Raw genomic sequence first — 222495 nt, 5'->3', positions numbered from 1 at the left:
TGCGCGGCTGGACGGGGTAGGTCTCCAGCAGTGTGTTCAGAATCTCCACCGCCGCCTCGTCCTGGCCCGTCGAGCCGTGCTCGAACACCTCTCGCAATTTCTTGCGGGCGCGTTTGAAGGCGGTCAGGTCTCGTTCGGTCGCGCGGTCGCGCCAGTATTCGCGAGACAGCATGTCCCGCAGCGCTTCCAGATCGGCCAGGTCGGTGTTGACCAGATCCGCGGCGGTCTGCGCGTAAGCGTCGAAGTCCACCTCACCACGGTAGGGCAAAGATGGCTGAGTAACCAGTACAACACCACAGGGCCCCTTACTGGTATGCCGACCTCGCGGATTCTCCCCCTAGCAGTTACTCTCGGCCTCATGCTGCGTTCGGTAATCCTCGCCGCCTCCCGGAACAAATGGGTCGAGCGGCGTGTCGAGACAACCCCCATCAGCCGCGGGCTCGTGAAGCGGTTCGTGGCCGGCACCACGACCGCCGACGCCGTGGCCGCCACGCGTGCCCTGGTCGACGACGGGCTGCTCGTCACGCTCGACTACCTGGGCGAGGACACCTTCAACACGGCGCAGGCCGAGCACACGCGCGACGAGTACTTCAAGCTGCTCACCGCGCTGAACGCCGACGGCCTGACGCACGCCGCCGAGGTCAGCGTGAAGCTCACCGCCCTCGGCCTCCTCTTCGACCCCGAGGGCGCCTACCTGAACGCCAAGGCGATCTGCGACGCCGCGGCCGAGGTCGGCACCACCGTCACCGTGGACATGGAGGACCACACGGTGACCGACGCCACCCTCGACATCGTCAACCGCCTCCGCGAGGACCACCCGTGGGCCGGTGCCGTCCTCCAGGCCTACCTGCGCCGCACCGAGGGCGACTGCAAGGAGTTCGCGGGGCCGGGCTCGCGCGTCCGCCTCTGCAAGGGCGCCTACAAGGAGCCGGAGTCGGTGGCCTACCAGGCGCGCCTGGACGTCGACCGCTCCTACGTGCGCTGCATCAACGCGCTCATGAACGGGCAGGGCACGCCGATGCTGGCGACCCACGACCCGCGCCTGATCGAGATCGCCAAGGACCGCGCGAAGTGGTTCGACCGCGACAAGGACTCCTTCGAGTTCCAGATGCTCTACGGCATCCGCCCGGCCGAGCAGAAGAAGCTGGCCGCCGAGGGCCACAAGGTCCGCGTGTACATCCCCTACGGCGACGAGTGGTACGGGTACCTCATGCGCCGCCTGGCCGAGCGCCCGGCGAACATGGCGTTCTTCCTGCGCGGCGTGGCCAGCAAGAAGTAGTCGTGAGGGCGGCACCGTTTCCGGTGCCGCCCTTCTTTCACAGCGCGCCGACCCAGTCGGCGTAGCCGCGCGGCGCGCGTCCCAGCAGCTCGCGGACGGTGGGCGTGACCACGCCCGTCCGGCCCGCGCGCGTGGCCTCGTGCAGGTCGCGGATGGCCGCCGCCAGCTTCGGCGGCATGCCCGAGGCGAGCATCCCCCGCTCCGCCTGCTCGGGCGCGACGCCGGTGACGCGCGCCTCCACCCCCAGCCGCGCCGCCAGGACCGCCGCCTGCTCGGCCACCGAGAGCGGCTCCTCGCCGGTCAGGACGTACGCGCGTCCCTCATGGCCGCCGCCCAGGACCAGCGCCGCCACCTCGCCGATGTCGGCGGGGTCGATCGTGGGGTAGCGGGCGTCACCGTCGGCGTGGACGACCGGGCGTCCCGCTTCGAGCTCGCCGATCCAGCGGGCGGTGTTGGTGGCGAAGTGCGAGGGGCGCAGCAACGTCCACGCGATGCCCGAGTCGCGCACGATCGCCTCGCGCTCGGCGTGCTCGGCGCCCAGCAGCGGCAGCGGATCGAGCGTCACGCCGATGCTGGACAGCAGCACGATGTGCTTCACGCCCGCCTCCTTCGCGGCGTGCACCGCGTTGCGGGTGCCGTCGGGGGAGAAGACCGGGTCCATCAGGAAGAGCTTCTCGACGCCGGCGAAGGCGGGCGCGAGGCTCGCCGGGTCGGCCAGATCGCCGACGGCGACCTCGACGCCGGGCAGCGCCCGGGCGGCGTCGCGGGTGAGCATGCGGGCCGGGACGCTCAGGTGCCGCAGCAGCGCGCCGCCGACGTGGCCGGTGGCTCCGGTGACCAGGATCATGGGGGTGGTTCCTTTCGTTAGCCGTGCAACGAAAAGAACGTTAGCCGGGCAATGATTAGCCGTCAAGTAGTCTGTCGCCATGACCCTGCCCAGCGGCTTCATGGACGAGTTCACCCGCGCGACCAAGCTCGTCCGCGCCCTCGCCGACGCCGGACTGCGCAAGCACGGGCTGCACCTCGGGCAGAACCTCGTCCTGGCCGCCCTCGCCCGCGAAGACGGCCGCACCCCCGGCGAACTCGCCGCCACCCTGAACGTCACCACCCCCACCATCACCAAGATGGCCACCCGCATGGCCGCCGCCGGGCTCCTCACCCGCCGCCGCGACGACCGCGACAACCGCCTCGTCCGCCTGTGGCTCACCGACGCCGCCCGCGAGCTGTGCCAACCGGTGGAGGAGCAGCGCCGCGCCCTCTCGGAGAGCCTGCTGGCCGGACTCGACGACGAGGACCGCGCGCGGCTGATCGACTTGCTGCGGCGGGTATCGGAGAACGCGGGCAGGCTGCACGACGGGCCGGTGGACCACGAGTGAGGCGGGTGTAGGTTCGGCGTGCCCGCGCCGTGCCCGGAGGTGAACCGTGCCCGACCTCGCGATCGACTGGAGTCCCGGCGGAGCCCGCCACCGGCGGCTGGCCGAGCGGGCCGCGATCTGCGCGTGCTGCTCGCTCGCCCCCGGCCTGCTCATGATCGCGCTCGGGCTCCTCGCCTCGTCCTGGTTCAAGGCGGTGTTCCTGGGCGGAGCGCTCGTCGTGCTCGCCGCCGCGATCCTGCTCCTCATCGCCGAGTGGACCAGGCTGCCCGCCCGGGCGATCGTGGCGGTGACGTGGGCCGCGATCGCCGCACTCGCCGTGACCGGGGCGCCGATGCTGCTCGCCAGATTCCTCGCCTGCGCGGCGATCTTCCACGTCCTCGCCCTGGTCATGGCCGTACGCGTGCTGACCGAACACCGTTCTTTCTGGTGACCCGCAGGAGCCCCCGATGATCACCCTCACCGTCCGCCCCCTCGAACGCGCCGACCTCGTCCCCACCCTCGCCTGGTCGGGCGGGCCCGGCTACCTCGGTGAGCTCGCCTCGCGCCTCGACGACGTCGAGCGCGGCGAGATGGCCTACCTCGCCGTCGTCGCGACCCTGCCCGTCGGGCTCGGCGGCGTCGTCTTCGGCGGGGACGCCGGGTGCATCATGCAGCTGGCGGTACTGCCCGCGCTCCAGTCGCAGGGCGTGGGGACGATGCTGATCGCCGCGCTGGAAGCCGAGATCGCCGCGCGGGGGCTGGCGCGGGCGGAGCTGGACGTGGAGATCGTCAACCCGCGCGCCCGGGCGCTCTACGAGCGGCTGGGTTACACGGTGATCGGGGAGGCTGCGGCGAGCTGGCCGCAGCGGCGTCCGGACGGCACCGAGTACCTGTACGAGACGACGGTGCTGCGGATGGCGCGGGCGCTGGAGTGACGCGCGCGCATGAAAAGAGCGGAGGCCCGCACCCACCCCGGCACGGACCACCGCCCCTATAACTTACCGCGTCCGGCCTCTGACTAGCCGTCGAATCGCCCGGACTTGATCTCCGCCACGAAACCGGCCCACGCGGCGGTCTCGAAGGGCACGATCGCGCCGACCGCGGGGTCGACCTTCGAGTCGCGCACGCCGACGGCGTGGCCGAGGACGGCCACTTCAACGCAGGCGTTGTTGGCGTAGCTGCGCTTGCTCTTACGCCAAATGGGCGTGGTGATGGGCGTGCTGAAGATGCGCTTCATCGTTTTCCTGTCGTGTTTCATCTCATGCCGCCGCCTCCGCGATCAGCTTCCACGACAGTTGGGGACTCAGCGCGGCAGCGGACAGGCGGTCGAAGATCTGGCTGCACCGCTCCACGTCGACTGGATCGTCCATGACGTAGTGACCGGCGAAACCTTCACAGTTCACAACCGCCGGATCGGGCTTTTGGTGATGCATTATCTGAAACGATCCCGCCATCGCCTCGTGCGCGCCATGGTCGAAGGACAGGATCTGGAGCCGGATATTGGGCAGATCGGCCAGTTCCAGGAGGTGCCGCAGCTGCCGCCGCCACACCTCGTCCCCGCCGATCTTGTAGCGAATCGCCGCCTCACCCAGCACGAACGCGCAGTCGGGTCCGCCGGCGCCGGTGAGCAGCTTCTGCCGGACCTGCCGGACCTCGACCTGCCGGAGGCGCTCGTCGCCGCCGAAGGAGGGCTCACTGCCGCGTATCAGCGAATCGGTGAACTCGGGTATCTGCAGGACGCCGGGCACGGTCGACATCTCGAACCAGCGGATGGAGCGGGCCACCGACTCGAACTCGATGTAGCGGAGGTAGGTGCGCGGCAGGTCGGTGTACTTGGTCCACCAGCCGCTGCGGTCGCGGGTCTCGCGCGCGAGGTCCACGAGGCGTTCGCGCTCGGCGTGATCGCCGAGGCCGTAGAGGTCCATGAGCTCTTCGAGGTCACGGCGGCGGACGCCGACGTCGCCGTTCTCGATGCGGCTGATCTTGGACGGCGAGCAGTCGAGCCGCTCGCCGGCGGCCTCGCGGCTGACGCCGGAGGTCTCGCGCAATCTGCGCAGGGCGATGCCCAGTCGTCGTCGGCGCAGGCTCGGCGAGGTGCGGACCTCGGTGCCGTTGGCGGTGCGTCCGGTCATGGCGAGCGCCTCCCTCGTCGCCCCTTCCCCGGGTGTTCGCGCTGGTACCACACCTCGGGGCCGGGTAAACGGATATCCCATCGATATGCTTGCGCCGGCAGTCTTCGCATGCAACCCTCCTGCTAGGACAACGACACAGGTCGGTACAGGAAACGCGTGAGAGGACCCGCGATGGGCGCAGACGACGCCGACCCCCTCGAAGACCGGGACGGCGCGGTCGGCGTCACCCCGGTCGAGCTTCTCTCATACGCCTCCGATCAGCCCAGGCGCTTCTTTCTGCACCGCTGGGCCGACGCGTCCGGGGTCTCCGGGACGGGACGCGTCGCATACGGCGTGGCCTGGCCGGACGGTCGCGCGATCACCCGCTGGATCGGGTCCGGGACGGGTGTCTCGCAGATCTGCGTGTGGGACTCCATCGACGAGATCCTGCGCATACACGGCCACGGCGGGGCCACCGAGCTCCACTGGCTGGACGCCGAGCCCGCCGGGGACATCGTGACCCAATCGTGACCTTGTCCATTGGTCGGCGTAACGGTCGGAACATACGTTCAATCTGGTGAACTCCGACCCGCAGCAGCCGTCTTGGCAGTCGCACCCTCACGGCGTGCCGCCGTCGGGTGGCCCGGCGCAGCCCACGCCGACGCCCCCGCACGCGCCTCAGCCGTGGGGTGGTTCGGCGCAGGTGCCCGATCCGTCCGCCCGGCCCCCGGCGGACCCCCGACCCCCGACGGACGCTCCACCGCCCGTGGAGAACCGGTCGCCGTGGGCGACACCCTCGCCGGCCGCCTCGCCGCCGCCCCCATCTCCCTACGCCCGGCCCGAGCCGGGGCCGTACGCCCGGCCGGGCGCGCAGCCGTGGGCCTTCGGCCCGGCCGCGCCCGACCCGATGGCGGCGGCCCCCCAGCCTCCGCCGGTGATGACCCTCTCGTACCCGCCGTACCCGGGCGCGCCCGCGGCGGGCATGAGCGCGACCGGGCTGCCGTACTGGCTGCCGGGCGTCCCCCCGAAGCGCAGCAAGTGGGGACGCCGTGTCGGGCTGATGCTGATGGTGGTCGTCCTGGCGGCGGGTTCGCTGCTGGTCGGCGCCATCATCGGCCGGACGCCCGTCCAGCTCAATGAGGCCCTCGACCCGGTGCCGCCGCGTCCCTCCGACAGCGCCTCCGACCGCGAGTGGGAGAACTACGTCGGTCCCGCCGCCCTGGCGCTGCTCAAGCGGCAGAGCGAGGCGCTGCTCAAGGGTGACGAGAAGGGCTGGCTGGCGCCCTACGACGCCGACGACAAGGACCTGATCAAGGAGCAGCGCGACCGGTACGCCTCGCTGCGCAACCTCCAGGTCACCAACTGGCAGTACCGCATCGACGGGACGCCCGACGCGCGCTCGAAGACCGGCGGCGTCCACAAGTTCGACATCGACCTGGTGGTCGGCTACTGCTTCGGCGCCAGTGACCCCAAGGCGTGCCTCCCGACCGACGTGTACCTGCCGACCAAGTGGGAGGTGGGCGCCGACGGCCCGCACATCACCGGTGTCGACGAGTCGCCGGCCAACCAGGCCGGCCCGCGTCCCTTCGAGGTCAGCGACTTGGTGGCCGAGTCCGGCGACCGCGTCATCGTCGCCGCGCCGCCGCAGTACAAGAACCGGCTGAGCCAGGCCGTCGACGTGGCCGAGAAGGCCGCCGAGAACGCCGACAAGTACGCCCGCTGGCAGAAGGTCGACCGCTACGTGGTCTTCCTGGCCGGCGAGAAGGAGTTCTCGCAGTGGTACGGCACCGGTGACATCGGCCAGAACGTGGTCGGCTTCGCGCTGCCCCTGGGGTCCATGAGCGAGAAGGGCGTCTGGCAGCAGACCGGCATCGAGGTCGTCATGCACGTCGAGCGCCTGGGCAACCGCGAGGAGTTCACCTCGACCATGCGCCACGAGTTCGGGCACGTGGTGACGCTGCTCGGCAGCGCCGACGTCCAGCCGCAGCCGGAGGACTTCTTCCTGAACGAGGGCATCGCCGAGTACATCGACTACGGCGACGGCCCCGTGAGCCGCTACCCGCGTCTGTCGAACGTGACCGACTACCTGTCCCGCTCCAGCTGGAACGGCTCCCTGGAGGGCGTCAAGAAGACCGACGACGGGCTGACCGGCTCCGCCAAGTACGGGATCGCGTTCATGGCCGTGAAGTACCTGATCGACACCTACGGGCAGGACAAGTTCTTCGAGTTCTACCAGAAGGTCGGACGCGAGGGCGAGGCCGCCGACGGGGTCTCCTCGGCGACGTTCGGCGAGAGCTGGACGAACGTGCAGAAGAAGATCGAGGACTACGTGCGGTCCTCGGCCTAGCCGCCGTTTCACGAGACGCCCGTCCGGGATTCCGGGCGGGCGTCTTTTCGTGGGGCGGATGGCGGGGCGGGGTTACGGGTATCCAACGGCCGGCCACCGGTTCCCGCGTCCGGGACCCCGGGCCGCGGGAGCCGTCGCGGCTCCCATCCAGCGCGCCGGGAGGCGCGGAGAGCAGGCGAAGGATGGTCGATTCGGCCCACAGGGAGTTCGTCCGCGCACACATTCTCGGGGAGACCGACCGCGCCGAGGCGATCCTCGCGCGGATCCCCGCCGAGCAGGAGAAGGACTACCACCTGTTCCTGTCGGCGCTGGTCAAGCTGCTGCTGGACCTGCGGTTCGGCGAAGGGGACATGACCTACCGGGACATCACCGGGCTGGTGGCCGAGCTGGAGGACGACCACCGCAACGACACCCACCCCGTCGAGCCGTTCGCCGTCGAGGGGTACCTGCGCGCGCTCAACGGCGAGGAGCGCTTCTTCACCGAGATCCCGCTGGGCGAGCAGGTCCGCGCGCAGTTCCTGATCATGTCGAAGATCGCCACGCAGGCGCCGGACGTCATCCCGAACGTCGACGAGTACCTGACCAGGGCGGAGGCGGAGTACCTGCGCATGGTGAAGGACGCCGAGGGCTAGCCGCGACCGGCCGTCCGCGGTGGGGACGGCAGTACACGCGGGGACCGGACCGGTCCCGGCGCGTGGAAGGCCGCCCTCGATCACCCGTCGTCCACAGGCCGTTGGGGAGTTATCCACAGTGAACGCCACCCACATTTGACAGCCGCGCGTGACCGTCTACTAAGCTCATTTCAGACATCTCGCACGACCGAGTCACCCGGATGCGCCACCGGTCCCGAACCCGTCCGCGCGTGTGGCGGAGCCTCGCCGCGGAGCGCGTCCGGCCGTCCTTGCCATAACGACGACTTTCGATTTCCCGATTCGCCCGTACCGCGTCACGCCGTTCAGTGGCGACGGTCATCCGGTCGCTCACCGAATGGCCCGCCGAATCGTTCTGTGAACCGCTCACCGAAGCGCGGTTCATCGATCATTGCCGATCCCTTTCGCACTTTCCGATGTCGCGCACGGCCCCGCTTCGCGAAGCCCGGTGATCAGCCTCCCGTCAGGTCCCTCACCAGGCGTTCCTCCTCGACCTCCCAGTACCCGTGCTCGCGTCCGTCCAAAATCACCACCGGCAGCCTGTCGCCGTAGTCCCGCCACAAGTCCATCCGGTCCGCAAGGGACACTTCCGCCCAGTCCGCGCCGGTTCGCCGCGCCACTCGCGCCATCGCCGCGCGTGCCTCTTCGCAGAGGTGACATCCGGGCGAGGTGAGCAGTACGACACGCGCGGGCCAATCGTCACTCATCGGAGGTGTTTCCCTTCACTCGCAAGGCTTTCCCATCGCAGGTCGGACGGTATACCTTCACCTGATCGGGTGAGCGCACGAACGTGAATCGCACACCTTGTCCGTTCCGATCATGGACGGACAGAGGACACAATCTCTGCGTTGTGTAGTCAAGTCCACACAGTTCGGTGGGTCAGGCCCTATCATGATCCGGGTCGGCGCCCCCGTGACCTTGGGTTCCGACAAACCCCTCACCCGAGGAGGCAGGTTAAGTGCCCGGTTCCGCGCACGTAGTCACCGATGAGCTGCACATGGCCCGGCTCGCCCTTACTCAGGGGCTGACCGCCATGCGGCAGATGCTCGCGGCGACCATCCACGCCGAGGTGGCGACCGCGAGCGGCCCGGACGCGGCCGACGACACCGTGGTCGCGCGCCCCGTGCGGGCGCGGACGCCGGAGGTCGGAACCAGTGGTGGTGGTGACGACGAACAACCCAGAGATGAGATCTGGGATCTGGTGCGCCGCGCCCAAGGTGGGGACGCGCAGGCGTTCGGCAAGATCTACGACAAGTACTTCGACATCGTCTTCCGCTACATCTACTTCCGGGTCTCGAACAAGAACCTGGCGGAGGACCTGACCAGCGACACCTTTCTGCGCGCGCTCAAGCGCATCGGGTCGTTCACCTGGCAGGGGCGCGATTTCGGCGCCTGGCTGGTGACCATCGCCCGGAACCTGATGGCCGACCACTTCAAGTCCGGCCGCAACCGCCTCGAAGTCACCACCGCCGACGTGCTGGACGCCGACAAGGCCGACTCCACGCCCGAAGGCGATCCCGAGGCCGCCGTGGTCGACAAGCTCACCAACGCGACCCTCTTGGCCGCCGTGAAGGAACTCAACGAGGACCAGCAGGAGTGCATCGTCCTCCGCTTCCTCCACGGCTTCTCCGTCGCCGAGACGGCCCGCGCGATGGGCAAGAACGAAGGCGCCATCAAGGCTCTGCAGTATCGTGCGGTGCGCACACTCGGCAGGCTGCTGCCGGAGGGATTCGGCCGATGAGCCGATCCGCGACGAACCGCGCGGGTGATCGTGAGAATACGTCAGATGTCCGACACTTCAGGCTCGGCGCGTGCGTGAGTGAGCACACCCTCCACGCGTTGGCCGTAACCGGAACCGCCCTGTCCGCGTTGAATCGGATACAAGCGGCGAGAGGGGGTGTGCAATGACGCCAGGACCGTTTGGACGAGCCCGCGCCGAACGATTCGCGCAGCTCCTGGATGAGGCGCAAGGCGGCCCTCACAAGCACATCAAGACGACCCATGACGAAGACCTCGCACCACTGGTCGAGGTAGGCGGACGACTGCAGACCGAGATGGCCGAGCTCTCCGAGCTCATGGCGCCCCGCGCGGAGTTCAAAGCCGCGCTGCGTCAGCGGCTGCTCGCGGTCGCGGCCGTCCAGGGCATCGGCGACACCGCCGAGACCACCACCGAGAAGACCGAACGGCCAACCCGCCCACCATGGCGCGGACGCCGGCTGATCGTCGCGCTCGGCATCGTCGTCGGCATCCTCACGCTGTCCGGCGTCTCCGCCGCCAGCGGCGAGGCGATGCCCGGCGACCCGCTGTACGACGTGAAGCGCAGCACCGAGGCCGCGCAACTGGCCCTCGCCGGATCCGACGTGAACCGCGGTCAGCTCCTCCTGGAGTTCGCCCGCAACCGGCTCACCGAGGCATCCGCCGTCGCCAGCGACCCGGCCGCCGTCGATTCCACGCTCGACGACATGGACGAAGAGACCACGCAGGGCGTGGCCCTGCTCACCGGCGCGGCCGTGGACCGCACCGACGACGGCGTCCTCGACGCGGTCGACTCCTTCGTCACCACGCAACGGGCCGACCTGGTCGACTTCGTCGCCTCCACCGCCGCCGACTCGCGGGTTCGCGGCCTGGAGTCCCTGAAGCTCCTCGACCAGGTGCAGGAACGCTCCGAGAAGCTCCGCTTCTCGCTCCTGTGCACGGCCTCCGGGGACGCCCGCATGGACCTCCTCGGCCCCATCCCCCTGCCATGTTCGGCCGCGCCCGACCCGGGCGCGCACGAACCCGACCCCGTGGCCACCGACCCGCAGGCGAGCCGCGACTCCCGGCCCGGCACCGATCCCGAGTCCTCCCCGAGCAGCACGCCTCCCGGCGGCAAGGACGACACCGGCCACGGCCCCAAGGGCCCGCTGGTGTCGCCGAGCCTCACCCCGTCCCAGACGCCTTCCGAGACGTCCGGTAACAACGGGGGCCTCCTGGGCACGCTCGGCGGCATCCTCTCGGGTCTGCTGGGTGGTTGACCACAGTTTTTCGGGGTGTCACCGTCAGGCACTACGCTCGTATGGTGACACCCCGGCCCAGATGGTGAGTGAGCTGTGAGCGACCTGGACGTCCGTCCGCCTGTCACCGACCTCTCGTCGGCGGCCTTCTTCGACGTGGACAACACGCTCATGCAGGGCGCGTCCATCTACTGGTTCGCCCGCGGACTCGCCGCCCGCCGCTTCTTCACCGGCCGCGACCTCCTCAAGTTCGCCTGGCAGCAGGCCCACTTCCGGCTGCACGGCAAGGAGAACCACGACCACATCGCCGACATCAAGCAGTCGGCCCTGGCCTTCGTCGCCGGACGGCGCGTGGACGAGGTCGTCGGCATGTGCGAGGAGATCTTCGACGAGCTCATCGCCCGCCGCATCTGGTCCGGCGCCCGCGATCTCGCCGAACGCCACCTCGACCGCGGTGAACGCGTGTGGCTGGTCACCGCCACACCCGTCGAACTCGCCGAGATCATCGCCCGCCGTCTCGGCCTCACCGGCGCCCTCGGCACCGTCGCCGAGATCCAGGGCGGCCGCTACACCGGCCGCCTCATCGGCGACATCATGCACGGCGCGGCCAAGGCCGACGCCGTCCGCGCGCTGGCCGCGTCCGAGGGCCTCGACCTGTCCACCTGCACCGCCTACAGCGACTCGTCGAACGACCTCCCGATGCTCTCCGCCGTCGGCCACGCCGTCGCGGTGAACCCCGACACCGACCTGCGCCGCCACGCCCGCGCCAACGGCTGGCAGATCCGCGACTTCCGCAGCGGCCGCAAAGCCGCCATGCTCGCCCTCCCCACCGCGATCGCGGCCGGAGCGGTCGCCGGCGCCGTCGCGGGCGGCTTCGCCCTGCGCCGCCGCAGCCAGAGCCGCCGGGTAGCCTCTCGCGAATGACACGCCACCTCGTCTGGGACTGGAACGGGACCCTCTTCGACGACCTCGCCGCCGTCGTCGCCGCCACCAATGACGCCCTCGTGCACGCCGGTGGCAACCCGGTGACCGCCGACGAGCACCGCGAGCGCTTCCGCCGTCCCATCGCCGACTACTACGGCGACGAGCTAGGCCGTCCCGTCCTCCCCGAGGAGTTCGCGCTCCTCGACCGTGTCTTCCACGACTCCTACGAGACCCACCGGCTGGCCTGCAAGCCCGCCGTGGACGCCTTCGACGCGATCGCCGCCTGGCGCGGCTCCCAGTCGCTGCTGTCGATGTGGCACCACACCAACCTCGTCCCCCTCGTGGAGGCCTTCGGCCTCACCCCCCTCCTGGCCCGCGTCGACGGCCTCCGCGGCGCCGGTGGCGGCCCGAAGCTGCCCCACCTCGTCGCCCACCTCGAAGCCCAGGGCATCGACGCGGCCGACGTGGTCCTGATCGGCGACTCCGTGGACGACGCCGACGCCGCCCTCTCGGTGGGCGCGAAGGCGATCCTCTACACCGGCGGCTTCACCGCCGAGCGCAAACTCCGCGCGGTGGGCGTGCCGGTCGCGGCGAGTCTGCTGGAAGCGGTGGACCTGGCGGGCCGGGGCTAGTACCCGGCCGGGGCCGCGCACGGCGGACCCGCACCGATCCCGGGCCGGGCCGCCGGGCTCCGGGGGCTGGCGACCCGCGCACCCGTGGCCCAGGCGCCGAGCGCGCATCGGGGCGGGTGACGAAGACAGGGTGAAGGCCGTGTGCGTTGCCCGACCAGCGGCTGGACGGGGTGGCCGCGCCGACGGATGGTGGCGCCAACGGACGCGGGGTCGCCCCGGGGACGCCGACACGGCCTAGAGGCCGGTGGGGGCATGCCGCGGTGGTCGGCGCGAGGGCACCTCGGGGGATGCCGACACCCGGGCCGCCGCCCATCGGCCGCCACCTGCGTACCACCGTCGAGGTGGGCGGCGCGCTGACGAACCCGCAGGGGCGAGGGCCTCGGGCCGCAGGGGATGACGAGCCGTGGACCACCTGCGGTGAGCGGCGAGAGCGGATGACCGCACGGCGGTTCCACGGGGACGCCGCGGCGCGCCGGGAAGGCCGCCGCTCGCCGGAGTGGCACGGCGGCACGGGTTCTGCCGACCCGGAACGGGTGTCAGCGCGTGGTGAGGGGCCACACGGGTTCAGGTGTGTGAGCGCGTTCGGGCATGGTGCCCCGCTACCCGGCAGCGGACTCGACCTCCGGCAAGGCGGCCTGTCGGGACAGGTGCGCGCGGGGCGTGCCGTGACGGAGCATCCCGTGAGCCGTGAGCCGTGAGCCGTGAGTTGTGGCCGGTCGGCCGTCGGCCGCGGGCGCGCCCATGCGTGGCCGCGCGTACGACGTCGCGGCGTGGGGCCGGGCCGCGTCTCTTGCCCGTCGGCACGCCTGGGGCTCCGGAGCGGTGAACCGGAGGCGCGGCGCGCGGCCTTCTCCCCCGGGCGGGCGGCGGGTCGTCGGCTTCACACGCGTGTGACGAACCACGGGTGGCGGGGGCGGACTACGGGCGGCGGGCGGCGGCCCGTGCGGCAGGCGGTGAGCGCCCGTGCGGCGCATTAGAACCCCCGACCTACCCTGGCCATGTGCCCTCACAGCCAGGCCGCCCCGATCACCCCGATCACTCCGACCTCCCCGGCCGTCCCGATCAGCCCGGTCATCCCACCGGGCTCGGGCGGCTGCGGGTCGAGCGGTTGCTCGGCACCGGGTCCTTCGCCACGGTCTGGCTGGCGCGGGATCCGGATCTCGACGCGTTCGTCGCGGTGAAGGTCCTCGCCGAGAACTGGGCGCACGATCCGGGGGTGCGGGAGCGGTTCATCACCGAGGCGCGGCTGCTGCGGCGCCTCGATGACGAGCGGGTGCTGCGGGTCCACGGGGTGGGGGAGACGGAGGGCCGGCCGTACGCGATCCTCGCCTACGCCGATCGGGGCAGCCTGAAGGACCGCCTGAGGCAGGGTCCGCTCGCCCTCGCCGAGGCCCTCGGGCTGCTGCGGGAGATCGCGGCGGGGGTCGCGGTTCTGCACCGGGCGGGGGTCGTGCACCGGGACCTGACGCCGGGCAACGTGCTCTTCCAGTCGCGGCCGGACGGGTCCACGCGGGTGCTGGTCGCCGACCTGGGCCTGGCCAAGGACCTCGCGGTCGCCTCCGGGTTCACCGCCGCGGCGGGCACACCGGGGTACATGGCGCCCGAGCAGGCCGATCCGCTGGCGATCGTCGACGCGCGCGCGGACGTGTACGCGCTCGGCAAGCTGGCCGCCGAGCTCGGGGTCACCGTCGAGGGCGCCACCGCCCACGACCCCGGCGACCGACCGGCGGACGCCGCCGCGTTCGCCGCGGCGCTGGAGCCGCTCGCCCAGCGGACGGCGGTGCCGCGGCAACCGGCTCCGCAGCACATGGGTTCGCAGCCCATGTCTCCGCGACCCGTGACTCAGCAGCCCATGACCCAGCAACCCGTGACTCAGCAACCCATGAGCCCACAGCACATGGGTTCGCCGCCCGGGGTGCCGCAGGCCGGGGCGCCGCGACCCGCGGGTCCACATCAGACGGTTCCACCGGCCGGGGCGAGGCAGGGCATCGTCCCGCAACCCGTGGCGCCGCAACACATGGGTCCGCCGCACATGGGGCCGCAGTCCGTCGTCCCGCAGGCCGCGATTCCACAACCCGTGGCACCGCAACACGCGGGTCCGCCGCACATGGGTGCACAGCCCGTCGTCCCACAGGCCGCGATTCCACAACTCGTGGCGCCACAGCCCGCGCGGCGAACCTCCGCCGGGCGGTCCCTCGTCCGCCGCCGCGGCCTGCTCATCGCGGGCGCGGGCGCGGCCGCGCTGCTCGCCGCTGCGGGTGGCGGCACGGCATGGCTGCTCACGCGGGGCGGGACGGCCAGTGCCGGGCCGCTGAGCGTCGTCGTCCCCGAGGGCTGGGAGGCCGTCACGTCCACCTGGGCCGGGCATGGGGACGCGCCGGGCATTCTGCTGTCGCCCGCGCCGGACCGGTGGGGCGAGGTGGGAGTACCCGGGGCCTTCGTCGGGTTCGACACCGGGCTGGCGGCCACCGTCCCACGCGATCACGTCGCCGCCATCGGGCATAACGAGTGCGGGACCCCGACGACACGGGTGCTCGGGGGGTGGGCGCTCGCCGAGTACGCCACCTGCGCGAAGGGCCCGGCGCCGCTCGTCGAAGCGGCGGCACCGGGCCTGATCTACGCGCAGGTGGCTCCCCCCACCGTGGGCTTCACCGACGCGTTCCTGCAGGGGATCACGATCACCTAGGGAACGGGGATCGTCAGCCGCTGAGGCGCGGAGCCCTGCCGTCCCCACTCCACGGCCACCTGGCCGGAGGCGGGCACGTCGAAGACGACGTAGTCGTGCGAGGACGCACCCGCGTCCACCTTGTTCGCGCTGGACAACTCCGGCAGGCCGCTCTGCAGCTTGCCGTCGACCACGAGCCGGACGTCCTGGTCGTAGACGAAGCAGCCGTTCGAGGACGCCGCCGCGGTCAGCGTCACCCCCAGGTACAGCTTCAGCCGGTCCTTCGCGGCCTGCTCGGTGTGCTCCGAGATCCCCTCGTGCTCGAAGCCCACCCAGTGCGCCAGGTACGCCTTCTCCGGCTTCACGGTGAGGACGCAGTCGTCATAGCGCACGGTCAGCGTGCTCGTCAGGTTCAGGGTCTTGGGGTACTCCGGCGCCGGTACGTTCCCGGTGAGCGGCAGGCGTTCCCGCCGCGCGTCGGGCTTCCCCAGTACCAGCGCCGGAGCGGTCATCGTCCCCGGCAGCTCGAAGGCGTACCAGCCCTCCGCGCCCGCCCCCGGGTCGAAGGCGCCGGTGATGTCGTCATCGGAGTCGCCGAGCGGGATCTCCTTGCCGTCACCGGGATCCAGGTAGATCCCGTCGTCCAGCAGCAGCATCGCGTGCTGGAGCCGGTTGGTGACCTTGACCCGCAGGTAGACGGCCTTCTTGGTGAGCGTCGAGTCGGCGCCCCAGCCCGCCGGGACCCGCGTCCCCACGGACATGCCGGTCACGTCGATGTCGGCGTTCATGTACGCGACCGAGCGCGCGCTGAAGCCGTCCGGGGCACCGGCGGCACCCGCGTCGGCGTCGCCGCTCTCCCCCGAGAGCGGGCCGACCGGGTCGATCTTGCAGCCGGCCAGCAGCGCCAGGCACAGACCGGCGACGGCGAGGCGTTTGGTCACAGTGGAAGCGGGCATGGTGGGCGTTCCCCTCGTTGTTGGTTCGTCACAAGGTTCGTCTCCGGCCCCACGCGATTCGTTCGGTGAGAGTGACCGGCATCACGCGAGGGCTTCGCGCAGGCGGCGTCGCCCCTCATGCGCACGGGTGCGCGCGGTGACCTCCGGCAGGCCCAGGAGCTCGCCGATCTCCCGGTACGGCAGGCCCAGGACGTCGCGCAGCGCGATCACCTCCGCGTACATCGGGCCCACCCGGTCCAGGCCCTCCAGGAGCGCGATCCGGTGCCCCGCCAGGACGCTCGTGCGGCGGGAGTCGACCAGCTCGGGCGGCAGCGCCGACTCCATGTGCCGCCGCCGCAACGCGCGATAGGTGGAGCGGGAACGGTTCGCCGCGACCCGGTGCAGCCACGTGGTGAAGGCCGCGTCGCCCTTGAACTCGCTGATGCCGTGGGCGACCGCCAGCAGCGTGTCCTGGCAGGCCTCCTCGGCGTCCCGCGGATCGGGCAGGAACCGCGCGCACAACCGCAGCACACGTGGACGGACGGCGGCCAGCAGCCGCGCGAGGGCGGCCGGGTCGGACGGGGCCGCGCGGGCGAGGGCGTCGAGATCGCCGGGGTCGTCAGGGGTGCCAGGGGCGTCGGGGGTCACGACTCAGTCTAGGGAGGGGACACCAGCGTTGCGGCTGATGCGCCACTCCTCGGCCTCGGCCTCCTCGTGGTACTCCAGCTGGTGCGTGCGGTCCACCCGCTGGAGGATCTCGCGGACCTCGGCGGGCGTGGCGTGGAAGAACTCCCGCCGCAGGTTCACGCGGTTGACCCGCCTGTCGGCGAGCTCCTGGTGCAGCCGTGTCTCCAGGCCGACGGCGTCGTCGCTGAAGATCAGCGCGTGGACGTCGAAGCGGAACGGTACGGACGCGTCTCCCAGCTCGCGGACGCGGTCGAGCGGGTCGAGGCGGCGGGTGAGGCCGACCTTGACCATGGACTCCCCGAAGGCGCCGAGGTTGGAGATGACGTAGACGTAACCGGCGCGGATGTTGGCCTCGCGCGACTCGACGGAGACGAGTTCGGCGTCCAGCTCGGCGAGCTTGGCGTGGATCTCGCGGGCGGCCTCGTCGCCCTCGTCGTAGCGGGCGAGGACACGGGCGTAGTGGGCGTGCTCCTTGCGCAGGCGCTCCTTCTCGCGCTCGAACTCGCGGGCGGCCTTCTCCTCCTCGCGCTGACGGGCGCGTTCCTCGGCCCGGCGCTCCTTCTCCTCGGCGAGCTTGGCGAGGTGATCGGACGTCAGGGACAGCTCGCGCTGCCGGAGGCGGTGGTATTCGGGGGTGATGTGGATGTTCATCGTCTTGCCGAGCTTGGCGATGGTCTCCACGGTCTTGTGCAGGCGATCGAGCGCCGACTGGAGTTTGTACGGCCTCATGCCGCGCACGAGGGTGTCGGCCTCGGCGTTGTACGCGCGCAGCATGAGTTTGGAGAAGTCGCGGACCATGCGCCTGCCCTCGGCGGCGGAGTTGTTCACCGTCCAGCTCGTGGTGGCCGCCACCGCGCCGCCGTTGCGCGCGAGGGTCTTGTAGGCGTCGCGGAGGGTGTCCAGCTCGGCCTTGTAGGCGACGGCGTCCTCCAGTGGGTGGGAGTACTCGTAGATCCCGGCCTCCTGCAGGACGGCGATGTCCTCGGTGGCCACGACCTGCCGTTTGAGCGCGGCGAGGGCCGCGCGGCGCTCGCGGATCTGCTCCCCGAGCGAGGCCACCTCGCCGGACAGCACGCCCGCCTGGGTGGCCAGCGACTCCGCGTCGACGCCGGTGGCGGCGCGGGCCCACGTCCACAGCGCCCGGTTCTCCGCCTCGACGGCGTCGAGGCGGCGGCCCTTGCCGAACACACCGCCCTGGTGCGCGACGGGAACGGGCAGGGGCGGGAGTCCGGTGGGGGAAGCGGACTCCGTTTCCGTCACGGGTGGTGCCGGAGGGGCGGTCGGTGCGGATGTGGCGGAGGCCGGCGCCGGTACCCACCACTGCCAGCCCTGCGGTGCCGGGGGAAGCCCGGGCGCGGGCTGCCACCCGGGTGGTGGCCGCCAGCCGGCCGGAGGCGTTGGCCAGCCGGGCGGCGGGTTGAAGGCCCAGTCATCGTGTCCAGCCGCCATCGGTGCCTCCCACCTCGCGTTTCTCTCGTACGACCCTCAAGCCGTACCGTGTCGCCACTGTCGGTGACCAGTCGCGTACGCGTGTGATGTGGGGCAGATCCCGCCTCCCGTTCGGGCAGGCCGGGTGAGCGGCGTCTCCGCTACCCCCTCCCCGTCGGCGGCTTCCGCGCCCCCGCCGCGAACTGCGGCGGCCACGGCATCGGGTGGCCCTGGTCCACCGCCGCGTGCAGGGTCCACTGTGGATCCCAGAGGTGCGTCCGGCCGAGGGCGCACAGGTCGGCCCGGCCGGCCATCAGGATGGAGTTCACGTCGTCGTAGGACGAGATGGCGCCGACGGCGATGACGCGCAGGTCCGGGAAGTCGCGGCGGAGTGAGTGGCGGATGCGGTCGGCGTAGGGGGTCTGGTAGCTGCGGCCGTAGGCGGGGCGTTCCTCGCTGACGACCTGGCCGGTGGAGACGTCGATGGCGTCGGCTCCGGCGGTGGCGAAGGCGCGGGCGACGGCGATCGACTCCTCGGGGGTGAGGCCGTCGGGGTGCCAGTCGGTCGCGGAGAGGCGGACGGACATGGGGCCGGGCCATTCCTCGCGGACGGCCGCGAAGACCTCCAGGGGGAAGCGGAGGCGCGCTTCGAGGGAGCCTCCATAGTGGTCGGTCCGGTGGTTGGTGAGGGGGGAGATGAAGCTCGACAGCAGGTAGCCGTGGGCGCAGTGGAGTTCGAGGAGGTCGAAACCGGCCTCGCGGGCGCGGCGGGCCGAGGCGCCGAACTCCTCGCGGATGGCCTGAAGCTCCTCGACGGTGGCTTCGCGGGGGGGCTGGCTGGCGGCCTTGTAGGGCAGGGGCGAGGGGGCGAGGAGGTCCCAGTTGCCCTCGGGCAGGGGGTCGTCGATGCCCTCCCACATCAGCTTCGTGGAGCCCTTGCGGCCGGAGTGTCCCAACTGGACGCCGATGCGGGCGTCGGTGTGGGCGTGGACGAAGTCGGCCACGCGCTTCCAGGAGTCGCGCTGGGCGTCGGTGTAGAGGCCGGTGCAGCCGGGGGTGATGCGGCCGCTCTCGGAGACGCAGACCATCTCGGTCATCACCAGCCCGGCGCCGCCGAGGGCCTTGGAGCCCAGGTGGACCAGGTGGAAGTCGCCGGGGAGGCCGTCGGTGGCCGAGTACATGTCCATCGCCGAGACCACGACGCGGTTGCGCAGGGCCAGGCCGCCCACGGTGACCGGCTGGAACATGGGCGGGCGGACCTCGGCCGCGCCGACGTGCCGGGCGAACCAGTCGTCCACATGGGACACGTACCCGGCGTCGCGCAGGCGCAGGTTGTCGTAGGTGATGCGGCGGGAGCGGGTGAGCAGGTTGAAGGCGAACTGCTCCGGCTCCTGGCCGAGGTAGGAGTCGAGGTCCTCGAACCACTCCAGGCTCGCCTGGGCGGCGCGCTGGGTGGACAGGACCACCGGGCGGCGCTCGGCCTCGAAGGCGGCCAGGGCGGTGGGCACGTCGGACGACAGGTGCGCGGCGAGGGAGGCCGCGTCCTGCATCGCCAGCTTGGTGCCGGAGCCGATGGAGAAGTGCGCGGTGTGGGCGGCGTCGCCGAGCAGGACGAGGTTGCCGCGGGACCAGCGGCCACATCGGACGGTGGTGAAGTTGATCCACTTGGAGCCGTTGCCGTGCAGGGTGTGCCCGTGCAGGCGGTCGGCGAACAGTTCGCCGCAGCGCTCGATGGCGTTGCCGTCGGTGAGCCCGGCCGCCGCCCACACGTCCGAGCGCATCTCGAAGATGACCGTGGAGCCGCCGGAGTCGTAGGGGTAGGCGTGCATCTGCATGACGCCGTGGGGTGTGCGGCGGACGTCGAAGGTGAAGCTCTCGAAGGGCTTGTCGCTGCCCAGCCAGATGTAGCGGCAGTCGCGGGTGTCCAGGTCGGGCTCGAAGTGGGCGGCGAAGTCGGTCCTGGTGGCGGAGTGGACGCCGTCGGCGGCGACCACCAGGTCGTGGGAGGCCATGAGCTCGGCCGCCGGTGGCGCCTCGGTCTGGAATCGCAGGTCCACGCCGAGGTCGGCGCATCGCTTGTGCAGCAGGGACAGCAGGGCCACCCGGGAGACCGCGGCGAAGCGGTGGCCGCCGGAGGTGACCGGCGACGACGGGCCGTCCACGGTGGGCCGGTAGTGGACGTCGATGTCGTCCCAGCGCACGAAGCGGCGGGCCAGCTCGGCGAAGATCTCGGCGTCGCCGACCTCGATGGCCTCCAGGGTCTCGTCGGAGAAGACCACGCCGAAGCCGAAGGTGTCGTCGGGCGCGTTGCGTTCGTAGACGGTGACGTGACGGGACGGATCGGCGCGCGCGGCCAGGGCCGCGAAGTACAGGCCGCCGGGGCCGCCGCCGATCACCGCGATGCGCATGGCGCTTTTGCCGGACTCCACGGGTTCAGTATCGTGCAAAGATGACGGTCGTCAAGAGGAAGCGCTTCGCCGGTATGTCCGTGTTGATCACCGGCGGCGCGGGAGGCATCGGGCGGGCGGTCCGCGACGGCTTCGCCGGCGAGGGCGCCACGGTCTCCACAGTGGACCCCGTGGGCGGTGACTTCACCGTCTCGGTGACCGACCGGGCCGCGCTGGACGAGGTGTGCGCGCGGGTGGCCGCCGAGCGCGGCGGCATCGACGTCCTGGTGTGCCTGGCCGGTGGCTCGCTGGGCACCTCGCGCGAGCCGGACGCCCCGGAGGCCGACGTCGATCTGGTTCTCGACGTCAACGTGAAGGGCACCATCTTCGCCTGCCAGGCCGCGCTGCCGCACCTGCGGGCGGTCCGGGGCAGCGTCGTGGCCTGCGGCTCCATCGGCGGGCGGCAGCCCTCGCCGGTCACCGGGATCGCCTACGCCGCCGCGAAGGCCGCCGTCGGCGGGCTGGTCCGCAAGCTCGCGCGGGAACTGGGCGGCGACGGCGTGCGCGTCAACGCGGTGGCGCCGGGGCTGTTCCTCACCGAGCGGGTGCGCGGCATGTTCGACGGACTGTCCGAAGAGGACCGCGACGGCGTGCTGGACGCCATCGCGCTGCGCCGGATGCCGGAGCTGCGGGAGCTGGTGGATCCGGTGCTGTTCCTGGCCTCTGAGGAGGCCTCCTACATCACCGGAGTGACCCTCGACGTCAACGGCGGCCGGTACATGCCGCTGTGACGGCGGGCCCGCGACGCGCTGACCTGGGCCACCACCCGCGCGGTAGCGGGTGGCCCCGGCGCGGTGATACTCCGGTAGGGGGTCAAGTCCACTCCGCGGTGTGAGGGCGGCACCCAGGCCGTCCCGCGATCGTCTGGGACATGACCCGCTGGTTCGCCCGCATCGCCCTCGCCGCCGTCCTCGCCCTCCTGTGGCCCGCCTCGCCCGCCGCCGCTTACGAGCCGCCGGGCGCCGACGCGTGGCGCACGGCCGTTCCCGCGCTCGACCCGGCGACGGCGAGCCCGGACGAGGTCGCCGCGTACTTCGCGTCCCTCAGCCCCGAGGACGCCGGGCGGCTGGCCGCGGAGTTCCCCGGCGTGGTCGGCAACCTCGACGGCGCGCCGATCGCGCTGCGCTACCGCGCCAACGGCGGCGAGGGCCTGCTGGCCCTCGACGAGCGGCAGGACGGCCGGATCGTGCGCGTGGTGGGCGATCTGGCCACCGCCGAGCGGATCGCGGTGATCGTCCCGGGCATGAGCAACACCCTTGCCAACTTCTACGACGGCCAGGGCGGCGTGCTGCGGCGATCGCCGCTGTGGCAGGCCGAGCAGCTCAAGGCGGCGGCGAACGACCCGGGCCTGGCGGTGGTGGCGTGGCTGGGCTACGACTCCCCGGAGAACGGGCTGGGCATCATGTCCACGGTCCGCTCCGGCCGCGCCGAGACCGGCGGGGAGGCCCTGGCGCGGTTCACGAAGGGCCTGCACGCGGTCCGCCCGGAGGCCACCATCAGCGTCCTCGGGCACTCCTACGGCACCATCGTGATCGCCTACGCGGCACCGGACTTCGGGCCCGAGGTGACCGACCTGATCGTGGTGGGCAGCCCCGGCATGGACGTCGGGAGCGCCGCCGAGCTGGACACCACCGCGCGGCTATGGGCCGGGCGGGCCGGGGACGACCCGATCGCCAACATCCCCGACGTGCGGATCCTCGGCTTCGGCCACGGAGTCGACCCGACCGATGCCGGCTTCGGCGCGCTTCCCCTGGACACCAGCGGAATCCACGGCCACGACCACTACTTCGAGGGTGCGAGCCTGCGGGGCATGGCCGCGATCGCCGCCGGGCACGGGAGCGCGGCGTGAAGGGGCGCGACGGATACCTCGACCTGCTGCGCGGCTTCTCGCTGGCCATCGTCGTCGCCAGCCACCTGGCCTTCACGGTCCTGAAGTGGCACGAGGACGGACCGCACACCTCCAGCCCGATGGAGTTCGTGCCGGGCCTGTGGATCATCACCTGGGTCCTGCAGGTCATGCCGCTGTTCTTCTACATCGGCGGCTACGGGCACGCCCGCTCGCTGGAGCGGGGCGGCCACCCGGTGACGTGGGTCCTCAAGCGGCTGGCGGGACTGCTCGTCCCGGCGCTGGCCCTGGTGGCGGTGTGGGTCGTGGCCGGATGCCTGCTGGCCTCGGGCAACGACGGCGAGACCGTCTACCGCGTGGTGAAACTGGTGCTGAGTCCACTGTGGTTCCTGGGCATCTACGCCGGGCTGATCGTGGCCGCGCCGCTGGCCCGCCGGCTGCACCGCCGGTTCGGGCTGTGGGCGCCGGGCGCGTTCATCCTGGGCGCGGTGATCGCCGACGTGATCCGCTTCCGCTTCGACCTGGAGAACGCCGGGTACGCCAACTACGCCTTCGTTTGGCTGGCCGCGCACCAGGCCGGGTTCTCCCACGAGCGGCTGCGCGAGCTGGGACGCGGTGCCGCGCTGGCCGTCGCGGGCGGCGGGCTGGGGACGCTCGCCCTGCTGGTCGGGGTCCTGGGCTACCCCGGCGCGATGGTCGGCGTGCCCGGCATGAAGTACTCGAACATGAACCCGCCCACGGTGGCGATCCTGGGGCTGCTGACCGTCCAGATCGGACTGATGGCGCTGCTGCGCCCGGCCGCCGAGCGCTGGCTGGCCAAGCCCGGACCGGCGCGGATGCTGGGTGTGGCCAACAAGTACGGGCTGCCGGTCTTCCTGCTGCACACCACCGGCGCGGCCGTCTTCAGCTACGCCGCCTACCGGGTCCTGGGCACCGCGTTCACCGCCGAGACCTCCGACGCGTCGTGGTGGGCGACGCGGCCGGTGGTGCTGGTGGGTTCGCTGGCCTGCACGGTCCTGCTGATCGCCGCGCTCAGCCGCGCGCGAGGCCGGGGGCGAGGGCGAGGGCGGTCATCGATCCGATCGAGCTGATCAGGCGCAGTTCGCCGGTGCCGAGGCTCCAGGCCAGGACGAGGGTGCTGGCGGTGGCGGCGTCCATGCTGGACAGCAGCAGGACGTCGTCGTCGAGCCAGCCGAGGAAGCCGCTGCGGACGCCGACGGCGTGGCTGCTGTCGCGGACGAGGGCGCGGGTCATGGCGCCGGTGGTGACGTCGGCGATGAGCAGGCAGTCCTGGGCGGCGCCGTAGCCCTCGGGCATGTCGAGCCCGCCGTCGCGGACCTCGCATTCCTTGGCCACCAGGTTGCGGCGCATCTCGCCGAAGGTGCCGAAGGAGGAGATCCAGGTGGCCTCGGTGGCCAGGTGCTTCTCGGATTTCCAGGCGGCGGTGGCGGTGGCGGTGGGCAGGTCCCAGGCGACGGCGTCGAGGTAGGCGCCGTACTGGTTGAGCGGGCCGGGGGTGAGGGTGTAGAGCTGGGGGCCGATGGCGGTCGGCGGGACGGCGTCGGTGCCCTGGAAGGGTTGCGTCGTCCAGGTTCCGGTGGTGACGTCGAGGAGGGCGGTGCCGCCGCGCTGGGTGAGCAGGACGGCGGTGTCGCCGTACCAGGACGCGTCGGCGACCTCGGCGCCGGCGCCTTCCTTGAGCGGGACGGGGTAGGACCGGTGGGTGCCGTCGCGTTCGACGACGACCACGGCGTCGTCCTGGGCGAGGAGGATCCGTTTGCCGCCGGGGGCCACGGCGTGTTTGGTGAGGGCGCTCTTGAGGCTCTGGGAGGCGACCAGGTTCGGCTGGTAGCCGTCGAGCAGGTAGGTGAACCCCTTGGAGTCGATGAGGTAGACCGGGCCGCCGTTCACGGATTGGGCGGCGGCGGTGATGACGTCGATGGTGCCGCCGGAGACCGGTGGCGCGTTGGGTTCGAGCGTGATGGACGCGGGCAGTGAGGGGATGGCCGGGTTGGCGTCGGTCCATTTGGGCGCGCGGGCCAGGGCGGGCGCGCTGGGCAGCAGGTCCACCTCGTGCATGAGGTAGGCGGTGCGGGTGGGGTCGTCGGCGTGCGGGTCGGGCTCGGGAGGCGTCTCGACGCCGGAGGCGAGCTGGTAGAAGGTCAGCAGCAGGGCCACGATGACCAGGGTGATGACGATGCGGCGCCAGCGGCGGCGGCGCAACCGGCGTCCGCGGGCCCAGGCGGCGTCGGCGAGTTCGAGGGGCGTGGCGGCGCGGTGGACGCTCTCCTCGTATTCGGACTGGCCGGTGTCGACCGGCTCGTCCCCGCCGCGCAGGAGGGGGCCCGTTTCGGCGGCGAGGGCGTCGTAGGCGGCCTGCTCGGCCTCGGCCGGGTCGAGGTCCCTTGTGGACTGGTAGCGGGCGGCCAGCCGGGCCAGGGCCAGGACGACGAGCTGGTCGGTGAGGCCGTCGTCGCCGGTGACCTGGTGCGCCTCGCGGCGCAGGTCGTGGATCTTGCCGTGCACGAAGGCGACGAAGTCGTCGTAGGCGCTCATCGGATCCTCCATGACCGGGCGTGGTGGCGTCATCGTCGCGCGCACGGTGCGTGGAGGCAATAAGACGAAGTGGTGGTGGAGGGTTGCAGTCGGATAACGGGGGCGGAGACGAAGGCGGGCGGGCACCCCGGCACGGTGCCCGCCCGTAAGGAGCCACTAGTGGTGGCTCGGGCGATCGGTCCCGATCCCCCCGGGACCGATCACGTCTCGTAGTAAAGGACGCTCGGCGCGCCGATTCGGTTGCACGTGAATTTCGCACAGGCCGGTTTCCCGATGATCGAGCGCGCGTACCGTGGAGGCGTGGAACGACTTGTGACCCTCCAGGGCGCCGACCTCTCGGACGCCGACGTCGCCGAGGTGGCCGCGCTGGTCGCCGACTGCGCCACCGCCGACGGCACCGCGCCGGTGTCCGAGCACGTCCTGCTGGCCCTGCGGCACAAGACGAACGGACTGACGCACCTGCTCCTCCGCGACGACGAACGGCTGCTCGGCTACGCGTTCGTCGAGCGCGGTGACCACGATACGTCAGCTTCGAGTGAGCTCTGCGTCCACCCCGCTCACCGTGGGCGAGGATTCGGTGGCCGTCTGGTGTCGGAAGTGGTTGCCGCGACTCCGATCCGGATCTGGGCGCACGGCGATCACCCGTCGGCCGGCGCGCTCGCGCAGCACTATGGACTGTCGGCGGTGCGGAACCTGTTCCGGCTGCGCAAGCGGCTGTCCACTGTGGCCGCCCCGAAGGTGCCGGAGGGGGTGACGATCCGGACGTTCATGGAGGGCGACGAGGACAAGTGGCTGGCGGTGAACGCGCGGGCCTTCTCCTGGCACCCCGAGCAGGGCCGGATGACCCGCAAGGACCTCGACGAGCGCCTCGCCGAGCCGTGGTTCGACGCCGAGGGGCTGTTCCTGGCCGAACGCGACGGCGAGGTCATCGGCTTCCACTGGACGAAGGTCCATGAGGGCGCCTCGCCGATCGGCGAGGTCTACGTGCTGGCGGTGGACCCCGACGCGCAGGGCATCGGCCTGGGCCGGGTCCTCACCGACGTGGGCCTGCGGCATCTGGCGCGGCTGGGCCTGGCGAACGTGATGCTGTACGTGGACGGCGAGAACACCGCCGCGCTGCGGCTGTACGAGCGCAGCGGGTTCACCCGCTGGTCGACCGACGTCCAATACGAAAGGGCCTAGACCGGCACGCGGTCGGGCAGCTGGCGCGGCGGCGGGGCGACGAACTTGTAGCCGACCTGGCGGACGGTGCCGATCAGCGACTCGTACTCGCTGCCGAGCTTGGCCCGCAGCCGCCGCACGTGCACGTCGACGGTGCGGGTGCCGCCGAAGTAGTCGTAGCCCCAGACCTCGCGCAGGAGCTGGTCGCGGGTGAAGACGCGCCCGGGGTGCTGGGCGAGGAAGCGCAGGAGCTCGAACTCCTTGTAGGTGAGGTCGAGCGGGCGGCCCTTGAGGCGGGCGGCGTAGGTGTCGGGGTCGATGGTGAGGTCCCCGGCGCGCACGAGGTTCCCCTCGGGTTCGGCCTCGGCCATCTTCCCGGCCAGCCGCAGCCGGGCCTCCACCTCGGCGGGCCCGGCGGTGCACAGGAGGAAGTCGTCGAAGCCCCAGTCGGGGTTGACCGCGATGAGCCCGGACTCGGCGAGGACCACCAGCAGCGGCACGTTCAGGCCGGTGGTGCGCAGGAGGCGGCAGGTGGCGCGGGCGTCGGCGAGGTCGCGGCGGCCGTCCACGACGACGATGTCGGGGCTGGGGCCCGACAGCAGGGACCGCACGTCGCGGTCGGCGGTTCGCAGCCGGTGCGGGAGGAGATCGAGGGCGGGCAGCACCGCCGTGCCGTCCGCGTCTGCCGTGAGGATCAACAGGTCCATGGGCGTCCTCCTCCGCGTGCGTTCACCGCTTCGTCGACCCGGCGTCGGCGGCGGGCGGGGGGCGTTCACCAGATGATAACCACGCCGCGACGGGTTCGGTAGGTGCGGAGATGACGTCCGGTGACTGTTTTGTGTCAAGTGTGTTACGTGGGGTCCATGGGGTGGGACGCGGGGCCCCGCGGAGGGCGTGACAGCGGCCACGGGCTTCACGTGGCACCATCACGAGGTGTCGAACCCTGCCGAGCCGATGACGGACGCCGAGGCCCCCCGCGTGCCCATCGCTCCTCCCGTGCGCCGTCTGGTCTGCGTGGCGGTCGCCGCCTGGGCGGGGCTGCTGACCGCGTCCCTGCTGGTCGGCTCGCAGCTCAAGCACCCCGTCTTCGCCGCGATCACCTTCGCCGTGCAGGCCGCGTTCGTGGTGTGCGTGGTGTGGCAGGCGCGCCCGGCCGCGCCGTGGATCTCGGTGGTGGCGGGCGTGGCGAGCGCCGGCGCGGCCGACTGGTTCGCGGTGTACCGGCATCCGCTGACGCTGGCGCCGCTGGCCTACGTCGTGGCGGGCGCGTTCGGTTTCGTGCTGGTGGCGCAGCTGTTCGGGCGCAAGGGCGGTCGGGAGTGGCTCACCGAGTCCTTCGCCACGGCGATGGCGTGCGTGGTCGGTGTGGTCGCGCTGGCGATGCCGGTGGCCATGGCGCGGCATCCCGGGGGCGGTAAGACGATCCTGGCGGGGGCGCTGCTGGCGGCCGGTACGGCCGTGATCGTGGCGCGCATGTCGGACGCGACGCTGCCCCTGCCGCGCATCGCCCCGCACGTCGCGCGCGGCGCGTTCGGGATCGTCCTGGGCAGCATGGTCGGGACCGCGGTCAGCGCGTACTCCGGCGTCCTGTTGCAGGGCCCGTCCCCGGCGCGGGCCGCGGTGGCGGGACTGGTGGTGTCGGTGACGGCCGTCCTGGCCGACCTGGGCGCCACCTACATCAACGTCGGACGGCGGCTGGCTGGCGAGAACGTGGCACCATGGCCGGTGCGCCACGCGCTCGGCCCGCTCCTCGCGTTCGCGTTCGCGGCGCCGATGGCGTACCTGATCGGGGTGCTGTACCTGGCCCGCGGTCTGTGACACCCCTCGAACACCCCTTGGGAGAGACGTGCCGAAACCGTGGTGGAAGAAGAAGGCGTTCCGGGTCACCGTCATCATCGTGGTGATCCTCGCGGGACTCGTCGTCCTCACCGACCGGATCGCCGCCTCGATCGCCGAGAACAAGGTCGCCACCCTCATCGCCAAAGAGGCCGGTAACCAGAAGATCGAGCTGAAGTCCGAGCCGGACGTGGACGTGACCGGCTTCCCGTTCCTGACGCAGGTCCTGGGCGGCAACTACGACCGCATCGACATCGGCTTCAAGGACCTCACCGCCAGCGGCGTGACGCTGCCCCGGCTGGACGTGCACGCGTCCAATGTGGACGCCCCGCTGTCGCAGGTGCTCAAGGGGCAGGGCCCCATCACCGCCGGATCGATGACGGCCGAGGCGAAGCTGGACTACAAGACCGTCACCGAGCTGATGGGCGAGACCACCTCCAACCTGCGCATCGAGGGTGTGGGCGGCAAGCTGAAGATCACCGCGACCCTGGAGGCGGCCGGTGTCTCGGTGTCGCTGGAGGGCACCGGGACGGTGCAGGTGTCGAAGGACGCGGTGTCGGTGACGGTGGACCAGCTGCGTCCCGTCGGCGGCTCGCCCATCCCCGGCGCGGACGGGATGATCAACGCCTTCGCGCAGAAGCTGAACAAGGAGATCCCGCTGCCCCCGCTGCCCTACGACCTCGCGCTGAACGACGTGAAGGTCGAGACCGACGCGATCGTGGTGTCGGCGACGGCCAGCGGCGTGCAGCTGGTCTGAGACAACGCGAAGGCCCGGTTCCGGGGACGGAACCGGGCCTTCGGCGTTCCCTACTCCACCGTGAAGTCCGGCAGCGCCTCCTCGATCGCCAGCATCTGAGCGACCGTCGGGCTGTCCAGCTCCTGCGAGTCGAGGACCAGCGCGGTCCCGTCCCCGCGGTACACCACGACCTCCCTCAGTTCTTCGAGCCCGCCGGAGACCGCGTGGACCTCGGCGGTCCGGACCAGGACGCGCTCGCCGTCGGCGGTGCTCTTCTCATCGCAGCTGACCGTCAGCGTGACCTCGCGCTCTCCGACCATGCCCACCGGCCGTGCCATTCCGGTGTAGTCCTCGCATCCGGCGATCAGGTGGTCGTGGCTCGGCACGAGCGGGTTGTACGCCGCCGCCCCGGCGCCCTCGGTGAACGTCCCCTTCTGGTAGAGCCGAAAGCCGACCCAGCCGCCCCGGAACGGAGCGTTGATCACGTAGGAGACCCGTTCCGGCCCGGTCGGGACGGCGGTGTCGGGATCGGTGCCGGTCACCGAGACCAGCTGTTCTTCGGAGCGCACGACGGGATTGGCCATCTCCATGTGGACCGACTGAAGGCCCGAGGCGTCGATGGCGGCGAAGATCGCGGCCGTCATGCGGCGGGTCTCGTCGTTCTCACCCTCGTCATGGTCGCCGTTGCCGCGCCACATCAGGTACTGCGGCTCCGGCGGCGGCGCCGAGGAGGACGCGCTCGCCCCCGGCAGCGCGACGTTGTCCGGCGCGCCGCCCTCGCCCGGCAGGTTCCCGATCGCCACGGCGGCGGCGAGCAGGACGGCCAGGCCGCCCGTCGCGCCCCACAGGCGCCGGTTGCGGCGGTCCCGGTGGCCCCTGGCCAGCAGGGACTCGGCGGTGATGCTCATCGGTGGCGAGCCGTCGTACAGCTCGCGGTCTATGGTTTCCCTCAGGTCCTCGGACATGGTCATCCCTCGATCGATTCCAGGACCGGGTCCGTCACCAGGCCGCGCAGGGTGGTCAGACCCCGCATGGTCAGGTTCTTGACGGCGCCGGTCGAGCAGCCGAGCACCCGCGCGGTCTGCTCGACCGGCAGGTCCTCCCAGTAACGCAGGACGATCGCCGCGCGCTGCCGCTTCGGCAGCCGCAGCAGCGCGCGGGTGAGGGTGAGGCGCTGGTCGGCGCGCTCGTCGACGGCCACCTCCTCGGGGAGCGAGTGGTCGGCGGTCACCTTCACCCGGCGGAACCAGGCGAGCCGGTGCTGGTCGACCAGGACCGTGGCGATGATCCGCCGCACGTAGGCGTCCGGCGCGCCGGTGCGTACCCGGCCCCAGGCCCGGTACAGCTTCAGCAGCGCCGTCTGCACCACGTCCTCGGCGCGATGCCAGTCGCCGCAGAGCAGGTAGGCGAACCCCCGCAGCCTCGCCGCCCGTTCGGTGACGAACTGGGCGAACTCGGTGTCCTTGTCGGTCATCACGCTCCTTCCATCCGCGATCGTCGCGGGTGTAACGGGCGTGGAGGGACATGGGGTCACGCGAAGGCGGCCCCCGCTTTTCGCGGGGGCCGCCTCGGGTGGGGGTGGGCTACTGGAGGATGACGGCGGGCAGCGCCAGGGCCAGCTCGGTGAGCCGCTCCAGCGACAGGCCCGGCCGGGGGTCGGCGATGTCCGGGGTGTCCGAGCCGTAGACGGTCGGCGTGGGCCCGAAGTCCTGGACCAACCGGAGGTTCCCGTCGGGGGTCTGGATCATCACCGAGCGCGAATAGGACGTGATCCCTCCCGGAGCGACCGTGGTCTGGCCCATGGTCATGATCCGCTCGCCGCCGGGCCCGGTGAGCTCGGCGCACGTGGTGTCGGAGACCCAGCCGGGCTCGCCGCGGAACGCGTACTCCATGTGCCCGCAGCTCTCGGCGACGTGCCGCCAGTCGGGCATGGTCGGGTTGTCCGGGTCGCTCGCCCCGCCGAACTCGTAGGAGCCCTTCGGGCGGTAGCTCACGGAGAAGACGTCGGGGCGGATCATCCCGTCGAATTTCAGCCAGTGGAACTGGGTGTACACCGGGCGCTCGTAGCCGGTGGGCACGCCGTCGGCGTCGATCCGGTCGGTGCGGCGGGTGAAGCTCGGGAACGTCGACGCGGTGAGCGGGGCCCCCACGACCTGCCCGTTGGAGTCGTAGGCGACCGGCGTGGCGTTCGGGACGGCGTCGATCAGCGGCCACAGCGCGGCCGACAGCTCGCGGGTGGCCTGGTTCTCGGTGATGTCGCTGTTGCCCGGCTGCCACCTGTACTCCACGCCCGGCTGGGGGACGGGCAACGGGTAATCCGCCTGCGTCGTCGTGGCCGCGTGGACGCCCGGGTCGGGCGTCCCCGGGGCGAGCGCCAGCCCGCCGGTGACGGCCGCCGCGAGCAGGACGGCGGTGACGCCGGTCAGGCCGAGGCGCTTGCGCAGGACGCGGCGGCGTCCCAGGTGGGTCAGGCCGCCCGACGTCAGACCGCTCGGGGGAGCGGCGGCGTCGAGCTGGCGGTCGAGTGCGTCTCTGATGAAATCGGTCATGATGTAGCTCCCTGGTCAGTCAGGGGGACCTCGTCGGTGAGGAGGCCGCGCAGGGTGTCCAGACCCCGCGTGGTGAGACCCTTCACCGCGCCGGTCGAGCAGTTCAGGATTCGTGCCGTCTGCTCGATCGGCAGGTCTTCCCAATAGCGGAGGACGACGGCCGCGCGCTGCTTCGGCGTCAGCCGGAACACCGCGTCGAGCAGGGTGAGCCGCTCGGCGCGACCGTCGTCGTGATGGGCGGTGACCGCGTCCGGCAGGGTCTCGGCGACGCGTTCGCGCCGGAACCAGCCTCTGCGGCGCTCGTCGATGAGCGCGTTGGTGATGATCCGGCGCGCGTAGGCGTCCACGGACTCCTTGCGCGCCCGGCCCCACGCGGCGTACAGGCGGACCAGTGCGTTCTGCGTCACGTCCTCGGCCAGATGCCAGTCGCCGCAGCACAGATACGCGTACCGGCGCAGCCGCTCGCCGCGGGTTGTGACGAAGTCGCGGTATTCGGCTTCCCTGTCCGCTCTCATGCGGTGCTCCTCCCGTCCGTCGATGCTTTCTACGGAACCGGGCCGGATGGAAGTCACGGCCGCCGTGGATTATTTCGCGGTCACCGAATTGTGAAGCCGTGTGACCAGCGCCGCGAGCGGTCGCCGGGGGTGGCCCGAACGGTCGGATCCGCGACCGACGCTGGTCCATCCCAGCTCAGCGTGCTAACGTCGCGGCCATGCGTACGCCTTCGCCCTTGCTGACGAAGCGGCGTGCGATCGATTACTGCAAGATCGCCGCCTGCCTGTGTCGTGCCGGTCGCTGACCGGCCGATAGCTGCTGCGTGCGCTCATCCCGCGGTCCACTGACACTCCCATCGTGGACCGACCCCCTGTACTGACTTCCGTTCCCGGATCCCTTCTCCCGGGTATGAAGCCGTACCCCGCAGCCTCCGCCGGTTGATCACCGATCAGTCCACATCTGACACATCAACCGAAGGAAAGACATGAGCCGCGAGAACGTGCTCGTTTCCGCCCAGTGGGCCCAGGAGAACCTGGAGACGCCGGGCATCGTGTTCGTCGAGGTCGACGAGGACACCGCCGCCTACGACCGCAACCACATCCCCGGGGCCGTCAAGCTCGACTGGAAGACCGACCTCCAGGACCCCGTCCGCCGCGACTTCGTCAACCGCGACCAGTTCTCGGCCCTGCTCTCCGAGCGCGGGATCGGCAACAACGACATCGTGATCCTCTACGGCGGCAACAACAACTGGTTCGCGGCCTACGCGTACTGGTACTTCAAGCTCTACGGGCACCTCGACGTGCGCCTGCTCGACGGCGGCCGCAAGAAGTGGGAGCTCGACGACCGTCCACTGTCGACCGACGCGGTCACCCGCAACGCCACCAACTACGAGGCCAAGTCCCCCGACAACTCGATTCGCGCCTTCCGCGATGACGTGGTGTCGGCCATCGGCGCGCAGAACCTGGTGGACGTCCGCAGCCCCGACGAGTACACCGGCCGCCTGCTCGCCCCGGCGCACCTGCCGCAGGAGCAGTCGCAGCGCGCGGGCCACATCCCCACGGCCCTGAGCGTCCCGTGGTCCAAGGCCGCCAACGCCGACGGCACCTTCAAGTCCGACGACGAACTGCGCGACCTCTACGCCGAGGCCGGGCTCGACGGGCAGAAGTCGACCATCGCCTACTGCCGCATCGGCGAGCGCAGCTCGCACACCTGGTTCGTGCTGCGCGAACTCCTCGGCCACGCCGAGGTGCGCAACTACGACGGTTCGTGGACGGAGTACGGCTCGCTGGTGGGCGTGCCGATCGCGCTGGGCGAAGAGCCCGGGAAGGTCGAGGTCTGACGATGAGCGCTCTCACCCAGCAGTCCGCACAGAACATCGCCGGTTGCGCCGCACCGGACCAGTCCGCGCCGCTGCCGGCGTCGGTCGACCTGAACAAGGAGACGGTGATCTCCGGTGTGGTCGATGTGGACGGTCAGCCGGTCTCCGGCGCCTACGTCCGTCTCCTGGACGCCTCCGGCGAGTTCACCGCCGAGGTCGTGACCTCCCCCGAGGGCGTCTTCCGCTTCTTCGCCGCGCCCGGGACGTGGACGCTCCGCGCCCTCGCCCGCGCCGGTGAGGGTTCGACGGAGGTGACCGCGGCCGTCGGCCAGAACACGGTCTCCGTCACACTGTCGGACTAGACCCTCCTCCCTGGGTCTGTCTCCGCGCCCCCGGTTCGGTCGTGAGGTTCCGAATCGGGGGCGCGGTCTATTTCTCGTCGTCCGTGCGGTACTTCGCGAGCATGTCCTCCAGCTCGTCGGCGTCGGCCGGGCGCGCGGACTTCACCGCGTCCTTGGCGACGGCCGCGTTGGCCTCGTCCACCGTCACCCGCACCAGCACACCGTCGCGCTCCTCGGCGAACTCCGTCGACAGGCCCGTCGTGCGCAGCCACCCGCCGTCCTCGGCGACACATTGGACACTGCTGCTGACGCCCGCGATCGGGATCCCCGGGCAGGACGCGTCGTCCATGACCGTGGAGTCGACCGTCAGCCGCACCGGCGAACCGTCCGGTGTGGAGTAGTGGTCCTCGAAAGAGGACTCGCCGAAGACGCCCGGATCACCCGTCTTCCCGTGCGAGAGGCTCCTGAGGTCGAGGACCCAGATGTAGTCGAGCGGGACGCCCATGCGCGCGGCGAGTCTCGTGTACTCCTCGCGCTCACCGTCACTGAGGCCGCTGCACGCGCTGAGGAGGAGGGTGGCCGCGGCCAGGGAGGTGACGGCGGCGGCGAGCCGGGGGAGGCGGAGCATGGGGGGATTATCCCGGCGGGGAGGGGGGTGGGGGAGAGGCGGAAGGGCAGACCTTCGTGCCCCGGAACCGATCATCCACCGCCGCGCAATGGCTCTGACCAGCCCGATCGGCACGTCGATATTGTACGGACAATAGCTTTGGTACGGCCCATTCATCGCCGGTCACCGCGTCATTCGCTAATGACACTCGCGCGGCCATTGGGTGACGCTGCAACGCGCAGAGGCAATTTCCGGTGTGTTCGCACGTGCACGCCGTTGGTCCGTCAATACACCCTCTGAGGTGTGCCATCGCCGTGACCTGGGCCACAGTGGACGGACAGTCGCGCACCCGACAGAACCGGTTCGGCGCGACCACGCCACTCTCCGGCCCATTGTTCGGAATCCGGCCACGCGTCCGCTTTCGGCTTCCAGAAACACCTTTCCCATGTCACCCTTGGCTCTTCGGGGGCCGGTGGTCCGACTTATTGAGGACACCACCACTTCCCCTCTCCATCCCCTCTTCACCCGAGAAGGAGCGCGATTCCCATGTATTCCACGTCGTGGCTCATGCCGCGGTGGACCCCGACGGTCTGCCTCCAGGACCTGCTGTTCCCGGTGGTCCGCACGCTGCTCGCCGCGGCCCTCGCCCACTTCGCCCACCTCGCCCACCTCACCCTCCGGTGACGCGATGCCGCGCCCGGAGAAACCCATCCAGCCCGGCGGGCCCGTCGCCGACTTCGCGCTCGCGTTGCGCGCCCTGCGCGACGCCGCCGGGCGCCCGTCCTACGCCGTGATGGCGCGGCTGGCCTACTCCTCGCAGGCCGTGCTGAGCGAGGCCGCGGCGGGACGTTCGCTGCCCACGTGGGAGGCGACCCGCGCCTACGTCCGCGCGTGCGGAGGCGACGAGAGCGACTGGCGCGCGCGATGGGAGGCCGCACGGTGTCCCGAGACCGAGAGGAACCCCTCATGACCCACTCCTTCCCCACCGTCCCCCCGCCGTTCCCGGGACCGGCGAGGCGACGGCCGACGCACCTCCCGCTCACCGCCCTCACCGGGGTGGCCCTCCTCGCCGGTGGGCTGGTCGCCGCCGCCGCGTTCTGGTGGCCGCCGCTCGGGTCGGCCGCCGGGGTCGTGGCCGCGGTCTTCTTCGGCCTCTCCGCCGCGCGCAAGTAGCCTTCGGCCGGGGGCGTGGGGGCCCCGGCCGACTCAGCGCCGACCTTGTGCCGACCCAGCGTCGACCCGGCACGGCGCCACCGGCGTCCCAGCACGCGAGACACCGGGTATTCACCGAATCGGCTCCCGGTAACCGCCCGCGATCATCACCGACCCGGTTGCTATGGTCACGACGGGCCGCGACTGGCGTGCTGGGATGGGCTCAACCATCGGGGAGCGGCCGCCGCTCCACCGCCGTGCGCCTGGGCCTTTCGTTTACCGCTTCCGAAACACCGGAGGGTCCACGTGTCGTCCATCTCGACCGAGTCCACCGCCTTCCGCGCGGCCCTGGACGTCGTGCGCGCCGTCGAGCCGCGCGTCGCCGACGCCATCAAGCAGGAGCTCGCCGACCAGCGCGACTCGCTGAAGCTGATCGCCTCGGAGAACTACGCGTCCCCGGCGACGCTGCTGGCCATGGGCAACTGGTTCAGCGACAAGTACGCCGAGGGCACCATCGGGCGCCGCTTCTACGCCGGATGCCAGAACGTGGACACCGTCGAGGCCGTCGCCGCCGAGCACGCGCGCGAGCTGTTCGGCGCGTCCCACGCCTACGTGCAGCCGCACTCCGGCATCGACGCCAACCTCGTGGCGTTCTGGGCGGTCCTCGCCGCGCGCGTCGAGGCGCCCGCGCTGGAGAAGGCCCAGGTCCGCCACGTCAACGACCTCACCGACGCCGACTGGGCGACGCTGCGCCGCGCCCTGGGCGACCAGCGCATGCTCGGCATGTCCCTCGACGCCGGCGGCCACCTCACCCACGGGTTCCGCCCCAACATCTCCGGCAAGATGTTCGAGCAGCGCTCCTACGGGACCGACCCGGCCTCGGGTCTCCTCGACTACGACGCGCTCCGCGCCGCCGCGCACGAGTTCCGGCCGCTCATCATCGTCGCCGGCTACTCCGCCTACCCGCGCCTGGTGAACTTCGCCAAGGTCCGCGAGATCGCCGAAGAGGTCGGCGCGACCCTCATGGTCGACATGGCCCACTTCGCCGGGCTCGTCGCCGGAAAGGTCCTCACCGGCGACTTCGACCCGATCCCGCACGCGCACATCGTCACCACCACCACGCACAAGTCCCTCCGCGGACCGCGCGGCGGCATGGTCCTGTGCCAGCCGGAGCTCGCCGAGCAGGTCGACCGGGGCTGCCCGATGGTCCTGGGCGGACCGCTCCCGCACGTGATGGCCGCCAAGGCCGTCGCCCTCGCCGAGGCCCGCACGCCCGAGTTCCGCGACTACGCGCAGCGCATCGTGGACAACTCCCGCGCGCTCGCCGAGGGCCTCCTGTCGCGTGGGGCGAAGCTCGTCACCGGCGGCACCGACAACCACCTCGTCCTCATCGACGTGTCCTCCTACGGCCTCACCGGCCGTCAGGCCGAGGCCGCGCTGCTGGATTCGGGCGTGGTCACCAACCGCAACTCGGTCCCGCAGGACCCGAACGGCGCCTGGTACACCTCCGGCGTCCGCATCGGCACCCCCGCGCTGACCTCGCGCGGGCTCGGCACCACCGAGATGGACACCGTGGCCGACCTGATCCACACCGTCCTCGAAAACACCGCCCCCGGCACCACGAAGGCGGGCACGCCCTCCAAGGCCACGCACGTGCTGGACGAGAAGGTCGCCGCCCGCGTCGCGGGCGCGGCCACCGAGCTGCTGAGCGGATTCCCGCTCTACCCGAACGTCGACCTGGGCTGATCAGCCCGGCGGGCACGGCCACCGACCTCCGGGACGGTGGCCGTGCTCATATCGGGCAACCGAACACCGCCGCGAGACGGTCTAACCGGACGTCCGGATCCAGCTCATCCCACCCGCGCGTGTCCCCCGGGGCGGTCAAGCCGATCACCCACCCCTCCGGGCATCACACGCCTGCCCGAAGGGGCCATACTCTTCACCATGCAACGCCGAGGGCCACATAGGACCACCTGGGTCCTCATCGTGGTCGCCGCCGTCATCGTGCTGTCCGCGGCGGCGGCCATCTGGATCACCACGCTCTCGGCGACCGCCGCCGAGCCCAAGATCGACTGGCGGGTGCCGCTCGCCGAGCAGCAGACCCCGCCGGACGCCGCCGCCGCCGGCGACGCGGTGGTCATGCTCGCCGACGGCGACCTCACCGTCCTGGACGCCGGGTCCGGCGCCGTGCGCTGGACCGTGCCGGACGTCGAGGGCCCCGTGCGGGTCGCGGCCGACTCGGTGGTCTACGCCTCCGGCGCGCTCATCAAGGTCCACGATCTGGCCGGCGGGCAGGAGCGCTTCAGCTACCGCGCCGAGCTCGGGCACAACCCGCCGTTCTGGACGGCGACGCCCACCACCCTCGTCACCGTCGAGCGCGACGGCAAGTACCGCGAGGCCGTGGCCACGTCCCTGACCACCGGCAAGCAGCTGTGGCACAAGCGCTACGACAAGGAACTGGCCGTCGCCGCGCCCGTCCTCCCCGACCCGGTGCACACCGCGATGGACGCCTCTCCCGGCGTGCAGGTCGCGGCCGCGACGTCCGCCGTCTACCTCAACACCGGGCTCCGCGAGGCCGGGGACGAGAAGTCCCTCACCCTCGACATCGCCACCGGCACCGAACTCGACTCCCCCGGCACCGTCTTCGACCTGGACACCTACTCGCTGATCACCGTCGGCGACCGCGTGGTGAGCGTGTCGGAGCGCTCCGGCTGCGAGACGAAGGTCGTCCTCTACGACCCGCTCGCCAAGTCGGCCAAGACCGCCGGTTTCGGCGCCGACTGCAACGCGAGCGCCACGACGGTCCGCGTGGACGGCGGCGCCCTCATCGGCCAGAACCTCGACGGCCGCCCCGAGGTCGTCGACGTGGTCACCGGCGAGCCCCGCTGGACGGCCGACGCGCGCGGCGTCGCGCAGGCCTTCCGCGAGCCCGTGCTGGCCTACTCACCCGACGGTGACGACCAGCCCCTCAAGATCGTCGACGTCTCCGGCGGCCCCGAACCCTGGCAGGCCCGCGACACGACCCCCGCGGCGGGCCCGGCGACCCTGGCGGGGAAGTACCTGCTGACGTCGAGCGGGTCGTTTCCCACGGCGGAGCGGCCGGATGATGCTTACGCGACGACGGGGTACAACATCGACATCGACAAGCTGATGTGGCATCAGCCGGGGGCGCGGTTGATCGCGGTGACGGAGAAGTACTTCGTGCTGGCGGTTTGCGGGACGGATTACAAGGAGATGAAGCCGGCGGTTGTGGTGGCGGTTCCTTATACGTAGGGCGAGAACACGGCCGACGGGAAGGGCCGTAGGGGCGGGCTGAGCGGAGGCGCGGCAGGCCGGAGGCCTTGCTGCGCGGCAGGCCGCAGGCCAAGGCGCGAGGGTGACCCGCCACGTGGGAGAAGTGTCTTGATCGTGTGTCTGTGAGGGACGCGCGCGTGCGGCGGCGCAACCAACCCGGTTGGCCACGAAGCAGCGGGTGCCGAGGAACAGAGCCCTCCTCCGGCTCGGGGGAAGTGTTTTGAGTTCCCGGGGTCCAGGGGACGGAGTTCCCTGGTGGGGGTCCAGGGGGCAAAGCCCCTTGGGCACCACGCGGAGAAGACGACAGGCCACGGCCGCAAGCCCCACGCACCCGAGAAGAGAAGCCGGGGCGGGGCGAGGCCGGGGCGGGGCCCCGGCTCTCCCTTTTCAAGCGAGTGACACCTGCGGTGTCTGCTCGCTTCACGGCCGTTCGGGTCGGGGTAGCAGGCGCTTCGCCCTGCACCAGACCAGGGCTTTGCCCTGGACCCACCAGGGAACTCCGTCCCCTGGACCCCGGAATCCCACAACATTTCTCCCGAGCCGGAGGCGGCCTTAGCTTTTGGCACCCGGTGGTGTCGTGGCCGACCGGGTTGGTTGCGCCGCTGCACGCGCGCGCCCAGCTTCACCACCCGATCAAAACACTTCCCCCCGCGTGGGTGGTCACCCTCGCGCGTCTGCTTACGCCTCAGCCTGCGCTTCGGCGTGCACCTCGGCCTGCGGCCTCATCACGCCCGCCGCCGAATGCGCCGCTCCGCGCGCCTCCGCCCTCGCCTCCGGCTCACGCTTCGCGCCCACCCGGTCCCTCCCACCCCCGCCTCCGGCCCCCTCACCCCCTAGGTGCCGCACGTCACACACCCCTCCCTCAACCCCCTTGACATCACGATGCACCCTCCCCACGTGCGTTCTGAACTAAATTCGGCTACCTCCTCCCTCCCCCGTGGTGAAGACTCTCACCGGGAGGTACAACCTTGACCACCGCGACCATCGCGCAGCAGAGTGCGCGGCGGGCCGCCGACGGGCGTTCCCTGCCGCGCCTGCTGCGCGCTCATCTCGCCCCTTACAAGGGGCCCATCACGGCGATCATCGGCTTTCAGCTGGTGTCGACGATCGCCATGCTCTATCTACCCACCCTGAACGCCGACATCATCGACAACGGTGTGGTCAAAGGCGACACCGGGCACATTTTGCGGCTCGGTGGCATCATGCTGGCGGTGACGCTGGCGCAGATCGCGGCGTCGATCATCGCCGTGTACTTCGCGGCGAAGACGGCCATGGGACTCGGCCGGGACGTGCGGGCGGCGATCTTCGGGCGGGTGCAGGAGTTCTCCGTCCGCGAGGTCGGGCAGTTCGGCGCGCCTTCGCTGATCACGCGTACGACCAATGACGTCCAGCAGGTGCAGATGCTGGTCTTCCTGGCGTTCATCCTGCTGGTCTCCGCCCCGGTCATGGCCTTCGGGGGCGTGATCATGGCGGTCAGCGAGGACGCGACTCTCTCCACGCTGCTGCTCGTGGCGGTGCCGGTGCTGATCATCGCCGTGGTGATCATCGTGCGGGCGATGGGGCCGCTGTTCCGCAAGATGCAGGTGCGCATCGACGAGGTCAACCGGGTGATGCGCGAGCAGATCACCGGTATCCGCGTCATCCGCGCGTTCGTGCGCGACACCCACGAGCAGCAGAGGTTCGCCTCGGCCAACGGTGAGCTGATGGGCGTGTCCCTCGGTGTCGGCCGGCTCATGGCGTGGATGTTCCCGACGGTGATGCTGGTGATGAACGTGTCCAGCGTCGCCGTCATGTGGTTCGGCGGGCACCGGATCGGCTCGCACGACATGCAGATCGGTTCGCTCACGGCGTTCCTGTCGTACCTGATGCAGATCCTGATGTCGGTGATGATGGCGACGTTCGTGCTGATCTCGCTGCCGCGCGCGCAGGTGTCGGCCGGGCGCATCCAGGAGGTCCTGGAGACCGAGTCGAGCCTGAGCCTGCCGAAGCGGCCGGTGACGACGGTGGACGTGCGGGGCGAGCTGTCGCTGAAGGGCGTCACGTTCCGCTATCCGGGCGCCGAGGAGGCCGTCCTGCACGATGTGTCGATAGAGGCGCATCCGGGGCAGACGACGGCGATCATCGGGTCCACCGGCAGTGGCAAGACGACGTTGCTGAACCTGATCCCGCGGCTGTTCGACGCCACCGGCGGGCAGGTGCTCGTGGACGGCGTCGACGTCCGCACCATGGACCCGGCGCTGCTGTCGCGCCTGGTGGGCCTGGTCCCGCAGAAGCCGTACCTGTTCTCCGGGACGATCGCCTCCAACCTGCGCTACGGCAAGCCCGACGCGACCGAGGACGAGCTGTGGCGCGCCCTCGAAGTCGCCCAGGCCGCCGAGTTCGTGCGCGACAAGCCCGAGCGGCTCGACGCGCCGATCGGGCAGGGCGGCACGAACGTGTCCGGCGGTCAGCGGCAGCGGCTGGCGATCGCGCGGATGCTGGTCGCCGAACCCGAGATCTACCTGTTCGACGACTCGTTCTCGGCCCTCGACTACGCCACGGACGCCGCCCTGCGCGCGGCCCTGGCGCGCGAGACCGGGGATGCGACGGTCGTGATCGTGGCGCAGCGGGTGTCCACGATCCGGCACGCCGACCGGATCGTGGTCCTCGACGAGGGACGCGTGGTCGGCACCGGGACGCACGCCGAGCTGATGGCGTCCAACGAGACCTACCGGGAGATCGTCTTCTCGCAGCTGAGTGAAGAGGAGGCTGCCTGATGACGTCCCCCGAACAGAATGGCAAGAAGGCCGAGGCCACCCCCGCCCGCATCGCCAACGCCCCCAGGCAGGGCCCCGGGCCGGGCGGTCCCTTCCGCGGTGCGATGCCGACCGAGAAGGCGATGAACTTCAAGGCGTCGAGCCTGCGCCTGGTGCGGATGATGCGCCCGGAGCGCACGCTGGCGATCGGGACGCTGCTGCTGGGCGCCCTGTCGGTGGCGATGTCGGTGGTCGGCCCGAAGATCCTCGGGCACGCCACCAACCTCATCTTCGGCGGCGTCATCGGCGAGATGACCGATGGTTTCGAGTCGAAGGACGAGGCGGTGCGCGCCGCCCGGGCCGCCGGGCAGGGCAGTTTCGCCGACATGATGGCCGCCATGGACTTCACGCCCGGCGTGGGCATCGACTTCACCGAGGTCGGGCGCGTCCTGATGCTGGCGCTGGCGCTGTTCGTGCTGGCCTCGGCGTGCATGCTGTGGCAGGGCCGCATGACGACGGTCATCGTCCAGCGGGCCGCCTACCGGCTGCGCGAGGAGGCCGAGACCAAGCTGTCCCGGCTGCCGCTGTCCTATTTCGACAAGCAGTCGCGCGGTGAGATCCTGTCGCGCACCACCAACGACATCGACAACATCGCGCAGACCCTCCAGCAGGCGATGTCGCAGCTGGTGATCTCGCTGCTGACCATCGTCGGCGTGCTGGGCATGATGATCTGGATCTCGCCGCTGCTGGCGCTGATCGCGATCGTCACCGTCCCGGTCTCGCTGTGGGTGACCGTCCGCATCGGTAAGCGCGCCCAGCCGCAGTTCCTGAAGCAGTGGGCGTCCACCGGGAAACTGAACGGGCACATCGAGGAGATGTTCACCGGGCACTCCCTGGTGAAGGTCTTCGGGCGGCAGAAGGAGGCCGCGGCGACCTTCGCCGAGCACAATGACGCCCTCTACCAGGCGGCGTTCAAGGCCCAGTTCATCTCCGGCGCGATCCAGCCCGCGATGATGTTCATCGGCAACCTGAACTACGTCCTGGTGGCCGTCATCGGCGGCCTGAAGGTCGCCTCGGGGACCATGTCCCTGGGTGACGTGCAGGCCTTCATCCAGTACTCGCGGCAGTTCTCGCAGCCGATCACGCAGGTGGCCTCGATGGCCAACCTGCTCCAGTCGGGCGTGGCCTCCGCCGAGCGCGTCTTCGACCTCCTGGACGCCGAGGAGCAGTCGCCGGAACCCGCCGCGCCGCTGGTCCCCGCCTCCAACGAGGGCCGGGTCACCTTCGAGCACGTGGCCTTCCGCTACGACGACGACAAGCCCCTCATCGAGGACCTGTCGCTGTCGGTGGAACCCGGCCACACCGTTGCCATCGTCGGCCCCACCGGCGCCGGCAAGACGACCCTGGTGAACCTGCTGATGCGCTTCTACGAGGTCCGCGGCGGCCGGATCACCCTGGACGGCGTCGACATCGCGTCGATGACCCGCGAGGACCTGCGCTCGCGCACCGGCATGGTCCTCCAGGACACCTGGCTCTTCGGCGGCACCATCGCCGAGAACATCGCCTACGGCGCCGGTGACGTCACCGAAGAGCAGATCCACCGGGCGGCCAAGGCCACCCACGTCGACCACTTCGTGCGCGTCCTCCCCGACGGCTACGACACCGTGATCGACGAGGAGGGCTCGAACCTCTCGGCGGGCGAGAAGCAGCTGGTCACCATCGCCCGCGCGTTCCTGGCCGAACCCTCGATCCTGATCCTGGACGAGGCGACGTCCTCTGTGGACACGCGCACCGAACTGCTGATCCAGCGCGCGATGACGTCCCTCCGCAGTGGACGGACGAGCTTCGTGATCGCGCACCGGCTGTCCACGATCAGGGACGCCGACCTCATCCTGGTGATGGAGAACGGCGAGATCGTGGAACAGGGCGACCACACCGAACTGCTGGAGAAGGGCGGCGCCTACGCGCGCCTGTACGCGGCCCAGTTCGCCGAGGCGGTCGTCGCCGAGGACTGAGCGGACACCCGGGAGGCGGCGGCCGAGGCCGCCGCCTTTCGCGTGCGTGGGTGCGGGTGCGGACAAGCCGCAAGTCGCAGTGAACAGGGCCGGGCGGGATGCATGGCCAAGCGCGAAGGATCTAAGCCGGGCAAGGTGACTGGCTCGCTACGGGGTCAAAACCCGGGCAAGAGACAAGCTCGTTGTTTTAGAGCCGGGCCGAGACGGCCCGCAGCCCGCAGAACAGACGGCAAGCCAAGACAAGCCCGTGCGAAAACAGCGACCCGGGATAGGAGAGGTGGATCCTCCGTCGGTCGGCCGGGATGGGCCTTGGAACGAGGGTTCTGGGGGTGTCAAGACACGCCCTTCCGTCTTGACACCCCCAGGTTCCTCGTTCACCGTCACGACAGCCGACCAGAGGAGGAGACGCCTCCCGAGAGAGGCCCAGGTCCAGGACAGCGTCCTGGTCGGGGACGAGGGCTGAAAGCCCAGGCCAGAGGGTGACCGTGTCATAGCCGCAACGCCGTGGATACATCGAACACGAACGATCCGCGGGGCGCCAAACAAGAAGCACGACGAGCTACAACAGGCGTCGGAAACAAACAACCCCCCGGGCCAGGGATGCCCGCTGAGCCTGAGCGAAACGGCCCCGGACGAGCAATGCCGCCAGCCCATGTGACCCACCCCATCTACCTGGTCTCCCGCTCGATCACCCAGGGCCGCCGCGCCGCCCTGGTCTCCCTCACCGGCGTCGGGACGGCCCTGGTCGTCTACGTGATCGCCACCGCCGCCGGCCTGACCACCGTCTTCGCCCTGGTCTCGGCATGATCCAGGTGGTCATCGCCGTCACCTTCAACGGCCTGATCGCGATGGGCGCCGGCACGATCGCCGTCTTCCTGGGCAGGAAGCCGCTGTGGCTGAAGGTCCAGCGCTACCTGATGGGCACGGTCCTGGCGGGGCTGGCGCTGAAGCTGGCGGTGGAGCGGGCCAGGCCCGCCTAGTCGAACATCGTCTCGGTGAGCGCCAGGTGCGGCGCGGCCTCGGCGGCGCGTCCCTGCCGCTGGTAGGTGCGGCCCAGCAGGTAGCGGGCGTAGAAGTCGCCGGGGTCGCGTTCCACGAGCGCGGTCAGCAGCTCCTCGGCCCGCCGCAGCTGCGCCGAGGCGAAGTAGGCGCGCGCGGCCAGCATCCGGACGTTCGGGTCGCCCCCGAACTCCTCCAGCAGCGGCTTGAGGATCACCAGGGCGCCCAGGGGGTCCTTGCGGCCCAGGAGGGCCTCGGCCAGGCGCAGGCGGCGGACCTCGTCGGGCAGCGCGGGGTCGTCGGCGCTGTCGCGCAGGAACTCCACGATCTGCTCGGGTGTGGGGTCGCCGGTCAAGACGCGCTCCCCGACACTGAGTGCCGGGGAGCCGGTGACGCCGATGGCCTTGCCGCGGAGCATCTCCTCGCGGAAGGCCACCCGATCGGCGGCGGCCAGGTCGGGTTCCCAGCCGGTCTCGCGGGCCAGCGCGGAGAGGACCTCGGGGTCGGTGATGTCGGCGCCCTCCAGGGAGTGCGCCCGCCACAGCAGGTCGGCCACGGCCGCCTGGCGTTCGGTTCCGCCGGTCTCGTAGGCGTGCCAGAGCAGCAGGAGCGGCTCGACGGAGCCGCGCGGGTCGGCCAGCGCGGGACGCCACACGACCTCGACGGGGTCGCCGTCCCAGAGTTCGAGCGCGGCGTCGACGCGGTTCTTCGCCACGAAGGTCCAGCCGCCCGTCGGGTCGAGCCACAGCTCAATGCGCATGGCCCCATCCTAGGCTCGCCTCCGGCGGTGAACAGGACGAAGGCGGCCACATCGGGCCGCCCGCGTCCTTTCCCCTACTTCGGCAACGGGATCAATGCTTTTCGTCCCCCGAGCCGGTGAAGCCCTTCACGCGGTCCTTCACGTCCTCGACCTTCTCGCCGAGGGTGTTCTTGGCGTGTTCGACCTTCGATTCGGCCTGATCGCGCTGACCCTCCCCGACGAGCTCCTCGTTGCCGGTGAGCTTGCCGATGCCCTCCTTGGCCTTGCCCTTGAGGTCCTCGGCCGTTTCCTTGATCTTGTCGCTCAGATCGCTCATCGCACCTCCCATGGTCAGGACACGGGATTACCCGCGGCCGCCATGATCGAAACACGGCGGCCCGACCAGAATGCCGCGAATGCCGCGATTCCGGCGGCGGCCCCGCACAGGGGCCACAGCAGGCCACTCCCGTACACAAGGGCCCCGACGGGCGCGGCGAACACCACACCGGAGGTCGCCAGCCCGGAGTAGAGGCCCTGGTAGCGGGCCACGAGCCCGGGCGGGGCGAGGTCGGCGAGGTGCGCGCTGGCGGTGGTCTTGTAGAGGATCTCGCCCGCGGTCAGCACCAGCATCGCCACGACCATCAGGACGGCGTGGGTGCCGAGCCCGAACATCGCGAACCCGACGGCGACCAGCGCGTAGCCGGAGCCGATGATCGCGGTCGCGGGCAGCCGCTTGAGCCACAGCGCGACCGGGATCTCCAGGACCAGGATCATTCCCGAGCCGACCGCGATGAGCGCGGCGTACAGGCCCACGCCGTGCCCGCTGTCGCCCAGGTAGACCGGCAGGGTCGAGTAGAGCTGCCGGTAGACCAGGTCGACCACCAGGATCGCCGGGAGCAGGGTCAGCAGGCCCTTGTCGGCGCGCAGGGCGGGCCACAGCCGGATCTTCTCGCGCGGGCCGGCCGGGGGTGCCTCGCGCGGCAGCATCCGGGCCACGATCTGGCGCACGAGCAGCACGGTGACGCCCTCGATGACGAACATCGCGTCGTAGGACCATGCCGACAGGGCCGCGCCGATCAGCGGCCCGAGCACGAAACCGGCGTTGGAGGCCGCGCGGCTGACCGCGATGGCGGTCCGGCGGTCGCCGCTGCCCCCGGCCACGGCCACCAGTGCCGACTGCGCCACCCCGCCGACCGATCCGGCGTAGGCGGTCAGCGGCAGGACGCAGGCGAGCACCGGGATCGGCAGCCACGGCACGAGCAGGACGCCGAGTCCGCCGAAGAGCCCGGCGGTGAGCATGACGCGGCGGTGCCCGAAGCGGTCGGAGAACCAGCCGCCGGTGAAGCTCCCGGTGATGGACCCGGCGCCGATGACGCCGGTGATGACGCCCGCGGCGGTCAGGGACAGCCCGCGCGGCCCGGTCAGGTAGAGGAACAGGAACAGCATCATGAAGCCCGCGCAGGCCGAGACGAAGCGGTTGGCGGCGAGGATCCAGATGACGGGCGAGAGGCGGCGCACTGCGATCTCCAGGGGGTGCCGGTGACTCCGAGGTGTCAGTCTCTTTTGGGAACTGACTATAGACTGGGCTCATGGCCCGCCGCACCAGCCTTTCCGGCAGCGACAGCTCTTCCCTGAGGGACTGCGCGATAGCCCAGACCCTCGACCTCGTCGGCGACTGGTGGACGCTGCTGATCGTGCGCGACGCCGCGCGCGGCCTGCACCGCTTCGAGGAGCTGCGGGCGTCCCTGGGCGTCTCCCGCAAGGTCCTCACCGAGCGGCTGGGCATGCTCGTCGAGCACGGCGTCCTGGTCAGGCGCCCCTACAGCGAGCACCCGCCGCGCTCCGAGTACGTCCTGACGCCGCTGGGCCGCGCGCTGCTGCCGGTGCTGGTGGCGCTCCAGGACTTCGGCGACCGGCACCTGCTCGGCGACGGGACGCTCACCGCCACCGCCGAACCCGGCTCGGCCGAGGCCCGGCGCGTCCACGACCTGGTCGGCACCGCGATCCCCGAACTGTCCACGATGGACCCGATCGCGGCCTCGCCGCTGACCGTCCTCTACTGCTATCCGGGGACGGGAGTGCGCGGCGCCGACGGGGTTCCCGGCGCGACCGGCTGCACCCTGGAGGCCTGTACCTTCCGCGACCGGCTGGAGGACTTCACCCGGCTCGGCGCGAGCGTGCGCGGGGTGTCCACACAGGACACCACCGAGCAGGAGGCCTTCGCGCGCGACAACCGCATCCGCTTCCCGCTCGTCTCCGACGCCGCCCTGGAACTGGCCGGGACCCTGCGGCTGCCGACCTTCCGCGCCGCCGGGGCGGCCCGCCTCAAGCGGCTCACCCTCATCGTCGGGCGCGACCGGGTCGTGCGCGAGGCGATCTTCCCGATCCACGACGTGACCGGCGGCGTCGACGAGGCCCTCGCCGCCGTCGCCCGGCACGCGGGCTAGAACGCCACGGCGACCTTCCCGCGCAGCCCGCCGCGCGCGAAGCGCTCGTGGGCCGCGCGCACGTCCCCCAGCGCGAACACCGAGTCCACCCGGGGCCGCAGCAGGCCGCGATCGGCCAGCGCGGCCAGCTCCCGCAGGCCCGCGCCGTCCTCGCGGACCTGGCCGACCGCGGTCCGCACACCCCGCGCGGACAGGTCCGGCACCGGCCCGGCCTGCGTGGCCACCGAGACGTACCGCCCGCCGTCGGCCACCGCGCCGGTCGCGAAGGCGCCGAAGGTGTCGAAGACGGCGTGGTAGCCGCGCTCGGGCAGCGCGGCCGGGTCGGTGGTGGCGAAGGCGGCGCCGTGCTCGCGGGCGAAGGCCAGCTGCGCGTCGCGGGAGACCAGGGCGTCCACCGCGATCCCCCTCGCGCGGGCGATCTGGAGGGCCAGGCCGCCGACGGCCCCGGCCGCCCCGGCGATCAGCAGCCGCTCGCCCGGGGCGAGCGCGAGCCGGTCGAGGGACTGGAGCGCGGTGAGCCCGGGCAGCGGCAGGGTCGCCGCGCCGGTCGGGTCGAGATCGCGCGGGGCGAGCGCGACGGCCTCTGCGGCCAGGACGACGAGGTCGGCCCAGGTCCCGCGGCCGGTGGCGAGCTGGTGGGACATGGCGATCACCCGGTCCCCGGCGCGCAGGCCGCTGCTCCCGGCGTCCACGACGATTCCGGCGAGGTCCCAGCCGAGGGTCATCGGCGGCAGCGGCATGTCCGCGCCGATCGCGCCCGCCCGGGTCTTGTCGTCGACGGGGTTGATCGCGCTCGCCTCGGCCCGGATGAGGACCTCCCCGGGACCCGGCTCGGGTTCGCCGACCTCGGCCACGTCGAGCACCCCGGGTCCGCCGAACCGTTCGATCCGCACCGCGCGCACGCCGGATTCCCTTCCCGCGACGGACTTTCGGCCACATACGGCAACACGGTGGCCGATCTTGCGATTCCCGCCACGCGCGTCACTTTCTAAGGCCGGACACAGCTTCGCGCGGCTAGCCTCGATCCTCTGCCCCGGAGGAGGAGCCCGTGACCGAACTCGCCGCCGCGCCCACCGCGCCCGTGCGCCGCACCGCGCTCGCGGGGCTGCTGGCGTCCCTGGCCGCGATCGTGATGATCGGCGCGATGGACGTGTGGACCCTCGGCGCCGATCCCGCGCCCTGGAACCGCACCATCAGCCAGTACGCGCTGTGGCCGAAGATGCAGGTGGTGTTCCTGTTCGGGGTGGCACTGCTGGCCGCCGGCTCGCTGGCGGTGGCGCGCGCGGTCGTCCACCGTGGACTCGCGCGCTGGCGCTCGGCGCCGGTGATCGCGCTGATCCTGTGGAGCGCCGGCCTGTTCATGGTCGTGGTCTTCGAGAAGCACGACTGGGCGGTCGGCCCCAGCTGGCACGGCTACCTGCACAACCTGGGCAGCCTGATGGCCTTCATCGCCCTCCCCATCGCCGCGATCCGGCTGGGCCGCGCCTGGCGCGGCGACGCCGAATGGGGCGCCTGGGCGTCCCGGACGCGCGCGGTCGGCTGGCTGTCCTACGCGCTGTTCGCGCTGGTGCCGGTGGCCATCGGCATCGCCGCCGCCACCGGCGCCAACTGGTGGGAGGTCCTCCCGCTGGGACTGGTGGAGCGGCTGTTCACCCTCGCCGAGGTCGTCGCGGTGGTGATGATCGGGCTGTGGGCTAGCTCCAGTCGGTCCCGACCAGCACCGGTTCGGGCCTGAGCCGCACGCCGAAGGACTTCTCCACACCGTCGCGGATCTCGGCGGCCAGCCCCAGCAGCGCCTTCGCCGTCCCGCCGCCCCGGTTGGTCAGCGCGAGAGTGTGCTTGGTGGAGATGGACACCCCGTCGCGGCCGTAGCCGCGCTCGAAACCGGCGCGCTGGATCAGCCACGCCGCCGAGACCTTCACGCGCTCGCCCTCGGGCCAGTGCGGGGCGTCCTCGGGCAGCCCGGCGAACTCCTCGGCCGAGATCACCGGGTTGACGAAGAACGAGCCCACGCTGCGGCTGTCGGCGTCACCGGCGTCCAGGACCATGCCCTTGCCCCTCCGCAGCCCCAGTACCGTCTCGCGGGCCACCGCGAGGGGCACGCGCTCGCCGACCTCGACGCCGAGGGCGCGCGCGGTCTCGGCGTAACGGATCGGGCCGGACAGCGGGCTCCTGCGCAGGGCGAAGGTGACGTCGAGGACGACGTGGCGGTCGCGGTGCTTGAAGACGCTGCCCCGGTAGGTGAAGGCGCATTCGGCCGGGGTGAACTTCTCGATCCGGTCGCGCTCGCGGTCGTAGACGGTGACCCCGGCGATGGTCTCGGAGACCTCCTGGCCGTAGGCGCCCACGTTCTGGATGGGCGTGGCCCCGGCCGAGCCCGGCACGCCCGACAGGCACTCGACGCCCGACCAGCCCTCGGCGACGGCCTGCGCGACGAAGGCGTCCCAGTCGTGCCCGGCGGCCACGGTCACCCGCACCTCATCGCCCGACCCGGTCACCTCCAGTCCCTCGGAGCGCACCAGCACCGCCGTCCCGGCGAAACCGGCGTCGCCGATGACCACGTTGCTGCCCCCGGCCAGCACCAGCACGGGCCCGGTGGCGTCCCGCACGGCCGACACCAGGTCGGCGGCGGTTCCGGCCTCGATCAGGCGCTCGGCGGGCCCGCCCAGGCCCAGGGTCGTGTGGGGGGCCAGGAGGGGTGGGGTTACATCTCGCACGCCCACCACCATAGGCTTGAGCCGAACCCCCATTCGAGAGGGCGTGGCTTCTCATGAGCACCTGGGACCTGGACCGTTACCTCTCCGCGCTGGACCGCGAGGCAGCCGCCCTCCGCGCGTCCTTCACCCTGGAGGGCGTCGATCCCTCCGGGCCGGTGCCGCCGTGCCCGGGCTGGACGATCGGCGACCTGGTCGGGCACATGGGCGCGGTCTTCCGGCGCATCGAGGGCGTCCTGCGAAGGCGGTCGCTGGAACCGGCCCCGGCCTTCACCAACGAGTTCCCCGAGGACGTCCTGGCGTTCTACGACAGCGGCTACACCGCCCTCGTCGACGCCCTGCGCGTCACCCCGCCGGACACCCCGGTGTGGAACTGGGCCCCGGCGGCCAAGCTCGCCTCGTTCTGGCCGCGCCGGGCCGCCACCGAAACCGCCGTGCACCGCTGGGACCTTCAGGTCAGCATCAACCAGCCCGAGCCGATCGAGCAGGAGCTGGCCGAGCAGGGCGTCCACGAGATCTTCGACGCGTGGCTGCCCGCCGGGCGCCGCAAGGGACCACTGGACCGCCAGGGGCTCGTGCAGCTGGTGGACACCGAGGGCAACGAGTGGTTCGTGCGCGTGCGCGGCGAGGGACTGGCGCTGCTGGACACCGCGACGCTGGTGCCCGACGAGCACCGGCCGCAGGTCATCGCCTCCGGCCCCGCCAGCGACATCATGCTGTCGCTGATGGGCCGCGTGCCCTTCGACGTCCTGACCATCGAAGGGGACGCCGGACTTCTGTCCGCCTTGCGCACGGGCTGAGTGCTTGTCACAGCCCTCGTCTAGCCTGGGCGGCATGACCGATTTCACCCTTGGCGGGCTCGATGAGCTGATGGCGGAGTCCAGCTGGGCCACCGGCTCACTGGTCGGCTTCGACCTGGAGACGACCGGCACCGACCCGTTCGAAGACCGGATCGTCACCGCCGCCCTGGTGGGCTCCGTCTCGCGCACCTGGCTCGTCGACCCCGGCGTGGAGATCCCCGAAGGCGCCGCCGCCGTCCACGGCGTCACCACCGAACGCGCACGCGCCGAGGGCGCCCCGGCCGCCGAGGCCCTCGCCGAGATCGCCGCCGAGCTGTCGGCGGCCGTCGCGGCGGGCACGCCCGTCGTCGTCTACCGCGCCGGTTTCGACCTGACCATGCTCGCCTGCGAGCTGCGCCGGCACGGACTGGCCGAACCCGACTGGGACGCCATGGTCGTGCTCGACCCCTACGTCCTGGACAAGGAGACCGACCGTTACCGCAAGGGCAAGCGCACCCTGACCGACGTGACGGCCGTGTACGACATCCCCCTCCAGCGCGCGCACTCCGCCGACGGGGACGCGGGCGCGGCCGTCGAACTGTGCCGCGCCATCGGCCGCCGCCACCCCCGCGTGGGCGGCATGGAGGCCACCGCGCTGCACGCCGCCCAGGTCCGCTGGCACGCGGCGGACGCGGAGGGGCTGGAGCGGTTCTTCCGCAGCAAGGGGCGCGAGGAGAGCGTGGACCGGAGGTGGCCGCTGCGGCTGGGGGATTAGGGCGAGGGGTGGGGCGACGGGGGCCCGCTGGGGTCGTCGTGCCCGCCGGGTACACGTGCCGGGCGGAACGGGACATCGGGCGCTGCCCGGGGGCGTCGGGCTCACCCGGCTTACGCGCCGGGGCCGTAGGGCCCTGGTGGCCTGGCCTGGCTTGCCGTGCTCGCCTGCGCTTGAGTCTCGGCTCGCCGAGCCACTGGGCTTACGCTCCCCGGGCCGTCGGGCCTGTGCGCCCGGTTCCGCTCGGCTCTGCTTTGGCTCGCCGAGCCCACCCGGCCTACGCCCGCCCTCCGTCCTCGCCGGGCCATCGAGCCTCGGCGACCAGCCCGCCCGACTCGGCCCTCGCGCGAAGTGCCGGTCCCGGCGGCGGTAGTCGCCGGTGGCCTGGTCCCGGTGGTCGTCACGGCACAGTCCCGGCCCGCCCCGGGTCGACCCCTGGTCGGGGCACGTCACTACAGGATTCCCTGAATCCAGGAAATCCTGTACTGTCGCCCTGTGCCGACCCTCGCCACCGACGTCGACGCCCTCGCCCGCTTCGGGCGCGCGCTCGCCGATCCCATCCGCGCCCGCGTCCTGCTCGCCCTGCGCGAGGCGCCCGGCTACCCGGCCGAGCTGGCCGAGGCCATCGGCGTCTCGCGGACGCGCCTGTCCAACCACCTCGCCTGCCTGCGCGACTGCGGCCTGGTCGCCGCCGTCCCCGAGGGCCGCCGCACCCGCTATGAGCTCACCGACGCGCGCCTGGGGCACGCGATCGGCGATGTGCTGTCGGCCGTCATCGCCGTGCGGCACGACGTGACCTGCGCCGACGCCGCCGCCGGAGCGGACTGCTGCTGATGGGGACGCCGATCTCGCTCACCGGCCCCACTCCCGCGCGCCGGGCGCGGCTCACGCGCGTCGTCCGCGTCCTCGTCGCCACGACCATCGCCTACAACCTCGTCGAGGCCGTCATCGCGCTCACCGCCGGGACGATCGCCTCGTCGACCGCGCTCGTCGGTTTCGGGCTCGACTCGGTCATCGAGGTCTCCTCCGCGGCGGCCGTCGCCTGGCAGTTCTCCGCGCGCTCGCACGCCAAGCGGGAGGCGCGGGAGAAGACGACCCTGCGGATCATCGCGGTGTCCTTCTTCGCGCTGGCCGCCTACGTGACCGTCGAATCGGCCCGGGCCCTCATCGGCGGCGACCGCGCCGAGCACTCCACCGTCGGCATCGTGCTGGCGGCGGTGTCGCTGGCGGTGATGCCCGGACTGTCCTACGCCCAGCGCCGCGCCGGGCGCGAGCTCGGGTCCGCCAGCGCCGTCGCCGACTCCAAGCAGACGCTCCTGTGCACGTACCTGTCGGCGGTCCTGCTGGTGGGACTCGCGGTGAACGCGCTGCTCGGCTGGTGGTGGGCCGACCCGGTGGCCGCGCTGGTCATCGCGGCGGTGGCGGTGAAGGAGGGACGGGAGGCCTGGCGCGGCGAGGGATGCTGCGCGCCGGGCCCGCGCCTCGCGACGGAGCCAGACGCGTGTGGGTGCGCGGCGGGGTGTGACTGCTGCTGAGGTGGGCGGGGTCCGTGAGCCCCGACCCGCCCCGGCGGCCCTAAGGCCCGCGTTCCGCGTTGAGGCGGGACCCGGTTGAAGCCGGACGCGCGTCGAGGCGACACCCGGTCGAGCCCGGACCGGGCTGAGGGAGGACCCGGGTTGAGGCGGCACTGAGTTCGAGACCGCACTGCTTGGGGTGGTAGCAGCCCCATGAGCCACCGGCTTGAGACCGCACCTCTTCGGCGGGGCCCGAAGCCCGCCCCCTCGGGGCGAACGCAACTCGGCCCACGCGCGGGGTGTCAAACGGCTGATGTCCACAACCTGTGGATAACGGGCTCAATGTGGATGACTTTGCGCGAGCCCCACCCACCCACCGAAAAGGCGGGCCCATCGGGCCCGCCCTTCGTGCTTCTCGCGTGTCCCGCCCGGCCGGTTACTCGCCGTCGGTCTTCTTCGCGCGCGGGGCGCGCTTGCGCGGGGTGGTCTTCGGCTCCTCGGCGACCTTCGCCTCGGGAGTCTCGGCGGCCGAGGGGGCCTCGGCGCCCTCCGGCTTGGCGATGGTCGCGCGGACCTTGATCGGGCTGCGCTCACCGGCCGCCACGCGCTCGCCGCGCTCGATCAGGTCGGCGTAGGTCTCGCGGGCCTTCACCTGGGCCTTGGCGGCGGTGGCGGCGGCGACGCCGACGGCGGTCATCGCGGCTTCGCGGAGGCCGTCCTTGTCGAGGCCGCGGACCTTGCCGCCGACGTCGCGGAGGTTCTCGCGGGCCTTGCCCAGGCGCTCCTCAAGGCGGGCGTTCTCACGCAGCTCGCCGAGGCGGCCGGGGAGCTTGCGGAGCTGCTCAAGGGCGAGCTCGCCGGCACCGGCGGCGGCGTAAACGGGCTTGGGGAGCTTCTTGGCTTCCGACATGGTTCTAGTCCTCCTCGGACGGCTGTGAATCTGATGTCTGGGTGCGGCGGCGGTTGCGGTCGCGGGCTTTGGGCGCGACGTCGGTCTCCGCGAGGTCGTCGTCGGTGGCGGCCTCGGCGACGTCGGCGTCGGTCACCACGACGGGTTCGCCCACGTCGGCGAGGTCCTCGCCCTTCGCGCGGGCGTTCTCGCGGCGGAACGCCTCGTAGATCTCGGTCAGGGTCTGCTTCTGGCGGGTCGTGAGATCGGGATCGCCGGCGATGGCGGCGAGCGTCCCCGGCCCGTCCTTGTCGTTGAGAAGCCCGGCCCGCAGGTACATCAACGGCGTCGAGACCTTCAGCGCGTTGGCGATCTGCTGGAGCACTTCGGCACTTGGTTTGCGCAAGCCACGCTCAATCTGACTGAGGTACGGGTTACTCACTCCGGCCTGCTCGGCGAGCTGTCGCAACGACACTTTGGCGTTGTTCCGCATCTCGCGGATGAACTCTCCGATATCGCGTGCGGCCATGACCCAAGCGTAGGCCGGAGTGCTAGCAGCTGCAAGCGAAACGCTAGCTATAGGTGAAGATCCGGGGCGGCCCCTAGGGGGACCTGGGCGTTTACGACCGGTTCGTGGGGGACGTCACGGCGTCCGCCGTTCACCCGGCGCCCCGGTGGCCTTCTGCGGCTACCGTCGAAGGATGAGAGTCGACAAGTACGACTTCCGGGACCTGGCCAACCGTTTCGAAGACGAGTACGAGAAGGCGCTCTCCTCGCTCGGCACGTTCAACGTCGCCGTCTTCGGCGACACCGGCGCGGGCAAGAGCACCCTCATCAACGCCGTCTTCGGCAAGCAGCTCGCGGCGACCGACATCGGCGACTCCATCACCCGCCACATCACCTACCACGGCGGACCGCCCGAGCCCCTGGGCATCTACGACAACCGCGGCTTCGGCCTGGACGACTCCAGCGACGTCGACTCCATCGTCGGCGAGCTGCGCCGGATCGTGGCCGACAACCGGTCCAAGCCGCTGTCGGAGCGCATCCACGTGGTCTGGTTCGTGAGCAACTTCTACAGCCGCCGCTTCCTCGACGGGCACGCCCGCTTCGTCCGCGCGCTGGCCGACCTGCAGCTGCCGGTGATGATGGTGCTGACGCAGGTCCCGCTGACCCGGGAGGGCAAGTACCACAAGGACGCCCTGGCGCTGGCCGAGTACATCCGCGGCCTGGAGCTGCCCACCACTCCGCGCGGGAAGGTGTTCATGGTCAATTCGATCGGTGACGCGGACCTCGGGCAGCCGGCGCACGGCCTCAAGCAGCTCCTGGAGGCCACCTTTCCGATCGTTCCGGCCGCCGTCCACGAAGCGCTCATCGCCTCGCAGCGCGTCGACGTCGACCTGAAGCGCAAGAAGGCCCGCCAGATCGTCATCGCCTCCGCGGCCGCCGCCGGTGGCACCGGCGCCGTTCCCGTCCCGCTGGTGTCGGACGCCGGGGTCCTCGCGGTGATCATGACGATGATCGCCCGCGTGAGCGCCGCCTACGGCGTCAACCTCGGCAAGCGCCGCACCATGCGCGTGGCGGCGGTGGCCTTCTCCGGCGGCGCGACCATCGCCTCCGGCCGCATCGTGGCCAAGCTCGTGGGCGAACTCGTCGCCAAGACCGCCGGCAAGTCCGTGCCGGGCGTGAACATCGCCGTGGCCGCGATCAGCGGGGGCACGGCGGCGATCCTGACGACCGCCTCGGGGTTGGCGTGGATGAAGGTGTGCGAGCGCCTGCTGGCCGATCCCGCGCTGAAGGAGGAGGACGCCTCGCGGATCTTCGTCGAGGAGTTCCGGACGCGGGCGAAGGAGGCGACGGCTTAGGGCCGCCGGGGCGGGTACACGTCCGAGGACTGCGGCCCCTGCTGCACGCTCGGGTATCCGCCCGAGCCCGCGGGCGGCGGGTAGGTCCCGGGCTGCGGGACCGGCGGGTACATCCCGGGCCGCCCCTGCGAGACCTGCGGGTGCGGGTACCCCTGCGGGTATCCCGTCACCGGCATCGCCCCGCGGGGCAGCGCCACCGACGGCTCACCGAACAGCTCCCGCGCCAGCAGCGTCCCGCCCGCGACGGCGGCGGGGGTCGCCAGGATCGCGCCGCCCGGGACGAAGAAGAGCAGCACGAAGCCGGTGCCGAAGCCCACCGACAGCGCGCGGTTCTTCGCCAGCAGCTTGCGGCGCTCGGGGTAGTCGACGCCGCGGCGGGTGAAGGCGACGGCGACGATGCCGACGGTGAAGAACCAGCCGGTGACCAGGACGCCGATCACGGGCACCACGAACTGCCCGACGATGGGGATGAAGCCGAGGACGAAGAGGAGCAGGCCGACGATGGCGGTGCGCATCAGCAGGCGGACGGCCTCGACGACGGCCTTGCCGAGCCCGCGCCAGAAGCCGACCTCGACCTCGCCGCGGACGCCGCCGCACATCTTCTCGACCTCGCCGGAGATCGCCTCGTAGAAGGGGTCGCCGACGATCATCGTGATCGAGGTGTAGAGCAGGACGGTGAGCAGCCCGGACAGCCCGACCGCGGCGACGCCGGCCAGGACGCGGACGGTGGTGCGCCAGCCGGTGGCCCAGTCGTCGGCGAACCAGGTGACCCAGGCCGACAGGTCGTCGATGTTCATCAGCAGCGCCACGAACCCGGCGCCGAAGAGCAGCAGGGTGATCAGCGCGGGGATGGCGCCGAGGAGCATCAGCTTGGGACGGCGGACCCACATCCCGAAGCCGCGTCCGGCCAGCCGGAATCCGTGGAAGAACTGGGCGAGGACACCGCGCCTGGGCTGCGCGGGCTGAGGGGGCTGCATGGAATAACGGTACGTGGTCGGCTCAAGCGTTCAGAAACTCGCTCACACGCGCGCGCAGGTCGCTTCGGTAGCGCCACATGATCCCCGGCTCGGGGTACACGTGCGCCGAGGCCGCGGGCATCAGCGCGGCCGCGCGGCGGGCGATGGACGCGGGGTGGCGCGGGTCCCCCTCGCAGCCGATGACCAGCACCGGGACCGTCACCTTCGCCAGGACGGACGCGTCGGCCAGCGGGCTGCGCCCGGCCAGCTCCATCAGCAGCCGCCGGCCGCGCCGGTTGGTGAAGGCGGCGGCCTGCTCGCGGACGAACTCGCGCGCGGGGGCGGACTCGCGCAGCTCGGCGGGGATCTCCTCGGCGAGCAGCTCCGAGGGGTCCTCGGCCGACCAGACGCGCTCCCAGTAGTCGAGGGTCTCCGGCGCGCGCCCGCCGTCGAGGACGGCGGGCAGGACCAGCACGACCCGCTCGAAGCGGCCGGGGGTGTCGGCGAGGAGGCGGGTCAGCGCGCCCGCGCCCATGCTGACGCCGAGGGCGCGGGTGGCGTCGTGGGCGTCGGCGATCTCCCGGAGGTCCTCGGCGAGGCCCTCGTAGGCCATCGGCCCGCGTGAGGACGCGCCGTGGCCGCGGGCGTGGGGGAAGACCTTGGTGCCGCGCACGCCGGAGGCGAAGGGGCGGGTGGTGGCGATGGAGCCGCCGAGGCCGTGGGCGAAGACGGTGGTGGGCTCGCCGGTGCCGGTGACGAGCAGTTCGAGGCGTTCCCCGGCGGAGGTCCGGAAGGTCACCAAGAGGTGGAGCCGATGTCGCGGATGGAGGGCCTGATGTCCACCAGGTAGACCGTCGGCGCGACCACCGCGAGCAGCCCCAGCCAGGGCACGTACCAGAAGAACAGGGCGGTGAACAGGAGTGTCCCGAACAGCACCGCCAGCCAGGTGCCCTTCGACATCGCCCCGATCGCCGGGAAGGCGTCGGGCCGCTGGAGGGCGCAGTGGATGATGGCGATCGATTCGGTGAGCATGACCCCGGCGAGCAGCACCAGGTTGACCCACGCCACGACGGTGTCCGCGAACATGGCTCAAAGGGTACGGGCCGCGGCGGGGTGGCGGCGAGGACGCCGGGAAACGGGCGCGCCCCGTCGCCAAATCCACGAAACCCGCTCATGATCGGGCGTATCGCCATAGGTTCGGACTCATGGACATCCTCATCGTCGGGGCCGGGAGCATGGCCCGCGGGATCGGCACACGCCTGCTGGCCGGCGGGCATCCGGTGCACATCGCCGACCGCGACCCGCAGAAGGCCAAGGGCCTGGCCGCCGAGCTGGACGGCGACGCCACCGGCCACGACATCGCCGAGGGCCCGGAGGACTCCGACGTCGTCGTGCTCGCGGTGCCCTACCCGGCCAACGTCGAGATCGCGCGGAACTGGGCGGCGCAGCTGGCCGGGAAGCTGGTGGTGGACATCTCCAACCCGGTGGACTTCGCGACCTTCGACGACCTGACCACGCCGGAGGGCACCTCGGCCGCCGAGCAGGTCGCCCAGGCCGCGCCCGGCGCGAAGGTGGTCAAGGCGTTCAACACGACCTTCGCGGGGAACCTGGTCAACGGCACGCCGATGGACGTCCTCATCGCCGGGGACGACGACCTGTCGCGCGAGGCGGTGGCGAAGCTGGCCGTGGACGGCGGGCTGCGCCCGGTCTCGGTGGGCGGCCTCAAGCACGCGCGGCAACTGGAGGGCTTCCAGCTGCTGCACATGAAGGTCCAGGACCAGATCGGCGGCGGCTGGGCCAGCACCGTGGGCTTCGGCGGCTGACTAGTCTCAGGGCCATGTCTGTCGAGGAGATGTGGCGCGACCTGGCGCCCGTGGGCCGTTTCGAGGCCACCGGCGGTTACCGCCGCTACAGCTACGGCGCCGCCGAGCTGGAGTGCCGGGCCTGGTTCGCCGAGGCCGCCGCCGCCCGTGGCCTGAGCCTGGACGCCGACGCCAACGGCAACCTGTGGGCCTGGTGGGGCGATCCGGCCGCCGGGGACGCCGTGGTCACCGGCAGCCACCTCGACTCGGTGCCCGACGGGGGCGCCTTCGACGGCCCGCTCGGGGTCGTGTCGGCCTTCGCGGCGGTGGACCTGCTGCGTGCCAGGGGCTTCAAGCCCGCCAAGCCGATCGGGGTGGCGGCGTTCGTGGAGGAGGAGGGCGCCCGCTTCGGGCTGGCCTGCCTCGGGTCCCGGCTGCTGACCGGCGCGATCGACCCCGCCAAGGCCCGCGCGCTGTCCGATGGGGACGGTGTCACCGTCGCCGAGGCGATGGCCTCCGCCGGGCTCGATCCGGCCCTCATCGGCCGCGACCAGTCCCGCCTGGACCGCATCGGTGTGTACGTCGAGCTGCACATCGAGCAGGGCCGCGCGCAGGTCGACATGGACGCGCCCGTCGCGGTCGGCTCGGCGATCTGGCCGCACGGCCGCTGGCGCTTCGACTTCGACGGCGAGGCCAACCACGCCGGGACGACCCGCATCGAGGACCGCGTGGACCCGATGCTCACCTACGCCAACACCGTGCTGGCCGCGCGCAAGAAGGCGAAACTGGCCGGCGCGCTGGCCACCGTCGGCAAGGTCATCTGCGAACCCAACGGCACCAACGCGATCCCGTCGCGCGTGCGCGCCTGGATCGACGCCCGCGCCGCGGCCGAGGACACCCTCGCCTCGGTGCTGGCCGGGCTGGAGCAGGCCACCCACGAGCGGGCCTCCCGCGACGGCACCACCGTCACCGTGACCCGCGAGTCCTACACCGGCGAGGTCGCCTTCGACCTGGCCATGCGCGGCCGCCTGGCGGGCGCCCTCAAGGAGCGCGGCTTCGGCGAGGTGCCGGTGCTGGCCACCGGCGCCGGGCACGACGCGGGCGTGCTGGCCTCCAGCGTGCCGACCGCGATGCTGTTCGTGCGCAACCCGACCGGCGTCTCGCACGCCCCGGGCGAGTTCGCCGAGATGGCCGACTGCCTGCGCGGCGCCGAGGCCCTCGCGGGCGTGCTGGAGGACCTGGCCCGATGACGCGCTGGTTCGCCCCGGCCGCCTGGCTGGGCGCCGACGCCGGTGTGGCGTCCAATGTGGCCGTCACCGTCTCCGGCGACCGGATCGCCTCGGTGGAGACCGACGCCGAACCCGGGGACGCCTACCGGCTGCCGGGGATCGTGATCCCGGGCCTGGTCAACGCCCACTCGCACGCCTTCCACCGGGCCCTGCGCGGCAACACCGACGCCGGGCGCGGCGACTTCTGGACCTGGCGCGAGCAGATGTACGCGGTGGCCGCCAACCTCACCCCCGACTCCTACTTCGCGCTGGCCCGCGCGACCTACGCCGAGATGGCCACCGCCGGGATCACCACCGTCGCCGAGTTCCACTACCTGCACCACGACACCGGCGGGAAGCGCTACGCCGACCCCAACGCGATGGGGCACGCCCTCACCGCCGCGGCGGCCGAGGCCGGGATCCGCCTGGTGCTGCTGGACACCTGCTACCTCCAGTCCACCGTGGACGGCGAGCCGCTCGAAGGCCCGCAGCTGCGCTTCGGGGACGGCGACGCCGAGTCCTGGGCCGCGCGGGCGTCCCAAGTGGACACCCCGCACGCGGGAGCCGCGATCCACTCGGTGCGCGGATGCCCGCCCGCCGCGATGGAGACCGTGGCCGCCTACGCCCGCGAGCGCGGCGAACCACTGCACATCCACCTCTCCGAGCAGCCCAAGGAGAACGCGGCCAGCCTCGCCGTGCACGGCCGCACGCCCGCCGGGCTGTGCGCCGACACCGGCGTCCTGGGGCCCGGCACGACCGCCGTGCACGCCACCCATCTCACCGGCGACGACATCGCGCTGCTCGGCGGATCCGGTACCGGGGCGTGCTTCTGCCCCACCACCGAACGCAACCTCGCCGACGGCATCGGACCGGCCGCCGCACTGATCGCCGCCGGTTCCCCGCTGTCGCTGGGCAGCGACTCGCACGCCGTCATCGACCTCCTGGAGGAGGCGCGGGCGGTGGAACTGAACGCGCGCCTGGGCACCGGCGAGCGCGGTGTCCACACCGCCGCCGAGCTGCTGGCGGCGGCCACCGAGGGCGGCGCGTGGAGCGCCGGGCTCGGTGCCTACGGCCTGAAGCCCGGTGCCTACGCCGATTTCGCCGCCGTGCGGCTGGACACCGTGCGCACCGCCGGGTCCGGGCTCGCCGATCCCGTCGCGGCGGTGGTGTTCGCCGCGTCCGGGGCCGACGTGTCCCATGTGGTGAGTGGCGGGCGGCTCGTGGTGGCCGACGGAGTGCACCAGAGGCTGGACGTGGCCGCCGAACTGGCCGCCGCGATCAGCGCGGCCCGGGGCTGAGCAGCGCCTCCAGCCGGTCGAGGGATCCCCGCGCGGCCCGGCGCACGCCGAAGGGCACCAGCGCCGCCCGCCCGGGGATCCGGATCCCGCCGGTGAGCGCCACCCGCGTCCCCTCGCCCTCGGGGTGGGCGGCGACGCCGATCAGCAGGAAGCGGCTCTGCGCCCAGAACCAGCCGGGCCGGTGGACGCCCGACAGCCGCGCGCGCATCCCGAAGCGGCTGCGGGCCAGCAGCTCCACCCGCTCACCGTCCACTTTCGAAACTGTCACGTCGCGCATGTCGGGCTCGAAGCGCCCGAAGCCGTCCTCGAAGTCGGCGACCAGCGCCCACACCTCTTCGAAGGGCGCGGCCACGACCCGCTCGGTGACCGCCGCGCCCGGCACGCCCGCCGCCAGGATCCGCAGACGGCGCACGGGGTCCAGATCAATCTCGGTCATGACGACCACGCCTTCCTGAAACTCTCCCGCGCCCGATGCAGCCGCGACTTCACCGTCCCCTTGGGCACCGCCAGCAGCGCCGCCGCCGACTCCTCGTCCAGCCCCTCCACGTCCCGCAGTACCAGGATCGCCCGGTGCTCCGGCGACAGCCGCCGCAGCACGTCCCGGATGTCGCTGCCCAGCAGGGGATCGCCGCGCGAGGGCAGTTCGGTCAGATCCGCCGGGGCGGCCCGTGCGTCCCTTGTGGCCACCCGGACGGCCTCGCGCACCGCGATGGCCCGCGCCCACCCGTACAGCGCGGCAGGCTCCCGCAGCCGCCGCAGGTTCCGGAACACCTGGATCAGCGCCTCCTGGGCGGCGTCGGGCCCGGCCGACAGCGCGATCGGCCCGCAGATCCGCGTGACGTAGGGCGTCAGCGCGTCGAGCAGCGCGCCCATGGCGAGGGTGTCCCCGCCCTGGGCGCGCCGCACCAGCGACTCGTCGGCGTCCGTCATGCCAGGAAGGCTGCCATGGCCGCGTTCGTCTCGGCCGGGCAGTCCAGGGTGATCGCGTGCCCGCAGCCGGGGACGACGGTGACGGTGGCCGACGGGAGCAGCTCGCCGAAGCGCGCGGCCTGCGCCACCGGCAGGACGGTGTCCTCGCCGCCCCACAGCACCAGCACCGGCGTGTTCGTGGCGGGCATGGCCTCCTGGGTGAGCCGCCAGTCCAGATTGCGCTCCAGCAGCCAGATCGAGCGGCGGTTCTCCGGCAGCCGCAGCGGATCCCACCAGGCGGCGGCGATCTGCGGGCCCGGCTCGGTGCGGGCGAACATCGCCGCGACGGCATCGCCCATGGCGTCCTCGGTGTAGGCGAACTTGACGATGAGCTCGCCGAGCACCGGCTTCTTCAGGATCTCCCAGCTGAAGGAGTCGGGCTCGTCGAGGCCGGAGGGCGCCAGCAGGACCAGCCGCCCGACGCGTTCGGGGTGGCGCTGGGCGAAGTAGAGGCTCCAGCCGCCGCTCCAGGAGTGGCCGCCGAGGTCCACGCGCGACAGGCCCAGCGCGTCCAGGAAGGCCGAGAGGGCGGCGTCCATGGCCGGGAGGTCGTAGGCGAAACCGGGGTCGCGCAGCTCGGTGTAGCCCTGGCCGGGCAGGTCCACCACGTAGACCGTGCGGGTCGCCGACAGGGCCGCGGCCTGCGGGGACCAGGAGAACGTGCTCGACATGCCCGCCGAGACCAGCACCAGCGCCGGTCCGCTCCCGGCGCGGGTGTAGTGGAAGCGCGCGACCGATGTGTCCACATAGGAGTCGCGGGCCTCGGCGGAGGCGGCGGCCATCGGCGTGTACGCCAGCAGCGCCAGGACGCTCGAGAGCGCGGCCACCGCGGCCACCGCCGCCCGGCCCGGCCACTTCGGCCGCGCCACGATCAGCGCGCACACCGCCAGGACCGCGCACAGCGGCAGGTACAGCGCGATGTTCAAGGTACGGAACAGGCCGGTGCCGCTGAAGGCCCAGCCGATCCGCACCGGGACCTGCGCGGCCAGGCCGAGGGCGACGACGAGGGCGCCCAGCCGGTAGACCGTCCGCGGGCTGCGCGCGGCCTTCCACGCCACGAACGCCGCGCCGGAGAGCATGAGCGCCAAGGGGATCAGCACCGGCGGCGTGAACGGCGCGACGAACCCGAGGACGGCGGTGGACAGCGTCCGGTCGTCACCGGCCGGCCAGGTCGCCCCGGTGGTCCAGTAGAGGTGCAGGGCCGCGTCGGCGGCCAGGACGGCGGCGACCGGCAGCGAGGCGGCGCGGCCGGAGTCCTTGAGAGATGACATGTGGCCCCTTCCCGAAGAGGTGTCGACGGGAAGAGGCCACGGGGAGGACGAAGGTTCCGCGGGTGACGCGGGCCACTAATGGACGAGTTCGTCGAAGAGCGCGTGGCAGCGCTGGACGGCCTGCCGCAGCTCCTCGGTATCGGCCTCGCCGAGCTCGCCCAGCTCGCGGCGGCGGGCCGCCAGGCGCGAGGTGAGGGCGCGGACGGCGTCGTCCACGATGGACAGGGCCTGGTCGACGGCGCTCTTGGGATCGTCCACGAAGCTGAGGTGGACGTCCTGCCAGCGCTTGGTCAGCGCGTCCTGGAGCCCGGCGGGCCACAGTCCCTCGCCGTTGGAGGTGGCCAGAGACTCGCCGTGGGCGACGCCGGAGCGGTACACGCCCGGCTCGTCGTCGGGGTGATCGTCGGCGTCCGGGTGATCGTCCTCGATGCGCGACTCGCGCTCGGCGACGGCCTCGTCGGTGAACTCGTTGTGGAAGGCGTGGTCGTCGTCCGGGCCGTGGTCGAAGTCGGCGGGCGCGGGCGGACGTTCCGGCTCATTGGTGGGCTTGACCTCGGCGGTCGCGGCCACTTCGTCGTCGTTGACGCGGTTGTGGGCCTTCTCGGCCTCCATGATCCGCTGTTCGGCGGCGATGCGCTCGGGCTCAGGCATGGGTCCTCCCGGCTTCGGCCTTGCTGTCGAGCAGTTCGGCGACCAGGGCGCGCTGCTGCACCAGGGCCTGGCGCAGTTCCTCGGTCGAGGCCATGCCGTGCCGGCCCGGGCGGGTCAGCGCGCGGGCGTCGCGGAAGCCGCTGAGGGTGCGCGGGTGGTCCACCGACAGCTGGGCGAGCGTCTCGTCCTCGTCGTTCATCGGGTATCCGATCTCGGCGATGACCCGGTTGATGATCTCCTCGCCCTTGCGGACGGCTGCCTCGGGCGCGTCCACGAAGGACGTCTCGACCTGCCGCCACCGGTTGATGTAGTCGGTCCTGCGGTCCTCGGGGACCTCACGCAGGTCCAGCTCGGCGTGACGGCGCTCGCGATCGCGCAGCTCGCGGTCGGCGGCCTTGCGGCCGAACCCGGCGACCAGGCGCTCGTACTCGGGGCCGTAGCGGCGCTTCATGTTGTTCTGGCGGGCCAGGTACCAGACGACCAGCCCGATCGCGGCGACCGCGACCAGAACCAGTACCAGGATGAGCGTGGGTGACATGGGGTACTCCTTCCCACGGGTTGATTCCCCGAAGCCGCGCACGCGAAACGCCGCCGGTTCCATGTGCGGAACCGGCGGCGTTGATCCCGCCCCCCTATCTGCGGGATGGCGGAATGAGGTGACGGGCCTGACGGGGCGGCTCGCCGTCGCCTCGATCCGCTATCCCGAAGGTAGGCGCGGCGGGCGGGACGGCGATAGGTCAATCGCGTTGACTCGGCCGAAGGTGCCGTTAGGCCCCCATCACCGCCGACAGCTTGTGGACCAGCAGCCGGATCTCGGCCAGCAGCTCCTCGTCGATGACCGGCCCGGCCGCGGGCAGCCCCTCGACGCGGGCGGTGGTGGTCTTGATGGCCCGCCGCAGCTTCTCGCGCTGCTGCTGGGCGTGCACGGCCGGTTCGGCCTCGATGGTCTCGGTGAGCAGGCCGCGCACGGTCTTGAAGGCGGCGTTGACCATCTCGGGGGTGGCGTCGGGCGCCTCGGCGATGGCGAGCTGCTGGGCGGCGACGGCGCGGACGTCGTCGGGCAGCGGCACCTCCTGCGTCTTGCTCACCCGGTAGGTCTGGCTGTCGGCGATCGTCTGGAGGAACTCCACGCGGCTGCTGCGGGCCTTCTCGGCGATGACGGCGTCGCGCAGCTCGGGCGTGGCGGCGACCTCGCGGGCCAGGTCGGCGCGCAGCTCGGGGTCGTGCACCACCCGGTCCAGGACGAGCTGGCGCGGCACCTCGACGGGGGCGGGCGCCTCGTCGGCCACCGGCTCCGGCTCGATCACCGGCTCGGGCTCGGCCACCGCGACGGGCGCGGCCTCGGGTTCGGGGGCCTCCACGGCCAGCCGGAAGAACCCGGCCCACCACTCGGCCGGCGGGAACTCGATCTCCCGCTCGCGGCTCAGCTCCTCCGCGGCCGGGACGACGCCCGCCTCGGCGGCCTCCTGCCAGGCCAGGTAGTGGCGCACCACGCGGTCGGCGCCGATGCCGGCGAGCTCGGCGAACTCCTCGGCGCTCACCCGGTCGGTGGGCCCGTCCGGGAGCTCTTCGAGGAAGACGCTCCTGGCCACGAGCAGCGCGAGTCCCCACCCGCCCGCCCGGTCGAGGGCGCCGAAGCGGCGCGCGTCCTCCGGGGCGCTGCCCGGTTCGAGTGTTGAGGCTTCGATCGCGGCGGTGATGGTGTTCTCCCGGTGGTCGATGGGACGGCTCATCCTAAACCGGGGCGGGTCGCGGGGGACAAAACCGGCGCGCGCGTGGGACGGTCACCACCCTCGCTCGGCCCACAGCCGCCGCAGCTCGTCGCGGCCGGACACGCCGAGTTTCACGTAGGCGCGGGCGAGGTTGTTATGCACGGTGTTCACGCTCAGGCCCAGTTCGGCGGCGATCTCCTTGCTGCGCAGCTTCACCGCCAGCAGCGCGATCTCGCGTTCCCGGCGGGACAGGACGGCGGCGTCCTCGGCCAGCAGGGGCGTGCGGACGTCCCCGCACTCCGCGCGCAGGGCGGCGGCCCGTTCGGACGCCAGCGCGGCCGCGGCCCGCCGTCCGCCGCCGCGCAGGCGCCGGGCGGCGGTGGCGTGCAGCTCGGCGGCGTGCAGGGGCATCCCGAGCCGCGCGAATCCGTCGGCGGCCCCGGTGAGGGCGGCCGGGTCGTCCCCGGCCAGGGCCTCGCGGGCGGCGGCGAGCACCGGCGGCAGCGGCGCGTCCCCGGCGTCCGGCAGCTCGCGGACCGTCCCGCCCAGCCGGACGGTGGCGTAGGCGGCCTGCGCCTCGACCGTCGGCAGGCCCAGCTCGCGGGCCAGGGCCAGCGCGGACGCCGCGTGCGGCAGCGGGTTCTCGCCGTGCGCGTGCGCCAGCCACGCCCGCGACAGCAGCCGCCAGGGCTCCAGGAGCCGGTTCCAGCCGCCGGGCATCGCCGCCGCCCGCGCCGCCCACTCGTCGGCGGTGCCGGGACGCCCGGTGACGGCGGCCGATTCGGCCAGCGCGGTCAGGCAGCCGCGCACGAAGCGGAAGGTGTCGTTGTCCTCAAGGATCGCCACCGCCTCGCGCAGGGTCGCGTCGGAGCGCCCGTACACGCCCCGGGCGTTCTCGATGAGGCCCCGGAAGGCCGCGAAGCCGCCCGCCATCAGGGGCGTGCGGTCGGCCACGGCCCGGCGGTGACCGGCCTCGGCGACCGCCCATCCCTCGGCGAGGTCGCCACCGGCGAGGGCGGCGAAGCAGGCCCCGAAACCCATCTGCACCACGCCCCAGGGCAGCTGGGCGTGGAGCGCTTCGGCCAGGGCGGTGCCGCGCTCGCGCATCGCGCGGGACGCGGCGTGCTCGCCGGTGAAGGCCAGCGCGCTGGATCCGCAGGCGGCGGCCCAGATCGCGGCCTGCGGGTGGACGTCCGGCCGCGCCAGGACGCGCCGGGCCAGCGCGGCGGCCTCGGCGCAGCGCCCGTCGAACAGCAGGATCCACACCCGGGTCGATTCGGCGAGGTCGTCGCCACCGGCGAGGTCGAGCGCGGCGTGGGTGTCGGCGACGCGCCCGGCGCCCCAGTACAAAGTGGACGCCCGCGCCACCGCCCACGGCCCGCGCTCCTCGTCCGGCGGCTCCTCCGGCAGCAGCGTCCCGGCCTCGGCGCCCCGGTACTCCAGGATCTCGCCGAGGACCCGGTCGGACTCCGGACCCGGCGCCGCCCGCCGCGCCGCCCTGGCCAGCCGCTCGGCGAGCACCAGGTCGGAGCGCCCGACCGCCTGCTGCGCGCCGCGCAGCACGATGTCGGGCCGCAGGATCAGCCCACCGTCCACTTGCCACAGTGCCGCGCGCAGCGTGTCGTCGTGGCGGCGCAGCGGCGCGTCCAGGGCCGCCGAGGCCAGCGACCGCCAGATCGCCGCGGCCCGCAGCGGCGGCAGGACGGCCCGCACCAGCTCGCCGTACAGCGGGTGCGCGATGCGGACCGAGTGCCGCGATCCCCTGCGCTCCACGGTGATCAGCCCGCGCTCGACGGCCTCGTCCACCGCGTCGGGCTCGGCCAGCGCGGTCAGCGTCGCCGCCGGCAACGGCTCACCGCAGGCCACCAGCTCCACCGCCGCGCGGACGCCCTCGCTCAGCTCGCGCAGGTTGGCCGCGATGAGCTCGGCGACCTCGGCGGGCGCCCGCAGCGGCCCCGTCCACCGCCACACCCCGAACCGGCGGGTGAGCACACCGGTGGAGCGGCCCGCCGACAGCAGTTCCCGCAGCGCCAGCGGATTGCCGTCGGCGGCGCGGTGGGCGAACTCCCGCGCGGCGGCCTCCAGGGTGACCTCGCCGTCCAGCTCCAGCTCCGCGCGCAGGAGACCGTCGATGTCCTCTTCGGACAGTCGCGTCAGGTCGAGCCGCTCGCAGAGACCGTCCTTCCACAGGCCGGTCACCGCGTCCGAGCGGGCCTCGCCGGTGCGGACGGTGAGGACCACGAACACCAGCCCGGTGGTCACCAGGTGCGCGACGACCGCCGCCGAACCCTCGTCGAGCAGATGCGCGTCGTCCACGCCGAGCACCGGCCGCTCCCGCGCGGCGGCCCACTCGGCCGCGGCGCGCACCAGGTCCAGCGGACGCGTCCCGGGCGCGGCTAAGTGCGCGACCGCGCCGAACGGAATCGACGCCGCCGCGCGCGTGGCGCGCACCCACGTCACGTTCCCCAGCCGCCGCGCCGCCTCCCTCGCCAGCCGCGTCTTGCCCAGTCCCGCCGCGCCCGCCACTACCACGCCCGCGCAGCCGGGCCGGGCCCGTGCCGCCAGGATCGCGGTGATGTCGGCGTCCCGCCCGGTCAGTGGCCAGTCCCGCATCGGGCACCTCCCCGTCCCCGACATCGTAGGCAAATCCGGACCCGATAGACGAATGTCACCGCACGTTCATCCGCCCGCCGCCCGGCCAGCGCCTTGATGTGGGTGTATTTCCCGGTGAATCGACTGCTGCGCGCCCTCGCCGGACTCGCGCTCGCCTGGATCGTGCCCGTCCTGGCCCACCTGGTCCACGCCGACGTGATCGTGCTCGTCCTGCTGTGGCTGGGGACGGCGTCGCTGCTGCGGATCGGCGGGACGCTCGTCGACCGGCTGGTGCCCGCGCTGGCGGTGCTCGCCGCGGGGGTGATGGTCTTCGGGCTGGTCACGACGGTGTGGCCGTGGGGGCTGGCGGCGATTCCGGTCGGCGGGACCACTTTGAGCGTCCTGGTGCTGGTCGCGGCGGTCACCGGCCGGACGCCCCGGCTGCCGCGCCGCGTCCTGGGCTCCGATCTCGCGCTGCTCGGCGGCGGCCTGTTCGCCGCCGCGGTGATGGCGCTGCCCGCCATGCGCGCCAAGGGATTCGGCGACCTCGCCTACGTCCTGGCCGGTGGCGACCGGATCCGGCACGCCAACCTCTTCGACGCGATCGTGCGGCTGGGCGGCTACCCGTCGATGCTGCCCGCCGACGGCTCGGTGGAACCGGCGATGCTGCGGCAGTACCCCGCCGGCGTCCACTACTTCTACGCGTTCATCGACTCCATCGTCACCGGCGGGCGGCACGGCTCGATCTTCGCCGAACTCGACCGGTACTGGATCTACGCCGTCTTCGGCTACACGATGTTCACCGTGGCGGTGGCCTGGGCGGCCCGATACGTGGCCGGACCGCAGATCGCCGGGCCGCGCCGGGCGTTCCTGGTGGTGGCGGTGACGGCGTTCCTGTCCACCGGCTACTACACGGTGATGATCTGGTCGGGTTACGACGCGCAGATCTTCTCCTTCGTGATCCTGGCGGTCCTGGTGGCGGTCCTGGCCCGCGCGCCGCGCTCGGCCACCGAATGGTTCGTGGCCATCGGGCTCCTCTCGGTCGGGATCACCTTCACCTACACGCTTTTCGTGCCGCTGGCCGCCGTCGGCGTCCTGGCCGCCCTGGTCACCGGCTGGGGACGCGTGAAGCGCCACTGGAAGGCGGCGGTGGCCTGCGCGGTGGTCTTCGGCGGGATCGCGCTGGTGCAGCCGGTGGTGTGGCTGGTGAAGGACTTCAAGACCGACACCCAGCTCCAGGCCACCGGGTTCATCCAGCCGGTGCCGACCCTGCTCCTCTTCGGACTGTCCGCTGTGGCCGGTGTGGGCATGTGGGGCGTCCTGCGCCGCAGCCCGCGGCTGAAGGTGCTGCTGGCGATGTGCGCGGCCGGATGGGCGATGACGGCGGTGATGTACCTGTACACCACGGCCACGATGGGCTCGCCGACGTACTACTACCACAAGATGCCGCAAATGCTGCTGGTGCTGCTGGTCATCGCCGCCGCGCCCGCGCTGGCCAAGATCCGGTTCCGGTGGCGGCGTCCCCGGGTCGCGGCGGTGGCGCTGGCGGTGGCCGCGGTCCTGCTGGTGGGGGCCGTCCCGATCGCCAAGACCCGCTACAACGCCGCCAAGCACCTGCTCGGCTCGGACACCAGCTGGGGGCAGGTGTGGGCGAGCGGGCGCATCCACTCCGGGATGGCCGCGGCCTTCGCGTACCTGGACGGGCGCGGGCTGCTGACCGACGGCGTCCCCTCGGTGCTGCTGTACACCGACTCCGGCGTGCAGAACAAGCAGGCGAGCCTGGTCATGTCGATGCTGAACCGGAACATGGGCCTGGTCGCCGACAACGCCTACGGCGTCAAGGGCGACGACATCGTCGGCACGCACGCGCCGCTGACCGAGGACTCGGCGACGGTGAAATACTTCACGCAGGTCACGCTGCGTCAGGCCAAGGCGCCACTGCGGGTCATCACCAACGACGCCGATGTGGCCCGGTATGTCGGAGATTTCGCGGCGGCCAATTCCTCGCTGGGAATCACCGTCCTGCTCCTGCCGGACCTGCCCGTCTCGGGCAAACCCGCTAAGGACTGGTGACCGGCCGCGACGATGGGCTACCGTCGGCCGCGATGACGATCATTCATGATGTGGCAGGTGACGGCCCCGCCGTCACCCTCCTCCACTCCGGGGTCTGCGACCGCCGGATGTGGCAGGCCCAATGGCAGCCCCTCGTCGACGCCGGTTTCAAGGCGATCCGCGTCGACTTCCGCGGTTACGGCGACACCCCGTACCCCACGGAACCCTGGAACAACGCCGACGACGTCCGCGACCTGCTGGACGAGCTCGGTATCGAGAAGACCGCCGTGGTCGGCTCCTCCTGGGGCGGCCGCATCGCGCAGGAGTTCGCCGCCCGTTACCCCGAGCGCGTCTCCCGCCTGGTGCTGCTGTGCGCGGCCGGCGACCTCGCCGAGCCGACCCCCGACGTGATCGCCTTCGACGACCGCGAGGAGGCCCTCATCGAGGCCGGTGACCTCGACGGCGCCGTCGCGCTGAACGTGGCGACCTGGGTCGGCCCGCTGGCCTCCGCGGAGACCCGCGAGCTGGTCACGGCCATGCAGCGCCGGGCCTTCGACGTCCAGGTCGGCGGCGCGGACGTGGCGCCGATCAGGCACGAGTACAGCCCCGCCGACATCGCCGCGCCGACCCTGGTGGTCAAGGGCGCGCACGACCTGGAGCTGTTCCAAAACCTCGCCGACGCGTTCGTGGCGGTCCTGCCCGACGCGCGCCTGCTGGACCTGGACTGGGCCGGTCACCTGCCGACGCTCGAAGCGCCGGAGCGGGTCGAGGGCGAGCTGATCGGGTTCCTGCGCGGGTAGCGACGCGGGGATGACGTGAGCGCGGCGGCCGGTGTGGGCCGTCGCGCTTCCCTATGTCCTCGGGCTGACGCCTTCTGCGCGTCCTAGGGCTGGAAAGCCCCGCCCCGCTTCTCCAGCAGCTCGTGGATCATCCCCTGGATGGTCTCCTTCACCTGGTCGGCCAGGTTGAAGATCTCCATCGGGTCGTCGGCGTGCTCGGCGTATTCCTTGGTGTCGATGGGCTCGCCGAAGCGGATGTGCCACTTCGACGGCAGCGGCACCGCCCCGAAGGGCCCGAGCCACGGGAACGTCGGCGTCACCGGGAAGTACGGGAGCCCGAGCAGCCGGGCGAGGGGCTTGATGTCGCCGATGATCGGGTAGATCTCCTCGGCGCCCACGATCGACACGGGGATGATCGGCGCGCCGGTCTTGAGGGCGGCCTGGACGAATCCGCCGCGCCCGAAGCGCTGGAGCCGGTAGCGCTCCCACACGGGCTTGCCGACGCCTTTGAAGCCCTCGGGGAACACGCCGACGAGGTGCCCGGATGACAGGAGCCGCTCGGCGTCGGGGGTGCACGCCAGGGTCGCGCCGGTCTTGCGGGCGTACTCGCCCAGCAGCGGCGTCTTGAAGACGAAGTCGGCGCCGAGCAGGCGCAGGTGCCGGCGGGCGGGGTGGTCGTCGAGGAGCCCGAGCTGGAGCATCGCGGCGTCCATGGCGATGGCGCCGGAGTGGTTGCCGACGATGAGCGCCGACCCGGTGTCGGGGACGTTCTCCAGCCCGTGCATCTCCACCCGGAACCACTTGCGGTACAGGGGGCGCAGGACGGGGGCGACCACGTCCTCGGTCAGTTCCTTGTCGAAGCCGAACTCGTCGACCTCGTAGTCGCCGGCCAGCCGGCGCTCGACGATGCCGATCACCTTGCCGAGGGCGTCTTCCAGGCTCATCAGGGGTCCTTCCGCCCGCCGAACACCGCGTCGAAGGCTTCGGAGGTCGGCAGGGGTGTGATTCCGTACGCGTCGGACAGCCGCCGGACGTCCATGACGCGGCCGTAACGCAGGAAGTCGAGCTGGTCGCGGGAGAAGTCCACGCTCCCGAGGGTCACCAGCGCGCGCAGGGCGGGCTCGGGCACCGGCAGTGCGGTGCGCCCGGCCCGGCGGATCGCCATGGACAGCGGCAGCGCGCCGGGTCCGGCGACGTTCAGGACGTCGGGGCCGTGGCGGTGGCCGGTCGTGGCGTGCTCGCGCACGGTGGCGTGGTGCAGCACGTCGACGGCGTCGTCGATGTGCAGGAACTGGACGCGCGGGTCGAAACCCAGCACCGTGGGGGCCACGGGCAGCGCGAAGTAGCGGCTCATCGCGGTGTCGGCCTTCGGGCCGATCAGCGGCGCGAGCCGCAGGGTGGTGACCTCGACGTCGGGGCGGCGGCGCGCGAATCCGCGCACGTAGCCCTCGGCGTCCAGGACGTCCTTGGTGTAGTCGCCTCGCGGCACCGCGCGCAGCTCGGTGTCCTCGGTGAAGATCGCGGGGTCGCGAATCGACGCCCCGTACGCGGCCGCGGCGGATTTCACCACGACACGGCGGACGTGCGGCGAGCGCTGACACTCGGCGAGCAGGCGCATCGTCCCGATGACATTGCGCTCTTTGAGCTCGGCCCGTGAACCCGTGCGGGACGCCGAAGCGCCGATGGCCAGGTGTACGACTGTGCACACCTGGTCATCGGCCAACATCTCGGCGATCTTCGACCGGCCGTCTCCGGCGGGCCGCAGCAGATCATCGGTGGCAGCCGTCACCACCCGCGCGACGCGGGCATCCGCGGTCAGCCTTGCTGCGAGGCGACCGCCCAGATACCGGTCCGCGCCGGTGACGAGGACGGCCGGTCCGGTCACTTGCCCTGGCGACGGCGCTGCACGCGGGTCTTGCGCAGCAGCTTGCGGTGCTTCTTCTTCGCCATCCGCTTGCGACGCTTCTTGATGACCGAACCCATTAGACGTTCCCCTAGTAACTGAGGTGGTGTGTAACCGCTCCACCATACCCACTGCCAGCCGTTACGCCACGTCGGGGAACCCGGTCGGCGTCCCGCCGCGCAGATACTCCTGAACGGCCTGCTCCGGAACTCGGAACGACCGGCCGACGCGCACCGCCCCCAGCTGGCCCGAGTGCACCAGCCGGTAGACGGTCATCTTCGATACCCGCATCAGTTCGGCGACCTCCGCGACGGTGAGAAAGCGGACCTCGCTGAGCAGGCTGTGCGCGGTTGTGTCCATGGCCGACCATCCCTCCCCGTGTACCCGCGCGTGGCGAAACCATGCGCCGGGTACGTGTAGATGCTTCAGGTATCCACCGTAATGGGGGATGGTTCGGGAGGGGGATGGTTCGGACGGGCCGGGGCGGTGAACTGCGCGACAGATGGGGCGGATGATGCGGTAGAGGTCACAATCGGGCGAGGACGCCCTCGGCCTCGGCGACGCCCCGGCGCTGGCCCTCGTCGGCGAGGGCGAGGGCGTGCGCGGCGTGCTCGCGCGCCGAGGCGTCCCCGCAGGCGTGGAGGACGGCCGAGGCGCGCCCGTGGACGAGGGCGGCGAGCGATTTCTGGCCGTAGTCGCGCGTGACGGCCCGTTCGGCGAGGGCCAGCGCCCGCGCGCGTTCGCCGCGCGCGGCGTGGACGGCCGCGAGCCCGAGGAGGGCCTCGGCGTGGAGCTGGTCGACGCCGACCTCGTGCTCGGCCCAGGCGATGACGGCGGTGAAGTGCCCGGCGGCCTCGTCGTGCTCGCCGAGGGCGTGCAGGACGTGCCCGAGGGTGGCGCGGGCCTCGTTCTCCAGGGTCGGGTCGGCGGCCTCGCGGGCGCGGGCGACCGCCGCGCGGGCCTTGAGCAGGGCGGTCGCGGCGTCCCCGGCGTCCAGCAGGTGCAGCGCCCAGGTGCTCAGGGCCGCGGCGAGGTAGACGTCGCCGGTGGCGGCGAACAGCGCGGCGGCCTCCTCGGCCTCGGCGAGCCCGGGGGAGGTCTCGCCGGTCCACCACCGGACGGCGGCGAGCCCGTGGAGCGCGCGGGCCTGGCCGAGCTGGTGGCCCAGTTCGCGGAAGTCGGCCAGGGCCCGGCCGAGTCCTTCGACGGCGGTGTGGAAGCTGCCGCCCCGGTCGGCGCCGGCGAGGTTGGCGTGGGCGTTGGCGCGCACGAGGCTGGCGCCGTCGTGTTCGAGGACGGCGATGGACTCGCGGTAGTGGGCGATGGCCTCCCGGTCGCGTCCCATCGCGACGTGGACGACGCCCAGGTTGGTCAGGATCGCGCCGTGCAGCCGGGCGGCCCCCGCGCCTTCGGCGAGCGCGGCGGCGCGGCGGTTGGCGGCGATCGCGCCGTCGAAGTCGCGGGCGTGCATGGCCAGGTGCGCCAGGCCCATGGACATGTGGGCGGCGGCGACGTCCTCACCGGCGGCCTCGGCGGCGGCCAGGCCGAGTCCGGCGCTGCGGCGGCCCTCGGGGATGAGCCGGTTGCGGCGGTGGTGGCCGCGCAGGGCGTCGGCGAGGAGCCAGGCGAACTCCGGGCGGGGCGCGGCCTCGATGGCGGCGAGCAGGCAGGCGTGCTCGGCGTCCAGCCAGGCGAGGGCCTCCTCGGCGTCGGCGAAGCGGGGTTCGGCGGGCAGCGGGGCGAGGCGCAGCCCGGTGGGGTCGAGGTGCGCGACGGCGGAGTCGGCGCCGTGCAGGTACCACTCGAACAGCGCGTCGCGGCGGGCGCCGTCGCCGGGTTCGGCGCGGCCGGACAGGTACAGGCGCGTCAGGTCGTGCATCCCGTGGCGGCCGCGCGTGGTGGGTTCGACCAGGTGCGCGGCGGCGAGGCGGTCGAGCAGCAGCTCGGCGCGGCCCTCGCTGGTCGCGGCGAGCACGGCGGCACCCTCGGCGGCGATGTCGGGCCCCGGGACGCCGGCCAGCAGCCGCAGCAGCCCGGCGGCCTCGGCGGGCAGCGCGGCGATGGAGCGCTCGATGACCGCGCGGACCGAGGCCTCCCCGTCGAGGTCGAGCGCGGCGAGCCGTCCCGGCCCGCGCAGTTCGGCGAGGTGCCCGGCGAGCGGGCGGGCGTCGTCGGCGATGAGCGCGGCGGCGATGCGCAGCGCGAGCGGCAGGCGTCCACAGAGGACGGCGAGCTCGGCCAGGTCGGCGGGGTCGGCGGGACCGATGAGGCCGCGCAGCAGGGCGACGGCCTCGTCCTCGTCGAGCGGGGCGAGGGTGAGGCGGCGCGCGCCGTCGAGGGCGACGAGCCCGGCCATCCGGTCGCGGCTGGTGACCAGCGCCAGGCCCCCGCGCCCGGGGACGAGCGGGCGCACCTGCGCGGTGTCGCGCGCGTCGTCCAGCAGCACCAGCAGCCGCCGCCCGGCGGTCTTGTCGCGGTAGAGCGCGGTGGCGCCGTCCAGGTCCGCGGGGACCTCGCGCGCCGGGACGCCCAGGTCGCGCAGGAAGCGGGCCAGCACCGGGAGCGGGTCGGTGTCGCCGAGGTGGGCGTAGAGGCGCCCATCGGGGAACCGTGCGGCGACCCGGTGCGCCCAGTGCAGCGCCAGCGCGCTCTTGCCGACACCGCCCGCCCCGGCCGTCACCACGATCGCCGGTCCGGCGTCGGCGAGCGCGCCGTCGAGGAGGTCCAGCTCGGCGGCCCGCCCGGTGAAGGCGGTGGGCGGCGCCGGTAGCTGCGCCGGGCCGTCCCTTGTGGACGCCCGCTCGGCGGTGTGGTCGAGCCCGGGGTCGGCGCGCAGGATCCGCCGCTCCAGCAGCGCGGTCTCGGCGCCCGGGTCGAGCCCGTGGTCCTCGGCGAGCGCTTTGCGCAGCCGCCGCAGCGTTTCGAGGGCCTCCGGCTGGCGTCCCAGGCGGTAGAGGGCCAGCGCGAGCCTGCTCGCCAGGCCCTCCCGCGCGGGATGATCGGTGGCGGCGGGCGTCAGGGCGTCCACGGCCTCGCCGGGACGGCCCGCGGCCAGCGCGGCCTCGGCGGCCCGCTCGATCGCGGTGAGGCGGCGCGCCTCCAGGCGCGTGCGCGCGGCCGGGACGTAAGCGGCGTCCACATCGGACAGCGCCGGGCCGCGCCATGCGCCCGGCGCGTCGGCGTGCGCGAGATCGGTGTCGCGCGGGGAGAGCAGATAACCCGCCGGACGCGTTTCGAGCGGGACGCCCGGCGCGGCCTTGCGGATCGCCGAGACCGCCGACTGGATCTGCACCCGCGCGGTCGCCGGGGCGTCCTCACCCCAGATCGCGCCGATGAGCCGGTCGGTGGAGATCACCGTCCCCGCGTGGAGGACCAGGTAGGCGAGCACCGCCCGCTGCCGCGGCGACAGCGCCACGGGGCCGTCGGCCGTCCGCAGTTCGACCGGGCCCAGCACTCCGAACCACATCGGCGCTCCTCTTCTCTCCCTGGGACTTCTTCTCCCTGGACGCCGCGAGCTTATGCGGCGGTCACGCGGGCCGCTTAGCGGATTCTTAGCGGCCGGTTAGCGGACGGCGGGATGGTCCTTTCAGGCGGCCGGACCCACCCCGACCCCCCCTTTGCGGAGGAAGATCATGACAATCTCGGGCACGACCCGGCCGCCCCACCGGATCCTTTCAGCGTTCGCCGGGCTCGCCCTGGCCGCCGGTGTGGTGTGCGCCATGGCCGCGCCGGCCGCCGCGATCCCCACGCCCCCGGACCCCAGCGGCGTCACCGCCAGCGGCATCGGAATCGCCCGCGACGGCTCCCGCCAGACCCTGCGCGTGAACGGCGGCCGCATCGAGCACCGCCTCGACAGCCGCGACGACGTCGACGGGACCTGGCGGACCCTCTACGGCGCCACCGACGCCACGAAGGTCGACGCGACCTACGACCCGAACCTCGGTCTACAGGTCGTGGCGGTCATCGGCGGGCAGATCTACCACAATGCCCGGTTCCCGAATGGTTCCTGGAGCGGCTTCGCGCCGATCTACGGGGCCTCGGACGCCGGTGATGTGAGCATCGCCGTCCAGACCAACGGCGACGCCCATGTCGCGGCGGTCATCAACGGCCGAATCTGGCACCGGGTCAGGTACTGGTCGGGTGAGTGGAGCCCCTGGGGCCTGTTCTACACCGGATCCGACGCGACGTCGGTGGACGTGGCCGTCGACGGGAACAACGAGCTCCAGCTCGCGGGCGTGGTCGGCGCGCAGATCCGCCACACCATCCGGCACCCCGGAAACGGTGCCTGGGACGCCTTCCAGCCCGTCTACGACGGCCGCGCCGGTGCCCCCACCGACGTGTCGATCGGCAGCGACCCCTGGGCACCCGGCAACGGAGCCGCCGTCGTCGCCGCCGTCATCCGCCAGCACCCCTGGAGGATCGACCGATACGCGAGCCGCAATTGGAGTGGGTGGCAGGAGAACGCCGGGCTGTACGTCCGCTCGATCGACGGAGCGGTTTTCGAAGGGGTGTTCATCGCGTACGCCGCTTGACCTGACCTGACTTGACCTGATCTGACCGAGCGGCTGAATCGTGCGTCGATTCGTAACGGGGGTCGGCGCCGTCCCATCACACAAGGGAACGCACCAACACAAGTGAATGCACGAAGAGACGCCCGCCCGGATCCGCACCCGGGCGGGCGTTTCGGTGTGGGGAGGGGGGCGTGGGGAGCACTCGTTGCCCGGTACCGGAAGTGAAGCGAAGGACGGTTCACCCCCACAGCCGTGGGGAGCACTGGGATGGCGGATCGACGCCGTGCAACTGCGCCGGTTCACCCCCACACCCGTGGGGAGCACCCTTCGCGACCTGCGCGGCAACCCGCGAATTACGCGTTTCGTGCGCTGCGGCAACAGTACGGCGGACAAGGCCGCCGCGATGAGAGCCCCACTCGGGCGAGAGAACGCGCGGCGACACGAGGAGGGTGACCTCCGGGGATCCGCTCAGTCCGACCACCGCACCTTTCGCCGGCCTCTCGCCTTCGCCCCGCCGCCCAGGCCGCCGTCACCGCGAGAGGCCATCAGCTCGCACCGCTACGCCTCGCCACCCCGGCGTGCGGCCATCGTGGCCGCCTCCACCGGCGCAGGCCAGCGGCCCCCCATGATCACGTTCACACCGGCCCCGGCCACCACAGTCGCCGCGGCCACCTTGACGGTCGCCATGTCCACGCAAGCCGCGTCCTCCGCCGACCACAGCGGAGTCATGACCGCCGTCGGGCCCGAACCACGCACCCACGACGCACGCGTGGTCGGTCCGCTCGCCGCGTCCGCCGAGCCGATCATCGTGCCGCCCGCCCGCCCGCCCGCCCGCCCGCCCGCCCGTCCGCCGCCCCGCGCTCCGTACGTTCGTCCCCGTCCCCGTCCCCGTCCCCGTCGCGGTCGGCCGTCGGGCCGGTGGGTTGTCCGTGCTGCCAGCCGCCCGCGCTCTCCTCGCCCGGCCCCGGCCCTGACCCCGACCTCGACCCCGCCCCTGGCCCCGACCCCGACCCCGGCTTCGTCGCGGTCGGCCATCGGGCAGCCGGTGGCGGCCCACCCTGTCCGGGTGGGCCGCCGTGCCTCGGGCCGTTTCTCGGCCCGCCCGTCGGCCGTCAGGCTCGTGGTGTGGCTACCCCGTCCGAGTGACCGCCGTGCCTCGGGCTGCTTCTCGGCCCGCCGGTCTGCCCGGCCGTAGGCCCGTCGGCCCGGCCGTCGGTCGCCCGCTACCCGTTGCCCGCTGTTCGTTTCTCACCCGCCGGGCCGATCGTCACCCTCGGCCTCGTCGGCCTCGTCGGCCTCGTCGGTCTCGCCGGTCTCGCCGGTCTCGTCTTTCGTCGTCACAGGCGCGGGTCCACGCCCTCCGACTCCAGCGCGAGGATCCCGAACACGGCCTCGTGGACCCGCCAGCCGGGCTCGCCCGCCGCGAGGCGGTCGAGGGCCTCCAGACCCAGGGCGTACTCGCGCATCGCGAGGCCGCGTTTGCGGCCCAGGCGGCGATCGCGCAGCTCGTCGAGGTGGCGGGTGTAGTCGGGGCCGTAGATGATCCGGAGGTACTCCCGTCCCCGGCATTTGATGCCGGGCTGGGCCATGCGGCGGCCGTTTCGCACGAGGCCGGCGTAGGGCTTGACGACCATGCCCTCGCCCTTGCCGTCACCCATTCCTTCGCCGCCGGTCTCGGTGAGGGCGAGCCACCAGTCGGTCGCGCGGGCCACGTCGGCGGGTGAGGCGGGGTCGACGACGATGCGCCTGGTGGGGGTGAACAGGCTCGGGTCGGATGCGACCAGGTCGTCGGCTTTCTGCATGTGCCAGCCGTGGTCGCGGCCGTGGTGGGCGGCGCCTTCGGAGGCGAGGACCATGAAGGGCGCGTAGGTCACTTTCCCGCCGACGTAGGCGCGGTAGGCGTCGCGGTAGGCGAGGGCGTTCGCGTGGCGCTCGCGGAGTCCGGTCAGCAGGTCGGTTCCGGCTCCGGTGCGGGCGACCGCGTCGGACACGGCGGACACTGCGGCGGGCAGGACGCCGAGGGCGGCGGCTCCGACGGCGGCGTACTGCTCCTTGACCAGGCCGAGGGCCTTGGCGGTCCAGGGCAGGAGCTCGCCGTCGAGCAGCAGCCAGTCGGAGGCGAGCTCGTCGAAGAGCCCGGTGGCGGCCGTGGCGATGCGCCCGAGGAGGGCCGAGGTCTCCTCGGGACCGAAGAAGGACCGTCCGGTGCGCGTGTACAGGGAGCCGCTGCCGTCCCGGTGGACGTAGGCGACCGCGCGGGAGCCCATGTGCTTCTCCTGGCACATGACCATGCCCGCCTGGTCGGCGAGGGCGTCGGCCAGGGCTTCGGCGGGGTGCTCCAGGTAGCCGTCGACGGACGATGTCGAGCACGGCGCCATCGTCGGCGGCAGCCACGGGACGAGTGAGGGGTCGAGCGCGAAACGGCTCCACACCTCCAGGGCCGCCGCGTTCTGCTCGGCGGGGATCGTGACGCGCCCGTAGGACGTGTCCACGGTCCGGCGGCCGGTCACCTCGGCCACCGAGAGCAGCTCGCGTGCCTCCACGACGGGCGTGAGGGGACGCACGGGCTCGTAGTGGACGCGGGTGGCGGGTACCGACACCAGCTCCTTCGACGGGTACCGCAGCGCGGTGAGGCGGCCGCCGAAGACGACGCCGGTGTCGAGGCAGATGGTGTTGTTGATCCACTCGGGCTCGGGCGTGGGAGTGTGGCCGTACACCACCATCGCGCGTCCCCGGTACTCGCGAGCCCAAGGGTGCCGCACGGGGAGGCCGTACTCGTCGGTCTCGCCCGTCGTCTCCCCGTACAGGCAGAACGCGCGGACGCGTGCCGACGCACGACCCTGGAGCCGCTCCTTGAGACCGGCGTGGGACACGACGAGGTTCCCGCCGTCCAGGCAGAGGTGGCTGACGAGCCCGTCGATGAAGCGCAGGACGCGCGCGCGGAACTCCGCGCTCTCGCCCGAGAGCTGCTCCAGCGTCTCCGCCAGGCCGTGCGCGACCTTCACGTCGCGGCCGCGGAGCTTGCGCGCCAGCTTGTCCTCGTGGTTGCCGGGAACGCACAGGGCGTCCCCCGACTCGACCATGCCCATGACCAGGCGCAGGACGCCGGGAGAGTCCGGGCCCCGGTCCACCAGGTCGCCCACGAACACGGCGGTGCGCCCCTCGGGGTGGTGCGCGCCGACGACGCGGCCGTCCTCGTGCGTGAGGACATAGCCGAGCTCACCGAGCAGCGTGACCAGCTCATCGAAGCAGCCGTGCACGTCGCCGATGATGTCGAAGGGGCCGGTGAGGTCGGTCTTGTCGGTCCACAAGGGCTCAAGGGTGACCGTGGCGGCGTCGATCTCCTCGGGTGAGGAGAGGACGAACACGCGCCGGAAGCCCTCCTTGGCCAGGGTGCGGATGGCGCGCCTGAGGTCGCGTCTCTGCCGTTTGAGCACCGGGCGCCCGAAAGAGCGGTCGGGTCGGGCCTGGGTGCGCTCCCAGCAGATGTCCTCGTCCACGTCGAGGACGATCGCCACCGGCAGCGCGTGCTGCTTCTTCGCGGCCGTGAGGACGGCGGTACGGGCGTGCTGCTGGACATTGGTCGCGTCGATGACGGTCATGCGCCGAGCTGCCAGCCGTTTGTCCGCTACGTGGTACAACGAGTCGAAGGCGTCCGAGGATGCGGTCTGGTCGTTCTCGTCGCCCGCCACCAGATACCGGAAGTGGTCGGCGGACAGCACCGAACCCGCGAAGTGCCGCTCCGCGAAGGTGGACTTGCCGGAGCCGGAGATCCCGACCAGGGCCACCAGGGCGAACTCGGGGATGGAGATCATCGGTCCGCCTCCTTCGTGAAGACCGCCATCTGAGTCGGGGCGCCCACCTCGGCATCGGCCTCGCCGACGGCGCGCAGCTCGACGCGGTAGCCGTGGCGTCCGGCCTGCTCGGCGCACCACGCGGCGAAACGCGCGCGGTCCCATTCGAAGCGGTGGTCGTGGTGGCGCATGCCGGTGAGTCCTTCGTAGCGCGGGTTGTATTCGGCGTTCGGGGTGGTCACGATGACCGTCCGCGGCGCGGCGTGGCCGAGGACGGCGTACGCCAGCGCGGGCAGCCGCGGCTCGTCGAGGTGCTCGATGACCTCCATGAGGACGGCGGCGTCGAAGCCCTTGAGGCGGTCGTCGGTGTAGGTGAGGGCCGTCTGGATGAGTGAGATGCGCGCGAGTTCGAGGTCGCCGCGCCGGTCGAGCCACAGCCGCCGCTCGGCGATTTCGAGCGCGCGGGAGGAGACGTCGGCGCCGAGGACCCGGGTGAAGGAGTGATCGGCGAAGAGCTCGGCCAGCAGCGCGCCACCACCGCAGCCCAGGTCGGCGACCGTGCGCGCGCCGGATGCCTTGAGCGCGGCGAGGACGGCGCGATGGCGGTGCTGGACGAGGGTGAGGGGGCGCGGGGTGGGCTGAGTGGCCTGAGCGGCGGTGTCGGTGTCGGTGTCGGCACGAGTGCCGGTCTCGGCGCCGGAGTCGGCACTGGCACCGGAGCTGGCACTGGAACCAGCAGCACGAGCACCGGAACCGGCATCGGCATTGGCATCCGCCGTGGCTGTGGCCGCGTCGCCGTCGGGCTCGGGGATGGTGATGGGCGTGACGGAGGTGGGCTCGGAGGTCTTAGTGCTGGTGCTGGTGCTGGTCGCGGGCTCGGCTTTCGCCATGGCCGCGTCGCCGTCGGGCTCGGGGATGGAGTCGAGGGTGACGGAGGCGGGTCCGGGGGCGCTGGCCGCGGGCAGCGGGTCTCGCCGCGCCTGCCCGGTGGCGGGCGCGGTGGACTCCGGGGCGGCGGGGTCGGGTGCCGCCGCGTCGGTTGTGGCCGAAGTAGGACCCGAGGCCGCTGCGGCGCCGGGATCGGCGATGGCCGCGCCGGAGCCGGGAGTGGTCGTACCGGGGTCGGGGACGGCCGCGGACTCGGTCGGCGTGTGCGTGGAGACGGAGGCCGCGTCGTGGGCCCGGGAGTGGGCGGCATTCTCGGCGGCGTCATTGCGGTCGGTGGCGGTGTCGGTGCCGTTGGGGCCGTCGGGGCTGTCGGTGGGGTCGACGAGGTCGGCGATCTCCTCCGAGAGCAGGGCCGCGCGGGCGGCGCGGACGAGGTCGCCCTTTCGCTTCAGGTAGCGGCGGGTGATCAGGTCGCGGGCGGGGTGGGTGGCGAGCCAGCCGGCTCCGGCGCGCAGGAGCTTCTCGACCTCGTCGGTGGTGACCCAGTAGTGCTTGGCGTCGTCCAGGACGGGCAGGAGCACGTACAGGTGCCCCAGCGCGGCGGCGACCGTGTGGACGCCGGTCAGGCGCAGGTGGACGTACGGCGCGTCTCCCCACTCGGGACGGTCGGGATCCAGGGAGAGGGCGTCGGCGGTCACGGTCCAGCCGAGGGGCGCGAAGAGGCGCTCGCACAGCTCGGCGGTGCCGCGCAGGACGGGGACGTCGAGGTCCAGCGGGATGGGGGTCGCGGCGAGGTCGGGGCGGGTCTTGGAGCGTCCGGAAAGTGCCGTTCCGAATACTTTACCCAGTGCCACCGACAACAGCGAGGACGCCGCGTAGGGGCGGTCGTTCACGTAGCGGCCGAGGGTGAAGTCGCGACCGTCCCGGCGGCGGGCGAGCGCCACCGGGTCGACGTCCAGGACGAGCGCGGCGGTGCAGCGCTCGTCGTCCGCCTGTGGGTAGCAGACGTAGGCGGGACCGGCCGATGTGTCGAAGGACTGCACCTTGTCGGGGTGCTTCATCAGCAGGTGGCCGAGGTCGGTGGCCGGGCGGTGGGTGGTCGAGATCGTCAGTAGCACGGGATGATTGTGGCTGTTCGTAGGTGGAACCTCACGCGGTTATCGCGCCGGCGACGGTGTCGAGGACGGCGGCGTTGACCGCGTCGGGGGCTTCGAGGGGGACGCCGTGGCCGGCTCCGGGGACGACCACCACGCGGGCGTGCGGGACGAGCCGGGCGAGGCGGGCGGTGGCGCGTCCGACGTCGAAGAGGCTGGTGCGCGCGCCCATGACGACGGTGAGGGGGACGGTGATGGCGGCGAGCTCTGCGTCGCGCCCGTGAGGACAGGGTGGAGGACGCGCCAGTCGCCCATGAGGGCCGCGTTGGCGGTGAGGCGCGCGAGGCGACCCGAGCCCAGGCCAGGCCAGGCCAGCTCACGCTAGGCCAGGTGAGGCGGCTCAGCTCGGGTCGCGCCAGGTGAGGTCATGCCAAACCGGCCCAGGCCAGCCCACGCGACGCAGCCCAGGCTGCGCGGCGCCACGCCAGCCCCAGGCCGTGCCATGCCAGGCCGGCTCAGGCCAGGCCGTGTCTCGCGGCCAGGCCATGCCGAGCCGTGCTTCGTCAGGCCGGGTGGCCCGAGGGCCGAGCCCGGGGCCTTGCCGGGCGGGTGGGTTCCGGACTCGGCCGCGTCGGGTGGCCGTGAGCCGGAGCGGGTTGGGTGTGAGGGCCGGGCCGGGCTGGGCCGGGTGGCCGTGAGCCGGACCGGGGGTGTCGGGTGACCGTGTGGCTAGACGGCTAGACGGCTAGACGGCTGGGCGCGTGCTGCCCCAGGTGGTTGCGGGCGGAGAGCAGGGCGGGGTTGGGGCGTGCTGTACCTGATCGCCGGGGCCGGACCGGGCTGTTCTGAGCCGTGCTGAGTCGCGCTGTGCCGCCCTGAGTCGTCCTAGTCGTCCTGGGCTGTTCCGGGCCGTGGTGGGCTCACCGGCGGGCGGGCGGGCAGGCTGGTCGGCCGGGTGGTGGTGTGGGGTGGCGTGGAGGTGGATGCGACCCCGGGCCGGGGTGGCTGTGGTGGTGGCTGACCCCCACGCTCCACAATCACCCCATGCCCAAGTTCGCCGACCACGATCAGCGTCGTTCGCACATCGCCTCAGCGCTCATGCGCATTGTCGCCGCTCAAGGGTTGCATGCGGTGACGATGCGGGCGGTGGCGCTGGAGGCGGGGGTTTCGGTGCGCTTGGTCCAGTACTACTTCGGGACCAAGGAGCGGCTGATGTTCCATGCGGTCGAGGTGGTATCCGCAAGGATCAACGAGCGGCTGATCCTGAGGTTGCGCGGGATGGGAGAGGTGAGCGCACGTGTGTTCATCGAGGCGGTGCTGGATGAGCTGCTGCCCACCGATGACGACGGGCGGGTCCTGCAGCTGGTGTTCGCCTCGTATTCGGCGATGGCGATGACCGATCCGGAGCTGATCGGGGAGTTGCGGCGCGGGCCGGTGGCGCTTGAGGGGGTCGTGATCGAGCGGTTCGAGGCCGCGGGGGTGGCCGGGGAGTTGCGGGAGGGACGGGATCCGCGGATGGAGGCGATCGCGCTGCTGGCGATGCACGCCACGCTCGGGACGTCGATCGTGCTCGGGCACCGGAGTGTGGACGAGGCGCGGCGGGTGATCGGGTACCAGCTGGATCGGGCGTTCGTTTGAGCGACGGGCGGCTTTGAGGGGACGGCGCGGACACCGTTCGGCGTATCGGTGGGGTGGCCGCCAAAAAACTTTCCCTCCCGTCCCAACCCTCACCCCCCTTCCCCCGTCTATCCATACGTGAACCGGTACGAAGGCTTCGAGGAGTTCGTCCGCGCCCGTGGCGCGGCGCTCTCGCGTACCGCCTATCTCCTGTGCGGCGATCATTCGGCCGCCGAGGAGCTGGTTCAGGACTCCCTCGCGCGGGCCGCCGGGCATTGGCGGCGGATCGTGAACACGAACCCGGAGGGGTACGTCCGCAAGATCATGGTCAATCAGCACACTTCGTGGTGGCGGCGGGTGGGACGGCGGGAGCGGCCTTACGCGGACCTGACCGCCGTCATGGAGGGTGGCCGGGACGACGCGCAGGTGACGACGGAGCGGCTGGCGCTGGTGACGGCGCTGGCGGCGTTGGCGCCGAAGCAGCGTGCGGTGATCGTGATGCGTTACTACGAGGACATGTCCCAGGCCGAGATCGCCGAGGTCCTCGGGGTGACGACGGGGACCGTTAAGCGCAATACCTACGACGCCTTGCGGAAGCTGCGCGCTCTACTGCCGACTCTTGATCTGGAACCGGAGGCCGGCCGATGACCGGGGTGCGCGATGAGCTCGCGAGGCTGGCGGGTGAGGCGCTCGATTACGCCGACGCGGAAGTGGCGATCCGGCGGGCGCACCGGCGGCGGGTACGGAACACGGTGGCCTCGGTGGCGACGGCGGTGCTGGTGGCGATCGGGACGGCGGTGCCGGTGCTGTGGCTGCGGGACGCGGGGGAGGCGGCTCCGACGTCGGAGGTGAGCCCGAGCCCGGACTCGAAGGCGACGGACGGCGTGCAGCTGTACCGGCCCAATCAGACGATCGACGGGGTCGCGCTGCCGCCGGGAGCGCAGGACAAGACCGGTGAGATCGGGCGCGTGTGGCGGACGGCGCACGGGGTCGTGCTGATGGGGACGAAGGGCACCTATTTCGCGTACAACAATGATCCGATCATGGTGCTGCTGGCGCCGGCGGGGACGCCGGCGACGGTGAGCGCGGACGGGCGGTTCGCCGCGTGGGTCGGGGATGACGGGGCGGCCTGGGTGGCGGACCTGTCGCAGGAGCTGGTGACGGGAGCGCCGGTGATGGCGCTGCCGCAGGGCGTGCGGGTGCAGCAGTGGGCGGGTGACCGGCTGGTGCTGACGAACGCGGCCAGGGCGCGCTGGATGCTGTGGCGGCCGGGGGACGCGATCGGCGCGATGTGGCAGGACGGCGAGTTCCGCACCTCCGATGGGGCCGGGACGATGGCGCTGGTCATCGACGGGACGGGGTGTCTCGTGCGGGTGAACCTGTCCACTTTGGGGGAGGAGGAGAAGGCCTGCGATGGATCCTTCACGGTGGTGGAGGCCTCGCCGGATCTGAAGTGGCTGTGGCTGGAGCGCAATGGGCAGCACCTGCTCGCCGATGGTGAGCGGTTCTTCCAGGACCCGGTGGGCGTGCGCCCGATCGGGGCCATGCCCGGTCAGGTGGTGTGGAGCGGCCGGAGGTGGGTGATGGTGTCCGCCGACGGGACGCTGCTGCGAGTGCTTTCCACGAGCGGTTCGGTTTTCGACGAGATGGATGTCGAGAAGGGGACCGTACTGGTGGAGATGCCGTCCGGCTAGGAGAGGAGCCCGGGCGGCGGGCCGGAGGCGTGTCCTAAAACGGGGGGACACGCCTCCGGCCCTCTCGTTTTCGCGGGTGCGCGAGAGGGGCCGGAGAGGGCGCAGAGAGGGTGCAGAGAGGGCCGGAGTTTCAGGAGGCAGAGCCTCGGGGCTTGGGCTTGGGCTTGAGCTGGGCAGGGCTTCAGGGGCAGGGCTTCGGGGGCAGGGCTTCGGGGACGGCGTTCCGCGGGCGGAGCCGTGCTCGGGTCGGTGAGTCCGGTCAGGTGAGTTGGGTCAGGTCGAGGACGTGCCAGCGCAGGGTCTCCTTGTCGCCGGTGGACCACCAGAGCATCGCGTCGTGGGCCTGGACGATGCGGGCGTCGCGGGCGATGAGGGTGGTACGGCCGGTCTTCGCGTCGAACAGCAGCAGCGGTTGACCCTGTGGGCTGGCGGCGGAGGTGTCGATGAGCGGTTCGAAGCGGTCGAGGAGGAACGGGTCGGGGACGGCCGCCGAATAGCGCTGGCCCGCGATCGTGGTCCGGGGACCGCCGCCCGTCGGGAGGGCGTCGGTGTTGCCGGAGGTCATGCCGAGGACACGGCACCACACGGGTGAGCAGGTGGCCATCTCGTCGGCGCCCACGGTGATGGTCTGGGTGGTCTGGGACGCCAGGTCGAGCAGTGCGACGGACTTGCCCGGCGTGCCGACGACATACGGCCAACTGGACAACGAGTAATCCCCGCTGAGGGTGACGATCTGGACGTTTCCGCCGGTCAGGGGGATGGAGCGGATCTCGGTGGTGGGCGTGGCGCGGCGGGTGGCGGCGGCCCAGTGGACGACGCCGTCGGAGCTCACCTGGAGGTCGTGGGCGGAGCCGGAGAAGAGGGCGTCTCCGGTGTCCGTGGTGACGGTTTTCGAGGGCACACCCGGGGATCCCCCCGTAGCCGGTCCATCGGTCTCCTGTGGAGCGTTTCCGCTGGTAGAAGTGCCGGGGTGGACAATGTCGGAGGTGACCTTTATGGTGGTTTTCGGAGTTCCGCGAGAGTCTGGGACTGTTTCGGTCCATATGACGCGTCCATCCGGGGTGACGGCCACGGATGTGAAGCCGGGAGCGTCTTCCAGCGGAAGCTCGGCGAGGATGACCGGTTCCTCGCCGGGGGTGTACACGAGCAGCTGCAGTGCCGTGGCGGACTCCGAGGTCGCGACCGTCGTCAATGAATCCAGGTAAAGGAGGGGTGTGTATGGCGTGCGGTTTAGGAAGGTGCCGAGCATCGTGGTCGGGGTGATGCCGGGCCACGTGGTTTCCAGGGTTGGGACGCCCGGGGTCCCGCCCTGGGGGCCCGTGGGGGCGGCGCGCTCCGGGATCGGGAAGGAGAGGAGGGCGATCGCGGCGGCCACGGCCGCAGCGAGTGGAAGGGTTCTCACAATGCGCCCGGGACGGGCAGAGCCCCGACGGGGTTCGCCGGGGCTCTGGGGCGGGCCGTATGGCCCGTGTGGCTCGTATGACTCGGGCGACCCGTGGGGGTCATGGGAGTCGTGTGGGTGGGTTGATGTCATGGGGTCGCGTGGGGTCACGCGTCGAACGCGCCGGACTTCACGCCGGCGAGGAAGGAGGTCCACTCCGGACGGTGGGTGGAGAGGATGGGGCCCGTGCGGTCCTTGGTGTCGCGGATGGCGATGCCGTGGCACGAGCAGGTGCCGACCTCGACGCAGTTGTTGCCGCTGCCTCCGCTGCCGGTGCGGGTGCTTTTACGCCAAGCCCCGACCTCGATGCAGTTCTGTCCGCTGCCGCTACTGCTGCGGGTGCTCTTGCGCCACGTCCCGACCTCGAACTGGGTGGTCACAGGTTGTCCCTCTCGGCAATGATCAATGCCTTGGATGCCACATGCGGTAGGCATGCATCCAAGAGGCGATCATACGTGTGGTGCAGTCTGACGACCGGATCCTCTTCGAGGCAGATCTCGCCCGCGGGTGTCGTGACATAGGCGATCTCGGGATAGGGTTCCGCGAGCTCGAACACCTCGAATGGGCCCTCCACGCCCGTGCAAACGCGCTCGGGCAGCACATGAAGTTCGACATTCGGGCGGTCGGCCATGTCGGCCAGGTGGCTCAGTTGGAGCCGCATGGTCTCACGGTCGATGTCCATGGTGAGCAAGTGCTGCGTGATGATCACGGAAAAGGCGACGGGCCGGTGCCTGGTGAGCACGTACTGGCGCGCCATGCGCATGTCGACCCAGCGCTCGATTTCCGCGTCGCTCGTTTCCGGGCTGCGTGCGCGCATTAGTGTCTCGGCGTACTCCGGTGTTTGGAGTAGGCCGGGCAGGCATGCGGGTTCGAAGGCGCGGATGGAGACGGCCTTCGATTCCATCCACGCGCGATCCATGAGGGTGGCCGCCACGTCTCCCTTGTAGCCATCCCACCAGCCCTTCTGGGCCACGTCTTTGCGGATGGTCATGAGCTCGGCGCGCTTGTGCGGGTCGGTGACGCCGCACATCTCCATGAACGCCTCCAGCATGGGCTCGCTGACCGGCACGTCGCCGTTCTCCATGCGGATGACGGTGGAGCCGTCTTTGCCGAGGTACGCGCCTGCGTCTTTCGAGTTGAGCCCGGCGAGGTCGCGGATCTCGCGCAGGGCTTGGCCGAGCCACACGGCGCGGAGCTTCGACTTCTTCTGGCCGACCACGGGAACCTCCCGGCGAAAAATCAGAAAAGTCGCCCATGCAGTACTGCAGAGCAGACCTCACTATGATACAAACGGAGTGTGAGGCCGCTTACACAGGTGGGGTAGGTGGGGCGGTCTTGCAGCAGAAATAGCCAGCGCCGGTCTCTGAGACCGGTCGCTGGCTCATACCGACCGGGGCGGGTCCACGACGCCAATCACGATCCCGCCCCGGTCCCTACAACCGGAGGTTCGCCATGGCGAAACCCGATCAAACTCCTGTCTATCACGACCGGGCGACGGCCCTTGCCTATGAGCCGGTCCGCGCTGCCCGTCGGCGGCTGCTGGAGCGTGAGCTGACCGCCATGTTCCGGCGGCACGCCGCCTCTTGCCCGAAGTGTGGGTCGCCCTCATGACGGTCATGCCCGTGTCGATCCTGCGGCACCAGATCATGCGGCACCGGCCCACTCGCAGGCGCCTACGCTTCGTCTTCTTGGCGGGGTTTCCGGTGGTGGCGCTGGTGGCACGTTGTACGTGCTGTGACCGGGTGTGGCCGTGCCGGGACCTGCTCTACCTGCTCCGCCACAACTTCGGGTGGACGCACCGCCTCGACAGCATCATCGCCCGGTTGCGCAGGCGGGACGGGTGGTTCTTATGCTCCGCCGCCTGAAGAAGCCTGGCGTCGACTACGGCCCGCACGGTCCCGACGGGAACACCGGTGAGTTCTGCGCCCACTGCACGCGCAAGAACTCCACCAACCGCTCCAACAACACCGTCCTGTGGCCGTGCCGCCCCGCCATCGAAGCAGAAGCACGGCAGACCCCTCATGACGCGTTATTCAGGGCTCTCACGTTCTTCGCGTATGAGGAACGCCTGCCGTAGACCCGTCACGTTCAGCAACCGCGACAAAAAATCTCCGAGGTTCATCAGGATCAGGTTCGTCCTGGCCCGGGTGGCCGCCCGATTCAAAACAACCAGCGTGCCCAAGCCCTGCGAATCGCAGAAGGTCACCTTGGCCATATCGAGCACCAACCTGTCGGGTGCCTCGGCCAGGGCCGCCTCCACGGCATCCGTCAACCGCGAAACCGTCCCGATGTCGATCTCTCCGCGCAGCGCCACCACAGTCTCACCAGAAGCGTCCTGGCGCACGGCGATGTCCAATTCGGGGCGTACCACGTCCACAAACCTACCGGACGGTCGGCGATCTTGCCCTACTCTCCGATCCGGCCGAGCAGCTCCGAAGTCTTCTCCACATCCCCGTCGCGCAGGGCGCGCCGGGCCTCGGCCACCACGTCGCGCAGCCGCGCGTTCTCGGTCTCGACCGACCGCACTATCGCGGACTGGGCGGCGATCTGCTCCTTACGCTCCCACAACTCCACGAAGACCGAGACCTTCGCGCGCAGCACCCAGGGATCGAAGGGCTTCGTGATGTAGTCCACGGCTCCGGCCGCGTAACCCTGGAAGGCGAGGTGGGCGTCCCTGTCCACCGCGGTCAGGAAGATGATCGGGACGTGCTTCGTGCGCTCGCGCTGCTTGATGTGCGAGGCCGTCTCGAATCCGTCCATCCCGGGCATCTGCGCGTCCAGCAGGATCACCGCGAAATCAATGGTGAGCAGCTTTTTCAAAGCCTCCTCACCGGACGTGACCGCCACCGCCTCGACCGGCAGGCCCTGGAGTATCGCCTCCAGGGCCACCAGGTTCTCCACCCGGTCGTCGACGAGCAGGATCTTCGCCCTACGGGGACCGCTCACCCGGTCTCCTCCCCAGTGCCGGTGATGACTTCACCCTCGATGACCCGCCGACCCACCTGCGTGGCCTGCTGGCCGTTCACACCATTCTGACCGGCCGGTCCGAGCGCGTTGTCCCCACCCTCAACCCAATAGGCCATCAGATCCAGCAGCTCGTCCAGATCCACCGGCTTGGTGATGTAGGCCGAGGCGCCGGCCTTGAGGGACCCGTCCCTATCCCCGGGGGTGGCCTTGGCGGTCAGGAACACCACCGGCAGATCGGCGAACTCGGGGATCTTGCGAATCGCCCTCGTGGTCTCGTTGCCGTCCATGTTGGGCATCATCGAGTCCATCAGGACGATGTCGATGTCGCCGTTCTCCTTCAAGATCTCGATGCCGTCGTGGCCGTTGTCGGCATAGAGCACGGTCATGCCGTGCAGCTCCAGCGCACTGGTCAGCGCGAAGACGTTTCGCACGTCATCATCGACGATCAGGACACGCGCACCCTCCAGCACCTGCGCGGACTGGTTCGCCCGGCGCTCGTGCTTGGCGCCGGCCTGCCGCAGGATCGGCCGGTTCCGGTTGGGCGCGACGTGCACCTCCTGGATCGTGCCGAGATCATCAGTGAGGGTGATCTTGTCGGCGGTGAGCACATCCGGGACGTAGAGGGTGAACGTGCTGCCCTCGCTCGCGCGGCTCTCCACGGTGATCACACCGCCCAGGAGCCTGGCCAGCGACTTCGAGATGGACAGCCCGAGGCCCGTCCCTCCATACTTCCGGCTCGTGGTGCCGTCGGCCTGCTGGAAGGCCTCAAAGATCAAGGCGAGCTTCTCGTCCGGCACGCCGATACCCGTATCGGTGACCCTGAAGCCGTAGACGTTCTCGGCCGTATCGAGTGACGGCACGCCCCAGATCATCCCGCGCGGGGCGGGGCTGATGGTGAGCGAGACCGAGCCGGAGTCGGTGAACTTCACCGCGTTGGACAGCAAATTCCGCAGAATCTGCTGGAGCCGCTGCGCGTCCGACACGATGGTGTCGGGCACCTCGGGACTCTTCTCGACGGTGTACTCCAGGCCCTTCTCCTCGGCCTGCGGCCGGAAGGCCTGCTCCACGTACCCGGCGATCTCGTCCACCGCGAGGGGCCTGGGGTCCACGGCCATGCGGCCGGCCTCGATCTTCGACAGGTCCAAAATATCGTCGATGAGGACCAGCAGGTCCGAACCGGCATTGTGGATGGTGCGGGCGAACTCGATCTGCTTGGCGGTCAGGTTGCGCTCGGCGTTCTCGGCCAGCAGGCGCGCGAGCAAGAGCAGCGAGTTGAGCGGCGTCCGCAACTCGTGACTGATGTTGGCCAGGAACTCGCTCTTGTACTGGGACGCCTGGGTGAGCTGGCGGGCCTTGTCCTCCAGGCCCAGGCGGGCCATGTCGATCTCGCGGTTCTTCAGCTCGATGTTCTGGTTCTGCTCGGTCAGCAGGGCCGTCTTCTCCTGCAGCTCCTCGTTGGTGCGCTGGAGTTTCTCGGACTGGTCGCGGTAGTCCTGCGCGAGCTTTTGGGAGGCGGTGAGCAGCTCCTCCGTCCGGCGGTTGGCCAGGATGGTGTTGAGCGCGATACCGATGGTGTTGACCAGCCGGTCGAGGAAGTTCAGGTGCAGCGCCGAGAAGGCGTTCAGGGACCCGAACTCGATGACGCCGAGGGGCTCGCCCTCGAACAGCACCGGCAGCACCACCACGTCGGCGGGGCGGGCGCGCCCGAGTCCACTGCGGACGACCAGGTAGTCCGCCGGGGCGTCCTTCAGCCGGATCGCGCGCCGGGACGTGGCCGCCTGCCCGACCAGGGACTCGCCCGGCGCGAACACCAGATCGGTGTCCGGCCCGACGTAACCGTAGGACGAGGTGAGCGTCAGCCGCTTGGGCTGCGACTTCGCCGAGGACATCAGGAAGAACGCGCCGACCTGGGCGTCCACAAGGGGCGTCACCTCGGTCATGATCATGCGGCAGACCTCGCCGATGTCGCGCTGCCCCTGCAGGAGCTCCGAGACGCGCGCCAGGTTCGAGTTCATCCAGTCGGTCTCGGCGTTCTTGACCGTGGTGTCGAGCAGCGTCTCGATCATCTGGTTGATGTTCCCGGTCAGGACGCCGACCTCGCCGCGCGCCTCGACCATGATCCGCTGCGTCATGTCCCCGCGCGTCACGGCGGTCGACACCTCGGCGATCGCGCGCAGCTGGTTGGTCAGCGTCGTCGCGAGCTGGTTCACGTTGTCGGTGAGGTCCAGCCAGATGCCCGAGACGCCCTCGACCTGCGCCTGGCCTCCGAGCTTGCCCTCTACACCCACCTCGCGCGCGACTCGCGTCACCTCGTCACCGAAGGACCGCAGCTGCGAGACCATCCGGTTGACGGTGTTCTTGAGCTGGGCGATCTCGCCCTGCGCGCCGACGGTGATCTGCTGGGTCAGGTCGCCCTCGGCGACGGCCGTGGTGACCAGGGCGATGGCGCGCACCTGGTCGGTCAGGTTCGAACCCATCGAGTTCACGTTGTCGGTGAGGTCCTTCCACGTGCCCGACACGCCGTGCACGTGGGCCTGGCCGCCGAGCTTGCCCTCGGTGCCCACCTCGCGGGCCACGCGGGTGACCTCGTCGGCGAAGCTGGACAGCTGGTCGACCATCCGGTTCACCGTCGACTTCAGCTCCAGGATCTCGCCCTGGGCGTCGACGGTGATCTTCTGCGTCAGGTCGCCCTTGGCCACGGCCGTGGCCACGTCGGCGATGTTGCGGACCTGGTTGGTCAGGTTGGACGCCATCAGGTTCACGTTGTCGGTGAGGTCGCGCCAGGTACCGGCCGCGCGCCTCAGCTGCGCCTGCCCGCCCAGCTTTCCCTCCGTACCGACCTCGCGGGCGACTCGGGTGACCTCGGCGGCGAAGGCCGACAGCTGGTCCACCATCTTGTTCACGGTGTTCTTCAGCTGCGCGATCTCGCCCTGCGCGTTCACCGTGATCTGCTGCGTCAGGTCGCCCTTGGCCACCGCCGTGGCGACCTGGGCGATGTTGCGGACCTGGGCCGTCAGGTTCGAGGCCATCAGGTTCACGTTGTCGGTGAGGTCCTTCCAGATGCCGAAGACACCCCGGACGTGCGCCTGGCCGCCCAGCTTGCCCTCGGTACCCACCTCACGCGCGACTCGCGTCACCTCGTCGGCGAAGCTGGACAGCTGGTCCACCATGCGGTTGACCGTGTTCTTCAGCTCGGCGATCTCGCCCTGCGCGTCGACGGTGATCTTCTGGGACAGGTCGCCCTTGGCGACCGCGGTGGTGACCTGCGCGATGTTGCGCACCTGGTCGGTCAGGTTGGACGCGAGCTGGTTCACGTTCTCCGTCAGGTCGCGCCAGGTGCCCGAGACACCCGTCACCTTCGCCTGACCGCCCAGCTTGCCTTCCGTGCCCACCTCGCGGGCGACGCGCGTCACCTCGTCGGCGAAGGCGGACAGCTGGTCCACCATGGTGTTCACCGTCGTCTTGAGCTCCAGGATCTCGCCCTGGGCCACCGCGGTGATCTTCTGCGTCAGGTCGCCGCCAGCCACCGCCGTGGCGACCTGCGCGATGTTCCGAACCTGATCGGTCAGGTTCGAGGCCATGGAGTTCACCGAGACGGTGAGGTCCTTCCAGGTGCCCGCCACGCCCGGAACGTGCGCCTGGCCACCCAGCTTGCCCTCGGTACCGACCTCCTGCGCGACACGCGTCACCTCGTTGGCGAACACGCGCAGCGTGTCGGTGAGCGAGTTGATCGTCCCGGCCAGCTCCGCGATCTCGCCCTGCGCGACGACGGTGATCTTCTGCGACAGGTCGCCCCGCGCCACCGCCGTGGTCACCTGGGCGATATTGCGCACCTGGTCGGTGAGGTTGCTGGCCATCTGGTTCACGCTGACCGTCAGGTCGTTCCACGTGCCCGACACGCCCGGGACGGCCGCCTGGCCACCGAGCTTGCCCTCCGTGCCCACCTCGCGCGCGACGCGCGTCACCTCACCGGCGAAACCCGACAGCAGCTCCACCATCTTGTTCACCGTGCGCGCCAGTTCGAGGAACTCGCCCTTGAGGGTGCGTCCCTCGTCGATCTGGAGCGTCACACGCTGCGAGAGGTCACCCTCGGCGACGGCGGCGATGACCCGCGAGATCTCCGCGGTGGGGCGCACGATGTCGTCGATGAGGGAGTTCACCGCCGTGGCGGCCTGCCGGAACCCGCCATCGAGGTGCTCCTCGGCGAAACGCTCGGTCATCTTGCCCTCGCGGCCCACCACCCGGGCCATGCGGGACAACTCGCGCACCTGCGTGTCCTGTTTCGCCACGACCGCGTTGAACCGGTCGATGACCTCGCCGCCCAAACCGTGCGTCCTGGGCAGCCGGACGGAGAAATCCCCGCGCTCGACCCTGGCCAGAGCCGCGGCCAGCGCCGACAGGACCTCCTCGTTCTCATCGCGTTTGATAGGGGGCGCTTTGACAGTTGTCATCGATCGCCTCTTTTAGCGTTTGAACCACGGTGGGGTGTTTCTATCTTCGATTGCCGATGGGGGACACTGCAAGCTGTGTCCGTCAAAGCCCGGCGACGTCTCCGCCTACCGGCCGACCATCAGTCGCCGGCGGCGGCGCGTGCGCTCGTCCGAGAGGTCCTCGTCGCGGCCGGCTTCACCGACCTGCTCGACGAGGCGATGCTCCTCACCACCGAGCTGTCCACCAACGGCGTCGTACACGCCGGCACCGACCTCGATGTCGAGGTGGTCGCCGATGACGACGGCGTAACCGTAACCGTAACCGATTTCCGCGGCGGGACGCTCGAAGCGCCCTCGTCCGAACCCCCCGACGAGATGGCCGAACACGGCCGTGGCCTGCTACTCGTCGACCGATTCGCCTCGGCGTGGGGCACCACACACGACGCCACCGGCAAGGGCGTCTGGTTCCGCCTGGAGCGACGCGGGCACGTCCCGCCACCGCTCCCCGAGGCCACCGCGCTCGTCCCCGACACCTCCGTCGACCCCGACCTCGCCGTCGCCGCCGCCGAACGCGTGGCGTGGCTGGTCAGCGTCCCCGACGAACTGCGGACCCGGCTCACCCTGCCGCAGCTCATCGCCGAACTCCTCCAGCGCCTCTGCGAGATCGTCGGCGCCACCGGCGGCGCCGTCTGGCTCGACGAGGGCGACGGAGCCGGCGAGTCCCGGCTGGCCTCGTGCGGGCGCGTACCGCTCGTCCGCGACGACGCGATGGTGGTGCCGCTGCACCTCGCGCGGCCCCTGTCCGGGCGCCTGGAGCTCTACCCGGCCGGAGCCTCGGCCCTGCGCACCCTCGCCGTGCTGTCCGCCGACCGGATGGCGCTCACCATCGAGGCCGACCGGCTGCGCGCGGCCGACGTCCGCCGCCGCTCCTGGCTGACGTTCCTCGCCGAGGCCTCCGAACTGCTCGCGCAGTCCTTGAACGTCGACCTCACCCTCGCCCTGGTGCCGCAGCTCATGGTGCCGCGCCTGGGCGACTGGTGCGCCGTCTACGTCCTCGACGAATGGGGCAAACTCGGGCTCGCCGCCGGAACCCACCGCGACGAATCGCAGTGGCCGGTCATGAAGCGCCTGCTGTCCGGGCCCGACGCCGAACTCGCCGAACGCCTCAAGGAGACCGCCGAACTCGGCCTGACCGTCGCCCTGTCGCGCCCGGTCGAGGGCATCGCGGTGCCACTGGCGGCGCGCGGGAAGATCCTCGGCGTCCTCACCCTCGGCCGCCCCGCCGACCGCCTCCACGCCCCCGACGACGTCACCGTCGTCGAGGACATCGCCCGGCGGGCCGCACTGGCCCTGGACAACGCGCGCATCCACGCCGAACGGCAGCGCGTCGCCCAGGCCTTCCAGCAGGCCCTCCTGCCCGCCGCCCTGCCGCAGGCGCCCGGGATCGAGTTCGCCGCCGAGTACGTCCCCGCGTCCACCGGCACGGACGTGGGCGGCGACTTCTACGACGTCCTCGAAGTCGAACCCGGCCGCTACCTCGTCTCCGCCGGGGACGTGTGCGGCAAGGGCGCCCAAGCCGCCGCCGTGACCGGCGTCGTCCGCGACGTCCTGCGCGCGCTGGCCCGCGACGGGCTGCCGCTGCCCCGCATCATCGAACTGCTGAACCGGACACTTCTGGAACAGCCCGACGAAGGCCGGTACGCCACCCTCATCACCGCCATGGTGTGGCGCGAAGGGCCCGACCTGTGCGTCGAGATGTGCCTGTCCGGGCACGAGCGCGCACTGCACCTGCCCCGCGTCGGCGAATGCGAATTCGTCGGCGTGGAGGGCACGGCGGTCGGGTTGCTGGAGCAGGTCAAGGTGACCGTGACCTCGCTGCGGCTCGCGCCCGGGGACTCCCTGCTGTTCTACACCGACGGTGTGACAGAACGCCGCAACGGCGACGTGATGTTCGGGCTCCGGGGCGTCTGCCGCGCGGTGACACCCCTCGCCGGACACCCCGCGTCGGTGGTGGCGGCGCGGCTGCGCACCACCGTCCTCAACTTCTCCGACGAGCAGCCCAAGGACGACATCGCCATCCTCGGCATGCACAACTCGATCGAGGACTAGGGACAGCGGCGGAAGGCACTTTCGGGTTAGCGTCGGGCATGGTCCGACGCTTACTCGTGGTGCTGGCCGCGTGCGCGGCCGCGCTGATCCCCTCGGCGGCGTGGGCCGACGCGAACCTCGTGGTGGGGCGGCCCGGCGACCTCACCGTCGAGAACGGCTCGACCATCACCGCGCCCGTGGTCGTCGGCAACGACGGCGACGCCACGGCGAACGGCGTCATGTTCTACCTGAGAGCCAGCTCCGGACTGCGATCCGACGCGAGGTACGCCAACTGCCAGTACCTCGTGGACGACCGCCGGACCGCCATGTTCTGCCGCTTCGAGCAACCGGTGGAGAGCGGGCGGTTCTACACGCTCTCTCCGCCGATCGAACTCGACGTGGCCGCCGAGCACGAGCTCGGCGAGCTCTACACCTACACCTGGTGCACGGCCGAGACGGCGTTCAACTGCGAGTTCACCGGAACCCCGGGCGAGGGGCCGATTCTGACGCTGGTGCCGGTGGAGCGACCGGCCGCGACGGCGCTGATAGCCACGGACAACGTGTTCGTGACCGTCACCGACGATCAGGAGCGCACGCCGATGGGGTACCTGGCGTGGCCGGCGGGGGCGTTGGTGCTCGGTGGGATGGCGACCTGGCTGGGGTGGCGGCTGTTCCGCAGAATCAAGGGCGACGGCCATCCACAGAGGACCACCGAAGGCCGGTGACGGCCGGGAGGCGCCCATGACCGGCTACGAGATCACCCGCTCGCCGGAGACGATCGAGTCGTACTTCGGGATCTCCGCGGAGGCACGGCGATCCGAGGGCGAGGAGCCCGGGCGCCGGACCGTGTCGACGCCCGTCGGGACCGTCGGGAACGCGCGCATGATCGGCATGCCCGCCGACCCGGACGAGGGCCCGGACTGGCTCGAAGCCCTCGGTACCCCGCCCCAGGACGCCCCGCCCCCGGACGCCCCGGCTCTCGAACCCGACCGTCGTGCCGCCCTCGACCGCGCCATCAATCGCGCCCTCGACCGGTCCCGCGCCATCGCCGACGAACACCGGCGGCAAGACCCGCAGAGCAAGGCCTACATCGCCGCCGTGAACGCCTTCTGCTTCCACGCCATGGCGGCCGGCGAGTACGCCGAGGCCGAGGACACCCTCGTCGAGGCGTGGAAGATCGACCGCAGGCGCATCACCCCGTCCGACATCGCCGCGATCATCTACAACCTCGGCCGCATCCAGGTCCGGCGCGGAAACGGTGTGGCCATCATCTTCCTGCGCGACGCCGTGGCCATCTACCGGAAGTTCGGCGGACGCCACCGGCCGCACCTCGCCGAGGCCCTCGCCGCGCTCGCCGTGCCCCAGCAGATGCACAGGTGGACCGACAAGGTGATGGCCGGGATCGACGAGGCCGTGGCGATCTACCGCGACCTGGCCGCCGCCGACGCGTCCCACGAACCGGGCCTGGCGGGCGTCCTGGTCAACCGGGGCGTGCTGATGCGCCGCCTGACGGAGTGGGACCGGGCGGTGGAGTCCACGCGCGAGGGCGCGGCGATCTTCGCGCGGCTCGCCGAAGGCGATCCCGACGCGTTCGCCCCGTTCCACGGGCTCGCGCTGCACGATCTCGCCCTCATGCTCACCGAGACCGGCGAGCACGCCGAAGCCCTGGCCGCGGGCCGGGCGGCGGCCGAACTTCGCGGCGACGACCTGGCCGCGCACCTGGCGACCCTGGACAACCTGCTGTCCGCGCACGCCGCCTGGGGCCCCGGTGCCGACGCGCCCGAGATCGCGGTGAAGGCGATCAAGGCCGCCACCGACCTCGACGGCGGCACGCCCGGCGAGCGCACCCGGCGGCTCGCGGCGAACCTGCACGCCGTGGCCTCCGCGCTGGACGAGCGTGGGCACCATGAGGCGGCGGCCGACGTCCTGCGGGTCCTGAGGGTACTGCCGGAGCAGACCGGCTAACCCGGCATCTCCCCCGCCTCCGCCCGCCGCAGCGCCTCCTCGGCCTGCGCGATGCGCCTGGCGTGCAGCCCGGTGCGCCGCGCGAGGCCGATCGCCTCGCCCAGTAGCCGCACGGCCTCGTCGCGGTCTCCGGCGACCGACTCGGCCTGCCCGAGCGCGATGAGCCCGCCGACGGTCCAGCGCGGGTCGCCGTGGAGTTCGCGTAGGCGCAGGGAGGTGCGCAGGTGCGGGACGCCGAGGTCGGGCCGGCGTTCGCTGATCATGTAGTAGAAGCCGATGTGGCGGTGCACCTCCGACCTGGTGATCAGGTCGGCGTGCTCCTCCGCCAGGGCCAGGGACTGGCGGAAGTACGTGATCGCGGTGTCCCAATCACGCCGTAGTACCTGGTGAACGAGCCCGAGACCGAAAAGTGACGCGGCGATGCCGCCCCGGTCGCCGATGTCGCGCCGGATGTCCAGGGCCTGCTGGAACAGGGCCTCCTCGGCGTCGGCGTCGGCCTGCTCGGGACCGGCGTCGAGGGCCCGGAAGTGCGTCAGCCAGCCGAGGCGGTCGATGGCGGCGGCCTCGACCGCGCGGTCGTCGGCGGTGTCGCGGGCCGCCTGGAGCAGCGCGAGCGCCTGCGTGTAGTCGCCGGTGCGGAAGGCGGCCTCGGTCATGGCCTCGTCGCCGGCCGCCAGCAGGTCCTTCGGCGAATCCCCGTGAATCATGCGTGGAGACTATGCCCGGCGCGCCGGATCCGTTGTCCCGGTGGACAAAGCGCGGGCGGCCCGCCGGGGGTCCGGCGGGCCGCGGTCGCGGTGCGTCATCTCGGTTCACTCGGATCCGCGTCAGGCGCCCAGGGCCTCGTGGATCTTGGCGGCCATCGCCTCCAGGGTCGGCGTCACGCCCTTCTTGGAGCCCTGCGCGGCGGCCTCGACGGCCACCACGACGGTCTCGCGGAAGTTCGCCAGCTCCGCCGGATCGTTCGCCAGCAGCGCGACGGACGCGGTGATCGCGGGCAGGACGTGGTCGGCCAGGGCCGCGCTCGACTTGTGGCCCAGCTTCAGGTCGTTCTTCTTCTCGGCCAGCACGTACCCGACGGGGCCGGTGGCGGCGTAGAGGGCGAAGGAGCCGTTGGTCGCCACGCGGTGCGGCGAGGAGGTCCCGGCGGCCCATGCCATGAGGGCCACGGAGCCGTGGGCGGCGGTGCGGAGGGTGGTCTTGTCCTGGGCGGTGAAGGTGCTCGACATGTCGGTTTCTCCAGTTCGGTGCCGGTCGTTCTCGCTGATGAGAGAACTATCGACGACCGCCCGGACACCGGCCTGTCCTCGCGCTGACACGGCCGCTGACACCGCGGACATGGAAAAGGGGCCGGTGTGACCCGGCCCCTTGAGGCGCTATTCGGCCTGCGCGAGCAGGGGTTCCAGCATGATGCCGGGGTAGTCGGTCTTCACCGTCTGCATCCGCCACTTGTTCAGGAACGCCGCCAGGACGACGCCGTCGCGCGCCCGCACGAAGGTCTCGGCGCCCGGCGCGCGCTTCATCTTCTCGGCGCTCTCGGCGTCGGTGCGGCGGGCCAGCTCATAGGGCAGGTGGTCGAGGGTGGTGGGTACGCCGAACTCCTCCGACAGGCGGTGCGTGGCGACCTCGAACTGCATGGTGCCGACCGCGGCCAGCACCGGCGAGGCGTCACCGCGGCGCTCGGAGTAGAGGACCTGCACCACGCCCTCGGCGTCCAGCTGCTGGATGCCGCGGCGGAAGCGCTTGGCCTTCGAGGTGTCGTCGGTGCGGATCGTGGCGAAGTGCTCCGGCGCGAACGACGGCAGCGGCGGGTAGGTGACCTTCTTGTCCACGTACAGGGTGTCGCCGATGCCGAGGGCGGTGGCGTTGACCAGGCCGATCACGTCACCGGGGAAGGCCTCGTCGAGGGTGTCGCGGGACGCGCCGAACATCGACTGGGCGTACTTGGTGGCGAACGGGCGGCCCGACTCGGCGTGCGTGACGACCATGCCGCGCTCGAAGCGTCCCGAGCAGACCCGGACGAAGGCGACCTGGTCGCGGTGGGCCTTGTTCATGTTCGCCTGGATCTTGAACACGAAACCGGAGAAGGGCGCGTCGACCTCGCGGGGGGTGCCGTCGATGTCGGCGCGGTCCGTGGCGGCCGGGGCGTGCTTGATGAGCACGTCCAGCAGCTGACGGACGCCGAAGTTGGCCACCGCCGCGCCGAACAGCACCGGCGTGGTGACGGCCTCCTCGAAGAGCTTCTGGTCGTGGGTGGCGCCGATCTCGCGGAGGAGCTCGACCTCCTCCACCGCGCGCTCGTAGTCCTCACCGAAGCGCTCGCGGGCCTGGGACGCGTCCAGGCGCGTCTCGATGGCCTCGCGGGTGCCGCCGGGGGTGCGCTCGAAGTGCGCCATCGCGTTCTGGGTGCCGTCCTCGTCGCCACGGCGGTCGATGACGCCCTGGAAACGCCCACCGGGGCCGACGGGCCAGGTCAGCGGGGTGCAGCGCAGGCCGATGCGCTCCTCGATCTCGTCGAGCAGCTCCAGGGCCGCGCGCGCGGGCCGGTCCCACTTGTTGATGAACGTGATCACCGGGATGCGGCGGTGGCGGCAGACCTCGAACAGCTTCAGGGTCTGCGGCTCCAGGCCCTTGGCCGCGTCGATCAGCATGACCGCGCAGTCCACGGCCGTCAGGACGCGGTAGGTGTCCTCGGAGAAGTCGGCGTGGCCGGGCGTGTCGAGGAGGTTGACCACGCAGTCGTCGTAGGAGAACTGCAGGGCCGCCGAGGTGATGGAGATGCCTCGCTGCTTCTCCATGGCCATCCAGTCCGACACCACGCCCTTGCGGCCGCCCTTGCCGTGGACGGCACCGGCCTCGCCGATGACGTGGGCGTGCAGCGCCAGAGCCTCCGTGATGGTGGACTTACCGGCGTCGGGGTGGGAAATGACCGCGAAGGTACGGCGCGCGGCCGCCTCGGCGCGGATGGTGGTGGACACAGAAACCTCACTCGCTCGAAACCGACCCTCGATCATATCCAGCGGCCCCGCCACCGGCGGCCCGGCTTGCGGGGATAGTGGGCGGCGGCATAGCGTGGGCCGGGAGGAGGCGTTCCCGCATGCCGACCGACGCACTCAGCCGCGAAGACCCCTACACCGTCGACACCACCTGGTGGCACGAGCTTCCCGACGGGCGGATCCAGTGCGACGTGTGCCCCAGGGCCTGCAAACTCCGCGAGGGGCAGCGGGGCCTGTGCTTCGTGCGGGGACGCGTCGACGACCGCGTGGTCCTGGCCTCCTACGGGCGATCGTCCGGTTTCTGCGTCGATCCGGTCGAGAAGAAGCCCCTCAACCACTTCCTGCCCGGAACGCCCGTGCTGTCTTTCGGGACGGCCGGCTGCAACCTCGCCTGCCGGTTCTGCCAGAACTGGGACATCTCCAAGTCCCGTGAGATCGACACCCTCGCCTCGGCCGCCTCACCCGACGCGCTGGCCAGGGCCGCCACGAAGACCGGCTGCCGCTCGGTGGCCTTCACCTATAACGACCCCACGATCTTCATCGAGTACGCGATGGACGTCGCCGACGCCTGCCGGGCGAGCGGCGTGCGGTCCATCGCGGTCAGCGCCGGCTACATCAACGCCGAGCCCCGGGCCGAGTTCTACGCCCACATGGACGCCGCCAACATCGACCTGAAGGCCTTCTCCGAGGAGTTCTACGAGAAGATCACCTTCGCCAAGCTTGGCGCCGTCCAGGACACCCTGAAGTACCTCGTCCACGAGACGGACGTGTGGACCGAGGTCACCACGCTGCTCATCCCCGGCCACAACGACTCCGAGGCCGAGATCGCCGCCGAGTGCGCCTGGTTCGCCGAGCACCTGGGACCCGACGTGCCCCTGCACTTCTCCGCCTTCCACCCCGACTTCAAGATGCGGGACATCCCCAGGACGCCACCGCAGACCCTGCGCCGCGCCCGCCGCGTCGCCCGCGAGCACGGGCTGCGCTACGTCTACACCGGCAACGTGCACGACCCCGAGGGCCAGACGACGAGCTGCCCGGGCTGCGCGGCGCCGGTCGTGGAGCGCGACTGGTACGTCCTGAACCGCTACGAGCTCACCGACCGCGGCGACTGCGTCCACTGTGGAACGACGGTCGCCGGTGTGTTCGACGGACCGGCCGGGGACTGGGGCGCGAAACGGCGGCCGCTCAGGCTGATCGAGCAGCCCGGTACCCGGGGCGCGCACGACCGCAGAAAGGCCCCCCGATGACCGACGACCGACCATCCGCCGTGGCGGGACGGTTCTACCCCGGCGAACCCAACCAGCTGCGCACCGCCATCCGCCGCATGCTCGCCCGCATCGAGCTGCCCGCCGGCGAGCCGCTCGCGCCCGCCTACGTCGTCCCCCACGCCGGATACCGGTTCTCCGGTCCGGTGGCCTCGCACGTCTACGCGCGCCTGCGCGAGCACAAGGGGTCCGTCGGCCGTGTCGTCATCATCGGGCCCTCGCACTTCTCCCGGCTGGAGGGCGTGGCCGCCTCACCGGCGGCGACCTGGTCGACTCCACTGGGGACGGTCATGATCACCGCCGTGCCCGACGGCATCCCCGCCGACGCCGAACCGCACGCCAGGGAACACGCCCTGGAAGTCCAGATCCCTTTCCTGCAGGAGGTTCTCGGGGACGTCCCGGTCACCCCCATCGCGGTGGGCGTCTCGGCCGCCGAGGACATCGCCGACGTGCTGGACGCCGTGGTCGGCGCCTCGCGCGACACGATCGTCCTGTGCAGCACCGACTTCAGCCACTACCACCCGCAGGACGTGGCCCGCGAACTCGACCGCCGCACCGCGCAGGCCGTGTGCGACCTCGACTACAGCCGCATCAAGGTCGGCGACGCCTGCGGCGTGTTCGCCCTGCGGGGCCTGGTCGCCTGGGCCGCCCGGCACCGCTACCTGCCCCGGCGGCTGGACCTGCGCAACTCCGGCGACACCTTCGGCAACCCCGAAAGAGTGGTCGGCTACCCCGCCTTCGCTCTGGAAGAGGCGCGGTAACGCCATACTCACTCCCATGTGGAGTGTCAGGTGGACCGCCAAGGCCGCCGCCGCGCTGGTGGCCGCGCTGGCGGTGTTCGCCGCGACCTGGTGGGCCGCCGAGGGACCGGCCGGGCTGGACCGGGGTTCGGCCCTGAGTCTGGCCGGCGTCACCTTCGCCGCCGCCGGTGCCGTCGTCGCCGTCCTGCTCAACCGCTGGGAGCAGCAGGCGTCCCGCGCCACCGGCTTCCGTGTCCTGTGTGGACCGATTCCTCCGCGACCCGCCGGATACCGCGCGCGGCAGGACGTCCAGCACACCCTCACGGCCATCCCCGGCATCGCCGTGCTCACCGGTGGACCCGGCGTCGGCAAGAGCACCGAGGCCGCCGAACACGCCCGCACCGCCCTCCGCAAAGGCCACCGCGTCGCCTGGATCGGTGGCGAGAACCCCGAGCAGATCGTCACCGCCCTCGGCCGTGTCGCCGACGCCTACGGCCGACGCGAACCCGAACTCAGCCCCCAGGCCGCCGCCGAACGCGGACTCGCGCTGCTGTCCGAACCACCCGGCCGCGACCGCGTCCTCGTCGTCTTCGACAACGTCGTCGACCCCACCCCGGTGCGCGCCTGGCTCCCGCGCGGCGAGCGCACCCGCGTCGTCCTCACCACCACCGAACGCGGCGCCGCCGCCCTGGGTTCCACAGTGGACGTCGAGCGCTTCACCCGCGAGCAGGCCCGCGCCTACCTCCGCGAACGCACCGGCCTGCCCGTCGACGAGGCCGCCGACGAGCTCATCGTGGAGGTCGACGGGCTGCCCCTGGCGCTGGCGCAGGCGGCGTCCCGCATGAAGGAAACCGGCCGCGACTTCGCCGACTACGTCGCCGATCTGCGCACCTTCGACGTGGACGAGGCCCTCCCGCACGGCGCCTGGGACGACTACCCGCGCAGCGTGGCGGCGGCGATCCTGCTGGCCGTGGCACGGATCTGGGACGAGCGCACCGCGCCCGTGCTGGCCGGGCTGGCGCTGCTGGCGCCCACCGGCCTGCCCGTGGCGATGCTCGGCGAGATCCTCGGCGAGGACGAACGCGAGGTCGAGCTGGCCGTCGCCCGTGCCCGCACGGCGTCCCTAGTGGACGGCGACGGCGGCCGCGTCCTCATGCACCGCCTCACCCAGCGCGTCATCCGCGGCTCACGGCACGAGACGGCCGAGCTGATACCCGTCCTCGCCGAGCGCCTCTCCAACCTGCTCGACCCGCCCGAACAGGACAGCTGGGCCCAGCGGGACCGGCTCCTGGACCTCGACGACCAGGCCGAGGCCCTCAGCGCCAACACCGGCCCCGACCGCCGCGTCCTCGGCGATCTGCTCCTCGCCCGCCTCGGCGTCGCGGTGATCACCAAGGCCGCCGACCGCTACGTCCGCCAGATGCGCGACATGCTGGCCGACGGGATCCTCACCGACCCCGACGCCGTTCCCGGGCACGTCGGCCTCATCATCATCGGTCTCCCGCTCCTGCCACCGGAGGTCAAGGCCGAGGTCATCGCCATGCTGGAAGCCGAGATCGACGCCGTCGGCGACACCGTCGGCCTGGCCGACTACGTCCTGCTCGCCTACGCCCTGCACGGCACCGACCGCGCCGAGGAGGCCGTCGAGATCGCCGACCGGGTCATGGCCGCCGAGGCGTGGCCCGAGGTCAAGGAGGAGATGGGCACCCTCGCCGAGGCCATGTTCGCCACCGTCTACCTGGCGACAAGGCCCGCCACCTCGATGGAACTGCTGGAACCCCTGGCCGCCGCCCCGCCCGACGACTGGCCCCTCGGCATCGGCATCCCCCAGATGCTGCTCACCGCCTACTTCCGCCAGGAACGCTGGGAGGACTGCGTCCGCTACGGTCCCGAGGTCCTGCGCATCCAGTGGGAGCACTTCGGTTCCGGCCACCCCGACCTGGTGCCGACCCTGTGCCTGCTGGCGGTGGCGATGGACGAGTCCGGCCTGCCGGAGTCGGCGGCGTCCTACGCCGACCAGGCCATCCGCATCGCCGAGGCGTCCCCGGTCCCGATCGACTTCGACACCGAGGACCTGGCCTTCCTCGCCGTGATCCGCGACCGCGGCCGCTAGACCACCGCCTCCGGTCCCGCCGCGAACGCCGGACCGTGCCCCGGCACGATGATGTCGGCCAGGTCCAGCACCCGCATCCGGCTGGCCGCAAGCTGATCGCGGTCCGGCGCCACCGGGTCCTCGGCCGGGCCGTCGGGACGCCACCACAGGTCACCCGCGAAGGCCACCACGCCATCGGCCGTCCCCGCCAGCAATGTGATGTCCTCGTGGCTGTGCCCCGGAGTGGCGATCAGCCGCAGCGAAGGAGTGAACGCGTAACCCTCGGCGTCCCGCACCGTCCACCCGTGCCCCCGGTAGATCGCCTTGTGGTCGTGCACGGCCGCCTTCGTGAACAGGCCCGCGTTCATGATGTTGTCCGGGTGATGGTGGCTCAGGATCACATCGGTGACGTCCTCGGGCCCGACCCCGAGAGCCGCGAGCGGTTCGAGGATCCGCGCTGGCGACTCGACCATCCCCGGATCGAAGACGATCTTGTGATCGCCATCGGTGATGTACGAGACCGTCGCGGCCACACCCGGTCCCGTGGAACCGGTGTAGCCGACGGTGAGGATCTGCCAGGTGGCGCTGCTCTCGATGTCCATGCCACAAGCATCGGGCCGCGAGCGGATCGAGAACAGTGGCCGAGCTGTACATCACCGCAACGTTCCTGCCAAACTCGTGCCATGCAGAACGTGGCCGCCTACCTGCGCCCCGGCGCCGGAATCCACACCGTCGGCGTGGTCGGCGAGATCTTCAACCGCCCACCCTTCACCTTCGCCTACTGCGCCGACACCACCGGCCCACTGACGACGGACGTCGGCCTCACCGTCCACATAGAACACGGACTCGACCGATTGAAGAAGGCCGACCTGATCCTCTTGCTGCCCGGCGAAGGCCACGACGACCCACCCTCGCAAGACCTGACCGCCATCCTGCGAAAGACGAAGGCCATCGTCGCCGCCCCCTGCGTCGGCGCCTTCATGCTCGCCGCCACAGGACTGCTCGACGGACGCCACGCGACCACCCACTGGGCCTTCACCGACCGGCTAGCCCAAACCCACCCGAACATCACCGTCACTCCCGACGCCCTATACGTCGACGAAGGCCGCCTACTGACGGGCGCAGGAGTGGCAGCGGCGGCAGACCTCTGCCTCCACGTGATCAGGAGAGAACTCGGAGCCCGCAAAGCCGGAGAAATAGCCCGCGCCATGGTCATCCCACCCCACCGCGAAGGCGGCCAACGCCAATACGCCACAACCCCCGTCGCCGAAGTAACCGACGACCGCCTGGCCCACATCACCGACTGGGCACAGGAAAACCTCGCGAAGAACATCACCGTCGCCGACCTGGCCCGCCGCGCCCTGGTGAGCGAACGCGGATTCGCCCGCAGATTCAAAGACGCCACCGGGCAAAGCCCACACGCCTGGCTGACGGAACGAAGGCTGCGACGAGCGGAGGAGCTACTGGAAGGCGGCGACCTGTCGGTGGAGGAGATCGCCCACCACGTCGGCTACGGCTCGGCGGCGGCACTGCGAAGGCAGTTCGCGCGCAGGCGAGGGGTGGCGCCCCGGGACTACCGGAGGACGTTCAGGGGGTAGGGCGAAAGAGACGAGGAAAGGACGAGGAGAAAGGGGAAGAGAAAGGCGAGGGGGAAGGGGGAGAGGTGAGGGGCATGGGGAGAAGGAGGGCAGCGTGAAGACCGGCGTGCGACGAAGGCAAGAGCCGGGCCACCCACACGGCGATGGGTGAAGCCGGCCCGAGAACAAGGCCGGTGACGTTAGACCGGCCGGGTGCGATGCGGAGCCTGGTGCGGTGAGGGTGAGACGAAGGGTTCTGGGGGTGTCAAGACAGCTCTTCCGTCTTGACACCCCCAGGTTCCTCGTTCACCGTCGCCGAGGCCGAACGACGGAAGATCCGCAGGCAGCACGCCGAACGATCAGGGTGGGGATGGAAGGGCCGGGCCAAGGGGGAGGGGCACGACGAGGCCGGTGTGGGCCGGGGTGGTGCGGGGATGGGGCGAGGCTGAGGGCGGGTAAGTCGCTGGGGTGGGGTGACCCCGGTGGCCGGGCGCGGGCCGGGGTGAGGCGCGTGGCCCGCAAGCCGAGAGATGGCGGGGCGAGAGATGGCGGGGCGAGAGGTGGCGGGCGGGGAAGAGGCGAGAAGAAGGCGGCGTGGGCTGAGGCAGCGCGGGGCCGAGGCAGCGAGCGGGTGAGACCCAAGGCGAGGCGGCTGGAGGCTACTGGGCGCGGCCTCGTGAGGTGAACCCCGGCCGGTGAGACGGTGCGACCCCGGCGGCCCGGGGCGTGGGCTGGGTGATGCCCACGGCCCGCAAGCCGAAAGAGGGCGGGGGAAGAGGGCGGGGGAAGAGGGCGGGGGAAGAGGGCGGGGGAAGAGGGCGGGGGAAGAGGGCGGGGGAAGAGGGCGGGGGAAGAGGGTGGGGGAAGAGGGTGGGGGAAGAGGGTGGGGGAAGAGGGTGGGGGAAAGAGGGCGGAGCAACCCCCTACCCCCCCAACCTCTCCACCTCATCCGCCAACCTCTCCCGCGCCGCCTTCAACTGCGCCTCCACCGCCCCGATCGCCTCCAAAAACGCCCGCGTCCGATCCAGCTTCTCCGTCAGCTCACTCGACTCCACAACCTGCGCCGCCGCCACCTGCGCCTGCGTCAATACCGCGTCCGCCTGCCCCCGCGCCTGCCCCACCAACTGCCGGCAGTAGTCCTGCGCCTGCGCGATATAAGAATCCGCCTGCTGCTGCGCCTGCGACAGCAAGTTGATCGCCTCCGGAGCAGGCCGAGCCCGCGGAGCACGCGAGTTACTCGACTGCCAATCCTTCAGCGCGTTCTTCACCGTCTCGATCTCGGTCCGCAGCCGCGCCTCGCGCGCGTCCCGCGCCGCCAGGTCCTCCGCGAGCCGCCCGAGGAACCGGTCCACTTCCTCCACGTTGTACCCGCGCCGCCCAAGCGTGGTGCGGCTGAACTCGGTATGCCTGATCCGTTCCGGGCTGAGCCGTCCCGCCCGCTCGATACCCGCGTCACCGCTCACGACAGTGCCTCCTCAGCAGGAAGGCCGGAGACTCCGGACTCCCAATGGATCTGCCCCTCCGGAATCCCCGCGTGCCCCAGCGCCGCCACGCTCTGACTCACCATCCCTGGCGGGCCGCACACGAACACGTCGCAATCCAGCCAGCGCGCCTGGCGCAGCGCGACCCCGACCGCCTGCCCGGTGTGGGGACCCGGCCCGGCCGCCACCACCGGCACCACGTGGAACCACTCGCTGCGCTCGGCGAACTCCCGCAGCGCCGGCAGGTCGTACAGATCCCCCGCATGCCGGACGCCCCAGTACAGGTACACCCGGCGTCCGTCCTGAAAGGACGCGATCTGCTCGGTCAGCGCCTTCAGGGGCGCCAGTCCGGTGCCACCGGCCAGCATCAGGACATGGCGCGGCGGCCCGTCCGGCAGCACCAGCCCGGTGCCCATGGGCGCGGCCAGCCGGAGCCGGTCGCCGGGGCGGGTGAACTCCACCAGCGCCGGTGAGACCTGCCCGGCGTCGGCGAGGCGGACGTGGAAGTCGATCGTCCCGTCGGGCCTGGGCGCGTTCGCGGGGGAGTACTGCCGCCACATGCGAGGGCGGTAGGGGCTCTCCACCGCGATCGACTGTCCGGGCAGGTAATCCAGGCGCTGGTCGGGGACGACGCGGATCACCGCGAGGTCGATGGCGCGGCGGTCGTGGGAGACCACCTCGGCGTCCCACCACGAGGGCGTCTGCCGGGCGGAGTCCTCGGCGGCACCGGACATCACCTCGGCGACGATGCCGTAGGCGGCCGTCCAGTCCTTCTCCAGCTCCGGCGTCCAGTGCGCGCCCAGGAAGTGCTCCAGGGTGTGCAGCAGGGCCGCGCCGACGGCCGGGTAGTGGTCGGCGACCACGGCGAACTTGCGGTGGTCGCGTCCCAGTTGCTGGAGGAACGGGACCAGGGCGTCCACGTTGTCCACATCGGACACCACTCGGCCGAGCGCGGTGACCAGCCGGTCGCGCTGGGCGGCCATGCTCACCGGGAACATCTCCCGGACCTCGGGGTGCTCCAGGAACAAGGTGGAGTAGAAGAAGAGCGGGACCTGGTCGCCGTGCGCGGCGACCTCGCCCCAGCTCCACTTCAGGCGCGCGGCGTCGACCACGCTCAGGACTCCGTGGCGACGATGTCGGGCCGCACCGCCTTCAGGGTGTCCTCGACGGCGGCGGCGATGTGCGCGGGCGCGCCCATCTCACCGAGGACGCCCATGAGGTGCGAGCCCACCTTGGCGTAGTGCTCGCCGGTGATGGCCATGCCCGCGTGCGCGGTGGCCAGATCGCGGCCCTCGTAGGCGGTCGGGCCGCCCAGGACCTGCGACAGCAGCAGGACCTGGTGGCGCTTGAGCTGGATGACGTCGGTGTCGACGAAGTAGGGCGCGAGCTCGGCGTCGTCGAGGACGCGGACGTAGAAGCGGTCCACGGCCTCCTTGATGGTGGGGGCTCCGCCGAGCTGGTCGTAGAAGGAGGTTTCGGCAGCGGTCATGTCGCCTGCTTTCACTGGTCACGGAACCGCGCGAACAGTGCGAAGAGGGGAGTCCGCGCGGAGGGGAAGATCCTGACGAGTAACGGCGATGCTACCGGTGGGAACCGGGACGCCCGGTGGCGGCCCGGTACCCACATCGTCCACTGTGGAGGGGTGCAGAAGCGCTGGTGGGACAGCTTTCCAGTCACGCGGGACGCGCCGGAGCAAGCGCTTGCGAGCCCGGCCGGGCCCGGCGATTCCCGAACGGTGATTTAGCGGCGATTTAAGGAGGCGGCCTAGAAACGCACCAGCGAGACCACCGGGTACGCCGTCAGCTTCTCCGCCGCACCCAGGAAGGTCAGCTCGATGACCGCCGCGCAGCCCGCGACCGTCCCGCCCAGCCGCTCCACCAGACGGCAGCCAGAGCGCATCGACTCGCCGGTGGCGATCACGTCGTCCACCAGCAGGACGCGGTCCCCCGGGCCCACCGCGTCGGCGTGCATCTCCACCACGACGTCGTCGTACTCGCCCCGATAGGTGTCGGAGACGGCCTCGCGCGGCAGCTTCCCGGCCTTGCGGATCGGGATGATCGGCAGGGCCAGCTGGTAGGCCATCGGCGCCGCCCACAGGAACCCGCGCGCGTCGAAGGCGGCGATCTTGTCGAAGCCCAGCCCGGCGGTGCCCTCGATGAGCCGGTCCACGGACTCCCGGAACGCCTCGGGGGAGGCCAGCAGCGGCGTGATGTCCTTGAAGCTGACGCCCGGGATCGGGAAGTCGGCCACGGACGGGATGTAGTCGGTGAGATCCACGGAACCAGCCTAGGGCGTGTCGGGCGTCTCCCGGGACTCCCCTTTCTGAAGAGTCTCCGGCAGCCCCAGCCACGCGCCCGCCGCGCAGAACAGCGCCGCCGAGACCAGCACCGACCCGGCGATGTCACTGACCCGGTGCCAGCCGGTCAGCACCGTCAGCCCGCCGATCAGGGCGACCGCCGCGCCCAGCGGCAGCATCGCCGGGACGCGCAGGCGCGGCGGCAGTGCCAGCATCAGCCCGAAGGCGACGCCCGCCGCGACGGTCGTGTGGCCCGACGGGAACGAGTTGTGCAGGGGTGCGCCCGCGTCGTCCAGCAGCGGCCGCGGCAGCCCGTACTTGAGGACCTCGGTGATCGCCACCGACAGCATCGCCACGCCCGCTCCCGCCACGCCGAAGCGCACCCGCCGCCGCGCGGAAGCCGTGCGGGTCAGCGCGCCGGTGAGCGCGATCAGCGCGAACGCGGCCAGGATCAGCGGCGGCGAGCCCACCAGGCTCAGCGCGGCCAGCGCCAGGTCCGTCGCGGGCCCGGGACCCATCGCCCGGTCGAGCGCGCGGTTCTCCACGACCTGCCCGGTCCAGGTCCACACCGAGAGGACGTAGACGACGGCGGCCGCCAGCGCGCAGAGCGCACCGGCGGCCAGCCAGCGGTTCCTCACAGCTCGACGGGCCCGTACCGGGTGTGCGTCGCGTTCAGCGAGAGCGCCCAGTAGCGGTCCCCGTAGGACCAGTGCCACCACTCGGTGGGGTAGTTGACCATGCCCACGCCCAGCAGCACCTTCGACAGCGCGTCGCGGTTGCGGCGGGCCTCGCCGATGACGTCCGGGGACGCGGTGAAGCAGCGGTTGCGCGAGTCGACCGGGCTGGCGTCGACGGCGGTGCCCATGTCGAGCTCCACCCCGTCCGGCGTGCAGAGGGTCAGGTCGACGGTGCCGCCGGTGCCGTGCGGGGCGACCTCGGGCGGGGAGACGAACTTCGAGGCCTCCACGTGCAGGAGGGCCTCGTCCCAGCCGGGGTTGGCCGCGCGCAGCTTGTCCTTGTAACCCTCGAAGTACTTCCGCTGGAGTGCCGGGGGCCGGTAGGCCTCGGTGATCAGCAGCCGCATCCCGTCGGGCAGCATCGCCTGCGCGCGCAGCAGCTTGTCCAGCACGGCCTCGCGGATGCGGGCGTACCAGCCGTCGGGGTCGGCGTAACGGCCGTCCAGGCGGATCTCCGGCACCTCGCGCAGATCGACCATCGCCTCGCCGTTGTCGCGGCTGGGGACGGCCGCGACGCGGGGGTCGGACAGCAGGATCACCCGGCGTTCCTCTTCCCGGAGTAGCGCTCGTGCCGCTCGAAGCCCAGGTCGATGAGCCGGGTGATGAGCTCCTGGTAGGTCACGCCCGAGGCGGCCCACACCTTCGGGTACATGGAGTGCGCGGTGAAGCCGGGGAGCGTGTTCAGCTCGTTGACGTAGACCTTCCCGGCGGCGTCGTCGTAGAGGAAGTCGACGCGCGCCAGGCCCCAGCCGCCGACCGCGCGGAACACCTTGAGCGCCAGGTGGCGCATCTCCTCCGACAGCTCCTCGGAGATCTTCGCGGGGACGATCATCGGGTCCTCGGTGCCCCGGTACTTCTGCTCGAAGTCGAAGTGGCCGTCGGCGACGGTCACCTCGCCCACGCAGCACACCTCGGGGTTGAAGCCGCCCAGGACGCCGGTCTCCAGCTCGCGGGCATTGACGCCCTGCTCGATGACGACGACCGGGTCGAAGGCGAAGGCGGCCTCGACCGCCTTGGCCAGGTCCGCGACGTCCTCGACCTTGCTGATGCCGATCGAGGAGCCCATGTTGGCCGGCTTCACGAAGAGCGGCGGGACGAGGTCCTTGACGAGCTCGGCGGGGTCGGTGGTGGCCCAGTTGACCTCGTCGACCCACACGTGCGGGGTCACGGGGATGCCGTCGGCGATGAAGGCGCGCTTCATGGCGACCTTGTCCATGCCGACCGCCGAGGCGGCCACGCCGCAGCCCGCGTAGGGCACGCCGAGGGCCTCGAAGTAGCCCTGGATGACGCCGTCCTCGCCGAAGGGGCCGTGCAGCACGGGGAACAGGAAGTCGAGGGTGTCCACGACCCGGCCGTCCAGGACGATGTCGACCTTCGCCTCGGTGCGCACGGCGCGGAACTCCACGACCGGGCCGCTCACCTCAAGGCGGTCGTCGATGGCCAGCGCGCTCGGGGCCTGCTCGATGAAGCCCTTGACGACGTCCTCGGGAAGGAGGTGGAACGCGCCGTCGCGGCCGACGCCGATGACGACGGGGGTGAAGCGGGTGCGGTCCATGGCGCGCGCGACGCCCAGCGCGGACGCGCCCGAGACCTGGCGCTCGGCCGAGGGGCCGCCGAAGAGCACACCTACACGAACGGCACTCATGCCGGTACCTCCTGGTACGTCGAGAGAAGGGTGGAGACGACACCGGCGTCGACGTTGCCGCCGGTGATCAGCACGCCGATGTCCCGGTACTCACCGGTGGCGGCGAGCTGGAACGCCCCCGCGAGCGCGGCGGCGGCCGAGGGTTCGGCGAGCAGTTTCGCGTACATCATCGCCGCCCCGAACGCGCGCGTGATCTGGGCGTCGTCGACCAGCTGGACCCCGGCGATCGTGTCGCGCAGGATCGACAGGGGCAGCGCGCCCACCGTGGACGGGCGCAGCCCGTCGGCGAGCGTGGGGCCTGGGGGAACGGTGACGCGGTGACCGGCTTCGAGGCTGCGGCGCAGTGAGTCGCAGCCGACGGGTTCGACGCCGTAGACGTCCATGCCGCCGTCGGCGGCCAGCACGGCGCCGGCGACGCCGCCGCCTCCGCCCACGGGGACGACGATGGCGTCCAGGTGGTCGGTGTCCTGGATGAGCTCCAGGGTGGCGGTGCCCTGCCCGCAGACGACGTCGGGGTGGTCGTAGGCGTCGATGATGACGTGCCCGGTGTCGGCGTGCAGCTTGGCGACCAGCTCCAGGCGCTCCTCGACGGTGGTGCCGACCTGGTGGACGGTGGCGCCGGTGTCGGCGATGAGGGCGATCTTGGCGAGCGAGGCCTCCATCGGCAGCACGATGTCGCAGTGCATGCCGTTGGCCCTGGCGGCGAGGGCCACCGCGTAGCCGTGGTTGCCGGTACTCTGCGCGATGACGCCGGGGGCGCCGGTGCGGCCGACGGCGCGGGTGGCGCCGCGGAACTTGTACGAGCCGCCGTGCTGGAGGTTCTCCGCCTTCAGCCACAGGGACGTGCCGCCGAGGTCGAGCTTGTCGACGTGCAGTACCGGCGTCCGCACGGCCCGTCCCTTGAGCCACTCATGGGCTTCGATGACGTCTCCGTGCGTGAGGCTCACGACACGCGTCCCGACGGAATCTGGACAGAGCGCACAGATGTCTCCTCTCTGTGACCGGCTCCGGGAAGTGGTGGACCGGAGATGCACCTGACCACCACGGTACATACGCGGTATGCACCGATGACGGGTGGAGAGTGCGGCCGGATTTGGGGTCGGCCCAGGGAACGGTACAAGGTACGCGCTCCGAGGCGGAAGGGTTCAGGGGCAGAGGTGAGAAAGATCCGCTTTGCCGGTGATGGGGTGTGACGGAGGTCGCGCGGGTTTCCCCTCGTCCCCGGGCAGACCGCACTGCCCGGACGGGCACCCGGCGCCGCCCTCGGGTGGGCGCGGAGGAGAGGAGCGGGCCCGGACGCGATCAGGGCCAGTCCCGTGTAGCGGACCGGCCCTGAGCTGCGTACTTGATTCCGAGCGGATGACGGGAATCGAACCCGCACTGTCAGCTTGGGAAGCTGAAGTTCTACCATTGAACTACATCCGCGAGTGCTCCCCACTGTAGCCGATGCCTTCACGCCCTCTCGCACGGACCTTCCCCGGTCGGTGGAAATCCCGTACGCTCCCCGCCAAGACTGCCTCCGGGCAGGGTGAACACCGGCGAGGAGACGAGAATGCGATTCCCTTTACCGCAGCGTTTCGGACGCACCATCGCCGCCACGGGAGCGGCGGCGCTCATCATCGGCGCGGCCCTCACCGGCTCGGCGACGACCGCGGCCGCCCCGGCGCCGGACTCCGCGCGCTGCGGTGACGCGACGTCCACCGACGACTTCGGCCCGTCCTACGACGCCCGGCCCAAGAAGGGCGCCAAGCACGACGCCAACGAGCTGACCGCCAAGCAGGCGGCCAACCGCGAGAACGACCTCAACCGGCGGCTGAGCGAGCGCTCGCGCGGCCTCGCCGGGCCGCGGGCGGCGTCCGCCACGATCACGATCCCGGTCGTCTGGCACGTCATCATGGACAACGCGGGCAACGGCGACGTGAGCGACGCCGTCATCGCCAGCCAGATCGCCGTCCTGAACGACGCCTACGACGGCGGCGCCATCGGCGGCGCGCCCACCGCGTTCCGCTTCAGCCTCACCAAGGTGACCCGGACCAAGAACTCCGCCTGGTACGGCGTGGTCCCCGAGACCACCACCGAGGTGCAGATGAAGGCGGCCCTGCGCGAGGGCGGCGACGGGACCCTCAACCTGTACTCGGCCAACATCGGCGACAACCTGCTGGGCTGGGCGACCTTCCCGACCCGCAGCATCGGCTCCATCGACGGTGTGGTCATCCTGAACGCCTCGGTCCCCGGCGGCGCCGCCGGCCAGTACAACGAGGGCGACACCGCCACCCACGAGGTCGGCCACTGGCTCGGGCTCTACCACACCTTCGAGGGCGGCTGCTCCGGTCGCGGCGACTACGTCTCCGACACCCCCGCCGAGGCCGAGCCGCAGTTCGAGTGCGCGGCCCGCGACTCGTGCGGATCGGCCGGGACCGACCCCATCCACAACTTCATGGACTACACCCCGGACGCGTGCATGTACGAGTTCACCGCCGGACAGGCCACCCGCGCGCTGAACACGTGGAACGCGTACCGCGCGTGACCTGACCGCCACGGAAACAGGTGCGGTTGCCGACTGCCCTGCGCCCTGAAATAGGGTGCAGGGCATGTTGCTGTCCGACCGGGATCTCACCGCGGCGGTCAAGGCCGGACGCCTCGGCCTGGACCCCTTCGAGCCGACCCTCATCCAGCCCGCGTCGGTCGACGTGCGCCTCGACCGCTGGTTCCGGGTCTTCAATAACTCGAAGTACACCCACATCGACCCCTCCGTCCAGCAGGACGACCTGACGTCCCTGGTCGAGATCGAGGACGGCGAGCCCTTCGTCCTGCACCCCGGCGAGTTCGTGCTCGGCTCCACGCTGGAGACCGTCACCCTCGCCGACGACCTCGCCGCGCGGCTGGACGGCAAGTCGTCCCTGGGCCGCCTCGGGCTGCTCACCCACTCCACCGCCGGGTTCATCGACCCCGGCTTCTCCGGGCACGTCACCCTCGAACTGTCGAACGTGGCGAACCTGCCCATCACGCTGTGGCCCGGCATGCGCATCGGCCAGCTCTGCATCTTCGGGCTGTCCTCGGCCGCCGAGCACCCCTACGGCTCGCCCGTCTACGGCTCGCGCTACCAGGGACAGCGCGGCCCGACGCCGTCCCGCGCGTGGCAGAACTGGCGGACTTGGCCGACATCTACCCAGAATCGCGCCAAATAGGACCAAATCCGGGCCGAGAGGTCTAGCCTCCCGGCTATGAACATCTCGCAGAGCTTTCAGAACGCGCTCGACGCGGTCGTGGCCTTCATACCGAGGGCCATCGCGTTCGTCGCCATCCTCGTCATCGGCTGGATCGTCGGGCGGCTGCTGCAGAAGCTCGTGGTGAAGTTGCTCGTCAAGGTCGGCTTCGACAAGGCCGCCGACCGGGGTGGCCTGCGCCGCTTCACCGGGCGCTACACCGCGAGCGCCATGGTCGGCCTGATCGTGTTCTACGCGATCATGCTGTTCACCTTGCAGCTGGCCTTCGGCGCCTTCGGTAACAACCCGGTCAGCACGCTGCTGAACGGCATCGTGGCCTGGCTGCCGCAGCTGTTCATCGCGCTGGTCATCATGGTCGTGGCGATGGCCGTGGCCAACGTCGTCTACGACCTGGTGTCGAACGCGCTGGCGTCGGTCTCCTATGGCCGGACGATCGCCGCGGTCGCCCGCATCGCCATCATCGTCATCGCCGCGATCGCCGCGCTGAACCAGGTCGGCATCGGCTCCTCGGTGACCATGCCGCTGTTCATCACCGCCCTGGCGATCATCGCCGGTGTCGCGGTGGTCGGCCTCGGCGGCGGCCTCATCGCCCCGATGCGCGAGCGCTGGGAGCGGACCCTGGGCCGCATGGAGCAGGAGACGACCAACCTGCGCGCCTCGGTGCAGAACACGCAGGGCCCGCCGAGCTTCGGGCAGCCCAGCTACCAGAGCCCGTACGCGCAGGACGTGCAGGCGCCGCACGGCGTCCAGGAGACCCGGCCGCAGGTGGCGCACGGCGAGACCCCGCCGCCTCCGCCCGTGCAGTAACCGTCAGGACGCGAAAGGCCGCCCCGCCCGGGCGGCCTTTCGCGTATCGGTGGTGGGGCCGGGCGGTGGCCCGGCCCCTGTTCGCTAGTAGGTGACGTACCAGAAGATGCCGGGGCCGTAGGAGACGCAGATGCTCCCGTCGGCCTTCTGCACCCAGCTGGGCGAGACCACGTCCTGTGTGGACCAGCCGTACTGGTTCAGGTCGTCCCAGTACCGGTCCCAGCGGTCGGAGGTGCCGGGCAGGCCGTGACCGTCACCCTGGTAGGAGATGCCGTTCTCGTCCTGGAGCTCGATCGTCCACTGGAACCCGATCGCGGGCCCGTTCACCTTGAAGCCGCTGCGCAGCCAGATGGTGTGCGGGGCGACCTGGTCGCCTTCGATGAAGGAGTAACCGCAGTCGCCCCACTTCTCGTCGTGCACGACCTGGGTGGAGTTGGGGTGCAGGACGGCGCTGGGTTCGCGCGTCTCGTCGTCGGGGTCGGCCGGAACCGACTGCTGCGAACCGTCGGGGTAGGTGACGATCTCGTATCCGTTCGCCGCGGCCACGTCGGCGTCGAATCCGGTGATCCACATGCCGAACTGCCCACGGTAGGAGGGCTCCTCGGCTTGCGCCGTCCCGGCGGTGCTCAGCAGAACGGTGAATAGCGCCGCCACGGCGACGGCGATGATGCGTGCTCTGCGCATGTCCTTCCCTTCGGAGATCTGCATAGAGGGTTGTCGATGCATGAGCCTTCCGGCCGTACGTACGGAACGCGCATAGATCACGCACGGGATGATCCGCCGAATCAGATATATGCTCACGCATAGAATGCTTTTCCACCCCGGGGAACCCAAATGGTGCGATTCAATCTGCTCGACCGTGTCCACATCCGCAGCGACGGGCGGGTGATCGAGTTCGGCGCGCCCCTGGCCGCGACGGCCCTGACGACCCTGCTGATCAACGCCAACCGGCCCGTCCCCACCGCGACCCTGGCCACCGCGATGTGGGACGACGACCCGCCGCCCAGCGCCGAGGCGAACATCCGCACCCACATCGCGTCGGTCCGGCGCATGCTCAGGCCCATCGCCGACGTGCACCTGCGCACCCACCCCGGCGCCTACGCCCTCCACGTGCCGCACTGCGCCGTCGACCTGCACGAGTTCCACTGGCTGGTGCGGCACGCCCGGACCAGCCCCAAGCCGGGGCCCGCCATCGAGGCCTTCAGCGCGGCCCTCGGGCTGTGGGCCGCGCCGGCCTTCGTCGGGCTGTCGCCCTCACACGGGCTCGGCGCGATCCTGCGCGCGCACGAGGACGCGCGGCTGGACGCCCTTGAGGAGATGTGCGCGGTCCGGCTGTGCGTGGGCGCGCTGCGAGGGCTGGCCACGCGGCTGCGCATGCACGTGGCCGAGCACCCGCTGCGCGAGCAGGGCTGGCGGCTGCTGATGGAGGTCCGGCACGCCGAGGGCGACACGGCGGGCGCGCTGGAGACCTACGAGCGGATGCGGACCGTCCTGGCCGGTGAGCTGGGCGTGGAGCCGGGCGCGAAGAGCCGGGAGGCGTACCTGAAGATCCTGCGGGAGCGTTAGACACGCCCGGGCCGCGTTCCTGCCGCTCGACAGTGACCCGCGCTCGGGCGCGTCTCAGTCCTGCTGCGGCTTGCGCGGCTCGGGCGCGGCCTTCTGCGGCTCGCCCCGGCGGGCGTCGCGGCGCGCGGCGTTCGTCCGGCGGATCTCCTCGACGGTGGCCGACTCGGCGGCCTTCTTCGACTTCCAGAAGGTCAGTGTGAGGACGATCCCGGCGGCCCCGGCGATCATCAGGATCACACCGGTGGTCTGCAGCGAGATCCAGTCCGGGCTGCTTTTCACCGCGAATGTCAGGATCGCGCCCAGAACCAGTAGGAAGATGCTGCCACCGATGCCCATGCGCCGCCCCCAGAAGTCCGGTGCGCCCAGATTACTACCCGCGTGCCCTCCGGAACACCCCCGGACGGGACCGCCGGAGCCGACTAGTGTGAAGGTCCGGCCGGAGCGAATGAGGGGTTGATCAGCGGTGTCGGACAGGTCCTTCGTCCACCTCCACGTGCACACCGAGTACTCGATGCTGGACGGTGCCGCCCAGCTCAAACCCCTGTTCACCGAGGCCGCGCGGCTGGAGATGCCCGCGATCGGCATGACCGACCACGGCAACATGTTCGGCGCGTACGCCTTCTACAAGCAGGCGCAGTCGGCCGGGGTCAAGCCCGTCATCGGCATCGAGGCCTACCTCGCCCCCCACGACCGCTTCCACAAGAAGCCGGTCTTCTGGGGCGACCCGTCCCAGCGTTCCGACGACCTGTCCGGTAACGGCGCCTACACGCACATGACGATGCTCGCCCGCAACGCGCAGGGCCTGCACAACCTGTTCGCGCTGTCCTCGCGCGCCAGCATCGAGGGCTACTACTACAAGCCGCGCATGGACCGCACGCTGGTCGCCGAGCACGCCGAGGGCATCATCGCCACCACCGGCTGCCCGTCCGGCGAGGTCCAGACCCGCCTGCGGCTCGGCCAGTTCGACGAGGCCCTCCAGGCCGCCGCCGACTACCGGGACATCTTCGGCGCGGAGAACTTCTTCTGCGAGGTCATGGACCACGGCCTCGACATCGAGAACCGCGTCCGCGAGGGCCTCAAGGACATCGCCGGGCGCCTGAACCTGCGCTGGCTGGCCACCAACGACTCCCACTACGTCACCCAGGACCAGGCCTCGGCCCACGAGGCGCTCCTGTGCGTGCAGTCCGGCAAGACCCTCGACGATCCCAAGCGCTTCAAGTTCGACGGCGACGGCTACTACCTGAAGTCGGCCGCCGAGATGCGCGAGATGTTCGACGCCGAACTGCCCGGCGCCTGCGACTCCACCCTCCTGATCGCCGAGCGCGTCGAGTCCTACGACTCCGCCTTCGCCCACCAGAACCGGATGCCCATCTTCGACGTGCCCGAGGGGCACACCGAGGAGACCTGGCTGCACCACGAGGTCTTCGAGGGCCTGGGACGCCGCTTCCCCAACGGGCTCCCCGAGGGCTACGCCGAACGCGCCGAGTACGAGCTGTCGGTCATCAACGGGCAGGGCTTCCCCGCCTACTTCCTCGTCGTGGCCGACCTGTGCAATTACGCGCGCGCCAACGGGATCCGGGTCGGACCGGGCCGCGGCTCGGCCGCCGGCGCCCTGGTCGCCTACGCCCTGGGCATCACCAATGTGGACCCCATCGAGCACACCCTGCTGTTCGAGCGGTTCCTGAACCCCGACCGCATCTCGATGCCCGACATCGACATCGACTTCGACGACCGCCGCCGCGGCGAGATGATCACCTACGCCACCAACAAGTACGGCGCGGACAAGGTCGCCCAGGTCATCACCTTCGGCACCATCAAGGCCAAGGCGGCCCTGAAGGACGCCGCCCGCATCCTCTACGGCCCCGCCGGGTTCGGCATGGCCGACAAGATCTCCAAGGCGATGCCGCCGGCCGTGCTCGGCAAGGACATCACCCTCAAGGGGATCGTCGACCCGAACGACTCCCGCCACAAGGAGGCCACCGAGGTCCGGTCCCTTCTGGACACCGACCCGAACGCCAAGAAGATCTTCGACACCGCGCGCGGCCTGGAGGGCCTGATCCGGCAGCCCGGCGTCCACGCCTGCGCGGTCATCCTGTCGAAGGACCCGATCATCGACGTGATCCCGGTGTGGGCGCGGCCCGCCGACGGGGCGATGATCACCGGCTTCGACTATCCGTCCTGTGAGGACATCGGCCTGCTGAAGATGGACTTCCTGGGCCTGCGCAACCTCACCGTCATGGGCGACGCGATCGACCTGGTGAAGGCCAACCGGGGCATCGACATCGACCTGGACACCGTCCCCATCGACGACCCGGCGACCTACGAGCTGCTCCAGCGCGGCGACACCCTCGGCGTGTTCCAGCTCGATGGTTCGGCCATGCGCGAGCTGCTGCGCCGGATGGCGCCCACCGAGTTCGCCGACATCTCGGCCGTGTCGGCCCTGTACCGGCCCGGCCCGATGGCGATGAACGCGCACAACGACTACGCCGACCGCAAGAACGCGCGGCAGGAGGTCAAGCCGATCCACCAGGAGCTGGCGATCTCCCTCCAGGAGATCCTGGCGCCGACCTACGGCCTGATCGTGTATCAGGAACAGATCATGAAGATCGCGCAGAAGGTCGCCGGGTTCACCGCCGGACAGGCCGACGTGCTGCGCAAGGCCATGGGCAAGAAGAAGCTGGACGTCCTGGAGAAGGAGTTCGCGCGCTTCTCCGAGGGCATGAAGTCCATGGTGGACGAAGAGGCCGGGATCACCGCCGGGTACACCGACGAGGCGATCAAGACCCTCTGGGACACGATCCTGCCGTTCGCCGGTTACGCGTTCAACAAGTCGCACGCCGTCGCCTACGGCATGGTCTCCTACTGGACGGCCTACCTGAAGGCGAACTACCCGGCCGAGTACATGGCCGCGCTGCTGACGTCGGTCGGCGACTCCAAGGACAAGGCGGCGGTCTACCTCGCCGAGTGCCGCAAGATGGGCATCAAGGTCCTGCCGCCCGACGTCAACGACTCCATCGGCTCCTTCTCGGCCGTGGGTGAGGACATCCGCTTCGGCATGGGCGCCATCCGCAACGTCGGTGAGAACGTCGTGGCGTCCATCGTCAAGTGCCGCAAGGACAAGGGCGCCTACGAGAACTTCCAGGACTTCCTGTCCAAGGTGGACGCGGTGGTGTGCAACAAGCGCGCCATCGAGTCCCTGGTCAAGGCCGGGGCCTTCGACTCGCTCGGGCACACCCGCCGCGGGCTGGCCGAGGTCCACGAGCAGGCCATCGACGCGATGATGTCGATCAAGAAGGAAGAGGCGAAGGGCCAGTTCGACCTCTTCGGCGACATGTTCGCCGCCGAGGACGCCTCCACCACCCTCGGCGTCGACCTCACCGTCCCCGAGCACGAGTGGGACAAGCGCGACCTGCTCACCTTCGAGCGCGAGATGCTGGGGCTGTACGTGTCGTCCCACCCGCTGGTCGGCTACGAGCGGCTCCTGTCGGCCAACTCCGACAAGCCGATCGCGGCCCTGTTCGCCGACGACGCCCCCGACGGGGCGATGGTGATGGTCTCGGGCATCCTCACCGGTGTCGCCAAGCGCGTCACCAAGCAGGGCAAGCTGTGGGCGTCGGCGTCCATTGAGGACCTGGAGGGCGGCATCGAGGTCCGCTTCTTCCCGGCCACCTACGAGGCCGTCGGCGACTACCTCGCCGAGGACCTCGTGTGCTGCGTGAAGGCCAAGCTCGACAAGCGCGAGGGCACGCCCCAGCTCATCGCCCAGGACCTGCGGATCCTGGACGTGTCCTCACAGGACAAGGACGGCGCGGCCGGTCCGGTGACGCTGTCGCTGCGGGCGCAGAACGTGACGGAGTCGCTGGTGCGCAAGCTCCAGGAGACCCTGATGACGCACCGGGGCGAGTCGGAGGTGCGGGTGAAGCTGCTCGGCGGCGGTCCCAGCCCGAAGATGTTCCGGCTGTCCCCGGCGTGGCGGGTGACGCCCTCGACGTCCCTGGCGGCCGACATCAAGGCGCTGCTGGGGGCCGGGGCCCTGGAGTTAGAGGCGTGATTGAAAGGGCCGCCCTTCGGGCGGCCCTTTCGGCTATCGCCGCACCCGGTAGGTCAGGTGCGTGACGCCGTCCCCGGCCTCGATCGTCGGCGGTCCGAAATGGACGGTGGTGGTGCCGTGGCCGAAGAACGGGATCCCGTCGCCCAGCACCACCGGGACCACGCTCATCTCCACGCCGTCGAGCAGGCCGGCGTCCAGCAGCCGCTGGACGAAGCGGCTCCCGGCGGTGCCGACGTACTTGTCCCCGGCGATCTTCTTGGCCACCGCGACCGCTTCGGCGAGATCCTCGACGAAGGTGACCCGCTCGTCGGTCCAGCCCTCGGGCGCACCTCCCCTGCTCCAGCAGACGATCGGGGCGCCGACCGGGTGCGAGCCGCCCCAGCCGCCGACCATGTCGAAGAGGCCGCGTCCGCAAAGGATCGCGCCCACCTCCTCGATCTGCCGCCGGAACCACGCGGCGTTCTTCTCGGTCAGCTTCAGCGTGAAGCCGCCGCCGGGCACCGCCAGCTCGACGACGCCCTCGCCCTCGGCCTGGTGCCAGGCGAAGACTTCGCTCACGTCGTGCCCGGGACCGGCGATGTAGCCGTCCAGCGACACCGACATCGAGGCGATCAGCTCACCCATCGTGCTCTCCTCTGTCTCGTTTCTCCCTTTGCCCACTGGTCGGAGCCGCCCCGCGGTTTTCGACACGTCAGGGGCAGTTCTCCTGAACCGATCCCGAGCCGAACCACTCCAGCACCGACGGGCCCGCCTCGGACGAGCCGTCGTGGCCCACGCCGTCCAGCCACAGCGCGGCCACCGGCGTGCCCATCGCGCAGTAGCGGTCCACAAGGGACCTGGTGAAGCGCGGCGGGACGAGCTCGTCCTCGGTGCCCTGCGCCAGCAGCACCGGGACGCCCGGCGGCATGTCGGGCGCGCGGTTGTCCTCCAGCGCCGCCCGCCAGTCCGGATCGCTCATCGGGTCCACCGCGAAGAACGCGCCGAAGCGGCTCATCGCCACCGCGCGCGGGATCGCCGCGACGATGTCGGTGTCGCACACGGCGGTGGAGACCTCCCGGTAGCGGCCCAGGCCCTCCGGCGTCAGGATCGCCTCCGGCCGCGCCGCCGGATACACCTCCGGGTACACCCGCGCGATCATGGACCCGACCCACCAGTCGCCCAGCCCGCCGCCCGCGTCGACCATCGCGCCCAGATCCGAGGCCGGAGCCGAGGCGGCCACACCCTGCAACCGCAGGTCCGGGGCGTACTCACCGGCGATCGCAGCGGCCTCCAGCGCGACCAGCCCGCCCTGCGACGCGCCGAAGACCATCAGCCTGTCGCCGGCGCCCGTCGCGGTCAGATGCCGCGCCGCCCGCGCGGAGTTCAGCGCGTCCCGCGCCTGATCGGCGGCCACCATGTACCGCTCGGTGTCACCCGTGCCCGCCGCCCCCGCGTAGTCGGTCGCCGTCACCACCCACCCGCGCTTGAGCGCGTCGTCCAGCCACGGCATCCGGTACGCCGGATCGGGATTCCGGGAGGGCGCGCACTGCGCGGCCAGCCCCACCGTCCCGTGCGTCCACGCCAGGATCCCCCGCTCGACACCCTGCCGCTCGGTCGGCGCCCACACCGTCCCCGAGGCCACCGTCATGTGCCCGTACCGATCTTGTGACCAGTACAAGATCCGCCACGAGCCCTTCCGCTCCATCGGCGCCACCCGGATCAGATCCCCCGGCGCGCCCGCCGGAACCTCGACCGGCACCTCGTAGAACGCCGCCAGCCGGTCCTGCGCCTCCCGGATCCGGTCGGCGCGCAGCACCAGCCCCCCGTAGGCCGCCAACAGCAGCACCGCGCCCACACCAGCGACCCACCGCGTCCAGACACCCCGCGGCCGCCACAACCCCCGCAACGCGCTCAGCAACCCCGCCACGACCAGGAACCCACCCGTGTACGCGCCCAGGTCCAGGAACATCCGGTACGGCGACGTCGCCGTCACCAGTCCCGCGAACAACCACCAGCCCGCCACCACATCGGCGTCCCGCGTGAACAGCCCACCCACCCCCGCGGCCAGCCAGCCCGCCGCCGTCCACCCCCACGCCAGGCCAACGGGCATCGCCGGGCTGAACAGCCCCACCACCCCCAGCACCGCGAGCAGCACCGCCGCGACACGCCCGACCCGCGCCCCCTGCGCCCGCGTCCACTGATGCCGCGCCACCACGAGCATCGCCACCACCGTGGCGACCCGAACGGTGGTGAGGGAGACCCCGAAGAGCAGGACGACGAGCCCGGCGGCGAGGAGAACCCCGCCCTGAACCAGCCAGGCGGCACGCGGTGGGAGCATCACCCGCGGATCGTAGGCAGGGCGGAGGGGATGGGGGAGGGTGACACGCGCGGGCCGGGTGAGGGGACGTGGGGGCGGGCCTGGGTGGCCGCTGGTGCCGGGCACCAGGGGCCGACACGAGCGGGCCGGAGTCAGGCCACCCCGCTCGGCCGCGTCACCACACCTTGTACCGGTACCCGGCGCGCGCCTCCCCGTGGATCAGGCGATCCTCACGCGAGCGGAACGATCGGCTTGCCGCCCGGGTGAGCCGGTGGGTGACGCCGGGCCGTCTTGTGGCTGGTTGGGCCGCTCGTGCTTGCTTCGTGGGGGTGCGGCCTCGACGTGGGGTGGTTCCCGCCCAGGTGAGCCGGTGGGCGACGCCGAGCCGTCCCGGGTGGGCTGCTCGCGCTTGTTTCGTGAGGGCGCGGCCTCGACGTGGTGGTGGGGAGCCGCAGCCTTACGCGTGATGCGGGTTCCCGTCCCGGTGCCGACGGGCGGCGCCGAGCCGTCTCGTGGCCGGGTGGGCCGTCCGCGCTTGCTTCGCGAGGGCGCGGCTTCGGCGTGGCGGTGGTGGGGAGCCGCAGTCCTACGCGCGATGCGGGTTCCCGCCCAGGTGAGCCAGCGGGCGACGCCTCAGCCGGTTCACCGCGAGCCCGGCCGACGAGCGCCCGAGCGGGGGCGTGTGGCCGTGTGCCCGTCTCGCGTGGCCCCAGCCGGGTCGTGCCGCGTGCTCGCGCGGCCACGGCCGCATCCGGGTCGTGCCGCGTGCCCGTCCCCGCGAGGCTTGGCCGGCTCGTGCCGCGCACACCTCGCCAACCGGCCTTCGGGCCGTGGCACCGGCCCACCCGATGCCATCGGTGGATGGTCCATGCTCGGTCGCCGAGTCGCCGAGTCGCCGAGTCGCCGAGTCGCCGAGTCGCCGAGTCGCCGAGTCACGGGGTCCCCGGCCGTCCCCCATCGGCTCGGCCTCAGCCCGTCGTCGGCCGCGTGAAGAATCGCCCGCCGGTGGTCGTCCGCCGGGCCACCGTGCGCACCCCGTCCGCGCTCTCCTCCCACCCCACCCGCCACTTGCCCGTGTGACACGCCCGAGCCCGTGGCCGTGCCGCCGTCCCCCCCGTCGCCGCTCCCCTCATCACGCCACCCGCCCCCACGATGTCGCCCATCCTCGGTATCGTCCGGCCGTGTCACTTCTCGACCGCGTCGCCGCCTCCGAGGCCGCCCGCGACTACCTCCTCTGGCACGGCGACTTCGACCCCGAGGCCACCGAGCACGTCGAACCGATCCGGCTCCCCTCCGGCACCGCCATGACCCCGATCGCGGGCGACGGCAGCGGCGGCACCTACTTCCTCATCGGCGAGGCCGGGACCGGCGGCGACGACCGCCCGGTGCTCTACGCCGACTCCGAGGGCGGCGCGGTCTACCTGGCCGACACCCTCTCCGACTGCCTCGAACTCATCATCGGCCTGCCCTACTGGCACGACTGCCTGCGCATCGGCCCCATCGACCTCGACGAGGCCGAGACCGAATACCTCGAAGCCGTCTACGAACCCCACGAGGACGGCGCCCGCGACCTGCGCGACGGGCGCGCCGCCGCGCTCGCCGGGCTCGGCCTGCGCGAGGTCCCCGGACAGGAGCTGCTCGCCCGCTTCCACGCCGCCGCCATCGGCGACGGCGAACTGCCGGTGGGCCCCGAAGGCAACAGCTACGAACCACTCGCGCACTGAGCCGGGCCCAGCGGCCGGGCTTACCGGCCGGGCGCCACCGCGTCCCACGGCACCGTGATCACGCCGTCCCGCCAGCGCGCCGGCGGCTCCAGCACCGGCAGGCCGCTGGCCGCGACCGCCCGGCGCCACCGGTCGCGCGGCCCGAACACCGCGAAGCCCGCCGCGTCGCGCCACGCGTCGTCCAAAGCGGACAGAACACTGTGGACGCGCTCGCCGGGCGTGTTGCGGTGGATCAGCGCCTTCGGCAGCCGCTCGGCGAAGGACGCCGGACGCTCCAGAGTGGACAGGTCGGCGGCCAGGGTCAGCGTGCGGGGCCCGGCGCGGTCCACGACCGCCCAGGCGCCCAGTCGCCCCAGCTCATCGCAGGTCCCGTCGACCAGGACGCCGCCCGGCGCCAGCGAACCCGTGACGAGGTCCCACGCCCCGGCCACCGCGTCCTCCGGGTACTGCCGCAGGACGTTGGCCGCGCGCACGATCAGCGGACGCAGCCCGGCCAGCTCGAAACCACCGCGCCGGAACAGCAGGCCCGGCGGGCGCGCGACGGCCTCGCCGAGCGCCACCCGGTCCGGCTCGATCTCCAGGCCCACGACCCGGATGTCGGCACGCGCACGGGAAAGCCGCCGGTGCAGCTCCACAGTGGTCACCGGCGCGGCGCCGTAGCCGAGGTCCACGACCAGCGGGACCTCCGCCGTCCGCAGCACGCGGCCGAACCGGCGCGCGAGCCAGATGTCCATGCGCCGCAGGCGATTGGCGTTCGTCGTCCCGCGCGTGACCTCGCCGACGGGCCTCACGTCACCCGGTGCACCTTGTGCTGCGCGGCCTGCGCCAGCGGGCGCATCACGATCCGGTCGATGTTCACGTGCTGCGGGCGCGACAACGTCCAGCGGATCGTCTCGGCGACGTCCTCGGCGGTCAGCGGCTCGGCGACACCCTCGTAGACCTTCGCGGCCGCGGCCTCGTTGCCGCCGAAGCGGACCAGCGCGAACTCGTCGGTCTTCACCATGCCCGGATCGATCTCGATGACCCGCACCGGACGCCCGCACAACTCAAGCCGCAGCGTCTCGGCGATCGCGGTCTCGGCGTGCTTCGCCGCCGCGTACCCGCCGCCGCCCTCGTAGACGATCAGGCCCGCCGTCGACGACACGAACACCACCGTCCCCGCGCCGGACGCCTCCAGCTTCGGCAGCAGCGCCTTCGTCACCCGCACCGCGCCGAGCGCGTTCACCTCGAACATCGCCTTCCACGCGCACAGGTCGGCGTTCTCGACGTACTCCGAACCGAACGCGCCGCCGGCGTTGTTGACCACCACGCGCACGTCCTCAGCGGCGACCGTTTCGGCGAGTCGCGCGACATCGTCGTCCGAGGTCACATCGCACTCCACCGGCGTACCGTCGAGCTCGGCCGCCAGCGACGTCAGCCGGTCCACCCGGCGTGCCGCCAGGACGACGTGGAAGCCGTCGGCGGCCAAGGCGCGCGCGGTGGCCGCGCCGATCCCACTGGACGCACCGGTCACGATCGCAACAGGCCTGTTCACGGGTATCCCTCCGTTCGGTGTCGCCGCCCACTCTGCCACGGGGGTCACGTGTGGCGGACGTCACGGCGAGGCCCATGAACCGGCTCATTGCATGAATATTGGACCGGCCCGCGAACCGGGCCGCACGGACGAGAGCAGGAGTTTCGATGGAGCACGGTAGTGGCCGCGGCGTGTCGCACCTGTGCCGCAACAGGGTCGCGCCCCGGCGCGTCGCCATGCTGTCGATGCACACCTCGCCCCTCGACCAGCCGGGCACCGGCGACGCCGGGGGGATGAACGTCTACGTCCTCCAGGTCGCCAGCCGGCTCGCCGAGGCCGGGGTCGACGTGGAGATCTTCACGCGCGCCACCTCCAGCGAACTGCCCGACTGCGTGATGGCCGCGCCCGGCGTCACCGTCCGGCACATTCCCGCCGGTCCCTACGAGGGGCTCCTGAAGCAGGACCTGCCCGGCCAGCTCTGCGCCTTCACCGCCGGCGTCCTGCGTGCCGAGGCGGCCCGCCCGCCCGGCTACTACGACCTCCTCCACACCCACTACTGGCTGTCCGGGCACGTCGGCTGGCTGGCGAAGGACCGCTGGGGCGTCCCTCTCGTCCACACCGCCCACACCCTCGCGAAGGTCAAGAACGAACTCCTCGCCGAGGGCGACACGCCCGAACCGCTGTCCCGTGTCGTCGGCGAGGAGCAGGTCGTCGAGGAGGCCGACCGCCTCGTGGTGAACACGCCCTCCGAGGCCGAGGACCTCATCGTCAAGTACGCCGCCGATCCCAGCAAGATCTCCGTCGTCCCGCCCGGCGTCGATCTCACCCGCTTCACCCCCGGCGACGGCACCGCGACACGCCGGGCGCTCGGACTGCCCGCCGACGCGCGCGTCATCGCCTTCGTGGGACGCATCCAGCCGCTCAAGGCCCCCGACCTGCTGCTGCACGCCGCCGCCGTCCTCGCCCGCCAGGACCCGCACCTGGCCGAACGCACCCACATCGTCTACGTGGGCGGACTGTCCGGCACCGGGCTCGACCGGCCCGGCGAGCTGCACGACCTCGCCATCCGCCTCGGGCTGGCGCGCCGCGTGCACTTCCTGCCCCCGCGCTCCGGGCAGGCCCTCGTGGACGTCTATCGCGCCGCCGACCTGGTCTGCGTGCCGAGCTTCAACGAGACCTTCGGGCTCGTCGCCCTCGAAGCCCAGGCCTGCGGCACCCCCGTCGTCGCCGCCGCCGTGGGCGGCCTCCCCGTCGCCGTGCACGACGGCGTGTCCGGGATCCTCGTCAAAAGCCACTCCGCCCAGGACTGGGGCCACGTCCTTGGCCGCCTCCTCGGCGAAGACGGGCTCCGCGGCCTCCTCGCCGACGGCGCCCGCCCCCACGCGGAGAAGTACTCGTGGTCCCGCACCGCCGCCGGACTCCTCGCCACCTACCGCGAGACCCTGTACGACCGCGCGGACGAGATGCTGCGCGCCAGCCGCGCCCGTCAGGCCCGGAGGGTCTGAGCGGGGTGGGACAGGTACAGGTTCGTAGCCGGACCTGATGCGTACCGGGCCTGATTTGTGCCTGGCCTGAGTTTGGGATCGACCCAAAGTCGGCCCGGGGCTGGTCTTGGGTCGGGGCCGAACTTGGGTTCGGGCTGACTTTGGGACCGGGCTGACTTTGGGACCGGGCTGAGTTTGGGTTCGGGATGGGTTCGCGGCCGGACGCGGCCGTGGGTGATGAGCCGCTTCGGGTCGGCTGGAGAGCGTGGGTGCGTTTCCGGCGCCGGTGAAGGCCCGGCGGCCGGATGCGACGCGTTCCGGGGTGAAGCGGAGGGACCGGTCTCTCGGCCCGAGCCATGTTCTTCGGCCCGGGGCCTCAGAGCCCGGCTTGAGTGCCCCGACCCGCCCCGACCGACCCGCCCCGGCCCGGCCCGACCCCACCCGGCCCGACCCCACCCGGCCCGACCTGACCCGACCGACCTGACCCGACCGACCTGACCCCACCCGGCCCGACCTGACCCCACCCGGGCTGGCCGGGCCCAGGCCCTGTTCTTCAACCCGGGGCTTCGGGGCCGGGCTTAGGGCCGGGTTTGAGTTCTCCGGCCCCAGGCGGCCGGGATCGGCCCGAGCCGGGCACCGTCCGCCTGTCTGTGCTGTGATGTCGGGGTGACCGATCCGCTCGCCCGCATCCTCGACGACCTCGGCGTCGACTGGGAACCCGGAGGCCCGGGCGTCCACGTCGTCACCCTCCCCGGCACCCACAAGCTGGTGACCAACTGCCGACTCGTGATCGAAGACCACGCCCTCCGCGTGGAGGCCTTCGTCATCCGCCATCCCGACGAGAACCGCGAGGAGTTCCACCTGGAACTCCTGCGCCGCAACGCCCGCATGTACGCCGTCGCGTTCACAGTGGACACCCACGGCGACGTGTGGCTCATCGGCCGCCTCCCGCTCACCGCGATCACGCCAGAGGAGATCGACCGCGTCCTCGGCTCGGTGCTCACCTACGCCGACGAGTCCTTCGATCCGTTGCTGGAGATCGGTTTCGCCGAGTCGATCCGCCGCGAATGGCGCTGGCGCCTGTCACGCGGAGAATCGACGCGCAACCTGGCCGCCTTCGAGCACCTCCGGCCGGAAGACGCGTGAGGGGCGGCCCTCGACGGCGTGAGCGTTCCGGGTGGGTCCGGCCCGGAGTGCTCGAAGAACACCCGTGACTTCGACCCCGGGAGTGGCCCGGCGGTATTCGGAAGAGGACAGGCGAGTCGAGAGCCGTCGGGCGAGAACAGGCGGGAGAAGACGGGCGAGCCGGGAACCGTCGGGGAGAACCTGCGGAAGCGGGCGGGCGCGAAGCGCACGAGGGGCCCCGGCCGACATGGCCTCGGCGGCCGTGAAGAGGGATCGGTCTTGGCGACCGCGACTTGACCGCGGCCTCGGCTGCCGCGTTCTCGGCGACCACGATCTCCGCGAACCCGGCCCGGGTAGAGGAGCCCATCGGCGGCGACCTCGCGTCGTGCACCGGCCGCCCGTACCGGCCGGTCACTCCGTCGCGTGCTTTGACCGCGGCCGCCGGGTCGTGACCGTGCCAATGGCGGCGACCTCGCGTCGCGTACCGGCCGCCCGTGCCGGTCGGTCCGTCGCGTGCTTTGACCGCGGCCGCCGGGTCGTGACCGTGCCAAGTCACTCGGGCTCGTTCGGTCACCTCGACATCAGATGTGGGAGCCGGTCATGAGCCGGGAACCACACAGCTCACCCGTGCTGGTGAGTGACCTCGCCGTTGGGTTCGAGCGCGCTGGCTCGCACAGCCGGTCTCCTCGGGTGGCGTAACGCGCGCAGGGCTGTTCGACGGCCGATCGGCTTGGTGGTCCCTCGCCATGACGAGTCGGCGCTGACACTGGTTGGCAGGGGGCGATGGCCCGCCGCATGATCCGCAGGTGTGAGGGGTGTGAGGGGTGTGAGGGGTGTGAGGGGTGTGAGGGGTGTGAGGGGTGTGAGGGGTGTGAGGGGTGTGAGGGGTGTGAGGGGTGTGAGGGGTGTGAGGGGTGTGAGGGGTGTGAGGGGTGTGGGTGCGCCGCGACCCCTCACTTCCGCCTCTGCCTAATGCGGCCATCTCCAGCGCCGCTTTGACCCTGCCGCCGCCCTGGCCTCACCCCTGGCCCGCTCATCCCTGGCCCCGGCCAGATGATGCAGTCGTGGCTCTGCTCGGCCTGCGGCCCGCAGCCCGCAGCCCGCTCCAGCCTCCGCCTCCGGGCTGCTCCGCTTCGGTCCCGTGGGCGGGGGTTCGTCCATCGTGGACTCACCGTTTGAGGGCGTAGTCCCCCAGGCCTCGTTCCAGGATGGCGAAGGCGGTGGCCGAGGCGAGGGTGACCTCGTGGACGATGGCGTCGGGGTGGTCGCCGGCGATGTTGCGGCGCTTTATGTCGTCGAAGAGCACGCGGAGGGTCCCGGCCAGCTGGGCGGCGGCGATCCGGGGGGTGGGGTCGTCGGGGGCGGCCTTCGTCTCCTCGGTCAGGGTTTCGGCGAGGGCGGTCTCGCGGTCCTCGTAGAACTCCCGGAGGCGGGCGGTGAGGGGTGCGCTCGCGGCGATCATCGTGCCGAAGCGCTGACCGGTGAAGCCGATGGAGGGGTCCTGGTCGATCAGGCGCTCCAGGAAATCGCGGCGGAGGGCCTCGGCGGCCGACTCGCCCACGCGGCGGTCGCGGACGGCGCGGGCCAGGGACCTGGTGAACTCGTCCTGCATGTCGAAGACGAGGTCTTCCTTGCGCGGGAAGTAGTTGGTCACCGTCATCTTGGCGACCTGCGCCTCCTTGGCGATCTCGGCGATGGTCACCGCGTCGAAGCCGCGCTCGATGAACATGCGGGTGGCCGTGTCGGAGATCTTCTGGCGCGTCTCGCGCTTGCGGAGCTCCCGGAGGCCGGGCTGGGTCTCGGTCATGGGCCCATCATTACATAGGTCGGTCATAAGTTTGTAGTCGACATACCGAGTGGGTTCGGTCTATGGATGGGTTCGTGCCACGTTTCGGGGACGGGCTGCCGGACTGGGGTGCGGGGATGGCCGGGGTGGTGCGGCACGGGGTGGCGGAGGGGTGCGGGACGTCGGGTCGGCCAAGGTGGCCAGGCTGTCGTGAGGGCGGTCGCGGCGCCGTTCGGGTGGGTGGGCTGCTGGTGAGCTGGCCTGGTCCTGTGCCGGTGGTGGGAGCCGGGCGGCAGGGAGTGGGCTGATCCATGTGCGGGCTGGCCCATGAGCGAGCTGATTCATGAGCCGTCTGGGCGGGCCCGGATGGTGAGGTCGGGCCGCGGGCACGGATCCGGCGGGCGGCGGACAGTGAGTACCGGGCGGTGATCCGCTGTGGGTGACGGCCGCTGAGGATCGGGTGATGATGCTCCGGTGACTCTGATGGCGGGCCGATGGCTCCCGCGACAACCTGACGACAAAAAGCCCCGGACCGCGAGGCCCGGGGCTCTTTCGTTCTCTTGGTGGCCAGGGCCGGGGTCGAACCGGCGACCTTCCGCTTTTCAGGCGGACGCTCGTACCAACTGAGCTACCTGGCCAAGGAACTTCGCTACTCTACCGCACCCCTCCGGAGCCCTCACAGGGGATTAGGGGTCACCGGAGCGGTCCCCGTTCGGAGCTCGCTCGACGCTCGTTCGAGCTCGCTCGGCCCGCCTGCCCGGCCCGCTCGACTGGCTCGCCTGGCTTACGCGACGTGTGGCGGGCTCGCCGGGTCGGCGTGGGTTCGTTCGTCGAGGTGGGTTCGCGACGCGCCCGGGGTGCGTGGGCCCGTCCACAAGAAGACCCACTCCCCGACCGTGTCACCCGTCACGCTGGGTGCCGGACTTCTTCCCGAGATCCACCCGTTCCGGCGGAAATCCTCTTGTTCACCCTGTGTCCGGTCCTCAAACTCCACACCCACCGCCCTTTACGTCTCGCTCTTCGGCCTGGCAGGATCAAGCTCATGCCAGCAAAGACGCTGATCACCGTCGCGCCGACGGGCGCCGAGTCCGAGAAGTCGCAGGTTCCCGCCCTGCCGGTCACCATCGACGAACTCGTCACGACCGCCAAAGAGTGCGAGCAGGCGGGGGCGAGCGTCATCCATGTGCACATCCGGGACGGCGAGGCCAAGCCGTCGCTCGATCTCGGGCGGCTCAAGGACACCGTCGGCGCGTTGCGGGACGCCACGAGCCTGATCGTGCAGCTGTCCAGCGGGGGCGCGGTCACCGACCCGGAGGAGCACCGGCTGCGGGTGCTGGAAGCCGAGCCGGACATGGCGTCCTGCACGATGGGCACGGTCAACTTCGGCCCGGACGTGTTCATGAACCGCTGGGACTTCATCGTCGAGCTGCACCAGCGGATGCAGTCCGCGCGTGTCGTGCCCGAGTACGAGATCTTCGACATCGGCCACATCGCGTCCCTCGGGCGGCTGCTGGACAAGCACGGGCTGCCGTTCGGCGGGCACGTCCACATCGACTTCGTGCTCGGCGTGCCGGGCGGGGCGCCGGGGACGGCCGAGACCGTCATCGCCGCCAAGCAGCAGATGCGCGAGCACCTCCCGGCGGGGACGACGTTCTCCGCGACGGGCATCGGGCGGACGACGCTCCCGGTCATGTTCGCCGCGCTCGGCGCCGAGGGGCACCTGCGCGTCGGCATGGAGGACACGCTCACCTACGCGAAGGGCCAGCCCGTCAAGGGCAACGCGCAGCTCGTCGCGCGCGCCGCGGGACTCGCGCGGATCGCGCAGCGGCCGCCGATGACGCCGGACGAGGCGCGGGAGCTGCTGGGCATCCGCCCGTGAACTAGATCAACCGGGAAAGCCTTGTCCGTGATCGACTCGGAAAGATACGTTTCAGCCGTGGTTTACAAGGGTGGCGAGGTACTCGCCGAGGTCGTTCGTTCCGGGTTCGTCGAGGGACTCCACCGGGGTTCCCTCGTGCTGGTCGACGGGCGAGGCGACATCGCTTACGCGGCAGGGGATCCGGACGGCCCGGTGTTCCCGCGCTCGGCGAACAAGCCGCTCCAGGCCGTCGGGATGCTGCGCGCCGGGCTGCCGCTGCCCGCGCCGGCCGACCTGGCGATCGCCGCGGCCAGCCACTGGGGCGAGCCGTTCCACGTCGCGCGTGTCCGCCGGATCCTGCTGAACGCCGGGCTCACCGAGACCGACCTGGCCTGCCCGCGCGAGCTGCCGGTCGACGCCGCCTCGCGCAACGCCGTCCTCGCCGTGGGCGGGGGCGCCACGCGGCTGCTGATGAACTGCTCCGGCAAGCACGCCACGATGCTGGCGACCTGCGTCGCCGCGGGCTGGAGCACCGGCGACTACCTCGACTTCGGGCATCCCCTGCAGAAGGAGATCGCCCGTACCGTCACCGACTTGATCGACGAGCCGATCGCCGCCAGCGGCGTGGACGGCTGCGGCGCGCCCCTCTTCGCGTTCAGCCTGACCGCCCTCGCGCGCTCGTTCCTCGGCCTCGTCGAGGCCGCGCCCGGCACGCACGAGCGGGCCGTCGCCGACGCGATGCGCGCCAACCCCGAGCAGGTCGCCGGGACGCGCGGGCACGACACGCGCTTCATGCGCGCCGTCCCCGGGATGCTCTCGAAGGTCGGCGCCGAGGGCGTGTGGGCGATGGCGATCCCCGGTGTGGGCGCGCTCGCGCTGAAGATCGACGACGGCGCGCGGCGGGCGGCGCTGCCGGTCACCGTCGCCGGACTCGCCCGGCTCGGCGTCGTCAACGAGGCGCTGGAGAAGGCGGGCGAGTCGATCCTGTACGGGCGCGGCGTGCCGGTCGGCGCGATCCGCGCGACCCTGCCGTAGCGAGCCGGACCGGCCCCGCCGGTTCGTGAACACGAGGAGAGCACCATGCCGCAGATCGTCGTGTCCTACTCCGCCGACCTCGAAGCGCACCTCGACCGCGCCGGATTCGCGCGCAAGCTGCACGAGTCGGCCTCGCCGATGATCAACGCCAAGCTGCAGGACTTCAAGACGCGGTTCCTGCCGATCGGCGAGTACGTGATCGGCACGGGCGAGGAGTCCGACCGCCTGCTGCACGTGGACTTCGGGCTCCTCGACGGACGCACCGAGGAGATCCGCGAACGCGTCGGTGAGCTCGTGCTGGAGCTGCTGCGCGAGAGCCTCGCGGAGGACGCGCCGCCGCCGGTGCACATCACGGTGGAGGTGCGGGAGATGCACCGCGGGAGCTTCCGGAAGCACATCACGGGGTAGCGGGCCGGGGGCGGCTTGCGCCACTGCTGCCAGCCCGGCTGGTTCTCGTGCCGTGGCTAGGAAGGGTAGTGCCGCTAGGGCGGTGCCGGTGTCCTGATCGGAGCCGGAGTCGAAGGCACCGGGATGACGGAGACGCCGCGGAGGTCGTTGAAGCTGCCTGGGCGGTGGGGGCCGGTGTCCGGTGGCTCGCATGGTGACTGTGGCGGTGAGGGCCGTCGGCTTGCGTGGGTGCCGTGAGTCCGTGGGGCACGGATGGCCTGCCGTCGGGTCGGGGTGACGAAGTGGCGAATCGCGCGGAGCCGCCCGCCATGGTGGCGGCTCCGCGCGAGCTCGTTCGCCGGTCGGGACGGGCCAGATCAAGCCGGGCCGGATCAGCCGGGTCGGCCGGGCCGGGTCATGTCAAGCCGCGTCGTGTCCAGTCGAGACAGGTTGAGTCGAGACGGGCCGGGCAGTACAGGACCGGGCAGAGCCCGAACCCCGGCTCACTGCCCCCAGACCGTCGCGAGTTCGTCGAGGATCCACTTCTCCGCCGCCGCCAGGTCGATCGGGTAGGCGTTCGGGTCCTCGCGGAGCATCGCCAGGAGCATGTGCTCGGTGCCGACGTAGTTGTGCCCTTGGCGGAGGGCTTCGCGGAGCGACAGCTCGAAGACCTTCACCGCGCTCTTGCCGAAGGGCATGTGCTCGGGCGGGGTCTCGGGGTTCTCCGGGAGGCGTTCGCGGAGTTCGGCGGTGAGGGCCGCGACGTCGAGCTTCTGGGCGGCGATGGCGTGGCCGGCCAGGCTCTGGGGGTCGGCGAGGAGGGCGATCATCACGTGGGTGTCGGTGACTTCGGCGGCCCCACCTTGCCGGGCGTCGGCGGAGGCGGCGGTGATGGTGCTCTTCGCGCGGGCGGTGTAGCGGGTGAAGCTGCCGGGCTCCTTGGGGGTGTGCTTCTTCTGTACCGCCTGCTTGCTGACGCCCATGTTGGCGCCGATGTCGCTCCAGGACGCCCCGGCGCGGCGGGCCTGGTCGACGAAGTGGCCGATGAGGTGATCGGCCACTTCGCCGACGTGTGCGGCGAGCTCGGACGCCGCGGACAGCTGCTCCAGGGGCGTGCCGGACTGGGTCTTCACGTACTCGATGAGGTCATCGAGCCTCACAGGTGCGTTCATGCGTCAACCATAAGTTGACGCGGACGCATTCGTCAACCCCGCGTTGACGTCAGCTCGCGTTCTTTCGCGGCCGTGGCCAGACGCCGGGTGCGGGAGGGCTCGGCCAGCAGGTTGCCGACCGCCGCGGCGACGCCGATCGCGGCGGCCACCGCCCACCACATGCCGCCCAGGTACTTCAGCCCGAGGCCGCCGAGGACGGGCGCGGCCAGCATCGCCGCCTGCCAGGCCAGGGAGAACATCGCCTGGTAGCGGCCGCGCATGTCGGCCGGGGAGAGGTCGGCGACGGTCGCGGAGTTGGCGGGCGTCTGGAGCATCTCGCCGATCGTCCACACGAGCACGGTCAGCATGAAGACGGGGACGCCGGTGGCCAGTCCGGTCACGCCGACGCCGGCCGCCCAGAAGAGCGAGGCCAGGGCCAGCACGCGGGTGCGGCGCTTGCCGTCCACGAGGCGGGGGATGAACAGCTGGCCGAAGACGATGATCACGCCGTTGGTGGCGATGATCCAGCTGTACTCCTGGGGGGTGAGCCCGCGCGCGGTCACCTGGAGCGGCAGCAGCGCGCCCAGCGAGGACATCAGGAACGACGGGAGGAAGGTCAGCAGCACGAACACCAGGAAGACCCGGTCCCGCAGGATCACCGCGAAGGAGCCGCCCTGCTTGAGCGTCCGGGTGCTGTCGGGGACCGGGACGGCCGTCGGGCGCGTCTCGGGGATCCGCAGCAGGACCAGCAGCCCGGTGGAGGCCACGGCTCCGGCGTTGATCACGAAGATCAGCCACGGGGTGAGGCTCATGGCGAAACCGGCCAGGATCGCCGCGCCCGCGAAGCCCAGGTTGATCGCCCAGTAGTTCAGGTTGTAGGCGCGGACGCGCTCGGCGGCGGGGATGAGGTCGGCGATCATCGCCGAGAAGGCCGGGCGCGCCATGTTCTGCGAGGCGCCCAGGACGACCAGCAGCAGCCCGATGCCGACGACGTCGCGCACCACCGCCAGCGACAGCAGCACCGCCACCGTCATCGCGTTGGCCAGCAGCAGCGTCTTACGGCGTCCCCACCGGTCGGCGAGGACGCCGGCGACCTGCGTCCCGACGACCGCGCCCAGGCCCAGCCCGCCGAGCATGACGCCGATGACCGAGGCGTCGAAGTGCCGGACGGTCGACAGGTACAGCGTCAGGAACGTCCCGACGAAGCCGCCGAGACTGTTGACCAGGGTGACGGTCCACAGGTGCCAGAAGGTGCGCGGGAGCCCTCCGGCGGTCTCGGTGAGCCAGCGGCGCATGGGTCGACCTCCCGGGCGAGTAAGGGACGGCGGGGGACAGCGACCATTACACGCACGGGTTGATCACGATGTCGCGTCGTTAGCGGGTGAGTTCGCTTACACGCGCCACGCCGGTGACCGCCAGGCGGTCCCGGACGGCCTTCTCCCTGGCCGGGCCGGTGACGAGGTGCCCGATACCGGCCGCGACGCCGAGCAGCCCGACGATCGGCCAGTGCCAGTCGCCGAGGTACTGGAGCGAGAAGCCGCCCACCGAGGGCGCGACGAGCGCGGCGGCGGCGAAGGTCACGTTGAACACGCCCTGGTAGCGGCCGCGCATCGGGCCCGGCGACAGCTCGGCGATGATCGTCGCGTTCGGCGGGGCGGCCAGCATCGACCCGATCGTCCACACCACCACGCAGCCCACGTACGGGCCGAACCCGTCGGCGAGCGCGAGACCCCCGTAGCCCACGCCGATCAGGACGAACGCCACCGCCAGCACCGGCGCCTTGCGCCAGCGGTCGATCAGGCGCGGCACGGCCAGCTGCCCGAGGACGACGAGGACGGTCCCGACGGCCAGCGCCGTCCCGAACTGCTTCTCGGAGAGCCCGTCGGCGGTCATCGCCAGCGGGACGATGCTGCTGGACTGCGCGAACAGCAGCGCCAGGACGAACGTCAGGCCCACGAAGACCATGTACGGGCGGTCCTTCAGGACCACGCCCAGCGAGCCGCGGTCGACCGGGCGCCCGGGCGTCGAACGCGCCAGCGACTCGCGCACGCCGAGCAGGACGAGCAGCCCGGCGGCGGCCGCGCCCACCGCGTCCAGCACGAACAGGAGGGTGAAGGAGTAGGAGGCGAGGAAGCCGCCCAGCAGCACCGCCGCGCCCATGCCGAGATTCTGCGCCCAGTACATGACGTTGAACGCGCGCGAGCGCTCCGACTCGACGACGACGTCGGCGATCGCCGCGATGGCGGCCGGGCCGGCCATGACGCTCACGAAACCGAGGACGGTGACCAGCGCGGCGATCGCGAACACGTTCGCCACGAACGCCAGGACCAGCAACGCGGCGGTGGTGGCGAACATCGAGAGGACGATCGTCTTTTTGCGGCCGATCCGGTCGGCGAGGACACCACCGGTGAGCATCCCCCCGATCGCGCCCGCGCCATGGGCGCCGACGACGAGACCGGCGGTGCCGGGGTCGAGGTCGCGGGCGTTGGTGAGGTAGAGGGTCATCATGACCATCACGAAGCCGCCGAGCTTGTTGACCAGGAGGGCGGTCCAGATGAGCCAGAAGGAGAGGGGGAGGGGGGTGCGGTCTCGGGCTGTGTCGTTACGGGCTGTGTCGTTTCGAGACACGGAGGGACTCCGGGTGAGGGCGGCCGGAAAGGGGGACGCGGGAGAGGTTAGACGGGAAAACGGCCAATGGGCAGGGACCTTTCTGGTTGGGGCCGGTCATGTTCGTCACTGCAACCGGGACGGGTCTCGCGAGGCGGGACGGGGTGGGTGAGGAGGGGGTGGCGAGGGGTGGGCCGGTGGGGCGGGCGCGGAAGGGGAAGCGGAATCGGGTTCCGGCGGTGGCGGTGGCGGCGGGTGAGGCTGTGGCTCTGGAGGGCCGGGGCGGCTTGTGGAAGCGGAATCCGGTTCCGGGTTCGCAGGCGGTTCTCGGCGATGGGTGTGGCTCTGGTGGGGCCGGGCTGACTAGTCAGGGCCGATGAGCGGTGTGCCGGAACCGGAATCCGGTTCCGGCACGGGGTGGGGCACGCGCGGCCAGGCGAGACTCGGACGGGGCAGGGCAGGGCAGGGCCAGACCGGGCCGGGCGGGGTGGGCGGGTTGGGGCTGGGACGGCTTGTGGAAGCGGAATCCGGTTCCGGCGTGGCCGAGGCTGACTAGTCGGGACTGGCGGGTGGGGCGTGGAACCGGAATCCGGTTCCGCATCGGGACGCGACGGGTGCGAGCACGCATGGCTAGTCGAGGTTGAGAGGGCCGGGGTGGGCCGGGGCCGGGCCCGGCTGGCTGGGCCGGGCCAAGTGGGTGGGCCGGGCCAGGCGGGGTGGAGTAGGCCAAACGTGGCTTGTCGAGGATGAGAAGCCGGGCCAGGCCAGCCGGGCCGGGCCGGGCCGGGGCGGGTGGGTTGGAGTGGGGCCACGCATGGCTTGTCGAGGATGAGAGGACCAGGCCGAGCCAGACCAGATCAAGCCAGACCAGATCAAGCCGGACCAGGCCGAGCCGGACCGGGCCGGGTGGGGTGTGGAGGGGCGGCCGGGTGAACGGGTTGGGCTGTGGAAGCGGAAGGGGAGTCCGGTTCCGGTAGGGGGTGGCAGGTGGCTGGGGGGCTGGCTTGGTGGGCGGAAGCGGAGTCCGGTTCCGGTCACGGGATGCAGGGCGTGCGGGCCGGTGAAAGGCCGGAGTTGCAATGGTTGGCCGGGGGCTTAGTGGGCGGCGTGAGAGGCCTCGTGGAAGCGAAAGCCGGAGCGAAAGCGGAAGCGGGAGCGGAAGCGGATTCCGGATCCGGAATCCGCTTCGGGTCGGGTTCGGGTTCGGGTTCGCGAGGGTGCGCGGTGGCGAGTGAAGGGCGATTCCCTCGCGGGAATTGAGGGTGCGCGCCGGGGCTCATAGCGTCGGGTGTCTCAGAGAGGAGTCCCATGTCCCACCCCGCAGCTTCCAGCTCTGTCCCCGCGCCCGTCCACGTTCCCGCCCCTGTCCCCGCGCCTGGTCCGGATCGCATCGCCTACACCGCCGAGGCTCACGTCACCGGTGGGCGGGATGGGCGGGCGGCCACGTCCGATGGCGTACTCGACCTGCGTCTCGCGCTTCCCAAGTCGCTCGGGGGATCGGGTGATGGGGCGAATCCCGAGCAGTTGCTGGCGATCGGATGGGCGGCGTGTTTCGAGTCGGTGCTGGTGATGCTTGCGCGCAAGGGGGGCCTTGACGCGTCGGGTGTCGCCATCGATGCTCGGGTGCACCTCGTGAAGCAGGACGATGGCGGGTTCGCGCTCGCCGCCGAGCTCGACGTGACGCTGCCCGTGCTGGACGCCGGGGCGGCCGCCGGGCTGGTGCGCGAGGCGCACCGGTTCTGTCCTTACTCGAAGGCCACGCGGGGCAACGTCCCAGTGTTGTTCATGGCGAACGGGGCCGCAGTCTCCGCAGGGGACGTCTGAGGCGTCCCCGGAGCGGCCCGGTAGGCCCGGCGAAAGCGAGTGACGGGCGAACCCGGCAGGAGTGGCCGGTGTGCCCGGGGTGAGCCCGCCAAAAGCGCGTGACGGGCGTGGGCCGGGTCACATTAGACTGACGCGGCTCGTGCCCGGCCCCGCGCTTCCACCCCACCCCGAGGTGCCCGATGACCACGCCCGCCGTGCCTTCCACACCCTCCACACCTCCCGTGCCACCCACCCCATCCCCGCCCGGCCCGAAGCCTCTCGAACCCGCCTCCCCCACCGTCCTCACCGCCGCGCCCGGCGGGCCGCCGTGGACGTGGCTGGACCGGCGGACCGGTACGGCGCTCGAAGTCACCGGCGCTGAGATCGTCCTCGTTCGTCCGGGCGGGTTGCGGGAGTCGTTGCGCAGGGCGCACGGGTGGGTGCTCGACACGCGGGGGAGCGGCCCGTTCTGCGTGTTGCGGCAGTACGGCAACAGCAGTGTCGCGGGGCGGACGCTGCCGTTGTACGGCTTCGATCCGGCCGTTGTGCGGGACGCCGCCGTCGCGCACGGATGGGGCTGGCACGGCGTCCCGGTCGCGCCGATGCGGATCCGCAAGAAGGATCTCGACGGCCGTTCGGTTCCGCTGGTCACCGAGGAGGAGGCGGCGCGGCTGTCGAACTGGTGGCGCCCGAGCCGGTTGCCGCTGGCGGTCCTGTCGTTCGGCGTGGCCATCGGGGGGTTGCTCGCCGCTCTCGTGCTTGTGCGCGGGGTCCTGTGGGACTCCTACGACCTGCCCAAGGGCGGCTGGAGCGGCGGGCTCGGGGTGGCCTCCTTCGGCTTCACCGTCGCCTTCTACCGGGCCACGAAGGTGCGCCCGCGGTCCGTCGAGGTCTCCGCCGACCGTCTCACGTGGACGTACGCCACCCGCTCGCGCTTCCTCGCCCGCGAGGCCGTCGCCTCGGTGACCGTGGGCCGCGAGGCGGTCTTCAGGGACGCCGACGGCCGGCGTCTGCACGCGCTCAAGACCCGCGCCGGCCGGGAGCGGCTGGAGCGGGCGTTGCGCGAACTCGGCTGGCCGCTCTAGGGCAGCCGTCCCAGCAGGCTGCCCTGCCCACCGGCGAGGACGTGCCCGTCGCGCACGGGGATCCAGAAGCACTCGAAGGCGATGCCGTCCTCGCCGCCGCGCCAGCGTTCGGGGACCGAGCCCTCGGGCTCGACGTGGAACACGTGGCAGCGCTGGACCTCGTCCCGGTAGGGCCGCATGTCGTACTCGAACACGCCCAGGGACGCCACGACGCGCCCCTCCACGCCGGTCTCCTCGCGGACCTCGCGCAGCGCCGCCTCGGCGGGCGGCTCGCCGTCCTCGATGCCGCCCGCCGGGACCTGGAGGCCCGCGAGGGGGTGATCGGGGTGGGTGAAGACGAGGAGCCGGCCGTCGCGGACGACGTAGGCGAGGGCCTTCTCGCGGACGCGGAGGCCGGGCGGTCTGGTGCGGGCCAGGGTGGCGTGGAGGAGGCCGGTGATCCCGGCGGCCAGTCGCGCCGGGTCGGCGCCGGTGGCTTCGAGGTGGTCGATCTCGGCGGCGATCTCTTGCAGGCGTGGGGGATGCATCCGGCCGAGGCTAGTCGGCCAGCGCCGCCCGCACGGCCTCGCGCAGGCGCGCCTGGACGTCGTCGAAACCGCCGTTGGCGTCGATGTGGGTGAAGCCGCCGTACTCGGGCAGGGAGCGGTAGGCGTCGCGGAAGCCCTCCAGGAACTCCAGGCTCTCGTCGTCGACGCCGCGTAGCTTGATGCGGCGGCGCGCCTCCTCGGGCTCGATGTCCAGGTACAGCACCAGGCCGGGGGTGGGCAGCTCGCGGTTGAGGCGGCGCAGCACGTCCTCGTTGCCCGCGCCCAGGACGCGCGCGGCGGCGTACTGGCAGTAGGTGTAGCGGTCGACGACGGTCACCGGCGCGGGATCGGACAGCGCGTCGTGCAGCTGCGCGAGGCGCGCGCCCGCCGCCAGCAGGCGCATCGTGTCGGCGTCCAGCAGCTCGGTGTGGTCGCGCAGGCCGTCCTCGACGGCGATGCGGTCCAGCGCGCGCCGGACCGGCAGCAGCGTCTGGTTGGGGACGTAGCGGACCGGCCAGTCCCAGGCGCGCAGCCACCCGGCGAGGTCGTGGGCCTGCGAGGTCTTTCCCGCGCCGTCGATGCCTATGACGGCTATGAGCATCAGGGTCCTTTGAGGGGTCGGTCCTTGGGGAGGTCAGAGTCCTTCGGAGACGGCGGCGGCGATCTTCAGCCACGCGTCGCGGGTGGCCTGTGACAGGAGGCCGTAGCGGATGGGCTCACCGGAGTCCAGCAGTCGCTCATAGGGCGCCAGCAGCACCTGCCGGGTGCGCGCGGCGAAGTGCCGCTGGACGGCCGGCAGGTCCAGGTCCTTGCGGTGCGCGGGCATCGACACCACCGTCACCGCGCGGCGGACGAGGTCCTGGCGGCCGGTCTGTTCCAGGTGGTCCAGGGCGCGCGCGGCGGTCTCGGCGGAGTCGTTGCGGGCGGACATGGTGACCACGAGCTGGTCGGTGGCGTCCATCGCCGACTGCCAGTTGTGGGCGCGCACGTTGTTGCCGGTGTCGACCACGATGAGCTTGTAGAAGCGGGAGACGATCTCGCGGATCTCCCCGAAGGCCGCCGAGGTGAGCATCTCGCCCGCGGTGGCCGACTCGTCGGAGGCCAGCACGTCGAACATCGCCTCGCCCTGCGCGCGGACGTACTGCGACAGGTCGCCGACGCGTCCGGTGGGGCCGCGGAACTGCTCCATGTCGCGCAGCAGGTCGCGGACGGTGCGGACGTGGAAGTCCTGCTGGGCGCGCATGCCCAGCGTCCCCTGGGTCTCATTGTTGTCCCAGGCCAGGACGTAGCCGCCGCGCCGCTGCCCGAAGGTCATCGCCAGCATCAGCACCGCGACGGTCTTGCCCGCGCCGCCCTTGGGATTGATGACGGTGACCTGGCGCAGCCCGCCGAAGTTGCGGCGCACCATCTCGGTGGCGCGCGTGACGTCCTGCTCCTTGCGGCCCGGGGCCATCTTGATCGCGCCGAAGCTGCCCTTGCGCAGGACGGCGCGCAGGCCCATCGTCGCCACCGGCTGCGGCGGCTTGACCGCGCGGCGCCGGGCGAAGTCGTCGGCGGTGACGGCGGGACGGTCCAGCGAGCCCGGCGTGTCGGGGTAGGGGACCAGCTCCTGCGAGGGCGGGTAATGCGCCTGCGGCGGCTGCTCGGGGTAGTACTGCTGGGCCTGCGGCTCCGGGTAGTACTGCGGCGGCTGCGCCTGCGGTTCGGCGTAGGGCTGGCCGAAGCCCTGCGGGTGGTAGACCTGCGGCTGCGGCATCTGCGGGTGCTGCTGCGTGGCGACCGCCGGGATCGGGTCGGTGGCCTCGTCCAGCGACGGGTGCGCCACCGGCGGGTACGCGGCGTGCTGCGGGGGAGCCGGTTGCGCGGGCGGCGGACCGAACGGCGACCACTGGACGGTGGTGCCCTCGTCGATGTCGACCTGTCCCTGGGCGGCGTGCTGCTGGGCCCCGTGCTCGGTGTGCGGCGTGTCCACCGGGCGCTCCTCGCCAAAGAGTCTGCTGGTACCTGCCGATTGTCGCCAGTTGGCGGCTATTCAGCAAACAGTACAGCGCGACCGCGAGCCGTGACCCGAAGTAGTGATTTCACATCGTGTGGCCGATGTAGACGGCGGCGGCGTGCTTCTCCGTCCACCATGTCCTTTTGCGGGCGAGAGTACCGATCACGCCGTCGTCGATATAGGGGATCTCGGCGTCGGGGGTGATCGCGACCGCGCGTCCCCGGGCGCGCCGCACCTCGACGCGCACCTTGTTCCTGAGCAGGCCGCGCTTGACGACGGGGACCGCCACGGCCACGTCCAGCAGCCCGTCGAGCGGGTCGGGTTCGGCCAGCGGCAGACCGTCCACACTGGCGTATCCGGACGCGTTGGCCACCACGACGGTCAGCAGGCGCTGCTTGCCGTCGGCGAGGATGAGGTCGTCCACGGCGACCTTGCCGTGCCACGGCGTGTCGCCCCCGCCGAGCCGCACCCCGTGCACGGTGGCGGAGCCGCCGTCGTGCCGCAGCAGGTCGATGCGCTGCGTGCGTCCGGCCAGGACGGCCTCGGCGACCGCCTCGGGCGTGGCGGGCAGGCCCAGCTCGGCGACCAGGTCCGGGGTCTGCGCCAGCGGCAGGATCGCCATCGCGGGCAGATCGGGGACCGTGCGCCCGGCCGGCAGGTCGTCGGGCCGCTGACTCGGCGGCGGCGCGAGCAGCCGCACCGCCCGCCGCCACACGCCGCGCACCTGCGCGTCGGTGTCGGCGGCCAGGACCAGCGGCGTGTTCGAGGCGATCACCTCTTCCAGGACCGCGTCGATGCCCGCGTCGTCGATCGCCTCCTCGTGCCGCACGGTGGCGCCACCCGCCTTGAGCGCGTCGGCGCAGGCCAGGGCGGGCGTCCGGGGTCCGCAGCTGGGGCTGCCGTCGGCGAGGCGCAGGAGGATGATGTCCACGGGGTGAGGGTAGGCCGGGGTGTAAGGGGCGGATCGGGGCGGGTGGGCGGGAGTCGCGCGGGTCATGGGGTGAGGAGATCGAGTTCGCGCCAGTCGCCGGGCTCGCCGATGCGGATGCGGGTGGCGACTTCCTCGGCCTTCTCGTAGGCAGAGAGTTCGTAGAACTCGTGTGTGCGGCTCGATGGACAGCGCGGGCGGCCGACGGCTTCGAGGAACGCCCAATCGTAGAGACGGCCGATCGTGAGGCGACGGAAGTCGCCGTCGGATTCCCAAACGCGTAGAGGACGGCAGGCACGCCGATGGCGGCGTTCGCGCACACCGGCGAGGGAGGGGTGTTCGCCACGTTCGTACCGCTCCAAGAAGAGCAGCTCATCGAGGAAACCCTTGTTCCTCCCCGCCAGGATCCGGGCCATCTCCCCGGGCGAGACCTCGCGTGGTTCGGGCAGTCGAAGCTCGACCGGTTCGTACCCGGGCTGCGCGCGGCGGCGGCGCCACGCGGCTTGACGACAGCTGCCGCCGCAGTAGACGGCGGGCCGACCCGCCGTGTTCCATGCAAAGCCGCGCCGACAGTGCGCGCACATCGGTGACCCGGTGAGGGCCAGGGCGAGTTCTTCGAGGCAGCCCACGGCGTCTTCACGGCCGAGTGCGCGTATGAACTCGCGCCCGGCCGCGCCACGCCCGCCCACCTCCAGCCGTCGGCGGACGAGCGTGTCGACCTTGTCGAGGGGCATGCGGTGGCGTTTGGCGATGTCGGCGACCGAGACGCCGTCGAGGCAGTACTCGATGAGCATCTTGGTGGAGGGCCCGAAAAACCTGATCAAGGCGCTGCGGCGGTCCGCGAGATCGGCGATTTGGGCGGCGATCGGGTCGGATTTCTTGCTCATCGCGCTCCCGGCTCCTTTCGGCCCGTGCGTCGGGCGATGCGAAGCAGGCCGAGTGTGGCGCTCAATAGCAGCAGGGCGATCAGGATGATCGCCATCGTCTTGGCGTCGAGCTGGATGTGGATCGTCACCTGGCAACCTCGGGAAAGCGAAAAGCCCGGTCATCTGACCGGGCTCAGGGCATGAAAAAAGCCCCGAATCTTCGGGGCTTTCCGTTCGTGGGCGCACATCACCGCGACGACTTCATGCTATCAGCTGCAATTCGCACACCATTTGGGAGCACACGGTCGCTGCGTGAGGTGTTTCTGCTGGTCAGGAGCTCCGGATCGCTGACCGCGCATAACCACTTTCGTAACGCCCTACCCCACCAACTCCCGCAGCCTCTCCAGCCCCTCCCAAGCCGTCCCGTCCTTCTTCCGCCCCGCCCGCAGGTCGCTCAGCCGGGCCAGCATCCCCACCACCGCCTCCAGCGGCGGCCCGCTCGCCGTCACTCCGTCGGTCTCCGCGGTGGGGGCCTTCGCGACGAGGAACGGCGTGACCAGGCGGCCGTGGTGGAAGGCGTACGCCGCGCCGTGCGCGCGGCAGGCCGCCAGGTACAGGCGCGCGTTCTCCGCCAGGACGGGTGTAACGCCGTCGGCGGCTTCGCGCAGGAAGCGCGAGAGGAGAGGCTCGGTGCGGACGGCGGACTGGATGGTGGCCGCGTCGCCCGGCGGCAGGAACGGCTCTTTTTCGGCGAGGATCTCCTGGTAGAAGGGGTCGGCGGGGTCGCACAGGCCCAGCAGGAGGTCGAGTTCGTTGATGGCGGCGAAGTCGCCGGCGTTGGTGCCGCGGTATTCGACGCGGCCGACGCGGTGGGTCTTGAAGTAGGGGCGCAGGCAGTAATAGAAGCGGTCGGGGTCCAGTTCGGCGGCCAGGGCGCGGTTGAAGCGCAGGACGTCGCCGAGGGCGGCCACGGCGTCCTCCAGCAGGTAGGTGGCCACGGGGTTGGACACGCCCATCGCGGGGACGCGGCGCAGGGCCGCCGCGGCGCGCTGGTAGGCGAGGACGGCCTGGCCGTTGCGGGTGATGAAGACGCGCTCGTCGGGGATGGAGGTGAAGGTCCAGAAGGCGTCGCCGGCGGCGGGGTTGTAGAGGGCCTGGTGGGCGAAGGTGTAGCGCGGTGCCACGCCCAGGGAGGTGCCCAGGCGGCGCAGGAGCGACCACTCGGGGGCGAGGTCGGCGGGCTCGCCGGTCTCGTGGCGGGCGCAGGCGGCGGCGTGGTAGCCGACGGCGCCGAGGAGGGCGTAGCGCTCGGCGGGGTCGTCGGGCAGGGTGGTGATCGCGGCGATGAGGGACGCCCCGTCGCGCAGGAGCGAGGCGCGGACGTCCTCGTGGCCGGGCAGGATGTCGGCGCGCCGGGTGAAGTAGTGCTCTTCGAGGACGGTGTTCATGGCCACGAACTCGTCGCGCAGCCAGCGGTCGTAGGCGCGGATCGCGCCGAGGGGGTGGCGGTGCACCCCGTCGTGTATACCCGACCCGGTGACGCGGATCATGCGCGGTGAACGGCGGGCGTCCGTATCGTGGACGGCGCGGACCTTGGTACCCACCGGGTTGTCGGCGTGATCAGGAGCCCGACTACCCTGACTCGGTAATCGGGTGTCACCCGGGAAGGCGAAGATATGCCAGCGATCGTGCTCGTCGGAACCCAGTGGGGCGATGAGGGCAAAGGTAAGGTCACCGACCTCCTCGGCGAGCGGATGCAGTACACCGTCCGCTATCAGGGGGGCAACAACGCCGGGCACACGGTGGTCACGCCGGACGGCGAGAAGTACGCGCTCCACCTCGTGCCCACCGGGATGCTGACCCCGGGTTGCGTGCCGGTCATCGGCAACGGCGTGGTGATCGACCCGAAGGTCCTCCTGCACGAGCTGGACGGCCTGTCCGCGCGGGGCGTGGACGTCTCGCTGCTGAAGATCTCCGCCGACGCGCACCTGATCATGCCGCACCACCGGGCGCTGGACCGCGTCGTCGAGCGCTACCTGGGCTCGGCGCGCATCGGGACCACCGGGCGCGGCATCGGGCCCACGTACGCCGACAAGGTCGGGCGCATGGGCATCCGGGCGCAGGACCTGCTGGACCCGAAGATCTTCCGCCAGAAGCTGGAACTGGCGCTGCGGGAGAAGAACCAGGTCCTGGTCAAGGTCTACAACCGCAAGAAGATCGACATCGACGCCGTCGTCGAGGAGTACATGGGCTACGCCGAGCGGCTGATCCCGTACATCGACGACACGCGGCTGCTGCTGGACAAGGCCCTCACGCGCGGCGAGTACGTCCTGCTGGAGGGCGCGCAGGCCACGCTGCTGGACGTCGACCACGGCACCTACCCGTTCGTGACGTCGTCGAACCCGACGACCGGTGGCGCCTGCGTCGGCGCGGGCATCCCCCCGACGCGCATCGACCGCGTCATCGGCGTCATCAAGGCCTACACCACGCGCGTCGGCGCCGGGCCGTTCCCGACCGAGCTGTTCGACGACAACGGCAAGCACCTGCTGAAGGTCGGCGGCGAGTACGGGACGACGACCGGCCGCGAGCGCCGCTGCGGCTGGTTCGACGCGGTCATCGGGCGCTACGCCGTCCGCGTCAACGGCATCACCGACCTGTTCCTGACCAAGCTCGACGTGCTGTCGGCGCTGGAGAAGGTCCCGGTCTGCGTGGGCTACGAGATCGACGGCGAGCGTTTCGACGAGATGCCGATGACGCAGACCGCGCTGCACCACGCGACCCCGCTGTACGAGTTCCACGAGGGCTGGAGCGAGGACATCTCCGCCGTGCGCCGCTTCGAGGACCTGCCGAAGAACGCGCAGGCCTACGTGGAGCGCCTCGAAGAGCTGTGCGGGACGCGCATCTCGGTCATCGGGGTGGGCCCGGCGCGGGACCAGAACGTGATCCGGCACGACATGCTGGAGGCTTAGAAGCCACATGGAGAACCCCGCCGGACGCGGTCCGGCGGGGTTTTTCGTGCCCCAAGGTCTAGGTGGTGAGCGCGAACAGCCCGGCCACCGCGATCACGCCGAGCCCGTTGGTCGCCCAGTGCAGCCCGGCGGCGGCCAGGAGGCTGCCGCTGCGGCGGCGCAGCTCGCACAGCAGCAGACCGGCCAGTCCCGTGAACAGCACGACCCCGGCCAGCACCGCGATCTTGGCGATCTCGCCCGTCCCGAGGACCGAGGTGACGGCCTTGTTGCGCGCGCCCAGGTTCAGCGACGACAGGATGTGCCACGCCCCGAACAGCAGCGAGGACACCGACGACGCCCACGCGATGCCCCGGTGGCGGCGGACCAGGCCGAACAGCACACCCCGGAACGCGACCTCTTCGAGGAGGATCGTGCCGATCGGGATGAACACGAAGGCGGTCATGAACGCCGCGCCCGGATGCAGCTGGTAGCGGCTGTCGACGAAGGCCATCCGCGAGAACGGCAGCGCGATCGCGATGGCGTAGACGCCGCCCACGACCAGCACCGACGCCAGGGCGTACAGCGCGCCGCGCAGCCAGTTGCGGCGGCCCAGGCCCAGGTCGGTCCAGGTCAGCCCGTGCTTGCGGGCCAGGACGATGAGCGCCACCGCCGCGATCGGCCCGGCGATGAGGCCGGAGTTGACCGGCCCGAAGCTGCGCAGGATGTTGACCGCGACCAGCGTCCCCAGCACCACGGCGAGGGTGATGGCGAACCGGCGGCGCCGTCCACCGAACAGCCAGGCGCGGGCGCGCGAGAAGGCCGAAGCGGGGAGCGGGATCGCGGGCGCGGAGCCGGTGTTCGTCTGCAGGGAATGCACGAGGTGCGGACTCCGTCGTGGCCGGGGCGTACTCGCCGGGGAGGTCTGCCGGGGGTGCGTCAGCGATGGACAGTACACGACCGAACCTGGGCGAAAGCTGGGACGTATGCGTGCGGGCCGGACATCCCGCCCGACGGGGTGACCCGGGTCCACCCGTACGGGGAACGGCGCATGGTCGGACGGGCCCGCGCCCGCCGCGAAAGTGGCGCACGGCGTGACCTCCGGGGCCGCTGGCGCGTTGTTCGGGCATGTCACAGATGTGGGAAGTCGACCGGGAACTGCTGGAGGCGGCCGCGCTCGCGATGGGCACGCCCCCGGGCGCCGACACCGTCGCGGCGGCGCTGCGGTGGGCGGTGGAGACCGGGCCCGAGACGCCCGACGGGCCGTGGCGGGCGCGCCTGGCGGGCGAGGCGCGGCTGCGGGCCCTCACCGACGTGTGAAGTTTCGGCCCCCGCGGGCCGGGGCAACTGCGACCATGAGGCGAAGGAGGCCCGTATGAACGATCTGCCGCTGCTCATCCGCGAGCACCTGGAGAAGGCCGCCGCCGACCCGCACGGACGCAGCGCGCACCTGCTGGTCCACGAGGGGCCGATGCGGCAGACGATCATCGCGCTGACCGCCGGGACGTCCCTGGCCGAACACAACGCGCCCGAGGCCGCCAGTCTCCAGGTGCTGTACGGGAGCGTCCGCGTCACCGCGGCCTCCGGTGACGCCGACCTCGTCCCCGGGCAGCTCTACCCGATCCCGCAGGAGCGGCACGGGCTGACCGCCACCGACGACACGGTCGTGCTGCTCACCGCCGTCCTGGGCGCCGGGACTTGACCTGAAGTCAAGTTGAGGTCTTAGCGTTCCCTCCAGCCGGTGAACGCCGGTGTGCCTCCCGGAGGGAACCCAGCCATGACCCATGAGCCGTACCGCCTCGCCGTCATCATCGCCAGCGTCCGCGACGGGCGGTTCGCGCCGGTGGTGAAGAACTGGTTCATCGACCGCGCCGGCCGCCGTCCCGAGCTGAAGCTGGACGAGGTCGACCTCGCCGAGGTCGCGCCCGGTCCCGGCTTCACCGCCGGCATCGGCGCCGCCGACGCCATCGTCGTCATCACCCCCGAGTACAACCACTCGTTCCCCGGGCCGCTCAAGACCGCCATCGACTCCGTCGGCGCCGAATGGCGCGGCAAGCCCGTCGCCTTCGTGTCCTACGGCGGCATCTCCGGCGGCCTGCGCGCGGTGGAGGCCCTCCGGCCCGTCTTCGCCGAACTGCACGCGGTGACCATCCGCGAGACCGTCAGCTTCCACGGCGCGTGGGGACGCTTCGACGCCGACGGGCAGCCGCACGACGCGGAGAAGGTGGACGCCGCGCTGGCGGCGCTGCTCGACCAGCTGGAGTGGTGGGCGGAGTCGCTGCGGGAGGCGCGGACGGCGCGGCCGTACGTGGCGTCCTGAGCCGGGGTGTGCTGGACGGTGTGAGCCGAGGCCGTGACGGGCACCGGGCCGGACGCCGGTGCCCGGGTGGGCCTTCGTGCGGTGGGGTCCCTTGCCTCCCGCAACGTGAGGCGGCCGGGCCGCCCTCGCCGGGCCGGGGACCCGGTGTGGCCGTGAGAGCCGCGATCGCGCCTCACCCTCCCGCCGGAAGCGCGCGAGCCGCCCACCACCCGGCACCGGTCGTCCGCGAGCCCGCGCGATGGGCCGCCGGGCCGAGCGGGCGCGGGGTCGCGTTCCCCCGCCCGGGGGACCCGGTCCCCTCCCCGAGGTGACGCCGTACCCCCACCCGCTCGGCGAGGCTCGTCCCATGGCAACCCTCACCGCTCCCGCGAAACCCGCCGCGGCCAAGCCGGCCACGGCCCGTCCCGTCCCGCGCTGGGCGAACCGGCTCGCGCACGCCGTCCCGTTCATGGTGCTGCCCTCGGGGGTGTGGCGGATCCTCCTCGTCGCGGGCGTGCCATTGCTCGCCGGGGACGAGCCGATGCACTGGTGGGAGTACTTCTACATCCCCACCCTCAGCCTGGTGACCGAGGGCCTGGGCCTGCTCACCCTGGGCCTGGTGCGGCCGTGGGGTGAGCGGGTGCCCCGGTGGGTGCCGTGGCTGCGGGGGCGGACGATCCCGCGCCCGGTGGCCGTCGTCCCGGCGGTGCTCGGGGGGATCGGCGTCCTGGTGTTCTGCTGGTGGGCCCTGGGCGGGCACGGCCCGGGCTTCCACGGCAGCGCGTGGCAGCTCGGGATCCTCTACGCCTGCTACGCGCCGCTGCTGCTGTGGGGCCCGGCGGTGCTGGTGCTGACGGCCGCCTACTGGGTGCGCAGGCGGCCGTCGTGACCCGCTAGCGGGTCATGTGCAGCGACTCACCGACGTAGACGTACCCGGCGCGCGCGTACACACGCTGCGCGCCTTCGTCGGCGGGATCGAGCCAGGCGGTGCGGACGCCCTCGCCCAGCGCGCGGCGGGTGAGGTGGGCGGTGATCGCCGAGGCGATGCCGCGCCGCCGCCACTTCTCGCCCACGGCGATCCCGGCGACCTCGCAGACACCGCCGATGGGTGGGGTGTACTCACCGGCCCCGGCGTACTCGCCGTCGACGAGGGCCACCGCGACGGCCCCGCCGCGCGACACCGAGCGGCGCTTCCAGGAGATCGCGCCCTCCCGGCCGGGCACCGCCTCGCCGAAGGCGGGGAACTGGACGGCCGCCGCGCCGTACCAGGCGTCCTCGTCGAGGGCGTCGACGATGGTCACGCCCTCGGGCGCGGGAACGTCGAGGACGGCCTCGGTGGCCATGATCCGGCCCCGGTGGGACACGGTGTAGCCGTGCTCTTCGAGGATCGCGGCCAGCCGCGGCGAGCGGCTGGGCACGAACTCGAAGCGCGGGGTGCGCCCGCGCTCGGCGAAGGCCGCATGGAGCTCGCCGAGCTCGCCGGCGGTGGGCGCGGCCCCGTCGGCGGGGATCGCGTAGTTCAGGCCGGGAATCGCGCTGTCGGGGTCGAAGCGGCACAAGAAGGGGCCGACGTTGACGCCGAGGCCGCCCTGGGCGACGTTGGCGCGCGTGTAGTCCTGAATGGACTTGTCCACTGTGGGAAGAACCTTTCGCTCACGGATTTCGGGCGTGCGGAAGCCCGGGAAGGTGGACTCGCCACCGGACGGCGATCACCGCCGCGGTTCGTGCCGGTGGCCTAGACGGCGACCCGCATCGATGGCCTCACCCTTTGCGTGAGCGTGGAAGAACTGACCGGGCGACCTTATCACCGGCGCGTGTATAGCGTCCGGCCAATAGTTCCCGATACGCTCCCAGACCATGGATCCCGTGCGCAATCCGTACGCCCCCGGGGCCGGGCAGCGGCCGCCGCAGCTGGCGGGACGCGAGCGTGAGCTGCGCGCCTTCGAGGTGGTCCTGGACCGGGTCTCGCACGGCCGCCCCGAGCGCTCACTGGTGCTGACCGGGCTGCGCGGCGTGGGCAAGACGGTCCTGCTGAACGCGCTGCGCTCGCAGGCGATCGCGAAGCTGTGGGGCACCGGCAAGATCGAGGCGCGCCCGGACCAGTCGCTGCGGCGGCCGCTGTCCGGCGCGCTGCACATGGCCGTCCGGGAACTGGGCACCCGGCACCGCGCGCCGGAGCGCGTGGAGGCGTTCCTGTCGACGCTGCGGGCCTTCGCGCTGAAGAGCAACCCCGCGGGCGCGAAGCTGCGCGAGCGCTGGGAGCCCGGCATCGACGCCCCGGACGTGACCGGCCGCGCCGACTCCGGCGACATCGAGATCGACCTGGTCGAGCTGTTCACCGACGCCGCCGAGATCGCCGCCGACGTCGGCACCGGCCTGGCGGTGTTCATCGACGAGATGCAGGACCTCACCCCCGCCGACGTCTCGGCGCTGTGCGCGGCCTGCCACGAGCTGTCCCAGGCGGGCACGCCGCTCATCGTGGTCGGCGCGGGCCTGCCGCACCTGCCGGCGGTGCTGAGCGCGCAGAAGTCCTACTCCGAGCGGCTGTTCACCTACCTGCGCATCGACCGGCTCACCGCCGACGACGCCGCGCTCGCGCTGACGCTCCCCGCCGAGAAGGAGGGCGCCGGTTTCGACGCCGAGGCCCTGGCGGCGCTGTTCGAGCACTCCGGCGGCTACCCGTACTTCGTGCAGGCCTACGGCAAGGCCACCTGGGACCACGCCCCCGTCGCGCCCATCACCGCCGAGGACGTGCGGGTCGCCGCGCCCGCCGCCGAGGCCGAGCTGGGCGTGGGCTTCTTCGGGTCCCGCTACGAGCGCGCCACACCCGCCGAACGCGAGTACATGCGCGCGATGGCCGACCTGACCGCCACGTCCCTGGCCGAGTCGGTGAGCACCGCCGAGGTCGCCCGCGTCCTGGGCCGCAAACCGTCGAGCCTGTCCCCGGCCCGCGACTCGCTGATCAAGAAGGGCCTGATCTTCGCCGAGGAACGCGGCGTGGTCGCCTTCACCGTCCCCCACTTCGACCGCTACCTGCGGCAACGCTCCTGAGCCCGGACCGGGCGTAGGGTTGCCGCCATGACGCAGGTGATCGAGCGCTTCAGCATCGGCCAGGTCGCCGAACGGACCGGCCTGTCCGTGCACACCCTGCGCTTCTACGAGCGCGAGGGCATCTTCGTGACGCCGCCGACGCGCGACGCCAACGGCCGCCGCGTCTACACCTCCGACGACGTCGACTGGCTCAACCAGGTCATCACCAAGTTCCGCGCCTCGGGGATGCCCATGGACGCCATCCGCGCCTACGTCGCCCTCGCCAAACAGGGCCCCGGCAACGAGCGCGAGCGCCTGGCGATCCTCCAGGAGCACCAGGAACGCGTCCTGACCCAGATGGACCAGCTCCAGGAGGCCCTGAAGCTGATCACCTACAAGGTCGGCGTCTACGAGGACCGCGTCGCCGAGGGCACCGCCGGGCTGCTGTGGACCGGCCGCAAGCCCGGCTGACCGAGACGGTGGAACCCTGACCGCCCGGGCGGGCAAGTACCGGGTGTGACGACCATTCCCGCCAACCCGACGCCCCTGAGGGCGGCGCGAGGCACCGCCCGCGCCAGGACGCCCGAGGCCGTGGGCGACGCCGAGCTCGTCTCCGGCTCCCCCGACGGCTTCACCGTCCTGTTCGACCGGCACGCCGCGGCTCTGCATCGCTACTGCGCCCGCCGCGTCGGCGCCGACCTGGCCGACGACCTGGTCTCCGAGACGTACCTGACGGCGTTCCGCGCCCGGCACCGCTTCGACCCCGCCCGGGGCCAGGCACTGCCGTGGCTCTACGGCATCTGCACCAACCTCCTGCGGCGCCATCGCCGTGACGAGGCCCGCGCCTACAAGATGCTCGCCCGCACCGGTGTCGACCCGCTGGCCACCACCGACGGCACCGACCGCAGCCTCGACCGGGTCGAGGCGTCGATGTCCTCACGTGCGCTGGCCGGCGCGCTCGCCGCCCTGCCCGCGAAGCAGCGGGACGTGCTGCTGCTGTTCGCCGTGGCCGACCTGTCCTACCCCGAGATCGCGGCCGCGCTGTCGATCCCGGACGGCACGGTCCGCTCGCGGCTCAGCAGGGCCCGGAACACCGTCCGCACCCACTTGACCCGTTCACTTCCGAACCGGAGCGCGTCATGACCGACGACCACGACCTGCGCCTCGTCGCCTCCTTCCGCGACGACACCGACGCACCATCCCCGCAGCGCCTGGCGTCCATGCGCGCGGAGTTCCTGAAAGGACGCACCGTGACCCGCAAGACCTTCTTCACCCCCAAGCGCCTCGGCCTCATCGGCGGACCCGTCGTGGCCGCCATCGCCGTGGGCGCCTTCGCCCTGGCCGGACCCGGCAACCCCACCGCCGCACCCGGCCCCGACACCTCCGTCACGCAGGAGGCCCTCGCGCCGAATGCCGACGCCCGGACCGTGCTGGCCTACTTCGCCATGAAGGCGGCCACCGGCGAGGCGACCACCCTCCAGCCCGGGCAGTACATCCTGGAGCACGTCCAGGGCACCGGCTTCAAGGAGCTCACCACCACCTTGTCCCCCTTCGAGTGGCGGACCTGGAACGACCCGTTCCGGCAGATGGCCGACAAGAAGGAGTCCGGCCTCGCCGACGACGGCTCCCCCTACGCCAACGTCTTCCCCGACGAGGCCCTGCCCGCCCTCACCTTCCTCGACCCCAGTCCCGCCTACCTCGACGCCCTCACCGGCGACCCCGCCGCCATCGCCGAGCAGTGGCGCGCGGAGTGGCTGGCGGCCATCCGCTGGGATCACGACGGCCAGCGCGGCACCGGGCCCCTCCGCCTGACGCCCGGAACTCCCGAGTTCCTCGCCGAGCGCGACTACCAGGACGGGCAGATCTTCCGCTTCACCGCCAAAAACCTGCTCACCCTCGCCCAGACGGCGGCCACCCCCGCCAAGCGGGCCCTGATCTGGGCGGCCCTCGCCGAACTGAAGGGCGTCACCCGCACCGACGGCACCGTCACCGACTACCTCGGCCGCGTGGGCGTCGCCCTCGGCATCGAGTTCACCGCGACCGGCGCCCGCTGGGAGCTGATCCTCGACCCGGAGACCTCGCGGGTCCTGGGCGACCGCACCCTCAAGGACGGCTCGGTGCCCAACCAGTCGAGCATCGAGATCAAGGTCGTGAACTCGCTCGACGAGCAGTAGTCCACACACCCTCCACAGCCTGTCCACACGTTCTCCACAGAAAACAGGCGCATTCCACAAGGTTGTCCACACGTCCTGTGGATAAGAGGGGCCACTCCCGGGGAGTGGCCCCTCCAAAGTTGCGATAGTCGCAACTAGTTGCGTACACTGCGAACATGAGCGACCGTAGCGCCTACGCCATCCTCGACGACATCGCCGCCATCCTCCACCCCCGCCCCGAACCCCCCGGCGACGTCCGCATCCCCGCCGTCGCCGAGTACTACACCGCCCTGCTCCAGGACGTGTCCGCCCGCCGCGAAAAACTCATCGCCGACCTCCGCGTCGCCTGGGACCGCGGCGGCGTCGACCCCCTCCTCGCCGCACTGGAGGAGTCCCGCGCCCGCCGCGAAGCCGCCGAGAACGACATCCGCAAGCTCCTGGCCTACGCCCGCGAATTCGTCGCCCCCCGCCCCTACACCCTCAAAGCCCTCGCCGAGGCCTCCGGCCTGTCGTTCTCGGGCGTGCGCACCGCGTACGGGGAAGAGCACGTGGAAGCGGCGGCGGAGGCGACGGGCTCCCGGCCGAGGGGGTGAGCGAGGCCCGGCGAGTGGGGTGGCGGCGGTGAGCGACTGGGGCGGCGGCGAGTTCGCGACACGGTGACCTCTTTTCGGTGGGGGCCCAGAGCCCGCCCCGCTGGGGCGAACGTAACCCCACCCCACGCGTACTCCACCAAACGGCCCACCGCACGACCTGTGGATAACGACCGCGATGTGGATAACTCGCGGACAACTCGCGCGCAGGGAGAGGGAGGCGGAGCGGGTTTCTGGGTGGTGGGTGCGGTGAGTTCCGGAGCCCACGGGGCCGGCGGACAACTCGCGAGCAGGGAGGGGGAGGAGAGCGGGCTTCTGGGTGGTGGGTGCGGTGAGTTCCGGAGCCCACGGGGCCGGCGGACAACTCGCGAGCAGGGAGGGGGAGGAGAGCGGGCTTCTGGGTGGTGGGTGCGGTGAGTTCCGGAGCCCACGGGGCCGGGCGAACGTAGACCCGTCGCCCCCTGGACCACGACCGCGCAGTGAACGGCCTGCGACGGCGGCGAGAGCCGGGCGGGTACGCAAGACCGTGCACGAAGCCCGCCCGAAGACAACCCAGTGACGCAAGGCGGAGCCGGGTGCGATGCGCAGCACGACGCGGCTCTAACCCGGGCGAAGTGACTGGCTGGCAACGGGGTCAGAACCCGGGTGGGGACGAGAGCCTGTTGTTTTAGGGCCGGGCAAGGTGACTGGCTGGCTACGGGGTCAAAACCCGGGCAACACGCGGAGCTCGTTGTTTTAGACCCGGGCGAAGTGACTGGCGGGCTACGGGGTCAGAACCCGGGTGGGGACGAGAGCCTGTTGTTTTAGGGCCGGGCACAGTGACTGGCAGGCAACGGGGTCAAAACCCGGGCAACAGACAAGCTCGTTGTTTTAGACCCGGGCACGGTGACTGGCGGGCAACGGGGTCAGAACCCGGGTGGGGTCGAGAGCCTGTTGTTTTAGACCCGGGCCGAAGACAAGCCGCAGGCCGCAAGACAACACGGGCCCGTGACCAGATCCGCGGGAGCTGTCTCGGGATAGGAGAGGATCCTCCCTCGGTCGGCCGGATGGGTTCTTGGAACGAGGGTTCTCGGGGTGTCAAGACAGCTCTTCCGTCTTGACACCCCGGGGTTCCTCGTTCACCGTCGCAAAGGCCGAACGCGGGTGGAGCCTCCCGAGAGAGGTCCGGCGTCCAGGGGCCGCACCCCTGGTCGGGTCCCAGGGCTGAAAGCCCTGACCAGACGGCGACCGTCAACTAGCGCCAACACGGGGACTAGCCAAGGGACGATCCGCGGGGGAAGGCGAGAAGCGCGGGGAGACGGGCTCAGGGTGAGGGCGACGGAAGAGGTGGGTAAGGCGCGCGGCAGAGAAAACCCCTACCCCCCCCACGCCCCCCTCCGCCAAACTCCCCCCATGCCCACCACCCACCCCTGGCGCCTCTTCGACCGCCTCGCCCCCGTCTACGACACCGTCCTCCCCTTCTTCGCCGCCGCCGGCCGCGAGTTCATGGCCGTCCTCGACCCCTCACCCAAAACAAGGTTCCTGGACCTGGGCTGCGGACTCGGCGCCCTCACCGGCCCCGCCCTGGACCGCGGCTGCGAAGTCACCGCCGTCGACGCCGCCCCGGCGATGGTCGCCGGGCTCGCCGCCGCGCATCCCGCCGCGCGCGCCCTCGTCGGCGACGCGCAGGCGCTCGACCTACCCGAAAAGTCCTTCGACCTGGTCGGCGCCGCCTTCGTCGTCCACCTGCTGCCCGAACCGGCCAGGGCGGTCGCCGAAGCCCACCGGGTGCTGGCCCCCGGCGGCCGTTTCGCGATGTCGGGACACGCGCCGGTCACCACCGAGGCACCAGGCAACCTCGCCCATGAGATGGACGCCCTCTTCGGAGAGTTCGCCGAGTACCTGCCACCGGAGGGCGGCATGGGCGCGCCCGTCGACCCCGTGGACGCGCTCACCACCGCCGGGTTCACCGGCGTCACCAGCACCGCCGTGGACTTCACCGTCGCGGTCCCCGACGGCGACGCGCTGTGGCGCTGGTGCCTGGGCCACGGCTACCGCGCCTTCATCGACGACCTACCCAAAAGCCGCCAAAGAGAGTTCGGCGAGCGCATGCGTGCCCTGCACCGGCCGGGTGCGGTGATCCGGCGGGGGCTGGCGGTCGTGACCGGGAAACGGTGAAGGCCGCGGCCGGTGCTCGAAAGCACCGGCCGCGGCCTGGGAAACCGGGAGGGACTAGGACAGCTCGACGCCCGCGGCCTCGGCCTTCTCCTTGGCCTCGGCGAGCTTCTTCGCGTAGGTGTCGATGGCGTCCTGGACGCTGTCCACGACGTCCTCGGCGTCGTCCTCGTGCTTGTCGTAGGCGTCGGGGAACGCCGAGACCTGCACGGTCTGGGCGGCCTGGCCGAGGCCCATGTCGTGGTAGTCGATCTTTTCGAGCTTCTTGTAGAACGCCTTCGCCGAGTACTCGGGGTCCATGATCTCCTCGACGGAGCCCCAGCCCATGGACGGGCGCTGCTGGAACAGCCCGATGGAGTCGTGGTCGGAGCCGGAGCCCTGGTTGTCGTAGTCGAAGGACTCGGGGATGACGTCGCTGGCGAGGTTGCGCAGGTTGCTCTCCTGCATGGCCGTCATGAGCGCGATGGTCTGGGCGCGCTCATCAAGGCCCATCTTCTCGCCGACCTTGACGATGGTCTCGGCGTTCTTCATCTGGGTCTTGGACAGCCCGGCGACCTGCTCGGGCTTGATGGTGCCGGGCTTCTTCACGACGACCGGGGTGGGGGGAGCGGTCTTCGCGGCCAGCTCGCGGGCGGTGGAGACGTCGTTGCCGGCGTAGGCCGGGGAGGCGATCCCCGCGGCGGCGATGGCGACGGCGCCGGTGAGCGCCAGACGTCCCGCGTGCTGCCGGAGGAAGCCACCGGCGGTGGGGATTCGGTTCCGAAGGGCGGTGGGGAGAGTCAGGGTTTTACGCACCGGGCAAACGTAGGGAGCGTTTCCGCAGGTGAAAAGCCCGCCGAAAATGCGGTGGAGCTCACACTGTCAATGCGCGTACCCGACATCGGCGAGATGGGTGATTAGTCCGGTTAATCACGATGATGCCCATTATGGATGGGAAGGAACCCGGGGGCCGGGCCTGCCGTCCGCCACCCCGCCGGGACGCTTCACCCGTTCGGTCAGCCGCGACCGGCCTGTGGTGCCGTTGTGACTCATCGCACTGACATCCCGAAAAAGCGTCGCCGCCCCGCTCAGGCGCCCGGGGTCACCAGTCCGGCCTCGTAGGCGAAGACGACGGCCTGCGCGCGGTCGCGCAGCCCGAGCTTGGTGAGCACGCGGCTGACGTGCGTCTTGACGGTCTGCTCGGCCAGTACCAGGTCGGCGGCGATCTCCTGGTTGCTCAAACCGCGCGCGATCAGGCGCAGGACGTCGGTCTCGCGGGGGGTGAGGCCGTTCAGGACGACGCGTTTGGCGGGGTCGGCGCGGCCGCGGCCGGTGGTGTAGTCGGCGATGAGCCGCCGCGTCACCGAGGGCGACAGCAGCGCCTCCCCCTCGGCGATGACCCGGACGGCGTTGACCAGCTCGGCGGCGGGGGCGTCCTTCAGCAGGAATCCGCTGGCACCCGCGCGCAGCGCCTCGAAGACGTAGTCGTCGAGGTCGAAGGTGGTCAGCATGAGCACCTTCGGGCGGTGCACGCCCGGCGGGACGTCGAGGATGCGGCGGGTCGCCTCCAGCCCGTCGAGCTTGGGCATGCGGATGTCCATGAGGACGACGTCGGGCCCGTGCTCGCGGGCGGCGGTCACACCCGCCTCGCCGTCGGGGGCGTCGGCGACGACGATGATGTCGGGCTGGGCGCGCAGCAGCGCGCCGAAGCCTTCGCGGACCATCGCCTGATCGTCCACGAGCAGCACCTTGATCACTCTGTCGTCCTTTCCGAGCGGTCGGACAGCGGTAGCCGGGCCTCCACCACCCAGCCGCCGCCCGGCCGGGGGCCGGAGTTCAGCTCGCCGCCGAGGATGGTGGCGCGTTCGGCGGCTCCGCGCAGACCGTACCCGCTGCCGCCGCCGGGCGAGGGACGCGTCCCCGGGCCGTTGACCACGCTCACCAGCAGGTCCTCGCCCCCGGCGCGCACGTTCACCGTCGCCACGGCGCCGGGGGCGTGCCGGGCGACGTTGGACAGGGCCTCCTGGACGATGCGGTAGGCGGAGACGCCCACGATCTGCGGCACCTCGCCGGTGACCACGGTCAGCTCGACCTGCGCGCCGGCGTGCCGGGCCTGCGCGACGAGGTCCGGCAGGTCGCCGAGGGTGGGCTGCGGCGCCGTCGGCGGGGGCGTGCTCTCGTCGCTGCGCAGGACGCCCAGGAGCAGCCGCATCTCGGTGAGCGCCTGCCGCGCGGCGGCCGAGATCTCGGTGAACTCCACCCGGGTGTCCTCGCCGACCTCGGGCAGCCGGTAGGGCGCGGTCTCGGCGCGCACCGCGATCATCGACATGTGGTGGGCGACGACGTCGTGCAGCTCCCGGGCGATGCGCGCGCGTTCGGTGAGGACGCCGCCGCGCTCCTTCTCCACCGCCAGCCGCTGCCCGAGGCGGAAGTTGCGGCCGATGATGCCGCCGACGCCGAAGGGCAGGGAGAAGAGGAGCAGCATCCCCGGCATGTTCGCGCGCACGCACACCGCGACCATGAGCAGCGTCAGCACCCACCCGGTGACCAGCATCCACGCCGGCTGCCGCAGCGCGAAGACGAACGCGGCCACCAGGATCACCGGGGGCCACACCGGCGTCCACGGCCAGGTCATGTCGCGCAGCAGCGTGAACAGCCCGTTGTAGCGCAGGAGGTACCCGGCGAACATGGCCACGGCCAGCGCTGCGGCGCTGTGGCGGCCCATCAGCAGGACCGGCGCGGCGACCAGGAGCCCGGCGATCGCGGCGGTGGCCTCCGGGCGGTTCGTCTCGGAGTAGCTGGCGATCGTGGTGACGAGCACCAGCAGCGCCAGGGGGTAGGGCACGACCTTGCGCACGTTCGTCCAGAAGCCCGTACTCGCGGGCAGGAGTGGTGCGTCGCGCCAGAGGTTCCTCACGGGAGGCAAGGTACGCGCGCGGTGGGCTCCCCGTCGTCATACCCCGGTAGCTACTCTTGCCCGATGGATCACACCCACCGTCGCCCGAGCTGGATCTTCCTGACGGTGCTGGCGGTCTTCCTCGCCACCGGCGGTGTCCTGTGGGCGAGCGACGGGGTCGACATCGGCACGCGGATGCTGGTCTTCCTGTTCGTCGTCGCCGGGTGGGTGGTGTCGCTGTGCCTGCACGAGTTCGGGCACGCGCTGACCGCCTACAAGGGCGGCGACTGGACGATCCCGGAGAAGGGGTACCTGACCCTCAACCCGCTCAAGTACACCAACGCGCTGCTGTCGATCGTCCTGCCGCTGGTCTTCGTGGTCCTGGGCGGCATCGGCCTGCCCGGTGGCGCGGTGTGGGTGCAGCGCGGGCTGCTGCGCAGCAAGAAGATCGACTCGCTGGTGTCGGCGATGGGCCCGCTGTCCAACGCCGTCTTCGCCGTCGCGCTGGCGGTGACGGCGGCCAACTGGAGCACCGAGCACGCGGTGTTCTTCTCGGCCATCGCGTACCTGGCGATGCTCCAGGTGACCGCCACCGTCCTGAACCTGCTGCCGGTGCCGGGCCTGGACGGCTTCGGCATCCTCGAACCCTGGCTGCCGCGCGAATGGTCGCGCAACGCGGCCAAGATCGCGCCCTTCGGGATGCTCGCGGTGTTCGTCCTGCTGTTCCACCCGGTGATCAACGGACTGTTCTTCGACTTCGTGTACTGGCTGCTGGAACTGCTCGGCGTCCCCCTCCAGCTGGTGGGACTCGGCGGCGGGCTCTTCCGCTTCTGGCGGTGACCTCCGGGGGCTAGTCTTGCCGCCGACCGACGATCTTGGAGTGGGCATGGCTTTCGAAGACCTGGTGGTTTCGCGACTGGACGGCTGGAAGGCGTGGCGCGAGGGACGCGACGAGCGGTTCCGGCGCCCGGACAGCGCGCTGAGCCTGACGTCGATGAGCTGGCTGGAGGAGGGCCCCGCCTCTTTCGACGAGGTTCCGGGGACCTGGGAGGTCGTCCCCGACGGCGTCACCCTGACCGCTTCCGCGGCCGACGGGTTCACGCTCGCCGGTGAGCCCGTCGACGGCACGGTGCTCATTCCGCTGGTGGACACCTCGTCCGGTGGCTCCCTCAAGCACGGCGAGCGCGTGGTCGAGGTCATCGAGCGGGGCGGCGATTACGCGTTCCGCGTGCGCGACCCGAAGTCGCCGGCGCTGCTGGCGTTCACCGGTGTGCCCGCGTATGCGCCCTCTGCGGAGTGGGTGATCGAGGCCGACTTCGTGCGCGACGAGCGCGAGGTGGTCATCGGCTCGGTCATCGAGGGGCTGAACCAGGACGCTCGCGCGGCCGGGACGGCGTCCTTCACCAAGGACGGCGTGGAGTACTCGCTGACAGTGTTCTCCGGGGGCGGGCTGTACGTGCTCTTCCGGGACGGCACCAGCGGTGTCACCACCAACGCCTCGGCGCGCTGGCTGGACGTCGAGGAGGTCGCGGACGGGAAGGTGCTGCTCGACTTCAACCGGGCCGGGAACCTGCCCTGCGCGTTCAACGAGTACTCGACGTGCCCGGTGCCGCCGTGGGAGAACCGGCTCAGCCTGGCCATCGAGGCCGGGGAACAGATCCCCGCTTAGGGCTCTTTTCGCGGATCGGCCCTTGGCTAGTCCCCGTGTTGGCGCTTCGTGGTGGGTCGCCGTCTGGTCAGGGGTTTCACCCCTAGGACCCGACCAGGGGTGCGGCCCCTGGACGCCGGACCTCCCTCGGGAGGCTCCACCCCCGCTCGGCCTTTGCGACGGTGAACGATGAACCTCGGGGTGTCAAGACGGTAGAGCGTGTCTTGACACCCCGAGAACCCTCGTTCGAAGAACCATCCGGCCGACCGAGGGAGGATCCTCTCCTATCCCGAGACAGCTCACGCGGATCTGGTCACGGGGGCGCGGTTTGTCGGCGGGTTGCGGGCCGTCTCGGTGCGGGTCTAAAACAACAGGCTCTCGTGCCCACCCGGGTTCTGACCCCGTTGCCAGCCAGTCACTGTGCCCGGGTCTAGAACAGCGAGCTTGTCTGTTGCCCGGGTTCTGACCCCGTTGCGAGCCAGTCACTGTGCCCGGGTCTAAAACAGCGAGCTTGTCTGTTGCCCGGGTTTTGACCCCGTAGCCAGCCGGTCACCTCGCCCGGGTTGGTTCCTTCTCTTCTCCATCTCTCTCCGCGCACGCAAAAGGGCCGCGATGCCCCCATCGCGGCCCTTGGTCTACCCCGCCCCCGGGGTAGTGACGCCTCGCTCGTTCGTTTCGGCCTACGGCTCGAACTTGTAGCCCAGGCCGCGCACGGTGACCAGGTGGCGGGGCTTGCCCGGTTCCACCTCGACCTTCGAGCGCAGGCGCTTGACGTGCACGTCCAGAGTCTTGGTGTCACCGACGTAGTCGGCGCCCCAGACGCGGTCGATGAGCTGGCCGCGGGTCAGGACCCGGCCGGCGTTGCGGAGGAACATCTCCAGCAGCTCGAACTCCTTGAGCGGCATGGGGACCTGGTCGCCCTTGACGCTCACGACGTGGCGGTCGACGTCCATGCGGACGGGACCGGCCTCCAGCACGGTGACCATGGGGTCGGTGGGCTCGGCGTGGCGGCGGAGGACGGCGCGGATGCGCGCGACCAGTTCGCGAGGGGAGTAGGGCTTGGTGACGTAGTCATCGGCCCCTATCTCCAGGCCGACGACCTTGTCGATCTCGCTGTCGCGGGCGGTGACCATGATGATCGGGACCGAGGAGGTGGCCCGGAGCTCGCGGCACACCTCGGTGCCGGATTTCTCCGGGAGCATGAGATCGAGCAGTACGACGTCGGCCCCGTTACGTTCGTACTCACTGATGGCGGCCTGCCCGGTGGCGGCCACGGAGACCTCAAAACCTTCCTTGCGAAGCATGTACGACAAGGCGTCGGAGAACGACTCCTCGTCTTCCACGACTAGTACGCGGGTCACGACTTTCCCTTCAGCCCGGCTCAGGAACCGGCAACTGCCGCCGGACCTGCGAAGACATCTACATCTCACCCTGCGTTTGTGCCCGATCAGCGGATCGCACCGCACGGCTGGGCAACAACAAGGTGAACGTAGAGCCAGTACCGGGCGTACTGGTCACATTGACCTTACCCCCGTGATTCCCCGCAATATGCTTCACGATCGCCAGGCCCAGGCCGGTGCCGCCGGTGGCGCGGGAGCGCGCGGGGTCGGCGCGGTAGAAGCGCTCGAAGATCCGGTCCAGGTCGGCCTCGGCGATGCCGATGCCCTGATCGGTCACCGTGATCGACAGCTCCCGGCCCTTCGCGGCCGTCTCCACCGTCACGGTGGTGTCGGCGGGGCTGTAGTTGATCGCGTTGTCGATCAGGTTGCCGACCGCCATCGCCAGCTGCGCCTCCGAACCCCAGGAGACCAGGCCGCGCTCGCCGATCACCTTGATGAAGATGTTCTTGGCGGCGGCACCGGTGCGGGCGCGGTCGAGGGCCTCCAGGACGACGCGGTCGACGTCGACGTCCACGGGCTCGGGCGCGGCCTCGGCGCCCTGGACGCGCGAGAGCTCCAGCAGCTCGCTGACCAGGCGCGCCATGCGTCCCGACTCGTGCTGGATGCGGGCGGTGAAACGGGCGGCGGCCTCGGGGTCGTCGACGGCGTCGGACAGGGCCTCGGCCAGCAGCTGCATCGCGCCCACCGGCGTCTTCAGCTCGTGGCTGACGTTGGCCACGAAGTCGCGGCGGACGCGTTCGACGCGGTGCAGCTCGGTGATGTCCTCGGCCTCGATGACGATCGAGTCGTCGGGCAGCTTGGTGACCCGGACGCGGACGTGCGTCGGTTCGCCACCCCCCCTGCGGGGCAGCTCCAGTTCGGCGTCGCGGCTCTTGCCGCTGCGGCGGACGTGACTGACCAGGCCGCGCAGGACCGAGGAGTCGAGGTGACCGTCCCCGATCACCCCGAGGGTCTTGGCGGCGTGGTTGGCGTACTCCAGCTCGTCACGCGCACCGAGGAGCACCACCCCGGCGCGCAGAGTGGCGAGCACCTTCTCTCCCGGCACATTGGCGGCGATGACCGGACCACCTTCCTGGGACTGCGCCTTGCGCATGGATTTATGGGTCAGCACCGCCACCAGGGAGCCGCCGACCAGGATTCCCGCGAGGAGCGCGGCCAGGCCCAGCATGTCCGCTTCGTTCACGGGCTGAATATTAGGGCCGGTCACGCCATCGTGACTCCACCCATTGGCTCTAACTTGGCGTTACTTGCGGCCCTGCGCGGCGACGGCGGCGGCGGCCTCGGCGGCGGCCTCCGGGTCGAGGTAGGAACTGGCCACCGGCTTCAGGTCGGCGTCCAGGTCGTAGCGCAGCGGCATGCCGGTGGGGATGTTCAGCCCGGCGATGTCCTCGTCGGAGATGCCGTCCAGGTGCTTGACCAGCGCGCGCAGGCTGTTGCCGTGCGCGGCGACCAGCACCGTCTTCCCGGCCCGCAGGTCCGGCACGATCGCGTCGTACCAGTACGGCAGCATCCGGACGCCGACGTCCTTCAGGCACTCCGTCAGCGGCGCCAGCTCCGAGGGCAGATCGGCGTAACGCGGGTCACCGGTCTGGGAGAACTCGTCGCCCGGGTCGATCGGCGGCGGCGGGACGTCGTAGGAGCGGCGCCACAGCATGAACTGCTCCTCGCCGTACTGCGCGAGCGTCTCGGCCTTGTTCTTGCCCTGCAGCGCGCCGTAGTGACGCTCGTTCAGGCGCCACGAGCGGCGCACGGGAATCCAGTGCCGCCCGGCGGCGTGCAGCGCCAGCTCGGCGGTGCGGATCGCGCGCTTCTGCACCGAGGTGTGCACGACGTCGGGCAGCAGGCCGTGCTCGGCCAGCAGCGCGCCACCGCGTCCGGCCTCGGCGAGGCCCTTCTCGGTGAGGTCGACGTCCACCCAGCCGGTGAACAGGTTCTTCGCGTTCCACTCGCTCTCGCCGTGACGGAGGAGCACCAGGGTCCCGATCTCGCTCATGGCTAGATCCTGCCGTATGCGGATGACGGGCCGCGAACGTGGCCGAAAACTTTCGTTCACCCATCGACGGGATGTGACCTGCGTCTCTACAGTCCGAAGGCGGCCTCGGCGAGCTCGTCGAGGCTCGCCACGTCCGGCCACAGCCCCGGCACCAGGTAGAAGTTGTCGAAGCCGGACCCGTGCCGGGCGATGCCGGTGACCTGCCGGATCAGGGCGTGCGCGAGGGCGCGGCGGGCGAAATCAGCCTCGACGGGCCAGTCGGCGGCGTCCAGGAAGATCCGCAGCAGCGCCTTGTCGGCGCCGAAGACCGACAGGTGGATCTTCGCCAGCTCGGTGTGCCGGTCGGTGACCATCGCGTCGCCCCAGTCGAGGAGACCGGTGACCCGGCCGCCGGCGACGAGGATGTTGCCCTCGAACAGGTCGGTGTTGGCGAAGACGTGATCGGCGCCGGCGTGCCGCGCGATGAACTCCGGCGCCCGCGCGACCAGGGCCGCCGGAAGCTTTGAATCGCCGAACGCGGCGGCGTCCCAGGGCTCCTCGTGCGCGGGCAGGTCCACCGGGAGGCGGTGCAGGCGGCCGACGCGCTCGCCGAGGGACGCCGCGGCGGTCAGGCGGGTGGCGGCGTCCATGCGGGCGGCCGACCAGGTGGCGCCCGGCAGGCGGGTGAGGACGAGGTACGGCCAGCCCCCGGCGGTGCCGCTGGCCAGGAGCCGGGGCGCGCCGATCCCCGGGTCGCGGCCGAGGTGGCGGTAGGCGCGCAGCTCGGCGTCGCAGGCCTCGCGCCAGCGTCCGGCGTGGCCGTAGAACTTCACGACGACGTCGTCCCAGAGGACCGTCGGGTAGGACGCGCCCGGCGCGCAGAAGGCCGCCGCGTCCGGCTCGCGCCGCAGGATCGTCGCGGCGAGCGGTCCCCACACGGCGATGTCGGCGCGGTGGGCCCGGTAGTCGGCGTCGTCGGCGAAGGTGATCACCGCGCGAGTATCGGCGGGGCGTCCCGGGCGGGGCAATGGTTTTAGGGGCGGGGCCTTTAGGCGCCGGGGACGATGCTCTCCTGGGTGATGAGGCAGAAGGGGTGCCCGACGGGGTCGGCGTACACGCGGTAGCCGACGGGCTTGTCGGAGCCTTCGAGCAGGGTGGCGCCCAGGGCGAGGACCTGCTCCTGCGCCACGTCCAGGTCGCCGACGAGCACGTCGACGTGGGCCCGCGCCGGGCGCTCGGGGTCGCGCCAGCTCGGCGGCCGGTAGTCGCCGACGCGCTGGAAGGTCACCATCTGGGTGCCGGCCGGATCGGCCAGGACCACGTAGTCGGGCGAGTCCTCCACGCGCGGCATCGACAGCAGGCTCTCGTAGAAACCGGCCAGTTCGGAGGGGTCGGGGCAGTCGATGACGAGGGAGAAGAGGCGTCCGATCATGATCTTGACCCTAGCCGGGCGGCTTCAGAGCGCCTCGGCGTAGTCGGCGTCGCCGGGGATGGCCATGCGCGGCCGCTCGTCCAGGATCACCCGCGGCAGGATCGGCGCGAGGTCGCGGCCCAGCGCGGCGGTCAGCACGGCCTCGGCGGAGGCGTGCCCGGCCAGCTCGGCGAGGGTGACGGCGGTCGGCGGGAGCATCGCCCCGGCGTGCGTCTCCAGGGCCTGTGACGGGCGCAGCCAGTGCACGCGCTCGGCTTCGGTGCCCAGGTTCGCCGGGGACTGCCCGCCGGGCAGGGCCGCCACGTAGAACCACGTGTCGTAGCGGCGCGGCTCGAACTCCGGGGTCACCCAGCGGGACCAGGCGCGCAGCTCGGCGCCGGTCACGCCGGTCTCCTCGGCCAGTTCGCGCGCGGCGGTGTCCTCGATGCCGGCGTCGCGTTCCTCGGCGCGGCCGCCGGGGAACGCGTACAGGCCGCCGGCGAAGGCCATGGTCGCCGCGCGGCGGATCATGAACACCTCCAGTTCGGGGGTGTTCCGCAGCAGCAGGACGGTGGCGGCCATGCGCGGGGCGACGGGCGTGCCGCCCTCGGCGTAGAAGCGGCGGGCGTGCTCGGCGAAGGCGGGCGGGAGGGCCCGCACGTCACCGCGCGGGCCGGAGGGGAAGTCAGTCAACGCGGACCGCCACGGCGATGCCCTGGCCGACGCCGATGCAGGCCGCGGCCACGCCCACGCCGCCGCCCCGGCGGCGCAGCTCGGCGCACAGGTCGATGACGACGCGGACCGCCGAGGCGCCCAGGGGGTGGCCGTAGGCGATGGCGCCGCCATTGACGTTGACCTTGTCGCGGTCGATGCCGGGCATCAGCTTCAGGTTCGACAGGACCATCGCGGCGAAGGCCTCGTTGATCTCCCACAGGTCGATGTCGGCGTGGGTCTTGCCGAGCCGCGAGAGGAGCTTGGCGACGGCGTCCACGGGCGCGATCGAGAACCGCTCGGGCGACACGCCGACGGTGGCCGAGCCCAGGACGCGGCCCATCGCGCCGGGCGTGGCGGGTCCGATGAGGACGGCCGCCGCGCCGTCGTTGATCGGTGAGGAGTTGCCCGCGGTGACCGTGCCGCCCTTGGTGAAGGCGGGTTTGAGGCCCGCGAGTTTCGCCAGGGACGTGTCGGCGCGCACCGACTCGTCGCGGTACACGCCCTCGACGGGGAAGACGTAGGGCTCGTGCAGGTCCTTGTCCCACGCGGCGGCGGCGAGGGAGTGTGAGCGCAGGGCCCACTCGTCCTGCTCGGCGCGGCCGATGCCCAGCTCGGTGGCGATGTTCTCGGCGCAGGCGCCCAGGCTCTGCGTCCACTCGCCGGGGAACTTCGGGTTGACCATGCGCCAGCCCAGGTGCGTCGGGTACATCTCCATCGCGCGCGGCAGCGCCTCGTCGGGCTTGGGGATGACGAACGGCGCGCGGCTCATGCTCTCCACACCACCGGCGACGACGTAGCGGGCGTCGCCCGCGGCCACCGCCCGCGCGCCCTGCACCATCGCCTCGGCGCCCGAGGCGCACAGGCGGTTGATCGTCACGCCGGGGACGGTCTGCGGCAGGCCCGCCAGCAGCGCGGCCATGCGCGCGACGTTCCGGTTGTCCTCACCGGCGCCGTTGGCGTCGCCGAGCAGCACGTCGTCGATCTCGGCCGGGTCGAGCGCCGGGTTGCGCGCGATCAGCTCGGTGATCGGCAGCGCGGCCAGGTCGTCGGTGCGCACGGAGGCCAGCCCGCCCCGGAACTTGCCGAAGGGCGTGCGTACCGCGTCGATGAGGTAAGCGTCCACGCGTCGAATCTATCGGGCGGCGGAGGGTGATGGGAGTGGGTGATGTCACGTGCGGACGGCCGGGTTCACCATCCGCCATTGGCGATCAGGATGAGCTCGACGGCCAGCGCGACGATCGTGAGCGCGACGCACGACCAGCGGCTGCGCGCGGTCCGCTCGGCCAGCTCGGCGTCGGTGGACCAGTCGCGGTCGCGCACGTACTTCTCCGGCCAGACGATCCCGGCCAGGCCGATGATCAGCGCGCCGACCAGCAGGACGTGCACGCACCACGGGTTGGCGTCGAGGAAGTCGTCAACCACTGCGGATCACCATGATCTCGACGCCCGTCCAGAAGACGACCATGACGACGCCGATCACGCGGGTGAACGCGCGCCGCCGCGCCCACACGTCCTCGTCGTCGGTCTGGGTGCCGCGCGTGAACGGGCGCGGCCAGATCGCGGTGGCCGCCGCGAAGACGATGATGGCGATGACGAAGAAGTGCATGCCGGGTGGCGGGGATCCGGTGGCGGCTAAGGGCATGCGCCCATGGTGACAGCGGAGACGGGTTCGCGCTGCCCCGTGAGGGGCGGTGGATCACCAGGTGAGCGCCGCCAGCAGCCCGCAGACGACGAGGACGACGGCGGCTCCGGCGAGCCCGGCGACGCGCCAGAGTGCGCGTTTGGCGGCGTACTCGGGCGTCCCGCGCCAGGCCGTGCGGGCGATGAAGAAGTCGGGGTTGACGGCGACCCAGACGAGGACGGCGGCGGTGGACAGGCCGCCGAGGACGAAGATGACGGCGGCGACGCCGGGGGCGAAGGGTGTGTCGAGGGCGGGGCCGGTGTCGGGCATGCCCTCATCGTGGCAGCGAGGGGACCGGTTCGCTACTCCCCCAACTGGTCCAGGTACCGCAGGATGACGCCCTCCCGCAGCGCCCACGGGCAGATGTCGAGCTCGCGGACGCCGAGCCGCCACATCGTGCTCTCGGCGACGACCGCGCCCGCGACGAGCTGGTGGGCGCGGCGGGGGCTGACGCCGTCCAGTTCGGCGAGTGCGGTGGAGGGCAGGCGGCGGACGAAGCCGAGGGTCTGGTGCAGCCCGGTCAGCGACAGGGACCGGGGGACGCGCAGCCCGGCGCCGGAGGGCGCGGCGCCCGACAGGCGGGCGAGGGTCCGGAAGGTCTTGGAGGTGGCGACGACGCGGTCGAAGGGCGCGAGTTTGGTGACGGTCGCGGCGGCCTCGTTGAGGCGGTCGGTGACGTAGTCGGTGAGGCGCTCGACGCCGGCGTCGGTGGGCGGGTCCTCGCCGAGCCAGTCGCGGGTGAGGCGACCGGCGCCCAGCGGCATCGACACCGCCACGTCGGGCAGTTCGTCGACGCCGGCGGCGATTTCGAGGGAGCCGCCGCCGATGTCGAGGACGAGGAGCTTGCCCGCCGACCAGCCGAACCAGCGGCGCACCGCCAGGAACGTCAGCCGGGCCTCGTCCTCACCGGACAGGACCTGGAGCTCGATGCCGGTCTCGGCGTGGACGCGGGCGAGGACCTCCTCGCCGTTGGACGCGTCGCGCACCGCCGAGGTGGCCAGGGTGATGAGCCCTTCGGTGCCCAGGTCGCGGGCCGATTTCTGGGCGGTGTCCACGGCGCGGACCAGGTCGTCCACGGCGGAGGCGGCGATGCTGCCGTCGGGTTCGAGGCGCTCGGCCAGCCGCAGCGCCGACTTCTCCGAGTGCAGCGGCCAGGGGTGGCCGCCGCGATATGCGTCGACCACGAGCAGGTGGACCGTGTTCGATCCGACGTCAAGGACCCCTAGCCTCATGAACGCCACGCTACCGGCTGATCGCCGGTGGCCGTTTCGGCACGTACGCTTGACCGGTGACAGTTGCGGACAATCCGCGCCAGAACGAGGTCGCCCTCGATTTCCCGCGTGAGTGGATCGAGTTCCTCGATCCCGAAGATTCCGACGTGCTGATCCGCGCCGACCTCACCTGGCTGCTCTCCGGGTGGAGTTGCATCTTCGGCGCCGGTTGCCACGGCATCAACGCGGGCCGGGCCGTGGACGGGTGCTGCACCCATGGCGCGTTCTTCACCGACGCCGATGACGTGCGCCGGGTGCGGAAGGCGGCGCGGCGGCTGACCCCCGAGACCTGGCAGCACTTCCAGCAGACCTTCCGTGAGGCCACCGCCGAGGACGAGCTGGACGGCGAGAACGGCGAGCCCGAACCGGCGCTGCGCACGGCGACGGTGGACGGTGCCTGCGTCTTCCACAACCGCCCGGGTTTCGCTGGCGGCCACGGCTGCGCGCTGCACGCGCAGGCGATCCGGGACGGCGTGCATCCCCTGGAGTACAAGCCGGACGTGTGCTGGCAGCTGCCGATCAAGCGCGACTACGAGAAGCTGCGCCACGCCGACGGGACCGAGCGGCAGGTCGTGGTGATCTCGGAGTTCGACCGGCGCGGCTGGGGCGAGGGCGGGCACGACCTGCACTGGTGGTGCACGTCGGCGCCGGAGGCGCACGCCTCGAAGGTCGCCGTGTACGAGTCCTACGCCCCGGAGCTCACCGAGCTGCTGGGCGCGGCGGCCTACGGGCGGCTGGCGGAGCTGTGCGCGGCGCGCCGCAAGTCGGGGCTGATCGCGGTCCACCCGGCGACCGCCCGCAACGCGCCGAACGGGATTTAGCTAGCGGGTCCAGGCGACGGTGGACGCCCAGTCGTCCACCGTGTGCCAGCCGACCTCGGGGTAGGCGGCGCGCAGAGCGGCGACGTCGACGTCGAGGCCGGTCTCGGTGAAGTAGCCGAACATGGCGGCCAGGTCGGTGGAGTAGCGCTCGACGACGTCCAGCGGCACCCGCTCGGTGGCGATGTCCCAGCCGGACGCGGTGGCGATGGCCCGCGCGATGCGCGAGGTCGGGACCTCGTCGGAGGCGATGTCGATCCGCCGCCCGGCGAAGTGATCGGGACGCGTCAGGCACAGCGCGGCGAAGGCGCCGATGTCGGCGGCGGTGATCACGGCCAGGGGCAGGTCGGTGGGCATGGGCAGGGCGAACACGCCCGCGCGCAGGCCGTCCATGCTCCAGCCGGAGGTCCAGTTGTCCAGGAACGCGGCGGGCGCGATGACGGTCCACCGCGGACCGAGCTCGGCCAGTTCGCGCTCCAGCACGGCCTTGGTGTCGAAGTGCGGGATGCCGGTGGCGCGGTCGGCGTTGGTCGCCGAGGTGTAGACGACGTGCGCGACGCCGGCGGCCTTCGCGGCGGCGAAGAGCACGCGGCCCTGGCGGATCTCGGTGTCCAGATCGGTGCCGAAGGGCGTGCCCATGGCGAACAGGCCGGTGGCACCGGTGAGGGCGGGATCGAGAGAGGCGGCGTCGTCGAAGTCGGCGTGGACGACCTCGGCGCCGAGCTCGCGCAGCGCGGCCGCGGCGGGGGAATCGGTGTGGCGGGTGAGGGCGCGGACGGCGTGCCCGGCGGCGAGGAGCGAGCGGGCGGTGGCGCCGCCCTGGGCGCCGGTGGCGCCGGTAACGGCGTAAATTGACTGCGTCATGCAGCTAAACTAACAGGGATTGTCTGCGTCGCGCAAGTATTTAGAGGAGAAACGTCTGTGTCACACAGTGATATATCGGAGCTCCAGGCCCTCTCCCGGCGCTACATGGCCTCCTACGTGCTGTTCAACCAGGCCGTCGCCGACCATCTCGGCATGCACCCCACCGACCTCCAGGCCATGAGCGTCATGACCATGGAGGACGGCCCCTTCACCGCCAAGTCCATCGCCGAGCTCACCGGCCTCACCTCCGGCTCCGCGACACGCCTGGTCGACCGCCTGGAGAAGGGCGGCTGGGTCCGCCGTCAGCGCGACGAGGAGGACCGCCGCCGCGTCCTGGTCATCCCGGTCCCGGAGGCCGTCGAGCGGCTGCGCGCGGTGTGGAACGACCTCAACAAGGGCTGGAAGGAGATGCTCGCCGACACCACCGCCGATGAGCGCGCGGCCCTGCTGCGGCACATGCGCCGCACGATCGAGCTCTCGGAGCGGCAGATCAGCCGGTTGCGGGAGATGGGCTGACGCCTCAAACGCGCGCCGAGAGCAGCTCCCGCAGCCGCCCGGCGGTGCCCGTGCCCGGCTTCGGCTGCTTGACGATGAGGTCCAGCCCCGGGGCCTCGGCCGAGCGCAGCACGATCTGGTCCAGGTGCAGCTCGCCCACGACCGGGTGCCGGACGACCTTCGTCACGCCCGAGCCCCGGTGGGCGACCTCGTGCTCGTCGAGCCAGGCGGCGGCCTCCGGGAACTCCGCCCGCAGCCGGTCCAGGACCCGCCCGACGCGCCCGTCGCGGTCGTGGGCGAAGCCCTCGCGCAGCTCGCCGAGCATGCGCCGGGCGTGTCCCTCCCAGTCGACGGTCTCGCGGCGGATCCGGTCGGAGGCGAAGAAGATCCACGCGCCGTTGCGGTCGTCGGGCGCGATGGACGAGTACCCGTAGAGGGCCTCGGCGGCGTCGTTCCAGGCGAGCAGGTCCCAGCCGCCGTCGACGATGACGGCCGGCGTGGGCGACTGGCCGTGCATCAGCTGGACGAGGGCCTCGGGGACGCGGGGGGCGTCGCGGGACGCCGGTGGCGGCCAGCCCGCCAGGCGGTACAGGTACGCCGTCCCGGCGTCGTCGAGGCGCAGCGTGCGGGCCAGCGCGGCCAAGATCTCCGGCGACGGGGTGATGTCGCGGCCCTGCTCCAGCCACGTGTACCAGGTGATGCCCACATTGGACAGAAGGGCGACCTCCTCGCGGCGCAGGCCGGGCGTGCGCCGCCTGCGTCCGGGGGCCAGCCCGACCTCTTCGGGCCGCAGCCCGGCCCGTCGCGCCCGCAGGTACTCCGCCAGCGCCGTTCGCCGTACCTCGTTCATCCACCGCTCCCTGGTGCCCGGGCTACCAGTATCCGGCACGCCCGCCGGGATCCCTTGGGCCGAACCAGTCTTGGCCCCATGAAGAGAAGCCTCATCGCCCTGGCCGTCGGCGCCGCCCTGGTCTTCGGCGTCGCCGCGCCCGCCGTGGCCCACCCCGCCGTCATCACCGGGCACGCCGCGAGCCTGCACCCCGAGGGCGTCGCCTACGACCCGTCCCGCGACGGGTTCCTGGTGACCTCCATCACGCACGGCACCGTCTCGACGGTGCGCAAGGACGGCCGGACCCGCACCCTCGTGGACGATCCGGCGCTCATCTCCACCATCGGCGTGCACGTCGACGCCTCCCGCGACCGGGTCCTGGTCGCCTCCGGCGATCTCGGGCTCGCCGACCGCTCGACCCCGGCGACCACCGGGAAGACCGCGGGCCTGGGGATCTACTCGCTGCGGACCGGCGCGCGCCTGGCGTTCGTGGACCTCGCGGCGGTCGCCGGTGACGGGGGCGACCACCTCGCCAACGACATCGCCGTCGACCGGGACGGCACGGCCTACGTGACCGACTCCCGCGCCGGGATCGTCTACCGGGTGGAGCCCTCGGGCCGTGCGGGCGTCCTGGCCCGCGACGCCCGCCTGACCTCGCCCGACGGCAACGGCGCCAACGGGATCGTGTGGCGCGAGGGCGTCCTGATCGTCGGGAACTACTCGGCGGGGACGCTGTGGCGCGTCCCGGTGGCCCGCCCCGGCGACGTGCGCCAGGTGCGGGTGGAGTCCATGCCCGGCGTGGACGGGCTGACGCTGGCCCCGAACGGCTCGATCATCGCGGTGACCAACACGCTCGGTGTCGCGGGTACCGCGAAGGTGCGCGAGCTGCGCCCCTCGCGCGACTGGGCCTCGGCGAGCGTGCGCGAGTCGCGGGCGTGGCCGGACGCCGCGCCCACGACCGCGACGGTCCGGCGCGGGACGGTCTACGTCCTGGACGGCGAGATGGACGCGCTGCTGTCGGGCGCGCTCACCGACGTGTTCACGCTGCGGCGGTTCTGAGCCACGCGGCGGTCTGGGGCAGCCACTCGTCGCGGTGTTCCTCGATGAGGTGGTTGCCCTCTTCGACGACCAGGAGGCCGTCGTGGCGGCGGCCGAAATCGGTGAGGGGCGTGACGCCGGGGATGGCGTCGCGCCCGCCTTCGACCACCCGGACGGGGACGCCGAGGGTGAGCGAGGAGGCGTCCACCGACGCGGCGAACTCGCGTCCGCGCCCGCCGGTGCGCAGGTCGAAGGTCTCGGCGACGTAGGGCACGAACGCGTCGTAGTCGAGGGCGGCGGGTCCGCTGACGGCGACGAGGGCGCGCACGCGCGGCTGGTGGGCGGCGGCGCGGAGGCCGAGCCAGCCGCCCATGCTCATCGCCCACACCCCGGCGGTGGCCGCGCCCACGGCGTCCATCGCCCGGGTCACGACCCGCTCGAACTCCGGCTGCCAGCGGCCGGGCGCGGAGGCCTGGCCGGGGCCGTCGATCGCCAGCACCGACAGTCCGTGCCGCAGCAGCTCGTCGGCGACGCCGGTGAACTCCACCGCCGAGGAGTTCATGCCCGGGACCAGCACGACGAGGGGTCCCTCGCCGCGCAGGACGCCCCGGAAGCCCTCCTCGGGGTGGTCGTCGGTGACGGGGGTGCCGCCGGTGGCGGTGAGCATGAGCTCCGCCGCGCGCCGAGAGACGCCGGTGATGTCGGGGCTCGGCACGATCGTGGCGAAGTGGTGCCACAGCGCGGCCTGCCGCGCGTCCGGCTCGGCCGCACCCGCGGCGGCGAGCACGTCCGGCCAGTCGCGGACGTGCCCGATCGCCGCCGTCACCCGCTCATAGGCGGCCGGGTCGAGCCCGGCGGCGGTGACGCGGGGGCGGTTGGCGGCGATGAAGCCGGGGTGGATCGCGGGATCGTCGAAGAAGCTCACGCCGTCCGAGGTTAGCGCGTGATCCAGGCCCCGCCGTTCACGTTGAGGACCTGCCCGGTGAGGTAGCGGGCGCCTTCGGAGGCCAGGAAGCGCACGGTTCCGGCGATGTCGCCCGGCGCGCCGGGGCGGCCCATGAACGTCAGGCCGATCAAGGTGTCGTGCCGCTGCTGCGTCATCCCGCCGCCGAAGAACTCCGTCTCGCCGATGTAGCCGGGCGCGACGACGTTCGAGGTGATCCCACGCGGTCCCAGCTCCCGGGCCAGGCCGATGTTCCACGAGCCCAGGGCCGCCTTCGCCGCGCCGTAGCCGCCCGCGCCCTTGTCGGCGGCGATGGACCCGATGTGCACCACCGCGCCCCCCTCGCGCAGGCGCGGGCCGAGGAGCTCGGTGGTGAGGACGGCGGTCAGCAGGTTCGCGTCGAGCATCGCCCGCCACGCCGCGGCCAGCCCCGCCAGGCCCTCGCCGTCCTCACCCGCCAGGCCACCGGCATTGTTCACCAGGACGTCCAGGTGCCCGGGCAGCCGCTCGCCGAGAGCGTCCAGCGCGGCGGGATCGGTGTGGTCGCAGACGTGCGGCACGGCACCGATGGCGTCGGCGGCCTCTTTGACGACGGCCTCGCGGCGGCCGGTGATGTGGACCTCGTCGCCTTCGGCGGCGAAGGCGGCGGCGATGGCGCGGCCGATGCCGGTACCGGCGCCGGTGACCAAGATGGTGCGGGGCATGTCGACTCCACGGGATTCAGGTCTAAATTTAGACCTGAATCTAGCTCGGTCCCGGCGGAAGCGCCAAGCGGACACCGCCGGGGTGGCCGCGTAGGCGGCACGGGCCGAGCCGGGACACCACTTCCGGGCCGGCGGGCCCCCGTGGTCCGGGGAGTCGCCCCAGCGCGGCTCGGCGTGGTCCAGGAAGGACAGGCCCGCCGCCTTGGCCGCGGCCAGGTAGTCGGAGGCGAACCAGCGCGAGGCCGGCATCAGGCCGTACTCGCCCCCGGCGTCCCGCGCGCCCGCCACGCCGCCCAGGTACAGCGACAGCACGTGCACGTCGGAGGTCACCAGGTGCCCGCCGGGTTTGAGGACGCGGACGAACTCCCGCAGGACCGGGATGAGTTCGGGCTGGTGCGTCAGCGCCAGGCAACACGTGACCAGGTCGACCGAGGCGTCCGGAAGCGGGAGGGCGAGCAGCTCGCCGAGAAGGAACACCCCCTCGGGCACCTTCACGCGGGCCGGTGCCAGCATGTCGGGCGAGGAGTCGACGCCGATGACCTCGTGGCCGAGATCGGCGAGCCGCCGCGCGATGCGGCCGGTGCCGCACGCGGCGTCCAGCGCCCGGCCGGGCGGCAGACCGTCCACGAAGGACGCGATCACCGGCTCCTCGACGGCGATGAGCGGATTGGTCCCGGTGTCGTAGGCCGCCGCCCAGTCGCGGTAACCGGTGACGGTGTCGATGGACTTCAGGGCCGCCGGTGGGCCGAACTCGGCCGGGTCGGCGGCCGGGATCGCGCCGATCTCGGCGATCCCGGCCGCCGGGTGCCCGCCCGGGTCACCGGCCTGGGCGCGCAGCAGGGCTACGCCCGCCAGGCCCAGCAGGAAGGCGCGGTTGCCGGAAACGGTCATGCCGCCGACGGCAGGGAGCCGCGCGCCCGGCGGCCAGCGAGTATCCCTTGTGGACTACCAGGCCCGGCGCGCCCCTTCGTCGCCCCTGGCCACGGTCTCCCCGCCCAGGGCCCGGTCCAGCAGCCCGTAGACCTCGTCGCGCGGGTTCGACGTCCACAGTGAACAGAACACCGTCGCCTGCCGCTCCCCGTCCTCGGTGCTGAACGCCACCCCCGCGAAGCCCGGCCCGCTGCCGCCGTGCCCGATGATCCGGCCGTAGGGCATGTCCACGACCTCGATGCCCAGGCCGTAGCCCAGCCCGAGCGTCTCGAACATGACCCGCGTGTCCACCAGCCGCCCTTCGACGAGGGCCTTCATGAAGGTGTTCAGGTCCCAGGTCGAGGAGATGAGCTCGCCCGAGGCGCCCGCCAGGGTCGGGTTGAACTCGGTCACGTCGACGGGATCGCCGTTGTCCCGGGCGATGTAGATGTGCCCGTGCGGGCCGGGGACGCGCACCGAGGCGCCGGGCAGGATGGTGTCGCGCAGCCGCAGCGGGCGCAGGATGCGGCGCTCGATCTCGTGGGCGTAGGAGTTGCCGCTGGCGCGCTCGATCACCATGCCGAGCAGGACGTAGCCGGTGTTGCAGTAGCGGCGCTCGGTCCCGGGCGGGAAGTTCGGCGGGAGCGTCATCGCGGCGTCCACGAGCTCGCGCGGGGTGAACGTGCGCATCCGGTTGGCCAGGAAGGTCTCCACGTCGGGGAGCAGCACCTCGGTGTACTCGCCGAGGCCGCTCATGTGGCGCAGCAGGTGTTCAAGGGTGATCGCGCCGCCGTTGGGGACGACGCCGGGCAGCCAGCGCTCAATGCTGTCGGACAGGTTGAGGCGGCCCTCGTCGGCGAGCTGCTGGACGGTCACCGAGACGAACGGCTTGATGGTGCTGCCGGCGCGGAAGCGGCCGAGCGCGGAGGCCGGCCGCGGCCCGCCGAGGGTGACGGTCCCGGCCGCCGCGCGGTGGCGGCAGCCGTCCGCGCGGGCCTCGGCCAGCGCGGAGACCGCGCCGGTGGCGACGATCGCGTCCAGGTCGGCCTGGAGATCGCGCTGCGGCGCGGGATCGGCGGCGGTGGCGGCCTGTGAGGTGGCCAGCAGCGTGGCGGCCCCCGCGGCCCCCCCGATGAGGGCGCGGCGGGTGAGGCCGTTCGGTTTCGTGGTCATGATCGCATCCTCGCCCGCCGTACGGCCGTCCACATCGGACCGTGAGGCTAGGGGTGATCCCGGAGCCGTCCCTTAAGGACTTCGAAGGCGAACAGGTCGGTCAGCAGCGTGCGCGCGAAGACGCCCAGGTAGCGGGATCGCCCGCGCAGCCGCGGCTCGTCCTTCAGCAGGACCACCATCGCGGCCAGCGCGACCGTCCACGAGCCGAGCAGGCCCAGGACGAAGGCGACCGTCCACCATTCGCGGGCGGTGCCGGTGGTGACCTCCAGGATCGGGACGCCCGCGCACAGCACCACCGCGATCGCCCGGTAGCCCCACACCAGCGCCGGATAGCCCCGCCGGGTGCGCAGGTCGCGCCGGAACGCCGCCCGGTCCCGGTCGATCACAGTGGACACTCCACGCTCAAGACCCCGTCCACCTTCTGCGAGCCCGCCCGACAACCCTCGACCCCCCAGGATCGCAGAAAAGCGACGAAGATGTGACCGTCCGTGCGTTTCGGTATCGTCGATCCGTGACGATCACCGGCGAGCAGTGGAGCGAGCACCGCCCGGCCGTCTTCGGCGTCGCCTACCGGCTCCTGGGCACGGTCACCGACGCCGAGGACGTCGTCCAGGACACCTGGCTCAAGGCCGCCTCCGCCGACCTGTCGGAGGTCCGCGACCTGCGCGCCTGGCTCATCACCGTCGCCGCCCACCGCGCCCACGACGTGCTCACCTCGGCCCGCGCCCGCCGCGAGAGCTACGTCGGCCCCTGGCTGCCCGAACCCCTGCTCACCGGCCCCGACGCGGCCGAGCCGGTGCTCTCCGACGACTTCGTCGGCCAGGCGATGCTGCTCGCGCTGGACGAGCTGTCGCCCGACGAGCGGCTGGCGGTGATCCTGCACGGCGTCTTCGACTTCGACTACGAGCGCATCGGCGAGATGATCGGCAGATCGGCGGTGGCGACCCGGCAGCTGGCCTCACGCGCCCGCCGCCGGGTGGCCCACGCGAAGCCGAAGACGCACCCCAACGCCGAACGCGAGAAGGTGCTCACCGCCTTCAAGGCCGCCTACGAGCACGGCGACCTGGCCGCGCTGACCGCCCTCCTGCATCCCGACGTGGTTTACGTGACCGACGGCGGCGGCCGCCTCCACGCCGCCCGCAAGCCGATCCTGGGCGCCGAACGCGTGGCGCACGTCCTGGCCGGCGTGGGCGCGAAGTGGGGACCGTACCGGGGGCGCTTCGCCGAGCTCAATGGCGAGACGAACCTGCTGGGGGCGATCGGGGAGTACGCCACGGCCGACTACTTCGAGATCGAGGGCGGGCTGATCACGCGGATGGCGCGGGTGCTGAACCCGGAGAAGCTGGGGCGGGTGGGTTAGCCCGGAGGCGGGCCACTGTGGACGGTGGGCCCGCGTCACCCCAGTTCTTGCGCCAGCGCCACCATGATCCCCTCCGGCCCGCGCAGGTAGCAGAGCAGGTAGCTGTCCTCGTACCGGACGACCTCGCCCATCAGTTCCGCGCCGTGCTCCTTCAGGCGGGCGATGTCGGCGTGGATGTCCTCGACGGTGAACATGATGCGGCGGATGCCCAGGGTGTTCGCCCCGGCGTCGCGCGGGACGCCGGGGACGGCCTCCGGAGTCCGGTAGCTGGCCAGTTCGACGCGGCCGTGGCCGTCGGGTGTGCGCATCATCGCCACGTCGACGCTCTGGTAGTCGAGCCCGACGAGGCTGGCCGCCCATTCCCCTTCGATCACGGCCTTGCCCTCCAGTTCCATGCCGAGGGCGGTGAAGAAGGCGACGACGGTGTCGAGGTCGGCGACGATGATGCCGATGTTGTCCATGCGGGTGAGTGCCATGACGGTTCTCCTCTTCGTCCGTGCGGCCATGGTGGCCTCTGACGCACCGGGGACGGAGCGGATTCGGGGTTCTCGACATGGGCTCGCCGAAAAAGTTCGGGCGGCGGCCGAAGCCGCCGCCCGTGCGGTTCACCGCTTGTGGTTGCCCTTGTCGTCGATCAGCCCGGCGCGGCGCAGCGCGTCGGCGAGGGCGCCGCTGGGGGCCGACTCCTGGCGTCCGCGGCCGCCGCCCTGGCGTGGGGGCTGGCCTCCGCCGCGGCGTTCGCCGCCGCCTTGACGGCCGCCGCCCTGGCGACCACCACCGCCTCCGCCGCCGCGCGGCTTCTCCGCCTCGTCCTGCAGGCGCAGGGTCAGCGAGATGCGCTTGCGGGCGACGTCCACGTCCAGGACCTTCACGCGCACGATGTCGCCGGACTTCACCACTTCGCGCGGGTCGCTGACGAACTTGTCCGACAGCGCCGACACGTGCACGAGCCCGTCCTGGTGGACGCCGATGTCGACGAACGCGCCGAACGCGGCCACGTTCGTCACCTGGCCCTCCAGGATCATCCCGGGCACCAGGTCCTTCATGGTGTCCACGCCCTCGGCGAAGGTCGCCGCCTTGAACTCCGGACGCGGGTCGCGGCCGGGCTTCTCCAGCTCGGCGAGGATGTCGGTGACCGTGGGGACGCCGAAGGTCTCGTCGGTGAAATCGCCCGGCTTGAGCTTGCGCAGCACGAGCCCGTTGCCGATGATCTCGCGGATGCCCGTGCCGGTGGTGGCGAGGATCCGCTTGACCACCGGGTACGCCTCGGGGTGCACCGAGGAGGCGTCGAGGGGGTCGTCGCCGCCGGGGATGCGCAGGAAGCCCGCGCACTGCTCGTAGGCCTTCGGCCCGAGCCGCGGGACCTCCTGGAGCGACTTGCGGGTCCGGAAGGGCCCGTTGGCGTCGCGGTGGGACACGATGTTCTTCGCGAGGGTCTCGCCGATGCCCGACACGCGCGTCAGCAGCGGCGCCGAGGCGGTGTTCACGTCGACGCCGACGGCGTTGACGGCGTCCTCGACGACGGCGTCCAGCGAGCGGGACAGCTTGAACTCGGCCAGGTCGTGCTGGTACTGGCCGACGCCGATGGACTTCGGGTCGATCTTCACCAGCTCCGCCAGGGGGTCCTGGAGGCGGCGGGCGATGGACACCGCGCCGCGGATCGACACGTCCAGGTCCGGCAGCTCCGCCGAGGCGTAGGCGGAGGCCGAGTACACCGACGCGCCCGCCTCCGAGACCACGATCTTGGTGAGCCCCAGCGCGGGGTGGCGCTTGATGAGGTCGGCGGCCAGCTTGTCGGTCTCGCGGGAGGCGGTGCCGTTGCCGATGGCGATCAGCTCGACCTTGTGCGCCTCGGCCAGGCGCGCCAGGATCTTGATCGACTCGTCCCAGGCGTTGCGGGGGACGTGCGGGTAGATGGTGTGCGTGGCGACGACCTTTCCGGTGGCGTCGACGACGGCGACCTTCACACCCGTCCGGAAACCCGGGTCGAGGCCCATCGTGGCGCGGGTGCCGGCGGGCGCGGCCAGCAGCAGGTCGCGCAGGTTCGCGGCGAACACGTCCACGGCGGCGTCCTCGGCCTGCTCGCGCAGGCGCATCCGCAGGTCCAGGCTCAGGTGCGTAAGGACGCGCGTGCGCCACGCCCAGCGGACGGTGTCGCCCAGCCACGCGTCGGCGGGGCGGCCCTGCTGCGAGACGCCGAAGCGGCCCGCGATGCGCACCTCGTAGTCGGTGGTGACGCGCGGCGCGGCCGGATCGGCGTCGACGGGCTCGGGATCGAGCTCGACGGTGAGCACGTCCTCCTTCTGGCCGCGGAACATCGCCAGGATCCGGTGCGAGGGCAGCTTGGTGAGCGGCTCGGCGAAGTCGAAGTAGTCGGAGAACTTCGCGCCGTCCTCCTCCTTGCCGTCGCGGACCTTGGCGACCAGGCGGCCGCGCGTCCACATCAGCTCGCGCAGCTCACCGAGCAGGTCGGCGTCCTCGGCGAAGCGCTCCGACAGGATCGCGCGGGCGCCCTCCAGCGCGGCGGCGGCGTCCGCGACGCCCTTCTCGGCATCCACATAGGACGCGGCGACGGCCGCCGGGTCCTGGGACGGGTCGGCGAGCAGGCCCTCGGCGAGCGGCTCCAGCCCGGCCTCGCGGGCGATCTGCGCCTTCGTGCGCCGCTTGGGCTTGTACGGGAGGTAGATGTCCTCCAGCCGCGCCTTCGTCTCGGCGCCGCGGATGGCGGCCGCCAGCTCGTCGGTCAGCTTGCCCTGCTCGCGGACCGAGTCGAGGATCGCCTGGCGCCGCTGCTCCATCTCGCGCAGGTAGCCCAGGCGCTCTTCGAGCGTGCGCAGCTGCGCGTCGTCGAGGGCGCCGGTGGCCTCCTTGCGGTACCGGGCGATGAACGGGACGGTCGAACCGCCGTCCAGCAGCTCGACGGCGGCGCGGACCTGGCGTCCGGCGACCCCGAGCTCATCGGCGATGCGGTCCTCAATGGTCAATGTCATGGTGTGGCCTTCCCCGAAGCTTGGTCGCCATTCTCCGGCACCCGCCGGGCGGTGGTTAGGGTGGGGACCATGACGAGGAGCCTCACGATCAAGGTCACCGCGGGTGCCGACGCGCCCGAGAGGTGCGCGCAGGCGTTCACCGTCGCCGCCACGGCGGTCGCGGCGGGCGTCGAGGTCTCGCTGTGGCTTACGGGCGAGTCGTCCTGGTTCGCGCTGCCGGGCAGGGCCGCGGAGTTCGAGCTGCCGCACTCGGCGCCGCTGCCGGACCTGCTGGACGCGCTGCTCGCCGACGGGCGCGTCACCCTGTGCACGCAGTGCGCGGTCCGCCGCGACATCGGCCCCGGCGACGTCATCGACGGCGTCCGCATCGCCGGGGCGGCGGTGTTCGTCGAGGAGGTCATGGGCGACGGGGTTCAGGCCCTCGTCTACTGAGATGCGCCAGCAGGCCGCCGACCAGGGTGGCCAGCTCATCGCGCCCGGCGACGTCCTTCACCAGCGCCTCTTCGTGCTCCAGCAGCGCCGTCACGGTCCGGTCGATGAGGGCGGTGCCCTCGACGGTGAGGCTCACCAGCGTCTGCCGGTGCCGCGCGCCCGCGTTGCGGCGGGTGACCAGGCCGTCGTCCTCGGCCCTGGCGACGCGCTGTGAGATCGCGCCCGCGCTGACCAGGCACTGCTCGGCCAGCTCGCGCGTCGACAGCGTCCCCCCGGAACGCCGGAGCGTGCTCAGCAGATCCAGCGTGGCCGCCTCCATGCCGATCTCGGCGAGGAAGCGGCGGCGGTTGTCGGCGAGCAGCTTCGCCGCCCGCCACAGCGGCGTGATCAGCATGATCGAGTCGGTGGGGACGCCCGGGAGAGTGCGCCGCCAGGCGTCGGCGATCTCCGACGCGGGCAGCGGGACGGGCTGGTCGAAGGGGTAGGCGTCCATGTTTTTAGAGCTTAATAGTGTCTTTGGGCGGCGGGCGTTCGCCGTACGCGGTTTGATGGGCTCCAACGAGAGGGGGCGCGCATGTCGCGTGGGGCGGTCGACTTCGTGGTGGTGGAGTTCCCGGGCAATACGATCAGCGGCAAGGTCGCCGAGCAGCTGAGGGAGCTCGCCGACCGGGACATCATCAAGGTCATCGACATGGTCTTCGTGACCAAGGACGCCGACGGCACGGTCACCGCGACCGAGCTGCCGCACCTGGACGACGAGAGCTACGCCGGTTTCGACCGGGTCGTGCAGAGCCTCGACGGGCTCATCGGCGCCGACGACATCGGCGAGGTCGGGGCCGACCTCGAACCCGGGACGACGGCGTGCGTCCTGCTGTTCGAGCACATGTGGGCGACCTGGCTGAAGGACGCCATCGACGGCTCCGGCGGGCGCATCCACCGGCTGGAACGCATCCCCGCCGAGGTCATCGAAGAAGCCGCGGCCGCGGCCGTCTGAAAGGGGACACCATGTTCAGGCGAGGAGTAGTGGTCCGCCGTCCCGGCGGCCTCCTGGGGACGATCGCGCGCACCGCGGTCGTCGCCGGCACCGCCACGGCGGTATCGGGCGCGATGGGCCGCCGGCAGGACCGGCGAGCGCAGGAGCAGGTCCTGGCGCAGCAGCAGGAGGCCGAACAGCAGGCGGCGCAACAGCAGGCCTACGCGCAGCAGGCGGCGGCGCAGTACGCGCCGCCCCCGGCCCCGGCGCAGCAGCAGGACGATCTGGTGTCGCGGATCCAGGAGCTGTCCCGGCTGCACGAGGCGGGGGCGCTCTCGGACGCGGAGTTCTCGGCGGCGAAGACGAAGCTGCTCGGGGGGTAGGGCGCGGGAGCGGGGGTGGTGTGGGCCGGGCGGGGGCTCGGCCCGTCGCGCTTTTTTTTTGGGGGGGGGGGCTGGGTTGGGCCGGGCTGGGCGTGGGGTGCTCGGCCGGTCGGGCTGGGGGCGAGAGTGTGCGGCCGGGTGGTGCGCGGCCGTGGCCCGGGCGGCTCGATCGGCGCGGCGCCCGGAGGCGCGTGGCGGCGTGGGTGCTGGAGCCGCGCCCGGCGGGGCATCGCGAGGCGGGCGCCTCGCGGCCCGGAGAGCTCGTGACGCGGCGAGGTCGCGACGCAGTGACCTCTTTTGGACGCGGTGACCTCTTTTCGGTGGGGGCCCAGAGCCCGCCCCGCTGGGGCGAACGTAGCCGGGCCGCACGCGTGGTCCGCCAAACGGCCCACCGCGTGACCTGTGGATAACGGGTCAATTGTGGATGAGCTGACATCAAGCCGAAACAATCCGCCCACGGTGTCGGTGTCCGCAGCGGTGTCCGCGGCCCGGGGCGGAGGCGGCTCGCGCCTCGGCCGCTTTTTCGCGTGAGGCTCTGTTGGTGGGGGCCCGGAGCCCGCCCCGCTGGGGCGAACGTAACCCGGCCGCACGCGTACTCCGCCAAACGGGCCACCGTGCGACCTGTGGATAACGGAGTGATTGTGGACAACTCGTAACCTGCCGGACACAATCGGCCCGAGAGCCCGAGAGCCCGAGAGCCCGAGAGCCCGAGAGCCCGAGAGCCCGAGAGCCCGAGAGCCCGAGAGCCCGAGAGCCCGAGAGCCCGAGAGCCCGAGAGCCCGTGAGCCCGTGAGCCCGTGAGCCCGTGAGCCCGAACCCACACCCCCTAAGCCGTCTCCCGCACCGGCCACCGCTCCCGCAGCGCCGCCAGCGCGGCGCCGATCGCGGGCCGCCGCGAGGATCGCGTCCGCCACAGCGCGAACACGCGGCGGTACGGCTCCGGCTTCATCGAGCGGGCCACCACTCCCTCCGGGAGCGGTGCGCGCGCCAGGCGGGGCACCATCGCGATGCCGAGCCCGGCGGCGATGAGGGGCGGGTAGGCGGCGAACTCGCCGGCGTAGACGGCGACGTCGGGCTCCTCCCCGGCTTCGCGGAGGGTCTTCGTCAGGCAGTCGTGACAAATGTTCCCCGGTGGGACGCTGATCCAGCGCTGGCCGCGCAGGTCGGCGGCGGTGAGCCCGTCGCGGGCGGCGAGGGGGTGGCCGGCGGGCATCAGCAGGTCGACGGGGTCGTGGCCGAGGTCCTCGCGGGACACCTCGCCGGTCACCGGCAGCGGGGTCAGCGGCCAGTCCTGGACGACGGCGAGGTCGACTTCGCCGCGGCCGATCATCTCGGCGGCGGGGTAGGGGTCGACGTCGAGGAGGCGGACGTCGAGCTCGGGGTGGTCGCGGGCCAGCGCGGCCAGCACGCCGGGCATGAGGCCCTTCACGGACGTGGCGAACGCGGCGATCGTCAGGCGGCCGACCGCGCGGCCGCGACGTTCCTCCAGCTCCACCTCGGTGCGCTCGACGATGGCCAGCAGCTCGCGGGCGGCGGCGACGAGGGTGTGGGCGGCGTCGGTGAGGACCACGCCGCGGCCCTGCTTCTCCAGCAGGACGGTGCGGGTCTCGCGTTCGAGCTTCGCGATCTGCTGCGACACCGCCGAGGGCGTGTAGCCGAGGGACGCGGCGGCGGCGCCGACGGTGCCGTGGACGGCGACGGCGTGCAGCGCGCGGAGCCGCGCGAGATCCATCATGCAGCGATCCTAAACGATCAAGTCGAGGAACGCGTGCTTGTGGTTAACAGTTGAAGCCAGCAGGATCGGTCCATGCCCCAACGCATGCGTCCCGCGCACATCGCCCTCGCCGTCGCCGTCACCGCCGTGTGGGGGGTGAACTTCGTCGTCATCGAGGTCGGCCTCGACCACTTCCCGCCGCTGCTGTTCAGCGCGCTGCGATTCGGGCTGAGCGCGGTACCGGCGATCTTCTTCGTCAAGCGGCCGAAGGTCGCGTGGAAATGGGTCATCGCGTTCGGGCTGACCCTCGGCGCGGTCAAGTACGGGCTCCTGCACACCGGCATGCGATGGGGGATGCCCGCCGGGCTGTCCTCGCTCGTCCTGCAGATCCAGGCGGTCTTCACCACCGTCTTCGCCGCGATGTTCCTGCGCGAACGGCCCGGCGGACGCCGTATCGCCGGACTCGCCATCGCCCTCGGCGGCATCGTCGTGGCCGCCGTCGCGCACGGCGGCGGAGGACCCGTCGGCGCGTTCGTGCTCATCATCGCCGCCGCCGCGGCCTGGGGCGTCGCCAACGTCATCACCCGCAAGGCCTCCCCACCGCACCTGCTGTCGTGGATGGTGTGGATCAGCGCGGTGCCCGTCCTGCCGCTGCTGGCGCTCTCGCTGATCTTCGAGGGACCCCGCGCCGACCTCGACGCGCTCGCCGCGATCGACCTGTCCGGCTTCGGCGCGATCGCCTACGCCGCCGGGGTGTCCACGCTGTTCGGGTTCGGCGCGTGGGGCTACCTGATGTCGCGCTACGACGCCTCGTCCGTCGCGCCGTACTCGCTGCTGGTGCCGTTCTTCGGGATGAGCTCGGCGTGGGTGTTCCTCGGCGAGGCCGTCACCGTCCCGTCCGTCATCGCCGCCGTCCTCGTCGTCGGCGGGATCGCGGTCAGCGCTTCGGGGCGCGCGGCGGCGAAGAAGGCCGCCCAGCCCGCGCTCGCGGCGTCCCGTTGACGCGCGGACGCGGGATCGGGCGGTTGCGGCGGAACAGGTAGTAGGCCTCCTGCTCCTCGACCAGCTCCTCGTCCTCGTGCAGACGGCGGCCGGTGGTCTCGGCGTGGAAGCGCCGCAGCGTGGCCAGGGCCTCCGGCGCGTCGTCGGTCCACAGCCGGACGCGCATGTCGGTGGTCAGCTCCAGCTCCAGCGCCGGGCCGCGCGAGGACTTCACCAGCCGCACCCGCCGGATCGAGCGCACCGGGATGCGGCGGCCCGCGCCGGGCAGCAGGACGTTCCGCACGCGCACCGTGTACAGGTCCATGCGCACCATTACGTGCCGGGGCAGGACGGCCAGGACGCCCAGCCCGGCGGCGATGAGCAGCGCCACCGCCCACACGAGGAAGACGCCGATCAGCCAGGCGGGGAGCAGCACCGCGACCGCGCCCCCGGCGAAACCCAGGGACGCCGCGCCGCCGGTGATCCGGGCGCGGAAGCGGACGACGTGCCGATGGAGGTTCGAGCCGGGCATGGGCGACTCCTCGCGGCGGGAGCCACGGTGCAGGCTCCACCTGGCAAAGAGGGTAACTGAGCGTGAAAACCGCCCCTGACCTGGGGGTATATGATCCACAAAGGTGAGTGGCGGAGCCTCCGCTTAACACCCGGGGACGCCCGTGCGCCCGCGAGCCGGGGCCGCGGGCCGGGCCGGGACGCCCCGGCGGCACCGGTGCCGCGACGAGCCGGGGCCCGCCGAATCAGGAGATGGCGAGCCCGGGACGCGGTGAGTCCGGCGCCCGGAGAGCCCGGGCCGCGAGCCGGGTGATGCCCGTGCCGCGACGGGCCGACGCTCTGGCGAGCCCGGGGGGCACGTCGAGCCCACGACGCCCATGCCGCGGCGAACCGATGTCCCGGCGAATCAGGGACGTATCGGACCCCCGCCGCCCGTGCCGCAGCGAACCGGCGTCCCGGCGAATCAGGGACGTATCGGACCCCCGCCGCCCGTGCCGCAGCGAACCGGCGTCCCGGCGAATCAGGGACGTATCGGACCCCCGCCGCCCGTGCCGCAGCGAACCGACGTCCCGGCGGATCCGGAACCCGGCACCCTCATGCCTCGGCGAATCCGGGGCACGCGAACCCGTCCGGTGGCGAACCCGCCGCTCAGGCCGCCTCGGGTTCAGGATCAGGGTCCGTCTCCGGCGGCGCCACCCGCCGAGAGCGCGCCAGGTGCTTGACGGCCGTGTTCGCCATCGCCACCAGCGGCACCGCGATCAGGGCGCCGATGACACCGGCCAGGACCACGCCCGCGCCGATCGCCAGGATCACCGCCAGCGGATGCACCGACACCGCCCGGCCCAGCAGCAGCGGCTGGAGGACGTGGCTCTCCAGCTGCATCACCACGATGACCAGGCCCAGCACGATCAGCGACGTCACCCACCCGTGCGACACGAGGGCCACCAGCACCGCCACCGCGCCCGAGACCGTGGCACCGATGATCGGCACGAACGCCGTCAGGAACACCAGGGCGGCCAGCGGGATCGCCAGCGGGATGTCCAGCAGCACCAGCCCGATGCCGATGCCGACGGCGTCGATGAAGGCCACCAGGATCGTGGCGCGGACGAAGGACACCAGCGTCCGCCACGAGGCGTGCCCGGCGTCGCGGACGGTCGTGCGGGTCTCGCCCGGCAGCGCGGCGGTCAGGAACGACCAGATGCGGGCGCCGTCGCGCATGAAGAAGAAGGTCGTGAACAGCACCAGCAGCATGCCCGTGAGCGTGTGGAACGCCACGGAGAACGTCACCCCGGCGGTGTCGACGGCGGTGCTGGCGGCGTTGCTCTGGTTCTCCTTTATCCAGGTCGCCACCTGCGTGTCGACCTCGGCGAAGAAGTCGTTGATCTGCTTGTCGGACAGGTGCATCGGGCCCTTCTCGGCCCAGTCCTGGATCTGCCCGATGCCCTTCTCGACGCTGTCGACCAGGTTCGGGACGCCGTCCACGAACTCCTGGATCACCCCGGTCAGGATGCCCGCGACCGCCGCCAGGCCCGCCACCAGCACCAGGAACGTGGCCAGCGAGCGCGGGAACTTCCACCGCACCAGCAGCGAGGCGAAGGGCTGGAGGATCGCCGACAGCAGCAGCGAGATGAGCACCGGGATGACCACGGCGGCGAGCATGTCGGCGAGGTAGAGAACCCCGACCACCACGATGGACACCGCGATGATCCGCCACGCCCACGCGCCGGCCACGCGCATGCCGCGCGGGACCAGCTCGGCCTCGGTGGCCGCGGCCACGGGCGCGGCCTCGACGTCCGGGACCGGCGCGGGGGCCGCGGCGATGGCGAGGGGTTCGTCCTCGTTGCGGCGGCGGGCCCGCTCGATCTGCTCGACGTACGGGTTGTCGCGCAGGGCCGTCCAGGCCTTGCGGGCGCGCTCGGCGGCGCGTTTGAACCGGCTCACCGTCACCTCCGCTGCATTTCGTGACCCAGCGTCCTCTGTTCCGTGAAGCCTACTGTCCGCGATCCAGGGCGGCGGACGGGCGAGGTGAACGATCTGGAAGGGCGGCCGGGACGGGTGACGGTCGCCCCGGGCGCGCCAAATCGTCCGGTACGGTTCACTCTCGTGACCAGCGCATCGCTCGACCCCGAATCCGGCCTGCCGATCCGCCTGCTCCACGACCGGATCCTGGTGCGCCCCGACGTCAGCGAGGGCGAGCGCCGTTCGGCCGCCGGGATCGTGATCCCCGCCACCGCCTCGGTCGGTCACCGGCTGGCGTGGGCGCAGACGGTGGCGATCGGCCCGCTGGTGCGCGCGGTCCAGATCAACGACCGGGTCCTCTTCGACCCCGATGAGCGCTCCGAGGTGGAGCTGCACGGCAGCGAGTACGTGCTCCTGCGCGAGCGGGACGTGCACGCCGTCGCGGCCCCGCGGGTGGAGCCCGACGCGACGGGACTGTACTTGTGACGGACGTTCGCCCGGCCATCATGAACGAGGCCGAGTACCCCACCCTCCGCTACTACCTGACCTATCTGCGCGAGTCGGTGATCCGCAAGACCGAGGGTCTCACCGACGAGCAGGCGCACACCGCGGGCGTTCCCTCGGGGACCAGCCTGGCGTGGCTGCTGGCGCACCTGTCGGCGACCGAGCACAACTGGTTCGTGTGGTCCTACCTCGGTGAGGGCGAGCGCCTGGAGGCCTCTCCGGTGGTCGATCCGTCGGTGCCGCTGTCGCAACTGGTGGACGAGTACCGGGCCGCCTGCGCGCGCAGCGACGAGGTCGTGGACGCGCACCCGGACCTGGACGCGGTCGGGAAGCGCACCCTGCGCGACGATCCGCCGTCGCTGCGCTGGATCGTGGTCCACATGATCGAGGAGACCGGGCGGCACGCCGGGCATGCCGACATCCTGCGGGAGCTGATCGACGGGTCCGTCGGCCGGTAGCCGGCGGGACGTGTGTGGAGCGGGTGGCCTTGGCCGCCCGCTCTTTTTCTAGCCCGTGACCGCCCGCACCGCCTCGGCCCGCGCCAGTCCCGCCGTCGCTTCGAAGGCGGTGGCGTAGGCGGTCTCGCCGAGTGCCTCGCGGACGCGCCGTTCCACGTCCGCCGCCTCGTCGACCGTGTCGCCGACGGGGGACCGGCGCAGCGCGCGGGCCGCGCCGAGCAGCCGGGCCGCGGCGGTGGGGTCGTCCTCGGCGAGGGCGACCGAGGCCAGGCCGACGGCGGAGGTCGCGCCGACGGGGTAGTTGCGGATGGCGATGCCGCGCTCGAAGGCCTCCCGGAACCGCTTCCGGGCCTCGCCGCCGTCCCCGGCGGCGAGGGCGATGTCGCCGAGGCCGATGAGGATCTGCGCGTGCGACTCGTTGGTCTGGACCCAGCCGGTGGGGCATTCGGCGAGGGCGGCCTCGGCGAGGCGGCGGGCGCGGTCGTGGTCGCCCTCGTGGAGGGCGACGCGGGCCAGGCCGAGGTCGCACATGGCGATCTGCTCGCGGGCGCCGACGCGGCGGGCGACGGCTCCGGCGGCGGCGAAGTCCGCGCGAGCTCCGTCGACGTCGCCGAGGCCGAGCTTGACGCGGCCCATGAGGCAGCGCAGGGTCGACTGGTCCTCGGCGGCGCCGAGTTCGGTGGCCAGGTCGTGGGCGCGGGTGAGGAGGGCGCCGATGGCCTCGGAGTCCTGGCCGCCCCAGTCGGACAGCACGGTCAGGGCGGTGATCTGGCCCCAGCGGTCGCCGACGGCGGTGAAGGCCGCCAGGCACGCCTCGGCCTCGGCGGCGGCCGCCGCCGAGTCGCCCAGGATGTTCCACTGGTAGAAGGCGGTGCCGAGGTGGCTGAGCGCGCTGATCCACGGGTCGTCGACGGCGCGCATCAGCTCGACGAGCTCGTCCATCGGCATGTCGCCCTCGTCGGGCGGCCCGTTGTACACCGCCCACAGGACCACCGTGTACGGGTGCCGGACGGGGATGTAGCCGATCGAGTACTGCGCGCGGGCGGCGGCCATGTGCGGCGCGAGGTGCGGCGCCTCGGGGTTGTAGGCGCCGGCGGTGAGGACGGCCAGCACGTACTCCTCGCCGCGGTCGGCGGGCACCTCCGGGGGCAGCAGCTTCACCAGGCACTCGGCCTGGGCGACGCCCTCGCCGCGCAGGCCGCGCAGCCACCAGTACGGGACGAGGTAGGCGGTCAGGTCCAGGGCCAGGCCGAGGTCGTTCTCGCGGGCCCAGCGCAGGGCCGCGCCGAGGTTGCCGTGCTCGGCGGCCAGCAGCCGCAGCCGGTCCAGCTGCTCTGCCGAGCGCAGCAGCGGCTCGGAGTCGCGCGCCAGCCGCAGGAACCACCCGGCGTGGCGGCGTCCGGCGCCGGGGTCGTCGAGGCGGGCGGCGGCGAAGGCGCGGATGGTGGCCAGCATCCGGAAGCGGTCGCCGTCGACCTCCAGGAGGGACTTGTCGGCGAGGCCGGTGAGCAGGTCCAGGGCGTCGGGTGTGGACAGTTCGCACACCTCGGCGGCGGCCTCGGCGGTGAAGCCGCCGGAGAACACCGACAGCCGCGCGGCGTCCCGCTGCTCCCCGGCCTCCAGGAGGTCCCAGGACCAGGACACCACCGCGTGCAGGGTCTGGTGGCGTGGCTGGGCGGTGCGGCTGCCGCGCGACAGGAGCCGGAAGCGGTCGTCGAGGTGGGCGGCGATCTCGGCGACCGGCAGGGACCGCAGCCGCGCGGCGGCCAGCTCCACCGCCAGCGGCAGGCCGTCGAGGGCGTGGCAGACGCGCGCGACGTCGGGGAGGGTGGCCTCGTCCAGCGTGAAGTCGGGCCGCACCGCCGACGCCCGCTCGGCGAACAGCCGCACGGCCGGGTAGGCCGCCGCGCCCTCGGTCTCGCCCTCGGGGGGCGCGGCCAGCGGCGGCACCGGTGACAGGGTCTCGCCGGTGATGCCGAGGGCCTCGCGGCTGGTGGCCAGCACCCGCAGGCGCGGGCAGGCGCGCAGGACGTGGTCGGCGAAGCGCGCGGCGGCGTCCACGACGTGCTCGCAGTTGTCCAGGATGAGCAGCGGCGCGCCGTCGCCGAGGGCGGCCGAGACGCGCGTGAGGACGTCCTCGTCCAGCGACAGCCCGCCCTCGCGCAGGCCGAGCGCGGTGAACACGGCCCTGGTGACGCTGCCCTCGGGCGGCAGGGCGCCCAGGTCGACGAAGCACACCTCGGGACCCCCGGCCGAGGCCTCGATGGCCAGGCGCGTCTTGCCCGCCCCGCCCGGCCCGGTGAGGGTGACCAGCCGCGACGCGGTGAGCTGCCCGGTGACCCGGTCGAGGTCCTCCTCGCGGCCGATGAAACTGGTCAGCTGCGCGGGCGGGCGCGACATCATCGTCGCGGGCACCGGCGGGGCGACGGTGGCGGGCTGGAACGGATGGAGCGTGCCGCGCAGCACCGCCAGGTGCGTGGCCGACAGCTCCGGCGAGGGATCGGCGCCCAGCCGCTCGGCCAGCTCCTCCCGGACCCGCTCGTAGACGGCCAGGGCCTCCGCCTGCCGCCCGTCGGCGGCCAGCGCGCGCATCAGCTGGCCGTGCAGGCGCTCGCGCAGGGGATGAGCGGCGGCCAGCCCGGTGAGCTCGGCGATCAGCGCGCGCGGCTCCAGGTGCAGCGACGCCTCCAGCCGGTCCTCGGTGGCGGTCAGCCGCAGCTCGTCGAGCCGGACGGCCTGGGCGCGCGCGAAGTGGTCGTCCAGGTCGGCCAGCGCGGGACCGTGCCACAGTCCCTCGGCCTCGGTGAGGACGCGCGCGGCGGTGGCGTGGTCGCCGGAGGCAAGAGCGCGCGAGCCCTCGCGGGCCAGGGCGGTGAAGACGGTGGCGTCCACGGCCTCGGGCGGCACGTTCAGGACGTAGCCGCCCCCGTCGAGGAGCATGACGCCGCTGGGCAGCGCCCGGCGCAGCCGCGAGATCTGCGACTGGAGCGCGTTGGCGGCGCCCGCGGGCGGCTCGTCGCCGTACAGGGCGTCGATCAGCCGGTCGGGCCCGACGGGGTGACCGGCGTTCAGCGCGAGCAGGGCCAGCAGCGCGCGCGAGCGCGGGCCGCCGACCGCGACGGGCGCGTCCGCGACGGTGACCCGGACCGGGCCCAGGAGGCTGATGAGCATGCCCATGATTCTCACCGAAGCGGTCTCACGCACCAACGGCGCTCGGTTGCGCCGAAAAGCGGACTCGCCTTCCCCTTAAGGACTGAACCTGTCCGCAAGGCTCCGTAACGTGGTCCTCGTCAACGGGAAGGCGTTCGCCGCCACCGGTTCGGGCGAGTCGATCTTGGCCGAATCGCGGACGGAACCTTTCCCAAAACACTCGTAATGTTTTCCTCGCCAGCGAGAGACGCCAGAAGGAGACCACCCCATGACCATTCTCGTCACCGGAGCCACCGGAAACGTCGGCGCGCAGATCGTCGCCCAGCTCGCCGAGGCGGGGCACTCCGTGCGGGCGCTGACCCGGGACGCCTCCCGCGCCTCGTTCCCGGCGGGCGTGGAGGTCGCCGAGGGCGACCTGGCCGACCCGGGCACGCTCACCGCGGCCCTGGACGGCGTCACGGCGCTGCACCTGATCGCCATCGCCGGCGACAACTACCAGCCCCTCCAGACCGCCCCGGAGATCCTGAAGCTGGCCGCCGAGCAGGGCGCCACGCGCGTGACGGTCCTGTGCGGCCCGACCTCGCAGGACGTGGAGGACGCCGCCCGCGCCAGCGGCATCGACACCACCGCGCTGTACCCGGTGGAGTTCATGTCCAACCTGAAGGAGTACGCCGAGCAGGTCCGCGAGACCGGCACCGTGACCGACGGCTTCGGCGACTCGCTGAGCGCGATCGTCCACGACGCCGACATCGCCGCGGTGGCGGTGGCCGCGCTGACCACCGACGGGCACGCGGGTAAGACGTACCCGATCACCGGCCCGGAGGTCGTGACCACGCGCGGCAAGGCCGCCATCATCGGCGAGGTCCTGGGCCGCGAGGTGCCGTTCGTGGAGGTCCCCGAGGACGAGTTCCGCGCTGGGCTCATCGCGCAGGGCTGGGAGGAGCACGCCGCCGACTGGATGGTGGGCGTCCGCCGCGAGACCCCCGAGATCGGCCGCACGGTCACCGACACCGTCCAGCAGGTCACCGGACGGCCCGCCCGCAGCATGGCGCAGTGGGTGGACGAGAACCGCGCCCTGTTCGGTTAGCGAGCCGGGCACGACCCGAACGGGGGCGGCGGAACACGACGGCAAGAGCGTGACCACCGCCGAGCGGGAAGTGTCTTGACCGTGTGTCCGCGAGGGACGCGCGCGTGCGGCGGCGCAACCAGCCCCCAGAGCCACGACGCAAGCGGGTGCCGAGGAACAGAGCCCTCCTCCGGCTCGGGAGAAGTGTTTTCAGACCCGGGGTCCAGGGGACGGAGTTCCCTGGTCTGGTCCAGGGCGAAGCGCCTGGTCGGGTGCAGGGCGAAGCGCCTGCGCTCTCGCCCCGACCAGCCGAGCACCGAGCAGGAGGCGTGAGGACCCCTCACGCCTCTTCTTCGGTGCCGGTGAGGTCGACGACCGCCGCCAGCCGCGCGTGCGACTCCTCGTCCGCCGTCATCCATTCCAGCCACGAGCCCTCGCTCCCGCGCAGGACGGTCCCCGCGTCTCCGCGAGGGGCCTCCCGCCACATCGGGTTGGGCCACAGCGGCAGCGCCGGATACGCCGCCACCACGGCCGCCAGTGCGGCCTCCGCCGGTCCTTGAACGACGCCGCCGCGCACGCCCGGCGCGAGCGGCCCGAGCGCCCCGGGCTCGCCCGACCAGGCCGCGACGAGGGTGTCGCTCATGAGCATCCCGCGCAGGACCGCGCTGAGGGGAGCGGGTGCGAAGGCGGGGAAGTAGCCGCCGTCATCGAGCTCGCAGACGGGGTCCTCGCCGGGTCCGGCCAGCAGCGACCAGCAGCCCTGGTTCTCCGTCCACACCTCGACGAGCTCGCCGTCGCGCGCCAGCCGTCCGGGCGTGGCGGGGGAATCCTGGACCTCGCGCAGCCTGCTCCCCACGAGCGTGAACCACTCGGCGAGCACGCCCGGCAGCCCCTCGGGCGGCGTGGCGGAGTCGGCCGCGCGCAGCGGCGTGGCGTACCAGCGTTCGAGGACGTCCGGCAGCCACGCCCAGCGGGGCGCGGCCAGCAGCGCGGCCTGCCCGGGCGTCACGCTAACTCCGCGACGGGGAACCCGGCCAGCTCCAGCATCGCCGCGTTCAGCGCGCCCACCGGCAGGTCGACCTCGCCGAGGCGGGTCACCGGCGCGACCCCGCGCACCGAGGACGCCACCCACACCCCGTCGGTGTGCGAGAGGTCCTCGGGACGCACCATCCGCTCTTCGCCGCGCAGGCCCAGCTCGGCGGCGTGGTCGAGGAGGAACCGCGAGGTCGTGCCCGGCAGGATGCTGGTGCGCTCCGGAGGGACGGTGCACAGCACGTCGCCGTCGATCCACATCAGCGAGGCCGTGCTGGCCTCCATCGCCCAGCCGTCGGCCGACACCCACAGCAGGTCGTCGAAACCGGCGGCCCGCGCCGCGCGCTGACCGGCCATGTTGATCGCGTACGAGAGGCTCTTGACCTGCCCCAGCAGCCACGGCGCGCTCGCGCGGACGTCGGCGGGCTCAAGGGGGTAGCCGATCGAGGCGAGCATGAGCTTCACGCCGTCGCGGCGGATCTCGGGAAGGTTCGCCGCGATCGGGTTCAGTGTGACGTAGACGGTGGGCTCGTCGCCGTACTCGCGGCCGCGCGTGCAGATCAGCCGCAGCGCGGCCTCCTCCTGCTCCGGCGCGGCGGCCAGCGCGGTCTCGGCGAGCCCGCGCAGCGCGTCCGCACCGGGCAGGGCCAGCTCCATGCGCTCGGCCGAGCGGGCCATGCGGGCCAGGTGCTCGGTCAGGTTCCACGCGACGCCGGCGCGCACGTGGACGGTCTCGAAGACGCCGTCGCCGCGGAGCGCGCCCAGGTCATCGGCGTGGAGAAGGGGTTCGTCGGCCGGTACTACGCCCCGGCCAAGGACGGCGACAATGCCCATGAGCGCCGAGGTTATACCGCCCATGATCGATCAGCGGTCGACGGAGGCGTTCATCCCACCGACGGAGATCTCCGCGTCGTCCTTTTCGGCGATGTTGCGGCGCAGCAGCCCCAGCGCGATCGGCCCGAGCTCGTAGTGGCGCACCGCGGTGCCCAGGACGCCGACCGTGCGGCCCCCCGACACGATCTCGGTGCCCGCCGCGGGCAGGTGCTCCTCGCTGCCGTCGAGGTGCAGCAGGACCAGCGTGCGCGGCGGGCGGCCCAGGTTGTGGACGCGCGCCACGGTCTCCTGGCCCCGGTAGCAGCCCTTGTCCAGGTGCACGGCCGTGGCCAGCAGCGGGATCTCGTGGGGGATGGTCTTGTGGTCGAAGTCGGCCGAGGAGGGCCGCCCGGCGGCCACGCGCAGCGCGTCGTGCGCCCAGGTCCCGGCCAGCGGCAGGCCCAGCTCGTCGGCGAGCTCGCGGACGGTGTCGCGGCGGACGAGCCGGTCGACGGTGGGCACGCCCAGCTCGTCGGTGCGGCGGCTCCACCCGTCCGGGCCGGCCTCGACGGCGTAGCGGACGGTGGGACGCACGGGCAGGTCGGCGGAGGCGAACTTGGGCCCGGGGACCGGCAGCAGGTCAGGCGCGGCCAGCGCGGTCTCGCCGGTGGTGGTGATCAGCGCCCACTCGGCGGTGACGTCTTCGATCTCCACGGGGGTGAAGAAGCGCATCTTGAGCAGGAACTCCGCCAGCGGGGCGCCGTGCCCGGCGGCCACGTCCAGCCACGTGGTGGTGCCGTCGTCGGTGACCATGACGTGCCGCTCGACGTGCCCGTGGGGGGACAGCAGCAGCGTCTCGGTGCCCGCGGTGCCCAGGTGGAGGAGGTGCTGGGAGGTGAGGCTGTGCAGCCACTCCAGGCGCGCGTCGCCGGTGACGGCGATGATCTCCCGGTCCGAGCGGTCCACGAGCGCGCCGGACGCCAGGCGCCGCTGCTCGGGGATGGGCTCGCCGTAGTGGAGCGCGACGGTGGGCGCGGCGTCCTCGGTGAGCGCGCCGACGGCGCCGGGGGCGTCCAGCAGAACCGACCTCATCAGGCCTCCTCCTCGTTGCACGACGAGCACATGCCGAACAGCGCGACATGGCCGATGTCGATGAGGAAGCCGCGCTCGGCCAGCAGTCGGTCGCGGACATCGCCGAAGACGTCCGGCGGGACCTCGTCGACCTTCCCGCAACGGTGACACACCAGGTGGACGTGACCGCGGTCACCGGCGCCGTGGTAGACGGGCGCGCCGTGGCCGAGGTGCGTGTGAGCGACCAGTCCGAGCCCTTCGAGGAGTTCGAGGGTCCGGTAGATGGTGGTGATGTTCACACCGGCGGCGGTGCGGACCACCTTGTCGTGGATCTGTTCGGGGGTGGCGTGCCCGAGTTCGAGCACGGCTTCCAGCACCAGCTGGCGCTGCGCGGTCAGGCGCAGTCCCTTGGCGCGGAGCACGTCGGCTAGCTGCGGGACGGGCATGGTGGAGATCCTATGCCGCGCGTCTCAAGATCGCCCCGCTGACGTGCGCTGACCGGCTCGGTCAGCGGCGGTGCGCCGACGGTGCGGGGACGGTAAGCGCCCGGCCGCATCGTTCTGGGCATGACCGACATCGCGAAGAGCGCTCCCGCCCCCAACGGACGACGCTGGCTCGTCCTGAGCATCCTCTGCCTGGCCACCGTCCTGCTGGCCATCGACATGACCGTCCTGCACCTGGCCGTCCCGGCGCTGATCGAGGACGTGAACCCCTCCTCGACGCAGCTGCTGTGGATCGCCGACGTCTACGGTTTCGCCCTCGGCGGCCTGCTGATCACCATGGGCAACCTGGGTGACCGCTTCGGCCGCAAGAAGGTCCTGATGAGCGGGCTGTTCGCCTTCGGTGCGGCCTCGGCGCTGACCGCCTTCGCGCCCACCGCCGAGATCCTCATCGGCGCCCGCGCGCTGCTGGGCATCGCCGGTGCGACCATCATGCCCACGGCCGCGGCGATCCTGCGGAACGTGTTCACCGACGGCAAGGAGCGCTCCACCGCGATCGGCCTCTGGTCGGCGATGTCGGCCTCCGGTTTCGCCCTCGGCCCGGTGGTCGGCGGGCTGCTGCTGGACCACTTCTGGTGGGGCTCGGTGTTCCTGATCAACGTGCCGGTGATGCTGGTGGTGCTGGTCATCGGCCTGGTCGTGATCCCGGAGTCGCGCAACCCCAAGGCCGGTCCGATCGACCTGTTCAGCGTGGTCCTCTCGTTCGTCGGCATCATCGCGCTGATCTACGGCATCAAGACCGCCGCCCACGACGGCATCGGCGAGATCAAGGCCCTCGCGGGGCTGGCCGTCGGCGTCCTCGGCCTGGGCCTGTTCATCCGCCGCCAGACGCGGCTGGCCTCGCCGCTGATGGACCTGAAGCTGTTCCGCTCCCGCGTCTTCGCCGGGGCCGTGGCCACCAACGTCATCACCGTCTTCGGGATGATCGCCCTGTCGCTGGTGCTGGCGCAGTACCTCCAGCTGGTCCTGGGCTGGTCGCCGCTGCTGGCCGGTGTCGCCGGGATCCCCGGCGGCCTCAGCGCCGGGCTGACCGCCCCGTTCGCCGCGAAGATCGCCGCCAAGTGGGGACGCGGCAAGACCGTCGCCGTGGGCATGGTCCTGCTGTCGATCAGCCTGGTCCTCTACACCCGCCTCGGCGCCGAGCCGGACTACCTGGCGCTGCTCCCGGCGATGATGTTCGGCGGCGCGGGCATGGGCGTGGCCTTCGCCCTGACCAACGACATCGTCCTGGCGGCGGTCCCGAAGGAGCGCTCCGGCGCGGCGGTCTCGATCGTGGAGACGGCCACCGAGATGGGCGGCGCGCTGGGCATCGCGGTCCTGGGCAGCATCATGAGCTCCGCCTACAGCTCGAATCTGGAGATCCCCGCCGAGGTGCCCGCCGAGGCCGTCCCGGCCCTCAAGGAGCAGCTCGCGGCGGCCCTGCAGACCGCGGCGAACCTGCCCGCCGAGGCCGGCGCCCGGCTGGTGGCCGACGCCAAGGAGGCCTTCGTGGACTCCATGCACATCACCACCGTCACCGGCGCGATCATCGTGGCCGCCGCCGCGATCCTGGCCCTGATCACCCTGCGCGGCAAGTTCGTCCCGGCCGCCGACGACGCCCACGGCGAGGACGAGGTGGCGCCGGAGCCGGTCAAGGAGGAGGCCCTCACCCGCTGATCCCGCACAAAGCGAAGGCCCCGCGCGATGCGCGGGGCCTTATGTCTTTATCTGTAGCCGTATGGGGCGGGCGGGGGCGGCATGACCGGGACCGCCACCGGCACCACCGGCTGCGGGGGCGGCGGGACCGTCCGCGTCGAGCCGTCGGGCAGCGGCAGCGTGTAGTTCGCGCCGTCCCACATGATCGGCGGGACCGACGGGTCGCGCCCGGTGAACACCGCCCGCTGCGCGGTGAGGCTGGTCAGCAGCTCGTGCTCCTCGCGCTGGTAGTCGGGGTCGGGACGCCCGCGCACCAGCCCGTCGCGCAGCAGCGCCAAGCGCGTGGCGGTGAACTGGTAGCCGCGCATGGCCCGGACGCCGACGTCGCCCATCATCCGCCGCGCCCACTCGCGCGCCGAGGCCCGGCGCGAGAACGTCACCAGCGAGGCCACCTCCGGCGCGGTCAGCCACCCGGCGCGCACGTAGTCGGGCAGGACGCGCGCGACCAGCCGCGCCTCCCACGCCCGGATCCAGATCGCGCCGCCCACCGCCGTCAGGAACACCGGCACCATCACCGAGACGTACCCGACGGCCAGGACGCGCTCGCCCAGCGTGGCCAGCAGGTTCCAGGAGCCGTGCAGGATCATCGCGACCAGCAGCATCCCCACCGGCGCCACGATCCGCACCCACACCTTGTTGGTGCGGGCCGCCAGGCCCAGCCCGACCCCCGTCATCGAGGTGAACAGGGGATGGGCGAAACCGGACAGCAGGATCCGGACCACGAACAGCGCGGCCACCGAGGCCGCGCCCGAGGCGTCCCCGAGGAGCCGCTGCCCGGTCACGTAGGTGCCGGAGATGTAGAGGATGTTCTCGGCCATCGCGAAACCGGTCGCCGACAGTCCGCAGTAGACGATGCCGTCGACGATGCCGGAGAAGTGGCGGCGCCGGAACCAGAACAGCAGCAGCGGCCCGAGGGCCTTGGTGGTCTCCTCGATGACCGGCGCGACGGCGACGGCCACCAGATTGTCGGAGATCCCGGCGGCCTCGAACTGATGGGCGAAGAACGTGTTGACCCCCAGCGAGATCGCGGTGGCCACGCACGCGCCCCAGCCGAAGCAGAAGGCCAGGTAGGCGGTCGGTTCGGGCTCGTAGCGGTCGAGCCACATGAAGCAGGCGACCAGCACCGGCACGGGGATGACCGCCGTCCCGACGCCGATCAGCAGCGGGCCCACGCCCACGCGCGTGCCGACCACGAGCAAGATCACGGTCGCGCCGGCCACGAGGGCGGCGATGATGCCCAGGATCAGCAGAAACCGGCCCACGGTGAAACGCCGGGGCGGCGGTGGGAGGGGCGTCGAGATCTCACCGGGCGGGACGTACGACATGCCGACAGCCTAGTCGCGCTATCGTGTTCGACAGGTCATGAGCGCCAGCGTCAAGCCCCGGCTCGCTGGCCGGCAACCCAACAACCGCGTGGGGTGCCCCGGGTGAAGACCAGGCTCGTGCCAAGGCGGCACGGGCAAACGCGGGCCTGCCTCGGCGGGTCCCTGGACTCGCCTGGAGGCACCGTGTCGTCCCTCGCCGTATCCGCGAACCCGTTTCCCGTGATCGACGCCCCCCTCGTCCCCCTCGTCGGCGGCGAAGAGGTCCGCTACGCCAACTTCGACCACGCCGCCTCCACGCCCTGTCTGCGCGTGGCCGCCGACGCCGTCACCGCGCTGCTGCCGACCTACGCCAGCGTCCACCGCGGCGCCGGGTACTTCTCCCAGTCCTCCACCCGCGCCTACGAGGACGCCCGCGCGACCATCGGCCGCTTCGTGAACGCGCGCCCCGACGACGCGGTGATCTTCACCCGCAACAGCACCGACTCGCTGAACCTGCTTGCCCGCGCGCTGCCCGCCGACTGCACCGTCATCGCCTTCGACTCCGAGCACCACGCGAACCTGCTGCCCTGGCGCAACCTGATCCGGCTGCCCGCGCCCGACTCCCGGGCCACCGCGGTGCGCTCGGTCCACGAGGCCCTCCGCTTCGTCGACGGGCCCGCGCTGGTCGCCGTCACCGGCGCCTCCAACGTCACCGGTGAGCTGTTCCCGGTCGCCGAGATCGCCCTCATCGCCCGCCGCCACGGCGCCCGCGTCGTCGTGGACGCCGCGCAGCTCGCCCCGCACCGCGCGGTGGACGTCCAGGCCCTCGGCGCCGACTACGTCGTCTTCTCCGGCCACAAGCTCTACGCGCCCTTCGGCACCGGCGTCCTCATCGGCCGCACCGACTGGCTCGACGCCGCCGAGCCCTACCTGTACGGCGGCGGAGCCTCGGCGCACGTCGGCGACGCCACCAACGACCTGCGCTGGCACACCGGCGCCGCCCGCCACGAGGGCGGCAGCCCCAACGTCGTGGGCGCCGTCGCGCTGGCCGCGGTCTGCGAGTCCCTCATGAACGCCGACCGCGCGGCCCTGTTCGCCTGGGAGGAGACCCTGCGGACCCGCCTGGCCGACGGGCTCACCGCGATCCCCGGCGTCCGGCAGCTGCACATCTTCGGGCCACAGGCCCCGCGCGTGGGCACCGTGGCGTTCACCGTCGACGGGTACCCCGCCGACCTGGTGGCCGCGGTCCTGTCGGCCGAGCACGGCATCGGCGTCCGCGACGGGCTCTTCTGCGCCCACCCGCTGACCCGCCGCCTGCTCACCGAGGCCGGGGTCGCCCCCACCCACAGCACCGGCTGCGGCACCACCGGGCGCCCGCAGGTCGTGGCCACCGCCGTGCGCGCGTCCATCGGCCTGGGCATCACCGTCGATGACGTGGACCGGCTCATCGCCGCGGTGGCCACGCTGGCCGCCGACGGTCCCCGGTGGACGTACAGCCTGGTCGACGGCCGTCCCGGTCCCGTCCCCGACCCGCGGCCGGTCGCCTAGACTGCCAGGCGTGATCGGGATACTGACCGTCGCCGTCCTCGTCGCCGCCTTCGGCGCGCTCGCCGGTGGCCTCGGGTATCTGGCCGTGCGGACATGGAGGCGACCGTGGTGACCGACTTCAGCGAGTACTTCGACGGGAAGGTCGAGGCTTACCCGTACGAGGAGACCCACGACCTGCGCACCGGGCCGGACCTGAACCAGGCGCTGCTGCCGCTGCTGCCGTTCGTCGGCGTGTGGCGCGGCAAGGGCCACGGCAGCTACCCCTCGGTCCCGGAGTTCCACTACGGGCAGGAGATCCGGGTCAGCCACGACGGCCGTCCCTTCCTGTTCTACGAGTCGCGGACCTGGCTCATCGACGCCACCGGCAAGCCCGTGCGGCCCGCCGCGCGGGAGGCCGGGTTCTTCCGGCCCGTCGCCGACAAGCCCGACGAGGTGGAGCTGCTGCTCACCCACCCCACCGGGATCCTGGAGCTCTACGTCGGGCGCGTGAAGGGCGTCCAGATGGAGCTGGTCACCGACGCGGTGGTGCGCACGCCCACCGCCAAGGAGGTCACCGCCGGGCACCGCCTGTACGGCATCGTGGACCGCGACCTGGCCTATGTCGCCGAGATGGCCGCCGAGGGGCACCCCCTCCAGTCGCACCTGTCGGCGAAGCTGGAGCGCGTCGGGGGCTGACCCGATGCCGGGAAACCGTGCGGCGGGCGACGCCGGTACCGTCGCCCTCCACTCCGGGACGGACGTCGCCCCGGAGGGCGCGAGCGTGCCCTTCCCGTCCCCGTTCCGGGAGCCGGTCGTGACGTTATCCCCACCACCGGCGGACCCGCCCGGCACCGGCTCCGCCGGGAGACGGGCCGGATCGTGGCGCGCGTACGCGGTGGCCGCGGCGATCGCGGCGGCGGCCGTCCTGCTGACCGCCGTCCTCGCCCCGGCCCGCGCGCCGGAGGACCCGACGGCCTTCTCGTTCCCCTGCCAGCGGTGGAGTACCGAGCTGCGGATCCCGTTCCTGCAGGGCGCCGTCACCGTCCACCACGACGACACCGACCCCGGTAACCGGCACACCTGCTCCGCCGACTTCCCGGCGGGCGGGCGCGTCGCGCTCGTGCTGAGCGCCTTCCCGGCCCCGGAGGACGCCACCGAGGCCCTGCGCGCCGAGGCCCGCGCCGCCTGCGAGACCGACCACAACCAGCTCGTGCGCGCCCTCGCCGACGGCGTCGGATGCCGCGAGGGCGGCAACGAGACCGGCGTCGTCTACGACCGTCCCGAACGGGTGTTCTTCGCGCGGGCCTTCGGCCACAAGCTCGCGGTGATCGTGCTGACCGGCCCGCAGAGCGAGTACTTCGACGCCTACAGCGAGAGCACCGAACTGCCGCTGACCGACCTGCTGCTGGGCGAGGCCGCCCGCGCCGCCGCGCTCGCCGAGACGCTGGCCGGTTAGGGCTTGCGCGCCTCGATCAGGAACCGCCGGGTGGTGGCCGTGAACGGGCCCTCCGCCTCGATCCGCTCGTGCAGCGCCAGCAGTTGCGGACGGTACCGCGCGACGGAGAACTCCGGCACCGTCCAGATCACCTTCCGCAGGAACACCACCACCGCGCCCACGTCGAAGAACTCCGCCCGCAGCGCCTCCGGGCGCAGATCCACCACCTCCAGGCCCGCCGCCTCGGCCTCGCCCGCGATCCGCTCCGGCGAGCGCGCCTCGTTGTCGGCGAACTCGCCGATCATCGCCGCCGTCAGCTCGTGCATCGACCCCATGCCGACCTGCTGCGACAGGTACGACCCACCGGGGGCCAGGACGCGCGCGACCTCGTCGAAACGCGTCACCACCGGGTGGCGGGACACGACGAGGTCGAAGGTGCCGTCATCGAAGGGCAGGGCGTCCTCGTTGCCGACGTGGTGGACGCTCGCGCCCAGCGGCGCGAGATTGCGCCGGGCGACCGCCAGGTTCGGTTCCCACGACTCGGTCGCGGCCAGCAGCGGCGGCGGCTGCGGGATCGTGGCCAGGACCTCCCCGCCGCCGGTCTGCACGTCCAGGCCCGCGGCGGCCCGGGCCATGCGCTCCCCGATCAGGCGGGCGTAACCCCAGCTCGGCCGTTGCTCGGTGGCGCGTCCGGCGAACCAGGAGAAGTCCCAGCCCTCGACCGGCACCGACTCGCCCTCGGCGATCAGTTCCTCGAAATTCCGCATGATCGCCATTCTGGCCGTCCACCGATCGGTGGACACCGGATTTACGACCACCGGCCGTCAGTGCCGGGCCCGTCGCGGCCCGAGGCTTAAGGCATGAGCGATACCGCGATCCGAGTCGAAGGACTCACCAAGCGCTTCGGTGACGTGAAGGTCCTGCACGGCGTCGACCTCACCGTCCACAAGGGGGAGACCCTGGCCGTGCTCGGCCCCAACGGCGCCGGGAAGACCACCGCCGTGGAGATCCTCGCCGGGCTCGGCCCCCGCGACGGCGGCGAGGTCTCCGTCCTGGGCGTCGACCCCGCCAAAGCCGGACGCGCCTGGCGCGCCCGCGTCGGCGTCGTCATGCAGTCGGCCTCCGACCTGGCCACCCTGACCGTCGCCGAGACCGTCCGGCACTTCGCCGGCTACTACCCCGACCCCCGCGACCCCGCCGAGGTCATCGAGGCCGTCGGCCTCACCGAACACGCCCGCCGCCGCGTCGGCAAACTCTCCGGCGGCCAGCGCCGCCGCGTCGACGTCGCCCTCGGCATCATCGGCCGCCCCGAACTGCTGTTCCTCGACGAACCCACCACCGGCTTCGACCCCGAGGCGCGGCAGCGATTCTGGGAGCTGATCCGGCTGCTGTCCGGCGAGGGCACCACCATCCTGCTGACCACCCACTACCTCGGTGAGGCCGAGGCGCTCGCCGACCGGGTCGCGGTCATCGCGTCCGGTGTCGTGGAGGCCGTCGGGACGGTCGGCGAGCTGCGCGCGGCCGCCGGTGACCTCGTGGAGGTGACCTGGCGGGACGGCGCCGAGCGCACCGAGGAGCCGACCGCGCTGGTCACCAAGCTCGCCGCCCACTACGGCGGCGAGGTGCCCGGCCTCAACGTGCGCCGCCCGTCCCTCGAAGACGTCTACCTCGCGATGATCAAGGAGCAGAACTGATGCCAGGCACCGTCACGATCGGCCTGTCGCGCGGCCTGATGGAGATCAGGGACTTCAGCCGCGACATCGGCCAGGTCATGTTCACCTTCTCGTTCCCGGCGCTGCTGCTGCTGATGCTGGGCGGCATCTACGACCAGCACCTCGGTGACGGGCTGAACCTCAGCCACGTGTTCGCCGCGTCCATCGCCGCCTCGGCGATCGTGTCGACGTCCTTCGTCAACCTGGGCGGTTCGATCGCCGCCGAACGCGACGACGGCACCCTCAAGCGCCTGCGGACCACGCCGATGCCGAAGGTCTCCTACTTCATGGGCAAGATCATCCTGGTGCTGGTGATCTCGGTGGTGGAGCTGGCGCTGATGCTGGGCCTGGCCGTCCTGCTCTACGACATGAAGCTGCCCACCGACGCCGGGCACTGGCTGCGGCTGGGCTGGCTGTTCCTGCTCGGGGTGACCTGCTGGAGCCTGCTCGGCATGGCCGCCAGCGGCCTGGCGCGCTCGGCCCGCTCGGCGGCGATCATCATGTCGGTGATCTACACCCTGCTCGGTTTCGTCTCCGGGGTGTACATCGTCCCCGGCTCGATTCCCCCGGTGATGGCCGACATCGGCGCGGTGTTCCCGCTGAAGTGGCTGGCCCAGGGCTTCCGCTCGGCGCTGCTGCCGGACCTCGCGCAGGCCCAGGAGGCGACCGGTTCCTGGGAGCTGGGGCGGGTGGCGCTGGTACTGCTCGGCTGGACCGTCGCAGGATTGGTCCTGTGCATGATGACATTCCGATGGCGCAGCGCCCGGACCCGATGACCGAGACCCTGTGGCGCCGGTACATCTGGTGGGACGTGATGTACCTGGTGGTGTCGGTGCTGACGGCGGTCCTGTCCGCCATCTCCGCCGACACCGCCGCCAGGCGCGTCTGGATCGTGGTCCTGGTGGCCGCCATCTTCGGCTGCTACCTCCTGGTGGGGCGCCGCCTGGCGACGCGGCAGCCGGTCGCGCTGTGGAGGGAACTGGCCTTCCAGGGCCTCATGATCGCGCTGTACCTGGCGCTGGCGACGGTCGCCGAGGGCGCGCCGCTGATGATGATGATGCTCGGGTCACTGGCGTTCTGGCTGGGCACGACCCTCTCGGCGGTCGTGGTCACGCTCCTCCTGAACGGCTGCACCATCCTCGGCTGGTACCTCGGCGGGCGCGACCCGCTGGACATGATCCCGCTGTCCCTGGCGATCGCCGCGATCACTCTCGTCAGCGGATCCTGGTCGCGCTCGATGGTGCGGCAGAACCTCCAGCGCGCCGACCTGATCCACGAGCTGCGCGCCACCCAGCAGGAGGTCGCGCGGCTGTCCCGCGAGGCCGGGGTCGCCGCCGAGCGCCAGCGCGTCGCCGCCGACATCCACGACACCCTCGCGCAGGGCTTCGGTTCGATCGTGATGCTCGCGCAGGCCCTGCGCGCCTCCCTGGAGCGCGACCCGGACGCCGTCCACCGGCACCTCGACCTCATCGAGGAGACCGCCCGCGACAACCTCGCCGAGGCCCGCGCGATCGTGTCGGCCATGCAGCCGCCCGTCCTCGACGGCGGCCTGGAGGACGCCGTCCGCCGCCTCGCCGGGGACGCGCGGGTGGCGGTGACCGGCGTCCCCCGCCCGCTGCCGCCGCCGGTGGCGGTGGTGCTGCTGCGCTCGGGGCAGGAGGCGCTGACCAACGTCCGCAAGCACGCCGGGCCCGCCAGCGTCCACATCGAACTGTCCTTTCTGGAGGAAACGGTGCGCCTCGCCGTCACCGACGACGGCCCCGGCTTCGACCCCGCCGCGGCCACCGGCGGCTTCGGGCTCTCGGGGATGCGCGGCCGCGCCACCGAGGTGGGCGGCAAGATGACCGTGCGGAGCCGTCCCGGCGAGGGAACGGCCGTGACCGTGGAGGTACCGGCGTGATCAAGGTCCTGATCGTCGACGACCACCCCGTCGTGCGCGCCGGGCTGGCCGGCATCCTCGCCGCCGCCGAGGACGTGGAAGTGGTGGGCGAGGCCGGATCCGGTGAGGAGGCCATCGCCCGCGCCGCCACCGCGTCGCCCGACGTGGTCCTCATGGACCTCCGCATGCCCGGCTGCGGCGGCGTGGAGGCCACCCGCGCCATCGCCGGGCCCCACCGCCGGGTCCTGATCCTGACGACCTACGAAACCGACGCCGACATCCTCCGCGCCGTGGAGGCCGGTGCCGTCGGCTACCTGCTCAAGGACAGCCCCGGCGTGGACCTGGTGTCCGCCATCCGCGCCGCCGCCCGCGGCGAGACCGTCCTGGCCCCCTCGGTCGCCGCCCGCCTGATGGCCACCGTCCGCGCGCCCCAGAACGACACCCTGTCCCCGCGCGAGGTGGAGGTCCTGCGCCTGGTGGCCGAAGGGATGAGCAACCCCGACATCGGCCGCAGGCTCCACATCAGCGAGGCGACGGTGAAGACGCACCTGCTGCGGGCGTACGGGAAGCTGGGGGTGACCGACCGGACGGCGGCGGTGATGACGGCGATCCGGCGGGGGATCCTGCGGGTTTGAGGGGCGGCACGGCCTGGCTGCCACATTTGCCCAGGTCGAAGCGTGTCGCGGTCGGCCACCGGCATCGCCGACCGTGCATCACCTCGATCCCGCCGGCCCACGTGATCCCCGGCCGGACCGGCCATGACCCGCGCGGCCTCGGCGTGCTCCCCGGGTGGTCGGCCGGTCGCCGAAATCGCGGCGGGCCGCCATCGTCGGCGAGCGGTTCCAGGTGGTCCTTGCCCGTCGGGGCCGGGTGCGCTCGGCCGTGATCCCCGGCCGGGCCGGTCATGACCCGCGCGGGCGCGGCCTCGGCGTGCTCCCCGGGTGGCCGGTCGCCGAAATCGCGGCGGGCCGCCATCGTCGGCGAGCGGTTCCAAGTGGTCCATGCCCGCCGGGGCCGGGTGCGCTCGGCGGCACAGCCGGGTTCTCCCCTTCTCAGCCGGGTTCGGTCGTGGGCTTTCGCGCTCGCGGTGCACATGGCGTTCGATTCCATGCCCACTCGACCGTCTCGGGCCTCTCCTCGCTGGTGGGCCTCGCCAGGCGTGCTCACCGCCCGATCCCCCCTCGCCCGGCGGTCCCACGCCACCCCGCGCTCGCCGGGCGGCCGTCCACTGTGGCCTCACCACTCGCCGTGCCGCCGGGCGGTTCCGGTGGCTTGTATCGGTTTTGTATCGCGCCTCGGTTCACTGATCCGGCACTGCCCGATCGAGAGAGGTCTCCGGCATGACCCTTCGCAATCGTCTGGCCAAGGTGGCCGTGGCCGTCGTGTTCGGCGCGGTCCTGGCCGTCCCGGCCGCCGCGTCCGCGCAGGCCGACGCGTCCACGCTGGCCGCGCCCAACCACAAGCTGCCGTTCCCCTGCGGCCAGGTGTGGTCCGGCCAGACCCGCAGCAATCACAGCCCGGCCAACGCCATCGACTTCAACCGCGCCAACGACGAGGGCGATGTCGTCGCCGCCAGCGCGCCCGGCACCGTTACCACCGTCCGCGACCTGGGCGGCACCAGCTACGGCCGTTACGTCGTGATCGACCACGGCGGCGGCTACTCGTCCCTCTACGCGCACCTGCAGAGCTGGACGGTGTCCGTCGGCGACCGCGTCGACTACGGCACCCGCATCGGCTACGTCGGCACCACCGGCGGATCGACCGGCCCGCACCTCCACTACGAGCAGCGGACCAACGGCTCGTCGGTGCGGATCTCCTTCCAGGGCTCGGCCGCCCTGTACTGGGGGACCAGGGACTACACCAGCGGCAACGAATGCGGCGGCAACCTGTACAGCCCCCAGGACCTCTGCGGCGCCGGTTACAACAAGATCGACGAGGCCGGACTGGTGTCCGGCGGCGTCAGCTACGGCAAGGTCTACCTGCTGTACAACGCGTCCAGCAAGTACAACTGCGTGGTCACCCTCAAGCACCGCAGCCTCGACACGGCGACCGCGACCTCGTCCTACCTGGAACCGGACGGGGCGTCGAGAGTGACCGACTCCGGCAACTTCGGCTGGTACGCCGGTCCGGTGCGCGCCTACGCGCCCGGCTGCGTGAAATGGGGCGGCTCGGTGAGCGGAGTCGCGTACAACAGCCCCTCCGAGCACTGCGCTTGAGGCACGGCGACGCTTCCCGGGCACCGGGCCGCGTGGGTACGACGGCGGCCCGGGACGACCCGGGAGACGGCCCCGCGCGCGTGCGAGAGCGCGCGGGCCGGAGACGAGGAGACGTCGATCGATCGACCGGCCGCGGGACCGGGTGATCGGGGATCGAAGGCCTTGTGTTCCTGATGGGGAGGCGGCCCACCCGGTGACGGGTGGGCCGCCTTTTTGCCGCCGCCTCGATGCCCGCGCGCCGGACCCGTGCACCTCAGGACCGGTGCGCCGCAGGACCTCGTGTGCTGGACCCCGCGGGCCATGGAGTCCCGCCCGCCACGGAGCCCTTTGACCTCAGGTCCCAGCGCCCCTTGTGCCGTGCGCTCGTCATGCCGCGGTGGGGCTTCACGTGCTTTCGGCGAGGACGGTGAGGTCGCCCGCGGTGCGGTTCCCGGCGCGGCTCCGATCCGCCGTGGGGCTTCGCCGGGGTGTGGTCACTCGCCTCCCCGCACCGTGGCAGCACACCCGCCGGGCCGCGCCTCACCCGCTCCGCTCGCCGGAGCCGTCGCGCCGCGGCGGTACGGCGTCCGGCCGGGCGATCGAGGTGACCCGGCCGCCTTCGCTCCAGCGCGGGTCCGCCCGCACGGGGGCGGCCGTCGTCTCGTCGCCGTGTTTGAGGACGCGCATCAGCATCGCCAGGCGCTGCTCGCGGACCCGCGGGCGGAGGCGGCCGGCCATGCCGAGGACCGTCTGGCCGTGGAGGGCGCTGACGGCGAGCTCCACGAAGGTCTCCACGTCCTCGTCCGCTGCGAGGGGACCGAAGGCGGTGACCATCTCTCCGAAGGCTTCCACGAGTTCTCCCGGTGATTCAGGGGTGCCGAAGGCGAGGCCGTTGGGGAGCGTGAACATCGCCTCGAAGAGGGCCGGGTTCGCCATGGCGAAGTCCAGGTACGCCCCCGCGACCGCGTCCGGCACGAGGCCGGGCGAGGGGGCGGTGAGGCGGGCGGCGCGGAGGTGGTCCCTCATCTCCCGGAAGCCCTCGACGGCGACGGCGCCGAGGATGGCCTCCTTGCCCGCGAAGTGGCTGTAGAGGACGGGCTGGCTGTACTCGATGCGCTGGGCGAGGCGGCGGGTGGTGACGGCCTCCCAGCCCTCGGTCTCGGCGAGTTCGCGGGCGGCGGCGATGATCGCGCGATGGCGGTCGGCGCGTTGCCGCCGCTTGCGGGACGCGGTGTCCTCCGTGGACGCGCGGCCGCGCCCGCGTGGGGCCGGGGCTGAAGCCGAGGGCTGTGGCGGGGCCGAGGTGGGCGGTGGGCCGGACGGGTCCGGCGCGCCCGGCGGTGGACCGGCGTGCGGTGCCCGGATGTCATGTGCGCTCATGCCCGGAGCCTAGCATTGCTAGCTCTCAATGCGACGCTAGAAGACATGCCGAAGAAAAAACTTCTAGCAACGCTAGACAGCGCTCGGCTAGCGGTGCTAGCGTTCTCCTGGCAACGAGCTAGCGCCGCTAGAAAAGGGAGCGGCACTAGAAGAACCCTCGCCGGCAGGACATCGGCAACACGTCCACCGGCACCACCCCCGACCACCGGCGACACCACCACCCGAGGAGCCCCCGATGTCCGTCATCACCACCCCCAAGAACCGCCCCCTCGCCATCGCCTCGCACATCGCCGCCGGACTCGGCGCGCTGTTCATCCTCTACATCGGCATCTCCTACCTCTTCTTCCCCGAGTCGACCGCGCCGACCTTCGGGCTGGCGTCCTGGCCGGAGGGTGACGGGGAGGGCTTCCTGCGCCTCAAGGGGGCGCGCGACATCGCCTCCGGCCTGATCTTCCTGACGCTGCTGGCCACCCGGCAGACCCGGGCGCTGGGCTGGGTCTACATCGCCAGCTCGTTCATCCCGTTCACCGACGCCGCCGTCGTCCTCTCGCACGGCGGGTCGGTCGCGGCCGCGCTGTTCATCCACACCCTGACCGCCCTGTTCGTGCTCGCCACCGGCGTCGTCATCGCCATCAACGAGAAGCCCCGGAAGGTCTCGGACCAGGTGGCGGCCACCCCCGCGAAAATCCCCGCCGCCACGAGCGCGTAAAACGTATGGTCTGCGCAACCGCCCCCTCATCGACGGAGATCACCGCATGAGCACCTCCTGGAACCGCCAGAACGTCCTGGCCGCGGCCGCCGCCTGGCGGTGGACGCCCTACGACGCCGAGACGCGAACCAGCGAGCACGCCACCGTGGTGATCTCCGGGGGCCGCGCGACCGTCGACCGCGCCGAGGCCACCGACGGCATGGCCACCGCCGCGCTGATCGCCCACGTCCGCCAACTCGCCGGAGACGTCCCCACGTTCTGGACCACCAACGAGGCCACCGGCGATCTGGCCGGGGAGCTGGTGGCGCAGGGCGCCGAGGTCGCCGAGGAGCTCGACGTCATCGCCTACGAGCTGGAGTTCGGCGTCCCCGACCTGGCCGTGCCGTCCGATGTGGACGTCGTCCGGGTGGACACCCCCGAGCTGCTCGCCGACGTCTACCCGGTGACCTCGGCCGTCTTCGGCACCAACCCGCCGACGCAGGAGTTCCGGGACGGCGAGATCGCCGACCTGGCCCGCCAGGTCGAGGCCGGCGAGGACCGCACCGTCTTCCGCTACCTCGCCTACGCCGACGGCCAGCCCGTCGGCCACGCCGGGACCACTCTGGACGGTGAGGTGGTCAAGCTGTGGGGCGGCTCGGTCCTGGAGGACTACCGGGGACGCGGCGCCTACCGCGCCCTGCTGCGGGCCCGGCTCGCCGACGCCGCCGAGCGCGGCGGGCGCCTGGCGCTGGTCAAGGCGCGCACCGGGACGTCCAGCCCGATCCTGCGCCGGGCGGGCTTCACCGCCTACGGCCGTGAGGTCGACTACCTGCTCGCGGGGGAGTGAGACGCATGGAACGCACGATGCGGCCCGAGACCTGGTCCGAAGTGGACACCCTGAACACCCTCCTCGACTACTCCCGCGCCACCGTGCGGGCCAAGTGCGAGGGACTGTCCGATGAGGACGCCGCCCGCCCGCTCATCGCCACCTCGCCGCTCATGACGGTGAAGGGACTCGTCCACCACCTGCGCTGGGTGGAGACCTGGTGGTTCGAGGCGGTGTTCCTGGGCGCGGACCTGGAGTTCCCGTGGACCGACGAGGAACCCGACCGCGAGATGTCCCTGGCCCTCGACCGGCCCCTGGCGGAACTGCTCGACGAGTACGACGCGGTGTGCGCCCGCTCCCGCGAGCTGATCGCCGGGCGCGACTGGGACGAGCTCGCCCAGCGGGGCGGCCCGAAGGGCCCGGCGGCCCTGCGGTGGATCGTGGCGCACATGCTGGAGGAGACCTCGCGGCACTGCGGGCACCTCGACCTGATCCGCGAGCTGACGGACGGGGCGACGGGGCAGTAGGACGCCGGGGCCCGGCGAAAGACGCCGAGAACGTGCGAGCGCACGCCACGGATGTGGCGTGCGCTCTACCGGTGGGGCCGGATCCCGCCCCGCCGGGGCGAACGCGACCCCTGCCCATCGCCCGGCATGCGGACGACTCGGGCGTGGTGGCTCCGGCTCAGGTCAAAGGCGGCTGAAACATGTTCCGGTGCTTCGCGCGCCGGGCCGCCGGGCCGGATTCGGCGGACCGAACCCCGCCACCTCAAACCTCGGCGGTGACCCCGGACCCCGCCTCAAGCCCCGCCAGCCAGGCCGTCTTCCTCCGCACCAGCTCCTCCGGCGTCAGATCCGCCCGCCCCAGGTCCACGTACCCCTTCGACCACCCGCCCACGTGCGGCAGGGTCCGGTGCGCGGTCCACAGGTCCCAGTAGTACATCTCCTCCACGCTCACCCCGGCCGCCGCCTCGTACTCGGCCAGGAACACGTCGGCGATCTCCGGCCCGTGCAGCAGGACGATGTCATCGCGCGTCCACGACACGTCGTACCCGCGCGGCGCGGTCCCGGCCGAGGTCCAGTCGACGATGCCGGACAGGGTCTCGCCCTCCCACACCGTGTTCCCCGACCAGAAGTCCACGTGGCACAGGACGTGCGGTTGCGCCTGAAGGACGCCGAGCCGCTCCACCACACGGGGGTGCTCGGGGGCAGGGACGCCGTCCATGCGGTTGGGGAAGCCCTCGGGGATCGGCAGGGCGTGCAGGGCGGCCAGGGCGCGCGCCAGCTGCCGGGCCCAGTCCCCGACGTCCACCGGCGTGATGTTCCCGCCGCCGGGCACGACGGTGATCACCACCGCCGGTTCCCCGAACAGCGAGCCGGACGGGTCGGCACCCACCAGGCGCGGCGCGAGCCCGCCGAGGCCGTCGATGAGGCGCAGGACCCGCTCCTCGCGCAGGGCGGCGTCGTCGCCCGGCTCGAAGCGGCGGATGACGACCGGCCCGGCCCCGGTCTCCACGCGATGGGTCGCGGCGTGCATGCCGCCGCCCAGGACGCGGACTCCGGTCACCGGCGCCGACATGAGCGAGGCGACCCAGTCGAGGGCCTCTTTCGGAGGATCAGTGGTCAGCATCCGGCGAGCATGAACACCCGATCGGCGGACGCGCCATAGATTTAGCCCGCGAGTCGCCCCGGATTCCCGTCATTACGGGGCGTTTCGGGTGATAATCATCAGGCAGCGTCCGCCCCGGTGAGCGGGTTCAAGGCTGGATGGCATTCGTGCCGCGGGGGCTTGTCCTTGATCACGCCGAGTGAGGCGGCGGACGCTGCTTTCCACTGTGATCTCGCGGCCAACCCCCAAGATCCCGATTTGTGCACGCGTTCACAAGCGCCTACGCTGGGGCCGCGGTGGCCTTCCCGGCGTGGTGAGGGCGACGAACGAGTGCACCCGGAGACCCATTGAGCGAGGACAAGCGGCAAACGTCCCGACGTAAAACCTCGGCCGGATCCGCCGAGCTCGACCTGCCCGAGGCCACCGTGGCGCGCCTCCCCGAGTACCTGCGGGCGCTGCACGCGCTCGCCGAGATCGGCCGGGACACGGTGTCCAGCGAGGACCTCGCCGCCGCCGCCGGGATCAACGCCGCCAAGCTCCGCAAGGACCTCTCGCAGCTCGGCTCCTACGGGACGCGCGGCGTCGGCTACGACGTCGAACTGCTCACCTCGCAGATCTCCACCGTCCTCGGCCTCACCGAGAACCGTGCGGTGGCGCTGGTCGGCATCGGCAACCTCGGTCACGCGCTGGCCGGGTACGCCGGGTTCTCCCCGCGCGGCTTCCGCATCGCCGCCCTCTTCGACATCGACGAGGGACGCCTGGGCGAGACCATCGGCGGACTCCTCGTGCGGCACGTGAGCGAGATCGCCGATGTGGTGGTCACCGAGGGTATTTCCATAGCGATGCTCACCACACCACCCCATGCGGCGCAGCCGGTAGCTGACATGCTCGTTGAAGCAGGAGTGACGAGCATCCTCAACTTCGCCCCCTGCGTCCTGTCGGTACCCGAGGGCGTGGACGTGCGGAAAGTGGATCTCGCCATCGAACTGCAGATCCTGTCCTTCCACGAACACCGCAAGGCGACTGCGCGCACGGCGACCCCCGAGTCGGCGTCCCCCAAGACGGCATCCGTGAACCCCCCGCCACCTTCACCGGCCACCGCGCCCGGCATCGCCTTCTCGGACCAGGCGGAGAACGCATGAACCTCCTCGCCATCGGCGCCTCACACCGCACCGCGCCGGTAGCACTGCTGGAACGACTCGCCGTCACCCCCGACGCCCTCCCCGGCCTCCTCGACGAGCTCCTGGCCAGACCGCACGTCGGCGAGGCCGTCGTGCTGTCCACCTGCAACCGGGTCGAGATCTACGCCGCCGTCACCGCCTTCCACGGCGGCCTCGCCGACATCGCCGGGGTCCTGGCCGCGCACACCGGCACCGACGTCAACCACCTCGCCGAGCACATGTACGTCCGGCACGGCGCCGACGCCGTCGCGCACGCCTTCACCGTCGCCGCCGGGCTCGACTCGATGGTGCTGGGCGAGTCCCAGATCATCGGGCAGCTGCGCTCGGCCTACGACGCCGCCCGCGAACAGGACGCCACCGGCCGCGCCCTGCACGAGCTGATGCAGCAGGCCCTGCGCGTCGGCAAACGCGCCCACACCGAGACCGGCATCGACGACCGGGGCCGCAGCGTCGTCTCCGCCGCGCTGGAGATCGGCTCCGCCCGCAGCGGCGTGCCGGTGGACGGCGCCACCGTCCTGGTCATCGGGGCCGGCGCCATGGGCGGGCTGTCCATGGCGACGCTCCGCCGCGCCGGCGCGGGCCGCGTCCTCATCGCCAACCGGAGCTTCGACAAGGCCGTCCGCCTCGCCGACGCCTACGACGCCGAAGCCGTCCGCATGGAGGCCATCGCCGACGTCCTCCCGCACACCGACATCGTGATGTCGGCCACCGCCTCCACCGGCATCGTGCTGCGCGCCACCGACCTCAGCGTTCGGAGGAACGCGCTCCTCGTCCTCGACCTCGCCGTCCCGCGCGACGTGGACGCCGACGTCGCCCACCTGCCGGGCGTCACCGTCCTCGACATGGCCGCCCTCCAGGAGGCCCTGCGCGGTGACGGCGACGACACCGACGCCGAGAGCGCCGCCCGCGCCATCGTCGCCGCCGAGGTCGACGCCTTCGCCTCCCGCCGCCGCTCCGCCGAGGTCGCCCCGACCGTCGCGGCCCTGCGTGCGCGCGCCGACCAGGTGATGGAATCGGAGCTGGAACGCCTGGCCAACAAGTGCCCCGAGCTCTCCGCGGCCCAGTCCGCCGAGGTGCGCCACACCGTCCACCGCGTCGTCGGGCAGCTCCTCCACCAGCCCTCGGTCCGCGTCCGCCAGCTCGCCGCCGAACCCGGCGGGGAGCAGTACGCCGCCGCCCTCCGCGAACTCTTCGCCCTCGACGTCGCCGGACTCTCCGCCACGACGGCCACGTCCAACAGTGCCGTCGACCACACCACCGCCGAGGCCCTGCAGGTCACCGGCGCGGTCGCCGATTTGCCTGAACAAGGGTCCGTGGGGCATGGTGTCGGTCTGAGATGAGGAAAGACGTTCCAACGGGGGCAAATTCTGTGAAAGGCACGGCGATGGCGCACGCGCGCGCACGGGACGAGGGCACGCGATGACCGCGCCCCTCCGCCTCGGCACCCGCGCCTCCGCCCTCGCCACCGCGCAGAGCGGCCAGATCGCCGAGCGCGTCCGCGAACTCACCGGACGCGCCGTCGAACTCGTCGAGATCAGCACCCCCGGCGACCGCAGCCACGCCCCCGTCGCCGAACTCGGCGTGGGCGTCTTCGTCTCCGCCCTCCGCGACGCCCTCACCGCCGGTGACATCGACCTCGCGGTCCACTCCTTCAAGGACCTGCCCACCGCGCACCCCGACGGGCTCGTCGTCGCCGCGATCCCCCTCCGCGAGGACCCCCGCGACGCGCTCGTCACCCGCGACGGCCGGACCCTCCTCGACCTCCCCGAAGGCGCGCGCATCGGCACCGGCGCGCCCCGGCGGGTCGCCCAGATCAACGCCCTCGGCCGAGGCTTCGAGTGCGTCCCCATCCGTGGCAACGTGGACACCCGCATCAACCGCGTCACCGGCCCCTCGGCCGACCTCGACGCGGTGGTGCTCGCCCGCGCGGGACTGTCCCGCCTCGGGCGGCTCGGCGAGATCGGCGAGACCCTCGACCCCATGTTCATGCTGCCCGCGCCCGCACAGGGCGCGCTGGCCGTCGAGTGCCGCACGGCCGACACCACCCTCGTCGACGAGCTCGCAAGGCTCGACGACTACCAGACCCGCGCGGTGGTAACCGCCGAGCGAGCGCTCCTCGCGGCGCTCGAAGCAGGCTGCACCGCCCCCATCGCCGCCCTCGGTGAAGTCGCCGAGGACGAGGATGGAAGTTACGAGTTGTACCTGCGCGGAGCCGTGATCCAGCTCGACGGTCGGCACGCCGTCCGGCTTTCCGGCACCGGAACGCTACCCGCGTCCACCGATCCAGCAGAGGCCGCGGCGGCCGTCGGCCGCGCGCTCGCCGCGACGCTGCGTGAGGAAGGCGCCGAATCATTGTTGGAGAGTGTGAGATGACCCGTGCCCGCAAGCTCGTCGGACGCGTCTGCTTCGTGGGCGCCGGACCCGGCGACCCCGGCCTGCTGACCAAGCGCGCCCTTGACGCGATCGCGGCTGCCGACCACGTCTACTACGACCGGTCGCTGCCGGAGCCGTTGATGAGCGCCGTCCGCGAGCACGTCCGCGAGGGCGTCCAGCCGCGGCCCGCCGAAGGCTCCCCGGCCGACGTGTCGAAGCAGCTCATCGCGCACGCCAAGGACGGCGACCGTCCCGTGCGCCTGATCGGCGGCGACATCTACCCGCACGCCTCGGTGGTCGCCGAGGTCCGCGCGGTCTCGGACGCCAAGCTGCCCTTCGACGTCGTGCCGGGCGTCGGACACGCCGCCGCGACCGCCGCCTACGCGGGCATGCCGCCCGCCGACTACCGCGCGCTCGTCGAGGTCGACGACGTGACGACCCTGGACCCGGCGACCCTCGCGGCCGCCGTCGGCCGCGGCACGCTGGTGCTCTCGGTCGACTCCGGCGACCTGGGCTCCGTCCGGGACGTGCTCCTGGCGGGCGCGGTGGACGGTGCCACGCCCGTCGCGGTCACCGGCGACGTCACCGGCGAGACGCAGCACACCACCACCTCGACGGTGGACACCTTCGTGGAGGCCGCCCTCGGCTTCGCCGGCCGCGTGGTCCTGACCATCGGCA

Annotated in this window: 217 protein-coding genes, 2 tRNA genes, 2 pseudogenes and 2 riboswitches (2 of these 223 running past the window's edge); of the genes and pseudogenes, 106 read left to right on the top strand and 115 right to left on the bottom strand. The window is 71.8% G+C overall.

What is annotated here, in order from left to right:
- Positions 1–250, bottom strand: partial view of a CGNR zinc finger domain-containing protein gene (locus QSK10_RS11150; RefSeq protein ID WP_285662563.1) — the beginning only. It extends 284 nt beyond the left edge of the window; the window shows 250 of its 534 coding nt (coding positions 1–250); it begins with the start codon at positions 248–250; its stop codon lies off the left edge, out of view.
- Between the two features lie 108 nt (positions 251–358).
- On the opposite strand from QSK10_RS11150, the gene QSK10_RS11145 reads away from it, so the two are divergent.
- Positions 359–1279: a proline dehydrogenase family protein gene (locus QSK10_RS11145; protein WP_285662562.1), complete on the top strand. Its 921-nt coding sequence runs from the start codon at positions 359–361 to the stop codon at positions 1277–1279.
- A gap of 37 nt (positions 1280–1316) precedes the next feature.
- Here QSK10_RS11145 and QSK10_RS11140 read toward each other — a convergent pair whose 3' ends face one another.
- A complete protein-coding gene (locus QSK10_RS11140; RefSeq protein ID WP_285662561.1) occupies positions 1317–2126 on the bottom strand; it encodes an NAD(P)H-binding protein in 810 nt (269 codons plus the stop codon).
- A gap of 79 nt (positions 2127–2205) precedes the next feature.
- Here QSK10_RS11140 and QSK10_RS11135 point away from each other — a divergent pair, with 79 nt between their 5' ends.
- Genes QSK10_RS11135 through QSK10_RS11125 form a run of 3 tightly spaced genes read left to right on the top strand, consistent with a single transcriptional unit; the run spans position 2206 to position 3569 of the window.
- On the top strand, positions 2206–2655 hold the full coding sequence (locus tag QSK10_RS11135) for a MarR family winged helix-turn-helix transcriptional regulator (RefSeq protein WP_285662560.1): 450 nt from the start codon (positions 2206–2208) through the stop codon (positions 2653–2655).
- A 46-nt stretch (positions 2656–2701) separates the two neighbouring features.
- Entirely contained in the window at positions 2702–3085 is a 384-nt protein-coding gene (locus QSK10_RS11130; RefSeq protein ID WP_285662559.1) for a hypothetical protein, read from the top strand.
- Between the two features lie 16 nt (positions 3086–3101).
- On the top strand, positions 3102–3569 hold the full coding sequence (locus QSK10_RS11125) for a GNAT family N-acetyltransferase (RefSeq protein WP_285662558.1): 468 nt from the start codon (positions 3102–3104) through the stop codon (positions 3567–3569).
- A gap of 83 nt (positions 3570–3652) precedes the next feature.
- On the opposite strand, the gene QSK10_RS11120 is transcribed toward QSK10_RS11125, so the two are convergent.
- On the bottom strand, positions 3653–3871 hold the full coding sequence (locus QSK10_RS11120; RefSeq protein WP_285662557.1) for a DUF397 domain-containing protein: 219 nt from the start codon (positions 3869–3871) through the stop codon (positions 3653–3655).
- 22 nt (positions 3872–3893) lie between these two features.
- Positions 3894–4766: a helix-turn-helix domain-containing protein gene (locus tag QSK10_RS11115; RefSeq protein WP_285662556.1), complete on the bottom strand. Its 873-nt coding sequence runs from the start codon at positions 4764–4766 to the stop codon at positions 3894–3896.
- Between the two features lie 171 nt (positions 4767–4937).
- Here QSK10_RS11115 and QSK10_RS11110 point away from each other — a divergent pair, with 171 nt between their 5' ends.
- From QSK10_RS11110 to QSK10_RS11100, 3 genes are all read left to right on the top strand, one after another.
- A complete protein-coding gene (locus tag QSK10_RS11110) occupies positions 4938–5276 on the top strand; it encodes a hypothetical protein (protein WP_285662555.1) in 339 nt (112 codons plus the stop codon).
- A 403-nt stretch (positions 5277–5679) separates the two neighbouring features.
- On the top strand, positions 5680–7092 hold the full coding sequence (locus QSK10_RS11105; protein ID WP_285662554.1) for a gluzincin family metallopeptidase: 1413 nt from the start codon (positions 5680–5682) through the stop codon (positions 7090–7092).
- A gap of 182 nt (positions 7093–7274) precedes the next feature.
- Positions 7275–7724, top strand: a complete 450-nt coding sequence (locus tag QSK10_RS11100; protein ID WP_285662553.1) for a hypothetical protein — start codon at positions 7275–7277, stop codon at positions 7722–7724.
- A gap of 470 nt (positions 7725–8194) precedes the next feature.
- Here the strand turns inward: QSK10_RS11100 and QSK10_RS11095 are convergent, their stop codons facing one another.
- On the bottom strand, positions 8195–8449 hold the full coding sequence (locus tag QSK10_RS11095) for a glutaredoxin family protein (protein ID WP_285662552.1): 255 nt from the start codon (positions 8447–8449) through the stop codon (positions 8195–8197).
- Positions 8450–8775: 326 nt separating this feature from the next.
- Between QSK10_RS11095 and QSK10_RS11090 the strand changes: the two genes are divergently transcribed.
- From QSK10_RS11090 to QSK10_RS11070, 5 genes are all read left to right on the top strand, one after another.
- Entirely contained in the window at positions 8776–9483 is a 708-nt protein-coding gene (locus QSK10_RS11090) for a sigma-70 family RNA polymerase sigma factor (protein ID WP_432705323.1), read from the top strand.
- 313 nt (positions 9484–9796) lie between these two features.
- Complete coding sequence (locus QSK10_RS11085; protein WP_285662551.1) at positions 9797–10756, top strand: DUF5667 domain-containing protein; 960 nt, start codon at positions 9797–9799, stop codon at positions 10754–10756.
- A 75-nt stretch (positions 10757–10831) separates the two neighbouring features.
- Positions 10832–11659 (top strand): HAD family hydrolase, encoded by an 828-nt coding sequence (locus tag QSK10_RS11080; protein ID WP_285662550.1) that lies wholly within the window; start codon positions 10832–10834, stop codon positions 11657–11659.
- Positions 11656–12291: an HAD family hydrolase gene (locus QSK10_RS11075; RefSeq protein ID WP_285662548.1), complete on the top strand. Its 636-nt coding sequence runs from the start codon at positions 11656–11658 to the stop codon at positions 12289–12291. Before QSK10_RS11080 ends, QSK10_RS11075 begins: the two co-directional genes overlap by 4 nt.
- 1000 nt (positions 12292–13291) lie before the next feature.
- Positions 13292–14977 carry a serine/threonine-protein kinase gene (locus QSK10_RS11070; RefSeq protein ID WP_285662547.1) on the top strand — a complete coding sequence of 562 codons (1686 nt, stop codon included), beginning with the start codon at positions 13292–13294 and terminating at the stop codon, positions 14975–14977.
- Here the strand turns inward: QSK10_RS11070 and QSK10_RS11065 are convergent.
- The 4 genes from QSK10_RS11065 to QSK10_RS11050 form a co-directional block, all read right to left on the bottom strand.
- Entirely contained in the window at positions 14974–15912 is a 939-nt protein-coding gene (locus QSK10_RS11065) for a hypothetical protein (protein WP_285662546.1), read from the bottom strand. The genes QSK10_RS11070 and QSK10_RS11065 overlap by 4 nt on opposite strands.
- Before the next feature lie 81 nt (positions 15913–15993).
- Positions 15994–16539, bottom strand: coding sequence for an RNA polymerase sigma factor (locus QSK10_RS11060; RefSeq protein WP_285662545.1), 546 nt, complete (start codon positions 16537–16539; stop codon positions 15994–15996).
- A 3-nt stretch (positions 16540–16542) separates the two neighbouring features.
- Positions 16543–17838, bottom strand: a complete 1296-nt coding sequence (locus tag QSK10_RS11055) for an SNIPE associated domain-containing protein (protein ID WP_285662544.1) — start codon at positions 17836–17838, stop codon at positions 16543–16545.
- Positions 17839–18167: 329 nt separating this feature from the next.
- Positions 18168–20435, bottom strand: coding sequence for a bifunctional salicylyl-CoA 5-hydroxylase/oxidoreductase (locus tag QSK10_RS11050; protein WP_285662543.1), 2268 nt, complete (start codon positions 20433–20435; stop codon positions 18168–18170).
- 20 nt (positions 20436–20455) lie between these two features.
- Between QSK10_RS11050 and QSK10_RS11045 the strand changes: the two genes are divergently transcribed.
- From QSK10_RS11045 to QSK10_RS11035, 3 genes are all read left to right on the top strand, one after another.
- On the top strand, positions 20456–21184 hold the full coding sequence (locus tag QSK10_RS11045; protein ID WP_285662542.1) for an SDR family NAD(P)-dependent oxidoreductase: 729 nt from the start codon (positions 20456–20458) through the stop codon (positions 21182–21184).
- 140 nt (positions 21185–21324) lie between these two features.
- On the top strand, positions 21325–22302 hold the full coding sequence (locus QSK10_RS11040; protein ID WP_285662541.1) for an alpha/beta hydrolase: 978 nt from the start codon (positions 21325–21327) through the stop codon (positions 22300–22302).
- The gene (locus QSK10_RS11035; protein WP_285662540.1) at positions 22299–23390 is read left to right on the top strand and encodes an acyltransferase family protein; all 1092 of its coding nucleotides are present in this window, start codon (positions 22299–22301) and stop codon (positions 23388–23390) included. The genes QSK10_RS11040 and QSK10_RS11035 overlap by 4 nt, the downstream gene beginning before the upstream one ends.
- Here the strand turns inward: QSK10_RS11035 and QSK10_RS11030 are convergent.
- Positions 23332–24855: a hypothetical protein gene (locus QSK10_RS11030; RefSeq protein ID WP_285662539.1), complete on the bottom strand. Its 1524-nt coding sequence runs from the start codon at positions 24853–24855 to the stop codon at positions 23332–23334. The genes QSK10_RS11035 and QSK10_RS11030 overlap by 59 nt on opposite strands.
- Before the next feature lie 300 nt (positions 24856–25155).
- On the opposite strand from QSK10_RS11030, the gene mshD reads away from it, so the two are divergent.
- Complete coding sequence (gene mshD / locus QSK10_RS11025; protein WP_285662538.1) at positions 25156–26037, top strand: mycothiol synthase; 882 nt, start codon at positions 25156–25158, stop codon at positions 26035–26037.
- Here the strand turns inward: mshD and QSK10_RS11020 are convergent.
- A complete protein-coding gene (locus QSK10_RS11020; RefSeq protein WP_285662537.1) occupies positions 26034–26723 on the bottom strand; it encodes a winged helix-turn-helix transcriptional regulator in 690 nt (229 codons plus the stop codon). The two genes, mshD and QSK10_RS11020, sit on opposite strands and share 4 nt — an antisense overlap.
- Before the next feature lie 226 nt (positions 26724–26949).
- On the opposite strand from QSK10_RS11020, the gene QSK10_RS11015 reads away from it, so the two are divergent.
- Both QSK10_RS11015 and QSK10_RS11010 read left to right on the top strand, forming a co-directional pair.
- A complete protein-coding gene (locus QSK10_RS11015; RefSeq protein ID WP_285662536.1) occupies positions 26950–27834 on the top strand; it encodes a hypothetical protein in 885 nt (294 codons plus the stop codon).
- 28 nt (positions 27835–27862) lie between these two features.
- Positions 27863–28609, top strand: coding sequence for an LmeA family phospholipid-binding protein (locus QSK10_RS11010; protein WP_285662535.1), 747 nt, complete (start codon positions 27863–27865; stop codon positions 28607–28609).
- 50 nt (positions 28610–28659) lie between these two features.
- Here QSK10_RS11010 and QSK10_RS11005 read toward each other — a convergent pair whose 3' ends face one another.
- From QSK10_RS11005 to QSK10_RS10990, 4 genes are all read right to left on the bottom strand, one after another.
- Complete coding sequence (locus tag QSK10_RS11005) at positions 28660–29553, bottom strand: hypothetical protein (RefSeq protein WP_285662534.1); 894 nt, start codon at positions 29551–29553, stop codon at positions 28660–28662.
- A gap of 2 nt (positions 29554–29555) precedes the next feature.
- On the bottom strand, positions 29556–30062 hold the full coding sequence (locus QSK10_RS11000) for a SigE family RNA polymerase sigma factor (protein ID WP_285662533.1): 507 nt from the start codon (positions 30060–30062) through the stop codon (positions 29556–29558).
- A gap of 109 nt (positions 30063–30171) precedes the next feature.
- Positions 30172–31137 carry a hypothetical protein gene (locus QSK10_RS10995; RefSeq protein ID WP_285662532.1) on the bottom strand — a complete coding sequence of 322 codons (966 nt, stop codon included), beginning with the start codon at positions 31135–31137 and terminating at the stop codon, positions 30172–30174.
- Positions 31134–31652: a SigE family RNA polymerase sigma factor gene (locus QSK10_RS10990; RefSeq protein ID WP_285662531.1), complete on the bottom strand. Its 519-nt coding sequence runs from the start codon at positions 31650–31652 to the stop codon at positions 31134–31136. Before QSK10_RS10990 ends, QSK10_RS10995 begins: the two co-directional genes overlap by 4 nt.
- A 464-nt stretch (positions 31653–32116) precedes the next feature.
- Between QSK10_RS10990 and QSK10_RS10985 the strand changes: the two genes are divergently transcribed.
- Together QSK10_RS10985 and QSK10_RS10980 are read left to right on the top strand one after the other, a co-directional pair.
- On the top strand, positions 32117–32971 hold the full coding sequence (locus QSK10_RS10985; RefSeq protein WP_285662530.1) for a sulfurtransferase: 855 nt from the start codon (positions 32117–32119) through the stop codon (positions 32969–32971).
- A 2-nt stretch (positions 32972–32973) separates the two neighbouring features.
- Positions 32974–33312 (top strand): DUF1416 domain-containing protein, encoded by a 339-nt coding sequence (locus QSK10_RS10980; protein WP_285662529.1) that lies wholly within the window; start codon positions 32974–32976, stop codon positions 33310–33312.
- 67 nt (positions 33313–33379) lie between these two features.
- Here the strand turns inward: QSK10_RS10980 and QSK10_RS10975 are convergent, their stop codons facing one another.
- Positions 33380–33919 carry a hypothetical protein gene (locus QSK10_RS10975; RefSeq protein ID WP_285662528.1) on the bottom strand — a complete coding sequence of 180 codons (540 nt, stop codon included), beginning with the start codon at positions 33917–33919 and terminating at the stop codon, positions 33380–33382.
- A 525-nt stretch (positions 33920–34444) separates the two neighbouring features.
- Between QSK10_RS10975 and QSK10_RS10970 the strand changes: the two genes are divergently transcribed.
- The 9 genes from QSK10_RS10970 to QSK10_RS10930 all read left to right on the top strand — a co-directional run bounded on the left by QSK10_RS10970 (position 34445) and on the right by QSK10_RS10930 (position 44074).
- Positions 34445–34582, top strand: coding sequence for a hypothetical protein (locus tag QSK10_RS10970; RefSeq protein ID WP_285662527.1), 138 nt, complete (start codon positions 34445–34447; stop codon positions 34580–34582).
- Between the two features lie 4 nt (positions 34583–34586).
- Positions 34587–34868: a helix-turn-helix domain-containing protein gene (locus QSK10_RS10965; RefSeq protein ID WP_285662526.1), complete on the top strand. Its 282-nt coding sequence runs from the start codon at positions 34587–34589 to the stop codon at positions 34866–34868.
- Entirely contained in the window at positions 34865–35071 is a 207-nt protein-coding gene (locus QSK10_RS10960; protein WP_285662525.1) for a hypothetical protein, read from the top strand. The genes QSK10_RS10965 and QSK10_RS10960 overlap by 4 nt, the downstream gene beginning before the upstream one ends.
- 169 nt (positions 35072–35240) lie before the next feature.
- A riboswitch (ZMP/ZTP riboswitch) is annotated at positions 35241–35326 on the top strand.
- 30 nt (positions 35327–35356) lie between these two features.
- Positions 35357–36796 carry a glycine hydroxymethyltransferase gene (locus tag QSK10_RS10955; RefSeq protein WP_285662524.1) on the top strand — a complete coding sequence of 480 codons (1440 nt, stop codon included), beginning with the start codon at positions 35357–35359 and terminating at the stop codon, positions 36794–36796.
- A 198-nt stretch (positions 36797–36994) separates the two neighbouring features.
- Complete coding sequence (locus tag QSK10_RS10950) at positions 36995–38323, top strand: PQQ-binding-like beta-propeller repeat protein (protein ID WP_285662523.1); 1329 nt, start codon at positions 36995–36997, stop codon at positions 38321–38323.
- Between the two features lie 1046 nt (positions 38324–39369).
- Entirely contained in the window at positions 39370–41100 is a 1731-nt protein-coding gene (locus QSK10_RS10945; RefSeq protein WP_285662961.1) for an ABC transporter ATP-binding protein, read from the top strand.
- The gene (locus QSK10_RS10940) at positions 41100–43094 is read left to right on the top strand and encodes an ABC transporter ATP-binding protein (protein WP_432705307.1); all 1995 of its coding nucleotides are present in this window, start codon (positions 41100–41102) and stop codon (positions 43092–43094) included. The genes QSK10_RS10945 and QSK10_RS10940 overlap by 1 nt, the downstream gene beginning before the upstream one ends.
- Before the next feature lie 639 nt (positions 43095–43733).
- Entirely contained in the window at positions 43734–43901 is a 168-nt protein-coding gene (locus tag QSK10_RS10935; RefSeq protein WP_285662522.1) for a hypothetical protein, read from the top strand.
- Entirely contained in the window at positions 43898–44074 is a 177-nt protein-coding gene (locus QSK10_RS10930) for a hypothetical protein (protein WP_285662521.1), read from the top strand. The genes QSK10_RS10935 and QSK10_RS10930 overlap by 4 nt, the downstream gene beginning before the upstream one ends.
- Here QSK10_RS10930 and QSK10_RS10925 read toward each other — a convergent pair.
- From QSK10_RS10925 to QSK10_RS10915, 3 genes are all read right to left on the bottom strand, one after another.
- The gene (locus QSK10_RS10925; RefSeq protein ID WP_285662520.1) at positions 44071–44853 is read right to left on the bottom strand and encodes a tetratricopeptide repeat protein; all 783 of its coding nucleotides are present in this window, start codon (positions 44851–44853) and stop codon (positions 44071–44073) included. The genes QSK10_RS10930 and QSK10_RS10925 overlap by 4 nt on opposite strands.
- 91 nt (positions 44854–44944) lie before the next feature.
- A complete protein-coding gene (locus tag QSK10_RS10920; protein WP_285662519.1) occupies positions 44945–45169 on the bottom strand; it encodes a CsbD family protein in 225 nt (74 codons plus the stop codon).
- A gap of 14 nt (positions 45170–45183) precedes the next feature.
- Positions 45184–46350 (bottom strand): MFS transporter, encoded by a 1167-nt coding sequence (locus tag QSK10_RS10915; RefSeq protein ID WP_285662518.1) that lies wholly within the window; start codon positions 46348–46350, stop codon positions 45184–45186.
- 71 nt (positions 46351–46421) lie between these two features.
- Here QSK10_RS10915 and QSK10_RS10910 point away from each other — a divergent pair, with 71 nt between their 5' ends.
- Complete coding sequence (locus QSK10_RS10910; RefSeq protein ID WP_285662517.1) at positions 46422–47279, top strand: winged helix-turn-helix transcriptional regulator; 858 nt, start codon at positions 46422–46424, stop codon at positions 47277–47279.
- Here the strand turns inward: QSK10_RS10910 and QSK10_RS10905 are convergent.
- A complete protein-coding gene (locus QSK10_RS10905; RefSeq protein WP_285662516.1) occupies positions 47276–48181 on the bottom strand; it encodes an NADP-dependent oxidoreductase in 906 nt (301 codons plus the stop codon). The genes QSK10_RS10910 and QSK10_RS10905 overlap by 4 nt on opposite strands.
- 146 nt (positions 48182–48327) lie before the next feature.
- On the opposite strand from QSK10_RS10905, the gene QSK10_RS10900 reads away from it, so the two are divergent.
- Positions 48328–49014, top strand: coding sequence for a DUF998 domain-containing protein (locus QSK10_RS10900; protein ID WP_285662515.1), 687 nt, complete (start codon positions 48328–48330; stop codon positions 49012–49014).
- Here QSK10_RS10900 and QSK10_RS10895 read toward each other — a convergent pair.
- On the bottom strand, positions 48974–50029 hold the full coding sequence (locus QSK10_RS10895) for a UDP-N-acetylmuramate dehydrogenase (protein ID WP_432705306.1): 1056 nt from the start codon (positions 50027–50029) through the stop codon (positions 48974–48976). The two genes, QSK10_RS10900 and QSK10_RS10895, sit on opposite strands and share 41 nt — an antisense overlap.
- A 20-nt stretch (positions 50030–50049) precedes the next feature.
- On the opposite strand from QSK10_RS10895, the gene QSK10_RS10890 reads away from it, so the two are divergent.
- From QSK10_RS10890 to QSK10_RS10875, 4 genes are all read left to right on the top strand, one after another.
- Positions 50050–50793, top strand: a complete 744-nt coding sequence (locus QSK10_RS10890) for a maleylpyruvate isomerase family mycothiol-dependent enzyme (RefSeq protein ID WP_285662514.1) — start codon at positions 50050–50052, stop codon at positions 50791–50793.
- A gap of 34 nt (positions 50794–50827) precedes the next feature.
- Positions 50828–51547 carry an exonuclease domain-containing protein gene (locus QSK10_RS10885; RefSeq protein ID WP_285662513.1) on the top strand — a complete coding sequence of 240 codons (720 nt, stop codon included), beginning with the start codon at positions 50828–50830 and terminating at the stop codon, positions 51545–51547.
- Between the two features lie 492 nt (positions 51548–52039).
- The gene (locus QSK10_RS10880; protein WP_285662512.1) at positions 52040–52378 is read left to right on the top strand and encodes an ArsR/SmtB family transcription factor; all 339 of its coding nucleotides are present in this window, start codon (positions 52040–52042) and stop codon (positions 52376–52378) included.
- Entirely contained in the window at positions 52378–53079 is a 702-nt protein-coding gene (locus tag QSK10_RS10875; RefSeq protein ID WP_285662511.1) for a cation efflux transmembrane domain-containing protein, read from the top strand. Before QSK10_RS10880 ends, QSK10_RS10875 begins: the two co-directional genes overlap by 1 nt.
- Before the next feature lie 415 nt (positions 53080–53494).
- Here the strand turns inward: QSK10_RS10875 and QSK10_RS10870 are convergent, their stop codons facing one another.
- Entirely contained in the window at positions 53495–53968 is a 474-nt protein-coding gene (locus tag QSK10_RS10870; RefSeq protein ID WP_285662510.1) for a hypothetical protein, read from the bottom strand.
- A gap of 4 nt (positions 53969–53972) precedes the next feature.
- A complete protein-coding gene (locus tag QSK10_RS10865) occupies positions 53973–54476 on the bottom strand; it encodes a helix-turn-helix domain-containing protein (RefSeq protein ID WP_349497680.1) in 504 nt (167 codons plus the stop codon).
- 172 nt (positions 54477–54648) lie between these two features.
- On the opposite strand from QSK10_RS10865, the gene QSK10_RS10860 reads away from it, so the two are divergent.
- Positions 54649–55809, top strand: a complete 1161-nt coding sequence (locus QSK10_RS10860) for a DUF697 domain-containing protein (protein WP_285662509.1) — start codon at positions 54649–54651, stop codon at positions 55807–55809.
- Here the strand turns inward: QSK10_RS10860 and QSK10_RS10855 are convergent.
- Genes QSK10_RS10855 through QSK10_RS10845 form a run of 3 tightly spaced genes read right to left on the bottom strand, consistent with a single transcriptional unit; the run spans position 55806 to position 57851 of the window.
- The gene (locus QSK10_RS10855) at positions 55806–56786 is read right to left on the bottom strand and encodes an EI24 domain-containing protein (RefSeq protein ID WP_285662508.1); all 981 of its coding nucleotides are present in this window, start codon (positions 56784–56786) and stop codon (positions 55806–55808) included. The two genes, QSK10_RS10860 and QSK10_RS10855, sit on opposite strands and share 4 nt — an antisense overlap.
- A gap of 22 nt (positions 56787–56808) precedes the next feature.
- Entirely contained in the window at positions 56809–57564 is a 756-nt protein-coding gene (locus tag QSK10_RS10850; RefSeq protein ID WP_285662958.1) for an alpha/beta fold hydrolase, read from the bottom strand.
- A complete protein-coding gene (locus tag QSK10_RS10845) occupies positions 57561–57851 on the bottom strand; it encodes a DUF2516 family protein (protein ID WP_285662507.1) in 291 nt (96 codons plus the stop codon). The genes QSK10_RS10850 and QSK10_RS10845 overlap by 4 nt, the downstream gene beginning before the upstream one ends.
- A 119-nt stretch (positions 57852–57970) precedes the next feature.
- Between QSK10_RS10845 and QSK10_RS10840 the strand changes: the two genes are divergently transcribed.
- The 3 genes from QSK10_RS10840 to QSK10_RS10830 are packed head-to-tail and all read left to right on the top strand — an operon-like array spanning position 57971 to position 61133.
- Positions 57971–58588, top strand: coding sequence for an NADPH-dependent F420 reductase (locus QSK10_RS10840; RefSeq protein ID WP_285662506.1), 618 nt, complete (start codon positions 57971–57973; stop codon positions 58586–58588).
- A gap of 14 nt (positions 58589–58602) precedes the next feature.
- A complete protein-coding gene (locus tag QSK10_RS10835; RefSeq protein WP_285662505.1) occupies positions 58603–59817 on the top strand; it encodes an allantoate amidohydrolase in 1215 nt (404 codons plus the stop codon).
- Positions 59814–61133, top strand: coding sequence for a formimidoylglutamate deiminase (locus QSK10_RS10830; RefSeq protein ID WP_285662504.1), 1320 nt, complete (start codon positions 59814–59816; stop codon positions 61131–61133). The genes QSK10_RS10835 and QSK10_RS10830 overlap by 4 nt, the downstream gene beginning before the upstream one ends.
- Here QSK10_RS10830 and QSK10_RS10825 read toward each other — a convergent pair.
- The 7 genes from QSK10_RS10825 to QSK10_RS10795 all read right to left on the bottom strand — a co-directional run bounded on the left by QSK10_RS10825 (position 61114) and on the right by QSK10_RS10795 (position 68349).
- Complete coding sequence (locus QSK10_RS10825) at positions 61114–61569, bottom strand: SRPBCC family protein (RefSeq protein WP_285662503.1); 456 nt, start codon at positions 61567–61569, stop codon at positions 61114–61116. The two genes, QSK10_RS10830 and QSK10_RS10825, sit on opposite strands and share 20 nt — an antisense overlap.
- Entirely contained in the window at positions 61566–62063 is a 498-nt protein-coding gene (locus QSK10_RS10820; protein WP_285662502.1) for an RNA polymerase sigma factor, read from the bottom strand. The genes QSK10_RS10825 and QSK10_RS10820 overlap by 4 nt, the downstream gene beginning before the upstream one ends.
- A complete protein-coding gene (locus QSK10_RS10815) occupies positions 62060–63373 on the bottom strand; it encodes an alpha/beta fold hydrolase (RefSeq protein ID WP_285662501.1) in 1314 nt (437 codons plus the stop codon). The genes QSK10_RS10820 and QSK10_RS10815 overlap by 4 nt, the downstream gene beginning before the upstream one ends.
- Positions 63374–63448: 75 nt before the next feature.
- On the bottom strand, positions 63449–64024 hold the full coding sequence (locus tag QSK10_RS10810) for a hypothetical protein (RefSeq protein ID WP_285662500.1): 576 nt from the start codon (positions 64022–64024) through the stop codon (positions 63449–63451).
- Positions 64017–64562 carry a hypothetical protein gene (locus tag QSK10_RS10805; RefSeq protein WP_285662499.1) on the bottom strand — a complete coding sequence of 182 codons (546 nt, stop codon included), beginning with the start codon at positions 64560–64562 and terminating at the stop codon, positions 64017–64019. Before QSK10_RS10805 ends, QSK10_RS10810 begins: the two co-directional genes overlap by 8 nt.
- Positions 64563–64791: 229 nt before the next feature.
- On the bottom strand, positions 64792–65757 hold the full coding sequence (locus tag QSK10_RS10800) for a hypothetical protein (protein WP_285662498.1): 966 nt from the start codon (positions 65755–65757) through the stop codon (positions 64792–64794).
- Between the two features lie 51 nt (positions 65758–65808).
- On the bottom strand, positions 65809–68349 hold the full coding sequence (locus QSK10_RS10795; RefSeq protein WP_285662497.1) for a LuxR C-terminal-related transcriptional regulator: 2541 nt from the start codon (positions 68347–68349) through the stop codon (positions 65809–65811).
- 114 nt (positions 68350–68463) lie between these two features.
- On the opposite strand from QSK10_RS10795, the gene QSK10_RS10790 reads away from it, so the two are divergent.
- Together QSK10_RS10790 and QSK10_RS10785 are read left to right on the top strand one after the other, a co-directional pair.
- On the top strand, positions 68464–70401 hold the full coding sequence (locus QSK10_RS10790; protein WP_285662496.1) for a DUF2339 domain-containing protein: 1938 nt from the start codon (positions 68464–68466) through the stop codon (positions 70399–70401).
- Between the two features lie 32 nt (positions 70402–70433).
- Entirely contained in the window at positions 70434–71180 is a 747-nt protein-coding gene (locus QSK10_RS10785; protein WP_285662495.1) for an alpha/beta fold hydrolase, read from the top strand.
- Between the two features lie 83 nt (positions 71181–71263).
- Here QSK10_RS10785 and QSK10_RS10780 read toward each other — a convergent pair whose 3' ends face one another.
- The 5 genes from QSK10_RS10780 to QSK10_RS10760 all read right to left on the bottom strand — a co-directional run bounded on the left by QSK10_RS10780 (position 71264) and on the right by QSK10_RS10760 (position 76528).
- Positions 71264–72103, bottom strand: coding sequence for a lysophospholipid acyltransferase family protein (locus QSK10_RS10780; protein ID WP_285662494.1), 840 nt, complete (start codon positions 72101–72103; stop codon positions 71264–71266).
- Entirely contained in the window at positions 72103–73044 is a 942-nt protein-coding gene (locus QSK10_RS10775; RefSeq protein ID WP_285662493.1) for an NAD-dependent epimerase/dehydratase family protein, read from the bottom strand. Before QSK10_RS10775 ends, QSK10_RS10780 begins: the two co-directional genes overlap by 1 nt.
- Entirely contained in the window at positions 73041–73142 is a 102-nt protein-coding gene (locus tag QSK10_RS10770; RefSeq protein ID WP_184789097.1) for a 30S ribosomal protein bS22, read from the bottom strand. The genes QSK10_RS10775 and QSK10_RS10770 overlap by 4 nt, the downstream gene beginning before the upstream one ends.
- Before the next feature lie 61 nt (positions 73143–73203).
- Positions 73204–73422 carry a helix-turn-helix domain-containing protein gene (locus tag QSK10_RS10765; RefSeq protein WP_285662492.1) on the bottom strand — a complete coding sequence of 73 codons (219 nt, stop codon included), beginning with the start codon at positions 73420–73422 and terminating at the stop codon, positions 73204–73206.
- A gap of 166 nt (positions 73423–73588) precedes the next feature.
- A complete protein-coding gene (locus QSK10_RS10760) occupies positions 73589–76528 on the bottom strand; it encodes an AfsR/SARP family transcriptional regulator (protein WP_285662491.1) in 2940 nt (979 codons plus the stop codon).
- A gap of 166 nt (positions 76529–76694) precedes the next feature.
- Here QSK10_RS10760 and QSK10_RS10755 point away from each other — a divergent pair, with 166 nt between their 5' ends.
- Positions 76695–77594, top strand: a complete 900-nt coding sequence (locus QSK10_RS10755; protein WP_285662490.1) for a PLL family lectin — start codon at positions 76695–76697, stop codon at positions 77592–77594.
- A 1316-nt stretch (positions 77595–78910) separates the two neighbouring features.
- Here QSK10_RS10755 and QSK10_RS10750 read toward each other — a convergent pair.
- Genes QSK10_RS10750 through QSK10_RS10735 form a run of 3 tightly spaced genes read right to left on the bottom strand, consistent with a single transcriptional unit; the run spans position 78911 to position 83656 of the window.
- Positions 78911–81388, bottom strand: a complete 2478-nt coding sequence (locus tag QSK10_RS10750; protein WP_285662489.1) for a polynucleotide kinase-phosphatase — start codon at positions 81386–81388, stop codon at positions 78911–78913.
- On the bottom strand, positions 81385–83373 hold the full coding sequence (locus tag QSK10_RS34255; RefSeq protein WP_432705305.1) for a 3' terminal RNA ribose 2'-O-methyltransferase Hen1: 1989 nt from the start codon (positions 83371–83373) through the stop codon (positions 81385–81387). Before QSK10_RS34255 ends, QSK10_RS10750 begins: the two co-directional genes overlap by 4 nt.
- 31 nt (positions 83374–83404) lie before the next feature.
- Positions 83405–83656 (bottom strand): alpha/beta fold hydrolase, encoded by a 252-nt coding sequence (locus tag QSK10_RS10735; RefSeq protein WP_349497687.1) that lies wholly within the window; start codon positions 83654–83656, stop codon positions 83405–83407.
- Between the two features lie 737 nt (positions 83657–84393).
- Between QSK10_RS10735 and QSK10_RS10730 the strand changes: the two genes are divergently transcribed.
- The 3 genes from QSK10_RS10730 (at position 84394) to QSK10_RS10720 (ending at position 86660) form a co-directional block, all read left to right on the top strand.
- A complete protein-coding gene (locus QSK10_RS10730; protein ID WP_285662487.1) occupies positions 84394–84987 on the top strand; it encodes a TetR/AcrR family transcriptional regulator in 594 nt (197 codons plus the stop codon).
- Positions 84988–85104: 117 nt separating this feature from the next.
- Positions 85105–85614, top strand: a complete 510-nt coding sequence (locus tag QSK10_RS10725; protein WP_285662485.1) for a SigE family RNA polymerase sigma factor — start codon at positions 85105–85107, stop codon at positions 85612–85614.
- Entirely contained in the window at positions 85611–86660 is a 1050-nt protein-coding gene (locus QSK10_RS10720) for a hypothetical protein (protein WP_285662484.1), read from the top strand. Before QSK10_RS10725 ends, QSK10_RS10720 begins: the two co-directional genes overlap by 4 nt.
- Before the next feature lie 259 nt (positions 86661–86919).
- Here QSK10_RS10720 and QSK10_RS10715 read toward each other — a convergent pair whose 3' ends face one another.
- The 6 genes from QSK10_RS10715 to QSK10_RS10685 all read right to left on the bottom strand — a co-directional run bounded on the left by QSK10_RS10715 (position 86920) and on the right by QSK10_RS10685 (position 95519).
- Complete coding sequence (locus QSK10_RS10715) at positions 86920–87561, bottom strand: hypothetical protein (protein ID WP_285662483.1); 642 nt, start codon at positions 87559–87561, stop codon at positions 86920–86922.
- Positions 87562–88208: 647 nt separating this feature from the next.
- The gene (locus QSK10_RS10710; protein ID WP_349497679.1) at positions 88209–88481 is read right to left on the bottom strand and encodes a DUF397 domain-containing protein; all 273 of its coding nucleotides are present in this window, start codon (positions 88479–88481) and stop codon (positions 88209–88211) included.
- Positions 88478–89320: a helix-turn-helix domain-containing protein gene (locus QSK10_RS10700; protein ID WP_285662482.1), complete on the bottom strand. Its 843-nt coding sequence runs from the start codon at positions 89318–89320 to the stop codon at positions 88478–88480. Before QSK10_RS10700 ends, QSK10_RS10710 begins: the two co-directional genes overlap by 4 nt.
- An 810-nt stretch (positions 89321–90130) precedes the next feature.
- The gene (locus tag QSK10_RS10695) at positions 90131–90472 is read right to left on the bottom strand and encodes an STAS domain-containing protein (RefSeq protein ID WP_285662481.1); all 342 of its coding nucleotides are present in this window, start codon (positions 90470–90472) and stop codon (positions 90131–90133) included.
- A gap of 35 nt (positions 90473–90507) precedes the next feature.
- Positions 90508–91047: a response regulator gene (locus QSK10_RS10690; protein ID WP_285662480.1), complete on the bottom strand. Its 540-nt coding sequence runs from the start codon at positions 91045–91047 to the stop codon at positions 90508–90510.
- Positions 91044–95519, bottom strand: a complete 4476-nt coding sequence (locus tag QSK10_RS10685) for a HAMP domain-containing protein (protein ID WP_285662479.1) — start codon at positions 95517–95519, stop codon at positions 91044–91046. The genes QSK10_RS10690 and QSK10_RS10685 overlap by 4 nt, the downstream gene beginning before the upstream one ends.
- 75 nt (positions 95520–95594) lie before the next feature.
- On the opposite strand from QSK10_RS10685, the gene QSK10_RS10680 reads away from it, so the two are divergent.
- The 3 genes from QSK10_RS10680 to QSK10_RS10670 are packed head-to-tail and all read left to right on the top strand — an operon-like array spanning position 95595 to position 99551.
- Positions 95595–97607, top strand: coding sequence for a SpoIIE family protein phosphatase (locus tag QSK10_RS10680; RefSeq protein ID WP_285662478.1), 2013 nt, complete (start codon positions 95595–95597; stop codon positions 97605–97607).
- Between the two features lie 38 nt (positions 97608–97645).
- Entirely contained in the window at positions 97646–98311 is a 666-nt protein-coding gene (locus tag QSK10_RS10675) for a hypothetical protein (RefSeq protein ID WP_285662477.1), read from the top strand.
- Between the two features lie 16 nt (positions 98312–98327).
- Entirely contained in the window at positions 98328–99551 is a 1224-nt protein-coding gene (locus tag QSK10_RS10670) for a tetratricopeptide repeat protein (RefSeq protein ID WP_285662476.1), read from the top strand.
- On the opposite strand, the gene QSK10_RS10665 is transcribed toward QSK10_RS10670, so the two are convergent.
- From QSK10_RS10665 to QSK10_RS10655, 3 genes are all read right to left on the bottom strand, one after another.
- Positions 99548–100258, bottom strand: a complete 711-nt coding sequence (locus QSK10_RS10665) for a tetratricopeptide repeat protein (RefSeq protein ID WP_285662475.1) — start codon at positions 100256–100258, stop codon at positions 99548–99550. The two genes, QSK10_RS10670 and QSK10_RS10665, sit on opposite strands and share 4 nt — an antisense overlap.
- A gap of 120 nt (positions 100259–100378) precedes the next feature.
- Positions 100379–100780 carry a hypothetical protein gene (locus tag QSK10_RS10660; protein ID WP_285662474.1) on the bottom strand — a complete coding sequence of 134 codons (402 nt, stop codon included), beginning with the start codon at positions 100778–100780 and terminating at the stop codon, positions 100379–100381.
- 147 nt (positions 100781–100927) lie between these two features.
- The gene (locus QSK10_RS10655) at positions 100928–102529 is read right to left on the bottom strand and encodes a peptide chain release factor 3 (RefSeq protein WP_285662473.1); all 1602 of its coding nucleotides are present in this window, start codon (positions 102527–102529) and stop codon (positions 100928–100930) included.
- Between the two features lie 119 nt (positions 102530–102648).
- Here QSK10_RS10655 and amrS point away from each other — a divergent pair, with 119 nt between their 5' ends.
- From amrS to QSK10_RS10640, 3 genes are read left to right on the top strand one after another with little or no spacing between them, the layout of a single operon-like run.
- Positions 102649–103794 (top strand): AmmeMemoRadiSam system radical SAM enzyme, encoded by a 1146-nt coding sequence (amrS, locus tag QSK10_RS10650; protein ID WP_285662472.1) that lies wholly within the window; start codon positions 102649–102651, stop codon positions 103792–103794.
- The gene (amrB, locus tag QSK10_RS10645) at positions 103791–104573 is read left to right on the top strand and encodes an AmmeMemoRadiSam system protein B (protein ID WP_285662471.1); all 783 of its coding nucleotides are present in this window, start codon (positions 103791–103793) and stop codon (positions 104571–104573) included. The genes amrS and amrB overlap by 4 nt, the downstream gene beginning before the upstream one ends.
- Positions 104574–104589: 16 nt before the next feature.
- On the top strand, positions 104590–106665 hold the full coding sequence (locus QSK10_RS10640; protein WP_285662470.1) for a hypothetical protein: 2076 nt from the start codon (positions 104590–104592) through the stop codon (positions 106663–106665).
- Here QSK10_RS10640 and QSK10_RS10635 read toward each other — a convergent pair.
- Entirely contained in the window at positions 106662–107246 is a 585-nt protein-coding gene (locus QSK10_RS10635) for an MBL fold metallo-hydrolase (protein WP_285662469.1), read from the bottom strand. The genes QSK10_RS10640 and QSK10_RS10635 overlap by 4 nt on opposite strands.
- Before the next feature lie 81 nt (positions 107247–107327).
- Here QSK10_RS10635 and QSK10_RS10630 point away from each other — a divergent pair, with 81 nt between their 5' ends.
- Entirely contained in the window at positions 107328–108242 is a 915-nt protein-coding gene (locus tag QSK10_RS10630; RefSeq protein WP_285662468.1) for a GlxA family transcriptional regulator, read from the top strand.
- A 902-nt stretch (positions 108243–109144) separates the two neighbouring features.
- Here the strand turns inward: QSK10_RS10630 and QSK10_RS10625 are convergent.
- The 9 genes from QSK10_RS10625 to QSK10_RS10585 form a co-directional block, all read right to left on the bottom strand.
- The gene (locus QSK10_RS10625; RefSeq protein ID WP_285662467.1) at positions 109145–109684 is read right to left on the bottom strand and encodes a DivIVA domain-containing protein; all 540 of its coding nucleotides are present in this window, start codon (positions 109682–109684) and stop codon (positions 109145–109147) included.
- Positions 109681–110814, bottom strand: coding sequence for a globin domain-containing protein (locus QSK10_RS10620; protein ID WP_285662466.1), 1134 nt, complete (start codon positions 110812–110814; stop codon positions 109681–109683). The genes QSK10_RS10625 and QSK10_RS10620 overlap by 4 nt, the downstream gene beginning before the upstream one ends.
- 2 nt (positions 110815–110816) lie before the next feature.
- Complete coding sequence (locus QSK10_RS10615) at positions 110817–111191, bottom strand: group I truncated hemoglobin (protein WP_285662465.1); 375 nt, start codon at positions 111189–111191, stop codon at positions 110817–110819.
- Between the two features lie 275 nt (positions 111192–111466).
- Positions 111467–111979 carry an adenine phosphoribosyltransferase gene (locus tag QSK10_RS10610; RefSeq protein WP_285662464.1) on the bottom strand — a complete coding sequence of 171 codons (513 nt, stop codon included), beginning with the start codon at positions 111977–111979 and terminating at the stop codon, positions 111467–111469.
- Between the two features lie 9 nt (positions 111980–111988).
- Positions 111989–112636 carry a phosphatase PAP2 family protein gene (locus QSK10_RS10605; RefSeq protein WP_285662463.1) on the bottom strand — a complete coding sequence of 216 codons (648 nt, stop codon included), beginning with the start codon at positions 112634–112636 and terminating at the stop codon, positions 111989–111991.
- Positions 112633–113274: a M15 family metallopeptidase gene (locus QSK10_RS10600; RefSeq protein ID WP_285662462.1), complete on the bottom strand. Its 642-nt coding sequence runs from the start codon at positions 113272–113274 to the stop codon at positions 112633–112635. Before QSK10_RS10600 ends, QSK10_RS10605 begins: the two co-directional genes overlap by 4 nt.
- Positions 113271–114380, bottom strand: a complete 1110-nt coding sequence (locus QSK10_RS10595) for a D-alanine--D-alanine ligase family protein (RefSeq protein ID WP_285662461.1) — start codon at positions 114378–114380, stop codon at positions 113271–113273. The genes QSK10_RS10600 and QSK10_RS10595 overlap by 4 nt, the downstream gene beginning before the upstream one ends.
- A complete protein-coding gene (locus QSK10_RS10590; RefSeq protein ID WP_285662460.1) occupies positions 114377–115327 on the bottom strand; it encodes a threonine ammonia-lyase in 951 nt (316 codons plus the stop codon). Before QSK10_RS10590 ends, QSK10_RS10595 begins: the two co-directional genes overlap by 4 nt.
- A gap of 407 nt (positions 115328–115734) precedes the next feature.
- A tRNA-Gly gene (locus tag QSK10_RS10585) sits at positions 115735–115805 on the bottom strand.
- Between the two features lie 127 nt (positions 115806–115932).
- Here QSK10_RS10585 and QSK10_RS10580 point away from each other — a divergent pair.
- From QSK10_RS10580 to QSK10_RS10570, 3 genes are all read left to right on the top strand, one after another.
- The gene (locus QSK10_RS10580) at positions 115933–116907 is read left to right on the top strand and encodes a zinc metalloprotease (RefSeq protein ID WP_285662459.1); all 975 of its coding nucleotides are present in this window, start codon (positions 115933–115935) and stop codon (positions 116905–116907) included.
- A 64-nt stretch (positions 116908–116971) separates the two neighbouring features.
- Complete coding sequence (gene dcd, locus QSK10_RS10575) at positions 116972–117568, top strand: dCTP deaminase (RefSeq protein WP_285662458.1); 597 nt, start codon at positions 116972–116974, stop codon at positions 117566–117568.
- A 36-nt stretch (positions 117569–117604) separates the two neighbouring features.
- Positions 117605–118414 carry a mechanosensitive ion channel family protein gene (locus tag QSK10_RS10570; protein WP_285662457.1) on the top strand — a complete coding sequence of 270 codons (810 nt, stop codon included), beginning with the start codon at positions 117605–117607 and terminating at the stop codon, positions 118412–118414.
- A gap of 84 nt (positions 118415–118498) precedes the next feature.
- Here the strand turns inward: QSK10_RS10570 and QSK10_RS10565 are convergent, their stop codons facing one another.
- Positions 118499–119098, bottom strand: coding sequence for a hypothetical protein (locus QSK10_RS10565; RefSeq protein ID WP_285662456.1), 600 nt, complete (start codon positions 119096–119098; stop codon positions 118499–118501).
- 150 nt (positions 119099–119248) lie between these two features.
- Here QSK10_RS10565 and QSK10_RS10560 point away from each other — a divergent pair, with 150 nt between their 5' ends.
- Positions 119249–119980 (top strand): AfsR/SARP family transcriptional regulator, encoded by a 732-nt coding sequence (locus QSK10_RS10560; RefSeq protein WP_285662455.1) that lies wholly within the window; start codon positions 119249–119251, stop codon positions 119978–119980.
- A 54-nt stretch (positions 119981–120034) separates the two neighbouring features.
- On the opposite strand, the gene QSK10_RS10555 is transcribed toward QSK10_RS10560, so the two are convergent.
- Complete coding sequence (locus tag QSK10_RS10555) at positions 120035–120316, bottom strand: DUF6458 family protein (protein WP_285662454.1); 282 nt, start codon at positions 120314–120316, stop codon at positions 120035–120037.
- Between the two features lie 127 nt (positions 120317–120443).
- On the opposite strand from QSK10_RS10555, the gene dnaE reads away from it, so the two are divergent.
- Positions 120444–124031, top strand: a complete 3588-nt coding sequence (dnaE, locus tag QSK10_RS10550; RefSeq protein ID WP_285662453.1) for a DNA polymerase III subunit alpha — start codon at positions 120444–120446, stop codon at positions 124029–124031.
- A 33-nt stretch (positions 124032–124064) separates the two neighbouring features.
- On the opposite strand, the gene QSK10_RS10545 is transcribed toward dnaE, so the two are convergent.
- Together QSK10_RS10545 and QSK10_RS10540 are read right to left on the bottom strand one after the other, a co-directional pair.
- Complete coding sequence (locus QSK10_RS10545) at positions 124065–124655, bottom strand: dihydrofolate reductase family protein (protein WP_285662452.1); 591 nt, start codon at positions 124653–124655, stop codon at positions 124065–124067.
- 67 nt (positions 124656–124722) lie between these two features.
- Positions 124723–126348, bottom strand: coding sequence for a lipase family protein (locus tag QSK10_RS10540; protein WP_285662956.1), 1626 nt, complete (start codon positions 126346–126348; stop codon positions 124723–124725).
- A 1160-nt stretch (positions 126349–127508) separates the two neighbouring features.
- On the opposite strand from QSK10_RS10540, the gene QSK10_RS10535 reads away from it, so the two are divergent.
- Positions 127509–128051 (top strand): hypothetical protein, encoded by a 543-nt coding sequence (locus QSK10_RS10535; protein ID WP_285662451.1) that lies wholly within the window; start codon positions 127509–127511, stop codon positions 128049–128051.
- Positions 128052–128071: 20 nt separating this feature from the next.
- On the opposite strand, the gene QSK10_RS10530 is transcribed toward QSK10_RS10535, so the two are convergent.
- Together QSK10_RS10530 and QSK10_RS10525 are read right to left on the bottom strand one after the other, a co-directional pair.
- Positions 128072–128785: a class I SAM-dependent methyltransferase gene (locus QSK10_RS10530; RefSeq protein ID WP_285662955.1), complete on the bottom strand. Its 714-nt coding sequence runs from the start codon at positions 128783–128785 to the stop codon at positions 128072–128074.
- A gap of 53 nt (positions 128786–128838) precedes the next feature.
- Positions 128839–129585, bottom strand: a complete 747-nt coding sequence (locus QSK10_RS10525) for an SDR family oxidoreductase (RefSeq protein WP_285662450.1) — start codon at positions 129583–129585, stop codon at positions 128839–128841.
- Positions 129586–129731: 146 nt separating this feature from the next.
- Between QSK10_RS10525 and mshA the strand changes: the two genes are divergently transcribed.
- Positions 129732–131069, top strand: a complete 1338-nt coding sequence (gene mshA, locus QSK10_RS10520) for a D-inositol-3-phosphate glycosyltransferase (protein ID WP_285662449.1) — start codon at positions 129732–129734, stop codon at positions 131067–131069.
- A gap of 645 nt (positions 131070–131714) precedes the next feature.
- A complete protein-coding gene (locus tag QSK10_RS10515; protein WP_285662448.1) occupies positions 131715–132194 on the top strand; it encodes a type III secretion system chaperone family protein in 480 nt (159 codons plus the stop codon).
- A gap of 1147 nt (positions 132195–133341) precedes the next feature.
- Here the strand turns inward: QSK10_RS10515 and QSK10_RS10510 are convergent.
- The gene (locus tag QSK10_RS10510; protein WP_285662447.1) at positions 133342–133980 is read right to left on the bottom strand and encodes a TetR/AcrR family transcriptional regulator; all 639 of its coding nucleotides are present in this window, start codon (positions 133978–133980) and stop codon (positions 133342–133344) included.
- A 540-nt stretch (positions 133981–134520) separates the two neighbouring features.
- A tRNA-Phe gene (locus QSK10_RS10505) sits at positions 134521–134597 on the bottom strand.
- 404 nt (positions 134598–135001) lie between these two features.
- Here QSK10_RS10505 and QSK10_RS10500 point away from each other — a divergent pair.
- From QSK10_RS10500 to QSK10_RS10490, 3 genes are read left to right on the top strand one after another with little or no spacing between them, the layout of a single operon-like run.
- The gene (locus QSK10_RS10500) at positions 135002–135838 is read left to right on the top strand and encodes a beta-keto acid cleavage family enzyme (protein ID WP_285662446.1); all 837 of its coding nucleotides are present in this window, start codon (positions 135002–135004) and stop codon (positions 135836–135838) included.
- Positions 135839–135895: 57 nt separating this feature from the next.
- Complete coding sequence (locus tag QSK10_RS10495) at positions 135896–136852, top strand: asparaginase (RefSeq protein ID WP_285662445.1); 957 nt, start codon at positions 135896–135898, stop codon at positions 136850–136852.
- A 45-nt stretch (positions 136853–136897) separates the two neighbouring features.
- Positions 136898–137260, top strand: a complete 363-nt coding sequence (locus tag QSK10_RS10490) for a 5-carboxymethyl-2-hydroxymuconate Delta-isomerase (RefSeq protein WP_285662444.1) — start codon at positions 136898–136900, stop codon at positions 137258–137260.
- 482 nt (positions 137261–137742) lie between these two features.
- Here QSK10_RS10490 and QSK10_RS10485 read toward each other — a convergent pair whose 3' ends face one another.
- From QSK10_RS10485 to QSK10_RS10475, 3 genes are all read right to left on the bottom strand, one after another.
- Positions 137743–138411, bottom strand: coding sequence for a Clp protease N-terminal domain-containing protein (locus QSK10_RS10485; RefSeq protein ID WP_285662443.1), 669 nt, complete (start codon positions 138409–138411; stop codon positions 137743–137745).
- Positions 138412–138443: 32 nt separating this feature from the next.
- Entirely contained in the window at positions 138444–139685 is a 1242-nt protein-coding gene (locus QSK10_RS10480) for an MFS transporter (protein ID WP_285662442.1), read from the bottom strand.
- A 79-nt stretch (positions 139686–139764) separates the two neighbouring features.
- Positions 139765–141018, bottom strand: coding sequence for an MDR family MFS transporter (locus tag QSK10_RS10475; protein ID WP_285662441.1), 1254 nt, complete (start codon positions 141016–141018; stop codon positions 139765–139767).
- 1287 nt (positions 141019–142305) lie between these two features.
- Between QSK10_RS10475 and QSK10_RS10470 the strand changes: the two genes are divergently transcribed.
- Both QSK10_RS10470 and QSK10_RS10465 read left to right on the top strand, forming a co-directional pair.
- Positions 142306–142821 carry an organic hydroperoxide resistance protein gene (locus tag QSK10_RS10470; protein ID WP_285662440.1) on the top strand — a complete coding sequence of 172 codons (516 nt, stop codon included), beginning with the start codon at positions 142306–142308 and terminating at the stop codon, positions 142819–142821.
- Positions 142822–143042: 221 nt separating this feature from the next.
- Complete coding sequence (locus tag QSK10_RS10465) at positions 143043–143885, top strand: YqeB family protein (protein WP_285662439.1); 843 nt, start codon at positions 143043–143045, stop codon at positions 143883–143885.
- Here QSK10_RS10465 and QSK10_RS10460 read toward each other — a convergent pair.
- From QSK10_RS10460 to QSK10_RS10430, 7 genes and pseudogenes are all read right to left on the bottom strand, one after another.
- The gene (locus tag QSK10_RS10460) at positions 143882–144412 is read right to left on the bottom strand and encodes an NUDIX hydrolase (protein WP_285662438.1); all 531 of its coding nucleotides are present in this window, start codon (positions 144410–144412) and stop codon (positions 143882–143884) included. The genes QSK10_RS10465 and QSK10_RS10460 overlap by 4 nt on opposite strands.
- Positions 144413–144422: 10 nt before the next feature.
- Entirely contained in the window at positions 144423–145013 is a 591-nt protein-coding gene (locus QSK10_RS10455) for a dTMP kinase (RefSeq protein WP_285662437.1), read from the bottom strand.
- 33 nt (positions 145014–145046) lie between these two features.
- A pseudogene (locus QSK10_RS10450) lies at positions 145047–146297 on the bottom strand (MinD/ParA family ATP-binding protein); the annotation flags it as partial.
- Between the two features lie 196 nt (positions 146298–146493).
- Positions 146494–147339: a diacylglycerol kinase family protein gene (locus QSK10_RS10445; protein WP_285662436.1), complete on the bottom strand. Its 846-nt coding sequence runs from the start codon at positions 147337–147339 to the stop codon at positions 146494–146496.
- Positions 147340–147401: 62 nt separating this feature from the next.
- Positions 147402–148223, bottom strand: a complete 822-nt coding sequence (locus QSK10_RS10440) for a hypothetical protein (RefSeq protein WP_285662435.1) — start codon at positions 148221–148223, stop codon at positions 147402–147404.
- On the bottom strand, positions 148220–148351 hold the full coding sequence (locus tag QSK10_RS10435) for a hypothetical protein (RefSeq protein WP_285662434.1): 132 nt from the start codon (positions 148349–148351) through the stop codon (positions 148220–148222). Before QSK10_RS10435 ends, QSK10_RS10440 begins: the two co-directional genes overlap by 4 nt.
- 228 nt (positions 148352–148579) lie before the next feature.
- Complete coding sequence (locus QSK10_RS10430; RefSeq protein WP_285662433.1) at positions 148580–149716, bottom strand: monodechloroaminopyrrolnitrin synthase PrnB family protein; 1137 nt, start codon at positions 149714–149716, stop codon at positions 148580–148582.
- 162 nt (positions 149717–149878) lie between these two features.
- Between QSK10_RS10430 and QSK10_RS10425 the strand changes: the two genes are divergently transcribed.
- Complete coding sequence (locus QSK10_RS10425) at positions 149879–151171, top strand: adenylosuccinate synthase (protein ID WP_285662432.1); 1293 nt, start codon at positions 149879–149881, stop codon at positions 151169–151171.
- 58 nt (positions 151172–151229) lie between these two features.
- Here QSK10_RS10425 and QSK10_RS10420 read toward each other — a convergent pair whose 3' ends face one another.
- A complete protein-coding gene (locus QSK10_RS10420; protein WP_285662431.1) occupies positions 151230–152027 on the bottom strand; it encodes a CPBP family intramembrane glutamic endopeptidase in 798 nt (265 codons plus the stop codon).
- Between the two features lie 248 nt (positions 152028–152275).
- Here QSK10_RS10420 and QSK10_RS10415 point away from each other — a divergent pair, with 248 nt between their 5' ends.
- From QSK10_RS10415 to QSK10_RS10400, 4 genes are all read left to right on the top strand, one after another.
- On the top strand, positions 152276–152467 hold the full coding sequence (locus tag QSK10_RS10415) for a hypothetical protein (protein WP_285662430.1): 192 nt from the start codon (positions 152276–152278) through the stop codon (positions 152465–152467).
- Positions 152468–152522: 55 nt separating this feature from the next.
- Positions 152523–152849 (top strand): cupin domain-containing protein, encoded by a 327-nt coding sequence (locus tag QSK10_RS10410; RefSeq protein ID WP_285662429.1) that lies wholly within the window; start codon positions 152523–152525, stop codon positions 152847–152849.
- A 75-nt stretch (positions 152850–152924) separates the two neighbouring features.
- Positions 152925–153467: an NADPH-dependent FMN reductase gene (locus tag QSK10_RS10405; RefSeq protein ID WP_285662428.1), complete on the top strand. Its 543-nt coding sequence runs from the start codon at positions 152925–152927 to the stop codon at positions 153465–153467.
- Between the two features lie 346 nt (positions 153468–153813).
- Positions 153814–154335 carry a hypothetical protein gene (locus tag QSK10_RS10400; protein ID WP_285662427.1) on the top strand — a complete coding sequence of 174 codons (522 nt, stop codon included), beginning with the start codon at positions 153814–153816 and terminating at the stop codon, positions 154333–154335.
- 4 nt (positions 154336–154339) lie between these two features.
- Here QSK10_RS10400 and QSK10_RS10395 read toward each other — a convergent pair whose 3' ends face one another.
- Positions 154340–155080 carry a GNAT family N-acetyltransferase gene (locus QSK10_RS10395; protein WP_285662426.1) on the bottom strand — a complete coding sequence of 247 codons (741 nt, stop codon included), beginning with the start codon at positions 155078–155080 and terminating at the stop codon, positions 154340–154342.
- Between the two features lie 223 nt (positions 155081–155303).
- Here QSK10_RS10395 and QSK10_RS10390 point away from each other — a divergent pair, with 223 nt between their 5' ends.
- The 6 genes from QSK10_RS10390 (at position 155304) to QSK10_RS10365 (ending at position 161376) form a co-directional block, all read left to right on the top strand.
- On the top strand, positions 155304–156497 hold the full coding sequence (locus QSK10_RS10390; protein ID WP_285662425.1) for an ATP-binding protein: 1194 nt from the start codon (positions 155304–155306) through the stop codon (positions 156495–156497).
- 27 nt (positions 156498–156524) lie between these two features.
- Positions 156525–156947 carry a MerR family transcriptional regulator gene (locus QSK10_RS10385; protein WP_285662424.1) on the top strand — a complete coding sequence of 141 codons (423 nt, stop codon included), beginning with the start codon at positions 156525–156527 and terminating at the stop codon, positions 156945–156947.
- 45 nt (positions 156948–156992) lie between these two features.
- Entirely contained in the window at positions 156993–157619 is a 627-nt protein-coding gene (locus QSK10_RS10380) for an RNA polymerase sigma factor (protein WP_285662423.1), read from the top strand.
- Positions 157616–158650, top strand: coding sequence for a hypothetical protein (locus QSK10_RS10375; RefSeq protein WP_285662422.1), 1035 nt, complete (start codon positions 157616–157618; stop codon positions 158648–158650). The genes QSK10_RS10380 and QSK10_RS10375 overlap by 4 nt, the downstream gene beginning before the upstream one ends.
- A gap of 155 nt (positions 158651–158805) precedes the next feature.
- A complete protein-coding gene (locus QSK10_RS10370; protein ID WP_285662421.1) occupies positions 158806–159222 on the top strand; it encodes a hypothetical protein in 417 nt (138 codons plus the stop codon).
- A gap of 1389 nt (positions 159223–160611) precedes the next feature.
- Positions 160612–161376, top strand: a complete 765-nt coding sequence (locus tag QSK10_RS10365; protein WP_285662420.1) for a class I SAM-dependent methyltransferase — start codon at positions 160612–160614, stop codon at positions 161374–161376.
- Positions 161377–161430: 54 nt separating this feature from the next.
- Here the strand turns inward: QSK10_RS10365 and QSK10_RS10360 are convergent, their stop codons facing one another.
- The 3 genes from QSK10_RS10360 to QSK10_RS10350 form a co-directional block, all read right to left on the bottom strand.
- A complete protein-coding gene (locus QSK10_RS10360) occupies positions 161431–162168 on the bottom strand; it encodes a hypothetical protein (RefSeq protein WP_285662419.1) in 738 nt (245 codons plus the stop codon).
- Positions 162169–162440: 272 nt separating this feature from the next.
- Complete coding sequence (locus QSK10_RS10355) at positions 162441–163109, bottom strand: response regulator (RefSeq protein ID WP_285662418.1); 669 nt, start codon at positions 163107–163109, stop codon at positions 162441–162443.
- Positions 163106–164269 (bottom strand): sensor histidine kinase, encoded by a 1164-nt coding sequence (locus QSK10_RS10350; RefSeq protein ID WP_285662417.1) that lies wholly within the window; start codon positions 164267–164269, stop codon positions 163106–163108. The genes QSK10_RS10355 and QSK10_RS10350 overlap by 4 nt, the downstream gene beginning before the upstream one ends.
- A 63-nt stretch (positions 164270–164332) precedes the next feature.
- Between QSK10_RS10350 and QSK10_RS10345 the strand changes: the two genes are divergently transcribed.
- Both QSK10_RS10345 and QSK10_RS10340 read left to right on the top strand, forming a co-directional pair.
- Positions 164333–165088, top strand: coding sequence for a site-2 protease family protein (locus QSK10_RS10345; protein ID WP_285662416.1), 756 nt, complete (start codon positions 164333–164335; stop codon positions 165086–165088).
- Positions 165089–165134: 46 nt separating this feature from the next.
- The gene (locus QSK10_RS10340) at positions 165135–165917 is read left to right on the top strand and encodes a DUF1684 domain-containing protein (RefSeq protein ID WP_285662415.1); all 783 of its coding nucleotides are present in this window, start codon (positions 165135–165137) and stop codon (positions 165915–165917) included.
- 659 nt (positions 165918–166576) lie between these two features.
- Here the strand turns inward: QSK10_RS10340 and QSK10_RS10335 are convergent.
- The 11 genes from QSK10_RS10335 to QSK10_RS10285 all read right to left on the bottom strand — a co-directional run bounded on the left by QSK10_RS10335 (position 166577) and on the right by QSK10_RS10285 (position 174306).
- The gene (locus QSK10_RS10335) at positions 166577–167257 is read right to left on the bottom strand and encodes a response regulator transcription factor (protein ID WP_285662414.1); all 681 of its coding nucleotides are present in this window, start codon (positions 167255–167257) and stop codon (positions 166577–166579) included.
- Positions 167258–167315: 58 nt separating this feature from the next.
- A complete protein-coding gene (locus QSK10_RS10330; RefSeq protein ID WP_285662413.1) occupies positions 167316–168479 on the bottom strand; it encodes a sensor histidine kinase in 1164 nt (387 codons plus the stop codon).
- A gap of 60 nt (positions 168480–168539) precedes the next feature.
- Positions 168540–169289: a phosphoglyceromutase gene (locus QSK10_RS10325; RefSeq protein ID WP_349497678.1), complete on the bottom strand. Its 750-nt coding sequence runs from the start codon at positions 169287–169289 to the stop codon at positions 168540–168542.
- A gap of 86 nt (positions 169290–169375) precedes the next feature.
- On the bottom strand, positions 169376–170260 hold the full coding sequence (locus QSK10_RS10320; RefSeq protein WP_285662412.1) for a phosphotransferase: 885 nt from the start codon (positions 170258–170260) through the stop codon (positions 169376–169378).
- Between the two features lie 56 nt (positions 170261–170316).
- Positions 170317–170700 (bottom strand): VOC family protein, encoded by a 384-nt coding sequence (locus QSK10_RS10315; protein ID WP_285662411.1) that lies wholly within the window; start codon positions 170698–170700, stop codon positions 170317–170319.
- Positions 170701–170724: 24 nt separating this feature from the next.
- Positions 170725–171261: an NUDIX hydrolase gene (locus QSK10_RS10310; protein ID WP_285662953.1), complete on the bottom strand. Its 537-nt coding sequence runs from the start codon at positions 171259–171261 to the stop codon at positions 170725–170727.
- 103 nt (positions 171262–171364) lie between these two features.
- Entirely contained in the window at positions 171365–172516 is a 1152-nt protein-coding gene (locus QSK10_RS10305) for a thiolase family protein (protein WP_285662410.1), read from the bottom strand.
- Between the two features lie 65 nt (positions 172517–172581).
- A complete protein-coding gene (locus QSK10_RS10300) occupies positions 172582–172815 on the bottom strand; it encodes a hypothetical protein (RefSeq protein ID WP_285662409.1) in 234 nt (77 codons plus the stop codon).
- Positions 172808–173035 (bottom strand): hypothetical protein, encoded by a 228-nt coding sequence (locus tag QSK10_RS10295; RefSeq protein ID WP_285662408.1) that lies wholly within the window; start codon positions 173033–173035, stop codon positions 172808–172810. The genes QSK10_RS10300 and QSK10_RS10295 overlap by 8 nt, the downstream gene beginning before the upstream one ends.
- A gap of 54 nt (positions 173036–173089) precedes the next feature.
- The gene (locus QSK10_RS10290) at positions 173090–173344 is read right to left on the bottom strand and encodes a hypothetical protein (RefSeq protein WP_285662407.1); all 255 of its coding nucleotides are present in this window, start codon (positions 173342–173344) and stop codon (positions 173090–173092) included.
- Positions 173345–173376: 32 nt separating this feature from the next.
- Positions 173377–174306, bottom strand: coding sequence for a Ppx/GppA phosphatase family protein (locus QSK10_RS10285; RefSeq protein ID WP_285662406.1), 930 nt, complete (start codon positions 174304–174306; stop codon positions 173377–173379).
- A gap of 56 nt (positions 174307–174362) precedes the next feature.
- Between QSK10_RS10285 and QSK10_RS10280 the strand changes: the two genes are divergently transcribed.
- Positions 174363–175166, top strand: coding sequence for a DUF3109 family protein (locus tag QSK10_RS10280; protein WP_285662405.1), 804 nt, complete (start codon positions 174363–174365; stop codon positions 175164–175166).
- Here the strand turns inward: QSK10_RS10280 and QSK10_RS10275 are convergent, their stop codons facing one another.
- Complete coding sequence (locus QSK10_RS10275) at positions 175167–176027, bottom strand: NmrA family NAD(P)-binding protein (protein ID WP_285662404.1); 861 nt, start codon at positions 176025–176027, stop codon at positions 175167–175169.
- Positions 176028–176084: 57 nt separating this feature from the next.
- Between QSK10_RS10275 and QSK10_RS10270 the strand changes: the two genes are divergently transcribed.
- The gene (locus QSK10_RS10270) at positions 176085–176543 is read left to right on the top strand and encodes a MarR family winged helix-turn-helix transcriptional regulator (RefSeq protein WP_285662403.1); all 459 of its coding nucleotides are present in this window, start codon (positions 176085–176087) and stop codon (positions 176541–176543) included.
- A 4-nt stretch (positions 176544–176547) separates the two neighbouring features.
- Here QSK10_RS10270 and QSK10_RS10265 read toward each other — a convergent pair whose 3' ends face one another.
- Positions 176548–177372, bottom strand: coding sequence for a helix-turn-helix transcriptional regulator (locus tag QSK10_RS10265; protein WP_285662402.1), 825 nt, complete (start codon positions 177370–177372; stop codon positions 176548–176550).
- Between the two features lie 78 nt (positions 177373–177450).
- On the opposite strand from QSK10_RS10265, the gene QSK10_RS10260 reads away from it, so the two are divergent.
- Positions 177451–178410: an SMP-30/gluconolactonase/LRE family protein gene (locus tag QSK10_RS10260; RefSeq protein WP_285662401.1), complete on the top strand. Its 960-nt coding sequence runs from the start codon at positions 177451–177453 to the stop codon at positions 178408–178410.
- Here the strand turns inward: QSK10_RS10260 and QSK10_RS10255 are convergent.
- The 4 genes from QSK10_RS10255 to QSK10_RS10240 are packed head-to-tail and all read right to left on the bottom strand — an operon-like array spanning position 178391 to position 182513.
- Positions 178391–179314, bottom strand: a complete 924-nt coding sequence (locus tag QSK10_RS10255; protein WP_285662400.1) for an alpha/beta hydrolase — start codon at positions 179312–179314, stop codon at positions 178391–178393. The genes QSK10_RS10260 and QSK10_RS10255 overlap by 20 nt on opposite strands.
- 11 nt (positions 179315–179325) lie before the next feature.
- Complete coding sequence (locus QSK10_RS10250; protein ID WP_285662399.1) at positions 179326–180927, bottom strand: SDR family oxidoreductase; 1602 nt, start codon at positions 180925–180927, stop codon at positions 179326–179328.
- A 54-nt stretch (positions 180928–180981) separates the two neighbouring features.
- A complete protein-coding gene (locus QSK10_RS10245) occupies positions 180982–182118 on the bottom strand; it encodes a serine hydrolase domain-containing protein (protein WP_285662398.1) in 1137 nt (378 codons plus the stop codon).
- A gap of 47 nt (positions 182119–182165) precedes the next feature.
- The gene (locus QSK10_RS10240) at positions 182166–182513 is read right to left on the bottom strand and encodes a hypothetical protein (protein ID WP_285662397.1); all 348 of its coding nucleotides are present in this window, start codon (positions 182511–182513) and stop codon (positions 182166–182168) included.
- Between the two features lie 116 nt (positions 182514–182629).
- Between QSK10_RS10240 and sigJ the strand changes: the two genes are divergently transcribed.
- The gene (sigJ, locus tag QSK10_RS10235) at positions 182630–183478 is read left to right on the top strand and encodes an RNA polymerase sigma factor SigJ (protein ID WP_285662396.1); all 849 of its coding nucleotides are present in this window, start codon (positions 182630–182632) and stop codon (positions 183476–183478) included.
- A gap of 35 nt (positions 183479–183513) precedes the next feature.
- Here sigJ and QSK10_RS10230 read toward each other — a convergent pair whose 3' ends face one another.
- On the bottom strand, positions 183514–183954 hold the full coding sequence (locus QSK10_RS10230; RefSeq protein WP_285662395.1) for a VOC family protein: 441 nt from the start codon (positions 183952–183954) through the stop codon (positions 183514–183516).
- Positions 183955–184083: 129 nt separating this feature from the next.
- Positions 184084–186468 carry a Tex family protein gene (locus QSK10_RS10225; protein ID WP_285662394.1) on the bottom strand — a complete coding sequence of 795 codons (2385 nt, stop codon included), beginning with the start codon at positions 186466–186468 and terminating at the stop codon, positions 184084–184086.
- Between the two features lie 69 nt (positions 186469–186537).
- On the opposite strand from QSK10_RS10225, the gene QSK10_RS10220 reads away from it, so the two are divergent.
- Entirely contained in the window at positions 186538–186900 is a 363-nt protein-coding gene (locus QSK10_RS10220; RefSeq protein WP_285662393.1) for a DsrE family protein, read from the top strand.
- On the opposite strand, the gene QSK10_RS10215 is transcribed toward QSK10_RS10220, so the two are convergent.
- A complete protein-coding gene (locus QSK10_RS10215; RefSeq protein WP_285662392.1) occupies positions 186866–187393 on the bottom strand; it encodes a MarR family winged helix-turn-helix transcriptional regulator in 528 nt (175 codons plus the stop codon). The two genes, QSK10_RS10220 and QSK10_RS10215, sit on opposite strands and share 35 nt — an antisense overlap.
- Before the next feature lie 81 nt (positions 187394–187474).
- Here QSK10_RS10215 and QSK10_RS10210 point away from each other — a divergent pair, with 81 nt between their 5' ends.
- Positions 187475–187894, top strand: a complete 420-nt coding sequence (locus QSK10_RS10210; RefSeq protein WP_285662391.1) for a DUF6325 family protein — start codon at positions 187475–187477, stop codon at positions 187892–187894.
- Between the two features lie 11 nt (positions 187895–187905).
- Complete coding sequence (locus QSK10_RS10205; protein WP_285662390.1) at positions 187906–188256, top strand: SHOCT domain-containing protein; 351 nt, start codon at positions 187906–187908, stop codon at positions 188254–188256.
- Positions 188257–189082: 826 nt separating this feature from the next.
- Here QSK10_RS10205 and QSK10_RS10200 read toward each other — a convergent pair.
- Entirely contained in the window at positions 189083–189991 is a 909-nt protein-coding gene (locus QSK10_RS10200) for a LysR family transcriptional regulator (protein ID WP_285662389.1), read from the bottom strand.
- A gap of 72 nt (positions 189992–190063) precedes the next feature.
- On the opposite strand from QSK10_RS10200, the gene QSK10_RS10195 reads away from it, so the two are divergent.
- Complete coding sequence (locus tag QSK10_RS10195; protein ID WP_285662388.1) at positions 190064–190972, top strand: EamA family transporter; 909 nt, start codon at positions 190064–190066, stop codon at positions 190970–190972.
- On the opposite strand, the gene QSK10_RS10190 is transcribed toward QSK10_RS10195, so the two are convergent.
- Positions 190908–191483 (bottom strand): hypothetical protein, encoded by a 576-nt coding sequence (locus QSK10_RS10190; protein WP_285662387.1) that lies wholly within the window; start codon positions 191481–191483, stop codon positions 190908–190910. The two genes, QSK10_RS10195 and QSK10_RS10190, sit on opposite strands and share 65 nt — an antisense overlap.
- Positions 191484–192109: 626 nt before the next feature.
- Positions 192110–193402: an AI-2E family transporter gene (locus tag QSK10_RS10185; protein ID WP_285662386.1), complete on the bottom strand. Its 1293-nt coding sequence runs from the start codon at positions 193400–193402 to the stop codon at positions 192110–192112.
- 162 nt (positions 193403–193564) lie between these two features.
- Between QSK10_RS10185 and QSK10_RS10180 the strand changes: the two genes are divergently transcribed.
- Together QSK10_RS10180 and QSK10_RS10175 are read left to right on the top strand one after the other, a co-directional pair.
- Positions 193565–193906, top strand: coding sequence for a GroES family chaperonin (locus tag QSK10_RS10180; RefSeq protein WP_285662385.1), 342 nt, complete (start codon positions 193565–193567; stop codon positions 193904–193906).
- A complete protein-coding gene (locus QSK10_RS10175) occupies positions 193903–194382 on the top strand; it encodes a DinB family protein (RefSeq protein ID WP_285662384.1) in 480 nt (159 codons plus the stop codon). Before QSK10_RS10180 ends, QSK10_RS10175 begins: the two co-directional genes overlap by 4 nt.
- Before the next feature lie 48 nt (positions 194383–194430).
- Here QSK10_RS10175 and QSK10_RS10170 read toward each other — a convergent pair whose 3' ends face one another.
- Positions 194431–197553, bottom strand: a complete 3123-nt coding sequence (locus QSK10_RS10170; protein WP_285662383.1) for an AfsR/SARP family transcriptional regulator — start codon at positions 197551–197553, stop codon at positions 194431–194433.
- Between the two features lie 247 nt (positions 197554–197800).
- On the opposite strand from QSK10_RS10170, the gene QSK10_RS10165 reads away from it, so the two are divergent.
- Positions 197801–198619 (top strand): NmrA family NAD(P)-binding protein, encoded by an 819-nt coding sequence (locus QSK10_RS10165; protein ID WP_285662382.1) that lies wholly within the window; start codon positions 197801–197803, stop codon positions 198617–198619.
- A gap of 319 nt (positions 198620–198938) precedes the next feature.
- Here the strand turns inward: QSK10_RS10165 and QSK10_RS10160 are convergent, their stop codons facing one another.
- The 4 genes from QSK10_RS10160 to QSK10_RS10145 are packed head-to-tail and all read right to left on the bottom strand — an operon-like array spanning position 198939 to position 201960.
- Positions 198939–199607, bottom strand: a complete 669-nt coding sequence (locus QSK10_RS10160) for a hypothetical protein (RefSeq protein WP_285662381.1) — start codon at positions 199605–199607, stop codon at positions 198939–198941.
- A complete protein-coding gene (locus QSK10_RS10155; protein ID WP_285662380.1) occupies positions 199604–200464 on the bottom strand; it encodes an aminotransferase class IV in 861 nt (286 codons plus the stop codon). The genes QSK10_RS10160 and QSK10_RS10155 overlap by 4 nt, the downstream gene beginning before the upstream one ends.
- Before the next feature lie 30 nt (positions 200465–200494).
- Entirely contained in the window at positions 200495–201523 is a 1029-nt protein-coding gene (gene ygfZ, locus QSK10_RS10150) for a CAF17-like 4Fe-4S cluster assembly/insertion protein YgfZ (protein WP_432705322.1), read from the bottom strand.
- Between the two features lie 11 nt (positions 201524–201534).
- On the bottom strand, positions 201535–201960 hold the full coding sequence (locus QSK10_RS10145; protein ID WP_285662378.1) for a Fur family transcriptional regulator: 426 nt from the start codon (positions 201958–201960) through the stop codon (positions 201535–201537).
- 120 nt (positions 201961–202080) lie between these two features.
- Here QSK10_RS10145 and QSK10_RS10140 point away from each other — a divergent pair, with 120 nt between their 5' ends.
- On the top strand, positions 202081–203670 hold the full coding sequence (locus QSK10_RS10140) for an MFS transporter (RefSeq protein WP_285662377.1): 1590 nt from the start codon (positions 202081–202083) through the stop codon (positions 203668–203670).
- Between the two features lie 47 nt (positions 203671–203717).
- On the opposite strand, the gene QSK10_RS10135 is transcribed toward QSK10_RS10140, so the two are convergent.
- Positions 203718–205034, bottom strand: a complete 1317-nt coding sequence (locus tag QSK10_RS10135) for a PrsW family intramembrane metalloprotease (RefSeq protein ID WP_285662376.1) — start codon at positions 205032–205034, stop codon at positions 203718–203720.
- Between the two features lie 33 nt (positions 205035–205067).
- A riboswitch (SAM riboswitch) is annotated at positions 205068–205181 on the top strand.
- Between the two features lie 36 nt (positions 205182–205217).
- Here QSK10_RS10135 and QSK10_RS10130 point away from each other — a divergent pair.
- From QSK10_RS10130 to QSK10_RS10115, 4 genes and pseudogenes are all read left to right on the top strand, one after another.
- Positions 205218–206483, top strand: a pseudogene (locus tag QSK10_RS10130) (aminotransferase class V-fold PLP-dependent enzyme); the annotation flags it as partial.
- Between the two features lie 88 nt (positions 206484–206571).
- Positions 206572–206673, top strand: a complete 102-nt coding sequence (gene mtfM / locus QSK10_RS10125; RefSeq protein ID WP_285662375.1) for a small membrane protein MtfM — start codon at positions 206572–206574, stop codon at positions 206671–206673.
- The gene (locus QSK10_RS10120; protein ID WP_285662374.1) at positions 206670–207236 is read left to right on the top strand and encodes a heme-binding beta-barrel domain-containing protein; all 567 of its coding nucleotides are present in this window, start codon (positions 206670–206672) and stop codon (positions 207234–207236) included. The genes mtfM and QSK10_RS10120 overlap by 4 nt, the downstream gene beginning before the upstream one ends.
- 4 nt (positions 207237–207240) lie before the next feature.
- The gene (locus QSK10_RS10115) at positions 207241–207996 is read left to right on the top strand and encodes a hypothetical protein (protein WP_285662373.1); all 756 of its coding nucleotides are present in this window, start codon (positions 207241–207243) and stop codon (positions 207994–207996) included.
- Here QSK10_RS10115 and QSK10_RS10110 read toward each other — a convergent pair.
- A complete protein-coding gene (locus QSK10_RS10110; protein ID WP_285662372.1) occupies positions 207993–208742 on the bottom strand; it encodes a class I SAM-dependent methyltransferase in 750 nt (249 codons plus the stop codon). The genes QSK10_RS10115 and QSK10_RS10110 overlap by 4 nt on opposite strands.
- Before the next feature lie 93 nt (positions 208743–208835).
- Here QSK10_RS10110 and QSK10_RS10105 point away from each other — a divergent pair, with 93 nt between their 5' ends.
- The 5 genes from QSK10_RS10105 to QSK10_RS10085 all read left to right on the top strand — a co-directional run bounded on the left by QSK10_RS10105 (position 208836) and on the right by QSK10_RS10085 (position 213782).
- On the top strand, positions 208836–209669 hold the full coding sequence (locus QSK10_RS10105) for an ABC transporter ATP-binding protein (protein ID WP_285662371.1): 834 nt from the start codon (positions 208836–208838) through the stop codon (positions 209667–209669).
- The gene (locus QSK10_RS10100) at positions 209669–210463 is read left to right on the top strand and encodes an ABC transporter permease (protein ID WP_285662370.1); all 795 of its coding nucleotides are present in this window, start codon (positions 209669–209671) and stop codon (positions 210461–210463) included. The genes QSK10_RS10105 and QSK10_RS10100 overlap by 1 nt, the downstream gene beginning before the upstream one ends.
- Positions 210421–211587, top strand: coding sequence for a sensor histidine kinase (locus QSK10_RS10095; RefSeq protein WP_285662369.1), 1167 nt, complete (start codon positions 210421–210423; stop codon positions 211585–211587). The genes QSK10_RS10100 and QSK10_RS10095 overlap by 43 nt, the downstream gene beginning before the upstream one ends.
- Positions 211584–212201 (top strand): response regulator, encoded by a 618-nt coding sequence (locus QSK10_RS10090; RefSeq protein WP_285662368.1) that lies wholly within the window; start codon positions 211584–211586, stop codon positions 212199–212201. The genes QSK10_RS10095 and QSK10_RS10090 overlap by 4 nt, the downstream gene beginning before the upstream one ends.
- Positions 212202–212906: 705 nt before the next feature.
- Positions 212907–213782: a M23 family metallopeptidase gene (locus QSK10_RS10085; RefSeq protein WP_285662367.1), complete on the top strand. Its 876-nt coding sequence runs from the start codon at positions 212907–212909 to the stop codon at positions 213780–213782.
- Between the two features lie 519 nt (positions 213783–214301).
- Here QSK10_RS10085 and QSK10_RS10080 read toward each other — a convergent pair.
- Positions 214302–215141 carry a TetR/AcrR family transcriptional regulator gene (locus tag QSK10_RS10080; RefSeq protein ID WP_285662366.1) on the bottom strand — a complete coding sequence of 280 codons (840 nt, stop codon included), beginning with the start codon at positions 215139–215141 and terminating at the stop codon, positions 214302–214304.
- A 235-nt stretch (positions 215142–215376) separates the two neighbouring features.
- Here QSK10_RS10080 and QSK10_RS10075 point away from each other — a divergent pair, with 235 nt between their 5' ends.
- The 3 genes from QSK10_RS10075 to QSK10_RS10065 are packed head-to-tail and all read left to right on the top strand — an operon-like array spanning position 215377 to position 217182.
- A complete protein-coding gene (locus tag QSK10_RS10075; RefSeq protein WP_285662365.1) occupies positions 215377–215850 on the top strand; it encodes a DUF4267 domain-containing protein in 474 nt (157 codons plus the stop codon).
- Between the two features lie 46 nt (positions 215851–215896).
- Positions 215897–216676, top strand: coding sequence for a GNAT family N-acetyltransferase (locus QSK10_RS10070; RefSeq protein WP_285662364.1), 780 nt, complete (start codon positions 215897–215899; stop codon positions 216674–216676).
- 5 nt (positions 216677–216681) lie between these two features.
- Positions 216682–217182, top strand: a complete 501-nt coding sequence (locus QSK10_RS10065) for a DinB family protein (RefSeq protein ID WP_285662363.1) — start codon at positions 216682–216684, stop codon at positions 217180–217182.
- Between the two features lie 241 nt (positions 217183–217423).
- Here the strand turns inward: QSK10_RS10065 and QSK10_RS10060 are convergent, their stop codons facing one another.
- Positions 217424–218284: a phosphotransferase gene (locus tag QSK10_RS10060; RefSeq protein WP_285662362.1), complete on the bottom strand. Its 861-nt coding sequence runs from the start codon at positions 218282–218284 to the stop codon at positions 217424–217426.
- A 326-nt stretch (positions 218285–218610) separates the two neighbouring features.
- On the opposite strand from QSK10_RS10060, the gene QSK10_RS10055 reads away from it, so the two are divergent.
- The 4 genes from QSK10_RS10055 to QSK10_RS10040 form a co-directional block, all read left to right on the top strand.
- Complete coding sequence (locus QSK10_RS10055; RefSeq protein ID WP_285662361.1) at positions 218611–219405, top strand: redox-sensing transcriptional repressor Rex; 795 nt, start codon at positions 218611–218613, stop codon at positions 219403–219405.
- Positions 219402–220784 carry a glutamyl-tRNA reductase gene (locus QSK10_RS10050; protein WP_285662360.1) on the top strand — a complete coding sequence of 461 codons (1383 nt, stop codon included), beginning with the start codon at positions 219402–219404 and terminating at the stop codon, positions 220782–220784. Before QSK10_RS10055 ends, QSK10_RS10050 begins: the two co-directional genes overlap by 4 nt.
- Positions 220785–220863: 79 nt before the next feature.
- Positions 220864–221817 (top strand): hydroxymethylbilane synthase, encoded by a 954-nt coding sequence (hemC, locus tag QSK10_RS10045; protein ID WP_285662359.1) that lies wholly within the window; start codon positions 220864–220866, stop codon positions 221815–221817.
- Positions 221814–222495, top strand: partial view of a bifunctional uroporphyrinogen-III C-methyltransferase/uroporphyrinogen-III synthase gene (locus QSK10_RS10040; RefSeq protein ID WP_285662358.1) — the start only. It continues 899 nt past the right edge of the window; the window shows 682 of its 1581 coding nt (coding positions 1–682); the start codon lies at positions 221814–221816; the stop codon falls past the right edge of the window. The genes hemC and QSK10_RS10040 overlap by 4 nt, the downstream gene beginning before the upstream one ends.

This window comes from Actinorhabdospora filicis, from assembly GCF_030269765.1.
GTDB lineage: Bacteria > Actinomycetota > Actinomycetes > Mycobacteriales > Micromonosporaceae > Actinorhabdospora > Actinorhabdospora filicis.
Note: the sequence above shows the minus strand (reverse complement) of the source record. Positions and strands in the feature narration are given on the sequence as shown.

What these genes read in the sequence shown, in the direction of transcription:
- QSK10_RS10555 (WP_285662454.1), bottom strand. Translation starts at nt 120,316, where the DNA reads ATGGGCATCGGTGGCAGCATCTTCCTACTGGTTCTGGGCGCGATCCTG.
- QSK10_RS10990 (WP_285662531.1), bottom strand. Translation starts at nt 31,652, where the DNA reads ATGAGAGCGGACAGGGAAGCCGAATACCGCGACTTCGTCACAACCCGC.
- QSK10_RS10820 (WP_285662502.1), bottom strand. Translation starts at nt 62,063, where the DNA reads ATGACGGACGCCGACGAGTCGCTGGTGCGGCGCGCCCAGGGCGGGGAC.
- QSK10_RS10870 (WP_285662510.1), bottom strand. Translation starts at nt 53,968, where the DNA reads ATGTCGGAAGCCAAGAAGCTCCCCAAGCCCGTTTACGCCGCCGCCGGT.
- QSK10_RS10135 (WP_285662376.1), bottom strand. Translation starts at nt 205,034, where the DNA reads ATGTCGTACGTCCCGCCCGGTGAGATCTCGACGCCCCTCCCACCGCCG.
- QSK10_RS10835 (WP_285662505.1), top strand. Translation starts at nt 58,603, where the DNA reads ATGTCTGTCGAGGAGATGTGGCGCGACCTGGCGCCCGTGGGCCGTTTC.
- QSK10_RS10140 (WP_285662377.1), top strand. Translation starts at nt 202,081, where the DNA reads ATGACCGACATCGCGAAGAGCGCTCCCGCCCCCAACGGACGACGCTGG.
- QSK10_RS10215 (WP_285662392.1), bottom strand. Translation starts at nt 187,393, where the DNA reads ATGGACGCCTACCCCTTCGACCAGCCCGTCCCGCTGCCCGCGTCGGAG.
- QSK10_RS10910 (WP_285662517.1), top strand. Translation starts at nt 46,422, where the DNA reads ATGGCCCGCCGCACCAGCCTTTCCGGCAGCGACAGCTCTTCCCTGAGG.
- QSK10_RS11110 (WP_285662555.1), top strand. Translation starts at nt 4,938, where the DNA reads ATGGGCGCAGACGACGCCGACCCCCTCGAAGACCGGGACGGCGCGGTC.
- QSK10_RS11045 (WP_285662542.1), top strand. Translation starts at nt 20,456, where the DNA reads ATGACGGTCGTCAAGAGGAAGCGCTTCGCCGGTATGTCCGTGTTGATC.
- QSK10_RS10540 (WP_285662956.1), bottom strand. Translation starts at nt 126,348, where the DNA reads ATGCTCCCACCGCGTGCCGCCTGGCTGGTTCAGGGCGGGGTTCTCCTC.
- QSK10_RS10060 (WP_285662362.1), bottom strand. Translation starts at nt 218,284, where the DNA reads ATGCTGACCACTGATCCTCCGAAAGAGGCCCTCGACTGGGTCGCCTCG.
- QSK10_RS10570 (WP_285662457.1), top strand. Translation starts at nt 117,605, where the DNA reads ATGAACATCTCGCAGAGCTTTCAGAACGCGCTCGACGCGGTCGTGGCC.
- QSK10_RS10480 (WP_285662442.1), bottom strand. Translation starts at nt 139,685, where the DNA reads ATGCGCCGCTGGCTCACCGAGACCGCCGGAGGGCTCCCGCGCACCTTC.
- dcd (WP_285662458.1), top strand. Translation starts at nt 116,972, where the DNA reads ATGTTGCTGTCCGACCGGGATCTCACCGCGGCGGTCAAGGCCGGACGC.
- QSK10_RS10170 (WP_285662383.1), bottom strand. Translation starts at nt 197,553, where the DNA reads ATGCTCATCAGCCTCCTGGGCCCGGTCCGGGTCACCGTCGCGGACGCG.
- QSK10_RS10760 (WP_285662491.1), bottom strand. Translation starts at nt 76,528, where the DNA reads ATGTGGTTCGGAGTGCTGGGCCCGGTCGAACTGCGGACGGCCGACGGC.
- QSK10_RS10565 (WP_285662456.1), bottom strand. Translation starts at nt 119,098, where the DNA reads ATGCGCAGAGCACGCATCATCGCCGTCGCCGTGGCGGCGCTATTCACC.
- QSK10_RS10230 (WP_285662395.1), bottom strand. Translation starts at nt 183,954, where the DNA reads ATGGCACTCACCCGCATGGACAACATCGGCATCATCGTCGCCGACCTC.
- QSK10_RS10975 (WP_285662528.1), bottom strand. Translation starts at nt 33,919, where the DNA reads ATGCTCCGCCTCCCCCGGCTCGCCGCCGCCGTCACCTCCCTGGCCGCG.
- QSK10_RS10470 (WP_285662440.1), top strand. Translation starts at nt 142,306, where the DNA reads ATGTCCCACCCCGCAGCTTCCAGCTCTGTCCCCGCGCCCGTCCACGTT.
- QSK10_RS10415 (WP_285662430.1), top strand. Translation starts at nt 152,276, where the DNA reads ATGTCACAGATGTGGGAAGTCGACCGGGAACTGCTGGAGGCGGCCGCG.
- QSK10_RS10145 (WP_285662378.1), bottom strand. Translation starts at nt 201,960, where the DNA reads ATGCCCGTCCCGCAGCTAGCCGACGTGCTCCGCGCCAAGGGACTGCGC.
- QSK10_RS11085 (WP_285662551.1), top strand. Translation starts at nt 9,797, where the DNA reads ATGGCCGAGCTCTCCGAGCTCATGGCGCCCCGCGCGGAGTTCAAAGCC.
- QSK10_RS10920 (WP_285662519.1), bottom strand. Translation starts at nt 45,169, where the DNA reads ATGAGCGATCTGAGCGACAAGATCAAGGAAACGGCCGAGGACCTCAAG.
- QSK10_RS10490 (WP_285662444.1), top strand. Translation starts at nt 136,898, where the DNA reads ATGCCGCAGATCGTCGTGTCCTACTCCGCCGACCTCGAAGCGCACCTC.
- QSK10_RS10075 (WP_285662365.1), top strand. Translation starts at nt 215,377, where the DNA reads ATGTCCGTCATCACCACCCCCAAGAACCGCCCCCTCGCCATCGCCTCG.
- QSK10_RS11125 (WP_285662558.1), top strand. Translation starts at nt 3,102, where the DNA reads ATGATCACCCTCACCGTCCGCCCCCTCGAACGCGCCGACCTCGTCCCC.
- QSK10_RS10165 (WP_285662382.1), top strand. Translation starts at nt 197,801, where the DNA reads ATGACCATTCTCGTCACCGGAGCCACCGGAAACGTCGGCGCGCAGATC.
- QSK10_RS10925 (WP_285662520.1), bottom strand. Translation starts at nt 44,853, where the DNA reads ATGCGCATTGAGCTGTGGCTCGACCCGACGGGCGGCTGGACCTTCGTG.
- QSK10_RS11000 (WP_285662533.1), bottom strand. Translation starts at nt 30,062, where the DNA reads ATGACCGACAAGGACACCGAGTTCGCCCAGTTCGTCACCGAACGGGCG.
- QSK10_RS10370 (WP_285662421.1), top strand. Translation starts at nt 158,806, where the DNA reads ATGAGCGACCGTAGCGCCTACGCCATCCTCGACGACATCGCCGCCATC.
- QSK10_RS11030 (WP_285662539.1), bottom strand. Translation starts at nt 24,855, where the DNA reads ATGAGCGCCTACGACGACTTCGTCGCCTTCGTGCACGGCAAGATCCAC.
- QSK10_RS10580 (WP_285662459.1), top strand. Translation starts at nt 115,933, where the DNA reads ATGCGATTCCCTTTACCGCAGCGTTTCGGACGCACCATCGCCGCCACG.
- QSK10_RS10660 (WP_285662474.1), bottom strand. Translation starts at nt 100,780, where the DNA reads ATGTCGAGCACCTTCACCGCCCAGGACAAGACCACCCTCCGCACCGCC.
- QSK10_RS11145 (WP_285662562.1), top strand. Translation starts at nt 359, where the DNA reads ATGCTGCGTTCGGTAATCCTCGCCGCCTCCCGGAACAAATGGGTCGAG.
- QSK10_RS10400 (WP_285662427.1), top strand. Translation starts at nt 153,814, where the DNA reads ATGGCAACCCTCACCGCTCCCGCGAAACCCGCCGCGGCCAAGCCGGCC.
- QSK10_RS10560 (WP_285662455.1), top strand. Translation starts at nt 119,249, where the DNA reads ATGGTGCGATTCAATCTGCTCGACCGTGTCCACATCCGCAGCGACGGG.
- QSK10_RS10875 (WP_285662511.1), top strand. Translation starts at nt 52,378, where the DNA reads ATGGGGACGCCGATCTCGCTCACCGGCCCCACTCCCGCGCGCCGGGCG.
- QSK10_RS11140 (WP_285662561.1), bottom strand. Translation starts at nt 2,126, where the DNA reads ATGATCCTGGTCACCGGAGCCACCGGCCACGTCGGCGGCGCGCTGCTG.
- QSK10_RS10935 (WP_285662522.1), top strand. Translation starts at nt 43,734, where the DNA reads ATGCCGCCAGCCCATGTGACCCACCCCATCTACCTGGTCTCCCGCTCG.
- QSK10_RS10195 (WP_285662388.1), top strand. Translation starts at nt 190,064, where the DNA reads ATGCCCCAACGCATGCGTCCCGCGCACATCGCCCTCGCCGTCGCCGTC.
- QSK10_RS10830 (WP_285662504.1), top strand. Translation starts at nt 59,814, where the DNA reads ATGACGCGCTGGTTCGCCCCGGCCGCCTGGCTGGGCGCCGACGCCGGT.
- QSK10_RS10405 (WP_285662428.1), top strand. Translation starts at nt 152,925, where the DNA reads ATGACCCATGAGCCGTACCGCCTCGCCGTCATCATCGCCAGCGTCCGC.
- QSK10_RS10890 (WP_285662514.1), top strand. Translation starts at nt 50,050, where the DNA reads ATGAGCACCTGGGACCTGGACCGTTACCTCTCCGCGCTGGACCGCGAG.
- QSK10_RS11115 (WP_285662556.1), bottom strand. Translation starts at nt 4,766, where the DNA reads ATGACCGGACGCACCGCCAACGGCACCGAGGTCCGCACCTCGCCGAGC.
- QSK10_RS10730 (WP_285662487.1), top strand. Translation starts at nt 84,394, where the DNA reads ATGCCCAAGTTCGCCGACCACGATCAGCGTCGTTCGCACATCGCCTCA.
- QSK10_RS10345 (WP_285662416.1), top strand. Translation starts at nt 164,333, where the DNA reads ATGGATCACACCCACCGTCGCCCGAGCTGGATCTTCCTGACGGTGCTG.
- QSK10_RS10630 (WP_285662468.1), top strand. Translation starts at nt 107,328, where the DNA reads ATGCAGAACGTGGCCGCCTACCTGCGCCCCGGCGCCGGAATCCACACC.
- QSK10_RS10425 (WP_285662432.1), top strand. Translation starts at nt 149,879, where the DNA reads ATGCCAGCGATCGTGCTCGTCGGAACCCAGTGGGGCGATGAGGGCAAA.
- QSK10_RS10275 (WP_285662404.1), bottom strand. Translation starts at nt 176,027, where the DNA reads ATGACGCAGTCAATTTACGCCGTTACCGGCGCCACCGGCGCCCAGGGC.
- QSK10_RS10805 (WP_285662499.1), bottom strand. Translation starts at nt 64,562, where the DNA reads ATGTCACCCACGCTCATCCTGGTACTGGTTCTGGTCGCGGTCGCCGCG.
- QSK10_RS10315 (WP_285662411.1), bottom strand. Translation starts at nt 170,700, where the DNA reads ATGATCGGACGCCTCTTCTCCCTCGTCATCGACTGCCCCGACCCCTCC.
- amrB (WP_285662471.1), top strand. Translation starts at nt 103,791, where the DNA reads ATGACCGACGACCGACCATCCGCCGTGGCGGGACGGTTCTACCCCGGC.
- QSK10_RS10635 (WP_285662469.1), bottom strand. Translation starts at nt 107,246, where the DNA reads ATGGACATCGAGAGCAGCGCCACCTGGCAGATCCTCACCGTCGGCTAC.
- QSK10_RS10065 (WP_285662363.1), top strand. Translation starts at nt 216,682, where the DNA reads ATGGAACGCACGATGCGGCCCGAGACCTGGTCCGAAGTGGACACCCTG.
- QSK10_RS10390 (WP_285662425.1), top strand. Translation starts at nt 155,304, where the DNA reads ATGGATCCCGTGCGCAATCCGTACGCCCCCGGGGCCGGGCAGCGGCCG.
- QSK10_RS10815 (WP_285662501.1), bottom strand. Translation starts at nt 63,373, where the DNA reads ATGTCATCTCTCAAGGACTCCGGCCGCGCCGCCTCGCTGCCGGTCGCC.
- QSK10_RS10595 (WP_285662461.1), bottom strand. Translation starts at nt 114,380, where the DNA reads ATGAGTGCCGTTCGTGTAGGTGTGCTCTTCGGCGGCCCCTCGGCCGAG.
- QSK10_RS11065 (WP_285662546.1), bottom strand. Translation starts at nt 15,912, where the DNA reads ATGCCCGCTTCCACTGTGACCAAACGCCTCGCCGTCGCCGGTCTGTGC.
- QSK10_RS10810 (WP_285662500.1), bottom strand. Translation starts at nt 64,024, where the DNA reads ATGCCTGAGCCCGAGCGCATCGCCGCCGAACAGCGGATCATGGAGGCC.
- QSK10_RS10930 (WP_285662521.1), top strand. Translation starts at nt 43,898, where the DNA reads ATGATCCAGGTGGTCATCGCCGTCACCTTCAACGGCCTGATCGCGATG.
- QSK10_RS10895 (WP_432705306.1), bottom strand. Translation starts at nt 50,029, where the DNA reads ATGGGGGTTCGGCTCAAGCCTATGGTGGTGGGCGTGCGAGATGTAACC.
- QSK10_RS10510 (WP_285662447.1), bottom strand. Translation starts at nt 133,980, where the DNA reads ATGACCGAGACCCAGCCCGGCCTCCGGGAGCTCCGCAAGCGCGAGACG.
- QSK10_RS10845 (WP_285662507.1), bottom strand. Translation starts at nt 57,851, where the DNA reads ATGTTCGCGGACACCGTCGTGGCGTGGGTCAACCTGGTGCTGCTCGCC.
- QSK10_RS10770 (WP_184789097.1), bottom strand. Translation starts at nt 73,142, where the DNA reads ATGGGTTCGGTCATCAAGAAGCGTCGCAAGCGGATGGCGAAGAAGAAG.
- QSK10_RS10615 (WP_285662465.1), bottom strand. Translation starts at nt 111,191, where the DNA reads ATGACCGCTGCCGAAACCTCCTTCTACGACCAGCTCGGCGGAGCCCCC.
- QSK10_RS10105 (WP_285662371.1), top strand. Translation starts at nt 208,836, where the DNA reads ATGAGCGATACCGCGATCCGAGTCGAAGGACTCACCAAGCGCTTCGGT.
- QSK10_RS10750 (WP_285662489.1), bottom strand. Translation starts at nt 81,388, where the DNA reads ATGATCTCCATCCCCGAGTTCGCCCTGGTGGCCCTGGTCGGGATCTCC.
- QSK10_RS10225 (WP_285662394.1), bottom strand. Translation starts at nt 186,468, where the DNA reads ATGACATTGACCATTGAGGACCGCATCGCCGATGAGCTCGGGGTCGCC.
- QSK10_RS10840 (WP_285662506.1), top strand. Translation starts at nt 57,971, where the DNA reads ATGGACATCCTCATCGTCGGGGCCGGGAGCATGGCCCGCGGGATCGGC.
- QSK10_RS10385 (WP_285662424.1), top strand. Translation starts at nt 156,525, where the DNA reads ATGACGCAGGTGATCGAGCGCTTCAGCATCGGCCAGGTCGCCGAACGG.
- QSK10_RS10290 (WP_285662407.1), bottom strand. Translation starts at nt 173,344, where the DNA reads ATGCCCGACACCGGCCCCGCCCTCGACACACCCTTCGCCCCCGGCGTC.
- QSK10_RS10455 (WP_285662437.1), bottom strand. Translation starts at nt 145,013, where the DNA reads ATGCTCATAGCCGTCATAGGCATCGACGGCGCGGGAAAGACCTCGCAG.
- QSK10_RS10050 (WP_285662360.1), top strand. Translation starts at nt 219,402, where the DNA reads ATGAACCTCCTCGCCATCGGCGCCTCACACCGCACCGCGCCGGTAGCA.
- QSK10_RS10250 (WP_285662399.1), bottom strand. Translation starts at nt 180,927, where the DNA reads ATGACCGTTTCCGGCAACCGCGCCTTCCTGCTGGGCCTGGCGGGCGTA.
- QSK10_RS10665 (WP_285662475.1), bottom strand. Translation starts at nt 100,258, where the DNA reads ATGATTCACGGGGATTCGCCGAAGGACCTGCTGGCGGCCGGCGACGAG.
- QSK10_RS10295 (WP_285662408.1), bottom strand. Translation starts at nt 173,035, where the DNA reads ATGCCCTTAGCCGCCACCGGATCCCCGCCACCCGGCATGCACTTCTTC.
- QSK10_RS11090 (WP_432705323.1), top strand. Translation starts at nt 8,776, where the DNA reads ATGCGGCAGATGCTCGCGGCGACCATCCACGCCGAGGTGGCGACCGCG.
- QSK10_RS10995 (WP_285662532.1), bottom strand. Translation starts at nt 31,137, where the DNA reads ATGACCGATTTCATCAGAGACGCACTCGACCGCCAGCTCGACGCCGCC.
- QSK10_RS10970 (WP_285662527.1), top strand. Translation starts at nt 34,445, where the DNA reads ATGTATTCCACGTCGTGGCTCATGCCGCGGTGGACCCCGACGGTCTGC.
- QSK10_RS10855 (WP_285662508.1), bottom strand. Translation starts at nt 56,786, where the DNA reads ATGCAGCCCCCTCAGCCCGCGCAGCCCAGGCGCGGTGTCCTCGCCCAG.
- QSK10_RS10940 (WP_432705307.1), top strand. Translation starts at nt 41,100, where the DNA reads ATGACGTCCCCCGAACAGAATGGCAAGAAGGCCGAGGCCACCCCCGCC.
- mshA (WP_285662449.1), top strand. Translation starts at nt 129,732, where the DNA reads ATGGAGCACGGTAGTGGCCGCGGCGTGTCGCACCTGTGCCGCAACAGG.
- QSK10_RS10205 (WP_285662390.1), top strand. Translation starts at nt 187,906, where the DNA reads ATGTTCAGGCGAGGAGTAGTGGTCCGCCGTCCCGGCGGCCTCCTGGGG.
- QSK10_RS10985 (WP_285662530.1), top strand. Translation starts at nt 32,117, where the DNA reads ATGAGCCGCGAGAACGTGCTCGTTTCCGCCCAGTGGGCCCAGGAGAAC.
- QSK10_RS10340 (WP_285662415.1), top strand. Translation starts at nt 165,135, where the DNA reads ATGGCTTTCGAAGACCTGGTGGTTTCGCGACTGGACGGCTGGAAGGCG.
- QSK10_RS10675 (WP_285662477.1), top strand. Translation starts at nt 97,646, where the DNA reads ATGGTCCGACGCTTACTCGTGGTGCTGGCCGCGTGCGCGGCCGCGCTG.
- QSK10_RS11100 (WP_285662553.1), top strand. Translation starts at nt 7,275, where the DNA reads ATGGTCGATTCGGCCCACAGGGAGTTCGTCCGCGCACACATTCTCGGG.
- QSK10_RS11120 (WP_285662557.1), bottom strand. Translation starts at nt 3,871, where the DNA reads ATGAAGCGCATCTTCAGCACGCCCATCACCACGCCCATTTGGCGTAAG.
- QSK10_RS10780 (WP_285662494.1), bottom strand. Translation starts at nt 72,103, where the DNA reads ATGAGCCTGGAAGACGCCCTCGGCAAGGTGATCGGCATCGTCGAGCGC.
- QSK10_RS11095 (WP_285662552.1), bottom strand. Translation starts at nt 8,449, where the DNA reads ATGAGTGACGATTGGCCCGCGCGTGTCGTACTGCTCACCTCGCCCGGA.
- QSK10_RS11005 (WP_285662534.1), bottom strand. Translation starts at nt 29,553, where the DNA reads ATGTCCGAGGACCTGAGGGAAACCATAGACCGCGAGCTGTACGACGGC.
- QSK10_RS10485 (WP_285662443.1), bottom strand. Translation starts at nt 138,411, where the DNA reads ATGAACGCACCTGTGAGGCTCGATGACCTCATCGAGTACGTGAAGACC.
- QSK10_RS10545 (WP_285662452.1), bottom strand. Translation starts at nt 124,655, where the DNA reads ATGGGTGAGCTGATCGCCTCGATGTCGGTGTCGCTGGACGGCTACATC.
- QSK10_RS10670 (WP_285662476.1), top strand. Translation starts at nt 98,328, where the DNA reads ATGACCGGCTACGAGATCACCCGCTCGCCGGAGACGATCGAGTCGTAC.
- QSK10_RS11040 (WP_285662541.1), top strand. Translation starts at nt 21,325, where the DNA reads ATGACCCGCTGGTTCGCCCGCATCGCCCTCGCCGCCGTCCTCGCCCTC.
- QSK10_RS11075 (WP_285662548.1), top strand. Translation starts at nt 11,656, where the DNA reads ATGACACGCCACCTCGTCTGGGACTGGAACGGGACCCTCTTCGACGAC.
- QSK10_RS10220 (WP_285662393.1), top strand. Translation starts at nt 186,538, where the DNA reads ATGACGAGGAGCCTCACGATCAAGGTCACCGCGGGTGCCGACGCGCCC.
- QSK10_RS10965 (WP_285662526.1), top strand. Translation starts at nt 34,587, where the DNA reads ATGCCGCGCCCGGAGAAACCCATCCAGCCCGGCGGGCCCGTCGCCGAC.
- QSK10_RS10795 (WP_285662497.1), bottom strand. Translation starts at nt 68,349, where the DNA reads ATGCGGGACTGGCCACTGACCGGGCGGGACGCCGACATCACCGCGATC.
- QSK10_RS10800 (WP_285662498.1), bottom strand. Translation starts at nt 65,757, where the DNA reads ATGAGCCGTCCCATCGACCACCGGGAGAACACCATCACCGCCGCGATC.
- QSK10_RS10285 (WP_285662406.1), bottom strand. Translation starts at nt 174,306, where the DNA reads ATGAGGCTAGGGGTCCTTGACGTCGGATCGAACACGGTCCACCTGCTC.
- QSK10_RS10100 (WP_285662370.1), top strand. Translation starts at nt 209,669, where the DNA reads ATGCCAGGCACCGTCACGATCGGCCTGTCGCGCGGCCTGATGGAGATC.
- QSK10_RS10825 (WP_285662503.1), bottom strand. Translation starts at nt 61,569, where the DNA reads ATGACCGAGATTGATCTGGACCCCGTGCGCCGTCTGCGGATCCTGGCG.
- QSK10_RS10080 (WP_285662366.1), bottom strand. Translation starts at nt 215,141, where the DNA reads ATGAGCGCACATGACATCCGGGCACCGCACGCCGGTCCACCGCCGGGC.
- QSK10_RS10310 (WP_285662953.1), bottom strand. Translation starts at nt 171,261, where the DNA reads ATGGCCGCCACCGTCCTGCTGCTGCGGAACACCCCCGAACTGGAGGTG.
- QSK10_RS11135 (WP_285662560.1), top strand. Translation starts at nt 2,206, where the DNA reads ATGACCCTGCCCAGCGGCTTCATGGACGAGTTCACCCGCGCGACCAAG.
- QSK10_RS10365 (WP_285662420.1), top strand. Translation starts at nt 160,612, where the DNA reads ATGCCCACCACCCACCCCTGGCGCCTCTTCGACCGCCTCGCCCCCGTC.
- QSK10_RS10210 (WP_285662391.1), top strand. Translation starts at nt 187,475, where the DNA reads ATGTCGCGTGGGGCGGTCGACTTCGTGGTGGTGGAGTTCCCGGGCAAT.
- QSK10_RS10950 (WP_285662523.1), top strand. Translation starts at nt 36,995, where the DNA reads ATGCAACGCCGAGGGCCACATAGGACCACCTGGGTCCTCATCGTGGTC.
- QSK10_RS10110 (WP_285662372.1), bottom strand. Translation starts at nt 208,742, where the DNA reads ATGCGGAATTTCGAGGAACTGATCGCCGAGGGCGAGTCGGTGCCGGTC.
- QSK10_RS10685 (WP_285662479.1), bottom strand. Translation starts at nt 95,519, where the DNA reads ATGACAACTGTCAAAGCGCCCCCTATCAAACGCGATGAGAACGAGGAG.
- QSK10_RS10155 (WP_285662380.1), bottom strand. Translation starts at nt 200,464, where the DNA reads ATGGGCATTGTCGCCGTCCTTGGCCGGGGCGTAGTACCGGCCGACGAA.
- QSK10_RS10960 (WP_285662525.1), top strand. Translation starts at nt 34,865, where the DNA reads ATGACCCACTCCTTCCCCACCGTCCCCCCGCCGTTCCCGGGACCGGCG.
- QSK10_RS10755 (WP_285662490.1), top strand. Translation starts at nt 76,695, where the DNA reads ATGACAATCTCGGGCACGACCCGGCCGCCCCACCGGATCCTTTCAGCG.
- QSK10_RS10260 (WP_285662401.1), top strand. Translation starts at nt 177,451, where the DNA reads ATGAAGAGAAGCCTCATCGCCCTGGCCGTCGGCGCCGCCCTGGTCTTC.
- QSK10_RS10500 (WP_285662446.1), top strand. Translation starts at nt 135,002, where the DNA reads ATGCCAGCAAAGACGCTGATCACCGTCGCGCCGACGGGCGCCGAGTCC.
- QSK10_RS10640 (WP_285662470.1), top strand. Translation starts at nt 104,590, where the DNA reads ATGTGGAGTGTCAGGTGGACCGCCAAGGCCGCCGCCGCGCTGGTGGCC.
- QSK10_RS10115 (WP_285662373.1), top strand. Translation starts at nt 207,241, where the DNA reads ATGCCGGGAAACCGTGCGGCGGGCGACGCCGGTACCGTCGCCCTCCAC.
- QSK10_RS10460 (WP_285662438.1), bottom strand. Translation starts at nt 144,412, where the DNA reads ATGCATCCCCCACGCCTGCAAGAGATCGCCGCCGAGATCGACCACCTC.
- QSK10_RS10410 (WP_285662429.1), top strand. Translation starts at nt 152,523, where the DNA reads ATGAACGATCTGCCGCTGCTCATCCGCGAGCACCTGGAGAAGGCCGCC.
- QSK10_RS11020 (WP_285662537.1), bottom strand. Translation starts at nt 26,723, where the DNA reads ATGGACCTGTTGATCCTCACGGCAGACGCGGACGGCACGGCGGTGCTG.
- QSK10_RS10440 (WP_285662435.1), bottom strand. Translation starts at nt 148,223, where the DNA reads ATGAGCAAGAAATCCGACCCGATCGCCGCCCAAATCGCCGATCTCGCG.
- QSK10_RS10885 (WP_285662513.1), top strand. Translation starts at nt 50,828, where the DNA reads ATGACCGATTTCACCCTTGGCGGGCTCGATGAGCTGATGGCGGAGTCC.
- QSK10_RS10530 (WP_285662955.1), bottom strand. Translation starts at nt 128,785, where the DNA reads ATGGACATCTGGCTCGCGCGCCGGTTCGGCCGCGTGCTGCGGACGGCG.
- QSK10_RS10860 (WP_285662509.1), top strand. Translation starts at nt 54,649, where the DNA reads ATGAGAGTCGACAAGTACGACTTCCGGGACCTGGCCAACCGTTTCGAA.
- QSK10_RS10785 (WP_285662495.1), top strand. Translation starts at nt 70,434, where the DNA reads ATGACGATCATTCATGATGTGGCAGGTGACGGCCCCGCCGTCACCCTC.
- QSK10_RS10865 (WP_349497680.1), bottom strand. Translation starts at nt 54,476, where the DNA reads ATGGCCGCACGCGATATCGGAGAGTTCATCCGCGAGATGCGGAACAAC.
- QSK10_RS10070 (WP_285662364.1), top strand. Translation starts at nt 215,897, where the DNA reads ATGAGCACCTCCTGGAACCGCCAGAACGTCCTGGCCGCGGCCGCCGCC.
- QSK10_RS10245 (WP_285662398.1), bottom strand. Translation starts at nt 182,118, where the DNA reads ATGACCACGAAACCGAACGGCCTCACCCGCCGCGCCCTCATCGGGGGG.
- QSK10_RS10190 (WP_285662387.1), bottom strand. Translation starts at nt 191,483, where the DNA reads ATGCCCGGCTCGAACCTCCATCGGCACGTCGTCCGCTTCCGCGCCCGG.
- amrS (WP_285662472.1), top strand. Translation starts at nt 102,649, where the DNA reads ATGCCGACCGACGCACTCAGCCGCGAAGACCCCTACACCGTCGACACC.
- QSK10_RS10765 (WP_285662492.1), bottom strand. Translation starts at nt 73,422, where the DNA reads ATGGACACAACCGCGCACAGCCTGCTCAGCGAGGTCCGCTTTCTCACC.
- QSK10_RS10980 (WP_285662529.1), top strand. Translation starts at nt 32,974, where the DNA reads ATGAGCGCTCTCACCCAGCAGTCCGCACAGAACATCGCCGGTTGCGCC.
- QSK10_RS10720 (WP_285662484.1), top strand. Translation starts at nt 85,611, where the DNA reads ATGACCGGGGTGCGCGATGAGCTCGCGAGGCTGGCGGGTGAGGCGCTC.
- QSK10_RS10375 (WP_285662422.1), top strand. Translation starts at nt 157,616, where the DNA reads ATGACCGACGACCACGACCTGCGCCTCGTCGCCTCCTTCCGCGACGAC.
- QSK10_RS10085 (WP_285662367.1), top strand. Translation starts at nt 212,907, where the DNA reads ATGACCCTTCGCAATCGTCTGGCCAAGGTGGCCGTGGCCGTCGTGTTC.
- hemC (WP_285662359.1), top strand. Translation starts at nt 220,864, where the DNA reads ATGACCGCGCCCCTCCGCCTCGGCACCCGCGCCTCCGCCCTCGCCACC.
- QSK10_RS10265 (WP_285662402.1), bottom strand. Translation starts at nt 177,372, where the DNA reads ATGAACGAGGTACGGCGAACGGCGCTGGCGGAGTACCTGCGGGCGCGA.
- QSK10_RS10325 (WP_349497678.1), bottom strand. Translation starts at nt 169,289, where the DNA reads ATGAGCGAGATCGGGACCCTGGTGCTCCTCCGTCACGGCGAGAGCGAG.
- QSK10_RS10200 (WP_285662389.1), bottom strand. Translation starts at nt 189,991, where the DNA reads ATGATGGATCTCGCGCGGCTCCGCGCGCTGCACGCCGTCGCCGTCCAC.